Genomic DNA, 207,917 nt, shown 5'->3' on the forward strand with positions numbered 1-207,917 from the left:
GGCCGGGTGTCAGTCCTTGATCTCGCAGATGACGGCGCCGGAGGTCAGGGAGGCGCCGATCTCGACGGCCAGGCCCTTGACGGTGCCGGAGCGGTGGGCGTTGAGGGGCTGTTCCATCTTCATGGCCTCCAGGACGACGACGAGGTCGCCCTCGTTGACCTGCTGGCCCTCCTCGACCGCGATCTTGACGATGGTGCCCTGCATCGGGGAGGCCAGGGTGTCGCCGGAGGCGGCCGGGCCGGACTTCTTCGCCGCCCGGCGCTTGGGCTTGGCCCCGGCCGCCAGCCCGGTGCGGGCCAGGCTCATGCCCAGACTGGAGGGCAGGGAGACCTCCAGGCGCTTGCCGCCGACCTCGACGACGATCGTCTCGCGCCCGGACTCGTCCTCCTCGGCGTCCGCGCCCGGCACGGTGTAGGCCGGGATCTCGTTGACGAACTCGGTCTCGATCCACCGGGTGTGCACCGTGAACGGGTCGGAGGTGAACGCCGGGTCGGCGACGACCGCGCGGTGGAAGGGCAGGGCGGTGGCCATGCCCTCCACCTGGAACTCCGCCAGCGCGCGGGCGGCGCGCTGCAGCGCCTGCTCGCGGGTGGCGCCGGTGACGATCAGCTTGGCCAGCAGCGAGTCCCAGGCCGGGCCGATCACCGAGCCGGTCTCGACGCCGGCGTCCAGGCGCACGCCGGGGCCCGAGGGCGGGGCGAACGCGGTCACCGTGCCGGGGGCCGGGAGGAAGCCGCGGCCCGGGTCCTCGCCGTTGATGCGGAACTCCAAGGAGTGCCCGCGCACGGCCGGGTCGTCGTATCCCAGCTTCTCGCCGTCGGCGATGCGGAACATCTCACGGACCAGGTCGATGCCGGTGACCTCCTCGGAGACCGGGTGCTCGACCTGCAGACGGGTGTTGACCTCCAAAAAGGAGATCGTGCCGTCGGCGGCGACGAGGAACTCGACGGTGCCCGCGCCGATGTAGCCGGCCTCCCTGAGGATGGCCTTGGACGCGCGGTAGAGCTCGGCGTTCTGCGCCGGGGACAGGAAGGGCGCCGGGGCCTCCTCCACCAGCTTCTGGTGGCGGCGCTGCAACGAGCAGTCACGGGTGGAGACCACCACCACGTTGCCGTGCGCGTCGGCCAGGCACTGGGTCTCGACGTGGCGGGGCCGGTCGAGGTAGCGCTCGACGAAGCACTCGCCGCGCCCGAAGGCGGCGACCGCCTCACGGACGGCGGAGTCGTAGAGCTCGGGGACCTCTTCGAGGGTACGGGCGACCTTCAGACCACGCCCGCCACCACCGAACGCCGCCTTGATCGCGATCGGCAGCCCGTGCTCCCGGGCGAAGGCGACGACCTCCTCGGCACCGGAGACCGGGTCCGCGGTGCCCGCCACCAGCGGAGCGCCGGCACGCTGGGCGATGTGACGGGCGGCGACCTTGTCCCCCAGATCCCGGATCGCCTGCGGCGGCGGACCGATCCAGGTCAGCCCGGCATCGAGCACCGCCTGGGCGAACTCCGCGTTCTCCGACAAGAACCCGTAACCCGGGTGCACCGCGTCGGCCCCCGAGTCCTTCGCGGCCGCGAGCACCTTGGCCATGTCCAGATAACTGGCGGCCGGAGTGTCACCGCCCAGAGCGAACGCCTCGTCCGCCGCACGGACATGCACCGCGTCCCGGTCCGGATCGGCGTAGACGGCCACGCTCGCGATCCCGGCATCCCGGCAGGCCCGAGCAACGCGGACAGCGATTTCGCCACGATTGGCGATGAGCACCTTGCGCACGATGGCTCCCTCCTTGAAACAAGCTGAGTTTAGGGACTGCCGACACGGCCCTACGACCCGTCCCCAATGGTGAGCTTGCCCACACGGAGCGTGATGCGAGGCTCGCGCGATTCGCGAATTCCCTTGTCGCACCACGGTACGACGGGTTCCTTCACCGCACAGTAGTCGTCCGGTGTGGCACAGGTCTCTGTCCGGGCGGTCAGCGGCGCGGCAGCTTTCTTTGTGGAGTCCCTACGAATGGCCGAATGATTCTTTGCCCGGGGGTCGGCCGCGCCGGACCCCTTGTACGGAGGTTTACCCGTTAGTAGCGTTTGGCCGTCGCGCACGTAACCAGAGGTAACAGCCGGAAGAGGGTGGGGCGCCATGGCGCGCAGACCGACAGCTGCCGTGGCCGCGGCCGTGCTGTTCGTCGAGGCCGTCGGGATCGTGGGCGTCCATTGGATCCTCGGCAGGATCGTCGACAGCCAGTCGATGTCCCTGGACGGTCTGGACTCCGACGTCATGGCCGCCTCGACGTGGGTGATGGGCGGGGTCTTCGGTCTCTACCTGGTGGTGTGCGGCGTCTTCCTGCTGCGCGCCGCGCTGACGGACCGGGCGCCGGGCCGCCTCGGCCGGGCCCTGCTCATCGCGTGCGCGGTGGTGCACGGGGTGCTCGGGGCGCTGGCGGTCGGGCTGGTCGGCTGGACCGCGTTCGTGGCGATGATGGCCGTGCTCGCCCTGATCGTGCTGTCGCTCGTCGCGTACGGCGGGCGGGGCGGGCGGGGCGATGCCACGGGCGTCGCGGACGAGCCGCCTGCCGGGCCGGAGAGCGGAACCCCGGCGCCGGTCTGACGGACCGGCCGCGGCACGGGGAGCGGCCGCGGGGCTCAGAGGAACGCGAGCCGGGCACCGAGGGCTGCGAACGCGCCCGCGAAGACCCTGCGCAACCAGGTCAGGACCCGGGGGCGCGAGAGGACGTGGTGGCGCATGGCGGCGGCGGACCTTCCGTAGGCGGCGAAGACCAGGAAGGTGAGCAGCATGAACACGGCGCTCGACTCGACCATGCGCACCAGTGCGTTCGGCTCGCCCGTGCCCACGAACTGAGGCAGGAAGGCGAAGAAGAAGATCGTGAGCTTCGGGTTGAGGAGGTTGATGAGGACGCCGGACGTGATCACCTTCACCGCCGAGCGGGGCGCGGTCTCCTCCTCCGCCGTGAGGGCGTTCTTGTCCCTCAGCGTGCTCCATGCCATGGAGAGGAGATAGGCGACTCCGAGGTACTTGAGGATCTGGAACGCCGCCGCGCTGGTGTGCAGCAGTGCCGCGAGCCCCGTGATCGCCGCCACCATGTGCGGAACGATGCCGAGCGTGCACCCGACGGCGGCGACGGTACTCGCGCGGGCGCCGCGTGAGAGGCCGGCCGTCACCGTGTAGAGCGCGCCGGTACCGGGGGTGGCGACGACGATCAGCGACGTCAGCAGGAATTCGGTGTTCATGCGCTCACCCTGGCGGCACTATGGCCCGGTGAACAGGCCCAATGGGGAAGCGCCCGACCGGTCCATAACTCCGGCTCCTGCCCCGGCTCCGGACGTACCGCCGGTGTCCGGGTCGGACTTCCTCCAGCTGAACGCCGGTGACGCGCCGGCCGGCGGGCTGTCGGACTGGCTGGCCCGCAGACTCCGGGAGGCCATATCGGAGGGCAGCCTTCCGGTGGGGAGCCGACTGCCGGCCACGCGGGTGCTCGCCGGCGAACTGCGCGTATCGCGTGGCGTGGTGACGGAGGCTTACCAGCGCCTGACCGAGGACGGACACGTCGCGGGACGGGGACGGGGCGGAACGGTGGTCGTGGCGGCCCCGCCCGCCGCTGCCCCCGACCCCGTCCCGGTGTCGGTCCCTGCTCCTGCTGCCGCTGCCGCTGCCGCTGCCGGTTCGCCGGTGGGCGCGCTGTTCGCCGTGTCACCCTCCGGCCCGGACGTCTTCGACGCGCTGCGCGCGGCACCGGCCCGCATCGACCTGTCACCGGGCGTGCCCGACCTGGCCGCGTTTCCGCGAACGGCGTGGCTGCGCGCGGAGCGCTCCGTACTCAAGGACCTCTCGGCGTCCGACCTCGGGTACGGGGATCCGCGCGGCGCACCGGAGCTGCGACGCGCCGTGGCGAACTGGCTGGCCCGCAACCGCGGGATCAGGGCGGACGCCGGCGAGGTCCTCATCACCTCCGGCACCGCCCAGGCGCTCGGGCTGCTGGCGCAGGTGCTCGGGGCCGACGGGATCCACGCGATGGCGGTGGAGGATCCCGGTTCGCTCGGCACCCGCCAGCATCTGCGCAACTGGCGGATGGAGACCCCGCCGGTCGCGGTCGACGCCGAAGGGGTGCGGGTCGACGAGCTGCGCGCCACCGGTGCGCGGGCGGTCCTGCTGACCCCGGCCCATCAGTTTCCGACCGGGGTGGTGCTCGGAGGCGTACGGCGCCGGGAGCTGATGCGGTGGGCGGGGGAGGGCGGCCTGATCGTCGAGGACGACTACGACGCCGAGCACCGTTACGACCGGCCGCCGGTGCCCGCCCTGCGTTCGGTCCTGGCGGAGCACGTCTGTTATGCCGGGAGCGTGTCCAAGCTGCTCGCGCCCGCGCTGCGGATGGGGTGGATGCTGGCGCCGCCGAAGTACCGGGAGGCGCTGGTGGACGCCAAGCGGTTCGCCGACCTCGGCAGCCCGGTGCTGCCGCAGCTGGTGCTGGCGCGGCTGATGCAATCGGGCGGGATGGAACGCCAGTTGCGCCTTCTGCGCAGGCGGCACCGGACCCGCCGGGACGCGATGATCGCTGCGATCGGGGAGCACCTGCCCGGGGCGGTGGTGCACGGTGCGGCGGCGGGCCTGCACCTCGTGGTCACCTTCGCGGGCCCGGGGTCCGCCGGCCGAGGGCCGACCGGCACCGACACCGGCCTCGCGGCCGCGGCGCTCGCGCGCGGCGTCAAGGTGCAGCCGCTGTCGTGGCACCGGCAGCGCCCGGGCCGCCCCGGACTCGTCCTGGGTTACGCCGCGACGCCGCCGGGCGGGATCGCGGAGGGGATCGCGCTGCTGGGCGGCGTCATGCCCACAGGCCGGTGATCGGCGTACCGAGGTCGGCGAGGAGGCGGCGCAGCAACGGCAGCGACAGGCCGATGACATTGCCGGGGTCGCCGTCGATGCCGTCGACGAACGGGGCCGAGCGGCCGTCGAGGGTGAAGGCGCCGGCGACGTGGAGGGGCTCGCCGGTCGCGACGTACGCGGCGATCTCGGCGTCGGTCGGCTCCCCGAAGCGGACGGTCGTGGACGCGGTGGCGGAGACACGGCGGCCGGTGGCGGTGTCGATCACGCAGTGGCCGGTCCGGAGGATGCCGGAGCGACCCCGCATGGACTTCCAGCGGGCGGCGGCGTCCTCGGCGTCGGCGGGCTTGCCGAGGGCCAGGCCGTCCAGTTCCAGTACGGAGTCGCAGCCGATGACGAGGGCGTCGGCGGCCTCGGGACGGGCGGCGACGGACGCGGCCTTCGCCTCCGCGAGTACGAGCGCCAGCTCGCCGGGCGTGGGCGCGGTGATCGCGTCCTCGTCGACACCGCTGACGATCACCTCGGGGGCGAGCCCGGCCTGGCGGAGGAGTCCGAGGCGGGCGGGGGAGGCGGAGGCGAGGACGAGGCGGCGGCGCGGATCGGTCATGCGGTTCATCGTAGGGCGCCGGCCCGGCGTGCATCCGGCGGGTCGGGTCAGTGGACGCCCAGTACGAACATCGCCACCACCATCGCCAGGGCGAGCAGCACGCCCGCGCGCCGGAGCATCGCCTGCATCTCACGCAGCTCTTTCGGAGGCTCGTTCTCCGGGTCGGACCACAGCATGCCTTCGATCCTGAGGCCGGCACGGCTCCGCCGCCTGAGTACCTGTACTCAGGCGGGCCAGTACCAATGGACTAATTCCGGGTGGACGTTCCGGCCCTCGCCGCCGCCAGGGCCGCCCCCGCCGCCAGGGCCGCCCCGCCGCCAGGGCCGCCCCGCCGCGNCGGATCTCCTCATGGCTGGTCCGGAAGCTGGATGTCAGCTTGTTCCGGGCACTCATCAGGATCAAGGCGTCATGGTCCAGACTTCGGTGAACTTCCTTCACAGCTCCTGCAGTTCCGCGTAGCGGGTGAGGGGCCTACGAGCGGAATGTCAGGGGAAGGTCAGAGCTTCGGCCGGGTCACGGGGCCCATGGCGCCCCGTGACCCCCCAGGACACCGTTTACGGGTGTCCGAGACGGAAGCCGACCCCCCTGACCGTGATGATCCAGTCACTGGAACCGAGCTTGTTGCGCAGACTGCTCACATGGGTGTCGATGGTCCGGCCCGGCCGCGACCAGGAGTCGTCCCACACCTGGACCATGAGCTGTCTTCGGGAGATGACGGCCTCCGGCTGAGAGGCCAGCAGGTGCAGCAGGTCGAACTCCTTGCGGGTCACCTCGATGTGCCGCCCGTCGAGCCGGACCTCGCGCGTTCGTGCGTCGATGCGCAGCGACCCACGCGTGATGACCTGCTCCATGGGCTGCTGCGGCCGGGCCCTGCGCATGACCGCTTCCATCCTGGCCATCAGCTCACGGAAACCGTACGGCTTGGCCAGGTAGTCGTCCGAGCCCGCCTGCAGACCCAGCACCCGGTCGAGTTCGGTGTCCCGGGCGGTGACCACGATGATCGGCGTGTCACACGTGGCCCGGATGCTCCGGCAGATCTCCAGTCCGTCCAGGTCGGGCAGTTCGAGATCGAGGAGGACCAGATCGGAGCTGCGGTGCACCTGCAGCGCCTTGGCGCCGGTGGCCACGCTCTCGGCTTGATAACCGTGTCGGCGCAGCCCCTGGACCAGGGCTTCGGCGGTGCGCGGCTCGTTCTCCACGACAAGGACCCGCACGGCTTTTCGCCGAGGACGGACCCCCGCCTCCGCGGGCGGCGCATGGGTGGGCAGTGGAACTAATCGATCTTCATGATTCCGGTCAAGTATGTGAGGTTCGAGTGTGCCAGTGGACTGCTGTGTCATCTGCCGCTCCTGCACATCCGCGCGATGGGCGCATCACCAGTAGACCCTTCCGCCGCGAAGATACAAACCGGTACGCCGGTTTGTCAAAGTTTAAAAGTACGGAGACACTCCCCCACCCGCCCCGCCCTCACCCGACCAGCCTCTCGCACACTCCTGTAATAACAAGGTAAGTAAAGCGCAAGTTTCCCGCGTTGACGCCTGTTTGACCCCCGGACCCGAGGAGGGAGCCCATGGCCGCCCCCCTCTGTTGCCACAGAGCGTAACCACCGGTATACAAACCACGTAGTTGGTTTTATAGTTGCCGCAGTGCCATCTCCCCTCCCTTTCCCCGAGGCCGCCAGGCCGCAGAAGTAGTCCCAGGACTGGAGCCCTCCGTGACCAGACAGGAACGGGGCGCCCGCACCCGCCATGCCCTGATCCGCTCGGCGGCCAAGCTGTTCGAGCGTCATGGATACGAACGAACGCGCCTGGCCGAGATCAGCTCGGACGCGGGTGTGAGCCCCGGCGCGCTGCACTTCCATTTCAGGAACAAGGCGGCCGTGGCCGACGCGGTCGTGACCTCGGCCTCACACGCCCTCCACCGTGCGGCGTGCAGGGCCTCGCGGGACCGGCCGAACGCACTCCAGGCACTCACCGACATCTCGCACACCTTCGCCTTCCTCCTGAGCCGGGACGTGGTGGTGCGAGCCGGCTTCCAGCTCGGCTACGACACCGTCCGGCCTCCCGGCCCGAACCTCCGGCAGGAATGGAGGGAGTGCGTGGAGCGGCTGCTGGCCCAGGCCCTGGACGAGGGCGTCCTCGCCGAGGGAGTGGCCCTGAAGCCGTTGACCGCGGCCGTGGTGGCGGCGACCACCGGCTTCGAAGTGCTGGGCAGGGGGGAGGAGGAGTGGCTGTCGCGCCCTTCGCTCACCGGGTTCTGGCAGCTGCTCCTGCCCCGGGTGGCCACCCCCCGGGCACTGAGCACGCTGAGCCCCGACGGCGCGGACTTCGTGATCGACAAGTCACTGCTCATCCCGGAGGAGTTCGTGCCGGAGACCGGCCCGCCACCGCACGGCCGCCGCTGTCGCACCGCGCCTTCAGGGGCGTAGGGTCACCTTGCCCGTGGTGCGACGGGCCAGCAGATCCTCGTGCGCCCGACGCGCCTCGGCCAGCGGGTACTCGGCGCCGGTGACGGGCCGCAGGCGCCCCTGGGCGGTCAGCGAGAGCAGTTCCTTGAGCGGCTCGGTGAAGCCGCCGGGACGGGCCAGGGCGGGGCGCAGCCAGAAGCCGACGACTCCCGCGTTGAGGCGGCTGAGCCGCGCGGGGTCGACGGGGGTGAACGGGGTGCGGGAGGCGTTTCCGTAGGTCACCAGGCGGCCGGAATCGGCGAGGGAGTCGAGAGCCCGGTCGAAGAGCCGGCCGCCCGTCGCGTCAAGAATCACGTCGGCGGGCTCGTCCAGCGGGTACTCGGCCACATCGTCGGCGCCCAGCGCCAGGGCGAGCTCCCGCTTGGCGGGGGTGGAGGCCATGGCCCGTACCCGCCGGGCGCCGAACTGCTTGGCCAGTTGTACGGCGAGGCTGCCGACACCGCCGGCGGCGGCATGGACCACGACGCTCTCGCCGGGCAGCAGGCGGGCGGCGGTGCGCAGCAGGTGCCAGGCGGTCAGCCCCTGCATCAGCAGGGCCAGCGCCTGACCCGCGGGCAGGTCCTCGGGAATGTCGATCACCGACTCCGCGGCTGCCAGGGCGAGTTCTGCGTAGCCACCCGTCGTCCGGGCCAGGACCCGCCGCCCGTCCTGGGTCCTGCCGACCACCTCGCTGCCCGGTACGTACGGCAGCCGGTCCGGGCTCAGGTAGGAGCCGTCGACCTGGTGGGTGTCGGCGAAATTGACACCGGCCGCCTCGACGGCGATCAGCAACTCGCCCCGGCCGGGGGACGGTTCGGGCAGATCGCGGAGGGTCAGTACCTCCGGGCCGCCGAAGCGGTCGAACTGGATAGCGCGCATGGTGCGTGAACACCGTCCGGCCGGACCGGTATTCCCCTGCGTGACGCCGCAGACCGTTAACCCGCCTGGTGCGAACTCGTCAACATCGGGCTGGAAGACTGCACGGCATGATCGGAAAAGGTCAACTCCTGCAAGACAAAGTCATATTCATTACGGGAGCGAGCAGCGGCATCGGTGCCGCTGCCGCCTCCGTCTTCGCCCGGGAGGGAGCGGCGGTCGTACTCGCGGCGCGCCGGAAGGAGAGGCTCTCGGCCGTCGTGGCCGAACTGGACGACAAGGGATTCGATGCTTCCTACGTGGTGACCGACCTGACCCGCGCGCAGGACGTACGCGAGGCGGTCGATTTCGTGGTGGAACGCCACGGCCGGCTCGACGGCGCCTTCAACAACGCCGGTATCGGCGGGGACCAGGCACCACTGCACCGGATGGAGGACGACGTCTACGACTCCATCATCGACACCAACGTCCGTGGGGTGTGGAACTGCCTGCGGGCCGAGATCAACGCCATGCTGGGCAACGGCGGCGGCTCGATCGTGAACAACAGCAGTGTCGGGGGCCTGGTGGCCATACCGGCGGCCGCCCCCTATGTGGCCTCCAAGCACGCGGTGGTCGGTTTCACCCGGGCCGCGGCCGACGAGTACGCACGCCAGGGGATCAGGGTCAACGCCGTGGCACCGGGGTCGACCCGGAGCGAGATCACGGCCGACTGGTACGACCGCAATCCCGGCCTGGAGGACTCGATCCACGCGATCACCCCCCAGGGGCGCACCGCGGCCCCGGAAGAGATCGCCGAGGCGGCGGCCTGGCTGCTCAGCGACCGGGCGTCGTACGTCACCGGCGTCGTCATGCCGGTGGACGGCGGCTTCGTCAACCGCTGACCCCACGGGAGCGGGGACGCCCCGGCGGAACGGGGCGTCCTCACCGGGCCGGTCTAGGTCTCGGAGGCAAGAGTGACGCTGAACGCGGTGCTGCCGTACTGCACGCCGGTGACCTCGACCCGTGTGACACCGTCGCCCGCCGGAGGGACGACGGCCGCCTCGATCCAGCACGGGACGTCGAACTCGATGTAACGGGCGTACGCACTGGTCACCTCGACCGGACAGAACACCGTCGGCCCGGTGAGGACCTGTGCGGCCTGGCACGCCGCCTCGATCAGGACCAACCCGGGAACGTGGTCCACGGGGTGGTCGTACAGGGCCACGTTGCCGACGTCCGTACGCAGTTGCCACCGCCCGGTCCGGCCGGCGGGCGCGAGGACCACGTCGGACGCGTGGTCGCGCCCGACGGTGTGCGCGGCCACGGGCTCGGGAACGGGGCCTTCCCCCCAGGCGACGTGCAGGTGCTCGCCGCGCAGCCGGCGGTAGACCGCGGGGGCTATCCAGCTGAAGTCGACCACCGACTCCCCGACCGGGCGCCCCGCGTGCAGCAGGGTCAGCTCGACCCGCATCGAGCGATGGCCCGTACTCCGGCAGAACACGTCGACGGTCAGGTCGACCGGCTCGTCCCGGGGAACGCGGTAGTCCCGGGCGAGGGAGAAGTCCAGGCGCTCCATCAGCGTCTGGTGCGCCAGCGGAACCGATCGCTCGGCATGGGCGACGACCAGGCAGCTCTGCCGGATGGTCTGCGTGACCAACAAGGGTTCGCACGGCCCGCCCGCTGCCGCGGGCCATCGCGCGGTCACCGTGTACCGGTCGGAACCGCGCGAGGACCAGCCGGTGAGCAGGACGGCCTCCTCCCGGTGCAGATGCACGTACTTCTTGAGGGCGTCGATTCCCTCGTACCGATCCACCTGGTCGTCATCCGCAAGTAAACTGCTGGACATGTTTCCCCCTCGAAAGACCGCCGAAACCTTCTGTTCGAGTTAAGATACCGACCCATCGGTTCTTTTTTGAGCGTTTGATTATTTCCATGGGGAGCCCAGGCGTGGCGCAACAGGAGCGGGCGATCCGAACCCGCAGGGTCATCTTGGAGGCCGCTGCCGCCGTCTTCGACGAGCTGGGCTACGAAGCCGCGACCATCTCGGAGATCCTGGAGCGGGCCGGTGTGACCAAGGGCGCCTTCTACTTCCACTTCCGCTCCAAGGAGGACATGGCCCGGGGGGTGCTCGGCGAGGCGGTGACGACCGAGGGCGTCCTGCCCCAGGAGATCAAGCTCCAGGAAGTCCTGGACATGATGATGCTCATGGCCCACCGGCTGCCTCGGGAGCCCATGTTCAGCGCCGCGCTGCGCCTGGCGGTGGACCGGAACTCACGGAGCATGTTCGGGACGCGCTGGCCCGACTGGACCGATCTCCTGGCGTCGTTGCTGGGTGAGGCCAAGGCGCGGGGCGAGGTGCATCCGTACATCGAGGAGACGGGGACCGCCCGCCTGCTGCTGTCCGCCTGGACCGGCGTCCGCGTCGTGTCCGAGGGGCTGCCGGGCGAGTACGACCTGCCCACCGAGGTGGCCGCGCTGCTCCAGCTGATGCTGCCCAGCATCGCCGTGCCCACCGTCCTCCCCCGGCTGGAGATCTCCACGGACCGTGCCGCCCGGCTCTTCGCCATGAAGGACGAGGACGACATGGCGGGCAAGGGCGATCCGGAAGGCGTCGGCGGCACCCCCGTGAGTGCGGTGGCCCAGCACCCGTAGACGCCGGTGGCGGAGGCCCGCCACCGGCAGCGGGACCCGGCGGGCGACGCTCACCACCGGCCCGGGCGGCCCCTCACTCGGCCCGGGTGGCGGGGGCGGGGGAAGGGGCCGGCGCCGGGCTGCCGGGCTGGGGGCCGCTCGTGCCCGCCCGGCTGATCCACAGGGCGGTCAGGGCCAGCGCGGGGACGGTCGCCGCGATGAGGAACCCGGTGGTGGGCGAGGTCGCCTGGATCAGCGGGCCGATCAGCAGCGGGGAGGCGAACTGCCCGGCGAAGGTGGCCGTTCCCGACAGGGAGGTGGCCTGACCGCGTACGGCCGCGGGCACGCCCTCGCCGATCAGCACGGTGGTCACCGGGAAGAACACGCCCTGGCCGAGGCCGAACAGCAACGGTGCCAGGAACAGCAGGGGGGCGTTGGGTGCGACGGCGAGCAGCAGGAAGGCCGCCGTCCACAGCGCCAGCGACCCCCGCAGCAGCACGCTGTAGGCCAGGCGGGTGCGGAGCGAGGCGTACGCGAGGCCGATGAGGCTCATCGCGCCGGACATGCCCACGGTGTACAGGGAGACCAGCAGCGGATCCTCGACACCGGCCTCCGCCAGGCGCTGCGGGAGGAAGACCACGAGCGCGTACAGCAGCAGCGAGCCGCAGAACTGCAGTCCGTACCAGACGAGCAGGATGCGGTGCCGGCGCAGCATCTGCCACGCCCCGAGCCTCTTCTCGGCCGGGCGGCCGGTCCCCTTCGCGCGCTCGCGGGGCAGGAGCAGGGCGGTGGCGATCCCGAGGGGCACACCGATCAGATAGACCCCGAAGGGAAGGTGCCAGGAGATTCCCCCGACGCCTCCGGCCAGCAGCGGCCACAGCACCCCGCCCATACTGGTCGCCGTCCCGCGCCAGCCCATCGCACGGTCCTGCGCGGGCCCCTTGTAGAGGTTGAGCAGGGCCAGGGTGGTGCCCGAGAACACCAGGGCGGCTCCGGCGCCGAACGCGATCCGGCTGGCGATGAGCGCCGGGTAGGTCTCGGCGACCAAGCCGGTGCCGCCTGCCAGTCCGTACAGGACGAGTCCGCCCGCCAGCGGCAGCCGCACGCCCCAGCGGTCGAGCATCCAGCCGGCCAGCGGACTGGTCACGGCGATGGAGAGGCTGTGCGTGGTGATGATGAGGCCGGCCTCGGTGCCGCTGAGCTGGAGGTCGCCGCGGATGACCTGGATGACCGGCGCGAGGATGGATCCCGCCATCACGGTCAGGGTCGAGGCGAACAGCAGGAGCGGCAGCGTGCCGGGCCGGACCGGAACCGGTGCGGGTTCGGATTCGGGTGCGGGAGTGCTCACCGGGCGCCTTCCAGTACGGGGGCACCGACGCCGCCGGGGCTGCTCAGGCCGTGGTTGGTCAGGTGCAGGGTGCGGGTGTTGAAGGTCATGAAGGGCTGGATGAGACCGTCGACGAAGATCAGGAAGGCGAGGGTCCCGATGCCGACGGGGCCGCCCAGCAGCCAGCCGAGGGTGAGCAGGACGGTTTCGACGCCGACCTTGGCGGCCCAGAAGGGCACCTTCAGGCGCTGGTTGAGCGAGATGACGATCAGGTCCATGGCGCGGATGCCGGTACCGCTCATGATGATCAGGGCGGAACCGTAGGAGCACAGCAGGACCGCGACGACCAGGGACGGCACGGAGGCGAACCAGCCCAGGTCGGCCAGGAGCATCAGGTCGATGAGGCTGCCGCACAGGAGGAAGGTGACGAAGGGCATCACGACCGGGCGGCGGCGGTTCCACACGGACCAGATGACGATGCACACGGCCGCGATGAGCGCCTGGGCCAGGCCGATGGTCAGCGGGAAATGCTCCAGGATGCCGAGGGAGAGGACGTCCAGGGGGTCCACGCCGAGACCGGAGTGGATGAACAGGGTGGCACCGGAGGCGAAGACCAGGCACCCCGCGAGATAGAGCGCGTAGCTCTGGATGCGGTCGCGGAGGTTGACGCGCTGACGGGGCCGGACGTGGGCGGGGGTGCTGAGTAACTTCGACATGACGGGTTCCCAATCGCGACAGATGGACGCGGGCCGCCCTGGGAGCGGAAGGAAGGGTCGGACGGCCCGCGAGTGGTGGGGGTGATCAGGCGTTGACGAAGATCAGGTTGTTGCCCGCGGGGTCGCTGATCTCGAAACGCTCACCTGTCTTGTGCGGAACGACGCCGGTGGGGCGGAGGTCTTCCACGGCCGAGTGAGCGGCGGGGATGTCCACCTGCGTGAAGGCGAGGCTGATGGGCTGGTCGCCCTTCTGGATGATCAGCTCGCCGTCGTGGCCGGTGTCGAAGACCACGGAGACGCCGGGGTACTCCTCACGGATCTTCAGGCCGAGCCGGTCGCGGTAGAAGGCGACCATGGTGTCCAGATCCGTGCAGAAGATCTTGATGACCGTCAGCTTGCCGAACATGACGTCCTACCTCTCATGAACCCCCCTTCTCCAGGGGGCTGTTGATGTGTCGACGGGGCCGGACAGGCCCGGGGCGGAGACGGAAGACGCGGGGCCTCGCCGGATCTCCCCCGACAAGAAGGAAACTACACGGTGTAGTTCGAGAAGTAAACCGGGTAGGGCAAAAAGCGATCCACCACGGGCGGGCGCCGGGGCGCGGCGCGGGCGGGATCACCGGAGGGGGCGTCACGTAAACTAGCCGGTGTAGTTTCGTTCGATTCAGGCCGGCCTGCGCGATCCGAGGAGTGAGCCATCATGACGACCCCCGCCACCGCCACCCGAACAGGGCGCCCCGCGAAGCGGACCGCGATCGACTGCGCCGCCCGCGCCGTCTTCGGCCGCGAGGGCTACACCCGCGCCAGCGTGGACACCATCGCCGCCGAGGCCGGAGTCTCCAAACGCACCATCTACAACCACTACCAGGACAAGGAGCAGCTCCTGCTGAGCGTGCTCCAGGAGAGTACGCACGCGGTGGCGGCCCATCAGGAGGAGCTGATCGACCAGCACCTGACCGATCCGGCCGACCTGAGAACCGAGCTGATGGTGCTCGGCCGCACCCTGGCCGCCCCGCAGAGCGGCTTCGAGGGGCACTTCGCCCTGGTGCGGGTCATCTTCGCGGAAGCGCCACGGCTGCCCTCCGAGGTCATCGAGAGCTGGCGCACCGAGGGGCCGCGACGCACCCAGGCGCGGCTCGCCCAGCACTTCACCGCCCTCACGGCGGCCGGCCGGCTGCACACGGACGCCCCCCAGGACGCCGCCGCCCACTTCACCCAGCTGGTCATGTCCGAGGCGTACGAACGGTCCTTCCACGGCGCCCTCCCGCTGCCCCAGGGCGAGCTGGACGCACTGGTCGCCTCGGGAGTGGCCGCCTTTCTGCGGCTGTACGGAAGCGGGTCCTGATCCGCTCGCCAGAGGACAGGCCGGCCCTCCGAGCGCGCCCCCGCGACGGAGCGCGGCGGTGGGCGATCTTCGCCGACTGCCGCGCTCCGTCCGTCATTTCCGTACCCGGTGGCGGGGCCGCGCGTTCATTCGCGCCACGCCCTCACGACCGGTCCGACGCGGTCGGCGGAAGCGAAACGAGGAGGAGCGGGAGACTTTTTGCTCCGCACGGTGTAGTTTACTTTTGAGCCGGGGCGCCCGCCCCGCCGGCACTCGTCCGTCCCTTCCGGAGGTAGTCCATGACCACCCAGCCCCTGTCCCTCGCCATCATCATCGGCAGCGCGCGCGGCGGGCGCCTCGGCGACAAGGTCGGTCACTGGTTCGCCCAGCAGGCCCGGACCCGCGGCGACCTGACGGTCGATGTGATCGACGTTCTGGAACACCCGCTGCCGCTGTCCATGCCGGCGATGGGCGAGGAGCCGGCCGACCACGTGCGCCCGGTCAAGGACGCCCTGTCCCAGCGGCTGGCGGCGGCCGACGCCTTCGTCGTGGTCACCCCGGAGTACAACCACTCCTACCCCGCCTCGCTGAAGAACATCATCGACTGGCACCTGCAGGAGTGGGCCGCCAAGCCGGTCGGCCTCGTGTCCTACGGCGGCATGAGCGGCGGCCTGCGGGCCGCCGAACACCTGCGGCAGGTCTTCGCCGAGCTGCACGCCATGACGGTGCGCGAGATGGTCAGCCTGCACAACCCCTGGACCGCCTTCGTGGACGGCGAAGCGCCCCAGGGCGCGGACGCGGCGGCGAAGAAGCTGCTGGACCAGGTGGCCTGGTGGGGCAAGGCGCTGCGCACCGCGCGCACCGAACAGCCCTACGCCCTCTGAGCCCGCCCGCACCACGGTGCCGTCGGCACGGACAGCGTCGTGGGACCCGCACGGCTCCCACGACGCCAGGGCGGCACCGGCGCCCGTTCCCACCGCAGTCGGACGTCCGGAAGGTGAAGTTCCCATGCCGTCGATCAGCTACAGCGACGCGGTCAACGAAGCCCTGGAACAGCTGGACGACCTCGGGTACGAGCGCGGACAGGGTGTGGACCTGGCCAACCACGGCCCGATGGGCGCCGAGGCCCTGGCCCTGCTCGGGCAGGAGGACGAAGTCGCCCGGTGGGTACGGCGCTACCGGGCCGCGATGGAGCACCACGAGCCGCCCGCCGCGCGCTTCGCCCTGGACCCCGCGGACGAGTCCTCCTGGCGCCCCGCGCTCGGGAGCTTCGACCGGGCCGGGGACTGGGAGCACCTCTTCGTCCGCGAGCTGGCCGGGGCGCACTGGCGCGAGGTGCTGGTCCGCTGGTGGCCGCGTCTGCTCCCGGGCCTCTTCGCCGGTCTGACCCACGGCCTCATCCGCACCGCGCACGCGGTACGCGGCCTGTACGCCGCCGCCGGCGAGCCCACGCGGCTCCAGCTCCGCGAGCTGGCCCGCGGCCTGGCGTACTGGGCCGCCCGCTACACCGAGCTTCCCGGCCGCCCGCGGCTGCGCGGCTCCTACGACCTGCCCGCCGCGGTCGCCGCGCTGCCCCGCGTGGCGCAGGACGGCCCGATGGGACCGGGCACCGCCCGTCGGCGGCTGGACGGGCTCGACGGGCTGCCGGGCTACAACGAGTCGCTGGAGTGGCTGGCCCCGGAGCAGGCGCCCCGGCTGCTGAGCGAGATGACGGTCCAGTTCGCCGACGTCTTTCTCGGCCACCCCGAGGTCTACCCGGTCCCGCTGATCCACGGCGTCACCGCACCGGCCGCCGTACGCATCCTGCTCCCGCACCTGCCGCACGGGCTCCACGAGCCGACGCTGGCCCAGCTGTGGCAGGTGCACGCGGCGTTCCTGCTGGCCTTCACCACCGACCGGCGCGACGAGGGCACGGCGGCCTGGCGGTCGGAGGTCCCGGACCTGCCGCCGATGGACGAACTGGGCGCGCGGGCCGCCGAACACGGCGACGAGCACGTCATCAAGTTCACCGAGGCGTGCCTGCGCGAGTACGCCCTGCTGCCCGACCCCCGCTACCCGGCCGCCGCGTTCGCCGCGCAACGCCGCATCACCCGCCTGGACGCGGGCGGCGGTGCCGGGGGCGCGCGATCCGGCAGGCCCTCGCCCGCGTAGCGCTGCTCCGGCCCGGTCAGCGCAGGGCGCGCAGGCGCCTGCGCGCCGGGCCCAGCGCCCGGCCCCGGGAGGACACGTCCGCCCAGGGGTTCGTGCGGGCCTGTTCCAGTACGCCGTCGGTGTCCGTCAACGTCCAGCTGCGGGCGGTCACTTCCTTGTCGTCGAGCTGCTCCCACGAGAGGGGCGCGGCGACCGGCGCGCCCTCCTCCGGCCGGACCGACCAGGGGGCGACCGCCGTCTGCGCGTAGGCGTTGCGCTGGACGTCGAGGTAGAGGCGGTCGCCGCGGGACTGTTTGCGTACGGCCGTGGTCAGCGCGTCCGGGTGGCGCTCGGCGAGGGTGTCCGCGACCTCCTTGGCGAAGGCGCGGGAGTCGTCGAACGTGGTGTTCCCGTCGAGGGGCACGATCACGTGCAGACCCTTGGAGCCCGTGGTCATGAGCGTGGACGGCAGCCGCAGCTGGTCGAGGAGCTCGCCGAGCCGGTGCGCCGCCTCCCGTACGGCCGGGAAGCCGTCCCCGGGAGGGTCGAGGTCGAAGACCAGCCGGTCGGGCCGGTCGACGCGGCCGGCCCGGGAGAGCCAGCGGTGGAAGGTGAGGCACGCCTGGTCGGCCAGGAAGACGAGGGTGGCACTGTTGTCGCACACGGTGTGCGTGACGGTGCCGCCCTCCTTGGCCACCCGCTCCCGGCGCACCCACTCGGGGTAGTGGGCGGGGGTGTCCTTCTGCATGAAGCGCGGGCCTTCGGTGCCGTCGGGACGTCGCTCCAGCATGAGGGGCCGGTCGCGCAGCTGGGGCACCATGAACGCCGACACCCGCCGGTAGTAGCCGGCGACGTCGGCCTTGGTGATACCGCAGTCGGGGAAGAGGACCTTTCCGGGCCGGTGGACGGTCACCGTGCGGTGTCCGGCCCGCACGGTCGTGGTGTCGTCACTCGTCGTCATCGCCTCTCCTGAACTCGCTCCGGGCCGTACAGCCGCAGCGGCCGTACTCGAAACAGCGCGAGCACGGGCCCGCCCGGGTGGGCGGGCCCGCGCGGCGCAGGGAGGGTGGCGGGGCGTTCAGGGCGCCCCGCCACCCACTCCCCGCCGCGCTCTCACCGTACGACCACCTTCTCCGCCAGGAGCTTCACGGCGGCCGCGATCGAGTCCGCGTCGATGCCCGACGCGTTGAGCTGCTCCGGCTCCGTGGCGGAGCCCGGCATGTTCCCCACGGCCAGGCGGACCAGCCGCGGCACCGGGCGCCCGTCGGCGAACACCTCGGCGACCGCGTCGCCCAGGCCGCCCTGCGGATGGTGGTCCTCCACCGTCACCAGGCAGCCGGTGGCCTCCGCCGCCGCCTGTACGGCGCGCTCGTCGACCGGCTTGACCGAGTACAGGTCGACGACCCGGACCGGCAGGCCGTCCTGGGCGAGCAGGTCGGCGGCGCGCAGCGCCTCGTGGACCGTCACACCCGCGGCGAGCAGGGTGAGCCTGTCGTCGTCGCCGGAGCGCAGCAGCTTGCTGCCGCCGACCGGGAACTCCTCGTCGGGCCCGTAGAGGACGGGCATCGCGCCCCTGCTGGTGCGCAGGTAGCGCACGCCCCGGCTCTGCGCGTCGCCCTCCGCCATCGCGGCGACGAGGTGCGCGGTCTGGTTGGCGTCGCACGGGTACAGGACGGTGCTGCCGTGTACGGCGCGGAACATCGCGAGGTCTTCGAGTCCCATCTGGGAGGGCCCGTCCTCGCCGATGGCCACTCCGGCGTGCGAGCCGACCACGTTGATGCCGGCCCTGCTGACCGCCGCCATCCGCACGAAGTCGTGGGCGCGGGTGAGGAACGCCGCGAAGGAGGAGGCGTACGGGACGTAACCGCGCGTCTGCATCCCGACCGCCGCCGCGACCAGTTGCTGCTCGGCGATGTAGCACTCGAAGAACCGGTCCGGATGCTCCTTCGCGAAGAACTGCGCCCGCGTGGAGTCGCTCACCTCGCCGTCCAGGGCCACGACGTCGGGGCGCGCGGACCCGAGTGCGGCGAGCGCCTCGCCGTACGCGTTGCGGGTGGCGACCTCGTCGCCCCGCTCGTAGCGCGGCAGTTCCAGCGGGCCCCCGGCGGGGGCGGCCGCGCTCCGGCCGGTGTGCGGCGTGTTGACCTCCACCCGGACGAACCGGGGGCCGCCGAGCTCCTCGATCGCTTCCCCCGCGTCCTCCAGGGGCTTGCCGTGCCTGCCCTCCTGGTCCTCCACGGCGGCGACGCCGCGCCCCTTGCGGGTGCGCGCGATGACCGCGGTGGGCCGCCCGGTGGTCGAGCGCGCCTCGTCGAAGGCGGCGTCGACGGCCTCGACGTCGTGCCCGTCGACCTCGACGGTGTGCCAGCCGAAGGCGCGCAGCCTGCGGGTGTACGCCGCCAAGTCCCAGCCGTGCCGGGTGGGACCGCGCTGCCCGAGCCGGTTGACGTCGACGACCAGGGTGAGGTTGTCGAGGCGCTGGTCGGCCGCGTGCTCGACGGCCTCCCACACCGATCCCTCCGCCATCTCGCTGTCGCCGCTCAGTACCCACACGCGGTAGGGGACCCGGTCCAGACGCTTGCCCGCCAGGGCCACGCCGACGCCGACCGGCAGCCCCTGCCCGAGCGAGCCCGTCGCCACGTCCACCCAGGGGAGCCTGGGGGTGGGGTGTCCTTCGAGGCGGCTGCCGAGCCGCCGGTACGTCAGCAGTTCCTCGTCGTCGACGGCGCCGGCCGCCCGGTACATGGCGTACAGCAGGGGCGACGCGTGGCCCTTGGAGAGGATGAACCGATCGTTGCCGGGATGGTCGGGCCGGTCGAAGTCGTAGTGCAGATGCCCGGCGAGGAGTACGGCCGCGAGGTCCGCCGCCGACATCGACGAGGTCGGATGGCCCGACTGGGCCGCGTCGGCGGCCCGTACCGCGTCGACCCTCAGCTGCTGTCCGAGCTGGATGAGCTGTTCGCTGTCCATGTCACTCCTTGTGGTCACCCCTCAGGTCACCCCTTGGGTGTGCTGGTCGTCCGGCCGCCCGCGCGGGCCGGGGATCCTGGCCAGTTCCGGTGACGAGGTGTCGAGCGGGACCGACCAGGACCGTACGAGGCCCAGCTGTACGGCCTGGCGCGGCAGTACGGCGTCGAGCGCCCAGTCGGCCGCGACCCGGATCCGGTTCCCCGGCATGGCGGCGAGGTGGTAACCGCGCGTGACCGCGCCCGCGACCGGCCCGGACAGCGGGATCCCGAGCGGGTTGGCGGCGGCCTTGACCCCGCCGAGGTCCACGAGGAACCCCATGTCGTGGTGGCGGTACGCCTGCCGTTCCCCGTACCCCAGGGACGCGGCGACGTTGCGGCCCGCCACCTTTCCCTGCCGGGCGGCGTGCTGCGCGGTCATCGGGGTGAACTCCCCCGGCCGGGTGAGGTCCGGCACGGCCGCGGCGTCGCCGCAGGCGAAGACCTCCGGGTGTCCGGGCACGTTCAGTCCGGGTTCGACGAGCAGGCGCCCGCGTTCGACCGGCAGGCCGACCTCGGAGACCAGCGGGTCGGGACGTACGCCGACGCACCAGATCAGGGACTTGGTGTCGACGAACTCGCCGTCGTCCAGCCGGACCCCTTCCGGGGTGGCCTCCCTGACGGACGTCCGCGTCCGTACGTCGACCCCGCGCCCGCGCAGCACCTTGTCCGCGGTCCGCGACAGGCGCCGGTCCAGTTCGGGAAGGATGCGCGGCGCGATGTCGAGGAGCAGCCAGCGCGGCTTGTGCTTGGCGTGGCGCCAGGCGCGCTGCTTGCGGACGAGGGCGTCGGTGAACATCTTGCCCTGGGCGGCGACCTCGGTCCCGGTGTAGCCGGCGCCGACGACGACGAAGGTGCAGCGCGCGACGCACTCGTCGGGGTCGCCGGTGGCGGCGGCCAGTTCGATCTGGCGCGTCACGTGGTCGCGCAGGTAGAGGGCCTCGGGCAGGCCCCGGAACCCGTGGGCGTACTCGGAGACGCCGGGGACCGGCAGCAGCTTGTTGACGCTGCCGACGGCCAGTACGAGCCGGTCGTACTCCAGCTCGCCCGTGTCGCCCTCGGGGCCCGTGTAGTGCACGCGGCGTGACGCCAGGTCGACGCGGTCCGCCGCGCCGAGGACCAGCCGTACGCGCGGGAGCGTCCCCGGCAGCGAGACCGTCACCCGGCGCGGTTCGAGGATGCCGGCGGCGACCTGCGGCAGGAGGGGCAGGTAGAGGAAGTAGTCGGTGGGGTTGAGGAGGACGATCTCGGCCCTGTCCCGGACCTCCCGGGAGAGGGTCCTCGCGGCCTGATGGCCGGCGAATCCGGCTCCGACGATCACGACGCGGGGACGTTGACGGGTCACGCTTTCACCTCGTGCACGGGGCTGGGGCGATGGACCTTCCCGGTGCCCCCGAGCCCGGGGGCCAAACACCGGGCGGTGCGGGTTTCCCCGGGTACGCGCTGGTTACCCGGCCCGCAGAAACCGTTCGCGCTGGAGGCACTTCCCATGACCGAGTTCGGATATTTCCTGTCGAGCGAGGAGTTCGGCCCCAAGGACCTCGTCGAACAGGCCCGGATGGCCGAGCAGGCCGGCTTCCAGGCCCTGTGGATCTCCGACCACTACCATCCGTGGAACGAGGAACAGGGGCAGAGCCCCTTCGTCTGGTCGGTGATCGGCGCCCTGTCCGAGGCGGTCTCCCTGCCGGTGCAGACCGCCGTCACCTGTCCGACCGTACGCATGCACCCGGCCGTGGTCGCCCAGGCCGCGGCCACGGCGGCCGTCCAGCTGGGCGAGGGGCGGTTCCGGCTCGGCGTGGGCAGCGGCGAGGCGCTCAACGAGCACATCCTGGGCGGCGCCTGGCCCAGCACCCGGGTGCGGCTGGAGATGCTGGAGGAGGCCGTACAGCTGATCCGCAACCTCTTCGACGGCAACGAGGTCAGCCACGAGGGCAAGCACTACACGGTGGAGAACGCCCGGCTCTACACCGTGCCCGACGAGCACGTCCCGATCGACGTCTCCGCCTTCGGCCCCAAGGCCATGGCGCTGGCCTCGCGCATCGGCGACGGGCTGATCACCATGGCCCCCGACGGGGAGTCGGTGGCCCGCTTCCGGAAGGGCGGCGGCGGCTCCAAGCCGGTCAGCGGCGGCACCAAGGTCTGCTACGGGCCCGACCGCGACGCGGCGGTGCGCACGGTCCACCGGCTGTGGCCGAACGAGCAGTTGCCCGGCGAACTGGGCCAGGTCCTGCCCACACCACGCCACTTCGAGCAGGCGTCGACCCTCGTCACCGAGGACATGGTCGCCTCGAACGTGGTGTGCGGCGACGACGCGGACGCGCACGCCCGTGAGCTGCTGGCCTACGCCGACGCCGGTTTCGACCGGGTGTACGTGAACCAGATCGGCCCCGACCAGCGCGGCTTCTTCGACTTCTACCGCACGAAGGTGCTGCCGCAGGTCCTGGGCACCTGAGGCCGGGCACGGAAGACCGGGCACGGAAGACCGGGCACAGGGGGCCGGGCGCGTGAGACCGATGGAGCGCACCGTCTCGCATCTCAAGATACGCGTCTCACATTTCGGCATGCCCGCGTAACGTACGGCGTACCGCTTCCGCGAGAAGCCGAGAGAAGGAGTACGCCATGCCGGAGGAAACCGCGGTCTACACCCATGGGCACCACGAGTCGGTGCTGCGCTCGCACAGCTGGCGGACCGCCGCCAACTCGGCGGCGTACCTGCTGGGCGAACTGCGGCCGGGGCTGGACGTGCTGGACGTGGGCTGCGGTCCCGGCACCATCACGGCCGACCTGGCCGCGCTCGTCGCCCCCGGCCGGGTGACGGCGGTCGACGCGGCCGGAGACGTGCTCGGGCGGGCGCGCGAGGTGGCGGCGGAACGCGGCCTGACCAACGTGGAGTTCGCGGTGGCCGATGTCCACGAGCTCGGTTTCCCCGACGACTCCTTCGACGTCGTCCACGCCCACCAGGTGCTCCAGCACGTCGGCGATCCGGTGCGGGCGCTGCGGGAGATGCGCCGGGTGTGCCGCCCCGGCGGCGTCGTCGCGGCGCGCGACAGCGACTACGCGGCGATGACGTGGTTCCCCCAGGTGCCGCTCATGGACGAGTGGCAGCAGCTGTACGGCCGGGTCGCCCGCGCGAACGGCGGCGAACCGGACGCGGGCCGCAGGCTCCTGTCCTGGGCGCGGCGCGCCGGCTTCACCGGCGTACGGGCCTCGGCGGCGGCCTGGTGCTTCGCCACGCCGGAGGAGCGCGCCTGGTGGAGCGGGCTGTGGGCGGACCGTACGACGGCATCCGTGTACGCCGAACTGGCGGTGGACGGCGGCCACACGACCGCGGACGGACTGGCGGCGATCGCGGGGGCGTGGCGCGAGTGGGGCGGCCGGGACGACGCGTGGTTCATGGTGCCGCACGGGGAGGTGCTCTGCCGCGTGTGACGCACGGAGCGGGTGGCCCGTGCGGCTGCGGGGCCGGTTCCCCACCCCGCTTCCCGCTGGTCATGGTGGGGCTCCGCCGTGTGAGGGGCTCCGCCCCAGGTCCCGGACACCCCCGGGCGTGTCCTCGAGCGGCGGAGCCGCGAAGTGTCACAGCGGGAAAGGGCGGGGTGGGGAACGGGCCCCGCGGGGCACCGGTCCGCACCCCGCGCGTACACCGGTCGGGCGGCCGGGCCACCAACTACCCTGGCCCCCATGGAGATCCTCGGAACCACGCTGCGCATCTGCGTCGACGACCTGGAGGCCACGGTGGTCTTCTACGAACGCCTCACCGGAAGCCGCGCCCTGCGCTTCGAGCGCGGCGGAGTCTCCGTCGCCGCGGTCGGCTGCTTCCTCCTGATGAGCGGTCCCGAGTCCGAACTCGAAGTGCTGCGCAAGGTGTCGGCCACCATCGCCGTCAAGGACGTCGACGAGGCGGGTGCGGCCCTGACCGGGGCCGGCGCCCGCATCATCGCGGGCCCCGTCCCGACCCCGGTGGGCCGCAACCTGATCGCCGCGCACCCGGACGGCTCGGTCTTCGAGTACGTCGACCGGCGCGCCGTCCTCTGACCGCGGCCGCTCCCCCGCCGGCTACTCCCCCGCCGGCCGCATCCGGTAGTCGTACGCCTCGGGCAGCGGCTCGTCACCGGCCGCCGCCGCCCACACCTCGCCCAGTACCTCCGCGCCCTCGCGCAGGTCGGGCACCTCGAAGCCGGCGTCGAAGAGCGCGCGGGCGCCCTCCCTGTCCCCCTCGGCGACGAGGAGCTGCGCCTCGACGAGCCGGAAGCGGCCGCTCTCGCGCACGGCGGGGGGCAGCCCCTCCCAGACGGCGCGGGCCGCCCGCGGACGCCGTACCGCGAGAAGCGCGGCGATCGCCTCGCGGCCGAGGGCGGCCGTCGCCGCCGTCCACGCCTCGCCGTCGGACCGCTCCTGGTGCCCGCCGTCGCCCCGCTCCTGACGGAGGAGATCGTCGAACGCCTCGGCGTAATGGTCGGCGGCGCGCTCGGAGTTGCCCGCCTCCCGGTCGGCGACGGCGAGGCAGCGCAGCAGCGGCCAGCGCACGGAGGCCGGTTTGAGCCCCCGCTCCCAACTGCGCACGGCCTGGGCCACATCGCCCGCGTGCCACTGGGCGACCCCCAGGTGGTACTCGGTGAGGGGCTCCGCCGGCGCCGTCTCCAGCATGTCCCGCCAGTGCGGCGCGACCAGCGACGGGCCCGGGAGGGCCGCCTCGCGCGGCGCCGGGAAGGTGCCGCTGCGCTCCAGCTCCAGCCAGGGCAGCTGCTGTTCGCCGAGCGTCGCCTCGTCGAAGGGCGTGCCGGGGAGTTCCAGTGCGGCGCGCACGACTTCGAGCGCGCCCCATCCGGAGCCGGTGGCGAGCGACTCCCCGGGCGCGTGGTCGGCGTACGGCCGCCACGCCTCGTAGGCCGCCTCCACCCGCGCGCGCGGCAGCGCGTCCTCCAGCCGGGCCTCCGCCTCCGCGCGGGCCGCCGCCCAGTCCCCGCCGTGCACCGCCCCGGGGTCGGCGGCCAGCGGACCGTACGCCTCCAGCCAGCTGAACTCGGCGCCGGCCTCCAGCGGTACGTGCTCCAGCTGGGTACGGGCGAGGCCGGCCTGGATCTCGGCATACCCCGGGGTCCCCGGCTCGGTCAGCCACCGCTGCCAGCGCCGCCCGCCGCGCCCCGCGCCCCACAGGAACAGCTTGCGGCCGCGCAGCAGATCGGTGGAGGTCTGGACGAGCCCCTGCCCGTCGGCGCCGAGCGAGGCGATCCACTTGCGGGCCCCTTCGGGCACCTCGTAGAAGTAGCCGGCCGGGAACTCGCCGCGCAGCGGGTACGTACGGTCGACACCGTCGCCGTGGGAACGCGGCACCGGCACGCGCCGCAGGCGCCGTTCGTACCCGAAGTGCCAGGCCTCGTCCGCCGGGGCGAGCACCCGGGTCCCCTCGTCCTCCGGGACCGCCGTGCTGGACCACCAGTAGGTGGGCACGGTCCGCTCGTGCGGGTTGCGTATCCGTACGCCGACGTACAGGAAGTCGGAGTCGGCCGGCAGCCACAGGTCCACCTGGAAGGGCAGGTCGCGCAGCCGTTCCCACTCCCAGAGCCGGACCATGTCGCCGCCGTCGGGGGCGGGGACGACCGCGGCGTGCAGCGGGGCGCAGGACAGCGTCGTGTGCCCGGTCGCGCCGATGTTCCACTCCAGGCCGCCGGAGAACCAGGCGCCGTTGAGTGCGAAGTCGGCGGGCTGGAGGACCGGGTTGCGGTAGAGCAGTTCGCGTCCCGTCGGTTTGTGGAACAGCGAGTGCACGCGCCCGCCGAGCCCCGGCAGCACGGTCGCGCGCAGTCGGTCGTTCTCGATGACGATCGCGTCGAAATCCGTCCGCGCGCGCTCGCGTCCGTATCCGTCCAGGACGCGTACGGGCAGGAGGGTGCGCAGCGGTTCGTAACCGGCCTGGCGGGCCATGTCGCGCGGCAGGCGGGCGCGCGAACGCTCGTCGAGGGCGTGCGTCCCGTCGAGGGGGCGGAGCACCGGCAGTGGGTTCTCCGGCCCCAAAGGGGCGGCGGGCAGGGTCAGTACGGCGCGTCGCACGGTCGTGGCCAAGGCAGTCTCACTCCCTCACACGGGCCGCCGTCCACCGGCGCCCGACGCCCATCCGAACACGGCGGGCGCCTCCCTGACCAGGGGGTCCTGGGGAAGACCGCCGGGGGTCAGCGGCGCATTTCCGAGGTGATCGCCCACCGTTCGTGGTCGCGCCAGGCCCCGTCGACGTGGATGAAGTCCGGTGAGAAGCCCTCCAGCCGGAACCCGGCCGCGCGGACGAGCGCGAGGGACGCCTTGTTCGCGGGCTGGACGTTGGCCTCCAGCCGGTGCAGGCCCATGGGGCCGAAGGCCCGGTCCATGACCAGGCCGAGGCCCTCGCTCATCAGACCGCGGCCCGCCGCGTGCGCGAACGCGCCGTAGCCCAGCGCGCCGCACAGGAAGTTGCCCCCGACGATGTTGTTGATGTTGATGAAGCCCGCGATGCGGCCGTCCGGGCGCTCGCACACCAGGAAGCCGACCCGTGCCGGGTTGTCGATGAGCAGATCCGCGTAGGCGGCGTACGCGGCGGGCCGCTCCGGCGGGAAGAGCCACGGGTGGTGCAGGCTCCTGCTCTCGCGCGCCAGCGCGGTGAACTCGTCGGCGTCGGCGTGGCTGAAGTACCGCAGGCCCACGCGCGGGCCTTCGGCGAGGTAAGCGGCGCGCTCGGGGCTCTCGGACATCCCTCCAGGCTACTTCCGCCCCTCCCCGGCGCACGCGACCGGGCGGGCGGGCGTGTGAGGGGGAGCAGCGCCGGCCGAGCGAGCCCCTGGTCATTGGAGGCTCCAGGACGCCGGTGTCCTCGGGGGCGCTGGTGACCGTCACCGGCTTGACGCCCCGGTTGCCGTAGGAGGCGTCGCCGCTCGCCGCGACGACGAACTCCAGCCGTGTCCGGCCCCGTAGCGGTGCACGATGCCGGAGGGCGAGACGGTGCGGGGACGGCTCACGCCGGGCACGCGGACCGGTGCGACGATGCGCTGGACGAGCAGGGCCTGTGAAGAGACGGCTCGGGCCGGTCCTGCCGACGGCGCGCGGAAGTGCGTTGTCGGACCCGGCTGTTACGTTCCGGGGATGACGAAACGCGTTCCCTTCACCGGTGGCGAGAAGGAAAGTCTCCAGGTCTCCCTGGACCGGCACCGCGATGCCGTGCTGTGGAAGCTCGACGGCCTCGACGACGAGCAGCTGCGCCGGCCCATGACCCCGTCGGGGACCAGCCTGCTGGGTCTGGTGAAGCATCTGGCGAGCGTCGAGTACGGCTGGTTCTGCACCACGTTCGGGCGCGAGAGCGAGCCCTTGTGGTTCGAGCCGCAGGACGACATGACGGTGACCGAGGGCGAGTCCGCCGCGGACATCGTGGAGCTCTACGGCCGCGCGCGGGCCGCCGCCGACCGGGCCGTGGCCGAGCTCGGCCTGGAGACACGGGGCACCTCGTGGTCGGGCAACACCGTGTCGATGCGCTGGGTGCTCATCCACATGCTGGAGGACACCGCGCGGCACGCGGGTCACATGGACATCATGCGTGAGCTCCTCGACGGGGCGACGGGCGACCACCCGGGGGCCTGAGCGCCTGCCGCCTCACCGCAGCGCGGGCACGTCGAGGGTGAGGGTGCGGGCGTCCGTGTCGAGTACGGCGGGCACGCCGAGCGGCATGGTCAGGGCGGTCGCGCAGTGCCCGAAGCCCAGCTCCTCGACGACCGGCACCCCCAGGGAGCCCAGCCGGTCGTACAGCAGCGTCCGCACCTCCTCCTCGTACGGGCCGCACCCCTCCCACGAGCCGAGGGCGATACCCGCCACGCCGTCCAGCCAGCCGGAGCGCAGCAGCTGGGTGAGGATCCGGTCGAGGCGGTACGCCTCCTCGCCGATGTCCTCGATCAGCAGCAGGCCGCCGCGGGCGCCGGGCCTGGCGTACGGAGTGCCCAGGTCGGCGGCGAGCAGGCTGACGCAGCCGCCGAGCGTGACGCCGCGCGCCCGGCCGGGGACCAGGACGCCCGCCGCCTCCAGGCCGAGGGTCATGACCGACTCGGGCTCGAAGAGCGTGGCCCGCAGCGCGTCCCGCGTCGGGCCGTCCTCGAGGAAGGGGACGCTCGCGGCCATCGGCCCGTGCAGCGTGGCCAGGCCCAGCCGTACGGCGAAGGCCTCGTGCAGCGCGGTGATGTCGCTGTAGCCGACGAAGACCTTGGGGCCGGCCGCGCGCATCGCCGCCCAGTCGACCAGGTCCACCATGCGCTGGGCGCCGTAGCCGCCCCGCGCGCAGATCACCGCGTCCACCGACGGGTCGCACCAGGCCTCCTCCAGGTCCCGGGCCCGCGCCCCGTCCGATCCCGCCAGATATCCGAACTCCCGGTGCAGGTCCCGTACATGGGGACCGACCACCGGTTCGAGGCCCCAGCTCCGCAGGATGCCGAGGCCCTCTTCGAGCCGCTCCGGGGGGACGGGCCCGCTGGGGGCCACGACGGCGACCCGCGCCCCCGCCCTCAGTCGCGCGGGCCTGGTCAGAGGAGTCAGAGGAGGCGCAGGAGTCGAAGGAGCGAGGGGCGTCAGAGGCGCAGGGGTCATGTGGTGAGTTCCAGACGGGGTACGTCGTCGCGGTCGATGCCGAAGGTCTGGGCGTAGAGGGAGAGTTCGGCCTCCAGCGCGCGGGTCACGGTCCCGGCCCTGCGGAAACCGTGCCCCTCCCCCTCGAAGGCGAGGTACGCGTGCGGGACGCCGCGTCCCGCCATGCGCTCCAGGAACCTCTCGCACTGCGCGGGCGGGCAGATCACGTCGTCGAGCCCCTGGAGCAGCAGGAACGGCGCGGTGATCCCGTCGGCCCGGTACAGGGGCGAACGGTCGCGGTAGCGGTCGGGACAGGCGGCGCGCGGTCCGACCAGGCTCTCCAGGTACCGCGACTCGAAGTCGTGGGTCCCGTCCGTCGCCCAGCCTTCCAGGTCGAGGACCGGGTAGATCACGGTGCCGCAGGCATAGACGTCGGTGCCGGCCAGCGAGGCCGCCGCCGTCCAGCCGCCCGCGCTGCCGCCGCGGATCGCGAGCCTGCGCGGATCGGCCGTGCCCTCCTCGGCCAGGGCGACGGCGACGGCGGCGCAGTCCTCGACGTCCACGACGCCCCACTGTTCGCGCAGCCGGTCGCGGTACTCGCGTCCGTACCCGGCGGAGCCGCCGTAGTTGACCTCGGCGACGCCGATCCCGCGCGAGGTGAAGTAGGCGATCTCCAGGTCGAGTACGAGCGGGGCGCGCCCGGTCGGCCCGCCGTGCGCCCACACCACGTACGGCGGCAGTTCGTCGCCGGGGGCGATGCGGCCGGGGTTGTGCGGCGGGTAGATGTGGGCGTGGATCCCGTGGCCGTCGGGTCCGGTGAAGACCCGGATCTGCGGCTCGGGATAGAAGGCGGGGTCCACCGGGTCCTCGTGCGCGGAGCCGATGACCCGGGTGCGCCCGGTGCGGGTGTCGAGCTCCATGACCTCGTACGCGCTGCGCGGGCTGGCGGCGACGCCGACGACCCGGCTGCCGTGCACGGCGAGCGTGGGGGCCCACTCGGTCCAGGGGCCCGCCGAGTCGACGACCTCGCAGCTCTCCGGGTCGAGGATGCCCAGCGCGGTGGCGCCGCTGCCGTGGATGACGGCGATCAGGCCGTTGTCCAGCGGGTGGAACCAGCGCAGGCCGATCTTCCACAGCGGCCCGCCGAACTCCTCGGCGCGGGCGCAGAGCGGGGCCGCCGTTCCCCGGTGCGGGTCCGCGCGGTACAGGTTCCACCACCCGTCGGCGTCACTGGCGTAGAGCAGCTGTCCGTCGGCGGTCCAGTCGACCTGGGGGACCGACTCCTCGGGTCCGCCGGCGAAGCGCCGCGGGTCCCGGAAGGTGCCGTCCTCGGCGATGTCCGCGAGGATCACTTCCGTGCCGTCCCAGGGCATCCGGGGATGGTCCCAGGCGATCCAGGCCGCCCGCAGCCCGTCCGGGGAGACACGGGGCCCGGTGACGAAACGGTGCGCGCCGTCGGAGAGTTCGCGGACGGCGGCGCGGTCCTCGGCGGCCGAGCCGTCGAGCGGTACGGCGGCGATGACGCGCCGTACGTCGGTGGGGGCCCCGCCCGTGAATTCCTCCAGCACGCACCACACCTCGCCCGCCGCGCCCCGGTCCACGCGCAGCTGCGGGTCGGCCCAGCGCAGCCCGCCGCCGACGGCCGAGACGGGGGTGAGGGGCCGGGGCGCGGCGCCGGGCGCGTCGGGTTCGTACGCGTAGAGCCGCTGGTCGGGGTAGTGGACGAAGACGACGAGCGGCCCGCCCACCGCGCGCTGGGCGCCGGCCCAGGGCAGGCCGCCGTACTCGACGACTCGGCTGCGTACGTTCCAGGGTGCGGGCAGAACCGATTCCTCGGCGCCGTCCGCCCGCCGGCGCACCAGCGCGCGCCGGCCGCCCTCGGTGGGGCGCGGCACGGTCCACCACACCTCGTCGCCGACCATGCCGACGTACTCCGGGTGCCCGCCGTGCGAGGCGGCGAGCCCGGCGCCGATCGGCGACGGCCAGCTTCCGTACGGCCCCGTGGGCACCATGCCTTTCAACTCCCCGTGCTGGGCGGTCCGCTGCGCGTCTGCCGTGCGGTCCGGCTAGGCGGTCTTCAGGTAATGGTCGAGCACCCGGACGCCGAAGTGGAGGGCCTCGACCGGAACGCGTTCGTCCACGCCGTGGAAGAGCGCCCCGTAGTCGAAGTCGACCGGCAGCTTCAGCGGCGAGAAGCCGTACCCCGTGATGCCGAGCCGGGAGAACTGCTTGGCGTCCGTGCCGCCCGACATGCAGTACGGCACGACGTGCGCGCCGGGGGCGAAGTGCTCCACCGCGGCGCGCAGTTTCGCGTACGTCGGCGAGTCGGTGGGCGCCTGGAGGGCGGTCTCCCGGTGGTGGAACTCCCAGTCCACCTGGTCTCCCGTGAGCAGGTCCATGGTCTGGCGGAACTCCTCCTCGCCGCCGGGCAGGAACCGCCCGTCGACGTAGGCGGTCGCCCGCCCCGGGATGACGTTGACCTTGTAACCGGCGTCCAGCATGGTGGGGTTGGCACTGCCCCGTACCGTCGCCTCGACCAGCTCGGCGGCCGGGCCCAGCTTGTTGAGCAGCGCGTCCACGTCGAAGCCGGGCGCGTCGAAGTCCGGTGCGTCGAGGTGGTGCAGGGCGGCGAGCTCGGTGAGGGCGGCCCGGACGGTCGGGGTGAGCCGCACCGGCCACTCGTACGCGCCGATCCGGGCGATGGCGGCGGCCAGCCTGCTCACGGCGTTGTCCCGGTTGACCTTGGAGCCGTGGCCCGCCGTGCCGACGCCGGTGAGCTTGAGCCAGCCGGTGCCCCGCTCCCCCGCGGCGATCGGGTAGATCTCCATGCCGGGGCCCGCGTGGAAGGTGTAGGCGCCGGATTCGCTGATGCCTTCCGTGCAGCCCTCGAAGAGCTCCGGGTGCTCGGCGGCGAGGAAGCCGGAGCCGTCGGCCGCGCTGGCCTCCTCGTCGGCGGTGAAGGCGAGCACGATGTCGCGGCGGGGCCGGGTGCCGGAGCGCGCCCAGGCCCGTACGACGGCGAGGACCATCGCGTCCATGTTCTTCATGTCGATGGCGCCACGGCCCCAGACCACCCCGTCGCGGACCTCCCCGGAGAAGGGGTGCACGCTCCAGTCGGCGGGCTCGGCGGGTACGACGTCGAGGTGGCCGTGGACGAGGAGGGCGTCGGCGGACGGGTCCGTGCCGGCGATCCTGGCCATGACGTTGGTCCGTCCGGGGGTCCGTTCGAGCAGGAGGGGCGCGAGCCCGGCACCGGCCAGCCGCTCGGCGACGTACTCGGCCGCCGGGCGCTCGCGGCAGTCGCCGCCGCCCCGGTTGGTGGTGTCGATCCGGATGAGGTCGGACGTGAAGGTCACGACCTCGTCGAGCGCGAGCGCGTCGATCGTTCCCCCGTCGACCGGCTGCTGATGCCGATGCTGGTCAGCCATACTGCTCCTCCACCGCGGCCGAGACGACAGTCGTCACGGCCTTGAACGTACGAATGCCCTCATACATCGTCCCGCTGGTGTACGCGACACGCCGCTCTCCGGTCGCCTCCACCCCCGGCACCACGGTCGCGGCGCCGGAGAGGTGCTCCGCGTCGAACTCCAGCTCCACGGCGAACGGGCCGCCGCGCACCGGTGCGTGGCGTACGGCGAGAGCCGTCGCCTCCTTCGCGGCGGCCCTGATGTCGGCGGCGGTGCGGGCCGGGGTGCGGCACACCGCGGCGTACCGCGAGACGTGGTCCTTGACCGCGACCCTGCGGGCCCCGGGAGCGTACCCCTTCGCGTCCTCGCAGGTCAGATCGTCACCGGTGACAAGGATCACCGGTACGCCGTACTCCGCGACGACATGGGAGTTGAGCAGGCCCTCACTGGCCCGCTCGCCGTTGACCCACACGCCCGTGATGGAGTTGGCGAGGTAGGTGTGCGCGAGGACGCCCTCGGTGCCGGCGCCGGTGTGGTAGCCGACGAAGGCGATGCCGTCCACGTCCCCGTGCTGCACGCCCTCGACCATGCTGAGCGCCTTGTGGCGGCCCGTGAGCATCTCGGCGCGCTCGTCGAGGTGCTCCAGGAGGAGGTTGCGCATGGTCCAGTGCGCCTCGTTGACGAGCACCGCGTCGGCGCCCCCGTCGAAGAAGCCGAGAACGGCGGCGTTGACGTCGGAGGTGAACAGGGAGCGGCAGCGCTCCCACTGCGGTGTGCCCGGCAGCACGTCGGCGGGCCAGGTGACACCGGTGGCACCCTCCATGTCGGCGCTGATGAGGATCTTCATGGGTCAGCCGTCCCCTCGCAGGTCATGCCGCGTCACGTTACGCGCCGGGGAACCGCCGGGCCAGGGCCACATGCGGGTTCAGTGGTCCAGTCCTCTGCAAGGAGAGCACACGGGGAGGGCGAGGGGAGCGCCGGGGGGAGCGGGGAGAGGGACCGGGGGGGAGCGGGGAGAGCGCGAGGGGAGCCGGTCAGTCGTCCGGCCCCTCGACCAGAACCACCTCCAGGGTGCGCGGACCGTGCACGCCCTCGACCCGGTCCAGCTCGATGTCACTGGTGGCCGAAGGGCCCGAGATCCAGGTCAGCGGCCGCCGGGGGTCCAGCCGCTCCAGGGCCTGGGGCACCGAGCCGACCACCTGGTCCGGGACCCGTACGACACAGATGTGGTGGTCGGGCACCAGGGTGATCCGGCGTCTGCCCTGGTCGGGGCCGGCGTCCAGGACGATCGTGCCGGTCTCGGCGATCGCGACCGCGCAGCCCGTGACCACGCTGTCCACGGCGTCCAGCCGGTGTGGGGTGCTCGCCTCCCGGTCGTGCACCCGGACCGGGTCCGCGGCGGCCAGCCAGTGCGGCGGGAGTCCCGGCGGTACCAGCACCGTCCGCGAGCCCCGCTCGGCCAGGAGCCGCACCAGCAGCGCCGGCAGCCCGGCCGGGTCCGACCGGTGCACGAGCGCCCGGTAGTCCGCCAGGTTCTCCGCGAGCAGTCCGACCGTCTCCTCGGCGCTCCGGTCGCCGTGCACCCGCAGGTAGCCGCGCTCCACCCGCACGTCCTGCGGCCGTTCGCCGGCCGGCACGTCCGCCAGGGCCCGGCGCACCCGCGCCAGCACCCGCTCCCTGCTGCTCACTCGGCTCCTCCGCGGGTGCGCTGCCACCAGTCCCTGAACGGTTCCGCGGGCAGCTCGGGCAGCGCCCGCGTGTCGCTCCATGCGCGCCCCGGCCCCGGCAGCCGCTTCGGATGGACGCGGCGGGTACGGGACGCCAGCCGCTGTCCGGCCCGCAGTACGCCCGGACGGTCCAGCGTCCAGCGCGCCGCGCGCATCGCCGCGCGCTCCGCCGCGTGCCCCTTGGCGGGCCTGATCGTGACCCGCGCCCCGTTCCTGGTCACCGTCCCGCCCTCGACCACCCGCTCCCGCAGGTGCACCAGTACCTCCGGGATGTCGATGGCGACGGGACACACCTCGTAGCAGGCGCCGCACAGCGACGACGCGTACGGCAGTGAGGCGTCGACCTCGCTTCCCGTACCGCGCAGCTGGGGGCTGAGGATCGCGCCGATCGGCCCCGGGTAGACCGAGCCGTACGCGTGCCCGCCCGCCCGCTCGTAGACCGGGCACACGTTCAGGCACGCCGAGCAGCGGATGCAGCGCAGCGCCTGGCGCCCCACCTCGTCGGCCAGCGTGTCGGTGCGGCCGTTGTCCAGGAGCACCAGGTGGAAGTCGCGCGGCCCGTCGCCGTCCGTCGTACCGGTCCACATGGTCGTGTACGGGTTCATCCGCTCCGCCGTCGAGGAGCGGGGCAGGAGCTGCAAGTACACCTCCAGGTCCCGCCAGGCCGGGACGGTCTTCTCGATGCCGACGACGGAGATCAGTGTCTCGGGGAGGGTCAGGCACATCCGTCCGTTGCCCTCGGACTCGACCACGACGAGGGTGCCGGTCTCCGCCACCATGAAGTTGGCGCCCGAGATGCCGACCTTGGCGCGCAGGAACTTCTCCCGCAGGTGCAGCCGGGCCGCCTCGGCCAGTTCGGCCGGGGTGTCGGTCAGCCCCTCGGGGGCGGCCCGTCCCCAACTCCCCATCTCCCGGGCGAAGATGTCACGGATCTCGCCCCGGTTGCGGTGGATGGCCGGCACCAGGATGTGCGACGGCCGGTCGTCGCCGAGCTGCACGATCAGCTCCGCGAGGTCGGTCTCGTAGGCGCGGATGCCTTCGGCCTCCAGCGCCTCGTTGAGCCCGATCTCCTGCGTGGCCATCGACTTGACCTTGACGACCTCGCTCTGGCCGGTGGCCTTCACCAGCCCGGTCACGATCCGGTTGGCCTCCTCGGCGTCCGCGGCCCAGTGCACGGTGCCGCCCGCCGCCGTGACCGACTCCTCCAGCTGGACGAGGTAGTGGTCGAGATGGCGCAGCGTCCGGTCCTTCACGTCCTTGCCGGCGGCGCGCAACCGCTCCCAGTCGTCCAGCTCGGCGACGGCCTTGGCGCGCTTGTCGCGGATGGTGTGCGTGGCGTGGCGGAGGTTCTTGCGCAGCGTCTCGTTGCCCACGGCCTCCCGCGCGGCGGCCGGGAACGCCGGCATCCCCAGATACGTACCGCTCGTACCGCTCATGTGTACGGTTCCTCCTCGGTCGCGGCGAGGATCTCCGCGATGTGCACGGGCCGTACCGTGGACCCCTGCCTGGTGAGCGTCCCGCCGATGTGCATCAGGCAGGAGTTGTCGACGGTGCACACCGCCCCGGCGCCCGTGGACTCGATGTCGCGCACCTTGTCCGCGCCCATCGCCGCCGACACGGCGGCGTTCTTCACGGCGAACGTGCCGCCGAAACCGCAGCACTCCTGCGCGCCCGGCAGTTCGCGCAGCTCCAGCCCCCCGACCTGCTCCAGCAGTCTGCGCGGCCGGTCGCGCAGACCCAGCACGCGCAGCCCGTGGCAGGTGGGGTGGTAGGTGACGGGGTGCGGGAACCAGGCACCGACGTCGGTCACACCGAGGACGTCGACCAGGAACTCCGTCAGTTCGTACGTCTTCGGCACGGCCCGCGCCGCGGCGTCCGCCAGCGCCCGGCCGCGCCCCTCGGCGGCGGCCTTGGCGCCGATCCGCGGGTAGTTGTCGCGGACCATCGCGGCGCAGGAACCGGAGGGCGTGACGACGTACGCGTAGTCGGCGAAGGCCGCGTCGTAGCGCCGTACCAGCGGTTCGGTCTCGTGGCGGTAGCCGGTGTTGAACTGCGGCTGCCCGCAGCAGGTCTGGGCCTGCGGGAAGTCCACCTCCACCCCAAGCCGCTCCAGCAGCCGCACGACGGCCTGCCCGGTGCGCGGATAGAGCGTGTCGTTCACGCACGTGACGAAGAGGGCTACGCGCACGTCACGTCCTCCTCCCCCGGCAGCCTGTGCCGATCCGGTCCGCGGCCTCGTCCCATGCGGAACGATCACCCGCCGGACGGTAGTACCGCAAGGGCTGGGTGGCGCGCACCAGGGCCCGCAGCCCGGCGAGTCCGCCGCCGACCACCCCGGCCGCGCGCGCCTGGACCAGCACGTTGCCGAGCGCCGCCGCCTCGGCGGGGCCCGCGACGACCGGCAGGCCGGTCGCGTCCGCCGTCAGCCGGCACAGCAGCGTGTTGTGCGCGCCGCCGCCGACGACGTGCACCGTGCCCGCCGTCCGGCCGGACAGCGCCTGGGCCTCCTCGACGGCCGCGCGGTGGGCCAGGGCGAGCGAGTCGAGCACGCAGCGGGTGGTCTCGACGGGGGTGCGGGGCTCCGGCTGCCCGGTGCGGGCGCAGGCCCGTGCGATGCGGCGGGGCATGTCGTCCGGCGCGAGGAAGACGGGGTCGCCCGCGTCCACGACCGAGCGCAGCGGGGCCGCCCGCGCCGCCCCGTCGAGGAGGGCGGCGAGGTGCTGCGGATCCCCCTGCGCCTCCCAGGTGCGCAGGCACTCCTGCAACAGCCACAATCCCATGATGTTGCGGAGGTAGCGGACGGTGCCGTCCACCCCCAGCTCGTTGGTGAAGTTCGCGGCCCGGGACGCCTCGGTGAGCACCGGGCGGTCGAGTTCGAGCCCGGCGAGGGACCAGGTCCCGGTGGCGATGTACGCGAAGCCGCTCCCGTCCCCGCCCCCGTCCGCGGGGACGGCCACCACCGCCGACGCCGTGTCGTGCGAGCCCACGGCGGTCACCGGGACGGGTCCGGTCAGCCCCGTCTCGGCCAGCACCCCGGACCGCAGCGGCCCGGCCGGGTCGCCGGGGCTGCGCAACGGCGGGAACAACCCGAGGTCGATGCCCAGGCGCGCGGCGACGACGGGCGACCAGGTGCGGGTGCGCGGATCGACGAGCTGGGTGGTGGAGGCGTTGGTGATCTCGGTGCCCGCCTCGCCCGTCAGCCAGTACGAGATCAGGTCGGGTATCAGCAAAAGCTGCTGCGCGGCGGCGAGTTGCGGCGTTCCCTGAGCCGCGACGAGCTGGAAGACGGTGTTGAACGGCAGGTGCTGGATCCCGGTGGCGGCGTACAGCTCCTCGGGCGGCAGCGCGGCGGCGACCTTCTCCGGGGCGCCGTCGGTCCGGGTGTCCCGGTAGTGCACGGGGTTGCCGAGCAGGGCGCCGTCGGCGTCGAGCAGCCCGTAGTCCACCGCCCAGCTGTCGATCCCGACCCCCGCCAGCGGCCCGCCGGCCGCCGCTCCGGCCGCCCGCAGGCCGTCGAGCACGCCCCGGTAGAGGGCGAGGACGTCCCAGTGCAGCGTCCCGCCGGTCCTCACGGGCCGGTTCGCGAAGCGGTGCACCTCCTGGAGGTCCAGGGTCCCGGGCCCGACCCGGGCGACCATGACGCGTCCGCTGGAGGCGCCCAGGTCCACGGCGGCGAAGGAGTGGGTGCGGGTGGGTGGCATGAGTTCCTCGTGGAGTGCGGTGGGGTGGGGACGGGGGCGGCGGAGCTGTTCCCCACCCCGCCCCCGTCCCGGACCGGGGCTGCGCCCCAGACCCCGCTCCTCGAACGCCGGAGGGGCGGCAAGCTGCCGCACGCACATCCGGCGCAGCCGGATCAAGCCCGCCCGGCGGTCGAGGACACGCCCGGGGCGCCCGGGGCCCGGGGCCTGCCCCGGTGCGGGAAGGGGCGGCGGGGTGGAGCAGAGCGGGGAACAGCGGGGGCGTCACCGCAGGAACGCCGCCGCGACCCCCGCGTCCACCGGAATGTGGAGCCCCGTCGTGTGGGTGAGCTCACCACCCGTCAGCGCGAACACCGCGTTCGCGACATGCTCGGGCAGCACCTCCCGCTTCAGCAGCGTCCGCCGGGCGTAGAACTCGCCCAGCTCCGCCTCCTCCACCCCGTACACGGCGGCGCGCTGCGCCCCCCAGCCGCCCGCGAAGATGCCGGAGCCCCGCACCACCCCGTCCGGGTTGACGCCGTTGACCCGGATCCCGTACTCGCCGAGTTCCGCCGCCAGGAGCCGCACCTGGTGCGCCTGGTCGGCCTTGGTGGCCGAGTAGGCGATGTTGTTCGGTCCGGCGAAGACGGAGTTCTTGGAGGCGACGTAGACGATGTCACCGCCCCCACCCTGCGCGATCATGACCCGCGCGGCCTCCCGCGAGACCAGGAAGGAGCCGCGCGCCATGATGTCGTGCTGGAGGTCCCAGTCCTTCGCCGAGGTCTCCAGCAACGGCTTGGAGATGGAGATGCCGGCGTTGTTGACCACCAGGTCGACCCCGCCGAACGCCAGCAGCGCCTCCCGGAAGGCCCCGGTGATCTGTTCCTCGCTCGTCACGTCGACCGTGACCGCGACCGCCTTGTCCGGCCCGCCCAGTTCCTCGGCGGCCTCCGCCGCCTTCCCCGCGTCGAGGTCGGCGACCACGACGCACGCGCCCGCCGCGACGAGCCGGTGCGCGATCGCCCGGCCGATGCCGGAACCGGCGCCGGTGACCAGCGCGATCCGTGCCGCGAGGGGCTCGGGCGGCGGCATCCGCCGCAGCTTGGCCTCCTCCAGCTCCCAGTACTCGATGCGGAACTTCTCCCGCTCCTCGATCGGCGCGTACGAGGAGACCGCCTCCGCGCCCCGCATCACGTTGATCGCGTTGAGGTAGAACTCGCCCGCGACCCGCGCGGTCTGCTTGTCCTTGCCGAAGGAGAACATCCCGACGCCGGGGACCAGCACGATCGCCGGGTCCGCGCCCCGCATCGCGGGCGAGGCGGGCTCCGCGTGCCGCTCGTAGTACGCGCGGTACTCCTCGCGGTACTCGGCGTGCAGTTCCTTCAGCCGGGCGACCGCCTCGTCCAGGGGCGCGGACGCCGGCAGGTCGAGCACCAGCGGCCTGACCTTCGTGCGCAGGAAGTGGTCCGGGCAGGAGGTGCCCAGCGCGGCCAGCCGCCCGTGCTCGGCGCGGGAGACGAAGTCCAGTACGGCGTCGGAGTCGTCGAAGTGGCCGACCTGAGGCCGGTCGGCGCAGGCGAGCGCCCGTACGTGCGGGGCGAGGGCGGCCGCCTTCTCCCGGCGTTCGGCCCCGCCCAGCGGCTCGTACCCCTCCAGCACCGGGCCGAAGGGCTCGGGACGGCCCCGCTCGGCGAGGAATGCCTCGGCGGTGCGGATGATGTGCAGCGAGTTGGCCTCGCACTCCTCGGACGTGGCGCCCCAGGCCGTGATGCCGTGCCCGCCCAGGACGCAGCCGACGGCCCCGGGGTTGGCCTCCTTGACCGCGGCGATGTCCAGGCCGAGCTGGAAGCCGGGCCGCCGCCAGGGCACCCACACCACGCTGTCGCCGAAGCACTCGGCGGTCAGCTTCTCCCCATCCGCCGCACAGGCCAGCGCGATCCCCGAGTCGGGGTGGAGGTGGTCCACGTGGGCGGCGTCGAGGAGTCCGTGCAGGGCGGTGTCGATCGAGGGGGCCGCGCCGCCCTTGCCGTGCAGGCAGTAGTCGAAGGCGGCGACCATCTCGTCCTCGCGCTCCACGCCCGGGTACACCCCGGCCAGGGCGCGCAGCCGGTCCAGGCGCAGCGCGGCGAGCCCCTCCGCCCTGAGCGTCCCCAGGTCGCCGCCGGACCCCTTGACCCACATCAGCTCGACGTCGCCGCCGGTCACCGGGTCGACGGCGGTGCCCTTGGCCGACGTGTTGCCGCCGGCGTAGTTGGTGTTGCGCGGATCGGCTCCCAGCCGGTGGGAGCGCTCCAGCAGGGCGTCCACCGCTTCGTGGTGCTGTGTCATACGGATCACGCTCCCCATCCGGCCTGGGCCCCGCCCACGCGCTCGTCGACGATCTTCCGGGCCCAGCCCGAGCGGTGGTACGCCGCCACCGGGTCGGGGTCGATGCCCCGCTCCTCGCGCACCTCGGCGAGCAGCGGCCGGACATCGGTGTTGTACGCGTCCATGAGGACCGCGTTGGCGGCCAGCACATCGCCCGACGCCTGGGCCTCGGCGAGCGCGCCGGCGTCCACCAGCAGGGCCTTGGCGGTGGCCTCCTGGACGTTCATCACGGAGCGGATGATCGCCGGGATCTTCGCCTCGATGTTGTGGCACTGGTCGAGCATGAAGGCCACCTCGGAGGTGAGTCCGCCGCCGCGCACCACCTCGTACATGATCCGGAACAGCTGGAACGGGTCCGCCGCCCCGGCCATCAGGTCGTCGTCGGCGTAGAAGCGCGAGTTGAAGTCGAACCCGCCGAGCCGGCCCTCCCGCAGCAGCAGGGCGACGATGAACTCGATGTTGGTGCCGGGCGCGTGGTGTCCGGTGTCCACGACCACCTGCGCCTTCTCGCCGAGCTTGAGGCAGTGCGCGTACGCGGTGCCCCAGTCCGGCACGTCCATGGTGTAGAAGGCGGGCTCGAAGAGCTTGTACTCCAGCAGCATCCGCTGGTGGTCGCCGAGGCGCTCGTACACCGCGGAGAGGGCCTGCGCGAGCCGGTCCTGGCGGGCCCGGATGTCGTCCTGGCCGGGGTAGTTGGTGCCGTCGGAGAACCACAGCTTCAGATCGCGGGAGCCGGTGGCGTCCATGATGTCGACGCACTCCAGCAGGTGGTCCAGGGCCTTGCGGCGCACGGCGGCGTCCGGGTGGCAGACGCTGCCGAGTTTGTAGTCGTCGTCCTGGAAGACGTTGGAGTTGATCGCCCCGAGCCGCAGGCCGCGCTCCTCGGCGTACGTGGCGAGTTCCGCGTATCCGCCGGAACCGTCGGCCTTGTCCCAGGGGATGTGGAGAGCGACGGCCGGGGCCGCGCCGGTGTGTTCGTGGACGCGGGCGGCGTCGTCCAGTTTCTCCTGCGGGGTACGGGGGACCCCGCGCTGCGCGAACACCTTGAAGCGGGTGCCCGAATTCCCGTACGCCCATGACGGCGTCTCGATCGCCTGTGCCCTGAGGGCCGCCTTCACGGTGGAGACGTCGGCTCGGCTCGTCATCGTCAGCGCTCCTGTGTGCCACGCGGATGCATGAATCGTTTCATTAACGTGAAGCTATGAGTGCTCGCAGCACCTGTCAAGGGCCTGAAGTGGGACGACCGTTCACGCTTTACGAATTGAGCGGGCGGAGAAAGTTTCCGGGACCGCCCCATTGACGGGATCGGCGCACCGCGTCTAGCTTCCGTGAAAGCTTCTTGAAAGCTTTCACGACGCCGGGGCAGTAACCGCCACCGGCTCCGAGGGCGAGAGGTCCTGGACCGGACGGCCCGGCGCGCACGAGACGGCAAGGACGGTGAGGTCGCCCCGGCCCGCCGGCCGGCTTCGGCGAGAAGAACCGAGAAGAACACCGACAGGTCCGGCTTCTGATTGTTCTGATTCTTCTGATTGTTCCGATTCCGGTCCCGGGGCGAGAGAGGCACTACGAGGACATGCAACGCGTCTGCTTTCTGCTGAAGGTCCGCCAGGACCGCGTCGAGGAGTACCGCGAACGGCACGCGGCGGTCTGGCCCGACATGCTCGAAGCCCTCTCGGCCACCGGCTGGCACAACTACTCGCTCTTCCTGCGCGAGGACGGGCTGCTCGTCGGATACCTGGAGACGGAGGACTTCGCCGAGGCCCGGGCCGCCATGGCCGCCACGGACGTCAACGCCCGCTGGCAGGCCGAGATGGCCCCCTTCTTCGAGAACGAACAGGCCCCCTTCGCGACGGAGGATCCCAGCGGCGGCGATCGCCCCGACGAGGCGATGAGGCCGCTCACCGAAGTCTTCCACCTTGCCTAGCGGCCCCCTCGAAGCAGACCGGAAGGACACCACGGCCTTCGCCCGCACGTCCCGGCCCCGCCTCGGGCCCGGCCGGAGCGGGAAGGGGAAGAGGAACAGGAAGTACCAGCTCGTCGCCTCCGAAGGTAAGGTGATCCGCGGCCCGCTGCCGGAGACCGGCGACGCGACATCGCGTGTCGGCTTCGGCCGCGACCCCGGTGGAGGTACCGACGCGTCGAGCGCGAGCGGTGCCGCCCGTCACCGGGCGCTCGCCACGGGCAAGTCCCCTGCCCGGCCCGCGGGCACCGGCCGGTCCGAGTGGACTGGAGCTCCTGGAGGTCTCCGCCTGATGGCACAGTCGGTGGGTATCAAGGACGTCGCCCGGATCGCCGGAGTTTCCGTCGGCACGGTCTCGAACGTCATCAACCGGCCCGAGTCGGTGACGGAGGAGACGCGGGCGCGTGTCCTGTCCACCATCGACCGGCTCGGCTACGTACGCAGCGAGTCGGCCCGCCAGCTGCGGGCGGGCCGCAGCCGGATCATCTCCCTGCTCGTGCTCGACATGGCCAACCCCTTCTTCGTGGACGTCGCCTCCGGCGCCGAGCGGGCCGCGCGGGAGGCCGGGCTCGGGGTGATGCTGTGCAACAGCGGCCAGAGCACCGACGAGGAGACGGAGTACCTCGGCCTCTTCAGCGAGCAGCGGGTACGGGGCGTACTGATCACTCCGGTCGACCCCACCGGCGGCAATCTGCGCCGCTTCCGGAAGCAGGGCATCCCCTATGTGCTCGTCGACCGGGTGGCCCCCAGCACCGAGGGGTGCTCCGTCTCCGTCGACGACGTCCTGGGCGGAGCACTCGCCGTACGGCACCTCCTCGCCCAGGGCCACACCGAGATCGCGTACGTCAGCGGGCCCCTGCACCTCGCCCAGTGCCGGGACCGGCGGGCGGGCGCCCTCCAGGCGCTGGCCGAGGCCGGGCTGCCGGCGGAGCGGCTGCGGCTGATCGAGGCCGAGCGGCTCGACGTGGCGGCGGGGCGTGACTCCGGTGCGCGGCTGCTGGGCATGTCGCCCCGCCCGGCCGCGGTGTTCTGCGCCAACGATCTGCTGGCGCTGGGGATGCTGCAGGCGCTGTACGGGGCCGGGGTGAGCGTTCCCGGTGATGTGGCCCTGGTCGGCTACGACGACATCGAGTTCGCCTCGGCGGCCGCGGTGCCGCTGACCTCCGTGCGCCAGCCGGCCTTCCGGATGGGGCGGATGGCCGCCGACCTGCTCATCGAGGAGACCGGCGACGCGGCAGGGAGTCACCGGCACCAGCGGATCGTGCTCCAGCCGGAGTTGGTGGTGCGGGACTCGTCGCTGTCCCGCCGTCGCTGACGCGCCCGCGCCGGACGGGGCGGAGGGGTCGCACACGTCGCGCCGTACGACGCGGGTGCCGCTCGTCGGGGAGGTGGGCAGGCGGATGCGGGGTAGTCGCAGGGCATGAGCGACGAGAAGAGGGACAGGGGCGAGGAGAAGCGCGCCACGCCGGGAAAGAGCGCCCGCGCCACCGCCAGCACCACCACCGCCGCCCGCACCACCACCGCCCGTCTCGAACGGACGGCCGCCGAGGTCTTCGGCTGGCAGGAACTGAGGCCCGGACAGCTGAAGGCCATGGAGGCGGTCGCGGCCGGCCGCGACACCCTCGTGGTCATGCCGACCGGCGCCGGGAAGTCCGCCGTCTACCAAGTGGCCGCGCTGGCTCTTCCCGGCCCGGCCGTGGTCGTCTCCCCGCTCATCGCCCTGCAACGCGACCAGATCGCCGGGCTGCTGCGCCGCAGCGCCCCGGAGGCGGTCGCCGTCAACTCGGCCCAGCCGGCCGGGGAGACCGCGGCGGCCTGGGAGGCGGTGCGCGGCGGTGACGCCGAGTACCTGTTCCTCTCCCCCGAGCAGCTCGCCAAGGACGACGTGGTCGAACGCCTGGCGCGGGCGAGGCCCGCGCTCTTCGTCGTCGACGAGGCGCAGTGCGTGTCCGCCTGGGGCCACGACTTCCGGCCCGACTACCTGCGTCTGGCCCAGGTGGTCCGGCGGGTGGGCCGGCCCACGGTCCTCGCGCTGACGGCCACGGCCGCGCCTCCGGTGCGCGAGGAGATCGTGGAGCGGCTGGGCATGCAGGACCCCGCGCTGGTCGTCGCCGGGTTCGACCGGCCGAACATCGCGCTGGAGGTCCGCCGCTTCCTGGACGACGAGGACAAACGCCGGGCGGTGGTGGAGAGGGCGGCGGCGGAGGCCAAGCCCGGAATCGTGTACACGGCCACCCGCAAGGACGCGGAGAGCTACGCGGCCGAACTCGCCGGGCTCGGGCTGACGGCCGCCGCCTACCACGCCGGCCTGCGCGGCGAAGAGCGCTCGCGGGTGCACGACGCCTTCCTGGCCGGGGAGACGGACGTGGTCGCCGCGACCTCGGCCTTCGGCATGGGCATCGACAAGGAGGACGTGCGGTTCGTCCTGCACGCCTCCGTGCCCGGGTCCCTCGACGCGTACTACCAGGAGATCGGCCGGGCCGGACGTGACGGCGCGCGCGCCGTCGCCGTACTCCACTACCGGCCGGAGGACACCGGCATGCAGAACTTCTTCGCCGCCCGCACCCCCGGCGAGGACACGCTCACCGAGGTCACGGCCCGTCTGCACGAGCACGGCGGCCCCCTCGCGCTGAAGGAGCTCAGCGAGGAGAGCGGCCTGTCGCGCAACCGCGTGACCGCGGCGGCCAACCTCCTCGAACAGGCGGGGGCGGTGACCACGGACGACGAGGGGGAAGTGCGCGCCGTCCCGGACGTGACGGCGGACGACGCCGCCGAGCGGGCGGTGGAGGCGGCGCAGGCGCGGCGGAAGCTGGAGCGCTCGCGGGTGGAGATGGCCCGGGCGTACGCCGAGAGCACCGGCTGCCGCCGCCGCTTCCTCCTCGGTTACTTCGGCGAGTCCTACGGGGCTCCGTGCGGGAATTGCGACGTGTGCACGGCCGGTTCCGACGGCGGCGGGCCCGGAACCGGAACCGGAGAAGAGCTCGAAGAGAGGCTTTTCGAACGGGGCGGACGGGGCGGACGGGACAGCGGTACGCCCGGACATCCGGCGGCCGCCGAGTTCCCCACGGGGGCGCGGGTGCGGCACAGCGCATGGGGCGACGGCATGGTGCTCGCCGAGGAGGACGACCGGATCACCGTCCTGTTCGATTCCATGGGATACCGCACCCTGTCACTGGCGGCGGTCACCGGACAGGACCTGCTCAGCGTGGTGGCGAAGCCCGCCGGCTGACCGTCGCATCCCGGCGCCCGGACACCCGGGGGCATGACGTCGCCGGAAGTGGGCATCTGGATTTCCTCGGAAGCGGAGGATGCCATGACCATGACGAAAGAACCGGCCGACTCGAACACGGCGGTTCACGGGTGCGCCTCTTGTCAGGAGGCCGCTCCTGACGCCGGCCACGCCCCCGAACAGCCGGAGCCGGCGCACGAGCGGATCAACCGCCGGTGGAACGAGATCCTGCAGGAGACGAGGGTCGCGCAGACCGGCGTGCAGATCCTCTTCGGTTTTCTGCTCAGCGTGGCCTTCACCCCCCTCTTCCGGGACCTGGGCACGGCCGACCGTGTCATCTACGTGGCCACCGTGGTGCTCGGCGCGTCGGCCACCGGAACGCTGATCGCGCCGGTGTCGATCCACCGCTTCCTGTCCGGGCAGCGCATGAAGGACGAGGTCGTGGAGGCCGCGAGCCGGCTGATGATGTGCGGCATAGTGCTGCTCGCACTGACCATCGGCTGCACGCTCCTGCTGATACTCCGCGTGGTGCTGCCCAGCGTCCTCGCCGAGGTCATGGCCGGCGGCGTGATGCTGTGGTTCGTCCTCTGCTGGTACGTGCTCCCGCTGCGGCTCCGCCGCTCCGCCGCCCAGCGCGGCGACACGTAGCGCGCCGGACCGGCGCGGCTGCCCCCGTGCGCCTCCCGTGATCACGTGTGGGTGTCGAATCGTGCCGCGTCCTGTTCCGGCCCCTCCCCCGTGAAGATCATTGCCATAGGCCCCCAGCCGTGGAGGCGGTAGGGGAGCAGGGGCTGATGCGCGGACGTTTCACACTGGTGGGTGCGGGCGCCCTCGGGGCGGGCGTCGTGGCGGCCGGCGTCTGGCTGATCCGGCTCCGGCCGCCCTCCAGCCTGGCCGGCTCCCCGTCGGTCGACGTCACGGTGCGGGCCCAGAAGTCGAAGTATCCGGATGTCGCGGAGACCGCCGGAGGATGTCCCCCCGCTCGTACGGGTGTACGTGCAGCGGCTCAGGGCCAAGGGCGCCGAAGGGCCGGCACGGCTCGCGGGCCCGGCCTGCGACCAGCCTGACGCGGCTGCACGGAAACTCGTCCGGGAGTACGCCACGGGCGCGCGAGGCCCTGTGGAAGCGACAGTGCTCGAAGGCGCGGTGCCGTACTTCGGCGAGGTGGAGCTGGTGTACGGGAAGACGGAAAAGAGGCAGACGCTCCTTCTCGTCAAGGACGAGGGAAACGGGTGGATCGGCCTCGGGGACGGCGATCCGGCGGCGGGCCCCTCCGCACGCCGAGGAGCGGTCCGCACCGGGCACGGCGTGGGGCGGGGCACCGGCCGTGCCCCGCCCCGGCGCGCCCGCGGACCTCCGGCGCCGCTCCGAACGGCCCACGACCCACGGATCACGGCCGGCGGTCCGGGGCCCGCGCGAAGGTCAGTCCGCGTGGCCGAGTTGCAGGTCGCGCTCGGTCCGTCCGCCGCCGGCGACCTGGAGCACGGTGGCGACCGGCGGGTAGCCCGCGGCGATCACCGTGTACTCGCCGGACGACAGGTCGACGAAGCGGAACGTGCCGTCGGGCCCCGTGGTGAGCGTGTCCACCACGTTGCCCCCGGCGTCGAGCAGCGTCACCCGGGCGTCCTCGACGGGCCGGCCACCGGTGGCGCGGACGGTGCCGCGCAGCATCGCGCCGCCCGCCAGCTCGATGTCCTGCCTGGTCTCCCGCGAGGCCTGCACGCTCACCGGCAGCGCGGCGGGCCGGAACGCGGGCGCGCTCCCGGCCAGGGTGTACTCCCCCGCCACCAGCTCCGTGATCACGTACCCGCCTTCGCGGCCGCTGCGCGTCGAGGCGACGACCTCTCCGCGTACGTCGGTGAGCGTCACGGCGGCGCCGGGCACCGGCATCCCGTCCGCGGTGAGGACGGTCCCGGCGAGGCGGCCCGCGCCGCCGAGCACCACATCGAGTTCGACGGGGCGTTCGCCGACGGTGACGGTGACGGCCTGCGGCTGGTGCCCGCCGGCCGCGGCGATCATCACGTACGACCCCGATCCGGCCACGCTCAGCGCGTACCGCCCGTCGTCGCCGCTCGCGCCGCGCCCGACCTGGCGCCCCGACCCGTCGATGAGGGTGAGGGCCGCGCGCGGCACGACGCTGCCGTCGTGGTGCTGGACGGTGCCGCAGACGGGGACGCCCGCCGGGCAGGGGGTGGCGGGGTACGGGGCGGCGGCGCGGGCCGTGGGGATCGTGGAGGGCTCGGCTGCGGGGGCGTTGTGGGACACCAGCGGTTTCTCCTTGAGGAAGCAGGCGATGAGCAGGCCGAGTACGAGCACCGGCACGAGGTAGAGGAAGATCCGCGGCATCGCCTCGGCGTACGCCGCGATGTAGGCGTCGCGCAGCGCGGGCTCCATGGCGTGCACGAGCTGGGGCGTGATGCCCGCCGGGTCGGGGAGGCCGGTGCCCGCGGGCAGCCGTTCGGCGAGCCCGTCGGCGAGCCGGTTCGCGAAGAGGGTGCCGAAGACCGCGGCGCCGACGCTGCCGCCGATCTGCCGGAAGTAGGTGTGGGCGCTGGTGGCGGTGCCGAGGTCGGCCGGGGGCACGGAGTTCTGTACGGCGAGGATGAGCACCGGCATGACCAGACCGATGCCCACGCCCAGTACGGCCATCCAGACGCTGTAGTGCAGCTGCGCGGTGTCGGCCTCCAGCCGGGACAGCAGCCACATCCCGACCACCGAGCACGCGCCGCCGGCGACCGGGTAGACGCGGTAGCGGCCGGTGCGGCTGATGAGCTGCCCCGAGACGATCGAGGCGACGACCACGCCGCCCATCATCGGCAGCATCAGCAGCCCGGACTCCGTCGCGCTGGCGCCGCCGACCATCTGGAGGAAGGTCGGCAGGTAGCTGGCGGCGCCGAAGAGCGCGATGCCGACGACCGCGCCGACGAGTCCGGTGACGGTGAAGACGGAGTCGCGGAACAGCCGCAGCGGCATGAGGGGTTCGGACGCGTAGTGCTCGACGACGACGAACAGCAGAGTCGCTGCGGCAGCCCCGGCGGCGAGGCCGAGGATGACCCGCGAGTCCCAGGCGTACTCCGTACCGCCCCAACTGGTGAGCAGGACCAGGCAGGTGGACGCGGCGGCGAGCAGCAGCGCGCCGAGCACGTCCAGGCGCGGCCGTACGGCGGGCTTCGGAAGCTTCAGTACGACGGCGATGACGGCCATGGTCACCAGTCCGAACGGGACGTTGATGTAGAAGCACCAGCGCCAGGACGCGTGATCGGTGAAGAACCCGCCGAGCAGCGGCCCCGCCACCGACGCGAGGCCGAAGGCGGCGCCGATGAGCCCCATGAAGCGGCCGCGGTCCCGGGGCGGCACGATGTCGGCGATGATCGCCTGGACGCCGATCATGAGGCCGCCGGCGCCGATGCCCTGGACGGCGCGGAAGGCGATGAGCTGATCCATGGTGCGCGACCAGCCGGCCAGCGCCGAGCCGACGACGAAGATGACGATGGCGAACTGGAAGACGCCCTTGCGGCCGAACAGATCGCCCAGTTTCCCGTAGACCGGGAGACCGATCGTGGCGGTGAGCAGATAGGCGGTGATCGCCCACGACATCCGGTCCAGGCCCTGGAGTTCGCCGACGATCTTCGGCAGGGCGGTGGCCACGATCATCTGCTCCAGCGCCGCGAGGAGCAGCGCGAGCATCAGCCCGAAGAAGACCAGCCGGACGCGGCGCGGACTGAGGGGCCGGTCCTCGGCCCCTTCCACGGGCGGGAGTCGGACTGGGGGCGGCGGCGGCTCAACGGTCCCGGCCGCTGCCGTCTTCGCCAGAGTGATCCCGCCCACGTACTGCTCCCCTCGTCGCACTGCGCCGCCCTTTTCTCGCATTGCGCGACAAGGGGGAGCAAGCGGGGCGATTGAGGCGGGAGGCGTACGCGGGCGGCTTCACCCCCGGTGGGAGCCCCTGCGGCGCACAACCGGCGCGCGGGGAAGACCACTCGAACCGGTGACGGGCTACTTCTCGACCTCGGCGGCGAGGTTGGCGAGCAGGGCGTCGTAGATCCGGCCGAGGCCCTTGGGCGCGAAGGTCCTCTCGAAGAAGCCGCCGATGCCGCCGGCGCCGTCCCAGACGGTGGTGACGACGGCCTTCGACCTGCCCTCTCCGGCCGGGGTGACGGTCCAGGTGGTGACCATGGACGAGTTGCGGTCCTTCTCGACGAGCTGCCCGTCGGTCGGCTCGGTCACTTCGAGCAGACAGTCGCGGACGCGCTTGCTGGTGGCCTGGAGCTTCCAGTGCACGACGGTGCCCTCGCCGTCGCCGCCCTCGCGCACCTCGTACTCGGAGAACTGCTCGGGCAGGAGCTTTCCGCGCGCGCCGCTGTAGTCGGCCAGCGTGTCGAACACCGTCTCCGCATCCGCCGCGATGATCCGCTCCGTGGTGGCCTCGACCTGCGCCATGCCTGTTCCTCCAGCACTTGGGTTTTCAAGGGTGCGGCTTACCCAACCACCTCCGGTACGGCCGCCCAAAATCGGGGCCCGGCGAAGACGCGCCAGCGGCCCCGCGGCGGGCCCTTCCGCCTGCGCGAGTCGGCAGTCCGCCTGCTGAACGGTGGTGTGAATACCGGCCGTCACATGCGGCACACGGCGCGGACCGCCGCCGACGGGCGAAGGGACGTCGCCGCCGCACGCCGGCAGCGCCCGAGTCTCCGTCGGGGCACCGGCCGGCTCGTGGCACCGTCCGGCCGCTCCGCCCGCCCGGCCCTGGTTAAAGTGCGGCCCCATGGACAGCGGCGGCACACACCTGCGGGACATGACCATCGACGACTGCGAGGCAGTGGCCCGCGTACGGGTGCGGGGGTGGCAGTCGGCGTACGCCGGGATGATCCCCCGGGCCCACCTCGACGCGATGAGCGTCGAGGAGGACGCCGGGCGGCGCCGCGCGCATCTCGTCGGGAGCGCGGGCGAAGGCGCGGGCCGCGACGTGGTCGCCGAGCGCGACGGCCAGGTGATCGGCTGGGGCTGCTACGGGCCGTACCGCGACGAGGGAAAGCCCACCGCCGACGCCGAGCTGTACGCCCTCTACGTCCTGCCGGACCACCGCTCGACCGGCGCCGGCCGCGCCCTGACGGCCCAACTGCTCGCCCGCGCCGCCGCCGACGGCCACCCGCGCATGCTGCTGTGGGTCCTCACCGAGAACGTCCTCGCCCGCCGCTTCTACGAGAAGGCGGGCTTCGTGCCGGACGGCACCGAGGCGTCCTTCGACGTGCGGGGCGTCGCCGTCCCCGAGACGCGCTACGCGAGGCGGCTGAGCGCGGCGGACGCGGCGGCGGTCAGGCGCGGGTGACCCAGCGCCGCTTCGAGCACCGGCCGTGCCCGCGCGTCCCGCAGCTTCCCCAGGCCCTCGACGCAGGCGAGCGCCACCCGCCAGTGGGGGTTCGCGGGGGCGAGCAGCCCGCGCAGGGTGGCGATCAGCGCGGGTACGGTCTCGGGCGCCCGGAGTTCGGTGAGCAGCCGCACCGGGTGCAGGGCGTACGCGGTGCGCAGCGGGTTGGTGGCGAGCGCGGCGGCGGCGCGGGCGGTGCGCGGGTCACCGAGGCGCGCCAGCGCGTACGCGGCGGTGACGCACCGCTCGGGGTCGCGGTGGTTGAGGAGCAGCACCAGCGTCTCGAAGGCCCGCCGGTCACCGGCGCAGCCGAGGCGGAAGGCGGCGGTCTCGCGGGCCCACAGGGGCCGTTCGGCCTCGGTGAGCACCAGGGCGAGCTCGTCCAGGTCCTCGGTGGCGAACAGCCGCTCGTACGCCGCGAGGCCGCCCGCCCCCGCGTCCGCCCCGGCACCCGTCCCCGCGCCCGCCCCGTCCCGTGCCTCGCCCCGCACCCGGTCCATGAGCGACCGCAGCTCCTCGTCCATGGCGTCAGCGTATAAGCGGTATGAACACACCGGGCGTCCCAGATCACATCTCGCCGGACCCCTCCAGGTCTGGCGCGCTCGTTACTGGCCGGTTACTCTCAAGTGAGCGGGCCACCCCCCGCTGATTGACCACCTCGTGGCGGCCTGGTGACGCAGCCGCCCGAGTGCTTTGTCGGTTCGGTGTTTTCCCCACGACGCGACTCCGGGACAGGGTCCGTCGGCCCCCGCACTACGACCTGCGCTTTCCGCACGCGATTCGCGACTTCCCCGCGCCGTGCGCCCCTCAGTCGTCACTCATTCTCTGGAGTCCCGTGATGGACATCCCTCTCCGTACTGTCGGCGTGATCGGTCTCGGCACCATGGGCACCGGCATCGCCGAGGTCCTCGCCCGCGCCGGCCGCGAAGTCATCGGCGTCGACATCAGCGAAGCGGCCGCCCGGCAGGCCGTCTCCTCCCTCGAAGCCTCCACCGCCCGCGCGGTGGAGCGGGGGCGCATGACCGACGAGGAGCGGCGCGACGCCCTCGCCCGTTTCCGTACCTTCTCCGACCTCCAGGCCGTCGCGGAGGCCGATCTCGTGATCGAGGTCGTGCCCGAGTCGTACGAGGCCAAGCAGCAGGTCTTCCGCGCCCTGGACGCCGTCGTGCGCCCCACGACGGTCCTGGCGACCGGCACGAACGCGCTGTCCGTGACCCGTCTCGCCGCCGACTCGGCGCGTCCCGAGCGCGTGCTGGGCCTGCACTTCTTCAACCCGGCGCCCGCGATGAGGCTGGTCGAGATCGTCTCCTCGGTGCTCACCGCGCCGCAGGCGGTCGAGGCCGTCACCGCGCTCGCCCGGGACCTGGGCAAGGAGCCGGTCGCGATCGGAGACCGGCCCGGTTTCGTCGCCGACGGCCTGCTCTTCGGCTACCTCAACCAGGCCGCCGCGATGTACGAGACCAAGTACGCCTCCCGCGAGGACATCGACGCCGCGATGCGGCTGGGCTGCGGCCTGCCGATGGGCCCCCTCGCCCTGCTCGACCTGATCGGCGTCGACACGGCCCGCACCGTCCTGGAGGCGATGTACTCCGAGTCCCACGACCGGCTGCACGCGCCCGCCCCCGTCCTGAAGCAGCTCAGCGAGGCGGGGCTGAACGGGCGCAAGTCGGGCCGCGGCTTCTACACGTACGCGGCGGCCGGCAGCCAGGACGTGGTGCCCGACGCGCTCACCCCCCGGGAGTCCGCGGACGCCGCCGTCGGCCGGCCGGTGCGGTCGGTGGGGGTCGCCGGCTCCGGGACCATGGCGTCCGGCATCGCGGAGGTGTTCGCGAAGGCCGGGTACGACGTGGTGCTCGCGGCCCGGAGCCGGGAGAAGGCGGAGAAGGCCAAGGCCCGTATCGCCACGTCCCTTTCCCGCTCCGTCGACAAGGGCCGGATGACGGCCGAGGCGCGCGAGGAGGCCCTGGGCAGGGTCGCTCCCGCCGACTCGCTCGACGCGTTCGCCGACGTCGATCTGGCGGTGGAGGCGGTCGCGGAGGACCTGGAGGTCAAGCAGCAGCTCTTCGCGACGCTCGACAAGGTCTGCAAGCCGGGCGCGGTGCTCGCCACGACCACGTCCTCGCTGCCCGTCGTCGCCTGCGCCCGCGCGACCTCGCGCCCCCAGGACGTCGTCGGGATGCACTTCTTCAACCCGGCGCCCGCGATGAAGCTGGTCGAGGTGGTCCGTACCGTCCTCACGTCGGACGAGGTCCACGCGACCGTCCGCGAGGTGTGCGGGAAGATTCGCAAGCACCCCGTGGACTGCGGCGACCGGGCCGGGTTCATCGTGAACGCGCTGCTCTTCCCGTACCTGAACAACGCGGTCAAGATGGTCGAGCAGCACTACGCGTCGCTGGACGACATCGACGCCGCGATGAAGCTGGGCGGCGGCTACCCGATGGGCCCCTTCGAGCTCCTCGACGTGGTCGGCCTCGACGTCTCCCTCGCCATCGAGCGGGTCCTGCACCGCGAGTTCCGCGACCCGGGCCTGGCCCCGGCGCCGCTGCTCGAACACCTGGTGGCGGCCGGCTGCCTCGGCCGCAAGACGGGACGCGGCTTCCGGGAGTATGCCGGGCACTGAGCGGGAGGGTGTGACCGGATGGGGCGGACTGCTGGAGCCGGCCGGCGGTCCGCACCCACAGGCGCGCTCTCCTGCGCAGATGCAGTACGTTCGGAGCATGTCCCAGCCCGCTGACTCCCCCCGACGGCCGTCCCGTACGAGCTCCGCGTCCGACGCGCCCGAAAGCGCCGCGGGCAGCCGCGCGGCGGCGCAGCGGCTCAAGATGCGCCGTGAGCTGTCGGCCGCGGCGATGGAGCTGTTCGCGACGAAGGGGTACGAGGCGACGACCGTCGACGAGATCGCCGCCGCCGGCGGGGTCGCCCGCCGGACCTTCTTCCGGCACTTCCGCTCCAAGGAAGAGGCGATCTTCCCGGACCACGACGACACGCTGGTGCGCGCCGAGGCGGTCCTCAACGCGGCGTCCCCGCACGAGCACCCGCTCGACACCGTCTGCCGGGGCATCAAGGAAGTCATGCGGATGTACGCGGCGTCCCCCGCGGTCTCCGTCGCCCGCTACAAGCTCACCCGTGAGGTCCCCACGCTCCGCGAGGCGGAGATCGCCTCGGTGGCCCGCTACGAGCGGCTGTTCACGCGCTACCTGCTGGGCCACTTCGACGAGCACGACCACCACGACGACAACGACGACCCGCTGCTGGCGGAGGTGGCCGCCTCCGCCGTGGTGACGGCCCACAACCACGTACTGCGGCGGTGGCTGCGGGCGGGCGGCCAGGGCGACGTGGAGGCGCAGCTGGACCACGCGTTCTCGATCGTCCGCGACACCTTCGGCACCGGCATCGGCGCGGGCCGCTCGACGGCCCGCCCGCAGTCGGCGCAGTCGGCGTCGGCCTCGGTGAACGGCGACGTGCTGGTGACGGTGGCCCGCACGGACGCGCCCCTGGACGAGGTCATGCGCACGATCGAACGAGCGCTCAAGCAGAACTGACCAGGCAGCTCCATCCCTGGACGAAGACGCCGTCCGCCCCCCGGAAGCCGGGAGGCGGGCGGCGTCTTCGCGTGCTGTGATGAGGCCAATCGATCGATCATCGCTCATGTGTGACGGCGAGGTGACAAGTGAGAGAAATTGCTGGCACTCAGTGTCTTGTCACGTGGCACGGGGTGTCATACGTTGATGTTGTCCGGGCGGCCGGCGTGCAGTGATCTCCCGTACGCCGGCTGTCCCCGCAAGCCATGTGCCTGCGCGCCCGGACGCCTGCGTCACAGGCAACCTCCCGCGCTACCCGCGCTGCCGTACACCCGCACCACCGCCGAACCGACGGCACACCTCCATAGCAGCACCCCGTCGTTTCCCCTCAGAGCGTTCCTCAAGGAACACGCTTCGCCGGAGGCACCCCGTGAAGGAAATCCTGGACGCGATCCAGTCGCAGACCGAGTCAACCGGCGGCTCCGCCGCGAGCTCCGCCGCAGACTTCGCGGCCCTGTCCATCCCCGAGTCGTACCGCGCGGTGACCGTGCACAAGGACGAGGCCGAGATGTTCGCCGGCGTCGCCAGCCGCGACAAGGACCCCCGCAAGTCCCTCCACGTCGAGGACGTGCCGGTGCCCGAGCTCGGGCCCGGCGAGGCCCTGGTGGCGGTCATGGCCAGCTCGGTCAACTACAACTCCGTCTGGACCTCGATCTTCGAGCCGGTGTCGACGTTCGGCTTCCTGGAGCGGTACGGCAAGCTCAGCGACCTGAGCAAGCGCCACGACCTCCCGTACCACGTCATCGGCTCCGACCTCGCGGGCGTCGTCCTGCGCACCGGCCCCGGCGTGAACGCCTGGAAGCCCGGCGACGAGGTCGTCGCGCACTGCCTCTCCGTCGAACTGGAGTCCTCCGACGGCCACAACGACACGATGCTCGACCCCGAGCAGCGCATCTGGGGCTTCGAGACCAACTTCGGCGGCCTGGCAGAGATCGCACTTGTCAAGTCCAACCAGCTGATGCCCAAGCCCGGCCACCTCAGCTGGGAGGAGGCGGCGGCCCCCGGCCTGGTCAACTCGACGGCGTACCGCCAGCTCGTCTCGCGCAACGGCGCCGGCATGAAGCAGGGCGACAACGTGCTGATCTGGGGCGCGAGCGGCGGACTCGGTTCGTACGCCACCCAGTTCGCGCTGGCCGGCGGCGCCAACCCGATCTGCGTCGTGTCCAGCGACCAGAAGGCGGACATCTGCCGCGCGATGGGCGCCGAGGCGATCATCGACCGCAGCGCCGAGGGCTACAGGTTCTGGAAGGACGAGCACACCCAGGACCCCAAGGAGTGGAAGCGCTTCGGCAAGCGCATCCGCGAGCTGACCGGCGGCGAGGACATCGACATCGTCTTCGAGCACCCCGGCCGCGAGACCTTCGGCGCGTCCGTGTACGTCACCCGCAAGGGCGGCACGATCACCACCTGCGCCTCGACCTCGGGCTACATGCACGAGTACGACAACCGCTACCTGTGGATGTCGCTGAAGCGCATCATCGGCTCGCACTTCGCCAACTACCGCGAGGCGTGGGAGGCCAACCGCCTGATCGCCAAGGGCAAGATCCACCCCACCCTCTCGAAGGTGTACTCCCTGGAGGACACCGGCCAGGCCGCGTACGACGTCCACCGCAACCTGCACCAGGGCAAGGTCGGCGTGCTGGCGCTGGCGCCCCGCGAGGGTCTCGGCGTCCGTAACCACGAGCTGCGCGAGCAGCACATCGACGCCATCAACCGCTTCCGGAACATCTGATGGGCGAGCGTCGGAAGGACCGGCCCTGGCTCATGCGGACGTACGCCGGTCACTCGACCGCCGAGGCGTCCAACGAGCTGTACCGCAACAACCTCGCCAAGGGCCAGACCGGCCTGTCGGTCGCGTTCGACCTTCCGACGCAGACCGGCTACGACCCCGACCACGTCCTCGCCCGCGGCGAGGTCGGCCGGGTCGGGGTCCCCGTCTCCCATCTCGGGGACATGCGGCGGCTGTTCCAGGACATCCCCCTGGAGCAGATGAACACCTCCATGACCATCAACGCCACCGCCATGTGGCTGCTGGCGATGTACCAGGTGGTGGCGGAGGAGCAGGGCGCCGACATCACCAGGCTCCAGGGGACGACGCAGAACGACATCGTCAAGGAGTACCTGTCGCGCGGGACGCACGTCTTCCCGCCGGTGCCCAGCCTGCGCCTGACGACGGACATGATCACCTACACGGTGAACCACATCCCCAAGTGGAACCCGATCAACATCTGCAGCTACCACCTCCAGGAGGCCGGCGCCACGCCGGTCCAGGAGATCGCGTACGCGATGAGCACGGCGATCGCCGTCCTCGACGCCGTACGGGACAGCGGGCAGGTGGAGCCGGAGAAGTTCGGGGACGTCGTCGCCCGCATCTCCTTCTTCGTGAACGCGGGCGTCCGCTTCGTCGAGGAGATGTGCAAGATGCGCGCCTTCGGCCGCATTTGGGACAAGGTCACCCGCGAGCGCTACGGCATCGGGAACGAGAAGCAGCGCCGCTTCCGCTACGGCGTGCAGGTCAACTCCCTGGGCCTGACCGAGGCGCAGCCGGAGAACAACGTCCAGCGCATCGTCCTGGAGATGCTGGCCGTCACCCTCTCCAAGGACGCCCGCGCCCGCGCCGTGCAGCTCCCCGCCTGGAACGAGGCGCTGGGCCTGCCCCGGCCCTGGGACCAGCAGTGGTCGCTGCGCATCCAGCAGGTGCTCGCCCTGGAGAGCGACCTGCTGGAGTACGAGGACATCTTCGCGGGGTCGCACGTCATCGAGGCCAAGGTGGAGGCGCTGGTCGCCGAGTCCTGCGCCGAGATGGACCGCATCGCGGAGATGGGCGGCGCGATGGCGGCCGTCGAGTCCGGCTACCTCAAGTCGCAGCTGGTCTCCTCGCACGCGGAGCGCCGCGCCCGCATCGAGTCGGGCGAGGAGAAGATCGTGGGCGTCAACTGCTACGAGTCGACCGCGCCCAGCCCGCTCACCGCGGACCTGGACGGCGCGATCATGACGGTCGATCCGGCCAACGAGGCCCGCGTGGTCGCCAAGCTCCACGAGTGGCGCGACAACCGCGACGAGGCCCGCGCCTCCGAGGCCCTGGCGGCCCTCAAGAAGGCCGCGGCGGGCACCGGGAACCTGATGGGCCCCACGGTCGAGTGCGCCCGCGCGGGCGTCACCACCGGCGAGTGGTCCTGGGCGCTGCGGGACGTCTTCGGCGAGTTCCGCGCGCCGACGGGCGTGAGCAGCGCCCCGGTCGCGGTCACCGCCGAGGCCGGCACCCCGCTCGCGTACGTACGGGAGAAGGTCGCCCGTACGGCCGGCGAACTCGGCTCGGGACGGCTGCGCCTGCTGGTCGGCAAGCCCGGCCTGGACGGTCACTCCAACGGCGCCGAGCAGATCGCCGTGCGGGCCCGCGACGCGGGCTTCGAGGTGGTCTACCAGGGCATCAGGCTCACGCCCGAGCAGATCGTGAGCGCCGCCCTCGCGGAGGACGTGCACTGCGTCGGTCTGTCCATCCTGTCCGGCTCGCACGCCGAGCTGGTGCCGGACGTTCTCGTGCGCCTGCGCGAGGCCGGCGCCACCGACATTCCGGTGATCGCGGGCGGGATCATCCCGCCGGCGGACGCCGAGGCGCTGCGGGCCGCCGGAGTGGCCGCGGTTTTCACCCCGAAGGACTTCGGCATCACGGAGATCATCGGCCGTATCGTCGACGAGATCCGCACAGCGAACAAGCTCGACCCCCTGGAGGTCTCCGTATGACCACGCCCACGCCCGCCGTCAACCGGCTGCGCCCGCGCCGCTCCTGCCTGGCCGTGCCCGGCTCGAACCCGCGCTTCCTGGAGAAGGCCCAGGGCCTGCCGGCCGACCAGGTCTTCCTGGACCTGGAGGACGCGTGCGCGCCGCTCGCCAAGGAGGGCGCCCGGCACACCATCGTCGACGCGCTGAACAACGGCGACTGGACGGGCAAGACCCGGGTCGTGCGGGTCAACGACTGGACGACCCACTGGACGTACCGTGATGTCATCACGGTCGTCGAGGGCGCGGGCCCGAACCTCGACTGCATCATGCTGCCGAAGGTCCAGGACGCCCAGCAGGTCGTCGCGCTCGACCTCCTCCTCACCCAGATCGAGAAGACGATGGGCTTCGAGGTCGGCAGGATCGGCATCGAGGCGCAGATCGAGAACGCCAAGGGCCTGGTGAACGTCGACGGGATCGCCGCCGCCTCGCCGCGCCTGGAGACCATCATCTTCGGCCCGGCCGACTTCATGGCCTCCATCAACATGAAGACCCTCGTCGTCGGCATGCAGCCCCCCGGCTACGGCGCCGACGCGTACCACTACATCCTGATGCGCATCCTGATGGCGGCCCGTACGCACGACCTCCAGGCGATCGACGGCCCGTTCCTCCAGATCCGCGACGTGGACGCGTACCGCGAGGTCGCGGGCCGTGCGGCGGCGCTGGGCTTCGACGGCAAGTGGGTGCTGCACCCCGGTCAGGTCGACGCGGCCAACGAGGTGTTCTCGCCCTCGCAGGAGGACTACGACCACGCCGAGATGATTCTCGACGCGTACGAGTGGTGCACGTCCGAGGCGGGCGGCAAGAAGGGCTCCGCGATGCTCGGCGACGAGATGATCGACGAGGCCAGCCGCAAGATGGCGCTGGTCATCTCCGGCAAGGGGCGCGCGGCGGGCATGCGGCGCACCTCCACGTTCGAAGCCCCGGAGGCCTGACCATGCAGTTCGGACGCACGTACGAGGAGTTCGAGGTCGGCGCCGTCTATAAGCACTGGCCCGGGAAGACGGTCACGGAGTACGACGACCACCTCTTCTGCCTCCTCACCATGAACCACCACCCGCTGCACATGGACAGCAATTACGCCGAGAAGACGACCGACTTCGGCAAGAACGTCGTCGTCGGCAACTACGTCTACTCGCTGCTGCTCGGCATGTCGGTGCCGGACGTCTCCGGGAAGGCCATCGCCAACCTGGAGGTCGAGTCGCTCAGGCACATCGCGCCGACCTTCCACGGCGACACGATCTACGGCGAGACGACCGTCCTCGGCAAGACGCCGTCGAAGTCCAAGAGCGACCGCGGGATCGTCCACGTCGAGACGAAGGGCTACAAGCAGGACGGCACCGTCGTCTGCGTGTTCCGGCGCAAGGTGATGGTCCCGACCGAGACGTACATCAAGGAGCGCGGCGGCGAGCAGCCCGGCCGCCCGACGGCATCCAACTGACCACGTGAAGACGCAGGAGAAGCAGCCATGGCCCGTCTCGCCCAGACCGCCGGTCTGACCGACATCCAGCAGGAGATCCTGGCCACCGTCAGGAACTTCGTCGACAAGGAGATCATCCCCGTCGCGACCGGGCTGGAGCACCGCGACGAGTACCCGACGGAGATCGTCGAGGGTCTCAAGGAGCTCGGCCTGTTCGGGCTGATGATCCCCGAGGAGTACGGGGGCCTGGGCGAGTCCCTCCTCACCTACGCGCTGTGCGTGGAGGAGATAGCCCGTGGCTGGATGAGCGTCTCCGGGATCATCAACACGCACTTCATCGTGGCGTACATGCTCAAGCAGCACGGCACCCAGGAGCAGAAGGACACGTTCCTGCCGCGCATGGCGCTGGGCGAGGTGCGCGGCGCGTTCTCGATGTCGGAGCCGGCGCTCGGCTCCGACGTGTCGGCCATCACGTCGAAGGGCGTGAAGGACGGCGACGAGTACGTCCTGAACGGCCAGAAGATGTGGCTGACGAACGGCGGCTCGTCCACGCTCGTCGCGGTGCTGTGCCGCAGTGACGAGGGTCTCCCCGAGGGCACGGCCCCGCACAAGCAGATGACGACCTTCCTGGTGGAGAAGGAACCGGGCTTCGGTGAGGTCCGTCCCGGCCTGACCATCCCGGGGAAGATCGACAAGATGGGCTACAAGGGTGTCGACACCACCGAACTGATCATGGACGGACTGCGCATTCCGGCCAATCGTGTACTCGGTGGGGCGACCGGCCGGGGATTTTACCAAATGATGGACGGCGTGGAGGTCGGTCGCGTCAATGTGGCGGCACGTGGTTGCGGTGTCGCGCAGCGCGCATTTGAACTGGGCGTCTCGTATGCCCAGCAACGTCACACTTTCGGCAAGCCGATCGCCCAGCACCAGGCGATTCAGTTCAAGCTGGCCGAGATGGCTACCAAGGTCGAGGCCGCCCATGCCATGATGGTGAATGCAGCACGCAAAAAGGACTCCGGGGAACGAAACGACCTGGAGGCAGGGATGGCGAAGTACCTCGCCTCCGAATACTGCAAGGAAGTCGTCGAGGACGCCTTCCGTATCCATGGCGGTTACGGGTTCTCGAAGGAGTACGAGATCGAGCGCCTCTACCGCGAGGCGCCGATGCTGCTCATCGGTGAAGGTACCGCCGAGATCCAGAAAATGATCATCGGCCGGCGACTCCTCGAAGAGTACCGGTTCCAGGGCTGAATGCCCCTTTCGGGGGGAAATGGCCGCGAAAAAGATCACACCCTGTCATCATCTTCCGGCCTCCGACTCGTCTTCTGGCTTGCCCAGTTGCGGCCCGCAACCGCTACCATCGCCGGTAAGCCGCCGTCCCCCTGTTGCCAGCGCGGCATCATCCGCTACGAAGGTCATCCATGCCCCACAGCCAAACCTCTGCATCACGCGACGGCCTCCTCCAGGGACGCCTTGCTCGCGGAGCATCGCCGTGGCTTCTGCCGACCGTCGCCACCGCGGCGCTCAGCCTCGCCCGGGCCCGCAAGTCCGGCCGCTGGGCCGCCGTAGCCGTGCCCACCACCGCGCTCGCGGCGGGCATGCTGTGGTTCTTCCGCGATCCCGAGCGCGAAATCACCCAGGGCCGGGTCATCTCCCCGGCCGACGGAGTGGTGCAGAGCATCATGCCGTGGAAGGACGGACGGACCCGCGTCGCGATCTTCATGAGCCCGCTCAACGTCCACGTGAACCGCGCGCCCCTCGCGGGCACGGTGACGTCGGTCGAGCACATCCCCGGCGGGTTCGTTCCGGCGTTCAACAAGGAGAGCGAGAACAACGAGCGCGTTGTCTGGCACTTCGACACCGAGCTCGGTGACATCGAGATGGTGCAGATCGCCGGCGCGGTCGCGCGTCGCATCGTCCCGTACGTGCCGCAGGGCACGAAGGTCGAGCAGGGCGAGCGCATCGGCCTGATCCGCTTCGGCTCGCGCGTCGACATCTACCTCCCCGAGGGTGTAGAGGCCGACGTCGAGGTCGGCCAGGTAACCACCGCGGGGGTGACTCGCATTGACCGTGACTGATCCCGAGACACAGGCCGGCTGGGTGCCGGAGGACGAGACCGACGCCGAGGACATGCCGCTCTCCATGCGGCTGTCGATAGCGGACACGCTCACCCTCGGCAACGCGACGTGCGGGTTCATGGCGGTGTACTTCACCACCACCGGAATCCTCATCCCGCACCTCCAGGGCAGCCAGGAGACCGGCATGGCGCGGCACAGCGCCGCGACCGCCGTGATCCTGATGCTCCTCGCGGCGATCTTCGATCTCTGCGACGGGCTCGTGGCGCGCAAGCTGCGCAGCTCGCCGATGGGCGCGGAGCTGGACAACCTCTCCGACCTGATCAGCTTCGGGCTCGCCCCGGCCTATTTCGTGCTGGTGTACGGAATGGTCGCGGACGACGCCCACCAGCGGGTTTCGGCGCTGGCGGCGATCGTGGTGCTGCTGGCGGTGGTCCTGCGGCTCGCCAGATTCTCCTGCGTGACGCTGAAGGACGGCATGTTCCAGGGCATGCCGAGCCCCTTCGGCGCGCTGACGGTCGTCTCGATCGTGCTGCTGGAGCTCCCCTTCATCCCCACGCTGCTCGCCATCATCGGCGTCGCGTGGCTGATGGTGAGCCGGGTCGAGTACCCGAAGCCGCGGGGCGTCCTCGCGGTGGCGATGCTCGCCTGGATCGTGGGCGCGATGGGACTGCTGGCGGCCTGGGCGTTCGACGCCCCGGGCGGCCAGGTCCTGCTGGCGACCGGCTGCGCGCTCCAGGTGGTCCTGGGCGCGGTGATCCCGCTCTTCGCGACGGCGCGGCGGGTGAACACGTTCCGCGACAACCGCCGCGTGGCGCGTGCGGCGCAGCTGCCGTAGGCGTCCGGCGTACGTACGGCTGCGGGCCCCGGGGACATCCCCGGGGCCCGCAGCCGTCTGCCGTTCGCGGAGGCTGTCAGCCGCCGGGCGTGTAGCTCTTCGCGGCCCCCGAGATCTCCGCTTCCCGCACCACCTTCGTCCCGCCGGTCACTTTCTTGTCCGGCTGGAGGATGACCGTCTGGCGCGAGGACGGCGCCTTCGGGTCGGTGAAGTCGTGCGTGGTGCCGAAGCCCGAGTCGTACGCGTTGATCGTCAGCAGGGCCTTGCCGACGCCCTCCCGGGTCAGGTCCTTCGACGCGCACGCCTTCTTCAGCGCCTCACCGAAGACCGACGCCGCCGTCCAGCCGGCCACCACGCCGTTGTCGAGCGCGTCCGAGGGATACGCCGCCTCGTAGTCGGCGACGAGCTTCTTGGCGTCCTGCGTGTCCGTGCCGATCGGCTCGGTGGGGTTGGCGACGTAGTAGTTCTTCGTCAGTGCCGGCCCCGCCTGGGTCGCGAGCAGCTGCGGGGAGAACGCCGAGTTGTTGCCGATGACCGGCGCCCGGAGCCCGACCGCCGCCGCGACCCCGACGAACGAGGCGGCCTGGCGCGGCCCCGCACTGATGACGACGCCCTCGACCCCGGCCTTCTTGAGCGCGGAGACCTGGGCCGTCATGTCGTTGTCGGTCGGTTTGATCTTCTGCTCGACGATCGTGAGCCCGGCCTGCTCCGCCGCGTACCGCGATCCGGCGAGCGCGTTCTCGCCGTAGTCGCCCTCGAAGTAGACGTGGCCGATCCCGTCGCCCTTCCCGACGCCCTTCTCCTTCATCAGGAAGTCGATCGCGTTGATCGTCTCGACGTCGTAGGTGTTGCCGACGACGCGGACGTACGGACTGCCGAGCAGCGAGGTGGACCAGGCCTGCGGGATGACGAGGCCCTTGTCCTGGCCGTCGATGCGCTGCTTGACCGCAGCGACGAAGGGCGAGCCGATGAACTGGGTGAAGCCCAGCACCTGCGGCGACAGCTCGGTGTAACCGGAGACGGCCTTCTGCGGGTCGTAGCCGTGGTCGCGGACCGTGAGCTCGATCTTCCGGCCGCAGATGCCGCCGTCGGCGTTGGTCTTCTTCACGTACAGCTGCTGGGCCTGGGTGACGCTCTTGCCGAGCGAGGCGTAGACGCCGGTCATGTCGGTCAGCGCACCGAGCTTGATCGTCCCGTCCGTGACCCCCTGGCCGGTCCTGACCCCGCCGGTGTCCGCCGTGTCGCCGTTCTTGCCGCCTTCCTTCGCCTTCGAGCTGCACCCGGCCGCCGTCAGCGCGAGCAGCGCGGCGAGCGTGGCGGCGGTGGTCCTGGTGACCTGCCTGCGCGTGGTCATCGTTACTCCCCTGGGGTTGTTGTCTTGCGCCGGAGGGCCGGCCGCACCAGGCCGCCCGGCAGGAAGAGCACCACCGCGACAACGGCGGCGCCGTAGAGGTACCGGGACGCCTCGCCCGGTGCGACCCCGCCCGTACCGGGGGCGGAGACCAGGGGCAGGGCGTCGCTGTACCGGGTGAGGAGCTGGGGCAGCAGGGAGACGAAGACGGCTCCCACCACCGCTCCCGCGACCGAGCCGAGACCGCCGATGACGATCATGGCGAGATACTCGAGGGACAGGATCATGCCGAAGTACTCCGGCACGGTCCGCTGGAAGACCAGCGCGAGCAGGACGCCCGCCAGGCCCGCGTACATGGAGGAGAGGACGAACACCCCGGCCCGGTAGCGGGCGACGGGCACCCCCATGACCCCGGCGGCGATGCGGTGGTCGCGGATGGCGTTCATGGCCCGGCCGGGGCGCCCGCGCAGCACGCCGCGGGCGAAGAGGGCGCAGCCGGCCAGGGCGAGCAGGGCGACGTACCAGAGCTTCTCGGCGGAACCGAAGGGCACGTCGGCCACCAGCAGCTCGGACTCGTCGAAGGTGACGCCGAAGAGGCTGAGCGGGGGGACGTCGCGGCCGTTGAAGCCGCCGGTCAGGTCGTGCGCGTTGAAGAGCACGTGCTGGCCGATGAAGATCAGCGCGAGGGTGGCGATGCCGAGGTACGCGCCCTGGAGGCGTCCGGAGATGGGGCTGAAGAGGCCGCCCGCGACCCCGGCCAGCGCCACCGCGAGGACGGCGGCGAGCCAGCTGGGGAGGTTCAGGCCGGTGAGGCCGCCGGCGGGGTCCCCGGCGAGGACGCAGTAGCCGTACGCGCCGACGGCGAGGAAGAAGGCGTGGCCCATGGAGAGCTGGCCGGTGGCGCCGGTGAGGAGGTTGAGGCCGATGGCGCCGATGGCGGCGGCCATCGCGAAGAGCCCGGCCTGGAGCCAGAACCGGTCGAGGTAGAAGGGCAGCGCGAGGAGCAGGACCGCTCCGGCGGTCCACAGCGCCGGGCGGCGCAGCCGCTTGGTCGGGTCAGACACGGGCCAGCTCCTTCGTACCGAAGAGACCGGCCGGGCGGACCAGCAGGACCGCGACCATGACGAGGTACGGGGCCAGGTCGCCGATGCCGCGCCCGAGGAAGGTGAGGTCGCTCTGGTAGCCGGTGGCGAGCGACTCGGTGATGCCGACGAGGAAGCCGCCGACGAGGGCGCCGGTGGTGGAGTCGAGGCCGCCGAGGATGGCGGCGGGGAACGCCTTCATCGCGGCGAGCGAGGTGGAGCGTTCGAGCCCCGGGGTCGGGAAGACGGTCAGGAAGAGCGCGGCGACGGCGGCGAGTCCGCCCGCCACGGCCCAGGCGCCGAGGGAGACCCGGCCGAGGCGTACGCCCATCAGCGCGGCGGTCTCGGAGTTCTCGGCGGCGGCGCGCATCGCCACGCCCCAGGAGGTGAAGCGGAAGGCGAGCAGGAAGACCGTGATGAGCAGGCCCGCCGCGACGAACGCGGCGATGCGGGTGTGCGCGACGGTCACCCCGCCGACGGTGAGGACGGAGTCGCCCCAGGGGTCGCCCAGGGCGAGGACGTCGGTGCCGATGCGGCGGGTCAGCTCGGTGGTGAGGAGGATGTCGACGCCGATGGTGACGATGGCCAGGACACTGTGGTTGGAGCCCCGGTAGCGGCGCATCACCAGGAACTCGACCGCCGTGCCGACGGCCGCCGCGCCGCCGATCCCGGCGAGCAGGGCGAGCCAGAAACCGATGTCGTCGTGCAGGACGGCGGTGACGTAGCCGCCGGCGAGCAGCAGCGAGGCGTGGGCGAAGTTGACGACCTCGGTGGCACGGAAGATCACGACGAAGCCGAGGGCGATCAGGGCGTAGACGGAACCGATCGAGATCCCGTTGAGGAGGAGTTCGGCGAAGGTGGTCATGGAGCGGCCTCCTCTCCCAGGTAGGCGCGGACGACGGCGGGGTCGGACTGGACGGAGGCGGGCGTTCCGTCGGCGATCAGCCGACCGAAGTCGAGGACGGTGACGGCGTCGGCGAGCCGCATCACCACCCCCATGTCGTGCTCCACCAGCACGATGGAGATGCCGAGGCTGTCCCGTACGCCCGCGACGACGGCGGCGGTGGCCCGGCGTTCGTCGGCGGTCATTCCGGCGACCGGCTCGTCGAGGAGCAGGACCCTGGGCTCCATGCACAGGGCGCGGGCGAGCTCGGCGAGCTTCTGCTGCCCGTACGGCAAGGTGCCCGCCGGCCGGGCGAGGTGGTCTTCGAGTCCGACGAACGCGGCGATTTCCCGGACGCGTTCACGGTGCCCCGCCTCCTCCCGTACGGCGGAGGGGAGCCGCAGCCCGGCGGCGACGAATCCGGTGCGGGTGAGCCGGTGGCGGCCGAGCATCAGGCTGTCCTCGACGGTGGCGCCGGGCGGCAGGGCGAGGTTCTGGAAGGTGCGGGCGACGCCGAGGTCCGCGATGCGGTGGGGCGGCAGTCCGGTCAGCTCCCGGCCGCCGAGGCGGACGCTGCCCGAGGTGGCCCGGTAGACGCCGGAGAGGACGTTGAAGCAGGTGGACTTGCCGGCGCCGTTGGGTCCGATGACGGCGTGCACGGTTCCCGGCCGTACGGTGAAGCCGATGGCGTCCAGTGCGGTCAGGCCGGCGAACCGCACGGTCAGGTCCCGTACTTCCAGCGCCGGGGCCGCGGCGCTCATCTGCCCTCCCAGACGCTGAGGGTGCGGTGGGCCGCCACCGCCTCGGAGGCGTCGGCGGCGGCGTCCTCGTCGACCACGCCCAGGTAGCGGCGGCGTACCTCGTCGGAGGCGGCGAGCTCGTCGGCGGACCCGGACAGGACGACCTCGCCCACGTCGAGGACGTACGCGTGCGAGGCGAGGCGCAGCGCGATGGCGGCGTTCTGTTCGACGAGCAGTACGGCCGTGCCCTGCGCGTTGATCTCGGTGACCGTCTCGGCGATCCGCTGTGCCATCAGCGGGGCGAGGCCGAGCGAGGGCTCGTCGAGCAGCAGCAGTTTCGGTCCGGCCATCAGCGCCCTGGCGACCGCGAGCATCTGCTGCTCGCCGCCGGAGAGCAGCCCGGCGCGCTGCCCGGCGCGTTCGGCCAGGACCGGGAAGAGTTCGTGGACGCGCCGCAGCGCGGTGGCCTGGGCGGCGCGGTTTCCGGTGGAGCCGAGCGCGCCCGCGCGCAGATTGTCGGCGACCGTCATCCGCGCGAACACCTGCCGTCCTTCCGGAACTTGGCAGAGCCCCGCGGCCACCACCCGGTCGGGGGGCAGACCGGTCAGCGGCCGGCCGGCGAAGGCGACCGTACCCCCGGTGACCGCTCCGCCGTGGAACGAAAGCGTGCGCGAGATGGCGCGCAGGAGCGTGGACTTGCCCGCTCCGTTGCTGCCCAGTACGGCGACCACGGCCCCTTCGGGCAGCGTGAGCGACACGTGTCGCAGCGCCCTCACGGGTCCGTATCCCGCCGACAGATCCCGTATTTCCAATGCGGCGCCGGCCATGGCACCCCTTCCTCGGGCCGTTCGGTGGCGCTCACCTCAGCACCGGTCGCCGCCCGCCGTCCACGGATGGCGACCGAACCGCTGCCGGTGACCAGCCACACGTACGGCCGGTTGTGCACGCGCACAACACCGCGTGTCAGGGGGTGTCGGGGAGAGCCCCGCTCATGGCACGCTCTCGCCCCATGGGAGGCCGCAGAGTACGGACGGGGCACGACTGGGCGGTGCTGACCGAGGCCTGTACGGCGCTGCTCGACCGGCTGCCGGAGCTGGTGGACCAGCACCTGCGCGAGCTGCACGCGCACTCGCCGCTGTACGCGCAGGTCCTGTCGCAGGACCAGCACTGGCAGGAGACCGAGCAGGCGATGCGGATCGGCATCGAGGCGATCTCCGCGCCGAAGTCGCAGCCGCGCCGCGATCTGGAGTACGCGGAGTGGACGGGCCGGCGCCGGGCCCAGCAGGGCTTTCCCCTGGAGCTGCTGGTGCACTCCTACCGGCAGGCGGGCTATCTGATCTGGGACGCGCTCCTGGAGAGCGCGGAAGGCAGCGGTCCGGAGAAGCTCACGGTACTGATGCGGGCCGCGTCGACGGTGTTCACGGCGGTCGACGCGGAGACCGCGACCGCGTCGGAGGCGTACCGGGCGACCGAGGCCGAGCTGCGCCACCGTACGGACGAACGGTTGCAGGCGCTTCTCGACGCTTTGCTGGAGGGCAAGGAGTCACCGGGGCTGGCGGCCCGCGCGGCGGCCGGTCTCGACCTGCCGGAGCAGGGGCGGTACGCGGTGGTGGTGCTGCGGCTGGAGCGCCGGGACGGGCGCGAGCCGTTCCACCGGCGCATCCAGGGGACCGGGATGCGGTTCATCTGGCGGATGCGTACGGACTGCGAGGTGGGGGTCGTCTCGCTGGGCGAGGAGACGACGCTGGCCGCACTGTCGGAGCTGCTCGCCGCGCGCTGTCCCGGGCCGGGCGGCATCAGCCCGGTGGTGGACGGTCTCGCCGGGCTGGGCGAGGCCCGGCGGCTGGCGGATCTGGCGCTGCGGACGTGCGCGCCGGACGCGACCGGGATCGTACGGCTGGACGAGCGGATGCCGACGGCCCTGGTGGTCAGCCAGCCGGAGCTGGCGGGGCGGCTGGTGGCGGACGTGTTCGGCACGCTGCTGGAGCTGGACGCGGCGGACCGGGTGGTGCTGCTGGAGACGCTGGACGCGTGGCTGTCGTGCGAGGGGTCGGCGGGGCGGACGGCGGGGCGGCTGTACTGCCACCGCAATACGGTGTTCAACCGGCTGCGCAGGCTTGAGCAGCTGACGTCCCGTTCGCTGTCCCGGCCGCGGGACCTGATCGAGATGACACTGGCGCTGGACGCGTTCCGGCTGTCCGGGGCGTGACGCGGACGGCGGGGGCGGGCCGTGACGCGGGCGCCGCGGGCGGGCCGTCCGGGGCGCCCGCGTCACGCCCCGCGGCGCGGGCCTCCTGCTACGACAGCGTGTCCGCGACCACGGACGCCGCTTCCGCGATCAGTTCGTTGTCGTATGCGGCGTCTTCCCCGGTGCGGTTCGTCATGATCGCCACGACGACGGGGGCGGTGCCGGGGGGCCACACCACGGCGATGTCGTTGCGGGTGCCGTAGGTGCCGCCGGCTCCGGTCTTGTCGCCGACCACCCAGCCCTCGGGCATTCCGGCCCTGATGAGCTCGGCTCCGGTGGTGCTGGTCCGCAGCCACTTCGTGAGCTGCGCGCGTTCGCCCTTGCCGAGGACGTCTCCGAGGACGAACGCGCGCAGGTCGCCGGCGAGCGCCCGCGGCGTGCTCGTGTCACGCGTGGCGCCCGGAGTCCACTGGTTCAGTTCCGGCTCGCGGCGCTCCATCCGGGTGACGTCGTCGCCGATCTCTTCGAGTACGGCGTCCAGGCCGTGGGGCCCGCCCAGTCGGTCCAGGAGCAGGTTGGCCGCGGTGTTGTCGCTGAAGCGGACGGCGGCGTCGCACAGCGCGCCCAGGGTCATCCCGGTCCCGACGTGCTTCTCGGTCACGGGAGAGTGGGCGGCCAGATCGTCCTTGGAGTACGTGATCACCTGGTCCAGGCCGCTCAGGGAGTACTCGCGCAGCACGGCGCCGGCGGCCAGCGCCTTGAACGTGGAGGCGTAGGCGAACCGCTCGCCGTCGTTGTAGGCCACCTCGCGCCCGGTGCCGGTGTCGACGGCGTAGACGCCCAGCCGCGCGTCGAACTTGCGCTCGAGTTCCTTGAAATCGCGGGCGAACGGCTTCGCGTCCGCACTCGGGGTCGCGTTCGTGTTCGGGCTCGCGGCCGCACCCGGCCCCGTCGTCTTCGCGGGCGGGGGCGACGAGGCCGGGGAGTCGCCCCGGCCGCAGGCCACGAGCGGGACGAGGGCGAGTGTGGCGAGCGCGCCGAGAACGGCGCGCCGGGCACGGGTGTGCTGCATGGTCCAGAACCTCCGGGGCGCCCCGCACAGGGGCGCGTAGGGGATGGAGCGGCACGGCCCCATCCCGGTGCGGGTCATGAGTGCCGGGACCACCCTCGCCGTCGGGAGCCATGCGGTCCAATACGCTCACGCACTGTTCCATGCCGATCCGGCATAGAGTTGCGGACCGTGGATCTGGTGGGAGCGTGTCGCGCGTTTGTCAGTGTCAGCGAGCACGGCGGTTTCACCGTCGGAGCGGCCGCTGCCCGGATGTCCCAGCCGGTGGCCAGCCGCCGCGTCGCCGCCCTGGAGGAGCGCTTCGGTGAGCAGTTGTTCGAGCGCACGTCGCGGCGGGCCGTCCTGACCCCCTTCGGCCGGGACATGCTGCCGGCGGCCAGGCAGCTCGTACAGGCGGCCGATGTGCTGCTGCACGAGGCGGAAGCCGTCAAGCGCAAGCCGTGGCGGCTCGCGGTGCCCGACGTCTGTCCCACGGCCGCTCTGGCCCGCCTCGTCGCCGAGGCACGGGGGCACGGTGTCAGGCTGGACCTCCGTGTGGCGGCGCCCGCGCGGCGCCTGGAACTCCTCCACGCGCAGCAGGTGCGTGCCGCCGTGCTCGCGGTGCCCGCGGACGAGGCGACGTGGTCCGTGCCGCTCGGGCTCGCCGGCGCCCAGGACCCCGGCGTGAAGCGCGTCTACCTCGAAACGCTGCGGGTCGGGCGGGCCTCCCCCGGCCCGGCCCGCCGTGTCTGGATCCAGCCGGAAGACGACGTGCCGCACATCCGGGACCCGCTGACGCGCCTGCGCGACGCGGTGGGCCTGCGGCCCGCACAGCTCGTCGCGGCGGCCGGCCTGACGAGCGCCACGGCCGAAGTCCTCTGCACACACGACCTGTTGCTGTGCTCCCCCGCGCAGGCCGGGGAACTCGCCCTGGCCTGGCGGCCCATCGGTGAGATCACGCTCGGCCGGGGATTCGCCCTGACCGTCGCCGCGGACGGCAATCCCCAGTACGTCGAAGCGCGCCTGGGCGACACCATCGCCCACTGCCTCGGCGCGGGCGCCCGGGCGGGCGGCGCGGGAGGGACGGCGGCGTGAGCACCGAGGCACTGCTGCACGACATGCGCCGGCAGTTGCGCGAGGGCGGTCTGCACGGCTGCCTGCTCGTACGGGACCTGCGCACGGGAGAAGAGCTGGGGATCGAGCCGGACACCCAGCTGCCCTCCGCCTCCCTGGTCAAGGTCCCGCTCGCGCTGGCGACGGCGGAGCGCATCCGGCGGGGCGAGCTCGACGGGGCGACGATGCTCGACGTACGGCCCGGGCGGATCACCACGCCCGGCCCCACCGGGCTGAGCCGGTTCCGCCACCCCACCCGGATCGCGATCGACGACCTGCTCTACCTGAGCACCTGCGTGAGCGACGGGACGGCCGCCGACGCGCTGTTCGGCCTCACCCCGCCCGACCGGGTCGCCGGCCTCCTCCACGAACTCGGCCTGCGCGGCATCACCGTCCGGCACAGCATGCGCGAGCTGTCCGACACCCCCGTGGAACGCTTCGACGCCGACCAGGTCCATCTCGCCCACGCCCTCGCCATCGACGCCGGCACCAGCGGCCGCGGACACCGGGTGCCGCAGCTCGACACCACCCGCGCCAACACCGGCAGCGCACGCGCCTGGGTCGAACTGCTCCAAGCCCTGTGGACACCCTCGGCGGTCCACCCGGAAGCGGCCGGGCGCGTGCGCGGCCTCATGGCCCACAACCTGCTCCGGCACCGGCTCGCCCCGGACTTCAGCTCCGACGCCACCACGTGGTCCTCCAAGACCGGCACCCTCCTCAACCTCCGCCACGAGGTGGGTGTCGTCGAGCACTCCGACGGTCAGGCGTTCGCCGTCGCCGTCCTCACCGAGTCGCTCGTTCCGGCGAGCACCCAGCCCGGCGCCGACGCCCTCATGGCGCAGGTGGCGCGCGGACTGCGCGACCACCTCCGGCAGCTCTAGCCCCGGTCCGGGGTTTCCGCCGGCGGGCTGTACACCGCCCGCCGGGGCCTCGCGTGCGGTACGCCGGGCGCCGCGCGTCACCCGGACCGCCGATGCCCGAAGCCGGGGGCCGGGCCTTCGGCCCCCGGGCGGGCCTGGCGCGGCTGAACCCGCTGGGCCGACGCCGATCCCAGCCCGTCCGGCGCTTGAGAACCGGGGTCCGGGGCAGAGCCCCGGTTCGGGAAGGGCGGGGAGGGGAACAGCCCCGCGGGCCCGGAGCCGGGCGGGGCCCCGGGCCCGCGGACCGGGAGCCAAGTGGCCCCGGTCCCCGGGGCCGTGGGCCGTCAGGTCAGGAAGTCGCGGGCGATGTTCTCCGCCACGCGTTCCAGCAGCGGACCCGCCTCCGCCATCGAGCGGGCCGGGTCCGGCTCCAGGTCGGCCAGGGCGTACGCACGGCGGATGCCGGCCCCGCCGAGGACCTCCGGGGGGAGCGCCAGGCGGCCGCAGACCGCGATGACCTCGATGTTCTTCGCGCGCGCCGCCGCCGCCACGCCCGCCGGCGCCTTGCCGTGCAGTGTCTGCGCGTCGAGCGAGCCCTCGCCGGTGATGACCAGGGTCACGCGGGACAGGGCGTCGGCGAAGCCGAGCACGTCCAGCATCACCTCGATGCCCGGCCGGAAGCTCGCGCCGAGGGCGATCAGCGCGCCGTAGCCGATGCCGCCGGCCGCGCCCGCGCCGGGCGAGTGCTCGTGCTCCGGGCCGAGTACGGACGCGTAGTGCGCGAGGGCCGCGTCGAGGGCGGCCACGTCCTCCTCGGTGGCGCCCTTCTGCGGTCCGTACACCGCCGCCGCGCCCTTCGGGCCGGTCAGCGGGTTGTCGACGTCGCTGGCGAGGACGAGGTCCACGTCGGCCAGACGCGGGTCCAGGCCGGACAGGTCGGCTGTCGCGAGGTCGCGCAGGCCGCCGCCACCGGGGCCGACGGGCTCGCCCGCCGCGTCCAGGAAGCGCGCGCCCAGCGCGGCCAGCATGCCCGCGCCGCCGTCGGTGGTGGCGCTGCCGCCGACGCCGAAGACGATCGTGCGCGCGCCCGCGTCGAGCGCGGCGCGCAGCAGCTCGCCGGAGCCGTACGTCGTCGCGGTGAGCGGCGCGAACACACCCTCGGGGAGGTGCTGGAGGCCCGACGCCTCCGCCATTTCGACCACGGCGGTGCCGTCGCGCAGCGCGAACGCCGCCGTGAGCTGCTCGCCGAGCGGCCCGGTGACCCGTACCTCCCGGCGCTCGAATCCGGCCGCCACCGCCGCGGCCACCGTGCCGTCGCCGCCGTCGGCGACGGGCAGGGCCTCGACGACAACGTCGGGGACAACCCGCCGCAGCCCGGCCGTCACCCGCTCCGCGACCTGCACGGCCGTGAGCGAGCCCTTGAACTTGTCCGCCGCGACGAGCACGCGGGCGGTCTCAGTTACTGCTCCGTCCGTCACCTTGCTATCCCTTGCTTTCGAACAGGCAGTCGCGCCGCCCCGACCCTATCCGCAGGAGGGGCTTCGTGCCCACGGACACCCGTCACGGTCCGGCCTCCGGTACGGCGCGCCAACCTGATTTGTCATCTTTTTACGCCCATAGTGGTTCGTCATGCACAGCGAAACGATCGAACGGTCTTCACCCGGACGGCGGCGGGTCCCACCGCCGGGGGTCCCGCCGGGGGTGCCCCCAGTGCGCGCGCACAGCACCGCACTCCGCGTTCCGCTCTTCTCGCATACCGGTGAAATACCTGCGAACGACCCATGCTCCACCACGGGAAACGGGTAGAGCCGACGCATGACGCCACACCGCACGCACACCGCCGACCGGATTCTCGGCGGCTGGCTGGGCCGAATCGCCGGCAACATGCTCGGCAAGCCCGTGGAGCGCGGCGACTACTGGACGCGAGCACGGATCGACCGCTACCTGCGGCTCACCGGTGCGCTCCCCCTCAACGACTACCTGCCCGAGCCCCCGCCGGCCGCGGCCGGTCTCGAACTGCGCCCGGAATGGCCGCACTGCGTACGCGGCCGGATCAGCGGCAGCTGCCGGGACGACGACGTCGACTACGCGATCCTCGGGCTGCATCTCCTGGAGACCCACGGGTTCGCGTTCACCACCGAGGAGGTCGGTGAGCTGTGGCTGCTGCGGCTGCCGTATCTGCAGACCTTCACCGCCGAGCGGGCGGCGTACCGCAATCTCGCGAACGGCCTCAGGCCGCCGCTGACGGCCACCTACGAGAATCCGTACCAGGAGTGGATCGGCGCCCTCATCCGCGCCGACATCTTCGGCTGGACCAACCCCGGCGACCCGAACCGGGCGGCCGCGCTCGCCCGCCGCGACGCCGTGCTCTCGCACACCGGCAACGGCGTGTACGGCGCGATGTGGGCGGCGGCGCTGATCGCCGCCGCGTTCACCGCGCCGGGGCCGCGCGCCGCGCTGGAGGCGGCGCTGGAGCGCGTACCCGCGAGCAGCCGTCTCGCCCGTACGGTCCGTCACACCGCCGCCCTGCACGCGGCCGGGGTGGCCTGGGAGGACACGCTCGCCGAGATGGAGGAGGAGACCGGCGGCCTCGGCTGGATCCACGCCGTCCCGAACGCCGCCGTCATCACGGCCGGACTGCTGTACGGCGACGGCGACTTCACCCGGACCGTCACGCTCACCGTGCGCGGCGGCCTGGACACCGACTCCAACGGCGCGACGGCGGGTTCGGTGGCCGGGGTGCTGTGCGGGACGGCCGGGATCGGGCCGCAGTGGACCCGGCCGCTGGAGGACACGGTGCGCAGCGCGGTGTTCGGCTTCGACGGGGTGCGGATCAGCGAACTGGCGGACCGTACGGCCCGGCTGGCGCTCGGCTGAACCACACCTGCCCGCCCGTCCCGGCGCCCTCCACGGTCCGCTGCCCCGACGCCTTCACCCGGTGTTGCGCCGGAGTGCACCGGGTGGACCACGGCGCGGCCTAACATGCCCAGCAGCGCCCGCTCCTTCACTGCTTCTTCCGCTTCAGTCCTCGACGAAATCCGGAGAGCCTCATGCGCCCATTCGTTGGCGGAGTCCTGACTGCCCTCGCCGCTGGGACCCTTGTGGCCCAGGGCGCCCTCGCGGCCGGCGCGGCGGAGCCCTCCGCGTCCGCGGCGGCGGACCGGTCGGCCAAGGCGAGGCACCTGCCCGCCGAGATAAGGGGCGGCGCCTGGAAGGCCGGACACGTGCAGGGCGTGGCGGTGGACCGCCGCAAGGGGTTCATGTACTTCTCCTTCACCAACCTCCTCGTCAAGACCGACCTGCGCGGCGATCCGGTGGGCTCCGTGTCCGGGTTCACCGGGCACCTCGGCGACCTGGACCTCAACGAGAAGGACGGCCGGGTCTACGGCTCACTGGAGTACAAGGCGGCGAAGGCCTTCTACATCGCGGTCCTCGACGTGGACCGGATCGACCGCATGGACATGGACGCGCACACCAGCGACGTCGTGTCGACGGTCCACCTCCAGGAGGTCGTGGACGACTACACGGCCGACATGGACGGGGACGGGAAGTTCGACGGCGACACCGCGAACACCCCCGACCACCGGTACGGCTGCAGCGGGATCGACGGAGTGACCTTCGGGCCCGAGCTGGACCGGGGGGGCCGGGCCAAGGCCGGCAAGGACGTCCTGACCGTCGCGTACGGCATCTACTCGAACGTCAAGCGACAGGACAACGACCACCAGGTCCTGCTCCAGTACGACGTGGCCAAGTGGCGCACGTACGAGCGCCCGCTGCCCGAGAGCGCCCCGCACACCAGTGGCCCCCCGCGCGTCGACGGCAAGTACTTCGTGCGCACCGGCAACACCCGGTACGGCGTGCAGAACCTGGAGTACGACGCGCACACGGGCAACTGGCTGATGGCCGTCTACAAGGGCGCGAAGCCGCAGTTCCCGAACTACTCGCTCTTCGTCGCCGACGGTTCGAAGCGGCCGGCCTACGGGAGGATCACCGGCCAGCCGGAGCCCACGAGCGGCTGGCACCTGCCGCTGCTCCGGCAGGGGCTGCACCACGCGCCTTCCGGCGTCTACGGCTGGGAGTCCAGTGGCCAGTACGGTCTGGTCTCGCTCGACGACGGCCGCTTCTACCTCACCGAGGCGGGCACGGTGGTGGAGGACGGCGTGACGAAGCAGACGGCCCGGGCGGTCCTGCACCGGTGGACGGGTCTGCCCCCCACCCCGTTCACGCCGATCGCCGACTAGGCCGCGGGGCGGGGTGCGGAGGGGCCGGCGGGGTCTAGAACAGCCGCCCCCCCGGCCCCCGCCCCGCCCGCCTCGAACGCCAGCAGCCTCCGCTTGCGGTCCAGGCCGCCGCCGTAGCCGGTGAGGCCGCCCGCGGCGCCGACGACGCGGTGACACGGGACCACGATGCCGACCGGGTTCCTGCCGTTGGCGAGGCCGACCGCGCGGGAGGCGGCCGGGTTGCCGAGGCTCTCGGCCAGTTCGCCGTACGTCCGGGTCTCGCCGTACGGGATCTGCTGGAGCCGGGCCCAGACGCCGCGCTGGAACGGCGTGCCGTCCAGGGCCGGCGCCAGGTCGAACTCCTTCAACCCACCCGTGAAGCAGGCGTCGAGCTGGCGGACGGCTTCCCCGAGAATCCTCGGATTCCGGTCGCCGAAGGACTCCTCCGGCGGCCGGTGGCGCTGCTCGGTCATGTAGAGCCCCGACAGCCTGCCGTCGGTGGCGACCAGCGTCAGCGGACCGTACGGGCTGTCGACGACGCGGTGCTGCCTCATGGTCGTGCTCCTCATGCCGGGAGGTGGTTGACGGGATGGTCGTCGGTGGCCCACAGGTACTGGACGGCGTACGCCCGCCACGGCCGCCAGGCGGCCGCCCGCGCCGTGAACGCCGCCGGTGTGGACGGCAGGCCCAGCTCCCGCGCGGCCCGCCGGATCCCGAGGTCGGTGGGCAGGAACGCGTCGGGGTCTCCGAGCGCGCGCATCGCGATCATCTCGACCGTCCAGGGCCCGAAGCCGGGCAGCGCCGCGAGCTGGGCGCGGGCCCGCTCCCAGTCGCTGCCGATGCCGAGCTTCAGCGTGCCGTCGGCGAGCGAGGAGACCAGCGTCGTCAGGGTGGTGCGGCGGCTGCGCGGCAGGGCCAGCGACCCGGGGTCGAGTCCGGCGAGCGCGGCGGGGTCCGGGAAGAGGTGGGTGAGCCCGCCGGCCGGATCGTCGACCGGGGTGCCGTGCGCGGTGACCAGGCGGGCCGCGTGGGTGCGGGCGGCGGCCGTCGAGACCTGCTGGCCGAGCACCGCGCGTACCGCGAACTCCGCCGCGTCGGTCGTACGCGGCACCCGGCGCCCGGGGGCCTTGTCGACGAGCGGGGCGAGCAGGGGGTCGGTGCGCAGCTGGTCGTCGACGGCGACCGAGTCGGCGTCGAGGTCGAGCAGGCGGCGGCAGTGGCTGATGGCGATGGCCAGGTCACGCAGGTCGGTGAGCGAGAGCAGGCAGCCGATGTGGTCGGGGTGCGGGGTGAGGGCCACGGTGCCGTGCCCGTACGGGAGGGCGAGCGTGCGCCGGTAGGCGCCGTCGCGCCACTCCTCGACGCCGGGCACGGCGGTCGCGGCGAGGTGGCCGAAGAGATTGGCGGGGTTGAGCGGGGCGCGGAACGGCAGCCGCAGGGAGAGCGCGCCGGGGGTCTGCGGCTGCTTGCGGCCGCGGCTGCGCAGCTCGCCGGGGGAGAGCGCGAAGACCTCGCGGACGGTGTCGTTGAACGTACGTACCGACGAGAACCCGGCGGCGAAGGCGACGTCCGCCATGGGCAGCGGGGTCGTCTCGATGAGCAGGCGGGCGGTCTGGGCGCGCTGGGCCCGGGCGAGGGCGAGCGGTCCGGCGCCCAGCTCGGCCCGCAGCTGCCTCTCGATCTGGCGGGTGCTGTAGCCGAGCCGGGCGGCGAGCCCCGGCACGCCCTCGCGGTCGACGACACCGTCACCGATCAGGCGCATCGCGCGGGCGACGGCATCGGCGCGGGCGTTCCACTGCGGGGAGCCGGGGGCGGTGTCGGGCCGGCAGCGCTTGCAGGCCCGGAATCCGGCCTGCTGGCAGGCGGCCGCGCTCGGGTAGAAGGTCATGTTCTCGGTCTTGGGCGGCACGACCGGACAGCTGGGGCGGCAGTAGATCCGGGTGGTCAGGACCGCGGTGAAGAACCAGCCGTCGAAGCGCGAGTCCTTGGACCGCACGGCGCGTACGCAGCGCTCGGTGTCGGTGTGCATGGCTCAAGCATCGGGCACGCCGCACGCCGGCGGCTGGCGAGAATCCGACATCAAGGTGCGGCTGCCAGGGCCGTCTCGAAGGCCGCGTACGCCCTCTCGTCGAAGAGGACGAACCGCACCTCGGCGACCGGCTCGCCGGCCGCCTCCCGGACCGCACGGACGGCGATACGCGCCGCGTCGTCCATCGGCCACCGGAAAATACCGGTGGAGACGGCGGGGAACGCGACGCTCCTCGCACCCAGCTCCCGTGCCACGCGCAGCGATTCGCGGTAGCAGGAAGCCAGCAGTTCCGACTGGTCCCGGTCGGGCTGCCACACGGGCCCGACCGTGTGGATCACCCACTGCGCGTCCAGCCGCCCCGCCGTCGTGGCGACGGCCCGTCCGGTCGGCAGCCCCTTCCCGTAGCGGGAGGCGCGCAGCCGGCGGCAGTCGGCCAGGATCTCCGGCCCGCCCCCGCGGTGGATGGCGCCGTCGACGCCGCCGCCGCCCAGCAGGGAGGAGTTGGCGGCGTTGACGACGGCGTCGACGTGCTGCTCGGTGATGTCGCCGCGCACCAGCGTGAGGGCCGTCATGAGCCGGTTCCCTCGGAACGCAGCCGCCGCCAGACCGCCTTCGCCGCGTTGTGCCCCGACATCCCGTGCACGCCCGGCCCCGGCGGTGTCGCGGACGAACAGATGAAGACCGACGGATGCGGCGTCGCGTACGGGAAGAGGGACACCTTCGGCCGCAGCATCAGCTGGAGTCCCGACGCCGCGCCGCACGCGATGTCCCCGCCCACGTAGTTGGCGTTGCGCTGCGCGAGCTGCGGCGGCCCGGCGACGGCGCGTGCGAGCACCCGGTCGCGGAAGCCGGGCGCGAAACGCTCGATCTGGCGCTCGACGGCCCCCGTCAGGTCGCCGTCCCAGGCGTGCGGGACGTGCCCGTACGCCCAGAAGACGTGCTTGCCCTCCGGGGCACGGGAAGGGTCGACCAGGCTCGGCTGAGCGGTGATCAGGAACGGCGTCTCGGGTGGTGTGCCGCTCGCGGCCTGCCGCAGCGCGGTACCGATCTCCCGGCTGCTCGGCCCGACTTGGACGGTGCCGGCCCGCCGGGCCTCCCCGGCCGTCCAGGGCACCGGCCCGTCCAGCGCGTAGTCGATCTTGAACACACTCGCGCCGTACCGGTACCTCTCGTACGCCCGCCCCAGACCGGCGATGCGCGCCAGCGCGGTGGGCGAGGTGTCGAAGACGTACGCGCGCGCGGGCGGCAGGTCGTCCAGCCGCTTCACTTCGTACCCGGTGTGCACCACGCCGCCGAGGTCGCGCAGGTACGCCGCGAGCGCGTCCGAGATCGACTGCGACCCGCCGCGCGGCATCGGCCAGCCGCCGGCGTGCGCGGCCAGCGCGAAGACCAGTCCCACCGCGCTCGTCGCGAGGCCGCCGAGCGGCGCGATGACATGCGCGACGAGCCCGGCGAAGAGCGCCCGCGCCCTGTCGTCCCGGAACCGGCGCATCAGCCAGGTGCTGGGCGGCAGTCCATCGACGCCGAACCGGGCCAGGGTGACCGGATCGCGCGGCAGCGCGCTCAGCGGCAGCGACATGAAGTCCCGGGCCAGTGTGTCCCACTTCCCCCTGTAGGGAGCGACCAGCCGCCGGTACCTCCCGGCGTCGCGCGCGCCGAAGGAAGCGGCGGTCTCGGCGACCGACCGCGACAGCACCGCTGCGGTGCCGTCGTCCCACGGGTGGGCCATGGGCAGTTCGGGGTGCAGCCACTCCAGTCCGTACCGGTCCAGCGGCATGGCGTTGAAGGCCGGCGACCCCGCGCCGAGCGGGTGTACGGCGGAACAGGGGTCGTGCCGGAACCCGGGCAGCGTGAGCTCCTCGGTCCTGGCGCCTCCCCCCACGGTGTCCAGCGCCTCGAACAGCTGTACCGAGAAGCCCCGGCGGGCGAGTTCGACAGCGGCGGTCAGTCCGTTGGGCCCCGCCCCTACGACGACGGCATCGAGCATCGACGGCACCTTCGGACTCCTTCGTCAGCCGATGGCCAGAAGTTTCGGGATGTTCGGCCTCGGGATGTTCGGCCTCAGGATATTCCCGGCCGCGGGGGCGGAGGGCGACGGGAGGGGGACGGCCCCCGCCACCGCTCCCGCCGGCCCCGGCGGCCGCAACCGCCCCACCGCTACGCCCCGCCCCTCAGAAGTCCGGCCACCCGCGCCACCGTGGCCGTGTCCCGCGCGGCCGTGAACGGCAGTGCGTTGCCCCCCGCCAACCGGAACCGCTCCCCCGCGACCGTCATGTGCGATCCGCCGGCCTCCTCGACCAGCAGCAGCCCCGCCGCGTGGTCCCAGGCCAGCTCCCAGGAGAACGCCACCGCGTCCAGGTCCCCCCGCGCCACTGCCAGGTACTCCAGCCCGGCCGACCCGCAGGGCCGCGCGTCGACGCCCTTGACGTTCAGCCCGAGCAGCGCCGTCTTCTGCTGCTCCGTCGTGAAGTCGGGGTGCGAGGTGGCGACCCGCAGCGTCGCGCCCGTTCCCGGCACCCCCGCCCGCAGCGCCTCACCGTTCAGCCGCGCCCCGCCGCCCCGCACCGCGACGGCCATCTCGTCGAGCACGGGCGCGTACGTCCACGAGGCGAGCACCTCGCCCCGGTGGGCGAGGGCGACCAGCGTGCAGAACCCCGTCTCCCCGCGCACGAACTGCCGGGTCCCGTCCACCGGGTCCACGATCCACACCGGCGCGTCGCCCCGCAGCGCGTCGTACACCGCCGGGTCCTCGTGGACCGCCTCCTCCCCCACGACCACGGAGCCGGGCAGGAGCCGGGTCAGGGACGCGGTGAGGTGCTCCTCGGCCTGCCGGTCGGCGATGGTGACCAGGTCGTGCGGCCCGGTCTTCTCGACGATCTCGTGCGCGGCGAGCTGCCGGTACCGCGGCAGGATCTCGGCGGCAGCCGCCTTGCGCAGGGCCTCTTCGACGTCGGGCAACGTGTCATCGATCATCATGCCTCCAGCAAAGCACGCCCCGCCGACAACGCTGAACCACGCCGACAACCCGCGGTGACGTCACCGCCCGACCGCGTAACCCTGCATTCCCCTGGGGTTCGCCGCGGCGGACAGCACACCCGTCTCCGGGTCCCGCGCGACCGCGCACAGCCGCCCCTCCGACCACGGCCCGCCGACCGTCACGTCATGGCCGCGACGCCGCAGCTCCCCGACGACGTCCGCGTCCATGCGCGACTCGACGGTCACACTGCCCGGCCTCATCCCGCGCGGGTAGAAGGAACCGGGAAAGGAGTCGTTGTGCCAGTTGGGCGCGTCGACGGCGCCTTGCAGGTCGAGACCGCCCCGCACCGGGGACGCCCCGAGCGCGACCGCGAGGAAGAAGTGGAGCTGCCACTGGTCCTGCTGGTCACCGCCGGGTGTGCCGAAGGCCATCACCGGCACCCCGTCCCGCAGCGCGAGGGAGGGCGTCAGCGTCGTACGCGGCCGTCGTCCGGGCGTGAGCGTGTTCGGCAGTCCCTCGTCCAGCCAGGCCATCTGGAGCCGCGTGCCGAGCGGGAAGCCCAGCTCGGGGACGACCGGGTTGGACTGGAGCCAGCCGCCGCTCGGGGTGGCCGCGACCATGTTGCCCCAGCGGTCGACGACGTCCAGGTGGCAGGTGTCGCCAAGGGTGGCGCCGTCCTCGGCGACGGTCGGCTCACCGGCGCCCGCGGCGGCAGCGGCCTCGGCGCCCAAGGCGTCGGAGCCCGGCGCCCCGGCGGCGACGGCGAGCGCGTGCGCGCCGAGCACGGGCGTACGCCCGTCCGGGCTGCCGGGCCGCAGTTCCAGCGACGTCTCCTCCCCCACGAGGGCGCGGCGCCCGCTGTTGTACGAGGCCGAGAGCAGCGCGTCGACCGGCACCTCGGCGGCGTCGCCGTACCAGGCCTCCCGGTCGGCCATCGCCAGCTTGCACCCCTCGATGAGCAGGTGCACGTACTCGGCGGAGCCGTGGGCGGGCAGTTCGGGCGGCAGCAGTGCGAGCTGCTGGAGGAAGGCGGGTCCCTGGCTCCAGCCGCCGGGCTTGCACAGCGTCCAGCCGTTCCAGTCGTACGTGACGGGCGCCTCGTACGTCGCGGACCAACAGGCCAGGTCCGCCGCGGTCAGCGTCCCCGTGTGCCGGGCGCCGCTGGTGTCCAGCGTGGGGCGGGCGGCCTGCCGTACCAGCGCCTCGGCTATGAACCCCTCGCGCCACACCGCGCGCGCGGCGTCGATCTGCGCCACGCGGCCGGTGCCGCCCGCCGCCTCGGCCTCGGTGATCACGCGGCGCCAGGTGGCGGCGAGAGCGGGGTTGCGGAAGAGCTCGCCCGGAGCGGGCGCCCTGCCGCCCGGCAGGTACACCTCGGCGGACGAGGTCCACTCCTGCTCGAAGAGCGCGCGCACGGTCTCCACGGTCTCGCCGACCCGTTCGACGGGCGGGTGCCCGTCCTCGGCGTACCCGATGGCGTACCGCAGCACCTCGCCGAGCGACTTGGTGCCGTAGTCGCGCAGCAGGAGCATCCACGCGTCGAACGCCCCCGGCACGGCGGCGGCCAGCGGTCCGGTCCCGGGTACGAGACCGAGCCCCAGGGCGCGGTAGTGGGCGGCGCTCGCGCCCGTCGGCGCGGGCCCCTGCCCGCAGAGCACCCGCACCCGCCCGCCCGCCGGGGCGAGGACGACCGGCACTTCGCCCGCGGGTCCGTTGAGGTGCGGCTCGACGACGTGCAGGACGAAGCCGGCGGCGACGGCGGCGTCGTAGGCGTTGCCGCCGTCCTCCAGGACGGCCATCGCGGACTGCGAGGCGAGCCAGTGGGTGGAGGACACCATGCCGAAGGTGCCCTGGAGGGTGGGCCGGGTGGTGAACCGCATCTCTCACCTCACTGTCCGGGCCGTCGGCCGGTCCTGTCGGGTCCCGTCGGCCGGTCCTGTCGGGTCCCGTCGGCTCTCATGATCCGCCGGGCGCCGGTGATCCGGAAGGAGTCGGTCGCGTGAGCTTTTCGACACGGGGCCGCGGATTCACGGCCGCCGGCCCGCGCCGCCGGCCGCTGCCGGGGTCAGGCGGACGCCGCCTCGGTGGACGGCCCGCTCGCGGCGGAGACCGCGTGCTTCTCCGCCCGGCGCAGGAGCGCCGCCGCGAACAGCCCTCCGAGGAGCACCGCCGCCGCACCAGCCAGCTGGCCGGTCTCCACGCCGGAGGCGAAGGCGTCGGTGATCCGCTGCCGTTCGTACTCGGAGCCGGCGGCGCCCAGGGCGGCCGGGAGCGAGGCCGCCGAGACCGGTATGAGCGCGGCGAAACGGGAGTTGAGCACCGCGCCGAGGACGGCGACGCCGAGGCCGTTGCCGAACTCCGTGACGGTGCCCTCGATCCCGGCGCCGATGCCGGCCTTCTCGCGCGGTATCGCGTTCAGGACCGCCACCGCCATGGCCGGGTTGGCGAGCGCGCAGCCCATGCCCATCAGGACCAGCCCGCCGAGCATCCCCCCGTACCCGGAGCCCCGCGCGCCCAGCACCGCGACGGCCACCAGGCCGGCCGCGAGCAGCCCCATGCCGAGGGCCACGGAACCGGGGATGCCCAGGGCCCGGCTCACGCGGGCGGCGACGCCGGTGAAGTTCAGCAGGACGACGGTCAGGGCGAACGGGGCCGTACGCAGCCCCGCCTCCAACGGCTCGTACCCCAGTACGAACTGCAGCTGCTGCGTGAGCAGATACAGGGCTCCGCCGCTGCCGAAGGTGATCAGCAGCGCTCCGGTGACGGCCCCGGTGAAGGTACGGTTCCGGAAGAACCCGAGGTCGAGCATGGGGTGCGGGGTGCGGTGTTCCCACCGTACGAAGGCGATCGCGGAGACGGCGGCGAGGACGGCGCCCACGAGGACCGGACGCGAGGTCCAGCCGTGTTCGGGCCCCGCGATGACGACGTAGACCACGGACGCCATGCCGATCGTGGACAGCAGCGCGCCCGGGAGGTCGGGCCGGGCGCTGCGCGGGGCGGAGCTCTCCGGCACCAGGACGGCGGCCGCCACCACGCCGAGCACGACGACCGGCAGGTTGACCAGGAACAGCGCCCCCCACCAGAAGTGGGCGAGGACCACTCCGCCGGCCAGTGGCCCGGCGGCGAAGCCCAGCGCGTTGACGGCTGCCCAGATCCCGATGGCCCTGACGCGTTCCGGCTCGGGAAAGACCTGGAGCGCCACTGCGAGCGTGGTGGTCAGCAGCAGCGCCGCGCCCACGCCCATTCCGGCCCGGGCGGCGATCAACTGGCCGGTGGACTGGGCGATTCCGGCGGCCAGCGAGCCGAGACCGAACAGCACCAGTCCGGTCAGGAGCATCTTCTTGCGGCCGTAGCGGTCCGCCGCGCCCCCCGCGGTGAGCAGCAGGCCGGACTGGACGAGCGCATAGGAGTTGATGATCCACTGGACGTCGGCGGCAGAGGCGCCCAGATCCCGGGTGAGGGTGGGGACGGCGACGTTGAGGATGGTGTTGTCGAGGATCACCACGAGCTGCGACAGGCAGATCACGCCCAGGATGAGCCAGCGTCTGGGGTGCCCCTGGGCTGTGCGGGGCGTCTGCTCGGTCATGGTCGTCATGGATCTCCCTCGAAGATTACTTAGGTGAGCCTAACCAATCTTTCCGGGCCGCCACGCACCAGGTCCGGTCCCGCCTCCCCGCCGGCGTGGCGCGGCTCCGCCGTGACCCCGGGGAGTGAACGGCGGGAGGAGGGGGCGGCGGGGCGTTCCCCGGGCGCACGGCGTGGGCAGTCACCGGGGCGGGCCGGTCTGCGGACCGGCGCCGCCGCATCCGTACCGACCACCGCCTCCCGGGAGCGAGCAATGACAGCGGACCGTCACGGACAGCGCATGAGCCACACCGGCGCCGACGCCCTCCTGAAGTACGAACAAGCCGTGGACGACCTGCTCTTCTTCCGGCCGCGCGTTCTCGACACGGCCACGTCGGTGCTCGCGGCCTCGCCCCGGTCCGTCATGGGGCACGTCTTCCTCGCCTATCTCGGGGTGCTGGGCACCGAGGAGAAGGACGCGGCCGCGGCACGGCCGGCCCTCGCCCGGTTCCGGTCCGGCCTCGACGAGGACGAGCTGACACCCCGCGAACGGATGCACCTCGCCGCCGCGACCGCCTGGCTCGACGGTGACGTCCACGGCGCCGGCGCCCTGCTCGGCGGCATCACGACCGATCACCCCCACGACGCGCTGGCGCTGTTCACCGGCCACCAGGCCGACTTCCTCACCGGCAACGCCCCGCGCCTGCGGGACCGCGTCGGCGGCGCGCTCGGCGCCTGGGACGAGGACGACCCGCACCGCGGTCCGCTGCTCGGCATGTACGCCTTCGGCCTGGAGGAGAGCGGACACTACGAGCGGGCGGAACAGGTCGGCCTGGCGGCCCTGGCCCGCCACCCGCACGACGTCTGGGGCATCCACGGCGTGGTGCACACGTACGAGATGCGCGGCCGCTTCAAGGACGGAGTCCGCTTCCTCGACGCCCGCAGCGAGGACTGGGCGCACGGCACGCTCCTGACCGTTCACAACTGGTGGCACTACGCCCTGTTCGCGCTGGAATCCGGTGACACCGCCCGCGTGCTCGAGATCTACGACGCCTCCCTGCACCACCAGGGCTCTTCGGCCGTGGCGATGGAGCTGCTGGACGCCTCCGCCCTGCTGTGGCGGCTGTACCTCGCGCGGAACGACCAGAGCGCACGGTGGAACCGGCTGGCCGACGCCTGGGAGAGCCGCGGCGTCGGGGCCCACTACGCGTTCAACGACACCCATGCCGTCATGGCCTACGTGGGCGCCGGCCGCGTCACGGAAGCCGAGCGCCTGGTGCGGGACCGGCAGAGGTGGGCGGCCGGGGCGGATCCCCGTGTCTCCAACCGCGACATGACCGCGCAGATCGGCCTCCCGGTCTGCCGGGCGCTGATCGCCTACGGGAAAGGCGAGTACGACAAGGCCGTGGACCTCCTGCTCCCGGTGCGCGACCGGCTCAACGCGTTCGGCGGCAGCCACGCCCAGCGGGACGCCGTCCAGCGCACCCTCGTGGAGGCGTCCTTGCGCGCCCGGCGGACGGGCCTCGCGCGTACGCTGCTGAGCGAGCGCATCCAGCTGCGCCCGGTCTGTCCGTACAACTGGTCGGCCCAGGCCCGCCTGGAGGAGGCCCTCGGCGATCCCGTACGCGCCGCGGCCTCCAGGGAGCGCGCCGCCGCCCAGGCGTCGGCCTGATCCCGGCCCGGTGCGTACGCGCGGCGCGTGACGTTCCCCTGCGGGCAGGAGGACGTCACGCGCACGGGTGCGGACGGCGGTCAGCCGAGGGTGAGGGTCCGCTGCGCGGTGACGCTCCGGGACGTGCGCGCCGTCGCGAAGGTGCACCTCCCGGGAACGAGGGTCCAGGTGCCCGACGTCCAGACGGTCAGCTCCTGTGACGCGACGGTGATGCTCGGCGCCGGACCGCCAACGAGACGACGGCCGCACACTCCTCGGCCGCTCCCGACCGGTTGCGCGGGCTGGGGCTCGTACCCCTCCAGCATCCGCACCTCGTGGTGCGCGCGCTCGACCACGCCCTGGCGCAGGGGCTGTCGGGAGTGGAGATCTCCAGCCACGCACCGGGGCGGGAACTCTCCGACCCGGCCTACGCGCCCTTCTGGACGCGGGCCGAGGAGACGGGCGCGGTCGTCTTCCTGCACCCGTTCGGGTGCACGCTCGACGAGCGCCTCGACCGGTGGTACCTGTCCAACACCGTCGGCCAGCCCACCGAGAACGCCGTCGCCCTGTCCCACCTCATCTTCTCCGGCGTGCTGGACCGCCACCCCGGCCTGGAGCTGGTCGCGGCGCACGGGGGCGGCTACCTGCCCACCCACATCGGCCGCTCCGACCACGCGTGGTCGGCCCGCTCCGACGCGGGCGCCGGCTGCGCGCACCTGCCGAGCAGCTGCCTCAGGCGTCTGTACTTCGACTCGCTCGTCCACGACCCCCACGTGCTGCGCGAGTTGGTCCGCGTCGCCGGCCCGGACCGGGTGCTGCGCGGCTCGGACTTCCCCTTCGACATGGGCACCGAGGACCCCGTGGCCGCCCTGCGCGCCGCGCGGCTGCCCGGACCCGACTTCGACGCCGTACGCGGCGGCAACGCCTGCGCCCTGCTCAACCTCGCCCTCGCCTGAGGAGGAACCCGCCTTGAACACACGTCTGCTCACCCGTCCGCGGCACGTCGGCCTCGCCGTGCCCGACTACGACAAGCAGCTGGACTTCTACGCGGGCGTCTGGGACCTGACCAAGGCCGCCGAGGACTCCGGCATCGCCTTCCTGGCCGCCGAGGGCTCCCCGGAGCAGTACGTCGTACGGCTGCGCGAGGCCGAGGAGAAGCGCCTCGACCTCGTCTCCTACGGCGCCGCGGACCCCGCGGACGTCGACACCCTCGCCGAACGCCTGCTCGCCGGCGGCGTCCAGCTGATCTCGCGGCCGGGCCCCGTCGACACCCCCGGCGGCGGCTAAGCCCGAGGTCACCGACCAGTGGGGCACCGCCGACCCCATGAACGAGCCGATCAAGGAATCCTTCAACGACGTCGACCGCGGCGTGTTCGTCGCCCCGCCGGTCTGACCGACGCTCCCCTCCCGAACCCCGGGGGGCGCGGCACTCCTGTCGACGCCCTGACCGCCCGCCGCGCCCCCGGTCCCCGCCGCGCCCCCGGTCCCCGTCGTGCCCCCGGCCCCGGCCCCGGCCCCGGCCCCGGCCCCGGCCATGAACCCGCTCGCCCGCCTCACGGCTCCGTACCGGCTCCGCATCAACATCGACGACGACCGAAGGACCTGCCTCGTGACCGCCGTGGACGTCCTCCGCAAGATCGCCTCCACGGACAGCGAGCCGTCCGACGGCGGGGCGCAGCGGCTGCGCCCCGGAGGCCCCCGGCTCTCTCGTAGACCCGATCCGGTCCGTTCCGTCCACGCGGACCTCCCGCCGCCTGCCGTACGACGGACCACCGCCGGCTCGCGTACCACAACAGGGGAGCACAGGGGCGGAAACAGCGCCACGACGGCTTGATCCGGCGCCCAGGGTCCGTTTTCGGACAACGAGCCGCCTCTCACGGGGTCACAGACAACCCGGACCACCCTCCCCCAACTCTCACAGGCCGGAGACAGCTCCACGATCAGAGCAGGCACCCGGAAAACGAGGAATTATGACCAGATTCCCCCAAGCCCGTCCATGGCGTTCGGCGATCGCCGGCGCCGCGGCGATCACCGTGACCGCCGGCCTCGTCGCCGCCGCGCCCGACGCCGAGACGGAGCAGCCCGCGCCGAAGCTCAGCCTGATCGCCGCCTCGGGGTCGGTGACGCTCACCTCGTGGAAGGAGAGCCCCGGCGTCTATCTGGACCTCGGTACGTACGTCACCGCCAAGAACGGCCCCCTCGAACTCAAGGTGACCCGCAAGTCCTACAAGGACCCGGTCGTGGCCAAGCAGGTCGTCCGCGGCGGGACGAAGACCCGGACCAGGACCCTTCCCCGGGGCCTGGTGAAGGACTTCGCGGGGCTGCCGGACTTCGCGCAAATCAAGATCGTCGACACGGCCGGCCGGACCGTGATGAACAAGTCCGAGGCCTTCTGCCCGAACAACGCCTCCGGCCGGATCCGCCCCGACGCCCCGGCCAGGTCGAAGTACCCCGAGAGCTGTCCCGGGAACCCGTTCACGCTCGGCTCGGTGTGGGGTGTCGAGAACGGCTGGGCGTCCAACACGTACGCGGGCCACTACTCCGACCCGGTCGCCCTGCCGGCCGGGAAGTACACCGCCGAGGTGTCCGTGAGGAAGCGCTACCGCGAGCTGTTCGGCATGGAGAACAAGCCGCAGACGATCAAGTTGACCGTACGTGAGCTCAGTTACGAGGACGACATGGGCGCGTCGGCCCCCATGGCGCACGGGTCGCACCCGGCCGGGCACTCCGGTCACGGCGCGATGCGCGCGCCGGCGCCGGCCGCCGCGACGAGCGGGGCGGGTCCGTCGTACAACGTGGGTCACGGGCCCCACACCCCCGCGCCGCCGGCCCTCCCCTGGGCAGTCAAGAAGCAGGCCCTCAGGGCGGCTCGGGTGGGTGACAAGGCCGGGCAGACGGACGGTTCCCGGAAGGCCCCGGCGGTGAAGCCCGCCGCGAAGCGGCCGACCGGCACGCCGAACGTGCCGGACGTGCCCAAGCCCGACCTCCGTTCGCTGCCGGCCTACGGCATCACCGCCGGCAGGGGAGAGGGCAGCACGGCGGGCAAGGACTACCTGGCCTTCAGCGCCAACGTCTGGAACGCGGGTCCCGCGCAGCTCGTGGTCGACGGTTTCCGCGCTCCGGGCAAGGAGGTGATGGACGCCTACCAGTACTTCTACGACGCCGACGGGAAGCAGGTCGGCTACACGCCGACCGGCACCATGGAGTGGGACCCGCGCAAGGGGCACGAACACTGGCACTTCACCGACTTCGCCAGCTACCGGCTGCTCAAGGCCGACCGGAGGGAAGCGGTCCGCAGCGGCAAGGAGGCCTTCTGCCTGGCCAACACCGACGCGGTCGACTACACGGTGAAGAACGCCAACTGGCACCCGGGCAACACCGACCTGTCCACCGCGTGCGGCCAGGAGAACTCCATCTCCGTCCGGGAAGTGCTCGACGTCGGCTCCGGCGACACGTACACCCAGGACCTTCCCGGCCAGTCGTTCGACATCACCGGTCTGCCGAACGGCACCTACTACATCCAGGTGCTGGCCAACCCCGAGAAGCGGCTCAAGGAGACCAGCCTCAGCAACAACAGCGCTCTGCGCAAGGTCGTCCTGGGCGGCCGGGCGGGCGCCCGTACGGTGACCGTGCCCGCGCACGACCTGGTCGACGCCAACTGACCCGGTCCTGACGGAACCCACGCTGCCGACGCCGGCTCCCGGGCTCCGTGCCCGGGGGCCGGTGCCGTGGGCGGGTCGGCCGGCGCGGAGTCATGTTCTTCGCGGACCGTGCGGAAACCTTCGGCCGCACCGGCCGCGCCCTGCGCCCCGGCGGGCGGCCCGCCTTCGTGGCGGGGCGGGCTTCGAGGAGGTCACCGTGACCCCGGCCGTCGGGTCGACGGCCCGGGGCCGGGACGCGGCCGACGCCGTGGGCTTCCCGCTGTCCCGCGCGGGCGCGGGCGCGGGGGCTCGGGCGCGGGGGCTCGGTTCCCGCGCCCGGCCGCGCCGCGGTGGAGGACGCTCTCCGCCCGTACGGGACGGGGCGGGGAGTGGTGATGCGGGCCGGGTTCTGGGGGGGTCGGCGCGGTACGCCCGTGGCGGAGGCGGCGGGGCCGGCTCCTGCCGGGTGCGTGGCGGTGGCGCCGCACGGCGGATATTGAGGTGCGGCGCGGTCCGCCGCTCCGTAGGGTCGACGCTCGTGGAACCGCTCAGTGAGAAACAGATCCGCTCGTCCTTCGTGAACTGCACCAAGGGCGAGGCGACCCGCCTCAAGCTGCCGCTCGACTTCGCCGAGCTGCCCTGGGAGGACCTGGACTTCCTGGGGTGGGTGGATCCGGGAGCTCCGCTGCGGGCCCACCTCGTACTGCCCCGCGCGAACGGTCCGCTGGGAATCTCCCTGCGCGTTCCCGCCGTGGGCCGCACCAGTGCGGTGAAGTCCAGCCTCTGCCAGATGTGCCTGACGGGACACGCCTCCTCCGGGGTCTCCTTGCTCGCCGCCCCCTTGGCGGGCGCGCGGGGCCGCGAGGGCAACACGGTCGGCGTCTACGTCTGCTCCGACCTCGCCTGCTCGTTGTACCTGCGTGGCAAGCGGCAGCCGAAGCTGCGTTCCGGGCGCTACGAGGAGTCCCTCACCCTGGACGAGCGCGTCGCCCGTATGACGGGCAATCTGGACGCCTTCGCGGCCAAGGTCACCGCGGGCTGAGACCTGCTCCGCCCCGGGGAAGGGCCCTTCCCCGGGGCGGAGCGCGTGCAGCCGGCGGCCAGGACACCGCCGGTGGCTCAGGAGCCGAGCGCGGGGATGATCTCGGCGCCGTACGCGTCGATCGTCGCTTCCTTCGCGTCGTGCATGGCGTAGACCGCGAACTGGTCGACGCCGAGGGCGCGCAGCGCCCTGAGCTTCTCGATGTGGGCCTCGGCCGGCCCCAGCAGGCAGAAACGGTCGACGATCTCGTCGGGCACGAAGGCGGTGTCCGGGTTCCCGGCCCGCCCGTGGTGGCTGTAGTCGTACCCCTGGCGCTGCGCGATGTACGCCGTGAGGGCCTCCGGCACCAGGCCGGAGTCCTCGCCGTACTGGGCCACCAGATCCGCGACGTGGTTGCCGACCATGCCGCCGAACCACCGGCACTGCTCCCGCGCGTGGGCGAGGTCCTCGCCGACGTACGCGGGGGCGGCGACGCAGACGGTGACGGACTCCGGGTCGCGTCCCGCGTCCGACGCAGCGGTACGTACCGCCTCGACCATCCACTCCGTCAGGAACGGGTCCGCCAGCTGGAGGATGAACCCGTCCGCCTTCTGCCCGGCCAGCGCCAGTGCCTTGGGCCCGTACGCCGCCATCCATACCGGCAGCCGGCCGTCCTTCACCCACGGCAGCCTGATCCGCTGCCCGCCGATGTCCGCCTCCCGCCCCTCCGCGAGGTCGCGGATGACGCCGATCGCCTCCCCGAGGCGGGCCAGGGTGTTGGGCTTGCGGCCCGCCACGCGCATCGCGGAGTCGCCGCGGCCGATGCCGCACACGGTTCTGTTGCCGTACATCTCGTTGAGGGTGGCGAAGGTGGAGGCGGTGACCTCCCAGGTGCGGGTGGAGGGGTTGGTCACCATCGGACCGACGATCAGGCGCTCGGTGTGTTCGAGGACGCGGCTGTAGACGACGAAGGGTTCCTGCCACAGCACGGCGGAGTCGAAGGTCCAGCCGTAGCGGAAGCCGTTGCGCTCAGCGCGCCGCATCAGGCCGACGACCGCCGATGCGGGCGGGTCGGTCTGCAGGACGAGTCCGAAGTCCATGACGTGGACCTCCCGGTTCGCTCGGGTCAGTTCGGGTTCTGACAGGTGGATCGGGGCGCGCGGATGCCCTGTCCCGCCCGGCCGGTGAACGCGCGCCTGCCGGTGACGATGCCGTTCCCGGCGGCGTCATGATCAGTCCGCTGTCGGGGGCGGAGCGTCGCACGGCGCGCAGAATCTGTCCGTCGTCGCTGCGGAAGACGCCGGGGTACGTCATGAACGGCTGGGAACTCGTGCGGACGCATCCTCCGAGTGACGTGTTCCGGGAAATCTTTCCACATCAAGCCGTGCCGAACCTTGTGCGACGACGCGTCGAGGGCGCGTCGCGGGAGGACAGTCCCGGACTGCTTCCCGGGTCCGGGGAGGCAGTCCTCCACCGATGCCCACCGCTCGTCGGTGAACAGCGGTGAACAGGGGCGGCACCAGGCGCTCGCGTTTCCCGGACCGGGCTTCGAAGGGACAGCCGGCGCCGCGGAGAGCTCCCGGGCACCGAGGAGTGCCGGGCGGCGCGTCGCCACCGCACACGTGAAGGGGCCCTGGTGCCGTACGGCACCAGGGCCCCCAGGGATCAACACCATCTGCCGGCTACTGCTGTGCCGGGCTCTTGTTTCCGCGTCTCCGCCGGGGGGACCGACGGGGATGCGGGGATCGCTGATGCGTGACCGGGGACCACCTTCCCTTCCGGGTCCTTCGGTACCCGGGCGGACTCTTCCTCGCCCGGGCGATCCTGATGGCGTCCGCCTCCTTCTTCCTCGCGGTCGGTCTGTCGTCCTGCTCGTCGTACTGCTGGACCGCGGAACTTCTGGCGGCCCCCCTGGGCCGCCGACCCGGCAGCCAACCCGAGGACCCTGGCGCATCCGGCCCTGGGCTTCTACTGCCGCGCCTCGCCCGCAGTCTTGAGCACGGGCAAGACCGTACCCCACCAAACGGCGATATCTACTACCGCCACGCCAGATTTCCTTCAGCCGGAGAATCCGGGATTCTGTCGCACCGGTATGGAAACCGGTGGGGAACCTGTGGGGGCGGGCACGCTCTCCGTTCTGCACCACAGCACAGCCGATCCAGGTCAGGTGTACGTGCGTGAACGACACGAAGACCACCGGCGCGGTTGCCTCACATCGGACGACGGGCGACAGCACAGCCGACATCCGCCGGGCCCACGAGATCCCCCGGACCTTCACCGACGGCCTCGGCCCGGCGCCGGGCACGGACGTGACGGACACCCTCGCCCTCGTGGTGTCCGCACTCGTCACCGGTGCCCTGCGCCACGGCGGCGGCCGCTACACCCTCGAACTGTCCGCCGGCCCCGACACGGTGAGCGTCGCAGTCGGCGGCCCCCGTCCCGCGCCCCCGCGCGAGCGCACCCCCGATCCGAACGGCGGCAGCGGGGGCTTCGGCCGGCGCATGGTCCGCCGCCCCGCCCGGGGGTGACCGTCACGCCCGCCCTGGCCCCGGCAAGACGATCACCACCCGCCTCGCCCGGAACCCTGACCACCCGGCGCGGTAGCGGGGCGTCGGGGAGCGGCGACGGGCTGTGTTGCGGCATGGCAACGGAATGCATCCGCCACCGGCGCCGGGGCACAAGGGGCGCGTACGACAACTCGTTGGCACGGAAACAGAGATGAGTGTGACGGCATGTCCTTCTCCCACCCCCCGCAGACGCCGGACAACCACGCGCAGACCCCTGACACGGGTGTGAAGCGGGGCAACGGACTGGCGATCACCGCGCTCGTTCTCGGTGTCGCGGCCATCCTCCTCTTCTGGACCGTCTTCGGCGGCATCGTACTGGGCCTGCTGGCGGTGGTTTTCGGCATTCTCGGCGCACGCAAGGCACGTGGAGGCCGCGCCACGCACGGCAAGATGTCGGTCGTCGGCGCGGTGCTCGGTGCGCTGGGGCTGATCGCGTCCGTCGTGATCATCGCGGTCGGCGCGTCGATCCTCAATTCCGACGAGTTCAAGGACTTCGACGACTGTGTCCGGCACGCCACGACGCAGAGCGAACGTGAGGCGTGCGAGAAGGACTTCGACCAGGACATCAACGACTGATCCCGTCGGCGTCCGCGCGACCGTCCCGCGACGGGCGGGGCGGAACCGGAGTGCCGGGCCCGAACCGGCTCGACCGCCACCGCCCGGTGACCGCGGGATGACCGCGGGACACGGCAGACCCGCGGTCCGACACGGACAGACCGCGCTGGCGGACAGGGCGGCCGGGCAGGATGATGGAGCGGCGGGGCCACTTCCCACGTCCCGGTCCTCCTGTCGGCCCGGGACCCGGGTGTCGCCGGATCCGTCGCGGCGGCGCCGGGGAGCTCGCACGAGCGGCCGAGGCGACAACGCGGGGCTGTTTCGCAGGGATACTTTCGTCAGATCGGGCAGGTGCCCCGTGACAGAGCCGCAGATGCGTGCCGCGAGAGCTTCGGCCTCCTGAGCGGGACGGCGAGGTGTACGAGTGTTCATGGGAGTGACGGCTGCATGGAACGCGCGGGACCATCAGACGACCCCCTTCACGACCTCGCCGTCCAGGTGGCTCAGGCCGCCGAGGCGGTGGTGTCGACGTGGGAGCAGGCCGCCCGCACCATGTCTCCGCGGCTTTCGGCACTCCAGCTGGAAGCGCTGTTGATCATTCGCCGGTCCCCGGGCATCAACCTCACCGGTCTGGCCGAGGACGTCGGCGCGGCCCCTTCGGCCGTCAGCAGGCTGTGCGACCGGCTGGAAGCGGCCGGCCTGGCACGTCGCGAACGCGCTCCGGTCAGCCGGCGCGAGGTGGTCCTGGCGCTCACTCCGCAGGGGCAGAGGCTGGTCGACTCTCTGTTCGCCCGTCGCCATGCGCTGTTCGGTGACGTCCTGAGGCGTATGCCGCCCGCCGACCGCCCGGCCCTCCTGACCGCCTTGGCGGCCTTCTCGAAGGCATGGCAGGCCGGCGGCGGATGAGAGGGAGAGGACGCCGGTCCGCTCGCTCGTCAGGGGCGGCCGTCAGGCGGTGCCGGGCCTTCCGCGCCAGTCCAGGCACACCACGGCGGCATCGTGGGGCAAGTCGTGACTGCCGTGATACTGGATCAGCCCGTCGACGACAGCTCGCGCTGCTTCGTGAGCCGATGAGGTGCGGGTGGCGGCAATGGTCTCGCGCAGCGCGATCTCACCGAAGATCCTGCCGTCCGCCGACAGGGCGCCGTGCACACCGCTGCTGGCGATGATCAAGCGGTCTCCGGGGTCGATCTGCAGCACCTGCTCGCGGTACTCCGTCTCCTCGAACATGCCGAGCGGCAGCTGGGCGTCGAGCTCGATCCGCTCGACGATGCCGTGCCGCAGACGGAAAAGCTGGGGCGATCCGGCGTCGACCGCCTGGATCCGGCCGGTGGCCAGGTCGAAGCGCAGCAGGAGCGCCGCCGTGTACTGGGCCCCACCGTATTCTCCGTAGACGGCCTGATCGGCGAGGCGTGCCTGGTCGGACAGGGTGATGCCGCTGCGGCGGGCGTTGCGCAGTGCGCTGACGGTGAGGTTCGTCAGCAGGGCCGCTTGGACGCCGTGTCCGCTGCCGTCGGACACGGTGATGGTCAGGTGATCGTCGGTGGTGCTCCAGTCGAAGTTGTCGCCGCCGATGGCGTAGGCCGGCTCCAGGTGGGCTCCGAGTGTGTACTCTTCGCGGGCGAAACCGCGGCCGGGCAGGAGCTGCCACTGCATTTCGGCCGCCAGGGTGAGGCGCCGGCGGCGGCGGGCCTGGAGGTAGAGGTCGGTGTCCCTCTCCGCGGCCAGCAGCTCGTGGCCGACCGCCGTGGCGAAGGCGCTCAGTTCCAGCACGCGCGGCGCCCCCGCGGTCAGCTCAGGAAGGTGCACCGACAGTACGCCCAAGCGGTCTCCCCGTACGGTGACGGGAAGGTGCACCGTCACCGTGCCGGGCTCTGCCACGGCCTCCAGGACGGGGACCTGCGCCGAGAAAGCGCGGCCGGCCGGGTGCTCGCCGCGGGCGGGCACCGCCTCGCCCGTGTGCGGGAGGTGGGTGACCGGCTGGAGCACGGCCAGGCCGTAGTCCGCCAGCAGCAGCGTCACGGAGTGGGCGTGCAGGTAGTGGGCGAGCAACGATCGCGCCGTGGACAGCAGACCGGTGGGCGGCGCCGCCCTCAACGCGCTTTCCGCGGCTCCGAGCCAGTGTCCGGGATGGTCGCTCATGGGGCTCTTCCTCATCGTCCGCGTCGGGCCACACCGTAGTTGCTTCCATCCTGCCTCCCAGAAGCCGCGGGGACCCGGTCGGCGGAGCCCGTCAGGCGGTGTCCGCCGAGCGCTCCTGGCCGTCAGCCGCTTCGGCGGAGCCGATGCGGGCCGCGGCTGCCGCGCGGAAGGCCACAAGCCCCTCTGCGAGGGCCGCCAGCTCGCCCGGAGCTATTTCCCGCAACACCGCTTCAATTTCTCGTACTCGAAATGCGCGGAATTCGGCGAGGAGATCGCGTCCGCGCCGGCTCATTCTCACCTCGACCTCGCGGCGGCTGGTGGCGCTCGGAAGCCGTTCGACGAGGCCGGCGGCCTCCAGGCGGTCGCACAACCGGCTGACGGACGACGGTCGCGATCCCAGCGCCTCCCCCAGGGCCCGGAGGTTGACCCCGTCCTGTCCTTCGAGGACGGTCAGCGCGCGAAGCTGTGAGGGGGATATCGGGCCGGAGGGGACGGCTTCCTGGCCCCGGCTCCACAGGAGCTGCAGCAATTCCAATGCCGCGCATGTGTCATGAGCCACTTGCTCGTGAGGGGTGGAGTGCCGGATGTGGAGCATGGGGTCATATTCTCATCTTCGTGTGTGATGCGTTCGTGACGCCTTTGCGCGGGGCGGGAATCCGCGCCGGCGGAAAGGGCCTCATGCCCATGTCGGGCGGGACGGTTCCGGCGGTGAGCCGTGCGCCGTTCACGGCGTGACTCCGCTGCCGCGGACGGCCAGGACCAGGGTGTCGTCGGGGTGCAGGACGACCGTGTGCATGTCGGCGGCGATCGAGCCCGGGATGTCTGCCAGCGGCCCGGGCGCGTGGCGGCGGGACGCCTCGACGAGACGGATCTCGCCCTCGCAGGGGTCCCGGCGGCTCTCGGTGAGTCCGTCGGTGTAGAGGATGAGGAGATCGTCCGGGCCGACCCGGGTGCGCAGGACTCTTTCGCTTCCGGGAAAGGGGAACCCGATGCCCCGGCCCCGGACTTCGAGGTACTGCGCGGTGCCGTCGGCCCGGACCAGGAGCGCGGGAGGATGACTGCCGTTGGCCAGCCGGAGTTCTCCGGTGGCCGGGTCCAGCCGGGCCAGGAGCACGGTCGCCATCAGATCGGGGTCCAGCGGCATGAGGATTTCGTGCGTGCGGGCCAGGATCGACTGCAGCGGATGGCCTTCGAGGGCCAGCGTGCGTACGGCGTGGGTCACGTTGAGGGCGCTGCGCGTGCTGCGTACCCCGTGCCCCAGGGCGTCGACGACGGTGATGTGGAGCGTGCCGTCGGGGAGGGCGAACCAGTCGTAGAGGTCTCCGCCGGCGGGGGCGTCGGGGTCGGCCGGTGCGTAATGGACCGCGAGCTCCAGGCCGTCGACGGCCGGCGGCAGCGGGCGCAGGGCTTCTTCGAGATCCTGAAGGATCTGGCTGTGCGTCCTGCGCAGTTGTTCGTCGCGTTCTTCGAGCTGTACGTAGAGGGCGAGGACGCCGGCGTTGGTCTCGGCGAGCTCGTGCTTGAGGCGACGGTGTTCGGCGATGAGACCGTCGGTCCGGGCGAAGGCCGCGCGGAGTTCTTCCTCGACGGCCCGGGTCCGGGTCCACGGCGTCCTGTCCGGGCCCGGCGCGCATCGGCCGGCGCTGCCGGCCGGGGGCCCGCCGGAGTCGGCGCGGCGGGCCTGCGTGGGGGGAAGGGGGATCCGCCACGTGACGGCGTCGGGGGACGGTTCGGTGGCGGGCAGCGGCAGGTCCGTGGCGGCAGGCAGGCCGGTGGCTCCCGGGGACCGCAGGGTGACCGCCAGGACGGGCGATTCGGTCTGCGTCCCCCCTTCTCGGGCGCTGTCCAGGACGACGGGCCGGCCGGCCCGGAACTCGCCGTCGGCCAGGTCGGCCACGGACAGCACGAGGCGGGCTCTGGTTTCGACGGGCAGCCGGTACTCGCGTGCCAGGCGGCGCACGGTCCGGCGCAGCGGCGGCAGGGTGCGGAAAACGCTGTCGGTCATCGTGGCCTCTGCTCGGGCCTGGCGGCCAGCACGGTGGCGTCGTCGCGGCTGGACCGGTGGCCATGAGCGACTGCCGCGGCGAGCAGGGGCGGAGGCAGACGCAGCATGAAAGGTGAGGGGGCATGCGCCCACCGGGCGTCGATGCCGTCACTGTGGAGCACGGCGGTGGTGCCGTGGGCGAGGGGAATGCTGTGCGTCGTGGCGGCGGGGATCTTCCAGCCGACGATGCCGGGCTGTCCGGTCAGCCGGTGGTCGACGCCGCGGGGGGAGCAGGCCAGGACGCGCACGTTGCCGATCCCGCAGTACTGGGCGTGTCCGGCGTGCAGGCGCAGGAGGCCGACAGCGGCGCCACGGGTGTGGCGCAGGGCCCGGTGCAGCGAGTCGAGGATCTGGGGCAGCGGCCGGTCCCCCGCGGCGTGGAAGGCGCGCAGGGCCGTCTGCGCGGCCTCGGCGGCCCGGGGCCCGTGCCCGAGCCCGTCCACGACGACCGCCGTCCGGATGCCGGCGTGCCGGACGATGGCGCCCGCGTCTCCGCATTCCTCCTCTCCCTCGGCGGGCAGGCAGAGGAACCCGGCGCCCTGCCACACCGGCTCGGGCTGGCCGGGGAGGGCGAGGCGGGCGCACGCCAGGGTGCCGACGCCGGCCTGGGTGCGGATGGTGAAGTCTGTCGCTGTCCGGCTGACGGCTCCGAGGCCCGCGCCCAGGGTGCCGGTCGTGGTGTAGCCGTCGGCAAGGCAGCGGTGCAGCTCCGGCATGCCGGGGCCGTGGTCCGCCGCGAGGATCTCCAGGCCGGCGCCCAGCGGCAGCGGCTGGATGTAGAGCGCGCCGTCCTTGGCGTGCTTGTCGAGATTGCTGGCCAGTTCGGAGGCGACGACCGCGGCCCGGTCGGGCGCAGCTCCGGGAAGCCGGCACTGCTGGGCGATCGAGCGGGCGGTCGCCGCGGCCAGGTGAACGGCGCTGTGGTGATCGATGCGTACGAAGGCGGTGGGCGGCACGGCCGGAGGGGTCACCGGTTCACCCACCGGGTGGCGATCACGGTCGTTCCGGCGCCCGGCGCGGTGCGTACCTCGAAGTCGTCCATGAGGCGACGGGCACCGCCCAGGCCGTGACCGAGCCCTGTGCCGGTGGTGAAGCCGTCGACGAGCGCGGCGTCGGTGTCGGGGATGCCCGGGCCGTCGTCCCGGAACGTCAGCCGCAGGCCCCTCCCACCGTGGCGGCGCGGGTACTCGATGGTGAGGGTCCCTCCCCCGCCGTGGATGTAGGCGTTGCGCGCCAGCTCACTGGCCGCGGTCACCACCCGTGTCTGATCGACGATGCCGAAGCCGACGGCCAGGGTGGCCGCGCGCACCGCGTGACGGACCTTCAGCAGGTCCTCCTCCGTGGCCAGCGCCACTCGCGCGGCGGCGTCCTCGGCATCTCCGGCCGCTGGGGGGTTGCCCTGTGCGGCAGCCGTATCCGTACTAGCGAGGTGTGTCACGGGGGGCCCCTTCCGGGGGCTGCGGACTTTGGTGCCAGCCCAGGGCCGCCATGCCCTGCTCCGCGTTCAGGGCGGTTCGCACACCAGTGAGTTCGATGCCGAGTTCGACCAGGGTGATCGCCACGGCGGGGCGCATACCGGCCACGATCACCCGGGCCCCCAGCAGCCTGGCCATCGTGGTCAGCTCCATCAGCGTGCGCGCCACGAACGAGTCGATGATCTCCAGGCGGGAGATGTCGATGAGGACTCCGCGTGCTCCTTCGGCCGAGATCCGCTCGGTGAGTTCGTCGGTGAAAACCAGAGCGGCCTTGTCGTCCAGCTCGTCGAGCAGCCCGGTGACCAGCACGTCCCCCAGGCGCAGAAGGGGAACACCGCTCGAACGGCCGGTCACCGGGAAGCCGGTGCGTCGGACCGGACCACAGAGCCGGCAGTGAGTCTGATCGCCTCGGACAGAGCGTCCGCGAGGGTGGCCCGGGTCATGATCGTGGACAGGTCGATGCCCAGCTGGGCGACGGTCTGCGCGATCGGCGGCCGGATACCGCTGATGATGCAGTCCGCCCCCATCAGCCGTACCGCGTTGACGGTCTGCATCAGATGGTGCGCCACAGCGGTGTCCACGGTCGGCACACCGGTGATGTCGATGATCGCGACCGTGGCCTCCTGGTCCTGGACGGCCTGCAGCAGGTTCTCCATCACCACCTGCGTACGCGCGGTGTCGAGCGTGCCGATCAGCGGCACTCCCAGTACCTGCCGCCAGAGCCGGACCACGGGAGTGGAAAGCCCCAGCAGCTGCCTGCTCTGCCTGCGGATGATCTCCTCACGCCCCTCGACATAGGTGTCGAAGGACAGGGCGCCCGCCGCGTCCAGAAGCCGGTTGATCAGCAGGGCCGCGGAGAACAGGTCCCCGTTGTCCTGCGTGCTCTCCTGCACCGCCTCCAGCAGCGCCTCCTTGAGCGCGAGCACGGCCAGTGACGTGGCGGTCGGGGATTCGCCGCCCCTCGCCCTGCGCAAGGACAGCTCGGTGACCGCACGGTTGAGCCCGGCATGCGCGTTCACGATCCGGTCGACCGGCAGAGCGCTGCCAAGACCGTCGACCAGGGCAGCGACCAGAGCGTCCGCCTCCTCGCGCAGCTCGCTCTCCCGGACGCCCGTGCCCGGAGCGGCCTGCTGCACCTGCAGCTGCACCCACCGGTCGGCTATCGTCTCGGCGCGCCCCCGCACCGCGCCGACGACGCGCTTCCGGGCCGCCACCTCGTCGCTGCTCCTCACCAGAACCCCTTCGCGCCTTCGTCGGCCCAGCCCGTCCCACGGCCTTCGAGCATGCCGCCGACACAACTGTTGCCCTGCGGCAAATATAAGCACGTCGCGCGCGGAAGGGAAGCGGAAAGCGCTCCGGCCGGAGCGGCACACCCGGCCCGTTCACCAGCGACTCCACCGATGAGCACCGACACGGCCCTGCCCAGCGGCCTCCCCCGCACAGACCCACCTCACCTCCCACACAAGAAGGTGAATACGTGCAGGTCCACAGAACCGGGGTACCCGAGGTGTCGGCCAAGGCCGCTGATCAACCGTCAGACCGCATGGGCGAGGGAGAACCGCCCGTGACGAGGGGGCGATACCGATGAACACGACCACCGAGGAGGATGCTCCGGCCCGGACCGCCGACCGGGGGGCCGCCGACCGGGAGGCCCCGCGCGGGCAAAACCTTGCAGTATGGCAACATTAATCACACAACAACAGTGCGTGGTCCCCTGCGCCGTGGGCACCTCGCAGCCCCCTCCGGCGCCGCATGAGCGATGCCGCCGCACACCCGCGTGCGCACCGCGTTCCGCCGCCCAACGAAACGGTCACTTATCGATGAAATGGCTCCTACCGTGAAAAAACCTCTTGCTGTGGGACGCGCTCTACGCACTGCCGCACCTCATGACCTCCTCCGTACCGTGCGCTCCGCGTTGATCGAGCACTACGAAGCCATCGAGGTCGATCTGCTCATGGCCGATTACAGCCTCACCGTCCTGCAGCCGGTGACCACCCTGCCTCACACCGCGAAGCCGCTGCCCGTCCACTCCACCCCGGAAGGCCACGCCTTCGGCAGCCAGGAGCCGTACGGGCGGTACGCGGCCCAGGACGGGGCCGTGGACCTCCACCTGCCGGTGACGGTCCGCGGGGACAGGCTCGGGATCCTGAGCGTGCGCCTGCCCCCTCACCGATGCACCTTCGACACCCTCGAAGAACTCACCGAGCTGGCTGAAGTCCTCGGGCACGAGATCGTCGTCGCCGAGCGCGACACCGATCTGTACCTCCAGGCCCGCCGCGCCAGCAGACTCACCCTGGCGGCGGAGATGCAGTGGCAGCTGCTGCCCGCCCGGGCCTGCTCCCGCCAGGAGTACGCCATCGGGGCCCAGCTGGAGCCGGCGTACGCCATCCACGGCGACAACTTCGACTGGGCCACCACCGCCGAGACCCTCACCCTCACCGTCACCAACGGGATGAGCGAGGGCGTCCAGGCGTCGATCCTCACCCATCTGGCGGTCAACGCCCTGCGCAACGCCCGCAGGGCGGGAATCGACATCGCCGATCAAGCGGCCCTGGCCGACCAGGCCATCTACGCGCATTACCACGGGGCGGCGCACGTATCGACCCTGCTGCTCTCCTTCGAACTGGCCACCGGACGCGGGCGCGTGGTGGATGCCGGCTCCCCGCAGCTGTGGCGTCAGCGAGGCAAGGTCGTGGAGCACATCGCATTCGAGGCGCAGCTCCCCCTGGGCATGTTCGACGAGACCGCCTACGTGGCCCAGGAGTTCCAGGCTCTCCCCGGCGACCGTCTGGTCTTCGTGAGCGACGGGGTCTACGCGGCCGCGTCCGAGACCGGTGAGCTGTACGGCGAACGGGCGTTGGAACGCGCCGTCCAGGCCGCCGGCGCCCTGCCCGCCGCCGCGGTGCCGCGGGCCGTCCTGCAGCAACTGGCGTCGTACCGTGACGACGATGCCGATGACGCGCTGGTTCTGTGCCTGGACTGGTTCGGCCGCGCCGCGGCGGGTTAGGCAGGGGATTTCCCGGCACCGGGGGGGCGGCCAACGGCCTCGCCGCGGGTTTCAGTTCGCGTACTGGCACAGTCCTCGCGGCAGGTACGCCCCGTGCCCCGCGTGCCCCACGTACACGCGATGGTCGAGCACCGGGACGCCACGGGACAGAACCGTGTCCACCCGCCCGGTCACCCGCTTGCCCTCGTACGCCGAGTAGTCGACGTTCATGTGGTGCGTCCCGGCGGAAATGGTCTGTTCGGCATGCGGGTCGTAGACGACGATGTCGGCGTCCGCGCCCGGCGCGATCGTGCCCTTCCTCGGGTACAGGCCGAACATCCGGGCCGGCGCCGCGCAGGCGATCTCGATCCAGCGGCGGCGGCTGATGTGACCGTCGACGACGGCCTGGTGCAGCAGGTCCATGCGGTTCTCGACCCCGGGCAGGCCGTTCGGGATCTTCGAGAAGTCACCCCGGCCCATCTCCTTCTGCCCCTTGAAGCAGAAGGGACAGTGGTCCGTGGAAACCACCTGGAGGTCGTTCGTGCGCAGTCCCCGCCACAGCGCCTCCTGGTGCTCCGCCGGCCGCAGCGGAGTGGAGCACACGTACTTCGCCCCCTCGAAACCGGGCTCCGCCAGGTTGTCGGCCGACAGGAAGAGGTACTGCGGGCACGTCTCCCCGAACACCGGGAGGCCCTCGTCACGAGCCCGCGTCAGTTCGGCCACGGCCTCCCGCGCCGACACGTGCACCACGTACACCGGCGCGCCCGCCACCTGGCTGAGCCGGATCACCCGGTGCGTCGCCTCCGCTTCGAGGAGTGCCTTCCGCACTTCGCCGTGATGGCGGGGATCCCGCTCACCGCGCGCCAGTGCCTGCTCCACCAGGACGTCGATGGCGAGGCCGTTCTCCGCGTGCGTCATCACCAGGGCGCCGTTCGAACTCGCGCGCTGCATGGCCCGGAGGATCTGGCCGTCGTCGGAGAGGAAGACCCCCGGGTACGCGGTGAAGAGCTTGAACGAGCTGACACCGAGCGAGACGAGGTGGTCCATCTCCTTCAGAGAGGACTCGTTCACGTCCGACATGATCATGTGGAAGGCGTAGTCGATCGCGCACTTCCCCTCCGCTTTCTCGTGCCAGGTGTCGAGTCCCTCACCGAGAGAACCGCCCTTGGGCTGGATGGCGAAGTCGATGACGGTCGTCGTGCCGCCCCAGGCCGCGGCCCGGGTCCCCGTCTCGAAGGTGTCCGAGGCCAGGGTGCCGCCGAAGGGCATCTCCATGTGCGTATGGGCGTCGACCCCGCCCGGGATCACGTACTTCCCCACCGCGTCGACGACGTGGCCGGCTGTCCACCCGTGGCTGCCGTGGGTGGCCAGGGCCACCACGCGGCCACCCTCGATGAGCACGTCGGCGTGGATCTCGTCGGAGGCCGTGATGACGAGCCCTCCGCGGACAACGGTACGGTTCACGGTTCTGCTCCCTTCGGGTCCGGGAAAAGCGACGGGCAGAGCCGCCTCGGGAGGTGGCGGGGCTCCCGAGGCGGCTCCGCGGCTCACTGGGCGTTCCTCAGGGCCTTCTCGAGGACGCGTGCGCCTTCCTCGGCCTCCGTGACGGTCAGGGTCAGGGGCGGGGCGATGCGCAGTACGGCGGTGTCGTGGCCGCCGCCCTTGCCGATCAGCAGGCCGCCCTCGCGCGCCGCTTCCAGTACGGCCGCCGCCGTCTCGGGCGCCGCCTCGTCGGTGCCGGGCCTGACGAGCTCGATGCCCGCCATCAGCCCCCGGCCGCGCACTTCGCGTACGCACGGCACGCCGGCGGTGATCGCGCGCAGCCGTTCCAGGAGCAGGCCGCCCACGCGCCGGGCGTTGCCCTGGAGGTCGTGTTCCAGGAGGTAGTTGAGGTTGGCGAGGCCCGCCGCCATGGTGACGGGGCTGCCGCCGAAGGTGGAGATGGAGTGGGCGTCGAGGCAGTTCATGACCTCGGCGCGGGCGACGACGCCCCCGATGGACATGCCGTTGCCGATGCCCTTGGCGAAGGTGAGGAGGTCCGGCGGGCCGCTTCGGGCGTGGGCCTGCCAGCCCCAGAAGTGCTCGCCCGTACGTCCCCACCCGGTCTGCACCTCGTCGGTGATCCACAGGATGCCGTGCCGGTCGAGGACTTCGCGGAACGCGGCGTACAGGCCGTCGGGCGGTGAGGTGAACCCGCCGACGCCCTGCACGGGTTCGGCGAGGAGCGCGGCGACCCGGCCGCCCGTCTGGCCGAGGAGGTCTTCGAGGTCGGCGACGCACGCCTCGGTGAACTGCGCGTCGGAGAGGTGGGCGTACGGGCCCCGGCAGCGGACGGCCCCGTGGACGTACAGCGTCTGGAGCGGGGAGAGGCTGGTCGGGGACCAGGCGCGGTTGCCGGTGGCGGACACGGTGGAGAACGACCGGCCGTGGTAGCTGTTGCGCATCGCCAGGATCTGGTTCGAGCGGCGGTACGTCGTGGCGAGGAGCAGGGCGGTGTCGTTGGCCTCGGTGCCCGACGTGGTGAAGAAGACCCGGGCGTCGGGGATGCCGGAGAGGGTGGCGACGCGCTCGGCGAGCTCGACCATGGGGCGGTTGAGGTAGAGCGTCGAGGAGTGGATGAGGCGGCCGGCCTGCTCGCTGACGGCCTTGGTGACCTCGGGGAGCGCGTGGGCGGTCATGGTGGTGAGGATGCCGCCGAAGAAGTCGAGGTAGCGCTTGCCGTCGGCGTCGTACACGTACCGGCCCTCGCCGTGGGTGAGCTCGACCGGCTCCCGGTAGTAGAGCGGGACCCAGTCGGGGATGACGGCCTTGTGGCGGTCGTGCAGGTTGATCGCCTGGGTCACGGGTTCACCAGTCCTTCGTACGCGTCGGGCCGGCGGTCCCGGTAGAACGCCCATTGCTGGCGTACTTCCTCGATGAGGTCGAAGTCCAGGTCCCGGACGAGGAGTTCCTCCTCCTTGTCACCGGCCCGCTCACCGACGAACTGGCCGCGCGGGTCGACGAAGTAGCTGGTGCCGTAGAAGTCGTTGTCGCCGTACTCCTCCTGGCCGACGCGGTTGATGGCGGCGACGAAGTACTCGTTGGCGACGGCGGCCGCGGGTTGTTCCAGCTGCCAGAGGTGGGCGGAGAGGCCGCGGTGGGTGGCGGAGGGGTTGTAGACGATCTGGGCGCCGTTCAGGCCGAGTTGGCGCCATCCCTCAGGGAAGTGGCGGTCGTAGCAGATGTAGACGCCGACCTTGCCGACGGCCGTGTCGAAGACGGGCCAGCCGAGGTTTCCCGGCTTGAAGTAGAACTTCTCCCAGAACCCCTTGACCTGGGGGATGTGGTGCTTGCGGTACTTGCCGAGGTAACTTCCGTCGGCGTCGATCACGGCGGCGGTGTTGAAGTAGAAGCCGGACTGCTCGCGCTCGAAGACGGGGACGACGATCACCATGCCGGTCTCGCGGGCGAGGTCCCGCATGCGGCGTACGGTCGGCCCGTCCGGGACGGCCTCCGCCCACCGGTAGTGCTCGGGCTCCTGCACCTGGCAGAAGTACGGGGCGTTGAAGACCTCCTGGAACCCTATGATCTTCGCGCCCTGCCGGGCCGCCTCGCGGGCGTGCTCCTCGTGTTTGGCGATCATGGATTCGGTGTCGCCGGTCCAGGTCGCCTGGACGAGCGCGGCGCGTACGACGTTGGCCATGACCTGTCTCCTTCAACGGGACGTCAGAGACCTTCTACGCCCGTAGATTTCGGGACGTAGAGGGATGAACGTAAGCCCCGGCGAGGAGTGGGGCAAGACCATCGTCGTCAACCCGCGGAGTCGATCACGTTTCGCACCCGAGGGGGTGACACGGGGGCGCTGCGGTGTTCACGCGCCCCGCGGCGGTCACGGCGCGGCGCCGGCCACCCGCAGGGCGTGGACGACGTCCCGGCACCGGCCCTGCGACACCTGGCGCGCGGCGGCGAGCAGCACGTGCCGTGCGGCCAGGTCCTGGAGGAGGGGCTCCAGGACGTCCCGCGGCGGGAGTTCGCCACCGGTGAGCCAGGCGCGCACGCCTTCGGGGTCGCGCTGCCGGAAGACGCCGTACCAGCCGGCGCCCGTGTCGACGAGCGCCGTCAGTTCGCGCAGACAGCGCGCGAGGCAGCCGCGCCTCCCACGCGGAGCACACGGTGGCGGTCACGGACACGGGACCGCGCGTACTGACGGCGCTGTGAGTGCTTCGAGCGCCGCGAGTGCCCCGAGTGAGGTGCGGTGCGGCGGCAGCGGCTCGGCCGGACGGGCTCCGAGGGGTTCCGTCCGGCCGAGGGCAAGCCCCGCGGGGGTTACGGCGTGCCGCTCGGCGCCACCACCATCGCCGAGCCGCCGCCCCGCCGTTCCTTCTCCGCCGCCGCGAGCCACCGCCCGTCCGGCAGCCGCTGGACGCCCGTCGCCGCGCCGATCTCCGGGTTCCTCTTGAAGACGTGACCGATGGATTCGAGTTCGGACCGCACCGGGCTGTTCCACAAGCCGGGTTCGATCTCCGTCGTCGCGGCGTTGCGCTGGCTCGCGCGCGGCGACGCGATCGCCTCGACCAGCGGCAGCCCGCGGTCCAGGTGGCCGGTCAGGGTCTGGAGCACCGTCGTGATGATGGTCGCGCCGCCCGGGGAGCCCAGCGCGAGCAGCGGGCGGCCGTCCTCCAGCACGATCGTCGGGGCCATCGACGAGCGCGGACGCTTCCCGGGACCCGGCAGGTTCGGGTCGTGGACCGCCGGGTTGGCGGGCGCGAAGGAGAAGTCCGTGAGCTCGTTGTTGAGGATGAAGCCCCGGCCGGGAACGGTGATGCCGCTGCCGCCCGTCGACTCGATGGTGAGGGTGTACGCGACGACGTTGCCCCACTTGTCGGCCGCCGTCAGGTGCGTCGTGTTCTCGCCCTCGTACGGCGTCGGGGCCGCCGTCCCCGCCGCACCGCACCCGCCACCGCCGGACCCCCGCGGATCGCCCGGCGCGAGCGGGCTCTTCAGCACCGCGTCGTCCTTGATGAGGCACTCCCGCGAGTCGGCGAACCGCTGCGACAGCAGGCCCTTCACAGGGACGTCCTCGAAGGCCGGGTCGCCGACCCACCGGCCCCGGTCCGCGAACGCGATCCGGCTCGCCTCGATCAAGCGGTGCAGGTACTGCGCCCGCGAGGTGGCCCTGGGCCTCAGGTCGGTGCGCTCGAGGATGTTGAGCGCCTCGCCGACGCCCGTACCGCCCGACGAGGACGGCGCCATGCCGTACACGTCGAGCCCGCGGTAGGAGACCTTCGTCGGCTTCTGACGGAGCGTGCCGTACGTGCGCAGGTCCTTCGCCGTCAGGTCGCCCGCTCGCACCACCCTGGTCGCCTCCGGATCGACCGGGGGCTTGCGGACCGTACGCACGATGTCGCGGGCGATGTCGCCGCGGTACAGCTCGCCCGCACCGGAGCGGGCCAGCTTCTCGTACGTGCGCGCGAGGTCGGGGTTCTTGAACCGTGAGCCCACCACCGGCAGCTTCCCGCCCGGCAGGAACAGCTCCGCCGTGTCCGGGAAGTCCCGGAACCGCGCCTCGTTCGCCTGGGTCTGGGAGCGGAAGGTGGAGTCGACGGTGAAGCCGTCGCGCGCGAGCTTCTCGGCGGGGGCGAGCAGCGTGCGCAGCGGTTTGCTGCCCCACTGGTCGAGCACGGTGTCCCAGGTGGCCGGGGTGCCGGGCGTGCCGACGCTGCGCCCGCTCGTCATCACCTGGTCGAACGGGATGGGCTTGCCGTTCTCCAGGAAGAGGGACTCGTCGGCGCTCAGCGGCGCGGTCTCGCGCCCGTCGACCGTATGTACGGTGCGGGACTTGGCGTCGTAGTGGACGAAGTAGCCACCGCCGCCGATGCCCGCCGAGTACGGCTCGGTGACACCGAGCGCCGCCGCCGTGGCGACCGCCGCGTCCACCGCGTTGCCGCCCCGCCTCAGGACCTCGATCCCGGCGGCGGAGGCGTCGGCGTCGACGCTGGCGACCGCTCCCCCGTGTCCGACGGCGACCGGCGTCTTGACGGGGGGCGGCGGTGCTGCCGTGGGAGCGGCGGCGGGCGACGCGGTCGCGCTCACCGACACCACCGCCGCGGCGGCGGTCCAGAACGACAGCACTCGTACCGTGGAACGGCGCATGGGTACCTCCAGTCAACGCGTGTCCGCGCAGCGTAACTTCACCGTGCCCGCCCCGTCAGGACCCCTCGAACACCGGTGCGCCGGGCCGCCGGCGCGCTGCCCCGTGACCGACGGCGTACCCGACACCGTGCCGACCGTGATCGCGACCGGAATCAGCGCTTCGCCCGGGCGTACGGCCGGGATGTGGTGGAAGTCATCGCCGACGCGGCCCGCGCCGCCCGGACCCCGGCCCCGGGCCGGGACCCTTCTCCGGCCCCGGCTCCACACGCTTCCCACGGGGCGGCCGGAGGGACACCGCACCTTCTGCGGCATTTGTCACAGACGAATGGGGCGAATTTCTCGACATTCGCACCACCATTCCCTGTTCAATCGGCCCTTCGGGACGACAGACATCGCACCGGAAGGTTTTCCGTTGAGCCGCTTGAGCCGCACACACCCCCACGCCCGCACCCCCCACCGCAACCGCAATCTGCTGGCCGGCACCGCGGCACTCACCGTCGCACTCACCGCCTGCTCCGCCGGCGGGGCCGCCCGGGCGGACACGGCCGATCCGCCGGAGAAGCCCGCCGGGATCTCGGTGACCCCCGAGGGCGAGCACGCCGGGGCGGGCGAGCCGGTGCGGGTGAGGAGCGCCGGTGACAGCCTGAAGGACGTCACGGTGAGCGGTTCCAAGGGCGGAAAGCTCGACGGAAAGGTGTCCTCGGACGGAAAGTCCTGGACGTCCGGCCGCAAGACGGCCCCCGGCACCAGCTACACCGTCGAGGCCGAGACAGAGAGCGGCGGCAGCGCGAAGACCGGTTTCGCCACGGCCGCGTCCGACCAGGTCAACACGCTCAACCTGGCCCCCGGCCACGGCACCGCGGTCGGCATCGCCCAGCCGCTGTCGGTCGTCTTCGACCACCCGGTCAAGAACAAGGCCGCCGTCGAGAGGCGCCTCCAGGTCAGCACCTCGAACAACACCGAGGGCTCCTGGGGCTGGATGCGGGACTACTCCGGCAAGGACCGCGTCGACTGGCGCCCCAAGGACTACTGGAAGCCGGGCACGAAGGTCTCCCTGAAGGCGAACCTGGGCGGCGTCGACTCGGGAGCCGGCCGCTGGTTCGTACGCGACTACGCCACGCACTTCACCGTCGGCAGGGACCAGGTCGTCAAGGTCGACCTCGACAACCACCGCCTCCGGCTGATGCGCGACGGGCGGCTGGTCGAGGACGTGCCGATGTCGGCCGGCACCCCCGGCGGCGACAAGGCATCCTGGCGCGGGACGGCCGTGCTGATGGCCAAGGAGGGCACGATCAACATGCGCTCCGAGACCGTGGGCCTCGGCGACGCCTACGACAAGATGGTCGACTCCTCGATGCGTCTCACCTGGTCCGGGATGTACGCGCACGCCGCGCCCTGGAACACCGCCCACTTCGGCAAGGCCAACAAGAGCTCGGGCTGCGTCGGGATGAGCGACGACGACGCGGCGTGGCTCTACGGCCAGGTCCAGGTCGGCGACCCGTTCGAGATGACCGGCAACGACGCCAAGGGCACGGTCGCGCTCAACAACGGCTACGGCGACTGGAACACCTCCTGGGCAAGCTGGCAGAGCCTGAGCGCCCTGCGCTGATGGGCCGGGCGGCCCCTCCGGACGGCCACCGCCCGCTCCGCCGACGCCGTTGACACGCCGTACAGCAATCGTTACCGCGACGTGACTCCCCGGGGAGTTACCAGCGGTAAATGCCGGAGGTTACCGTCGGGTCACTTTTCCACTGACATCAAGTGAGGAATGACCCGTGAGACACCCCCACACGTCTCTGCGCGCCACCAGGGCCGGTGCCGCCACCGCCGCCGTACTGCTCGCCGGGACCGCTACCGGTCCGACGCCCGCCGCCCAGGCTGCCGCCGCCCCGGCGCAGCAGCCCGCGGCGGCGTCCTCGGCTCTCCCGGGCGTACGGTTCGTCGACATACCCGGCGACGGCGGCACCGTACTCAAAGCCAACGTCTTCACCCCGGCCGGCGCCGACGGCAGCCGCGCCTACCCCGTGATCGTGCTGCCGACCAGCTGGGCCATGCCGCAGATCGAGTACGTCGCCCAGGCGAAGAAACTCGCCGACTCCGGCTACGTGGTCGTCAGCTACAACTCGCGCGGCTTCTGGCAGTCCGGCGGCACCATCGAGGTCGCGGGCCCGCCGGACATCGCCGACGCCTCCAAGGTGATCGACTGGGCGCTCGCCCACACCCCGGCCGACCCCGGGAAGATCGGCATGGCGGGTGTCTCGTACGGCGCCGGAATCAGCCTCCTCGCCGCCGGACACGACAAGCGGATCAAGGCGGTCGTCGCGCTGAGCGGCTGGGCCGACCTCATCGACTCGATCTACTCCGGCCGTACGCAGCACCTCCAGGCCGCCGCGATGCTCAGCGGCGCCGGCCGGCTCACCGGCCGCCCGAGCCCCGAGCTCCAGCAGACGATGAAGGACTTCCTCGGCTCCGACCTGGCCAAGGAGCAGGACATGATCGCGTGGGGGAAGAAGCGCTCCCCCGCCACCTACCTCGACCAGATCAACAGGAACGGCTCGGCCATCATGCTGGGCAACGCCTGGGGCGACACCATCTTCCCGCCCAACCAGTACGCCGAGTTCTACGAGAAGCTCACCGGCCCCAAGCGCCTGGAACTGCGCCCCGGCGACCACGCGACCGCCGAGGCCACCGGCCTGCTCGGGCTCCCGGACGACGTCTGGACCAACGCCCAGCGCTGGTTCGACCACCATCTGAACGGCACGGCCAACGGCATCGACCGCGAACAGCCGGTCCAGCTCAAGCCCCGCACCACAGGCGCATACGAGGGCTACCCGGACTGGAAGTCGGTCGGCGCCGACCGGCGGAAGATCGCCATGGGGGGCAGCAGGACCATCCGTGCGAACGTCGACTCCGGTGCCAACGGCGGGGTCGTACTGCTGTCCAACGCCCTCGACCAGTTCCTGAAGCTGCCGCCGGTCGCGTCCGTACCCCTGCTGCCGCGTACCCACGCCTCGGTCTGGGAGTCCGAGCGGTACGCCGAAACGCAGCGCGTCCGCGGCACCGCCAAGGTCCACACGACGCTCTCCGGCACCGAGGAGAGCGGCACCCTCGTCGCCTACCTCTACGACGTGGGCCCGCTCGGCCTCGGCAAGCTGGTCAGCAATGCGCCGTACACCTTCCACGGCCGGACACCCGGCGAGCCGTTCACCGTCGACCTGGAGCTGTTCTCCACCGCCTACGACGTCCCGGCGGGCCACCGGCTGGCCCTGGTGATCGACACCGTCGACCCGCTCTACATCGAGCACAGCCCGACCGGCTCGCAGCTGACCTTCTCGTCGCCCGAGTCCGACCCGTCGTACGTGTCGGTCCCGCTGCGCGACAAGTGATCTCCGGCTGCTGCCGGGCGGGCACGTGCCCCTCGTACTAACGGACGCCCGGCAGCAGCGCCCCCGGTTCGGCCGGGCCGACGTCCACGGCTTCGGTCTTGGGACTGCGCTTCTCCCGCTTGGCCACCCACTGGGCGAACCAGGAGAGCAGCATGCACATCCCGATGTAGATCGGCGAGATCACCATCACCACGGGGATGAACGGCAAATCGTAGTCGAGATTCGATGCGATGAGTTTGCCGGCGTGGAGGAACTCCTCATAGGTGATCAGGAAACCGAGCGAGGTGTCCTTGAGCGCGACCACCAGCTGGCTGATGACGGTCGGCATCATCGCCCGGACCCCCTGCGGCACCAGGACGTACGTCATGACCTGCGTCTTGCGCATGCCGAGTGAGTACGCCGCCTCCCGTTGCCCCCTTTCCACGGAGTTGACCCCCGTACGGAACACCTCGGCGAGCACCGAGCCGTTGTACAACGTCAGTCCGGCCACCAGGGCGGGCAGCGGCTGGACCTTCAGCGCCACGAAGATGAAGAAGATCATCACCAGTACGGGCATGGCGCGGAAGAACTCGACCATCAGCGTCGCCAGCAGGCGCAGCGGGCGGTGTTCGGAGAGCCGCCCGGCGGCGAGGAGCGCGCCGAGCGCGAGCGAGAGCACCGCGGCGTACGCGAAGGCCTTGAGGGTGTTGCCGAGTCCGCGCAGCAGCAGTTCCTGGATCCCCTCGTACGCGAAGGGGTTCCACTTGGCGGCGGTGAACTGGTCGGTGTCGAACAGCAGGTACCCCACCCAGCCGGCCAGCGCGGCGATGACCAGGGACGACACCACGCCGTACAGGAAGTGCCGCTTGCGGGTGGCGGGACCGGGGACGTCGTAGAGGGCGGTGGAAGCGGCGGTCATCGGGCGACTCCCCAGTGCTTCTCCAGCACGTTGAAGAGCGCGCTGATGGTCAGGGTGATGATCAGGTAGCCGACGGCGATCCAGAGGAACGTCCAGATGATGCTGTAGCCCAGCTCGTTGAGGGTCTTGTACGTGCCGAGCAGTTCGGTGACGCTGAACGCGCCGGCGATCGCCGAGTTCTTCGCGAGCGCGATGAGGGTGGAGCCGATCGGCGGGATGACGGTGCGGAAGGCCTGCGGCAGCACGACGGCGCCGAGGGTCTGGCCGAACGTCATGCCGAGGCTGCGGGCCGCCTCGCCCTGTCCCAGCGGCACGGTGTTGATGCCGGAGCGCAGCGCCTCGCAGATGAACGCCGAGGTGTAGCAGCCGAGCGCGATCACCGCGAAGAGCTGGAACGGCAGGACGAGCCCGAAGCGCGGCAGGCCGAGCAGGACCGCGAAGAACAGCAGGGTCAGCGGGGTGTTGCGCAGCACCGTGACCCAGACGGTGCCCAGCGCCCGCAGTGAACCGACGGGCGCGACGCGGAAGGACGCCATGAGGAAACCGAGGGCGAGGGCGAGGAGCGAGGCGTAGACCGTGAGTTCGACGGTGCCGAGGAAACCCTTGCCGTAGAGGGAGAAGTTGTCGGTGAGTACGTCCATGGCTTACGGCTCCCTCAGCTCGCCGGGTAGCGGTCGATGGGCGGGGCCGGGGTGGCCTTTCTGCCGGAGAGGCCGAGGGTCGCGTCGTACGCCTTCTGCCAGTCGCCGTTCCTCTGGCGGGCGGCGAGGGCGTCGTTGACGGCGGAGCGCAGGGCGTTGTCGCCGCGCGGGACGCCGATGCCGTAGGGCTCCTTCGAGAAGGGCCTGCCGACGACCTTGAGCTCGTCGGGGGCCTTGGCGGCGTATCCCATCAGGATCGTGTCGTCGGTGGTGACGGCCTCGACCTGGAGGGTCAGCAGGTTGTCGACGCAGACGGAGTAGGTGTCGTACGCGACGAGAACGGCCTTCGGGTAGTCCGCCTCGATCCGCTGGAACGGGGTGGAGCCGGCGGCGGAGCACACGCGCTCGCCGTCGAGGTCCCGCGGCCCGCCGATGTCGTCCTCGTCGGCGCGCACCAGCAGGGACTGGCCCGCCATGTAGTACGGGCCGGCGAAGCCGACGAGCTTCTTGCGGTTGTCGTTGATGGTGTAGGTGCCGACGTAGTAGTCGATCTGGCCGTTCTGGAGGGCGGTTTCGCGGTTGGCCGACGCGACCGTCCGGAACCGGACGGTCTTCGGGTCGAAGCCCAGCGACGCGGAGACCATCTTGGCGATCTCGATGTCGAAGCCCGAGTAGACGCCGGTGGCCGGGTCCTTCTCGCCCATGTACGGCTGGTCCTCCTTGGCGCCGACGACGAGGGCGCCACGCCGCTTCGCCTTCTGCCAGGTGCTGGAGCCGGGCAGCCGGAAGTCCTCCGCCACCCGGTACGCGGGCAGTTCGTCGGGTTGCGGGCCCTTCACCGGCGGGCTGCCCTCCTTGCCGCAGGCGACGGCGAGGAGGAGGAGCACGAGGGCGGCGAGCTTGCGGGAATTGCGCTGCATCTGTCCGTACACCGCCCCGTCAGTGCTTGAGGATCTTGGAGAGGAAGTCCTTGGCGCGCTCGCTCTCCGGGGCGGTGAAGAATTCCTCCGGCGTGCGGTCCTCGATGACGCAGCCGTCGGACATGAAGACGACGCGGTTGGCCGCGGAGCGGGCGAAGCCCATCTCGTGGGTGACGACGACCATCGTCATGCCCTCGCGGGCGAGCTGCCGCATGACTTCGAGGACTTCATTGATCATCTCCGGGTCGAGCGCGGAGGTCGGCTCGTCGAAGAGGAGGACCTTGGGGTCCATCGCGAGGGCGCGGGCGATGGCCACGCGCTGCTGCTGGCCGCCGGAGAGCTGGGCGGGATACTTGTCGGCCTGGCCGGCGAGGCCCACGCGGTCCAGGAGCTCGCGGGAGCGCCTGTCGGCGTCCTCCTTCTTCCGCCCCCTGACCTTGATCTGGGCGAGGGAGACGTTCGCCAGCACGGTCTTGTGGGCGAAGAGGTTGAAGGACTGGAAGACCATCCCCACCTCGGCGCGCAGTTCGGCGAGCCCGCGCCCCTCCTCGGGAAGCGGTCGGCCGTCGATGACGATCGTGCCCGACTCGACGGTCTCCAGCCGGTTCATCACACGGCAGAGCGTCGACTTGCCGGAGCCGGACGGGCCGATGACCACCACCACCTCCCCGCGGTCGACGGTGAGACTGATGTTCCGCAGGACGTGCAACGTTCCGTAGTGCTTGTTGACGTCACGCAGCTCGATCAACGGATCGACGGCCATACGTGCCCTACCCACTCTCAGCTGTGTCGAGGTGAGCGCAAACTATCCATCCCGACAAGGGACTTCGCTCTCGACACGCCAAAATGGGACGTAAGGGGCACTAAAGAGGCGGGGCGGTCAGAACTCGGCGGCCTCCGCGTACACCTGGGAGAGCTCGGGGGCTCCGCCCACCGCCCAGTCCAGACCGGCCTCCACCACGTTGATCTCACGGCCGGAGGCAAGCCGCACCACCGGCTGACCGTTCGGCCACAGGTGCCAGGCGGCTCCGGGGACCGTACGCACGATCACGGACCCGAGGTAGAGGCCCGCGTCGTTGCCCAGCCAGGGCAGCTCCTCGGGGTCGTCCCGCCAGAGCGGCGTCAGCTGGTCGAGGGCCTCCAACGAGGCCGGGGAGTCGTCGAGTTCAAGACCGGCGTCCCCCGCCCGGACGCGCAACAGCTCGCACTCGGCGAGCAGTTCCGCCAGGCCCTCCAGGTCGCTGTCCGCACCGGAGGCGAACACCGCCGCACCTCGCGCCGTGCCCCGGTGCTTGAGCCAGTTGTCCAGGAAAGGGATGCTCTTCATATCGCTCAGCCTCGCATTCGTCCCGGCATGTTCACCACAGGCGCGCCACGATCCGTATCCGTCAGACGTCGAGGTCGACGACGACCGGGGCGTGGTCGGACGCGCCCTTGCCCTTGCGCTCCTCGCGGTCCACGTAGCTGTCCTTGACCGCGGCGGCGAACGGGGCGTTGCCGTAGACCAGGTCGATGCGCAGGCCCTTGTTCTTCGGGAAGCCCAGCTGACGGTAGTCCCAGTAGGTATAAGGACGGTCGTACTTGAGCGGGCGCGGCACCACGTCCTGGAGCCCCGTCCCGCGCAGCGCGGCGAGCGCCGCCCGCTCGGCCGGGGTGACATGGGTGGACTCCGCGAAGAGCGCGGGGTCCCAGACGTCCTCGTCGGTCGGGGCGATGTTGTAGTCGCCGAGGACGGCGAACGGCCGCTGTCCGGCGGCGCCCTCGGCCACCGCCTTGTTGAGCGCCTCCAGCCAGCGCAGCTTGTACGCGTAGTGGTCGTGGCCGACCTCGCGGCCGTTCGGCACGTACACCGACCAGACGCGGACCGGGCCGCAGGTCGCGGAGACCGCCCGGGGCTCCTGGACGCCTTCGTACCCGGGCCCGCCGGGCAGGCCCGTGACGACGTCCTCCAGGCCGGCCCTGGAGATCACGGCCACGCCGTTCCACCGGCCCGTGGCGTTGACCGCGGACTCGTAGCCGAGCTCACGCAGCTCGGCGGCCGGGAAGCCCTCGGCGGTGGTCTTGGTCTCCTGGATGCACAGCACGTCGGTGCCGGTGCTCTCCAGCCAGGCCAGCAGCCGGGGCAGCCGGGCGGTGATCGAGTTGACGTTCCAGGTGGCGATACGCATGTACGACAGCCTATCGGCGGGGCCCGGCACTCACAGTCCGGTCGAGTCCCCCGGCGTCATCCGGCCGTGGTCCGTGCCGCCCAGGCCGCCGATCTGACGGTCGTAGATCGGCCGGGCGAGGTCGGTGAGCAGCGCGTCGTGGATGTCGATGGCGCGCCGGGGCTTCACCTCGCGCACGTAGTCGATCACCTCGGAGATCTTCGACCACGGGGCCATCACCGGGAGCAGCAGCGTCTCGACGGGGTGCTCGGGGACGGTGAGCGCGTCGCCGGGATGGAACACCGAACCGTCGACCAGGTAACCGACGTTGGTGATCCGCGGGATGTCCGGGTGGATGACGGCGTGCAGCTCGCCGTGGACCTGGACGTCGAAGCCGGCGGCGGAGAAGACGTCGCCGTGGCCGACGGTGTGCACACGGCCCGGGAAGGCCGCCGAGAGCCGGTCCGCGACGCTGCGCAGGGTCCAGAGCTCGGCGGCCGGGTTGCCCTCCAGGCCGGCCCGCAGCCGGTACTCGTCGAAGTGGTCGGGGTGCTCGTGCGTCACCAGAACGACGTCGGCGCCGACCGCGGCGTCCTCCTCGCTGAAGCCGCCCGGGTCGATGACGAGCGTCCGCCCGTCCTTCTCCAGACGGACGCAGGCATGGGACTTCTTGGTCAGTTTCATACGGGACATCCTCCTCCGGGGCCCCCGGGCACCGGGCTAGGCCTGCGGTGTCGTCTCCTCCTGGATGACCGCCTGGGCCACCTTGAAGGCCGAGTTCGCCGCCGGGACACCGCAGTAGACGGCCGTCTGGATCAGGACCTCCTTGATCTCGGCGGGCGTCAGGCCGTTGCGCAGGGCGGCGCGGGTGTGGAAGGCCAGTTCGTCCAGGTGGCCGCCCGCCACCAGCGCGGTCAGGGTGACGCAGCTGCGCGTACGCCGGTCGAGACCCTCCCTGGTCCACACCTCGCCCCAGGCGTAGCGGGTGATCAGTTCCTGGAAGTCGTCGGTGAAGGCGTCGGCGGAGGCGAGGGCGTGATCCACATGGGCGTCGCCGAGGACCTCCCTGCGGACCTTGAGCCCGGCTTCGTACGGGTCGGGACGGCCGCCCTGCTCCGGTACGGCCACGGGTTGCGCGGTCGGTCCGATCTCGGCGACGGGGCCGACGGGCGCGGAGATCACCGGCATCACGGGCGGGGGCTGGATCGCCTGCATGCCCGTGGTGGAGGCGGGGGCGGCCTGCCAGGCGGTGGAGAAGTGGCGTACGAGCAGGTCCGTGACGGCGGCGGGCTGCTCGACGGGGGCCAGGTGGGACGCGCCGGGGACCAGCGCCAGCCGGGCGTCCGGGATGCCGGCGACCAGGGTGCGCGCTTCGGCGGGGCCGGTGACCTGGTCCTCGGAGCCGACCAGGACGAGGGTCGGGATGCCGATACGGCCCAGTTCGGCGCGTACGTCGAAGGCGGCCAGCGCCTCGCAGGCGGCGATGTAGCAGCCGGGGTCGGTGGTGCGGACCATCTGGACGGCCCACTCCACGATCGCCGGCTGCGCGGCGGCGAAACCGTGTGTGAACCAGCGGGCGGGCGCGGTGGCCGCCATGGGCTCCAGGCCGTTCGTCCGTACGATCACACCACGCTGGCGGAACTCGTCGGCGGTGCCGAACCTGGGCGACGCCGCGACGAGTCCCAGGGAGGCGATCCGGTCGGGGTGGCGCAGCGCCAGCTCCGCGCCGATCGCGCCGCCGATGGAGCAGCCCGCGTAACCGAAGTGCTGCACGCCGAGGATGTCGAGGGTCACCAGCAGGCGCTCCGCGAGCTCGGTGACGGAGCCGGCGGGGTGCGCGGGGGCGCCGCCGTGGCCCGGCAGGTCGAAGCGGAGCACGCGCCAGTGGCGGGTCAGGTCCGGTATCTGCCGGTCCCACATGTGCCATGTGGTACCGAGGGACGGCCCCAGGACCAGGACAGGAGCGTCTTCTGGCCCGTCAAAGCGGTATTGCAGGGTTTTCGGTGGTGTCTCGCTCATCCGCCCGACCCTCTCATGCAGCACGAAATCCCACATCGCCGGGGCGAACCTAGCGGGCGCCGCCCCTCTCACGACAACCGGTCCGGCACTGCCGGAACCCTCGTGGGTCCAGGCAGGTGTTCTCCGGCGTGCACGCGTGACCGTGACGGCAGTGCGTCCTCCGGACCCGTGCCACCGGACGGCATCGTCGGAGCTCGTGGTCAGGCCGGCCCGGGAGGTGAGCCCCGACGACCACCGTCTGGAGTGTGCAGGGGTGGACGGGGGCGCGGGGACCGGCACCCGTCAGCTGGTGGATCCGGTCGGGGCGGTGGGTCACCGCCCGTGCGCCGGGCGACGGACGCCGGGCGGCCTCAGCGGAGGTGAAACAGCCGAGCTCGTCGGCCCGGCGCTGGTTTCGCCGACCGGTCGGTGCACCCTCGCCCACGAGGACGACGGTCGAGCCGGTCCTGCTGTCACTGTCGCAGGTGCCGTGCTCCGGTGGTTTCCGGGGCTGGGCGATGCGGTCGTCGGGCCCCGGCCCCGCGTTCTTCGCCGTCGTGCCCCGTCGCGGCCGGCGGCCTCCCCCTGTCCGGTCGCCCTCACCGGCCGTCGGGACCGGAGGGACCGCCGGAGGTGATGCCGTCGGCTTCGGCTGCGTCGGCGAGGGCCTCGGCAGCGGCTTCCGCCGCCTGCGCGGCGTCGTCGGCGGCCTGGGCGGCCCTGTCGTCCGAGGAGCTCTCGCGGGTGGCCGGCGACTGGGGCAGCACCTCGCTGAAGGCGCGGGACACCCCCTGGAGCGCGGAGGTCATCTCGCTGGGGATCACCCAGAACGTGCTGCCCGGCCCCTGCGCGAGCTGCGGCAGCATCTGGAGGTACTGGTAGGCGAGCAGCTTGGGGTCGGGGTCGTTGCGGTGAACCGCCTGGAACACCTCGTCGATGGCCCGGGACTGGCCCTCGGCCTTGAGGATCTCCGCGGTGCGGTTGCCCTCCGCGCGAAGGACGGCAGACTGTTTGTCGCCTTCGGCGGTGAGTATCTGTGACTGGCGCTGCCCTTCGGCCCCGAGGATCGCCGCCCGCTTGTCCCGTTCGGCCCTCATCTGCTTCTGCATCGCGTCCTTGATGGACTGCGGGGGGTCGATGGCCTTGATCTCCACCCTGTTGACCCTCAGCCCCCACTTGCCCGTCGCCTCGTCCAGGACGCCACGGAGCTGGTTGTTGATGGTGTCGCGCGAGGTGAGGGTTTTCTCCAGGTCCATGGAGCCCACGACGTTGCGCAAGGTGGTGACGGTGAGCTGTTCGACCGCCTGGAGGAAATTCGCGATCTCGTAGAAGGCCGCTCGCGGGTCGGTCACCTGGAAGTACAGGACGGTGTCGATCTCGACGACCAGATTGTCCTCGGTGATGACCGGCTGCGGTCTGAAGGAGACCACCTGTTCCCGAAGGTCGATCACCGGGTGGACGCGGTCGATGTAAGGGATGACGACATTGAGGCCGGGTTTCAGGGTTCGGTGGTAGCGGCCGAGTCTTTCGACATTGCGAGCGCGCGCTTGGGGCACGATGCGTACCGCCCGCAATACGGTGAAGACCGCGAAGAGCGCGACGAGCAGTCCGGCGACAAGGAACGCCGAGGCTTCCATGGCTCACTCCCGGGGGTAGACGAGTGCGGTGGTGCCGCTGATTTCGATGACGTCGACGGTCGCGCCGGGAGGAATCACCAGCGTCTCGTCATAGGCGCGGGCCGTCCATTCCTCGCCACCGATACGAACCCTTCCCCCCAGGCCCGTCACCTCGGAGATCACGGAGGCGGGCCTGCCGACCAGGGCGTCTATACCGAATCGCTCCGCCTGGGGCTGGAGCACATGACGCAGCGCGAGAGGACGCACGAACACCACGCTGACCACAGCGACGACAGTGAACACCAGGAACTGCAAAGGCAGCGGAAGTCCGACCGCCGCGAATCCCGACGTCACCAGCGCGGCCCCGCCCAGCATTCCGAGCGCGGCAGTGAGAGTGAGGATCTCCGCCACAGCCAGTACCGCGGCGACGATCAGCCAGATCAGCCATGGATCCATCGCTTGCCCCTCCCGACCGGTGCGGCTGGGCGTATGGCTGGACGATTACCCCGGGCAGCCACTTGCTTTTGGGGGGATTTTACCCTTTTCGGGTACTGAAAAACGGCCTCCTGCCGTGCAGGCCGAGTGAGCCGGCCCTCGGTCTTCCGGGCTTCCGTGACGGGTCATGGTCGGCGTGGCCCGTCGCCCTCGGGCGGGCCCGGCCCACTGGCAGGGGCGGGAGAAGCCGCCGGCCGGACGCAACGTCCGGCCCGGATGCACGCATGGTGTGCGGTGCCTGGGTAGGCGGGTGCTGGAACCGACTACCGAGGCATGGGTGATGCGAGTGACGCTTTCGGACCTGGTGTACCTGTGCCTGGGGCTTGGGGCCCTGGGCGCGGCCGTCCTGCCCCGAGTGGTCTCCAAGCGGCCGCTGTCCATGCCGATGGCCTTTCTCGCGGCGGGTGTGGTGATGTACCTCCTGCCGCTGCCGCTGCCCTCGGTGGACCCTGTGAAGGACCGGCTGTGGGCGGAACACATCACCGAGGCATGCGTGATCGTCTCCCTGATGGGCGCGGGGCTCGCCATCAACCGGCCGTTCGGGCGCCGGACGTGGTCGGGCACCTGGCGGCTACTGGGCATCACCATGCCGTTGACCGTCGTCGCCCTCACCCTCCTCGGGTGGCTGGTCCTCGATTGGCCCCTCGCGGTGGCACTGCTGCTGGGCGCCGTGCTCGCACCGACCGATCCGGTGCTGGCCGCGGAGGTCAGGGTCGGTGAGCCGACCGATTCCGAGCATGACGAGGACGAGGTGCGGTTCTCGCTGACGAGCGAGGCGGGGCTCAACGACGGTCTCGCCTTCCCGGTCGTCTACGCGGCCGTGGCGCTGGCCGCCGCCGCCGGGGCGGGCTGGTCGGCGGACTGGATCGGCCCCTGGCTGCTGACGGATGTGCTGGGCAAGTGCACCGTCGGACTTGTCCTCGGGGTGGCTGTCGGCCGGCTGCTGCGGTGGATGTTCTTCCGCGCGAGGACATCGACCTTGCGGCTGTCGGAGCACATGGAGGGCTTCGTGGCGCTGGGCGCCACGTTCCTGGTCTACGGGGTGACGGAACTGGCCCACGGGTACGGCTTCCTGGCCGTCTTCGTCACCGCGTGCACGATACGCGCCGCTGAACGGAGCCACGGCTACCACAAGGTGCTGCACGAATTCACCGAGCAGATAGAGCGGCTGCTCACCGCCGTCGTACTGTTCCTGCTCGGCGGCTACATCGCCACCGACGCCCTGTCCGCGCTGACCTGGCAGGGCGCGGCCGTCGGACTCCTCCTGCTGCTGGTGATCCGGCCGGTCACCGGATGGCTCGGACAGCTCAACGGGGTAGCGGGTCTCCGTGAGCGGGCCGTCATCTCACTGTTCGGGATCCGTGGGATCGGCTCGCTGTTCTACGTGGCCTACGCCTTCGGCCAGAACACCTTCAGCGGCCTCGAACGGGAGGTGTGGGCGGTGGTGGCGTTCACCGTAGTCACCTCGGTGATGCTGCACGGAACGATGGCCACGCCGGTCATCGGCCGTCTGGACCGCAGGCGCCGCCGCACACCGGACAGGAACAGGATCTGACGCCGGCCAAGAACGTGGGCGGCCCGGGAAGGCGGCTCCGGAAAGGCGTCGGGCGCGCAGGTGGCGCAGTGCGGCAGCGGGGTTCCCACCGGGGGTCGGCCGGGGGGCGGCATGGCATCGGCCGCTCGTCCCCCGGTGCGGAGCGGCGGCGCACCGGGGGGTCATCTCCCGGGCGCGGAGGGGGCGTCGGGGCCGTCATCGCGGTGAGGCCGGCCCACGGGCGGGGGCTGCGGGACAACGCTGTTCCGCGACCGGACGGGATGGTCCTGCTGGTAGACGTCGGGGACGCCGTCGGCGTTCTCGTCGAGGGTCTCCTCCTCGTACAGCCGCCGGTACTTGTTGTTCCTCAGCTTCAGCAGCACGCACGCCATCAGGGCCGAAGCCAGGGACCCGAGGAGGACGCCGGCCTTGATGCGCTCGAGGTCCGCGGGATCCGGGTAGGCCAGTTCGCCGATCAGCAACGAGACGGTGAAGCCGATGCCGGCCAGCATGGCCACAGCGATCACGTCGGGCCAGGCGAGGCCCGGGCTGAGTCGGGCCCGCGTGAAGCGGGCGGCGAGGTAGCAGCCGCCGAAGACGCCCACGACCTTGCCGACGGCCAGCCCCACTACGACGCCCAGCGGTTCGGGCCGGCCTAGGACCTCCCCCAGTGTGTCGCCGGACACGCTGACTCCGGCCGAGAACAGGGCGAACAGCGGGACGGCCACGCCGGCGGAGAGCGGGCGGACCAGGTGCGCGATGTGCTCGGCCGGACGGCGGCCTTTCTCTCCGTCCTTCGCGACGCGCAGGAGCAGTCCCATGGCGACACCCGCCACGGTGGCATGTACGCCGCTGGTGTACGTCAGGCCCCAGATCACCAGTGCCAGCGGCAGGTACCAGTACCAGCCGTGCACCCGCCTGCGGTCGTGCAGGTGGAAGAACAGGCCCAGCCCGAGTACGGCGCCGACGAGGGCCGCCAGGTTGATCGTGTGGGTGTAGAAGACGGCGATGACGACGATGGCCCCGAGGTCGTCGACCACCGCCAGCGTGAGCAGGAAGGCACGCAACGCGGAGGGCAGATGGGTGTCGATCACCGCGAGCACCCCGAGCGCGAAGGCGATGTCGGTGGCCATGGGGACGGCCCAGCCGTTCCACGTCCCTCCCGTGGACGTGGCGACGAGTCCGTAGAACAGGGCCGGTACGGCCATGCCGCTGACTGCCGCGACCACGGGCAGTGCCGCTGTTCCGGGATGGCGCAGTTCACCGACCACCAGCTCACGTTTGAGTTCGGCGCCGGCGACGAAGAAGAAGACCGCCAGCAGTCCGTCGGCGGTCCAGTGGGCCACGGAGAGGTCCAGCCCCAGCGCCTCGATGCCGAAGTGGAAGTCCCGCACCGACTCGTACGCGCCGCTCAGCGGTGTGTTGGCCCACACCAGCGCCACAGCGGCCGCGGCCAGCAGCACCATGCCACCGACCGTCTCCGTGCGCAGGGCGTCCGCCACGAACGTGTGCTCCGGCAGCGGGAGACGGCCGAGGAAGGTGCGGGTCCTGCGGTTGTCTGCGGGCATGCGGCCGGCCTCTCGATGGTCCGTCCGGAAGGGAGTGCTGGGATGCTTCGAACGAGCAGGCTGCTCACGCCTGGAGGAGTCGTTCCGGCAGGTGGGCGGCCGTGCCGGTGCCGAGGGGTCGGTCCGGGTCCCGGGGGCCCCCGCCCGGCGGGGTCGACGGCCGGCAGTCCGGGCAGACCGTGCTCTGCGAGCAGTCTCACCGCGTCCACGGCACCGGTTTCCGTACTGACCGGGGCGTACGGCCGTGCGGGATCACGTGCGCGTACGGGGCTTCCCCCGTGAGAGTGCGGCTGTCCGGCGCCTTTGCCCGGGCAGTGTTGTCCCGGTGCCGTACGGGGCCGGTGACCACGGCGCTGGGTGTGTACGGATAGGGCCGGAGCGAGGCCGTTCGGCGGTACGTGGTTGTCCTCGGCGGAGGGCGGCCCGGTGAGGACCACCGTGAGGATCATGCCCACCACCGCCAGGACGGCGAGTGCCACAGCTGTCCTCAGGCGCCAGTCGCGCCGCTCGCCGTCACCGCCGCCATGGCCGTCGCCGTCGCCGTTACGTTCGTCGGCCCCGTCCCGGTCGTGGGGGAACTGGTGGTTCAGCGCGTCCATCAGCGAGGTCAGTCCGGGGTCGTCCCGGGCGAGGCGTCGCTCGATCTCTGCGAGGATGCGCCGGTCATCCATCGGGGGGTTCATACCGACCACCTGTGTCCTTGGAGGCGGGTGTTCCCCCGCGGAGCACACGACCGCTCGGCGGGGTCTCATGCCCATGGGGCGCGGGCGGCGCTCTGCGCTGCGCCGGGGGGTGGTCCCCGGGCCGTGGATCCCGACCAGCAGTCCCTCGCGTCCGGTCGTCGTGAGAGCGCGGACCGCAGTGCCGTCGCGGACCGTACCCCGGGCGCAACGGGTGTTTTGACCTCGCTGCCCGGCAGTCGGGGCCGCGCAGGCCGGCCGGTGTCACCGGGAGGGGCTGGACGACCCTACGGACCGGTGGGAGGAGGCGGTTTCGGCGCACGGACCGGTTCCCCTGTTCTCGTGGTCCCTGGCGGGATCTCCGGTGGGCGTTCTCCTCACGGATTCCCGTGCGGGCAGGCCGGACGCCTGCCGGGGGCGCCCAAAGACGGCCGTCTCATACCCGCACAATTTGCCGCAGTCCGGCAAAATGGCACCATGCCGAGGGGAAAGCGCACACAGGTCCCGCACCCGTCCGCACCGGACGCCCCGGTGCCCGCACCGGAAGCCGCCGCGGAGTGCGGCCCCTCGACGGCGGACCTGGACCACTACCGGGGACAGCTCGCCGGGATCTCCGTCAGTGGACAGCGGCTGCCCGACGAGGACCTGGAGCGCCTGAGGCATCGTGCAGCCGCTGCGGCCGGCCGTGGCACGGCCCTGCGGGTCCTGGTCGCCGAATACCTCGCCTCGGCCTGCCGCGTCTGGACGGATCTGCCCGGCATCCGTCAAGCCCAGGAGCTCCAAGAGCTGAAGGATGTGGTCTCCGCCCTCGTCCGGGCGGTCAGCGATGCGACGGTGGCACTGACCGAGGGCTACGAAACCGCTCACCGGGCAGCCATCCGCGGCGAGGAGGCGACGCGGCGCGAATTCGTCGACGATCTCCTCGAAGGCCGCACCGGCCTCGGCCGGCTCGCCGAGCGGGCCGAACGGTTCGGCCTCCGGCTGGTCGGGCCGCACAGTGTGGCCGTCGCCCAGGCCATGAGCGCACCTCTTGAGGCCGGTGACGACACCACCCGCTATGTCGAGGAGGCGTTGACCGCCCGGTTCGGTACGCGGGACGTGCTGATCACCACCAAGGAGGGCCTGCTGGTGTGCGTGTCCCCTGGTGCGGTGGCGGAGATCCCGGATTTCTTCGCAGCCCACGTACGCCACGCTGTCAGCGAGCGGTGCCGGATCGCCATCAGCCGGCCCCGGCCCGGCCCCAGCGGCATCGTCCGCTCCTACCAGGAAGCACGCGGCACCCTCGACCTCGCCGCCCTGCTCTGCCTGGCCACCCCGGTCGTGCATGCCTCGGACCTGCTTGTCTTCCAGGTTCTCGGCAGGGACCGCGCAGCCATCACCGACCTGGTGGCCACCGTCCTCGGGGGCCTTGAGCAGGCGCGCGGCGGGCCCAAGGCGCTCCTGGGAACCCTGACCGCCTACTTCGCCAGCGGCTGCCTGAACACCACCACGGCGCGCCGGCTCGGAGTGAGCGTGCGCACGGTCACCTACCGGCTCACCCGCATCCGCCAACTCACCGGCCACGACCCCACCGATCCCGACGAGCGGTACATCCTGCAGACCGCCGCGCTCGGCGCCCGCCTCCTCGGCTGGCCGTCCCAGTCGCTGCAGCCCGCCGACTGATTCCGCGCCGCCCCTGGACAGACCGGACATCCCTGAACCGTTCCTACGGCCCGTGCCAGGCCGTGCCAGGCCGTGCCCGGCGAGGGGCCGGGGACCGGGCCGGGCCGTCGGGGGTCAGGGGGTGGCGGTGGAGACGACGCGGACGAAGGGGCGCGCGGGGTCGGTCTCGTCGACGGTGATGTCGACGGTGGGCTGCGGATCCTTCTGGTCGATCGTGGTGCCGGCCCAGGAGCGGCCGGGATCGAGGGTCCAGCCGACGATCCTGGCGTCACGCTCGCCGATCGTGATCCTGCCGTCCTCCAGGGCGGTCCGGTCGGTGCCCATGCGGCCCAGGAACCAGTCGAGGCCCGACGGTATGGTGCTGAACTGGACGTAGAGCCTGCTGCTCTTCCAGTTGTTCGTCTCGTAGTAGGCGACGTCCAGGGCCTTGCCGGGGATCGGTACGTCGTAGATGCGGCGCGTCATGCGTGACGGGAAGCCCTCGGTGAGACCGGTGGCCGAGGCCACCTTCGCCTTGTCGCGGCCGCTGTCGCGGCTCTGCTCGGCGGAGATCAGCAGGTAGCCCGCGGGAATGCCGATGAGCAGCACGATGACGACCGCCGTCAGGCAGCGGCGGGCGATCATGCGGCGGCGGCTCTCGGGGGGCTTTCCCGCGTCGTCCGCGGACGGGGGCTGCTGGGTCACGGGCGGGGTCATCACGGGGTTCCCTGCGTGGTGGAGCGGATGGCCTGGGCGTAGCGCTCGTAGCGTTCGTGGCGCTCCAGGCGGCGGCGGTTGGCGCGGCGGAAACGGCGCGCGACCAGGCGGGCGAGGTCGGCGGCGCCGACCATGCCGGCCTCGGGGCCGAGCTGGGCCTTGGCGATGCGGGCCTCGGGGCGGTAGCCGCGGCCGGTGAGCTGGCGCTTGAAGGCGTCGCGCGCCGGGCCGATGAGCAGGTCGTCGGCGGCGCTGACGCCGCCGCCGATGACGAAGCAGGAGGGGTCGAGCGCGGCGGCGAGGTTGGCGATGCCGACGCCGAGCCACTGGCCGATGTCCTGGAGCAGCTCGACACACATCGCGTCGCCCTCGCGGGCGAGCTCGGTGATGAGCGGTCCGGTGATCTCGGGGATGTGGCCGCCGACGCGCTCGATGAGGCCGTACGCGACCGGGGAGTCGGCTGCGGCGAGCTCCCGGGCCTCGCGCACCAGGGCGTTGCCGGAACTGTACTGCTCCCAGCAGCCGCGGTTGCCGCACGGGCAGCGGTGGCCGCCGGGGACGACCTGCATGTGGCCGAACTCGCCGGCTACGCCGTACTTGCCGCGCTTGACCTGGCCGTCCTCCAGGATCGCGCCGCCGATGCCGGTGCCGAGCGTGATCATGACGAGGTGGTCCTCGCCGCGTCCGGCGCCGAAGCGCCACTCCGCCCAGGCGGCGGTGTTGGCGTCGTTGTCGACCAGGACGGGGACCGCGAGGCGGGCCGAGATCGCGTCGCGCAGGGGCTCGTTGCGCCAGGCCAGGTGCGGGGCGAAGAGCACCGTGGAACGGTCGGCGTCGACCCAGCCGGCCGCGCCGATGCCCACCGCGTGGACGTCGTGGCGGTCGGAGAGGTCGAGGACCAGTTCGACGATGGTGTCCTCGACGACCTTGGCGCTCTTGGACTTGTCCGGTGTCTCGGTGCGGATCTTCTCGAGGATGACGCCGTCGGCGTCGACGACGCCGGCCATCACCTTGGTGCCGCCGATGTCGATCCCGACGGTGGGCACCCGGGGCGCGCTGAGGTGCGAGCGCCGCTCACGGGTCCCGACGGTCTTCAGGACGGTGGCGCGGGCGGAACCGCGGTGCGCGAAGTCTCGGTACGTGCTCATGTCCCCTGCGGGGTCTCGGGCCGGTGGCGGTCAGAGGCCGATTCTGCCATCCGGTGGGACGGGGTGCGGGACGTGCGGGCCGGGGGTCCCCGCCCCGGGTCCCCGGCCCGCGGGCGCCGGGCGGGCCGGGGACCGCCGCGCGCGACGGCGTCAGGCCCGGCCCGCCTCCAGCTCGTGGCTGAGCTGCTCCAGCTCGCTGCCGCCCGCCATCTGGCGCGTCAGCTCGTCGAGGGTGATCTCGTCGCGGGTGTGGCTGCCGGACATCGCGCCGCGCTTGAGGAGCACGAAACGGTCGCCGACGAGGTAGGCGTGGTGCGGGTTGTGCGTGATGAGAACAACACCCAGACCCGCGTCGCGCGCCGCCGCGACGTACTTCAGCACGACGCCCGACTGCTTGACGCCGAGGGCGGCGGTCGGCTCGTCGAGGACCAGGACCTTCGCCCCGAAGTGGACGGCGCGCGCGATGGCCACGCACTGGCGCTCGCCGCCCGAGAGCGTGCCGATGGGCTGGTCGACGTCGCGCAGGTCGATGCCCATGCGCAGCAGCTCAGAGCGGGTGGTGGCGCGCATGAGGCCGACGTCGAGCCGCTTGAAGGGGCCCGCGCCCTTCGTCGGCTCGGAGCCGAGGAAGAAGTTCCGCCAGACCGGCATCAGCGGTACGACGGCGAGGTCCTGGTAGACGGTAGCGATGCCCCGGTCCAGGGCGTCGCGGGGGTTCGCCAGCCGCGTCTGTTCGCCCTCGATCGAGAAGGTGCCCGCGTCGTGCTGGTGCAGACCCGCGATGATCTTGATGAGGGTGGACTTGCCGGCGCCGTTGTCGCCCAGTACGCAGCTGATCTCGCCCGCGTGGACCTCGAGGGAGACGCCTTCCAGGGCCTTGATGTTGCCGTAGAACTTGCTGACGTCGTGGAGCTCGACCAGGGGGGTCGTCGCGTGTTCGGTCACCGGGTCGCCTCCGCGCGCTTGCGTACCCATGCGTTGAGCAGGGTGGCCAGAAGGAGCATCGCTCCGAGGAAGAACTTGAACCAGTCGGGGTCCCACTCGGCGTACACGATGCCCTTGCTGGTCATGCCGAAGATGAAGGCACCGACCGCGGAGCCGATCGCCGAGCCGTAGCCGCCGGTGATCAGGCAGCCGCCGATGACGGCCGCGATGATGTAGATGAGCTCGTTGCCGACGCCTTCGCCGGACTGCACGACGTCGAAGGAGAAGAGCAGGTGCTGGCCGGAGATCCAGGCGCCGAGGGACACGCCCATGTAGAGGCCGATGCGCGTCGTGTTGACCGGGACGCCGACCGCGCGGGCCGCGTCCGTCCCGCCGCCGACCGCGAAGATCCAGTTGCCGGCGCGGGTGCGCAGCAGGATCCAGGTCGCGACCGCCACCAGGGCCAGCCACCACACCACGGTGATCTTGAGGTTCACGCCGCCGAGGGTGACCTGGGACGCGAAGAGCGCCTTCGCGGAGGTGAAGCCCTCCATGTCGGCGATGCTCTTCGTCGACACCGTGCCGCTGATCAGCTTGGTGAGGCCCAGGTTCAGGCCGGTGAGCATCAGGAACGTACCGAGCGTGATGATGAAGCTCGGCAGCTTCGTGCGGGTGAGCATGACGCCGTTGAACACGCCGACGGCGAGCGTCACCAGGAGCGAGACGAGGACGCCGACCCAGATGTTGGCCGTCAGCTGGTAGCTGAACATCGAGGAGACCAGTGCGGAGCTGGTCACCAGGACGCCGGCCGACAGGTCGAACTCGCCGCCGATCATCAGCAGCGCGACCGGGACGGCCATGATGCCGATCACGGACGCGGCGTACAGGACGGTGCCGAAGCTGGACGGGCGCAGGAAGCTGTCCGCGACGACCGCGAAGAAGAGGAAGACGGCTACGGCGCCGACCACCGAGCCGAGCTCGGGGCGGCCGAGCAGTCTGCGCAGCAGCGACGTCCTCAGCAGCCGTTCGTCGGCGGGCGCCTTCTGGCCGGGGGCCGGCGCCTGGGCCGGTGCGGTCGCGGTCATCGGGTCCCCCGCTTCGTGTAGGCCTCCAGCTCGGCGGCGTCCTTCCCGGTGATGATCTGGGGGCCGGTGAGGACCGGCTTTCCGCCGCCGAGCACGTCGGCGTTGTACTTGTAGAGCCACAGCAGGTCGACGGCCTCGTACCCCTGGAGGTAGGGCTGCTGGTCGACGGCGAAGCCGAGCGTGTCGTTCTGGAGGGCGGCCGCGACCTGGGCGTTGAGGTCGAAAGTGTCGATCTCGGCCTCGCTGCCGGCCTGCTCCTTGGCCTTGACGGCGGCGTCCGCGAAGGGCGCGCCGAGGGTCACGACGGCGTCGATGTCCCTGCCCGACTGGAGCTTCGCCTCGATGGACGCCTGTACGTCGGGCATGTTCGTGCCGTCGACGTAGAGGTTCTGCATCTCACCGTCGAAGGTCTTCTTCGCTCCGGCGCAGCGCTGCTCGTGGCCGACGTTGCCCTGCTCGTGCAGGACGCACAGCGCCTTCTTCCTCCCGCGCTTGCCGAGCTCCTCGCCGACGGCCTCGCCGGCGATCGTCTCGTCCTGCCCGATGTGGGCGAGCGCGCCGAAGTCCTTGGACTCGGCGGAGCCGGAGTTGACGGTGATCACCGGGATGCCGGCCTTGGTGGCCTTGGCGACGACGCCCTTCATGGCGTCGGGCTTGGCGAGGGTGACGATCAGTCCGTCGACCTTCTTGTCGATGTACGAGTCGAGCAGCTGGGCCTGCTGCTGGCCCTCGTCGCTGTGGGCGTACAGGAACTTGATGTTGTCCTTGGCGGCGGCCTGCTCGGCGCCGCTCTGCACGATGTCCCAGAAGGTGTCGCCGTCGCCCGAGTGGGTGACCATGCCGACGGTCCACTCAGGTGTGCTCACCGCGGCCTTCCCCCGGGCGGCGGCCTGCTCGGCCCGCTCCTCGGCGCGTTTGCCGCCCGTACTGCTGCATCCCGCCAGGGAAGCCCCGAGTACCGCCGCCAGCACCGCGCCCACCGCGCGTACCCCTGTCCGAACCCTTGCCACGACGCCGTGCCCTTCTCGTACTCCTCGGTGCGGCCGGGGATCCTTCAGACCGTCCCCGGCCGACCAAGTATGGGTTACGGGTGTTCGTACGGTTTTCATCGGGTACCACGGGCCGTGTACTTCCGCAGCGCCGGTACGTCCTTGTCCGTGACGAGGGCCGGGCCGGTGAGGACGGGCCTTCCGCCGCCGAGGACGTTTCCGTTGGTCCGGTGGAGCCACAGTCCGTCGACGGCGAGGTAGCCCTGGAGGTACGGCTGCTGGTCGACGGCGAAGCCGATCTCCTTGGCCTCGAGCTGCTCGACCACCTCGGCGTTGAGGTCGAACGTGTTGACCTCCGCCTCGCTTCCCGCGCCCGCCTTCGCCTTGACGGTGGCGGCGGCGAAGGGCGCGCCGAGGGTGACGACCGTGTCGATGTCCCGGCCGGTCTGGAGCTTCGCCTCGATGGAGGAGGTCGAGGCGGGCATGTTGGTGCCCTCGACGTTGAGGTTCTCGACCGTTCCCCGGAACGTCTTCTTCACGCCCGCGCAGCGCGCTTCGAGGGAGACGTTCCCCTGTTCGTGCAGGACACAGAGCGCCTTCTTCCTGCCGCGCCTGTTGAGCTCCTCACCGACGGCCTCGCCGGCGACGGACTCCTCCTGGCCGATGTGGCCGAGCGCGCCGACCGCCCCGGAGTGCTCGCCGCCCGCGTTGATGCTGACGACGGGTATGCCGGCCGCGACGGCCTTCTCCACGGAGGCCCTGACCGCTTCCGGTTTCGCGAGGGTCACCACGATCCCGTCGACCTTCTTGGCGACGTAGGACTCGATGAGCTGGGCCTGTCCCTTGCCCTCCTTGTCGGCGGCGTACAGGAACTCGACGTTGTCCTTGGCCGCGGCCTGCTCGGCGCCGTTCTTGACGATGTCCCAGAAGGTGTCGCCCTCTCCGGAGTGCGTCACCATGGCGATCTTCAGGCGCTCGGTGGCGACGGCCTTCCCGCCGCCTCCGCTGTCGCCGTTCTTCTCTTCGGAGTCCTTGCCGCCCCCGGAGCTGCACCCGGCTGTGAGGGCGAGCACGCCTGCGGCGAGGAGGGCTGCTGCCGTGCGGTAGGTACGCATCGTGGGTTCCGCCTTGTCTCCCGGCCGCCCCGTTGCGGCTGGAGGAGTTCTAGCGGCGTCCGCGATCCCTCGTCAATACTTTGTCCGAACATACTGACGCGGCAGTGCTCTGCGGCGCTTCCAGGCGGCGCTTCTGCGGCGGTGCTTCTACGGCCTGACGAGCAGCTGGAACTCGAAGGCGTAGCGCGAGGCCCGGTAGACGTGCGAACCGAACTCGACCGCCCGCCCCGTGTCGTCGAACGTCGTCCGCTGCATCGTCAGCAGCGGCGCCCCCTCCGTCTCCCCCAGCTGCCGCGCCTCGTCGGCCCCGGCCGCACGCGCCCCCACCGACTGGCGCGCGCTGTGCAGCGTGATGCCGACCGCGCGCATCATCCGGTAGAGGCCGGTCGCTTCGAGGTGCTCGGTGTCGAGGGCCAGCAGCCCGGTGGGCAGGTGGTTGCGCAGGAGGGCCATGGGCTCGTCGTGCGCGAGGCGCAGCCGCTCGACGAGGTGTACGTCGCCGCCCTCCGCCACGCCGAGCGCCGCCGCGACCTCGGCGGTCGCCGGTTCGAGGGTGTTGCGCAGGACCGTGGTGGCGGGCAGCTGGCCCGCGGCTTCGAGGTCGTCGTACAAGCTGCTGAGTTCGAGGGGGCGCTTGACCTGGCTGTGCACGACCTGGGTGCCGACACCGCGGCGGCGGACCAGCAGGCCCTTGTCGACCAGCGACTGGATGGCCTGGCGGACGGTGGGGCGGGACAGGCCGAGGCGTCCGGCCAGTTCGATCTCGTTGCCGAGGAGACTCCCGGGGGCGAGCCGGCCCTTCTCGATCGCCGCCTCCAGCTGCTGCGACAGCTGGAAGTACAGCGGGACCGGGCTGTTCCGGTCCACGCCGAGCTGCAGGGAGATGGTGGGGTCAGCCGCGGGTTTCGACACGCAGTGAGCGTAGCCCCAGGTAATGACTACAGGAAGTCCTGAGGTCCGGTCGTCCGGTTGTCCGGACAAACCCTTGACAGGGTGGCGGCGGGGCACCACTTTGGGGCCATGCGCATCGGACTCATCGGCACGGGACGTATCGGTTCATTCCACGCTGAGGTGCTCAGCCGTCACCGGGAAGTGGGTGCTCTCCTCGTCACGGACACCGATAGGGCGCGGGCCGTCGCGGTCGCCGACCGGCTCGGCGCGACCGCCGCGCCCTCGGTCGAAGAGATCTTCGCGTGGGGCGTGGACGCCGTGGTCGTCGCCTCCGCCACCTCGGCGCACGCCGAGCTGATCGGCCGGGCGGCGCGGGCCGGGCTGCCGGCGTTCTGCGAGAAGCCGATCGCGCTCGACCTGGCGGGGACGCTGGGCGCGCTGCGGGAGGTCGACGCGGCGGGGAGCGTGCTCCAGCTCGGGTTCATGCGCCGCTTCGACGCGGGATACACCACGGCGCGCGCGCTCGTGCGGTCCGGGAGCCTCGGCCGGCTGCACACCGTACGGGCGACGACCTCCGACCCGGCGCCGCCGCCCGCCGCGTACCTGCCGCTGTCCGGCGGCCTCTACCGCGACTGCCTGGTGCACGACTTCGACATCCTGCGCTGGGTCACCGGGCGCGAGGTCGTCGAGGTGTACGCCACCGGGTCCGACGCGGGGCCCCCGATGTTCCGCGCGGCGGGCGACGTCGACACGGCCGCGGCGGTCCTCACGCTCGACGACGGCACGCTCGCCACCGCGACGGCCACCCGGTGCAACGGCGCCGGGTACGACGTACGGATGGAGCTGGCGGGCGAGCTCGACCAGGTGTCGGTCGGCCTCGACGACCGGACGCCGATCACCTCGACCGAGCCGAAGGGCCCGCCGGCCTGCGAGCAGCCGTGGCCCGGCTTCCTGGAACGGTTCGCCCCGGCGTACGAGGCGGAGCTGGACGCCTTCGTCCGGCTCGTACGGGGCGAGCGGGACAACCCCTGCGACGGCGGGGAGGCGCTGCACGCGCTGCGCATCGCGGAGGCCTGCGAGCGCTCGCGCCGGGAACGGCGTCCGGTGCGGATGGAAGAGATCCCCTCCTCATGACCATGACGCCGAAGACGGACGACGGGGCGACGCTGTGGGCGGAGCGGACCGGCACGGGCGATCCGGTGGTCCTGTGCCACGGCGGGCCCGGACTGTGGGACACCCTGGAGGACGTGGCCGCGCTGCTCGCGGACCGGACGGCGGTGTACCGCTGGGACCAGCGCGGCTGCGGGCGCTCCGAGCGGCGCGGCCCCTACTCGGTGGCCGGGTCGGTGGCCGATCTGGACGCCGTACGCCGCCACTTCGGACTGGAGTCCGTGACGCTGCTCGGCCATTCCTGGGGCGCGCGGCTCGCCCTGCACTACGCGCTCGCGCATCCGGAGCGGGTGACCCGGCTGGTGTACGTCTCGGGCACCGGGATCGGACCGGACTCCGCCTGGCACCCGGAGTTCGCATCGAACCTGCGCTCCGCGATCGGCGAAGACCTGCCCCGCTGGGAGGGGCTGAGGTCCAGGGAGCGGCTCACGGAGGCGGAGGAGCGCGAGATGTGCGTGCTCCAGTGGGCGGCGGACTTCCCGGGACCGGACCGGGAACGGGCGCGCGCGCTGGCCGAGCGGATGGCCACGCCCTGGTTCGGCGTCAACTCCGAGTGCCGTACGGAGATCGTCGCCGAGACGAGGACGATGAGCGAACACCAGCTCCACGTGGCGTGCGGCGGGCTGAGGGTGCCGGTCGTCATCGTGGACGGCGCACAGGACCTCCGGCCGCGGGGGGCGGTGGACTCGCTGGAGCAGGCCCTGCCGGATGTCGGGCGGGTGACGCTCGCGGGGGCGGGACACATGCCGTGGGCGGAGGATCCGGCGGGGTTCGTCTCGGCGGTCGCGCCTCAGCGGGGCCGGCGGGGACGCGGCAGGGAGGAGCGGCCCGGCGGTGCTTGCGGCCGCGGTTGAGAACCGGACTCCAGGCCCCGGGTCCTGAGGTCAGGGCCCCGGGGCCTGGAGTCCGGTTCTCAACCGCCGGGCGGGCCGGAGGCCGCCGTGAGCACCGTGCCCTGCGCGACCGCGCACAGCGTCTCGCTGCCCGCCGCGTCCGCCACGTACAGGTCGCAGCGGCACACCGCCTGCCGGCGGCCGCCGTGCACGACGGCGGCGCGGGCGATCAGCGTCGCACCGGTCGCGGGGCGTACGTACTGGATGGAGAGGCCTCCGGTGAGGACGGCGGGGCCGAGCGCCGCGCCGCCCGCGAAGGTGAGGGCGTTGTCGGCGGCGTACGCCAGGACGCCGCCGTGCAGGAAGCCGTTCTGCTGGCACAGTTCGTCACGGATGTCCACTTCGAGTACGGCTTCACCGTCCCCGAACCCCGTGATCCGCGCGCCGAGCAGTCGGCTGAACGGCTGGCTGTCCAGGGCCTTCCGGGCCGAGGCCAGGTCGAAACCGGCGCTCACCACCGCACCTCCAGACGTCGTACGCCCCGCATGAGCAGTCCGGGCAGCCACTCCAGCGGGCCGGCGCCGGGGGCGAGCGCCAGGTCCGGGCAGCGTTCCAGGAGCGTGCGGACGGCGATGCGGCCCTCCATGCGGGCCAACGGTGCGCCCAGGCAGAAGTGCAGGCCGTGCCCGAAGGCGAGATGGCCCGGCCCCCTGCCCCTCCCCGTGTTCCCCGTGACCGCTGTGCGCGTGATGTCGAAGCGGTCCGGGTCGGGGAAGCGGACGGCGTCGCGGCCGGCGGCGGCGAGGGAGACCAGGACCGACCCGCCGGCCGGTATGACGAGGCCGCCCACGTCGAAGGGCTCGCGGGCGAAGCGGTACGTGGTGTTCTCCACGGGGCCGTCGTAGCGCAGCATCTCTTCGACCGCGCTGTCGACGAGGCCGAAGTCGGCGCGCAGGGCGGCCATTTGGTCCGGGTGGGCGAGGAGCGCCCGTACTCCGTTGGAGATCAGGTTGACGGTGGTCTCGTGGCCCGCGACGAGCAGCAGGAAGGCCATGCCGACGAGCTCGTCGGGGGTGAGCCGGTCACCGTCCTCGTCCCGCGTCCTGATCAGCGCGCTCATCAGGTCGTCGCCGGGCGACGAGCGCTTGTCCTCGACGAGTTCGGCGAGGTACTCCCCCATGGCCCGTACGGCCGCGTCCTCCGCGTCGGCGCCGGTCGGCGAGACGATCTCGTTGGACCAGCCGCGGAAGGAGTCCCGGTCCAGGTCGGGCACGCCGAGGAGTTCGCAGATGACGGTCATGGGCAGCGGGAAGGCGAGGGAGTCCACGAGGTCGGCCGTGCGGCTTTCGCCGGCCGTCATCGCGTCGAGGAGTTCGTCGGTGACGCGCTGGATCCGGGGCCGCAGCGCCTCGATCCTGCGCGCGGTGAACTCCCGGGCGACGAGCCCCCGCAGCCTCGTGTGGTGGGGCGGGTCGGACTCCAGCATGTTGGTGCCGACCGGGGTGCCGGCCGGGGTCCCGTCCCACAGGTTCGAGACCCGCCAGTCCTTGCTGAGCCGCGGGTCGGCGAGCGCCCGCCGCGCCTCGCCGTGGCCGACGATCAGCCACACCTCTCCCGCGGCCTCGGTCCGGATCCGGTGGACGGGGCCGGCCGCGCGCAGTTTCGCGTAGTACGGGTACGGATCCGCCGCGAACTCCTCGGCGTGATCACTGAGATCGACGACTGTCATCCTCCCCCACCCCTTACGCCTCTTACGTCTCTTCGGTGTCTGTCCGGTCAGCCTATGCCGCCGCCCTTGTCGAGGAGGCCCGCGTCGTGCACCAACAGTGCGATCTGGACACGGTTGTTGAGGCCGAGCTTCGCCAGGACGCGCGACACGTGGGTCTTGACGGTGGGCACGCTCATGTACAGCGACGCGGCGATCTGCGCGTTGGACTGTCCGCGCCCGACGGCGACCGCGACCTCCCGCTCGCGCTCGGCGAGTTCGCCGATCCGTCGCGTCGTCGTCTCCCTGCGGGGATCGGCGGACGCCTCGGCGGCCTGGGCCATCAGCCGGCGGGTGACCGTCGGCGAGAGCACGGAATCTCCTGCCGCCACCCGTCGCACCGACTCGACGATCTGCGCGGGCGGGGTGTCCTTGAGTACGAATCCGGCCGCGCCGGCCCGCAGCGCCCGCAGCACCTGCTCGTCGGCGTGGAAGGTGGTGAGGACGACGACCTCGGGGGCGTCGGGCCGGCGGCGAAGTCACCGGGTGGATGCCGAAGTTCTTCGGGTTCCTTCAGCTGCTGCCGTTCCTGCGGGGCCACGAGATCTGCACGAACATCGTGCTCGCGGTGGCGGGCGTGGCCCTGAGGCCGCCTCCGACCGCTTCCGCCGGGTCTAGGACCTGGCGGCGCGGCGGCCCCACGCCGTCCCGGCCAGCACCAGTACGCCGCCCGCGACACCCAGCGCCCCCAGGCGTTCGCCGCCGATCGCGATGCCCGCGGCCGCCGCCCACAGCGGTTCCGTGCCCAGCAGCAGGCTGACGCGGGAGGGAGAGGTGCGGCGTACCGCCCACATCTGCACGAAGAAGGCGAAGAGCGTGCAGAAGACCGAGAGGAAGACCAGGCCCAGCCACTCGCGCGGACCGAAGCCCGCCGCGACCGTCCAGGGGGCGGGGCCGGTGCCGGGCGCGGCGGCAAGAACCGCGAACACGGCCACCGCGCCGCCCAGTTGGACCGTGGTGAGCGACAGCGCGTCGGCGCCGCGCACCGACTTCGTCCTGGCCATCGCGAGCACGTGCACGGTACGGGCGAGGGCCGCCAGCAGCATCAGCAGGTCACCGGGGGAGGGGGTGGTGAAGCCGCCGCCCTGGGTCAGCAGCACCACACCGGCCACCGAGAGGCCCGCCGCGCCCAGGAAGGCGCGGGACGGCCTGATCCGCGTCACCACGGCCTCGGCGAGCGGGGTGAAGATCATGGTGAGGCTGATGATGAGCCCGGCGTTGGTCGCCGAGGTGTGCACTACGCCGTAGGTCTCCAGCAGGAAGATCACGCCGAGTACGAGCCCGAGCAGCCCCGCGCCGCGCCACTGGGCGGCGTTCAGCGCGCGCAGTCTCCGCCACCCGGCGGCGGCCAGGACGGGCAGCACGACGGCGAAGCGCAGGACCAGGACGGCCACCACGGTCTGCGCGGTGGTGATCTCCTTGGCCGCCAGGTAGCTCGCGCCCCAGACGACCGCCACCAGCAGCAGGGGAACGTCGGTGAGCCACGCCGCCCGGCCCGGCGACGCGAGGCCGGGTGCGGGTGCGGGTACGGCGGTCGGCGATGGTGCGGCGGCCACGGGCGCGGTCTCCCCCGGGGAGGGTGGTGTGGAGACGTCGGCGGCTCGCACGCGGAGCGATCACCGTACCCGGGTGGGGATCACTGGTCGAGCCCGAAGGTGCGGTACTCCGGGCGGCCCACGGGTCGGTAGGTGTGGATGGCGGTCCCGGCCTCGGTGGTGCTGCTGCCGGTCAGCTCGAACGAGGTCGGCAGGCCGCCTTCCTCGAACAGTCGCTGTCCCGCGCCGAGGACGACCGGGTAGACCAGCAGGTTGTACTCGTCGATCAGGTCGTGGCGCATCAGGGTCTTGGCGAGCTTGCCGCTGCCGTGGATCTGGAGTTCGCGGCCGGGCTGCTCCTTGAGCCGCGAGACCTCCTGCACGACGTTGCCGGAGATGACGGTGGAGTTGTTCCAGTCCGCCTTGTCCAGCGTCGTGGACACGACGTACTTGGGGAGGTTGTTGAGACGGCTCGCGACCGGGTCGTTCTCGTCGGTGACCTTCGGCCAGTAGCCCGCGAAGATCTCGTACGTACGCCGGCCGAGCAGGAAGGCGTCGACGCGGCCGAAGACCGCGTCGACGAAACGGCCCATGCCCTCGTCGGCGAAGGGCACGAGCCAGCCGCCCTGCTCGAAGCCGCCGCTGGTGTCCTCCTCGCGGCCGCCCGGGGCCTGCATGACGCCGTCGAGCGTGACGAACGTGGTGAGTGTGATCTTCATGGTCCGATCCCCTTTCCGCGTGTACGTGTCACCAGTTCCGACTCCACGTTTCCACGGAATTCATCGGTCCGCCGGTGCCGTCCGCCCGCCACCGGTTTGATTGAATCCGCAACCATTGCCGCATCACCGCGGAACCCACGGCAGGAGGAAAAACGGAGTGCATCGGGGCCGTCGCGTCCCGATGCACTCCGCGTCCTTGGGGGGAGGCCCGTGGGGTTTCCCCGTGGGGTTTCCCCGTGGCGTCAGCCGCCCAGCTCCTGATGGCGGGCCGCCAGGCGCGACGCCCCCGCCTGCGTCAGGGAGCCGAAGAGGCGCAGGCGCGAGATGCCGCCGTCCGGGAAGATGTCCATCCGGATCTCGGTGGCCGCCGGGACCGCGCCCAGCACGAAGCGGTGATTCGTGTCGGGCTGGAGCCGGGTCCGGGGCAGGAGCTCGGTCCATTCGCCGTCGGCGCCGTCGCGCGCCGAAAGCGCCGCCCAGCCGGCCGAGTTGCCCTTGAGGTACGCCGTGTCGATCTCGACGGCGCGGATCTCGGCCTGCTCCACCAGGTGGTAGTGGATCCAGTCGTTGCCCTTGTCGCGGCGGCGGCGCGTCTCCCAGCCGTCGTCCATCTTGTGCGAGCGGCCCGGCTGGATGGTGTTGGTGGCCGGGGAGTAGAAGCGGTCGGAGGCGTCCTCGACCCGGCCGCCGTTCTCCAGGGCGACGAGGTCGAACGTACCGAGGGTGGCGAGCCAGGCCGGGTCGGGCGCGACCTCGCCGTACACGCGCAGGCGGGCGATGCCGCCGTCGGGGTGCTGGTTGACCCGCAGGTGCGTGAAGCGCTGCTCGACGTCGACGGCGAAGCCGTTGGCCGCGTGGCCGCCGACCGCCGTACGGGGGACGAGCGTCGTCCACTCCACGTCGCCGGAGAGGAGGTCCTCGGGCGAGGGCGAGCCCGGCACCGACGCCGCCTCGACCGAGACCGCCTGCGGGTAGTTGCCGCGGAAGTGGGCGGTGTCGATGACGATCCCGCGTACGACGCCGGGCGCTCCCAGCCGTACGAGGGCCCAGTCGTGGTCCTCGTCGGTCGGGTGGGGCTGCTGGGCGCTGACGCCACGGCGGCGGCGGGTCTCCCAGCCGTCCATGATCTTGCCCTTGTGGCCGAAGTGCTCGGGGTCGAACTCCGCCGCCCCGGGCCGCAGCATGTTCTCGCGCTCGGCGAAGAACTCGTCGTTGGCCGCGATCACGCCCGCGCCGAGCCGCCGGTCGGCGAGGTCCGCGAAGTGGGTGAAGGGGAAGTCGGCGGTGCGGTAGTCGGCGTACGGGTCGCCGCCGCCGTACGGGCTGGCGTCACCGGTGAAGGACGGGGTCGACACGTCAGTTGTTCCTTTCGAGCAGCCGGCCGGTCGGCTCGGCGAGGGTGCCGTTGTCGGCGATGCGCACGCCGCGCAGCCACGTCGACCTGACGACGCCGTGCAGGGTCTTGCCCGCGTACGCCGTCACCTGGTTGCGGTGGTGGAGTTCGGCCGGGTCGACGGTGAAGGTCTCGTCGGGGGCGAGGACCGCGAAGTCGGCGTCGCGGCCGGCCTCGACGGCGCCCTTCTGCGACAGCCCCGCGAGCTCGGCCGGCGCGGCGGACATCCAGCGGACGACGTCCTCCAGCGAACGGCCGCGGCGCCGGGCCTCGGTCCAGATCGCCGGGAGGCCCAGCTGGAGGGAGGAGATCCCGCCCCACGCGGAGGCGAAGTCGGGGGTCTTGAGGTCGGTGGTGCAGGGCGAGTGGTCGGAGACGATGCAGTCGATCGTGCCGTCCGCGAGCCCCGCCCACAGCGCGTCCTGGTTCTCGGCCTCGCGGATCGGCGGGCAGCACTTGAACTCGGTGGCCCCGTCCGGGACCTCCTCGGCCGTGAGGGTGAGGAAGTGCGGGCAGGACTCGACGGTGACGCGTACGCCGTCACGCTTGGCGGCGGCGATGAGCGGCAGCGCGTCCGAGGACGACAGGTGCAGTACGTGGACGCGGGCGCCGAGGCGCTTGGCGTGCGCGATCAGGCCCTCGATCGCGGTGTTCTCGGCGTCGCGCGGCCGGGAGGCGAGGAAGTCGGCGTACGCCGGACCGCTCTTCTGCGGGGCGGTCTCCAGGTGGTGCGGGTCCTCGGCGTGGACGATCAGCTGGCCGCCGAAGCCGGTGATCTCGGCCATCGACCGGGCGAGCTGCTCCTGGTCGAGCTCCGGGAACTCCTCCACGCCCGAGGGCGAGAGGAAGCACTTGAAGCCGAAGACTCCGGCGTCGTACAGCGGCCGCAGGTCCTTCACGTTGGAGGGGATCGCTCCGCCCCAGAAGCCGACGTCGATGTGTGCCTTGCTGCGGGCGACGTCCTGCTTGGTGCGCAGGTTCTCGACCGTGGTGGTGGGCGGGAGGGAGTTGAGCGGCATGTCGAGGAGCGTGGTGATGCCGCCGGCCGCCGCCGCGCGGGTGGCGGTCCAGAATCCCTCCCACTCGGTGCGGCCCGGGTCGTTGACATGGACGTGGGTGTCGACGAGGCCGGGGAGCAGGACGTCGTCCCCGAAGTCCTCCAGCCGGGCCCCGGCCGGCACCTCGGCGTCGTGCGGCAGCACAGCCGCGATCTTCCCGTCGGCGACGGCCACCGATGCGGCGCGCGTCCCCTCGGGGGTGATGACGCGCGTCGAGCGCAGTACCAGGTCCACGTCGGACACCCTGCCCCTCACTTCCGTAGAGAAATTCAGTCCCGAGACATTCAACGCCGTGACATTTCAACGAACTGTTGAAGGAGTCTTCACTTCGGGGTCGGGTCCGTCAAGACCCCCTCACCCCCTGAGACCTCTGTGACCTGCGCGGGGATCATGCCGCGGGCCGTCCCGCGCCGGGGCTCCCGACGACTCCGCGCACGTCACCCCCCACGCTCAGAGGTTTCCACAAAGTGGAAGTGGAATTTCGCGTGGCAGAACGTAGCTATCCACAGGCGGAGCGTCAAGAGATCCTTCGAGGTGACGGCAGACACAGGGACAAACACCCTCTGACCGGCGAGGACGTCTTGACGAGGACCGTGTGCTCCGGGCAGGCGACGGGTAGGCTGCTGCCTTGCCCATCCGCCTCGAAAGGACCGTTGACGTGCCGTCGTCCAACGCCACCACCGACGCTTCCAAGCCCGCTGCGCCCACCGGTGGTGTCCAGTCCCTTGAGCGCGCCTTCGACCTGCTGGAGCGGATGGCCGACGCGGGCGGCGAGGTCGGACTCAGCGAGCTCTCCGCCAGCAGCGGCCTTCCGCTGCCCACCATCCACCGCCTGATGCGCACGCTCGTCGCCTGCGGTTACGTACGTCAGCAGACGAACCGCCGCTACTCGCTGGGCCCGCGCCTGATCCGTCTCGGCGAGAGCGCGTCCCGGTTGCTCGGCACCTGGGCCCGCCCCTACCTCGCGCGCCTGGTCGAGGAGACCGGCGAGACCGCGAACATGGCGCTGCTCGACGGCGACGAGATCGTGTACGTCGCCCAGGTGCCCTCCAAGCACTCGATGCGGATGTTCACCGAGGTGGGCCGCCGGGTGCTCCCGCACTCCACGGGCGTCGGCAAGGCCCTCCTCGCGCACACCCCGCCGGAGGAGGTGCGCGCGCTGCTCGCCCGCACGGGCATGCCGACCGCCACCGAGAAGACGATCACCACCCCGGACGGCTTCCTGGAGGCCCTGGAGCAGGTCCGCCGGGCCGGTTACGCCGTGGACGACGGCGAGCAGGAGATCGGCGTCCGCTGCCTGGCGGTACCGGTCCCCAACTCCCCCACCGCCGCGGCCATCTCCATCTCGGGTCCGGCGGGCCGGGTGACGGAGGCGGCGACCGAGAAGATCGTCCCGGTGCTCCAGGAAGTCGCCGAGGACCTCTCGGCCGCGCTCGCCAGCAACGGCGCCCAGGGCTGACCCCGCCCGAGGCCGCGAGCCGGACCACGGGCCGGGCCCGCGGGCCTGCCCCGGGCCGGGCCCCGCAGATCAGGCCGGGGGCCGGGCCCGGACGCGGCCGTCCGCCATCGCCACCACCGCGTCCATCCGCTCCAGGTGCGCGCGGTCGTGCGTGACCAGCACCGTCGCCGTACCGCGCTCGCGCGTCAGCGCGACCAGCAGGTCGAGTACGGCCGCGCCCCGCTCGTGGTCGAGCGCGCTGGTCGGCTCGTCGACCAGCAGGACCGCCGGTGCGTTCATCAGGGCGCGGGCGATGTTCACCCGCTGGCGCTGACCGCCGGACAGCTGGTGCGGGCGGCGGTCGGCCCGGTCCGTGAGGCCCACCGCGTCCAGCAGCTCCCGGGCCCGGTCACGGGCCCGGCGCGGCGGGCGTCCCGACAGGTGGGCCATCACCTGGAGCTGTTCGGCCGAGGTGAGGGACGGCAGCAGGTTCGGCTGCTGGAAGACGATGCCGATGCGCGTGCGCCGCAGCTCCGCCTTCTCTGCCCGGCTCAGGGGGCCCGTGTCCGTACCGTCGACGATCACCCTTCCGCGGTCCGGGGAGACCAGCGTCGCGGCGACCGCGAGCAGGCTGGACTTGCCGGAGCCCGACGGGCCGACGACGGCCGTGAGCGAGCCCGCGGCGACGTCGAGGCCGACGTCGTCGAGCGCGGTCAGGCGGGAGTCGCCGTCGGGGTAGGTGAGGGTCACCTCCGTGAGGGAGAGGGTCATCGGGCGCTCCCGAGGGCTACGAGGGGATCCACGGCGGTGATGCGCCGGACGGAGAGGGCGGCGCCGGCCACGCCGAGGGCCGCTATGACGGCGGCGGGGACGAGCAGCGTCGCCGGTTCGAGTACGAACGGGACCTCGCCGCCGGCGACGGCGCCGCCGATCAGGGTGGCGAGTGCGGTGCCCAGGGCCGTACCGGCGCAGAGCAGCAGGACGGCCTGGCCGAGCGCGTCGCGCAGCAGGCAGGGCGTGGAGGCGCCGAGCGCCTTGAGGACCGCGATGTCGCCGCTGCGTTGGATCGTCCAGACCGTGAAGAAGGCACCGACGACGAGCGCCGAGATGACGAAGAGGAAGCCGCGCATCAGCTGGAGCGACCCGTTCTCCGCCCGGTAGGAGGCAAGGGCGCTCAGGGATCCGTCGAGGGTGCGGGTCACGGTGCCCGCGGCCCTGTCGCCCGCCTCGAGGTCCGCGCCCCCGCCGGTGGTCAGGACGACGACCGTGGCCTGCCGCCGGCCGGGGGCGCCGCTGTGGCCGAGCCGCTGCCAGTCGTCGAGCGCGATCCACATCACGGGCGTGTGGCTGTACGAGGCCTCGCCCCCGACCGCGGCGACGGTCACCTCCACGCCGGCGATCCGCACCGTGTCGCCGGGCCCGGCGGCCAGGTCCTCGGCCGCCGGGGCGGACAGCACGGCCCGGCCGGTCCCCAGGCCCTTCGCCGGGGCGAGCCCCGAGTCCGGCTCGACGCCGAACGCCGACACCGCGGCCGTCCTGTCGCCCGCGCTCGCGTTGGCCGTACGGATGCCCAGCGGCTGCGCACCGGTGACGCCGGGCTGCCGGGCCCACCTCTGCCAGGCCGTCCGCGTCACCAAGGAACTGGTGAACGACACCTCCTGCCCCTCGGGCGGCCGGCCGAAGGCCAGCCGGTCGGCCGGCAGCGAGGTGATGGCCGAGGTGTTGTCCCGGGCCAGCCCGGCGGTGAGGCCGGACAGCAGCCCCACGAGCAGCGTGATCAGCACCACGACCGTGCCCATGAGCGCGAACCGGCCCTTGGCGAACCGGAGGTCTCTCCATGCAACGAACATGGTTCCCAGCCTGGTCGCGGGGACGGGCGAAAACATCGCGCCACGGTTCGCCACGACATCAATCTTTTGATGGACGAGGCGGCGGCGCCCGAGCCCTACGCTGGAAAAGCCATGGATCCCCGCTCCTCCCCCTCCTCCTCCACTCCTCCCGCTCCCGTGCTGCGCGCGCTGCGCCTGTGCCTGCACGCACTGCTCGCGGGGCTCCTCGCGCTCGCCGCCGTGAAGGCCGTCGCCGGCGACGCCCCGCACGCGACCGCGGTGGTCGTCGCGGCCGTCACGACGGCCGTCGTCTACGCCCTCGGGGCCCTGAGCCCCGCCGTCGACCGCTCGCCCCGGGCCGCCGCCGCATGGCTCGGCGCACTGGGCGTCGCCTGGCTGATACTGCTGGCCCTGTCCCCCGACGGCCTGTGGACGGCGTTCCCCCTCTACTTCCTCCAGCTGCGCCTGCTGCCGGCGCGCTGGGGCCTGGCCGCCGTCGCCGCGACGGCCGCCACCGCCATCGCCGGTTTCGTCCTGCACGGGCAGGCGGTGACGCCGGGCACCTTCATCGGGCCGCTGCTCGGCGCCGCCGTGGCCGTGGCGACGGTCCTCGGCCACCAGGCGCTGCACCGGGAGAGCGAGCGGCGCCGCGAGCTCATCGAGGAGCTGATCGCGACCCGCGAGGAGCTCGCCGCCGCCGAGCGGACGGCCGGCACCCTGGCCGAGCGCGAGCGGCTGGCCCGCGAGATCCACGACACGCTCGCCCAGGGCCTGTCCAGCATCCAGCTGCTGCTGCGCGCCGCCGAACGCACACTGCCCGACGGCGATCCGGCCGCCGTCCACGTCCGGCGGGCGCGGGAGGCGGCGCAGGACAATCTCGCCGAGGCGCGCCGTTTCGTACGGGCACTGACCCCGCCCGGCCTGGAGCACGGCTCGCTGACCGCCGCCCTGGAGCGGCTGTGCGCGGCGACCGTGGGGCCCGCCGTGCGGTTCGGCGTGAGCGGTACGCCCGTGGAGCTGCCCACTCCGTACGAGGTGGCGCTGCTCCGCGTCGCCCAGTCCGCGCTCGCCAACACGGTCCGGCACGCGGGCGCGGCCCGCGCCGGGGTCACGCTCAGCTTCATGGACACCTCGGTGGCGCTGGACGTCGTGGACGACGGCTCCGGCTTCGACCCCACGGCGCCCCGCGCGCGGACGGGCGGCGGTTTCGGCCTGCCCGCGATGCGCTCACGGGCCCGCTCGCTCGGCGGCACGCTGAGCGTCGAGTCGGCGCCGGGACAGGGCACGGCCGTCGCGATCACCCTCCCCCTGCCCGCCGGGGACACCGCATGACCACCTCCGAGGTTCCCGGCGCCCCCGTGCGGCTGCTGCTCGCCGACGACCACCCCGTCGTACGGGCGGGCCTGCGGGCCGTACTCGACACCGAGGAGGACTTCGTGGTCGTCGCGGAGGCGGCGACCGCGGAGCGGGCGGTGGAGCTCGCCGCGGCCGAGGAGATCGACGTCGTACTGATGGACCTCCAGTTCGGGCCGGGCAGGATGCACGGCTGCGAGGCCACCGCCGCGATCACGGCGCGGCCCGGCGCGCCCCGGGTCCTCGTCCTGACGACGTACGACACGGACGCCGACATCCTGGCGGCGGTGGAGGCGGGCGCGAGCGGCTATCTGCTCAAGGACGCCCCGCCCCAGGAGCTGTCGGGCGCGGTCCGTACGGCGGCGGCCGGGCAGTCGGCACTGGCACCGGCCGTGGCGCACCGGCTGATGGACCGGATGCGGACCCCCGCGCAGGCGCTGACGCGGCGCGAACTGGAGGTGCTCCAGCTGGTCGGGGACGGCCTGTCCAACCTGCAGATCAGCAAGGAGCTCTTCCTGAGCCAGGCGACCGTCAAGTCCCATCTGGTGCACATCTACGCCAAGTTGGGCGTGGACTCGCGGACGTCCGCGGTGGCGGCGGCGACGGCCCGCCGGCTGATCCGGCGGTGACACGGGGCCGGCGGCGCATCGGCACGGCCGACGCGCGGGCGCGGGGCGGCACGGTGCGCGCCGCCGACGTCGTGGAGGGGACGCCGGCGTGAAGCCGTGAAGGGGCGGAGGGGCGGACCGGGAACCCGGTCCGCCCCTCCGCCCCCCGCGCCTTCGTACCGTTTCGTACCGTCAGTCGCGCCCGAAGAGCTCGACCGCGTCACGCACCTGCGCCATCGCCCCGGCCAGTACGCCGACCGACCCGACCGACGCCGCGACCAGCAGCAGCGAACGCCGCAGCCGCATGACCTCGGGTGCGCCGCCGAGCGCCATGGCGTGCAGTGACGCCAGTTCGTCCTCCGCGACTCCCCGGTCGGGCAGTTCGGCGGGGTGGGCGGCGAGTTCGCGGCGGAGCCGCGAGACGGCGGCACGCAGCTCCGTCACTCGCGGGTCCGCGCCGTTGCCGGTCGCACGCCGGTGTTCCACACTTCTCAGCACAGTTCTCCCCCTCGCACAGTGATGTGCAGGTCTTGCCAGCGGTTCAGCCCGTACGCCGCTGGTCGGACGGCGTACCCAAGAGCCGGGGGTCAGTTAACGACAATCGGAGGGCTGTCCGCCACTTGGCGGCCGGCCTCAGCTTTCCGGTGAGGAGGCGACGGCGTTGCGCCAGACGGTCAGGTCCAGGGTCATGTAGTCACTGGGCGAATCCTCGGCCGAGAACCCCTGGACCGTGACCAGGCCCATGTGTCCCGTGCCGGTGGTGACACACACCTGCCGTCCCTTCGAGAGCTTGTCCACGTAGATCGTCCCGGTGAACCGGGTGTCCGCGCGGCAGGCGGCGAGCGACCCCTCCTGCCCGGGATCGAGCAGCACCAGGGTTCCGCCCTCGCTCTCCGCGTCGAGGTACCCGCCCGTGTCGTAGGAGAGTTCGTACGTCCCGTCCTCGCCCTTCTGCGGCCGGACGTCGTCCTCCCCGAGCGTCAGGTGGTAGCCGGCGGTGAGGTTGATGCCCTTGTAGTCGGCCGGGTCGGGGTCGGGCTTGGGCTCCGGCTTCGGGTCGGCCTCCGTCCGGCCGGTCTCCTTCGGGTCGGCCTCCTTCGGGCCGGCGTTCTCGTTCCCGTCGCTCGTCTGCTCGCCCTGGGACGAGCCGTTGCCCTGCACCTGCTTCCCGTCGTCCTTGAGCAGGACGTACGCCGTGCCGCCACCCGCGATCCCGAAGACCAGCGCGGCGGCGAGAGCGACGAGCGGGCCCCGTCGGGCCGGAGGCTTCTGCGGCGCGGGGTGGCCGGGGTGGCCGGGATACGTCGGGGCCGGCGTCGGCGTCCGGGCCGGGGCGTAGGCGTGGGGGTGGGCCGGAGCCGGTGTGCTGTACGGAGGGGGCGGCGGGGTCCGGTGCGGCGAGGCCGGGCCGAAGCCCGGGGGCGGGGTGGCCTGGGAGACGGGCGTGGTGGGCGAATAGGCCGCGGGCGGGGCGGCGGCCGGGGGCGGCGGGGTCTGGACCGGGGCGGGGGCGGCCGCGCGTACCGTGATGTCGGCGGCGACCGGGCTCGGCAGCCAGTCCTCGGGGCGGCGCAGCACCGTCTCCGCGTTGGCGGACTGGCAGATCCCGATGATCTCGGCGATCGACGGCCTGGCCCCGGGGTCCTTGGCCAGGCAGCGGGTGACCAGTTCCCGCAGCCGCTCCGGGACGCCGGTGAGGTCGGGCTCCTCGTGGACGATCCGGTAGAGCACCCCGTGCGAGGTGCCCTCGCCGAAGGCCGGGGTCCCCGTCGCCGCGTACGCCGCGACCTGCCCGAGCGCGAAGATGTCGGTGGCCGGGGTCACCTTCTTCCCGGCGGCCTGCTCCGGGGCCATGAACGACGGGGTGCCGATGGTGACTCCGGACCCGGTGAGCGAGGTGGCGTCGGCGGCGTACGCGATGCCGAAGTCGATGACGCGGGGGCCGTCGGCGGCGAGCAGCACGTTGGACGGCTTGAGGTCGCGGTGCACGATGCCCGCGCCGTGGATGACGTGCAGGGCCTCCGCCATGCCGGCGATCAGCAGCAGCACCGCCTCGACGGGCAGCGCCCCGTGCGCGACGACCGCGTCGGCGAGCGAGGGGCCCGGCACGTAGGCGGTGGCCAGCCAGGGCTGCGCGCCGTCGGTGTCGGCGTCGATGACGGGCGCGGTGAACAGGCCCTGCACGCGCTGCGCGGACTGCACTTCCTGGGCGAACCGGCGGCGGAACTCGGCGTCCTCGCCGAATTCGGGGCGGATCACCTTGATGGCGACGGGCCGTCCGCCGGGCGTGTACGAGAGGTACACCTTGCCCATGCCGCCCGCGCCGAGCTTGGCGGCCAGCCGGTACCCGGCGATGGTCGTCGGATCGTCTCCCGCGAGAGGCTGGAACACCTGGGAGGCACTGCCCCGGTCCAGCTGCTGACCACTCATCAACTCATGTCTCCCACGCTGAACGCCGATACGGAACGGAACACTATCCAAGGAGGAGCCGCCGGTGCCCACCCCGATGAGGTATGCAGAACCCATGGCACATACACGGGATGACGGGGCTCCGGGGATCGCGGGGCTGCTGCTGGCCGCGGGCGGCGGGCGGCGGCTCGGCGGACGGCCGAAGGCGCTGCTGGAGCACCGGGGGCGGCCGCTGGTCGAGCACGCGGTACAGGTGCTGCGCGAGGGCGGCTGCGGTCCGGTGCACGTGGTGCTGGGCGCGGCGGCCGAGGAGGTGCGGGCCCGCGCCGACCTGAGCGGGTGCGTACTGGTCGACAACCCCCGCTGGGACGAGGGGATGGGCTCGTCGCTGCGGGCCGGTCTGGCGTCCCTGGCCGGTACGGGGGCTTCGGCCGCGCTCGTCTCCCTGGTCGACCAGCCGGGGATCGGCGCGGCGGCGGTGGGCCGGGTGGTGGCGGCGTACCGCTCCCCTTCGAGCCTGGTGGCGGCGGCGTACGGCGGCAGGCGCGGGCATCCGGTGCTCTTCGGCGCCGAGCGGTGGGCGGACATCCGGACGACTGCGGTGGGCGACCGGGGGGCACGCGCCTATCTGAAGCAGCACGAGGACGCCGTCGCGCTCGTCGAGTGCGGGGATGTGGCCGCGGCGTACGACATCGACACCGTGGAGGACTTGATCCACTTGGAGTGACCGGGGTGGCACCCAGAGACAGTTTCTGTCGACTCGGAGAATCTCGACGTCAACAGACCGTTGAACTTCCACCATGAGGAAACTACTATCCACACGTCAGAAGCGCCCTGTACCACCGACGGCGCCCGCGACCGTATCCCGGAGCCATGGCACTCTGTGCCGTTCGCAGGCGACCCGGCGGCCGTCAGGCGTCGCCCGCCTAAGGAGTGACAGCTCATGTCCGCACCAGCGCCGTCCCCGCTGGCCATCGTCGATGCCGAGCCCCTGCCGAGGCAGGACGAGGTCCTGACCGACGCGGCCCTCGCCTTCGTGGCCGAGCTGCACCGGCTGTTCACGCCGCGCCGTGACGAGCTCCTCGCCCGCCGCGCCGAGCGCCGTGCCGAGATCGCCCGCACCTCCACGCTGGACTTCCTCCCGGACACCGCACAGGTCCGTGAGGGCGACTGGAAGGTCGCGCCGGCCCCGGCCGCGCTCAACGACCGCCGCGTGGAGATCACCGGTCCGACCGACCGCAAGATGACCATCAACGCCCTGAACTCGGGCGCGAAGGTCTGGCTCGCCGACTTCGAGGACGCGTCCGCCCCCACGTGGGAGAACGTCGTCCTCGGCCAGCGCAACCTGATCGACGCGTACGCGCGCCGGATCGACTTCACCGACCCCAAGTCCGGCAAGTCGTACGCCCTGAAGGCGGACGAGGAGCTGGCGACCGTCGTGATGCGGCCCCGCGGCTGGCACCTCGACGAGCGCCACCTGCGCTTCGACGGCCGTCCGGTGCCGGGCGCCCTCGTCGACTTCGGCCTGTACTTCTTCCACAACGCCAAGAAGCTCATCGAGCTCGGCAAGGGCCCGTACTTCTACCTGCCGAAGACCGAGTCGCACCTCGAGGCCCGCCTGTGGAACGAGATCTTCGTCTTCGCGCAGGACTACGTCGGGATCCCGCAGGGCACCGTCCGCGCGACCGTCCTGATCGAGACGATCACGGCGGCGTACGAGATGGAGGAGATCCTCTACGAGCTGCGCGACCACGCGGCCGGGCTCAACGCGGGCCGCTGGGACTACCTCTTCTCCATCGTCAAGAACTTCCGTGACGGCGGGGCGAAGTTCGTCCTCCCGGACCGCAACGCCGTGACGATGACGGCCCCGTTCATGCGGGCGTACACCGAGCTGCTCGTCCGCACGTGCCACAAGCGCGGCGCGCACGCGATCGGCGGCATGGCGGCCTTCATCCCGTCCCGCAAGGACGCCGAGGTCAACAAGGTCGCCTTCGAGAAGGTCAAGGCCGACAAGGACCGCGAGGCCGCCGACGGCTTCGACGGCTCGTGGGTCGCCCACCCGGACCTGGTGCCGATCGCCATGGCGTCCTTCGACGCGGTCCTGGGCGACAGGCCCCACCAGAAGGAGAAGCTGCGCGAGGACGTCTCGGTGGCGCCCGGCGACCTGATCGCCATCGACTCGCTGGACGCGGCCCCCACGTACGAGGGCCTGCGCAACGCCGTTCAGGTCGGCATCCGCTACATCGAGGCGTGGCTGCGCGGTCTGGGCGCCGTCGCGATCTTCAACCTGATGGAGGACGCGGCGACGGCCGAGATCTCCCGCTCGCAGATCTGGCAGTGGATCAACGCGGGTGTCGTCTTCGAGAACGGCCGGAAGGCCACCCCGGAGCTGGCCCGCGAGATCGCCGCCGAGGAGCTCGCCGCGATCCGCGCCGAGACCGGCGAGGAGGCGTTCGCGGCCGGCCGGTGGCAGCAGGCGCACGACCTGCTGCTGACGGTCTCGCTCGACGAGGACTACGCGGACTTCCTCACGCTGCCCGCGTACGAGCAGCTGCGCGGCTGACCCTCCCCGCGCCTCCCGCTCTCCACGCACACCGCTCTCCGCCCCCGGTACCGCACAGCACCGGGGGCGGAGCCGTGCCGCTCCCCGGTGGCGCCGGTCAGCGCGTCACCACCGTCCGCTGCGCCGAGAAGTCGCCCCACTTGCCGTCCGGGAGCTTCGCGCGGAGCTTGATGCTGTAGCGGGTGCCGGGCGGCTCGCCGACCGTGAAGCGGTACGTCGCCGTGCCCTTCGGCGGGACCGCGCCCCAGACGATCGTCGTGGCGAGCCTGCCGTTGAGGAACAGCTGGTGCTCGCGCACCTCGCCGCCGCCCCCCGTACGCGGCGGTGTCCAGCTGAGGTCGACGGCGCGTACGCCCGCCTTCGTGCGGGTGGCCGTCGCCTTCAGGGCGGTGGGCGCGGTGGACGGGCCGTCCCCGCGCCCCGGAGCGGTCGTCAGGTCGAGGGCGTTGCTGTCCCCCGACGAGTTCTCGGCGGCGTCCCGCGCCCGGACGGTGAAGGTGTAGACGGTGCCGGGCCGCAGACCGGTGACCCGGGCCGTGGTGGCGGTCCCCCGCACGCTGTGGACGCGGGAGTCCTCCTGGTAGATGTCGTACGAGATGACGGCCGTGTCGTCGGCGGCCCGCCCCCAGGACAGGCGCACCGCGCCGGTCCCCTCGGCCCGGCCGCGCAGCCTCGCGGGCGCGGACGGCGCCTTCCGGTCGTCCGGCGTGGGGGCCGGGGTCGTGACGGGGACGGCCCTGCCGGGGGCCGACAGGTTGCCGGCGGCGTCGCGGGCGCGGACGGTGAAGGTGTAGGCGGTCGAGGGGGTCAGGCGGTCGATGTCGGTCATGCGGCGCGCGCCCGGCACGGTCTTGACCTTGGCGCCCTTCTCGTACACCTCGTAACCGGTGACCGCCCTGTCGTCCGTCGACCGCTCCCACATCACGTGGACCGACGTCGCGCTGCCCGCGCGGGCCGTCACGCCGTCCGGCCTGGAGGGGCTCTCGGTGTCCCGGCCCGGTCCGGTCGCGGTACAGGCGGTCGCCGACAGCAGGAGCAGGGCAGAGCAGGCCAACACGGCGCATACGGTGGGGCGTCGCACGGTCGGACCCTTCGTTCGAGAGCAATGGTCCAGACCTGTATGCCACGGAGGGCGCCGCCCGGCAAGAGTGCGCGCGCGGTCCGCCACTAGGCTGACGCCCCGGAACGGACCGGATCATGGAACAGGGGGCCGCCGCATGGCGATCACGTACAGAATGTCCGACCCCCGCAGCCAGACTGCGCGCGGCCGCGACACCTCGCTCGGCGTCGAACCCGGCACCCCGGTCATGGTCGTCGCCGAGGACGGTACGCCGCAGGGGCCGCGCCCCGTGGCGTACCTGCTGCGCAACACCTCCGGCGGGCCGAACGCGTACCTCCCGGGCGCCCGGGAGATCCTCCTGTTCGGCGACGACCGGGGCAGCGAGGCCCTCGCCTCGGTGACGACGGAACGCGGCACGGGCTTCGGGTTCGGCGGCCCGCGCTTCGCCTACCGGGTGCTGGCCCCGGACGGCGCGCCGATCGGCCGCATCTGCCTGCGGCGGGGGCGGATCTTCCGGATCGGCCGGTCGCACTGGACCGTGGAGCAGGAGGGCGCGCCCCCGGTGCGCGGCTCGGCCGGCCGCCTGATGTGGTGGGCGCTGTGGTGGACGGTACTGCTGCCCCTCAACCTCGTACTGGTCGTCGCCGCCTTCACCGGCATGGGGCAGGACCCGGTCGCCACCCCGCGCCGCATCGTCTGGCGGGACGGCGCGGGCCGGGCGGTGATGTCCTACCGGGGGCTGGCGGGCGACTACCGCGTCCTCCAGGACCACTGGGACCCCAGGCTCGTGGCCTCCCTGGTGGCGATCCACCAGACGTACGTCTCGATCGCCGCCAGCGACAGTACGGACTGGTACCACCGGTAGGCAGAATCGTTTCGCCGGACCGTTCCGCCCGGTCGTCCCGTCCGCCGGCCGGCGGACGGCGGACGGCGAAGACGCCCGGGGGTCAGCTGGTCAGGAATTCGGTGACCTCCTGGGCGAACGGGCGGGGCTGTTCCTCGTGGATGCTGCGACCGGCCGGGATCGTGATCAGCCGGCAGTCGGGGATGAGCGCGGCCATGTCCGGCATCCGGTCCTGGGGCACGGAGCTGTCGGGACCGCCCGTGATGATCAGGGTCGGCGCGACGATCTCGCCGAGGCCGTCGAGCCAGTCCGGGTCGGGGTCGGCGAGCTGGCGCGTGACGGCCGGCACGACGGGCCAGTCGTAGTCCAGCGGCTCGTCGGGTCGCGCGTCCCGCACCGTCGCACCGCCGGGGAACGGCGGCGGGGTCTCCTCCAGGACGAGCCGCTCCACCCGGTCCGCGTGCTCCTGGGCCAGCAGGTGGGCGACGACACCGCCCATGCCGTGGCCGACCAGGCCGACCCGGTCCAGCTCCAGCTCGTCGAGGAAACCCAGTACGTCGTCCCGCATCAGCTCGACCGCGTACTCGTCGGGCCAGTCGCTCTCGCCGTGCCCGCGCAGGTCGATCGCGTAGACCCGCCATTCCTCGCCGAGCGCCTGCCCGGCCTCTTCCCAGCTCGCCGCCGAAGCGCCCAGTCCGTGCAGCAGCACGACCGGCGCTCCGTACGCATCGCCCCAGGTCCGATAGGCCAGGCGTACGTCGCCGACATCCACTACAGAGTGCTCACCCATGCCCCCGACGCTACAGGCCGGGACGGGGGGCGCCGACCGCGGCCGCTCCCTGCAGGCGGGCGGGCCGGCCCACACGAGCGTGAGCAGCGCGCTGTTCGCCGGCGACGGCCCGCAGCAGCACCTGTTCGCCGCGCCCCCACGGTCGCGGCGGCGTGCCAGCCGTACGGCGGGTCCGTGCTGCTCGGTGCGGTGACGCCGGCAGTGGCCCGAGTGCGGCGGGCCGCAGACCTTCGTCGTCGACCGGCTGCCGGCCACCGGACTTCCCGCGGCGGACCACGGATCGCCGCCCGCGTACCTGGCCGCCGAAGTGGCCGCCGACGGGTGGCTGACCGTGTCTCCGGTGACCCCGGCGGCCCCCGTACCCCCCGTACCCCCTGCGGGGAGTACGGACTGGGCGTCCTGACCGGGGTGGCGCGCTCCCCGCGCGGGCAGGCCTGCGCGTGCTTCGACGGAGCCGCCCGGCCCGCCGTGGGCCACCGCATGCGGCCTGCACGGCTGCCGGGGCAGCGGTCTCGCCGACCGGGGCGACGGCGTGCGGCGCGTACGGCACCGGGAAGTGCCGTACGCGCCGCACGCCGTCGTATCAGTGGCCGGTGGCCGGTGATCAGGGGGCGGTGATCAGTGGGCGGCCGCCGGGATCTGGTCCGGGATCTCCGGCTGGGTGACGCTCTCGTCCTCGGCGCCCTTCCTGCCGAAGTGGTTGAAGGCCAGGTTGAGGAGGATGGCCACCACGCACCCGGTGCTGATGCCCGAGTCGAGCACCACCAGCAGGTCCTCGGGGAAGGCGTGGTAGAACGTCGGCGCCGCGATCGGGATCAGGCCGATGCCGAGGGCGGCGGCGACGATCAGGGCGTTCTCGCCCTTCTCCAGCGCGGCCGTGGCGAGGGTCTGGATGCCGCTGGCCGCGACCGTACCGAAGAGGACGATGCCCGCGCCGCCGAGTACCGGCAGCGGTACGAGCGCGATCACGGAGGCCAGGACCGGGCACAGGCCGAGCAGGATCAGGATGCCGCCGCCGGCGGCGACGACGAAGCGGCTGCGGACCTTCGTCATGGCGACCAGGCCGATGTTCTGTGCGAAGGCGCTGCACATGAAGCCGTTGAACAGCGGGCTGATCGCGCTGCCCAGGGTGTCGGCGCGCAGGCCGCCCTCGACGGTCTTCTCGTCGGCCGGGCGGCCGACGATCTTGCCGAGGGCGAGCATGTCGGCGGTCGACTCGGTCATGCACACCAGCATCACGATGCACATGGAGATGATGGCGGCGATCTCGAACTGCGGGCCGCCGAAGTAGAACGGGGTCGGGAAGCCGACGAGGCCGGCGCTCTTGATGGCGCTGAAGTCGGTGATGCCCACCGGTATGGCGATGAGGGTGCCGACGACGAGACCGAGCAGGATCGCGATCTGCTGGAGGAAGCCGCGCAGGAGTTTGCGCAGGGCCAGGACGATCACGAAGGTCAGGGCGGCCATGCCGATGTTGGTCATCGAACCGTAGTCGTCGGCCTGGGAGTTGCCGCCCTGCGACCAGTTGAAGGCGACGGGCAGCAGCGAGACACCGATCAGGGTGATGACGGTGCCGGTGACCACGGGCGGGAAGAAGCGCAGCAACTTGCAGAAGTACGGGGCGAGTACGAAGCCGAGGATGCCGGCCACGATGATCGCGCCGAAGATGACGGCGATGCCGTCGTGGCCCCGGTCCTTGCCGATGGCGACCATGGGGGTCACGCCGGCGAAGGACACGCCGTTGACGAAGGGGAGCTTCGCGCCGATCTTCCAGAACCCGAGGGTCTGGAGGAGGGTGGCGATGCCCGCGGTGAAGAGGCTGGCCCCCATGAGGAAGGCCGTCTCCTTGACGTCGAGGCCCACCGCGGGGCCGACGATCATGGGCGGGGCCACCACACCGGCGTACATCGCGGCCACGTGCTGGAGGCCGCTGGTGAACATCTTGACGGGCGGGAGCTTCTCGTCGACCGGGTGGATCGGGTCGGGGCCGGACAAGGATCCGGACTGGGGGTCGGATTCGGCGACTGCGTCTTTACGAAACCTGGGCTTGGCGGCCACGGCGGTTCCTCCGGTCGGTTACACGTCGGCGGGGACGTGGATGTCAGGGAGGTGGTGCGGAGCGGAGCGTTGAAGCAGGTGGTGCAGACGTGCATGACGCATGGGGGGTGTGGGGCTGTGGAGCTGTGGGGCCTTGGAGGGGGTGCGGGAGGAGACGGTCGCGGTGGCGCTTTCGTCACCGTCCCCGGGGGCGCGGACGCTTGGGCGCGCGCCCCCGGGCACAGCTGCCGTGGACCCCGCTCGGGTCCGCGGCCGGCGGCTGAGGGCCGTCCCCCTCAGCCGGACTTCCGGGGGGACTCTCAGCCCTGCGCGACGATCCGCGCGAGCCGCTGGGACTCGTCCCGCGTGGTGCGGGCGATGGCGTCCTCGTCCACCGTGGTCAGGTGGTTGTCCTCGACGACGGGCTTGCCGTCGACGAGCGACAGGGTGACCGGGGCCGCGGCGCCGAAGACGATCGCGGTGACCGGGTCGGCGATGGTGGAGTGGCCGAGTCCGTCGATCTTCCACATCACCAGGTCGGCGAGCTTGCCGGCCTCCAGCGAACCGATCTGGTCGCCGCGGCCGAGCACCTGGGCTCCGCCGTACGTGCCCAGACGCAGCGCCTGGCGGGCGTTGAGCGCCGCCTCGCGGTGCGCGCCGAGGCGGTTGATCAGCAGGGCGTTGCGCAGCTCGGTGTGCAGCTCGCCCGACTCGTTGGACGCCGTGCCGTCGACGCCGAGGCCGACCGGGACGCCGGCCTTCAGCATGTCGGGGACGCGGGCGATGCCGGCCGCGAGGCGGGCGTTGGAGGACGGGCAGTGGGCCACACCCGTGCCCGTACGGGCGAAGGCGGCGATGTCGGAGTCGTTCATGTGGACGCAGTGGGCCATCCACACGTCGCTGCCGAGCCAGCCGGTCGACTCGAAGTAGTCGGTCGGGCCCATGCCGAACAGTTCCTTGCAGAACCGCTCCTCCTCGACCGTCTCGCTGCCGTGCGTGTGCAGCCGCACGCCCAGGCGGCGGGCCAGCTCGGCGCCCTGCTTCATCAGCTCGGTGGAGACCGAGAACGGCGAGCAGGGAGCCACGGCCACCTGCGTCATCGCGTCGAAGGAGGCGTCGTGGTGCTTCTTGACGGTCTCCTCGGTCGCGGCCAGCGCGCCCTCGAGGGTCTCGACGGCGAAGTCCGGCGGCAGGCCGCCGTCCTTCTCGCTGCGGTCCATGGACCCGCGGGCGAGGGTGAAGCGCACGCCCATCTCGGAGGCGGCCCCGATGATGGCACCGGACAGGTCGCCCGAGCCCTTGGGGAAGACGTAGTGGTGGTCCATCGCGGTGGTGACGCCGCCGCGGGCCATCATCGCCAGCGAGCCCTGCGCGCCGGCCCTCGCCATGGGCTCGTCGATGCGCGCCCAGGTCGGGTACAGCGCCACGAGCCAGTTGAAGAGGTTGTGGTCGGTGGCCAGGCCGCGGGTCAGCCACTGGTAGAAGTGGTGGTGCGTGTTGACCAGACCGGGCGTGACCAGGTGCCCGGTGCCGTCGATGCGGCGTACCACGTTCTCCAGACCCTCGGGGGCCCGGCCGGCGCCGACCGACTCGATGCGGTTGCCGGCGACGACGACGTAGCCGGAGGCGTACTCGGTGTCGTTGGCGTCGACGGTGGCGATGGCACAGTTCTCGATGATGGTGCGCGCGGCTGCCGATGATGCTGCCATGGTGCGTCCTTCTTCGCTCGGTGTTGTGGGCACGGCAGGACCCTAGGAGGATTTGAGTGCCGCAGCCGCGTGGCTCCGGGTGCCGAGATGGTGAAAGAAGAGGTTGAGCAGGACCGCGACCAGGGCTCCGGCGCTGATTCCGGAGCCGAGCACGGTCTGTGCCCAGGCGGGGAAATCCACGTAGAAGGTGGGTGCGGCGAGCGGGATGATGCCCGCGCCGAGCGAGACCGCCACAAGGATGATGTTGGAGCTGTCGTCGAGTCCGGCCTCGGAGAGGGTACGGATGCCGCTGACCGCGATCGAGCCGAAGAGGACGATGCCCGCGCCGCCGAGTACCGGCATCGGGACGGTGGAGACGACCGCGCCGAGCACCGGGAAGGCGCCGAGGACCAGGAGTGCCCCGCCGGCGACGGCGACGACGTACCGGCTGCGCACCCTGGTGAGGGTGACGACTCCGACGTTCTGGGCGAAGGCGCTGGTCGGGAAGCCCCCGAAGACCGGGCCGACGAGCGTGGCGATGCCGTCGGTGCGCAGACCGCGGGTGATGGTCCTGCCGTTGGTCCTGCGTTCGCAGATCTCGCCGAGGGCGAGCATGCCGGCCGACGATTCGGTCATCAGCACCAGCATCACGATGCACAGCGAGAGGATCGCGGCGGGCTGGAACTCGGGGGCGCCGAAGGCGAAGGGCGTGGGCAGGGCCGCGACCGGCGCGGACTTCAGCGCGCTGAAGTCGGCCATACCGAACGGAATCGCGGCGAGGGTGCCCACCAGCATGCCCAGGAGGAGTGCGACCTGCTTGACGAAGCCCTTTCCGAAGCGCTGGATCAGCAGGATGACCATGAGCGTGAAGGCGGCGAGCGCGAGGTACTTCATGGCGCCGAAGTCGGCGGCGGTCTTGTCGCCGCCCTGCGCCCAGGTGACGGGCACGGGCATCAGCGTGACGCCGATGAGGGTGATGACGACGCCGGTGACCAGGGGCGGGAAGAAGCGGAGCAGCCGGCCGAAGAAGGGGCCGACGGTGAGGCAGAAGACTCCGGCGACCATCACCGCGCCGTAGATCGCGGGGAGCTGGTGCCCGGGGGCGGTGGTCTCCGCGATGGCGAGCATCGGGGCGATGCCGGCCGAGGACGCGGCGTTCACGAAGGGCAGCCGGTTGCCGGCGAAGCCGCCGATGCCGATGGTCTGCAGGATGGTGGCGAGACCGGCGATGAGCAGGCTCGCGGCGATCAGCCGGGTCATTCCCACGGCGTCCAGGCCGACGGCCTGGCCGATGATGAGCGGAGGGGTGACCACGCCCGCGTACATGGCGGCGATGTGCTGGAGCGCGGCGGGGACGAGCCGCGAAGTGGAGAGCTTTTCGTCCACCGGGTGGACCGTCGGTCCTGCCAGTGGGGCGGAACACGGGCCTTCTGCTGCTTCTGCCGGCTCCGTTGCAGGCTGTGCCATGGGATGTTCCCTCCGGTCCGGGGCGCCCCCGCCCTACTGCGGGCGGGCGGGGGCGTACCGGTCCCGCGTCAGAGGTTGGTCATGTCGACCGGGATCTTCGGCTCGACGCCGTCCCGCAGGATGGTGGCCTCGATGAGGCCGTAGGGACGGTCGGCGGCGAAGTAGACCTCGTTGTCGTTCTTCAGCCCGAAGGGCTCGAGGTCGACCAGGAAGTGGTGGTTGTTCGGCAGCGAGAAGCGGATCTCGTCGATCTCGCTCCGGCTGTTGATGACCCGCGAACCCATCTGGTAGAGGGTCTGCTGGAGCGAGAGGGAGTACGTCTCGGCGAAGGCCTGGAGGATGTGCTTCTTGGCCTGCTCGTACGACTTCTCCCAGTTGGGCATCCGGTCGTCGTCGCTGGTCCAGTTGTAGCGCCAGGCGGCGGAGACGTCGGTGCACAGGATGCGGTCGTACGCCTCCTTGAGCGTCGTGTACTTGTCCTTGACGTAGCCCCAGAACTCCGAGTTGGTGGAGTTCATGACCGTGAGGTCCTTGAGGCCGGAGATGATCTCCCACTTCTCACCGTCGAAGGTGATCTGCGTGGTGCGCAGCTCCTGGCCCTTGCGGACGAAGGAGTGGTTGACCTCGTCCGACCCGATGAACTTCGAGTTGTTGTCCGAGGTCGCGATGCGGTCCCAGGAGTACTCCTCGATCCGGATCCGGGCGCGCTGGATCGGCTCCTGCGACGTCACGAAGTGACGGGCGAGGTGGATGCCGAACTGCTCGGCGGACTCTATGCCGTACTCCTTGGCGAACGCGTACACCGTGTTCTTGGTGGTGTCCGTGGGCAGGACGTTCGCGTTGGAGCCGGAGTAGTGGACGTCGTCCATGTCGCCGGAGAGGGCGACGGAGACGTTCAGGTCCTTGATGTGGTGGGTGTCGCCGTCCCGCGTGATCCTGACGACGCGGTTCTCTGCTTTGCCGTACTGGTTCTGGCCGAGAATCGTGGGCATGTCGGTGCTAGCTCCCTCGGTATACGGAGTAGCCGAACGGGTTGAGCAGCAGCGGTACGTGGAAATGTTCGCCCGGTACGACGGCGAACGTGATCGCCACCTCCGGGAAGAACGCGCCGCTGTCCCTTACGCGGGGGGCGTCCTGCTGTGCCTCGGCTTGCTTCTTGGAACTGGGCTTGGTGGAGAAGTACGCCTCGGTCTCGAAGTCGAGGCGGACGTGGGTCGTGCCTTCCGGCAGGGCCGGCAGGTCCTTGCAGCGCCCGTCCGCGTCGGTCGCGGATCCGCCGAGCGCCACCCACTCGGCGTCACTGCCGCTGCGGGCGGTGAGCGAGACGGCGACGCCCTCGGCGGGGCGTCCGATGCTGGTGTCCAGGATGTGCGTGGACACCGAAGCAGTGGTCGCGGTGCTCATCAGTCTTCGTCCTCTTCGTGCTGTTCTACGAGACGGGTCAGCCGGATTCGGTTGATCTTCCCGAGTTCGGTGCGCACGATCTCACGCTCCGCCTCGGCGGTGTTGCCGATCCGGTTCCGCATCGCGTCACGCATCTGCTCACCGGTCGCACCGGTGGCGCAGATCAGAAAGACATGTCCGAACTTCTCCTGGTAGGCCAGGTTCAGTTCGAGCATCTCGGCCTTGAGCTCCTCGGACGCTCCGGCCATCCCCCGCTGCTCGCGGGAGGAGGTCGGGTCTCCGGGCTTGGGCCGGCCGATCGGCGGGTGGCCCGCCATCGCTTCGGCCAGATCTTCGGTGGTCAGTTCGGCCGTGGCGGCGTCACTGGCGAGGAAGAGGGCTTCCGCGGTGGCGTACGGGCGCTGGGCGAGCAGCTTGCTCCCCCACGCCGAGCTGGCGCACACCTCGTGGAGCGCGGCCAGGGCCTCGCTGTCCGCCGAGGTGTTGAACCGGGCGAGGCCCGGCGTCGAACCTGAAGTCACGGGAGCCTCCGTGGCCTTGTGCTGGACGGGCTGGGCATAGCTAACGCCTTCAAGAACAGCGCGTCAACACTTTGTTGAAATCTTGCGAACGCAAAAGCCGCCGTCCTGGTGTGCGGACGGCGGCCCCTGGAAATGATCGATCAAATATGCCCACTTACTGGACAGCCCGTTACTCACCCTTTGAGCCGTTCTCCCTGTTCAAGTAGTTGTAGACGGTGAAGCGGCTGACCCCCAGGGCGCTCGCCACCGTTTCCACGCCGTGCCGCACGGAGAAGGCGCCGCGCGCCTCCAGGACCCGTACGACCGACTGCTTCTCCTTGCGGTCGAGCTCGGCCAGCGGCATGCCGTGCCGGCGCTCCAGCGCGGCCAGGATGCGGTCGAGCGAGTCCGAGAGCTGCGGGAGCCGCACGGCGACGACGTCCCGGCCCTCCCAGGCCAGCACCACGTCGTCGGCCGCCGCCCGCTCCGGCGCCATCATCTCGCCGCCCATGGCGTCGACCAGGGGCTTGACCGCGGTGACCAGGGGGTGGTCGTCCGGCGCGCCGAGATCCGTCACTTCCCGCCCTCCCCGATCACGTTGACCTGCAACGAGACCCGGGTGGCCCCCGCGGCCAGCGACTCGCGCAGCAGCGCGTCCACCGCGGTCAGCACCGCGTCCGCGCCCCCCTCGGCGGTGTTCCCGAACGGGCCGACGTCCACGGCGTCCAGCTCGGCCCCCTGGATGACCTCGCGGGCCGCCAGCGCGTGCGCCGGCGCCTCGTCGAGGTCGAAGGGCTCGGTCGTGAACTCCACTCTCAATCGCACCATGCCCCCACGGTACTGGCGGGGGTCCGGGGCCCGTCAGCCGGTCACGAGGACCGCCGCCACCGGAGCGCGCGCCCCCCGGCCTGGACACCCCCTCTTGACAGGTCTCCGCACCACCATGCAACATTCCATCAGGCAGAAAATAACTTCCGCAATACGGAAGGAGCGCCGAAACCCTCATGGGCTACACGGACCAGCGCTTCGATGTGAACCTCTCGATCCTCTTCACGGAACTCCCGCTCCTGGAGCGCCCCGCGGCAGCCGCCGCGGCGGGCTTCAAGGCGGTCGAGCTGTGGTGGCCCTGGATCGAGACCCCCACCCCCGACCAGGCCGAGCTCGACGCCCTCAAGAAGGCGCTCGACGAGGCCGGCACCCAGCTGGTCGGCCTGAACTTCTACGCCGGGCAGCTGCCCGGCCCGGACCGCGGCGCGCTCTCCGTGCCCGGCGAGGAGTCGGACCGCTTCCGCGCCAACATCGACGTCGCGGCGGACTTCGCCGCCTCGGTGGGCTGCAAGGCCCTCAACGCGCTCTACGGCAACCGCGTGGAAGGCGTCGACCCGGACGTCCAGGACGAGCTCGCCCTGGAGAACCTGGTGGTGGCCGCCCGCGCCGCCGACCGGGTGGGCGCGATCCTCCTGATCGAGACCCTCAACAAGCCGGAGTCGCCGCTCTACCCGCTGGTGAGCGCACCGGCCGGCATCGCGGTCGTCGACAAGGTCAACGAGGCCACCGGACTCGGCAACGCCAAGTTCCTCCTGGACATCTACCACCTGTCGATGAACGGCGAGAACCTCCCCGACGTGATCGCGGAGTACGCCGGCAGGACCGGCCACGTGCAGATCGCCGACAACCCGGGCCGCGGCGCGCCGGGCACGGGCGACCTGCCGCTGGAAGAGCTGCTCGACCTGCTCAAGAACGCCGGTTACGACGGCTGGGTGGGCCTGGAGTACAAGCCCGGCGACCGCCCGAGCGCCGAAGCCTTCGGCTGGCTCTCCAACTGACCATTTTTACGCGTGCGCTGAAACGCGTGTGTTGAAAGAGGCACCCCTCATGAGCACTCTCCCCAAGATCGGCTTCATCGGACTCGGCATCATGGGCTCCCCCATGTCCGAGAACCTGCTGAAGGCGGGTTACGACGTCACCGGCTACACCCTTGAGCAGTCCAAGATCGACCGCCTCGTCGCCGCCGGCGGCAAGGGCGCGTCCTCGATCGCCGAGGCCGTCAAGGACGCCGACGTCATCATCACGATGGTGCCCGCCTCCCCGCAGGTCGAGGCGATCGCGTACGGCGAGGACGGCATCCTGGAGAACGCCAGGAAGGGCGCCCTCCTGATCGACATGTCCTCGATCACCCCGCAGACCTCCGTCGACCTGGGCAAGGCCGGCGCCGAGAAGGGCCTGCGCGTCCTGGACGCCCCGGTCTCCGGCGGCGAGGCCGGCGCGATCGAGGCCGTACTGTCGATCATGGTCGGCGGTTCGCAGGAGGACTTCGACGCGGCCAAGCCGGTGCTCGATGCGCTCGGCAAGACCATCGTCCTGTGCGGTCCGCACGGCTCCGGCCAGACGGTGAAGGCCGCCAACCAGCTGATCGTCGCGGTCAACATCCAGGCGTGCGCCGAGGCCGTGGTCTTCCTGGAGAAGTCCGGTGTCGACCTCGAAGCGGCCCTCGACGTCCTCAACGGCGGACTGGCCGGCTCGACCGTGCTGACCCGCAAGAAGGCCAACTTCCTCAACCGGGACTTCGCCCCCGGCTTCCGGATCGACCTGCACCACAAGGACATGGGCATCGTCACCGACGCCGCCCGCAATGTCGGTGCGGCGCTCCCCGTCGGCGCGGTCGTCGCCCAGCTGGTCGCCTCGCTGCGCGCCCAGGGCGACGGCGGCCTGGACCACTCCGCCCTGCTGCGCTCGGTCGAGCGCCTCTCCGGTCAGCCCGTCCAGAGCTGACCCCCTGAACTCCGGGCTGCGGCAGCGCTGACACCTGTCCTGTCGCGCCCAGGCGCTGCCGCCGCCCGGATCCCTCCTCGCGCCGGCCTCCGGCCGACCGTCCTCCTCAACTTCAACTTCAACAAACTGTTGACGTCGCGATCGGTGCGTACTTACGCTCCTCACGCCGCCAGCAGATCCCGCAGGAAGGTCCCCATGTCGAAGCGTGTGCTCACGACCGAGTCAGGCGCCCCGGTCGCCGACAACCAGAATTCCGCCGCCGCCGGTGTCGGTGGCCCGCTCCTCCTCCAGGACCAGCACCTGCTGGAGAAGCTGGCCCGGTTCAACCGTGAGCGCATCCCGGAGCGCGTCGTGCACGCCCGCGGTTCGGGTGCGTACGGCTACTTCGAGGTGACGGACGACGTCACCGGCTTCACCCGCGCCGACTTCCTCGGCGAGGTGGGCAAGCGGACCGAGACGTTCGTCCGCTTCTCCACCGTCGCCGACAACCTCGGTGGCGCGGACGCGGTCCGCGACCCGCGCGGCTTCGCGGTGAAGTTCTACACCGAAGAGGGCAACTACGACCTGGTCGGCAACAACACCCCGGTCTTCTTCCTCAACGACCCGGTGAAGTTCCCCGACTTCATCCACTCCCAGAAGCGCGACCCCTTCACGGGCAAGCAGGAGCCGGACAACGTCTGGGACTTCTGGGCGCACTCCCCGCAGTCCACCCACCAGATCACCTGGCTGATGGGCGACCGCGGCATCCCCGCCTCGTACCGCCACATGAACGGCTTCGGCTCGCACACCTACCAGTGGACGAACGCCGAGGGCGGGGCCTTCTTCGTCAAGTACCACTTCAAGACGAACCAGGGCATCCGCTGCCTGTCGTCCGAGCAGGCCGCCGAACTCGCCGGCCAGGACCCCAACTCGCACCAGACGGACCTGCTCCAGGCCATCGAGCGGGGCGTCAACCCGTCCTGGACGCTGTACGTCCAGATCATGCCGGCGGCGGAGGCGGCCGACTACCGCTTCAACCCGTTCGACGTGACGAAGGTCTGGCCCCACGCCGACTACCCGCTCCAGCGGGTCGGCCGTCTGGTCCTCGACCGGAACCCGGACAACGTCTTCGCCGAGGTCGAGCAGGCCGCGTTCTCCCCGAACAACTTCGTTCCGGGCATCGGCCCCTCGCCCGACAAGATGCTCCAGGGCCGGCTGTTCGCCTACGCGGACGCCCACCGCTACCGCCTCGGCGTCAACCACACCCAGCTGCCGGTCAACGCCCCGAAGGCGACCAAGGCCGACAACTACGGCCGGGACGGCGTCATGGCGACGCGCCAGGGCCTGCGCCACGACAAGAACTACGAGCCGAACTCCTACGCCGGTCCGGCCCAGACGAACCAGGCGCTCTCCGCCCCGCTCGCGGTGGCCGGCTGGACGGGCACGCACGCCAACGCCCAGCACGTCAAGGACGACGACTTCTTCCAGGCCGGTGAGCTCTACCGTCTGATGTCGGACGAGGAGAAGTCCCGCCTGATCGCGAACATCGCCGGCGGCCTCTCGCAGGTCAGCCGCGACGACGTGATCGAGAAGAACCTCGCGCACTTCCACGCCGCGGACGCGGAGTACGGCAAGCGCGTGGAGGAAGCGGTCCGCGCACTGCGCGACGAGTAACACCGAGACCGCGCGGAGGGTCTGACGGGAGGTCCGGCCCGCCGCGCAGTCCGTACCACCGGCCCGCATGAGGGGTGGCCGGTGTGACGGACGGAACGGGTGCCGCGGCGGCGAGCGAGCCAGTGCGGTGGTCAAGGCTCACGGAGTGTCCTCCTCGACCTGAGGGGAGGGCGCCCCGCGGCTCATCGCCACCCGCCGCGGGCCCCTTCCTTTCCCCTCTTCCTTCCCTCCTCCCGGAACTCCGCCCGGCGGCGCGAACGTCCTGTCGCGCCAGTCTCGTGCCGCCGGGCGGCATCAGCACCCCTGAAGGGCGGGGGTGGGTACGGACGGTCCCGTACCCACCCCCGCCCTTCATGCCTTCCCGGACCTCCGGCCGCCCCGGTACGCGCGTCTCCTTCTCCGCGGCCGGTCGCGTTGCGTCGGGAGCGGGAGCGTTCCTGCGGGTCAGCGGGTGGGGACCGCCGCTTCGACGACCGGCTTCTCGGCGGCCGGCACCTCGACGACCACCTTCGCGACCGGCGCGGCACCCACCCACCGGCCGATGGCGGTCTCGGCCGTGATGCCGGGCCCGAACCCGGCGATGAGCCCGCCCGCCCCGTTCTCGACGCCGCCCTCCTCGAACAGCCGGGCCAGGGCGTCGAAGACCACCGAACTGGCGATGTTCCCGCGTTCGGTGAGCGTGGCCCGGCTGAAGCGGAACATCTCCGGCGGGAGGTCGAGGTAGTGGCACAGGTCGTCGAGGATGCGCGGTCCGCCCGCGTGGACGATGAAGAAGTCCATCTCCGGGATCTTCCAGCTGTGCTGCGCCACCAGGTCCTTGAGTGCCGGGGCCAGCATCTCCATGGTCCCGGGGACCCGCTTGTCGAGCAGGAAGTGGAACCCGGTGTCCCGTACGGCGTACGAGATCCAGTCCTCCGTGTCGGGCACGAGGTGGGAGCCGTTGCGCTCGATCCGCACGCCGACACCGCCCTCGCCCCGCACCACGGCCGCCGAGACGGCGTCCCCGAACAGGCCGTTGGAGAGCAGGGAGCCCACGCCCAGGTCGGTCGGCTGGTAGCACAGCGAGCAGAACTCGCAGGACACGATCAGCACATTGGCCTGCGGGTACGCGGTGCAGAAGTCATGGGCGCGGTTGATCGCCGCGCCGCCTCCGGCGCAGCCGAGCTGGGCGATGGGCAGCTGTCTGGTCTCCGGCCGGAACCCCATCGTGTTGATCAGCCAGGCGGTCAGCGACGGCATCATGAAACCGGTGCAGGAGACGTAGACGATCAGGTCGATGTCACCGGGCTCCACCTCCGCGTGGGCGAGCGCCCGGCGCACGACACCGGGAACACGCGCCTTCGCCTCGGCCTCGTACAGCCGGTTGCGGCTCTCGAAACCGGGGTGCCGGAGGGTGTCCTCGACCGGCTGGACGAGGTGGCGGGTGCGGACGCCCGTGTTCTCGATGAGGCGCAGGACGAGGTCGCGCTGCGGATGGTCGGCGTGCATCTCGCGGGCCAGCGCCAGCGTCTGCTCCATCGTGATGACGTGGTCGGGTACGGCGACGGACGGTCGGCACAGTGTGGCCATGGATCTTCCTTGTCTCATGCCGGGCAGCGGTGTCGCCGGGCGGTCGTCACACGGGCGGGCGTCACCACGCGACGGGCAGGCCGAGCGGGTGACGCCAGATCGATGTCGTGTTCCAGCGCACTTCCGACGGGTCCACCGCCAGCCGCAGCCCCGGGAAGCGGTCGAGGAGCGTGCCGAACACGACTTCGAGTTCCATCGCGGCCAGCGGCGCCCCGAGGCAGTGGTGCGCCCCCCAGCCGAACGTCATGTGGGGAACGGTGGGCCGGCCCACGTCCAGCTCGTCGGGCCGGTCGAACTTCCGCTCGTCGCGGTTGGCGGTGAGGTACGAGACGTGGACGACGTCCCCGGCCCGGATCAGCACCCCGCCGAGCTCCACGTCCTCGGTGGCGATCCGCGGGATGCCGACGCCCTTGCGGAACGGGATGAAGCGCAGCATCTCCTCGATGGCCCCCGGGAGGAGCCCGGGACGCTCACGGAGTGCGCCCCGTACCTCCGGGCGGGTGAGCAGGGTGTACGCGATGTTCCCGATCTCGTACGTCGTGGTGTCCTGGCCCGTGATGAGCAGGACCATCGACATGACCGCCAGCTCGTCGTCGTCGAGGAGCTCCGCGCCGTCGCGGGCGGTGGCCAGCGTACTGATCAGGTCCTCGCCGGGCGCGCGGCGGCGCTCGGCGCTGAGTCCGGCGAAGTACGCGCGCAGTTCGGCCTTGGAGCGGACGGCGGCGTCCCGGTTGGCGGCACTCACGTTCATCATGGTGAGCGCGTGGGCGCGCAGCCGCGGCCGGTCGTCCTCGGGGATGTCGAGGACCTCGCAGATCGTCACCAGCGGCAGCGGCGCCGCCACGTGTTCGACCAGGTCGGCGGTGGTGCCGAGGTCCGCCATCCGGTCGAGCATCCGGTCCACCACGCCCTGGGTGCGCTGCCGCATCCGCTCGACGTGGCGCGGTGCGAAGCTCTTGGCGACCAGGCTGCGCAGCCGGCTGCTCGCCGGCGGGTCCATCAGGTTGATCGACTCGGACTGCACGATCGGCTCCGGCGTCATCCGCGGGAAATCGCGTCCCCTGACGGCGCTGCGGCTGAACCGCCGGTCGGTGGTCACGGTGCGCACGTCCTCGTACCGCGTGACGAGCCAGGCCTCGCCCTCGCCGTACGGCATCCGGATGCGGGCCACGGGATCGGTCTCCAGCATCTGCCGGAGCTGGGGATCGAACTCGAGGGCCTCCGCGTAGTCGAAGGGGCAGCTCCATACGGTGCCGGTGGTCTCCACGTTGCTCCAGACTCTGTGCGGTCGGTGTCCGTCACACATCCCCACCGTGGGGGCTGTCATGTCCCCATGCGGGTTAATTAACCGATTAGAGGGATATTTGGCCCTCAACTCGGACACTTGGGCGGAGCCGGCTGGGACGACTGCGACCGCTGCGACGTCTGCGACACCTGTGACACCGGTGAAGCGGCTGCCCGGCCCAGCGGCTGGAAGTGACGGGAGAGCACCCAGGTTCCGATGCGGTTGCCGGTCCGGCACCCGACGACGTCCGCGGTACGGGTGTGGACCCCGACCCACACCCGGGCGTCGATCATGTCCTTGTTGAACTGGTCGGCGTGCTTGTAGTGCCGTGCGGTGCCGGTGGCCTCGGAACGGACGTGGAGGTCGAGGCGCGCGGTGCCCAGAATTCCGGTCACGGCCCGCAGCACGGCACTGGCGACCGTCGCGTGGCCGCTGATGTAGTCGGGGTGCGGCGGCGTGTTCGGAGCCAGCGGCTGCCACTTCGGGTCCGCCGCGGTGGCGGGGTTGCCGTCGGTGCCGGCCATGCGGATGGCGGTGACGGGCCGCCAGAAGCCGTAGTGGAGTTTGGCGTCCCACGAGGCGACGACGGCGTCGGTCGCCGACACGTTCGCCGCGGCGAACAGCCGCGCCGTGTCGGCGATGCCGAGGCGGTGCCGGTCGGCGTAGTCCCGGATCCCCGTCTGGAACTGCACCAGCAGGTTGCCGCCGAAGAAGAGGGCGGTCTCGGTCTGGCGCGCGGTCCGGCCCGAGCCGGTCTTCCCCCCCATGGCCTTGAGCTCGTTCAGGTCCCGGGCGTAACGGGGCGAGGACAGGGCGGGCGGGGGGCCGGGACGGAACTGGTCGGGGGAAGTGAGCGTCATCGGGCGGAGCCTGCCGAGCCAGGCGTCGAGGTAGGGCTGCTGGTCGGGCGGGGTGGGGCGCCAGACGCCGGGCGCGGGTGCGGCGTTGAACTCGACCGGCGCGTGCCGGCCGTCTCCTTCGCGGAGCTTGAGGATGTGGTCGGCGGCGCGTTCTCCGAAGGCCACGCCCTGCCGCTCCGCGCGCCCGTCGGGGATCTTCGCGAGGGAATCGGCGTACGCGGCGTCGAGGCGGGTCCGCGAGGCGGGGAAGCAGTCGAGCAGTACACGGTGGGCCGCCGCCACGGCCGCCGCTTCGGGCGACGCGGTGGAGGGCCCCTTCACCCGCCACTTGTAGGGGGCGTAGCGGCCCTGGATGCCGACCACGGCGTTGTAGACGGCGGCGGAGACGAAACTGTGCCAGACGGCCCCCTGCCCGGAGGGGTGCGAGGGGCCGAGGTGGGCGCCGACCATCTCGGTGGTGAGGGCGTTCCAGTCGCGGACCGCCGCGGGGTCCGCCGAAGGCGCCGGGCGGGCGTCGGCGGGGGGCGCCGCCGNACCGGACGGGACGCTGAGTAAAGATCAACCGTTATGTCCGGATTCCGCAAGCCGAGGGCGTGCCAGGGACGCGAGAGGGCGCACGCCGGAACGCCCGGAACCCGGCCTGCGCGGGCAGGCCGGGTTCCGGGGTGGAGCGGAGGTGGGAGCGGGGTCCGTCAGGCGAGCGGACGGATCGCCGTGGGAGCGTGACCCGGCTCGGTGGCCAGCTCTTCCCACTCGTTGACGCCGTCGATCTGGACGCCCATCGAGATGTTCGTGACGCGCTCCAGGATCGCCTCGACGACGACCGGGACGCGGTACTCGGCGGCGAGCTTCTTCGCCTCCTCGAAGGCCGGCAGCAGCTGGTCCGGCTCGGTGACGCGGATCGCCTTGCAGCCGAGGCCCTCGGCGACCTTGACGTGGTCCACGCCGTAGACGCCGAGCTCCGGGGAGTTGATGTTCTCGAACTCCAGGTTGACCTGGAAGTTGATGTCGAGGTTGCGCTGCGCCTGGCGGATCAGGCCCAGGTACGCGTTGTTCACCAGGACGTGGACGTACGGGATGTTGTGCTGCGCGCCGACGGCCAGCTCTTCGAGCATGAACTGGAAGTCGTAGTCGCCCGAGAGCGCGACGACCGGGGTCTGGGGATCGGCGGTGGCGACACCGAGCGCGGCCGGGATCGTCCAGCCGAGCGGGCCGGCCTGGCCGCAGTTGATCCAGTGGCGCGGGCGGTAGACGTGCAGCATCTGCGCGCCGGCGATCTGCGAGAGGCCGATGGTGGTGACGTACCGGGTCTCGGGGCCGAAGGCGCGGTTCATCTCCTCGTACACGCGCTGCGGCTTCATCGGCACGTTGTCGAAGTGCGTACGGCGCTGGAGGGTCGCCTTGCGCTCCTGCGCGGACGCGGCCCACGCGGAGCGGTCCGGGAGCTCGCCGGCGGCCTTGAGCTCCTTGGCCACCTCGACGAAGAGCTCCAGCGCGGCCTTGGCGTCGGAGGCGATCGCGTAGTCCGGGGCGAAGATCTTGCCGAGCTGGGTGGGCTCGATGTCGACGTGGACGAACGTACGGCCCTTGGTGTAGACGTCCAGGCCGCCGGTGTGGCGGTTGGCCCAGCGGTTGCCGATGCCCAGGACGAAGTCCGACTCCAGGAAGGTCGCGTTGCCGTAGCGGTGCGAGGTCTGGAGGCCGACCATGCCGGCGTTCAGCTCGTGGTCGTCGGCGAGGATGCCCCAGCCCATCAGGGTCGGGACGACCGGGACGCCGGTCACCTCGGCGAACTCGACCAGCAGCTCGGACGCGTCGGCGTTGATGATGCCGCCGCCCGCGACGATCAGCGGCCGCTCGGACGCGACGAGCATCCGGACGGCCTTCTCGACCTGCTTGCGGGTGGCCGCGGGCTTGTAGACCGGCAGCGGCTCGTAGGTCTCGGGGTCGAACTCGATCTCGGTGAGCTGGACGTCGATCGGCAGGTCGATGAGGACCGGGCCGGGGCGGCCGGAGCGCATCAGGTGGAACGCCTGCTGGAAGACGCCGGGGACCTGCGCGGCCTCCAGGACGGTGACCGCCCACTTGGTGACCGGCTTGGCGATCGACGCGATGTCGACGGCCTGGAAGTCCTCCTTGTGGATCACCGCGGTCGGCGCCTGGCCGGTGATGCACAGGATCGGGATGGAGTCACCGATCGCGGAGTACAGGCCGGTGATCATGTCGGTGCCGGCGGGGCCGGACGTACCGATGCAGACGCCGATGTTGCCCGCCTTGGTGCGGGTGTAGCCCTCGGCCATGTGGGACGCGCCCTCGACGTGGCGGGCGAGCGTGTGGTCGATGCCACCGCCCGCCTGGAGGGCCTTGTAGAACGGGTTGATCGCCGCGCCCGGCACACCGAACGCGTTCGTGACGCCTTCGCGCTTGAGGATCTCAACTGCGGCTCGGGCTGCGGTCATTCGAGGCATCGCGTACTCCTGCTCGGCCAGTCGGAGGGACCTCACCGCTGCGGGCCGGTGAGCCTCACTCCATGGTTTCCATAATGCGGAATTTCGATTCTGCTATACGGAAGCAATCTAAAGTGAGGTCCGGCGCGCGTCAAGAGCGGCAATGCCCGAAGCCCCTCCCCAAGGCATCGCTCTTGGTGGACGATGGACGGCGTACCGCAGTCACACGTACCGGAGTCACATGCCGGTCACGTGCCAGTCGCCGACGGTCCGGAGGGGAACGGTCATGGGAGAGAACGTGCCGGTGCGCTGCCCGGCGTGCCGCCGCCAGCACACCTTCACGCCGCCGGTCTTCCCCTGCGCGTGCGGGGAGCCGCTGGCGCCGCCGCTGTTACGGGGCGCGGCCCCGGAGCGGATCACGCACCGCACCTGGACCGACACCTGGGTGACCGTGCGCTGCGGCGCGTGCGGGCGCCAGGACCAGTGGCCGCAGCCCGAGCTGGGGTGTGCGTGCGGTGCGGTGCTCCGCATACCGGTACGCCCCGTGCCGCGCACCGCACCGCCGTCGCACACCGCGCCACCGCGCACGCCACCGCGCGCCGCACCACCGCGCACGCCACCGCCACCGGCCGCCGGGACCGGACCGGCCGCCGCCCCAGCCGCCGGCGGCCCCGCGTTCTCCGTTCCGCTGCCGCCGGGCGCGGCCCTGCCGCGTCCGAGGTTCCGCCCGATGACGATCAGGACCGCGCGGGACGCGGTGACCGCGGCGGCGCTCTACCTCAAGTGGCTCGGGTTCCGCGACATCATGCAGTCCCCCGAGCGCCCCGCCTCCGGCATAGACCTGCGCGCGCCCGGCCTGGTCGCCCAGGTCGACCCGACCACGTGCCCCGCCACTCTGCGCGACGTCGAGTGCCTGTGGCTCAACGGCCTCAGCGCGTCCGCGGTGAGCGTGTTCTTCTCCCTCGCCGGGTACGCCGACGACGCACGGGCCGGCGCGGACGCCCTCGGGGTCCCGCTCTTCGTCATGGACCTCACGGGGACGCCGCAACCGGTCAACCGCCCGGCGGACGAGCTGGTCAGTACCGGCGCCGGCGCGTAGGCGCGGGCCCGGCGTCGCCGGGCGACCGACGTGTGAGCACTACTCGGCGTACCGCTCGCGCAGTTCCACCTTCCTGACCTTCCCGCTGACCGTCATGGGGAACGATTCCATGATCCGCAGGTGGCGCGGGACCTTGTAGTGGGCAAGTAACCGTTGTTGAGGATGTTGTGGTGGGAGAGAGTGGCTCCCTTGGGGAAGCCGGTGGTGCCCGACGTGTACTGGATGTTCACCGGGTCGTCGCAGGACAACTCGGCCTCACGAGAAGCAAGTCGCTCCTCCGTGACCTCGCGCGCCGCGTCGAGGAGCGCGTCCCACGAACCGTCCCCGATGTAGTGGACCGCCCGCAGCCCGGGACAGTCCGGCCGCACCTGGCCGACCAGGGCGCGGTAGTCGCTCGCCTTGTGGGACTGCGAGGCGAACAGGACGGAGACCCCCGCCTGGTTGAGCACGTACGCCAGCTCGTGCGCCCGGTACGCCGGGTTGATGTTCACCATGATCGCGCCGATCCGGGCCGTGGCGTACTGCACCAGCACCCACTCCGCGCAGTTCACCGCCCAGATCCCGACCCGGTCGCCCTTCGCGACGCCCGTCCCGAGCAGCCCGCGCGCCAACCGGTCGACGGCCGCACCGAATTCGGCGTACGTCCAGCGGGTCCCCGCCGCCACGTCCACCAGCGCCTCCCGGTCCGGGTACGCCGCGATCGTGCGGTCGAGGTTCCGGCCGATCGTGTCGCCGAGGAGCGGCGTGGAACCGGTCCCGTGCGTGTACGCGTCCGTGTACGCGTCCGTGTCCGTGTTCATCGCAGGTCCCCCTCGTCGTACTCCGCCGCCGAACCCTTCGCCGTACGCTCACGCAGCTCGATCCGGCGGATCTTGCCCGACACCGTCTTCGGCAGCTCGGCGAACTCGATGCGCCGGATCCGCTGGTACGGCGCGAGGACCGACCGGGAGTGCTCGAACAGCAGCTTCGCCGTGCCGGGGCCCGGCTCCCACCCCTGCGCGAGCACGACGTACGCCTTCGGCACGGCGAGGCGCAGCGGATCGGGGGCGGGTACGACCGCCGCCTCCGCCACCGCCTCGTGCTCCAGCAGCGCGCTCTCCAGCTCGAAGGGGGAGATCTTGTAGTCGGACGCCTTGAAGACGTCGTCGGCGCGCCCGATGTAGGTGATGTACCCGTCGGCGTCCCGTGAACCGATGTCGCCGGTGCGGTAGTAGCCGCCCGCCATCGCCTCCGCCGTACGCTCCGGATCACCGTGGTAGCCGGTCATCAGGCCGACGGGCCGCGCGGACAGGTCGAGGCAGATCTCGCCCTCGCTCACCCCCGGCTCCCCGGTGACCGGGTCGAGCAGTTCGATGACGAAGCCGGGGCTGGGTCGCCCCATGGAGCCGGCCAGGAGCCGCTGCCCCGGGGTGTTGGCGACCTGGACGGCCGTCTCCGTCTGACCGAAGCCGTCCCTGATCGTCACCCCCCACTCGCGCCGTACGGTCTCGATGACCTCGGGGTTGAGCGGCTCGCCGGCCGCCAGCGCCTCGCGCGGCGGTGTGCGCAACTGCCCGAGGTCCGCCTGGATCAGCATGCGCCACACGGTGGGCGGGGCGCAGAAGCTCGTGACGCCGGCGCGGTCCATCTCGGCCATGAGCCGGGCCGGGTCGAAGCGCGTGTAGTCGTGGACGAAGACGGTCGCCTCGGCGTTCCACGGGGCGAAGAGGTTCGACCAGGCGTGCTTGGCCCAGCCGGGCGAGGAGATGTTCAGATGGACGTCGCCGGGCTTCAGCCCGGTCCAGTACATCGTCGCCAAGTGGCCGACGGGGTAGGACACATGGGTGTGCTCGACGAGCTTGGGCCTGGCCGTCGTACCGGAGGTGAAGTAGAGCATCAGCGGATCGTCGGCGTGCGTCGCCCCGTCGGGCTCGAAGGCCGCTGGGAAGCCGTCGGCACCGGCGTACGGAAGCCAGCCGTCGCGGGCACCGCCTCCGACGACCACGCGTGTGTAGTTCCCCGGCACGTCGTCGAACTTCGCCGCGTCCTCGTCCCGCACGATCACGTGCCGCACCCCGCCGCGCTCGACCCGGTCCCGCAGGTCGGCGGGCCCGAGCAGCGGCGTCGCCGGAATGACCACGGCGCGCAGCTTCATCGCGGCGAGCGCGGTCTCCCACAGCTCCACCTGGTTGCCGAGCATGACCAGGACGCGGTCGCCCGGCCCGACGCCTTGCGCGCGCAGCCAGTTCGCGACCTGAGCGGAGCGCGCCGACATCGCCCCGAAGGAGACCTCCGTGCGCCCGCCGTCCTCCTCCACGATGTGCAGGGCGGTCCTGTCATTGCCCTCGGCGATCCGGTCGAACCAGTCGAGCGCCCAGTTGAACCGCTCGGGCCGCGGCCAGACGAACCCTTCGTACGCCGTCTCGTAGTCCTCCCGGTGCCGGAGCAGGAAGTCCCTGGCCGCCCGGAAACTCTCCGTCGCGCCTCGTGCCGTCATGTGTCCTCCTGATCGCCGGGCATTGCCGGACCGCCCACTGTCATCGTGTAATCGGTGACGCGATTGTCACTACCCCCGTACGGGGGTGGAGGGATGCACTCATGGGGGATGTCGCCGAGGTGGCGCAGATGCGGGCGGCCCTGTCGCGGGTGCGCCGGGCCACCGGGCTGCCGGTCGCCCTCGGCGGGCCGCGGCCGGACGGCGGCCGCACGCTGCGCATCGCCGAGCTGAGCGGTGCGGCGACGGGCGCGCTGCACGGTCTCGTCGTCGCGGCGGGCAGCGGGCTCGGCGGGAAGTCCATGGCGCTCTCGCGCCCGTGCGCGGTCACGGACTACCGGTCGTCGCGCCACATCACCCACGAGTACGACAGGGCGGTGGCCACCGAGGGCCTGCGTTCGGTGCTCGCGGTGCCGGTGGTCGTACGCCGGAAGGTGCGCGGCGTGCTGTACGCCGCGCCGCGCGAGGCGCTGCCGCTCGGTGACCGCGTGCTGAGCACGGCGATGGCGGCGGCGCGCGACGTGCAGCAGTCCCTCGTCGTACGGGACGAGGTGCGGCGGCTGCTGGTGGCGGCGCGCGGGCCGGCGGCGGGCCCCGGTGCGTGCAAACTGGTCAGGGGCGTGCACAGCGAACTGCGCGCCCTGGCTCCGCGCGTCACCGATCCGGCGCCGCGCGAGGAGCTCGTCTCCGTCTGCGGCCGGCCGGCGGCCGCGGCCGGCGAAGGCCCGGTGCGCGGGCGCGCCCACCGGGGGCGCTGACGCCGCGCGAGGTGGACGTGCTGCCCTGTGTCGCGGCGGTCTCGACGAACGCCGGGGCGGGGGAGCGGCTCGGCCTGCGCCCCGAGACGGTCAAGGGCTACCTGCGCTCCGCGATGCGGAAGCTGGGCGCGCACACCCGCCTGGAGGCGGTGGTGGCCCGCCGCGCGGGCCTGCTCCCGTGACCGTCACGCCCCTACCCTCCCCTCCCCTCCCCCGGCCCCGCCCTGGGCCGGGAGGGCGACGAACCGTACGTCGCGCACGGTGGCCGGCGTCATGGTGGCGAGGACGTACTCCCCCTCCCGCTCCAGCGCCGCCCGCTGCGCGCGGGTGAGCGTGGTGAAGGGCTCGACCGTCAGAACGGCGGCGCTGCCCCGGGGCTCCTCCTCCAGCCGCCAGAGCCCGGCGACGAACCCGTCCACGAGGAACGTGGGCAGGCCCCGGTTGCCCGTCCAGACGCGGCTCTTGTACTCCACCGGCACGACGCGGGTGCGGTCGGCGTGGGCGAGCAGCAGGTTGTCGTACTCGGGGAGGAAACGGGGCGGCGCCGGGGTGTCCTCCTCGGGGCGGGGCGCGTCGGGGAGGTCGAAGAGCTCGGTGCCGTGCTCGTCCCGGAAGGCGAGCAGCCGCGGCCGGAGCCGTTCGAAGGCGGCCCGCAGCCGGGTCAGCCCGCACCAGGTCTGCATGTCCTTGACGGAGGCGGGGCCGAAGGCCGCGAGGTAGCGCAGTACGGTCGCGTCGGGCGCGGGGGCCGGCTCGGACGCCCGGCCGAACCACTGCTCGGCCGTGGTCAGCGCGGCCCGGCCGCTCCGCCCCCACAGGCCGCGCGGCGTGACCTGCACGAGGGGCAGCATGCAGCGGGCGGCGACACCGACGGCGAGCGGTTCGGCGTCGGGCCATTCCCTCAGCAGTGCCTCCCGGATCTCCTTCAGGGTCCTGGGCCGCTCCTCGACGAGTTCGCGGGTCACCGCCGCCAGCCGTGCCAGGTCCACGCCGGCGAGTCCCTCGCGGAACATGCCGAGTTCACGCTCGCGCGCGGCCTGGACGAGCGGGCGCAGGGTGAGGCAGTCGTCCGCGGTGTGCGTGTGGAGGGTGGAGCGCAGGGTGACGAGGCGGGCGACCTCACGGGAGGCCATGAGCCCCGACAGCTCCTCGGGCTCGAAGCCGTCGAGGCGGGCGGCGAGCTGGAAGTACGGCGGCCTGGTGTTCTGCGCCTGGAGGCCGACGAGGTGCCCGACGGCGTCCTTGGCGGACATGGCGGTACGCCGCAGCAGGAGCTGGCGCGCCAGGGTGGCGCGATTGAGGGCGCGGATGCTGAGCACTCGGTGCGCCGGCGCCGGGCCCGTCTGCTTCCGGTGCTGCGTCTGCGTCTGCGTCTGCGTCTGGGAGGCCATGCTCCGCAGGCTACTGACCCTTGCGGACAACTCCGGTCCGCAGGAACAGGGCGATGCCGCTGACATTTGGGGCGTATATCCTGCCCGGGCCCATGCCCATGCCCCTTTGTTCACGCCCATGCCCGTGCCCGGCTCTCTGCGGAAGGTGAGATCTGCGATGGCGGAACGACGCGCCCGTCCCGTGCTGTCCCCGAAGAAGCACGCCTGGCGCAGACAGCCCCCGCCGCCGGCCGCGCCGCCCGTCGGGAGCCCCGCCGCCTCCCCCGACGGCGTACAGCACGACGGCGTACAGCCCGACGGCGCCGGCATCGTGCACGCCGCGCTCTACCGTGACGGCCGCCGGGTCTCCACGCCCGACTCGCTCGCCGAGACCTTCCGCCAGCTGCGCGAGTACCCCGACGGCATGGCCTGGATCGGACTGAACCGCCCGTCCGAGGACGAAATCCACTCCCTCGCCGCCGAGTTCGACCTGCACCCGCTCGCCGTCGAGGACGCCCTGGAGGCCCATCAGCGCCCGAAGCTGGAGCGTTACGGCGAGACGCTCTTCGTCGTGCTGCGCGCGGCCCGCTACCTCGACGCCGCGGAGGAGGTCGACTTCGGCGAGCTGCACGTCTTCGTGGGCCAGGACTTCCTCATCACGGTCCGCCACGGCGCCGCGCCCGACCTCTCCGCCGTACGCGGGCGCATGGAGGAGGCCCCCGAGCTGCTGGCGCTGGGGCCGGAAGCGGTGCTGTACGCGATCCTCGACTCCGTCGTCGACGGTTACGCCCCGGTCGTCGAGGGGGTGCAGAACGACGTCGACGAGATCGAGACCGAGGTCTTCCGCGGCGACCCCGAGGTCTCCCGCCGCATCTACGAACTCTCCCGCGAAATGGTCGAGTTCCAGCGCGCCACCCGCCCCCTGGTCGGCATGTTGCACAACCTGATGGCGGGCTTCGCGAAGTACCGTACGGACGAGGAGCTCCAGCGCTACCTGCGTGACGTGGCCGACCACGTCACGCACATCAGCGAACGCGTCGACGGCTTCCGCCAGGCCCTGGCCGACATCCTCACGGTCAACGCCACGCTGGTCACGCAGCAGCAGAACGCGGAGATGCGGGCGCTCGCCGAAGCGGGCTTCGAGCAGAACGAGGAGATCAAGAAGATCTCGTCGTGGGCGGCGATCCTGTTCGCGCCGACGCTCGTCGGGACGGTCTACGGCATGAACTTCGATCACATGCCGGAGTTGCACTGGGTCTACGGCTACCCCTTCGCCATCGCGCTGATGGCGGCCGTATGTGCCAGTTTGTACATCGTCTTCAAGCGGCGTGACTGGCTCTGAGCAATCGCCGTGAGAGCCGCCGCCCCGGGGGGACCGGCTCCGATCGCGGGCATTGCCCTCCGAAGAGCCTCGCCGCTCCGGTGACACTGGCACCTGGGAGCGCGAACCGCCGCGGCGAGCAGGGTACTTGCCGGGCGGAACACCAGAGCGGAGGGGCGCGGCGGGTCGCCGGGCCCCTCCGTTTCGTGGGTTGCCGAGACCTGCCGTCCACGCGGTCGCGGCAGCGTCGGCAGGCCGGCCGCGCAAGGCGTCGACGGCCCCGGGGTTTCACGGTGCCCTCGTCCGTGAGCGCGATCCCCATCGCCGCCCGAGAGGCACGGCAGGCAATGGGAACCCGTCCCCTCCCTCACCAGGGCACCACGCCCTCCTCCGTGACAAAGGCGCGGTCGGGCAGCTCCTCGGGGGCCAGCGTGGCGAAGCGGACGATCGTCCGGGCGCCTTCCTGAACCGTCTTCGAGCCCGCGAAGTTGTTCATGTCGGTCGCCACGTATCCGGGAGAGACCGCGCAGACCGTGACGCCCCATTCCCTCAGCTGGTCGGCGAGGAGTACCGAGGTCATGTTCAGGGCCGCCTTGGACGCGCGGTACGGAATGAGGTCGGCCGGTCCTGCCGGGCCTCTTCCGGTGGTCCGCGCGAAGGTGGCAAGCGCGCTGGTTACGTTCACCACCCGGCCGCCCGCGGTGCGCAGCGCCGGCAGCAGCGCATGCGTGAGCGCGAACGCGCCGACGAAGTTCGTCTCGAGCGTGCTCCTCAGCGTCTCGACGGACATCTCGTCCAGGGACCGGCGTTCGCCCCGGACCACTCCGCTGACTCCCGCGTTGTTGACGCCCACGAGACAGGCCAGCGTCCGGGCGTCCCACCAGCCCCAGGTGCCGCCCTCGGTGACTCCCAGGGGCGTGGCGCCGACCGCCAGAGCGACGAGAAGCGTGCCCAGTGGGTCCGGAATCTGCTTCTTGTCCGGGTCCGCGGGGCGGGGCAGCAGCCGTACCGCCGCGAAGATCAGCAGGATGCCGAACGGGAGGTTGACGTAGAACACCGAGCGCCAGCCGAACAGGTCGACCAGCACCCCGCCGACGCTGGGGCCGACCGCCGCGGCGAACGCCGAGGCCGCGCTCCACAGAGTCCGTGCTCCAGCGGCACACGTTGGACGACCCGGCGATCGAGGGGCGCTGGGAGACCGTCGTGGGCGACTTCTTCCAGGCCGTACCGCCCGGCGCGGACTTCTACGTCCTCAAACGCATCATCCACGACAAGAGCGACGCCGACAGCCTGCGCATTCTGCGGACCGTACGCGACGCCATGTCCGAGCGGTCGCGCCTCCTGATCGTCGACGCGGTACGCCCGGACGCGGACATCCCGCCGTCCGCCGTCATCTCCGACGTACTGATGCTGACCGTGTTCGACGGACTGGAGCGCAGCGAAGAGGAGCTCGAGGAGCTGCTCTCCGCAGCGGATCTCAAGTCGCTGCGGGTCGTCCCCACACCGGGGGCGCTGTCCGTCGTGGAGGTGGCTCCGGTCTGACCACGGAAGTGGCTGATTCTCCTGCCCGGGGGGGCGCCCCACTGTTACCTTCCAGTATTCCGCTCGTCCCAGCCCACCTTGGAGGCAGGCATGCCCCAGCCCGAGACGACCGTGGAACGCGGCATCGTCGAACCCGGCTACACCCACTTCGACGAGCTCGACTCGATGGGCTTCGTGCACAACTCCCGCTACATGGTGCTGGTGGAACGGGCGTTGACCACTTTCTGGGCACGCCAGGGTTTCGCGTTCACCGACGGGAAGTACACGCAGCCCGATGTGTTCCTGGCCGTGGCGGAGTTCTCGATCAGTTACCGGGCGCCCATTCGCGGCACGGGTGAGATCGGTATCCACCTCTGGATGGACAAGCTCTCCGACTCCAGCGCGGTGTACGGATTCCGGGTGCTGTCCGCGGACGGTGGCGTGGTGCATGCCGAAGGGCGGCGGGTGCACATCCGGCTCGACCCCAAGACGCTGCGCCCCACGGCGTGGAGCGACGCGTTCAACGATGTTGCGAAGACCTTGCTCTGACCAGCGGTGAAGATGCCGTCCTACGGCCCCGGGCCTGTCGGCCCGGGGCCGTAGGCATGTCCGCGATCCACCATCCGAAAGGCCACGATGCCCCCTGAAGCCCGGTCGGTACCGGCCACCGACGCCCCGCCGCCGGACAGGCCCGGCGATCCGGTCGCGCGGGTAGGACCGAGGTTCGTGACCGGTATCGCGCTGGTCAGCCTGGGCATGTGGACCGCCTTGTACACACCGGTCCAGGTACTGCTCGCCCAGCAGCTGGAGACGATCGATCCGGACAGCAAGGAATCGGCGCTCGGCCTGGTCACCGGCATCGGCGCGCTGATCGCGCTGGTCGCCACCCCCCTGGCGGGCGCCCTGTCGGACCGCACCACGTCACGTTTCGGCCGCCGCAGACCCTGGCTGGCCGGCGGCGCGCTGGGCACTGCCCTGGGCCTGCCGATACTCGCCCCGCAGACCACGGTGACCGGCGTCGTGCTCGGCTGGTGCGTGGCGCAGCCGTCGCTCAGCGCGATGCTCGCCGGCCTGGTCGCCGAGGTGCCCGACCACGTCCCGGTCGCGCAACGCGCCGTCGTGAGCGCGTGGGTGGGGGCCACTCAGCCCCTGGCCGTCGTGTTCGGTACGGTCCTGGTGACCGTCGCCGTGAGCGGACCGCGCAGTGGCTACCCGCTGATCGCCGCCCTCCTCGTCCTGTGCGCCCTGCCGTTCCTGTGGTCGGTCGAGGACGCCCGGCTGCCGGCCTCCGCGGTGCCCGCCGTGAGCTGGTCGCGGTTCCTCGCCGGGTTCTGGATCAGCCCCCGCCGCCATCGCGACTTCGCGCTCGCCTGGCTGACGCGGCTGCTCGTACAACTCGGCAACGCCACAGGGACCTTGTACCTGCTCTACTTCCTGCGCGACGAGGTGCGGTACGAACAGCGCTTCCCCGGGCGCGAGGCCGAGCAGGGGCTGCTGACTCCCGTCGTCCTCTACACCGCCGGCATCGTGCTCACCGCCTTCATCGGCGGTATGGTCTCCGACCGCCTCGGCCGCCGGAAGTCACTGGTCACGGCGGCCGGTGCGGTGATCGCCTCCGGCTCCGCCCTGCTGGCGGTCCGGCCGACATGGCCGGCCGCGCTGGTGGCCGCCGGCCTGATGGGCCTCGGTTACGGCGTCTACATCTCGGTGGACCAGGCACTGATCACCCGGGTGCTGCCCACCGCGGACAACCGGGGGCGGGATCTCGGTGTCATCAACATCGCGAACTCCCTCCCGCACGTGCTGGCGCCGGCCATCGCCGCCGTGCTGGTCACTCACCTCGGCGGCTACCCGGCGCTCTTCGCTTTCACCTCCGCTCTCACCCTGCTCGGCGCTGTCCTGGTCCAGCGCATCCGAAGCGTGCCCTGACGGCAGGAGGCCCCCGGGGTGCGGGGCGCGTTCGGACCGTCCCGGCCGGCGCCGACCGGAACGTGGGCCGCGGGCAGGTGCGCTCACCACTGGAGACCACGGCACCGGCAGACGGTACGGAACCGGGCCGAGGGCCGGCGCCGCCCCGGCGGAGTCATTGACGCCCCTTTTCTGTTAGCGCTAACATCCAGGCGTCGAACAGGGTACCGACCACCACCGGCCCAGTCCCCGGCGCGCGCCGCCGCCGTCGACCGCGTGCGCCGGACCCGCCGCCGAGGGCGGGCGCCGTGCGGGCCCCGCCCCCCAGACCGCACATGGACACGAATGGACCGGCGATGGACGAAGCAGTGACCAACTGGGCAGGCAACATAACGTTCGGCGCGCAACGGCTCCGTGTCCCGACGTCCGTCGGGGAGTTGCAGGAGCTGGTCGCCGGGAGCCGTTCCGTACGCGCGCTGGGAACCGGTCACTCGTTCAACGCGATCGCGGACACCCGCGGTGATCTGGTGTCCACGTCCGCCCTGCCCAAGGTGATCGACATCGACCGGCAGGCCGGGACCGTCACGGTCAGTTCCGGCCTGCGCTTCGGCGAGTTCACGGGAGCCCTGCACGAGGCGGGGTTCGCCCTGCACAATCTCGGATCGCTCCCGCACATCTCGGTCGCCGGCGCCTGCGCCACGGGCACGCACGGCTCGGGGGTCCGCAACGGCAGCCTCGCCTCCGCCGTGCGCGCGCTCCACTACGTCTCCGCCACCGGCGACATGGTGGCACTGGCCCGCGGCGACGAGCGTTTCGCCGGTTCGGTGGTCGCCCTGGGCTCCCTGGGGATCGTCACCCGGCTGACGCTCGACCTGGTGCCGGCCTTCGACATCCAGCAGTGGGTCTACGAAGGACTGCCCCACGAGGCGCTGCGCCAGGGGTTCGACGAGGTGATGTCGGCGGCGTACAGCGTCAGTCTGTTCACCCGGTGGCGGACCGACCGGATCGATCAGGTGTGGCTCAAACGGCGGGTGGGCGCCGAGGGGCCGCGGCCGGCGCCGGAGCGGTGGCTCGGGGCCGCGCTCTCCGACGGTGCCCGGCATCCCGTACCCGGAATGCCGCCGGAGTCGTGCACCCCGCAGTCGGGGGTTCCCGGCCCCTGGCAGGCCAGGCTTCCGCACTTCCGGCTCGAACACACTCCCAGCAGCGGCGACGAGTTGCAGTCGGAGTACTTCGTGGCGCGCGAGGACGCCGCCGCCGCCTTCGACGCACTGCACGAGGTCCGGGAGCGGATCGCGCCGTGCCTGCGGATCGGGGAGATCCGCAGCGTCGCGGCCGACGACCTCTGGCTGAGCCCGGCCTGCCACCGCGACTCGGTGGCTTTCCACTTCACCTGGCTCCCCGACCCGGCCGCGGTGACGGCGGCCCTGGGTGTCGTCGAGGACGCGCTGTCCCCCTTCCGCGCCCGGCCGCACTGGGGGAAGCTCTTCACCACCGGCCCGGAGTCCGTGCGCGGGCTCTACGAGCATTACGGACGCTTCGAGCAGCTGATGGCCGCGTGCGATCCGGCGGGGAAGTTCCGCAACGACCTCATCCGGCGTTACTTCGCGTAGGAACACCGGCGGCCGACGGGCCCTGCGGTGGCTCAGCGTTCCGCCCGCCCCGAATGTTATCGCTAACACTGACATCTCCCTCCCTGGTGATCCCTCGTGGCGCTGCGATATGGAACGGTGACCTCAGGGGCCTTGACGCCACTTCTGTTAGCGTTAACACTCTTGTCACGCCAGGTCGGGGAGACGACCGGAGCCAACGCGGGCGAGCCCGTCGGGGCAGCCGCCGGACCGGATGCAGCCGGCGGAGCGGACGCAGCCGGCGGACCGCGCCCGTACGTACGGACCCGTCCGCTTACCCGGCGCAGCTCCCGGCCCGTTCCCGCTCGACAGACCCGAGGCCCCCGCCGAGGTCACGCCGATCACGGCATATCACTGGAGGAAAAGTGCGGAAGGTTTCGACAGGTCTCGCCGCGGCGGCTCTCACTCTTGCGCTGGCCGCCTGCGGCCAGAGCGCCAACGGCGTCGGCCCCTACGCGGACAAGGGCGACGACAAGGGCGGCCTCGTGGGCATCGCCATGCCCACCAAGTCGTCGGAGCGCTGGATCAACGACGGCACCAACATCGCCAAGCAGTTCCGGGCCAAGGGCTACACGACGGACCTGCAGTACGGCGACAACGTCGTGGAGAACCAGGTCTCGCAGATCGAGAACATGATCACCAAGGGTGCCGAGCTGCTGGTGATCGGCGCGATCGACGGCTCCTCGCTCACCGACGTGCTCCAGAGGGCCGCCGAAGCGGACATCGAGGTGATCTCCTACGACCGCCTGATCCACGGCACGGAGAACGTCGACTACTACGCGACCTTCGACAACTTCAAGGTCGGGGTCCTGCACGGCACGTACATCGTCGACTGGCTCGGCCTGAAGGACGGCAAGGGGCCGTTCAACCTGGAAGTGTTCGCAGGCTCTCCGGACGACAACAACGCCACCTTCTTCTTCAAGGGCGCGATGAGCGTCCTCAAGCCGTACATCGACGACAAGAAGCTGGTCGTCCGGAGCGGGCAGACCAAGTTCAACCAGGTGGCGACCCTGCGCTGGGACGGCGGTGTCGCGCAGTCCCGGATGGACAACCTGCTCAGCAAGGCGTACACGTCGGCCCGGGTCGACGCGGTGCTCTCCCCCTACGACGGCATTTCGATCGGCATCCTGTCGTCCCTCAAGGGCGTCGGCTACGGCGGTGCGGGAAAGCCGCTGCCGATCGTGACCGGCCAGGATGCGGAGCTGGCCTCGGTGAAGTCCATCATCGCCGGCGAGCAGACCCAGACCGTGTACAAGGACACCCGCCAACTGGCCGAGGTGACCGTGCAGATGGGCGACGCCCTGCTCACGGGCGGCAAGCCCGAGGTGAACGACACCAAGCAGTACCACAACGGCGTCAAGGTCGTCCCGGCCTACCTGCTGCAGCCGGTCAGCGTGGACAAGGGCAACTACCGCAAGGTGCTGGTCGACTCCGGCCAGTACACCGCCGACCAGCTCAAGTAGCCACGACCGGCCCCTTCAGGGCCGCAGAGCCGGCGGTACGGACGGAGGCGTCAGGCCACGACCGGCCGCCGCCCCCGCCCGTACCTCCCCGAGTCGAACGGATGCACCACCATGGCCGGACCCCTCCTCGAGATGCGTTCGATCAGCAAGTCCTTCCCCGGTGTCAAAGCGCTCTCCGGCGTCGAGTTGAGCGTGGCCCCCGGCGAGGTCCATGCCATCTGCGGTGAGAACGGCGCCGGCAAGTCCACCCTGATGAAGGTGGTCAGCGGCGTCTACCCGCACGGTTCCTACGAGGGCGAGATCCTCTTCGACGGCGAGCCGTGCGCCTTCAAGGACATCCGGGCCAGCGAGCAGCGCGGCATCGTGATCATCCACCAGGAACTCGCCCTGATCCCCTACCTGTCCATCGCGGAGAACATCTTCCTGGGCAACGAGCACGCCTCGCGCGGCGTCATCAGCTGGCAGCGGACGCTCACGCACGCGCAGGAACTCCTCGCCCGCGTCGGCCTGCACGAGAACCCGCAGACCCGGATCGCCGACATCGGCGTGGGCAAGCAGCAGCTGGTCGAGATCGCCAAGGCCCTCGCCAAGGAAGTCAGACTGCTGATCCTGGACGAGCCGACGGCCGCGCTGAACGACGAGGACAGCCGCAAGCTGCTCGATCTCATCCTGGAGCTCAAGGCCCAGGGCATCGCCTGCATCATCATCTCGCACAAGCTGAACGAGATAGCCCGGGTCGCCGACGCCGTCACCATCCTGCGCGACGGCCGGACCATCGAGACGATCGCGGTCGGCGCCGAGGGGATCTCCGAGGACCGGATCATCCGGGGCATGGTCGGACGCGACCTGGAGCACCGCTATCCCGAGCGCACCCCCGACATCGGCGAGGTCGCCTTCGCCGTCGAGGACTGGACCGTACTCCACCCGATCGACCTGCACCGCAAGGTCGTCGACGGCGCGTCGGTCACCGTGCGGCGCGGTGAGATCGTGGGCATGGCGGGCCTGATGGGCGCCGGCCGCACCGAACTCGCGATGAGCGTCTTCGGCCGCTCCTACGGACGCCGCACCGGCGGCCGGGTGCTGCTGGACGGCAAGGAGATCCGGACCCGTACGGTGCCGGAGGCCATCGGCCACGGCATCGCGTACGTCACCGAGGACCGCAAGCACCTCGGGCTCAACCTGATGGACGGCATCAGCCGCAACATCTCGCTGAGCGCCCTCGGCAAGGTCTCCCGGCGCGGCTGGGTGAACGAGCACGAGGAGACGAAGGTCGCGGAGAGGTTCCGCACCACGATGAACATCAAGGCACCCACGGTGTTCGCGGAGACCGGCAAGCTGAGCGGCGGCAACCAGCAGAAGGTCGTCCTCAGCAAGTGGATCTTCTCGGAGCCCGAGGTGCTGATCCTCGACGAGCCCACCCGGGGCATCGACATCGGCGCGAAGGCCGAGATCTACGCGGTGATCGCCGACCTGGCGGCCCAGGGCAAGGCCGTGCTGGTCATCTCCTCGGAACTGCCGGAGCTGCTCGGCATGTGCGACCGGATCTACACGATGGCCGAGGGCCGGATCACCGGCGAGGTCGACCGTGCGGACGCGACCCAGGAATCCCTCATGCGCCTCATGACCGTGAGCGCGGCAACCCAGAACGAGCAGGTGTAAGGCATGGCCCAGGTGAAGACAGAGAACATACCGGCGTCCGCCCCGGACGCCGGGCCCTCCGGCAGGGGCGGCGTCGGCGCGCTGCTGCTGGAGACGCTGCGCGGCAACATCCGGCAGTACGGCATGCTGGTCGCGCTCGCGCTGATCGTGGTGCTCTTCCAGATCTGGACCGACGGCACCCTGCTGAAGCCGCTGAACATCACCAACCTCATCCAGCAGAACGGCTACATCCTCATCCTGGCCATCGGCATGATGATCGTCATCATCGCCGGGCACATCGACCTGTCGGTCGGCTCGCTGGCCGCCTTCGTCGGCGCCGCCTCGGCCGTGATGATGGTCAAGCACGACATGCCGTGGCCGCTCGCCCTGGTGATCGCGCTGCTGATCGGCGCGGTGGCCGGTGCCTGGCAGGGGTTCTGGATCGCCTACGTCGGCATCCCCTCGTTCATCGTCACCCTGGCCGGCATGCTGCTGTTCCGCGGCGGCACCCAGATCCTGCTGCAGGGCCAGTCGGTGGCCCCCTTCCCCAAGGGCTTCCAGGAGATCAGCAGCGGCTTCCTGCCCGAGGTCGGCCCGTACACCGACTACCACAACCTGACCCTGCTGCTCGGCCTGTGCGTGCTGGTCGTGGCCGTCCTCCAGGAGATCCGCGGCCGTCGCCGGGCGGCTTCGTACGGCCTCGAACTGCTCCCCATGGGCTTCTTCCTGGCGAAACTGGCCGCGATCACCGCTGCCGTCGTGGCCTTCACCCTGCTGCTCGCGAGCTACCACGGCGTCCCGATCGTCCTGCTCATCCTCGGCGCGCTGCTCGTCGCCTTCGGTTACGTGATGCGCAATTCCATCCTGGGCCGCCACACCTACGCGATCGGCGGCAACGAGGCGGCCGCCAGGCTGTCCGGTGTGAAGAGCAAGCGCATCGTCTTCCTGGCCTTCGTCAACATGGGTGTCCTGGCCGCGCTGGCGGGCATGGTCTTCGCCGCGCGGCTCAACGCGGGCACGCCGCAGGCCGGCATCAACTTCGAACTGGAGGCCATCGCGGCGGCCTTCATCGGCGGCGCCTCGGCCTCCGGAGGCGTCGGCACCGTCCTGGGTGCGATCATCGGCGGCCTGGTGCTCGGCGTGCTGAACAACGGGATGTCGCTGGTCGGCATCGGCACCGACTACCAGCAGGTCATCAAGGGGCTGGTGCTTCTCGCGGCCGTCGGCTTCGACGTCTACAACAAGCGCAAGGTCGGTTCCTGACCTCTCGTCCGGTCTTCCGACTCCGCCCGGTCCCGGTGACCGGGCGGAGTCGTTCGTGCGGGGCCGTGTCCTTCGTGCGGGGCCGCGCCGTTCGTGCGGACCCCGCACGGGGGCCGGGTCGGATCAGGTCACTGCTGGTGGAACGTGGCGTCCTGCTTGGCCTGCGTGGTGCCGGCGCCCTGGAGGCGGAGCAGGAAGTCGAAATGCCGGACGTACTGGCCGGGAGCGGTGTACGCCTCGTAGGAGACACCGGCCGGATCGGCGAGGCCGGGCCGCTGGTGGAAGCTGGCGCTGCCCTTGAAGGCGGTGGTGCCGTCGTTCCTCTCCACCCAGACCTCGCCGTTCCGGTGGCGCAGGTAATAGCCGGGGAGGTTGGCGGACTCCAGCGAGACGGTGCCGCTGCCGGCGAGCCCGGTCACGGTGCGGAACTGCGAGTCGGCGAGGTTGGTGACGTTCGCCTCCAGCTTGCCGCGGTACTCCCAGTGCCGGATGTAGTGGTCGGGGAAGTTGGCGGAGGACAGGCGCCTGGGCGTGGCGCCGTCGGCGACCGGGATGCCGAAGTTGGGGGTGCCGTCGGCGTTCCAGTAGAGCTTCTGCACGCGGGTGCGGCGGTTGGGGTCCTTCAGCGGGTCGCCGGTGATGTCCTTGTAGTTGCGGTCGTGGTAGACGAGGACGTCGCTCCTGCCGTCCTCCGACGTGGTGAAGGAGTTGTGGCCCGGACCGTACTGGCCGGTGGCGGTGTTGCTGGTGAAGACCGGGGCCGGGTTCTTCTTCCAGGCCGCGGGGTCGAGCAGGTTCGCGGTGGCGGAGGCGGTGAGCAGGCCGAGGCAGTAGTTGCTGTCGGTCGCGGACGCCGAGTAGCTCATGAAGACCTTGCCGCCGCGCTGGATCACGGCCGGGCCCTCGTTGACCTTGTGGCCGGCGGTCTCCCAGCCGTATGTGGGGACGGTCAGGCGGACCGGGGTGCCGGTGATGGTCCAGGGGTTGGCCATCCTGGCGAGGTAGACGTTGGAGTTGGTGTCGATCGCCGGGTCCTTCTGCGCCCAGCTGAGGTAGCGGACGCCGTTCACGACGAAGGTGGTCGCGTCCAGCGCGAAGCTGTCCATCGGGGTGGCGATGCGGCCCTTCTCGGTCCAGCCGCCGGTCAGGGGGTTGGCCGCGGAGCTCTCCAGGGCGTACATCCGGATCTTCCAGACGTCGTCGGCACGTCCGGCGGCGAAGTAGACGTACCACTTGCCGTCGATGAAGTGGATCTCCGGGGCCCAGATGTGCGCGCCCATGTCGCCGGTGGCGTGCTTGGTCCAGATCACCGTCTCGGGGGCGGTGGACAGGCCCTGGATGGTGGTGGCGCGGCGCAGGACGATGCGGTCGTACTCGGGGACGGTGGCGGTGAGGTAGTAGTAGCCGTCGGTGTGCTTGAAGATGTGCGGGTCGGCGCGCTGGTTCACCAGGGGGTTGGTGTACGCGACGGCGGGTGAGGCGGGCGCGGCGGCCCGGGCCGGTGCGGGCAGCAGCAGGGCGGCCAGCAGCGCGGCGCCGGCGGCGAGGGCGCCGGTGAGCTTGCGGATTCTCATCGCGGTGTCCTTCTCTTGCGGGGCGGGGGGGGGGGGGGGGGGGGGTCAGCTGGGCTTGATCTGCCACTGCTGGCAGGGGTTCGCGAGCCAGGACCACTGGCGTACGTCGGCGCCGTCCGCCGTCGAGCAGTCGGCGACGTCCGCGACCTTGCCGCTGTTGGCGTTGACCAGGCGCACCCATCCGCCGGTGTCGCTGACCACCATCCGGAAGCGCTGGCAGGTGTTGTCCAGCCACGGCCACTGGCGCAGGTCGGCGCCGTCCGCGGTCGAGCAGTCGGCGACGTCCAGCGCCTTGCCACTGGCGACGTTGACCAGGCGGCTGGTGTCGTCGGCCCGGTCCTCGATGCGCCACTTCTGGGCGGCGGCGCCGTTGCAGGTCCACTGGCGCACGTTCGCCCCGTCGGCCGGGGAGGCGTTCTCCAGGTCCAGGCACTTGCCGCTGCCGCGGTTCACCAGGGTGTACGAGGTCGGCGTGGCCGCCTTCTCGCCCGAGGGGCCGGGCTGGGAGACTCCCAGTGCCACGGGGGCGCCGAAGTCCGGTGAGCCGTCCGCGTTCCAGGTGAACTTCTGCGCGCGGGTGGTACGGCCGTTGTCGCAGCCCTCGCTCGCCCGGTCGTTGGCGTGGTAGACGATCCAGTTCTCCGTGCCGTCGGGCGAGGTGAAGAAGCCGTTGTGGCCGGGCCCGTAGACGCCCGCCGCGTCGTTGCGCTGGAAGACCGGGGCGGCCTTCTTCGTCCACGACGAGGCGTTCAGCGGATCGGTGCCCGTCAGCTCCAGCTGACCGAGTTTGTAGTCCGCGGTGGTGCAGTAGCTGGCGGAGTAGACGACGAAGGTCCTGCCGTCGCGGTACAGCGGTTCGGGACCTTCGTTGACGGGGGCGCCCTGGCGCTCCCAGGCGTGCGTCGGCGTCGAGAGGGTGCGCAGCGGGCCGCTGACGGTGTACGGGTTGCTCATCGGCGCGATGACCAGGTTCTGGGTGCCGTTGCCCATGGCGCTGCCGAGCAGGTACAGCTTCCCGCCGGCCCTCAGCACGCTGCCGTCGATCAGCCAGTTGTCGTTGGCGGGGTCGTACAGCCGGTTCTTGTAGCGGTACGGGCCCGTCGGGTCGGACCCGGTGCTCTCCAGTACGTGCGTGCGCTGGGTCCTGTTGTAGTCGGCGACGCCCTCCCCGGCCGTGTAATAGAGGTACCAGCGGCCGTCGAAGAAGTGGATCTCGGGTGCCCAGATGTTGCAGCAGCGGGACGGCGTGGTGTCGGACCACACCTGGACGCTGGGCGCGGTGGCGAGGCCGGCCAGCGTGGGCGACTTGCGCATGGTGATCTCGGAGGTCCACGAGGTCGTCACCAGGTAGTAGTTGCCGTTGTGGTACTCCAGCCAGGGATCGGCGCCCTTCTGCGCCTTCACCGGGTTGGTGTAGGTGGCACCGGCGGCTGCCGTGGCGGGCGGGCCGACGGTGGTGCAGAGCAGGGCGAGGACGGCGATCGCGAGGGCGATCCAGGTACGGGGGCGGGTACGGGTGGGGGTGGGGGTCACAACTGTCCCTCGGTGATGGCGCACGGGTTGCGCCGTGGGCAGGGGGTCGCGGAAGAGAGCGCTCACAACGCCTTGAGCGGGTGGCGGGCAACGGCAGCACACAAGGCTGCGTTCCTACCGCGTTGCGCGATTGTTAACGCTAACAGCGCGTCAGTCAAGGCTTTGGACCAAAGCTGCCGCTCCCCCGGAAACGCAGTGGCGCCCGGACCGTGGGAACGGTCCGGGCGCCACTGCGGGTGCGCGCTGCGGGTGCGCGCTGCGGGTCTCTGCCGGGGCCGGGCGGCGGCGAGCCGGATTCAGGTCACAGCCCCTGCGTCACAAGCCCTGCGCCATGCGGTAATAGGCCTGGTTCCAGCGGATCTCCTGGGTGAACCGGCGGATCGTGGTGTCGGCGTCGATCAGCAGCAGCTCGGTGCCGAGGATGTCCGCGAGATCGCCCAGCTCTTCGGCGCCGACGGCGCTCGACAGCACGGTGTGGTGCGGGGCCCCGGCGGTCAGCCAGGCTTCGGTGGAGGTGCGCAGGTCGGGGCGCGGCCGCCACACCGCCCGGGCCACCGGCAGGTTCGGCAGCGGCTCGACGGGCTCGACCACGTCGATCTCGTTGGCGACCAGGCGGAAGCGGTCCCCCATGTCGGCGAGTCCGACCACCACGGCCGGGCCGGTGTGCGCGTCGAAGACGAGCCGGACCGGGTCCTCGCGCCCGCCGATGCCCAGCGGATGGATCTCGCAGGACGGCACGCCCGCCGAGATGGTCGGGCAGACCTCCAGCATGTGGGCGCCGAGGATCAACTCCCGGCCGGGCTCCAGGTGGTAGGTGTAGTCCTCCATGAAGGAGGTGCCGCCGGGCAGGCCGGCGGACATCACCTTGAGGGTGCGCAGCAGGACCGAGGTCTTCCAGTCGCCCTCGCCGCCGAAGCCGTAGCCGTCGGCCATCAGGCGCTGCACCGCGAGGCCCGGGAGCTGCCGCAGACCGCCGAGGTCCTCGAAGTTGGTGGTGAAGGCGCGGAAGCCGCCCTCGTCGAGGAATCCGCGCATCCCGAGTTCGATCCGCGCGGCGTAGCGCAGCGCGTCGTGGCGGTCCCCGCCGGCCCGCAGTTCGGGGGCGACCCCGTAGGTCTCCTCGTACTCCTTGACCAGTGCGGTGATGTCGGCGTCGGCGACCGCGTCGACCACCTCGACCAGGTCGTTGACCCCGTAGGTGTTGACGGACACCCCGAAGCGGAGCTGCGCCTCGACCTTGTCGCCCTCGGTCACCGCGACGTCGCGCATGTTGTCGCCGAAGCGGGCGAGCTTGAGACCGCGCAGCTCGGCCCGGCCCGCGGCGGCCCTCGCCCAGGAGGCGATCCGGGCGGCCACGGACGGGTCGCTGACGTGTCCGGCGACCGTCTTGCGGGCGACGCCCAGGCGGGACTGGATGTACCCGAACTCGCGGTCGCCGTGGGCGGCCTGGTTGAGGTTCATGAAGTCCATGTCGATGGACGACCACGGGAGCGCGACGTTGGCCTGGGTGTGGAGGTGCAGCAGGGGCTTGCGCAGCGCGTCGAGTCCGGCGATCCACATCTTGGCCGGGGAGAAGGTGTGCATCCAGGCGATCAGGCCGATGCAGGCGTCGTCGGAGTTCGCGTCCAGGCAGACGCGCCGGATCGCGTCGGCCTCGGTGAGGACGGGCTTCCAGACGATACGGACGGGAAGGCCGGCACCGTCGCCGAGCGCGTCGGCTATCTGCCGCGACTGCTCGGCCACCTGCCGCAGCGTGTCGTCGCCGTACAGGCTCTGACTGCCCGTCAGGAACCAGATCTCGCGTCCCTCGAGTGACGTCATGGGAAAGCTCCTTATCGGGCAGCGCGCGGCTGGCCGTACACGTTCTGGTAGCGGTAGTTGAGGCGGTCGATGTCGTCCTGCGCGATCGGCAGCGGCTCGCCGAGCTGGCGGGAGATGTGGACGGTGCGCGCGACGTCCTCGCACATCACGGCCGCCTTGACGGCCGCCTTGGCGTCCTTGCCGATGGTGAAGACGCCGTGGCTCTTCATCAGGACGGCGGGCGACCGGTGGCCCCGCAGCGTCTCCACGATGCCGCGGCCGATGGAGTCGTCACCGATCAGCGCGAAGGGCCCGACCGGGATCTCGGCGCCGAACTCGTCGGCCATGGCGGTCAGTACGCAGGGCACCGCCTCGCCGCGCGCGGCCCAGGCGCAGGCATAGGTGGAGTGGGTGTGCACCACTCCGCCGACCTCGGGCATGTGGCGGTAGACGTAGGCGTGGGCGGCGGTGTCGGAGGAGGGCGAGTGGTCGCCCTCCACCACGTTTCCGTCCAGGTCGCAGAGGATCATGTTCTCCGGGGACAGCTCGTCGTACGCGACACCGCTGGGCTTGATGACCAAGAGGTCCTCACCCGGGACGCGGGCCGAGACGTTGCCCGCCGTCCAGACGACGAGGTTGTAGCGGACCAGGTCCTGGTGCAGGTCGCTGACCTGGCGGCGCAGCAGATCGATGGGTGACGACATGGGTCAGACCTCGCTGTTGTGGGCGGTCAGGGCGTGGTTGCGGATGGCGCGGAGCCGGTGCATCTGCCGGTCGGGTCCGGTGCCGAAGTGGTCGTGCAGGAGCCGGTACTCGGCGTACAGCGCGTCGTAGGCGTCGGCCCGGGCCGGGTCCGGCCGGTACACCGCGCGGTCGACCCGGCCCATGGCCGAGGCGGCGGTGCGTACGTCCGGGTAGGCGCCGGCGGCGACCGCGGCGTGGATGGCGGAGCCGAGCGCCGGGCCCTGGGCGGACACGGCGAGCGAGACGGGGCGGCGCAGCACGTCGGCGTAGATCTGCATCAGCAGGGCGTTCTTCTTCAGCCCGCCGGTGACGATGAACTCGTGGACGGGTACGCCGCCCTGCTCCAGGGCGTCGACGATGGTGCGGGTGCCGAAGGCGGTGGCCTCCAGCAGCGCGCGGTAGATCTCCTCGGGGCGGGTCGCCAGGGTGAGGCCGACGACGACGCCGGAGAGGTGGTGGTCGACCAGGGTGGAGCGGTTGCCGTTCATCCAGTCGAGGGCGACCAGTCCGTGGCCGCCGACCGGCTGGTCGGCGATCTTGCGGGTGAGCAGCTGGTGGAGGTCCTCGCCGGCCGCCTCGGCCTCGGCCGCGTACCCGGCGGGAACGCCCTGCCCCAGCCACCAGGCGAAAATGTCACCGACCGCGCTCTGGCCCGCCTCGTAGCCGTAGGCGCCCTCGACGATGCCGCCGTCGACGACTCCGCAGATGCCGGGGACGTCGGCGAGCGCGGCGCCGTTGACGACGTGACAGGTGGAGGTGCCCATGACGGCGAGGAGCCGGCCGTTCTCGACGGCCTGCGCGGCGGCGGCCGCCACGTGGGCGTCGACGTTGCCCGCCGCGACGGCGATGCCTTCCGGCAGGCCGGTCCGGGCGGCGGCTTCGGCGGTCAGCGAGCCGGCCCGCGAGCCGAGCGGCGAGAGCGGGTGTTCCAGGCGGGTACGGGCGAAGTCGGCGAAGCCGGGGTGCAGCGCGCCGAGGTAGTCCTCGCTCGGGTAGTGGCCGTCCTGGTGGATGCCCTTGTAACCGGCGGTGCAGGTGTTGCGGGTCTCGACTCCGGTGAGCTGCCAGACGATCCAGTCGGCGGCCTCGATCCAGCGCTCGGTGACGGCGTAGGTGTCCGGGTCCTCCTCCAGTACCTGGAGCGCCTTGGCGTACTGCCATTCGGCGGAGATCCTGCCGCCGTACCGGGAGATCCACTTCTCGGCGCGCGCGTGGGCGAGGTGGTTGATCCGGTCGGCCTGGCCCTGGGCGGCGTGATGCTTCCAGAGCTTGGGCCAGGCGTGCGGGCGGTCGCCCAGCCCGCTCTCGGCGAGCGGGGTGCCGTCGCCGCGGACGGGCAGGACGGTGCAGGCGGTGAAGTCGGTGGCGATGCCGACGACGGCCGCCGGGTCGACGGAGGCGGCGGCGAGGGCGGCGGGGACCGCGGTGCGCAGCACCTCGCGCCAGTCCTCGGGGTGCTGGAGGGCCCAGTCGGGCGGCAACGGTGCGCCGGTGGTGGGCAGTACGCGGTCGATGACGCCGTGGGGGTACTCGTGGACGGCCGAACCGAGCTCCTCACCGTCTCGCACGCGGACCACCACGGCCCGGCCGGACAGCGTGCCGAAGTCGACACCGACGACGTAGCTCTCCGGATCCCGGGTGGGAGGAGTCACGGTCACTTTCACTTCCTTCGTTACGAAGCCGGGGTGCCGGTGGCCGGCCGCTGGATCGTCCGCGTCCCCGCGGAGCCCGGCGGCCGGCCACCTGTTCCTCGCCTCCCCCTGAGGTGCGGAACAGGTGCCGCCGACCGGGCGCAAGCCCGAGGCGTCGACCGGGCCGGCGGGGTCGGTGGCCGCTCATGGAGCGGCGTCGAGGGCACGCTCAGTGATTGTTAACGCTAACAACCGTGCTGTCAACAGGCTGCCCGAGCCCGCCGGACCGCTCCGGACCGGGCCGGAACGGCCCGGGACGGCCCGGGGCGGGAGCCGGAGGCGATCCGCTCGCGGCCGCGCTCCGGTCCACCGTCCGCTGCCGCCTCGCAGGTGAAGCGCAGCACGGTGGTCGAGTGGTACACCTCCCCCCGGCCGCAGCACCGCCGACGGGTACTCGGGACGGTTGGGCGAGTCGGGAAAGTGCTGGGTCTCCAGGGCGACGCCGGCCCGCGCCGGGTAACGGCTCCCGGACTTCCCGGTGAAGGACCCGTCGAAGTGGTTGCCGGTGTAGATCTGCAGACCGGGTTCGGTGGTGTGTACGTCCATCCGGCGGCCGGACGCGGGATCACGGAGCACCGCGGCCCTGCGCGGCCCGGCGGCGCCGTCGCGCAGGACCCAGTTGTGGTCGAACCCACCGCCGCCGAGGTTCAGCTGGTGATGGCCCTGGGCGAGGGCCTCGCCGATGCGCCGCGGTGAGGTGAGGTCGAAGGGCGTGCCGTGGACACCCTCGGCGGGCCCCAGGGGGATGAGGCTCTCGTCGACGGGGAGGTAGTGGTCGGCGTCGCACTGGAGCAGATGGCCGTCGACGGTGCCCGTGCCCTCTCCCGCGAGGTTGAAGTAGGAGTGGTTGGTGAGGTTGACGACGGTGGGCCGGTCGGTGACGGCCGTGTACTCGATCGTCAGCGTGCCGTCCCTGTCCAGGAGGTAGCAGACCGTGGCGTCGACGGTGCCCGGGAAGCCCTGGTCGCCGTCCCGGCTGCGCAGCCGCAGCCGTACTCCGGTGCGGTCCTCGCACCCGGCGTACCTGGCCGACTCCGCGGACCACCTCCGCAGGTCGAAACCTTCGGGGCCGCCGTGCAGGCTGTGCCCGGTGGGGAACGTGCGCAGCTGGTGGACCTCGCCGTCGAGCGGCAGGACGCCTCCGCCGATCCGGTTGCCGTAACGGCCCACGGTGGCGCCCAGATAGCGGGCCCGGCCGGACAGCTCGCGCGGATCGGCGGGGGCCAGGACGACGTCGGCGAGGACACCGTCGCGGTCGGGGACGTGCAGCGCGTGCAGACGGGCCCCGACGGCGCACACCTCGGCACGGACACCGCCGTCGAAACCGAAGGCCCAGCGCTCGTCGCCGTGCGTGGCGTCCGGGGTGCGCACGGCATGGGGCGTGCTCACCGGGCGGGCCCCGGTCGGCGGTGCGCCGGTCCGGCCGGCCCGGGGCGCGGTGCTCCGCGACGGGCCGCGGAACTCCCGCCGTACGACCCGGTGTTCAGGTCGGCGATCAGGTCGGTGATCACGCGGATCTCCTTTGCTGGATCGTGCCGGCCGGGCGCCCTGGGGTACCCGGTGCGGCGGATCGTGACGGTTTCGGGTGGTGCTCTCAGGTCCGGCGGCGGCCGGTGCTCAGGCGCTGGAGGAGGATGAAGACGAGGAGCAGCCCGCCGATGACGATGCGGGTCCACCACGAGCTGAGGGTCCCCTGGAAGCTGATGACCGTCTGGATGAGGCCGAGGACCATCACGCCGAGGGCGGTGCCCAGGACGAAGCCCGAACCGCCGGTGAGCAGGGTCCCGCCGATGACGGTGGCCGCGATGGCGTCGAGTTCGAGGCCGACGGCGTGCAGCCCGTAGCCGGAGAGCATGTAGAAGGTGAGGAGCACGCCGCCGAGGGCGGAGCAGAAGCCGCTGACGGCGTAGACGGCGATCTTCGTACGGGCCACCGGCAGGCCCATCAGGAGGGCCGACTGCTCGTTGCCACCGAGCGCGTAGACGTTGCGGCCGAGCCGGGTGCGGTGCAGGGCGATGAAGGCGGCGAGCAGGACCAGCAGCGCGATGATCACGCTGGGTGAGATGAACAGGCCGCCCGGCAGCGCCAGCCTGGTCTGGGCGATCGAGACGAAGGTGGGGTCGGTGATGGAGATCGACTCGGTGCTGATGGTGTAGCAGAGCCCGCGGGCGAGGAACATCCCGGCGAGGGTGACGATGAAGGGCTGGATCTCGAAGGTGTGGATGATCCAGCCCATCAGGGTGCCGGACGCCGTACCGATGAGCAGGACCAGCGGGATGACGAGCAGCGGCGGCCAGTTGTGCTGTTCGACGAGCCAGGCGGCGACCATGGTGGAGAGGGCGAGCATCGCTCCGACGGAGAGGTCGATGCCGCCGGTGAGGATGACGAAGGTCATGCCGATGGCGACGACGAGCAGGAACGCGTTGTCGATGAGCAGGTTGACCAGTACCTGCCCGGAGAAGAAGCCTTCGTACTGCGCCGAACCGGCGGCGAACATGATCACCAGCAGCGCGGCGGTCACGAGCAGCGGGACGGACGCCCCGTTGCGGCGGAAGGTGTCAGTCAGGGTGCTCATGCTCCGACCTCGTGCTTCTCGACGTTTCTGGTGCGACCGGGGTTCAGGGGCGGGCGGGGCGACGGGCGCCGGAGGTCGACCTTGGCCCGGAAGGCCGACGACTGGACGAGGCAGACCGCGATGACGACCAGGGCCTTGAAGACCAGGGTCGTCTCGGGGGGGATGCCCATCGAGTAGACGGAGGTGGTGAGCGTCTGGATGATCAGCGCGCCGAGTACGGTGCCGCCGAGGGAGAAGCGGCCTCCGGTCAGCGCGCCGCCGCCGATGACGACGGCGAGGATGGCGTCGAGCTCGATCCACAGGCCGGCGTTGTTGCCGTCGGCGCTGGAGACGTTCGAGCTGATCATCAGCCCGGCTACGGCGGCGCACAGGGCGCTGAACACGTAGACGAGGACGAGCAGTCCGGTGGCGCGGATGCCGACGAGCCGGCTGGCCGTGGGGTTGCCGCCGACCGACTCGATGAGCAGGCCGAGCGCGGTGCGGCGGGTGAGGAGCCCGGTGAGGGCGACCAGCGCGGCCGCGAGGATCACGGCGAAGGGGATCGTCAGCCAGTAGCCGCCGCCGATGAGCTTGTAGGGGGCGCTGGAGACGGTGAGGATCTGGCCGTCCGTGATGAGCTGGGCGACGCCGCGGCCCGCGACCATCAGCATGAGGGTCGCGATGATCGGCTGGACGTCGAGCCTGGCCACCAGGACGCCGTTGATCAGGCCGAGGGCCAGCGCGACGGCGAGGGAGACGCCGACGGCTTCGAGCACCGTCGACAGCGCGGCCGGAGAGGCGGAGGTGGCGATGTGTTCGCAGGCCAGCGCGCCGGAGATGGCCACGGTGGAGCCGACCGACAGGTCGATGCCGCGGGTGGCGATGACCAGGGACATGCCCAGGGCGACCAGCACCAGCGGTGCGCCGAACTGGAGGATGTCGATCAGGCTGCCGTAGAGGTGGCCCTCCTTGACCCGGATGGCGAAGAAGTCGTGGTTGAAGGCGACGTTGGCCAGCAGGAGCACGAGCAGGACGGCGGCGGGCCAGAACAGGCGGTGCTTGGTCATTTCCGGTCTCCGGTGGCGATGGTGGCCATGATGCGCTCCGGTGTGAGGGTGCCGTCATTGGTCAGGGTGGCCACCATGCGGTGGTCCCTCAGGACGCCGACGCGGTGGCTGAGCCGCAGCACCTCTTCGAGTTCCGCGGAGATGAACAGCACCGACATGCCCTCGCCGGACAGCCGCTGGACGAGTTTCTGGATCTCGGCCTTGGCGCCGACGTCGATGCCGCGGGTCGGCTCGTCGAGGATCAGCAGCCGGGGGTTGGTCAGCAGCCAGCGGGCGAGCAGCACCTTCTGCTGGTTTCCACCGCTGAGGTTGCGGATCTGCGTCTCCGGACTGGCGGGCCGGATGTCCAGCGCGGCGATCCAGTACCTGGCGAGTTCGTCCTGCTTGCCCCGGGACAGGGGCCGGGCCCAGCCACGGGCGGCCTGCAGGGCCAGGACGAGGTTCTCACGGACCGTCAGTTCACCGACCAGACCTTCGGCCTTGCGGTTCTCCGAGCAGAAGGCGATCTTGTGGGCGATGGCGGCCCGGGGCGTACGCAGGACGGCGGGCTCGCCGTCGACGGTGACGGTGCCCTCGTCGCTCTGGTCGGCGCCGAACAGCAGCCGGGCGGCTTCGGTACGGCCCGAGCCGAGCAGGCCGGCCAGTCCGACGACTTCCCCGACGTGGATGTCCAGGTCGAAGGGGGCGATGGAGCCGCGGCGCGCCAGGGCCCCGGCCCGCAGGAACGGCTCACCGGCCGCGGCTTCGGCGGCCTCGGCCCGTGAGGCGTCGGAGAGCACGTCGAGTTCGGCCAGTTCGCCTCCGATCATGCGCTGGACCAGCTGTACGCGGGTGAGGTCACCGATGGCGTACTCCCCCTCCAGCCGTCCGTTGCGCAGGATGGTGACGCGGTCGCAGACGTCGTAGACCTGGTCGAGGAAGTGGGTGACGAAGAGGATCGCCACGCCCTGGTCCCGGAGCCGGCGCATCACGGTGAAGAGCTGCTCGACCTCGTCGCGGTCGAGGCTGGAGGTGGGCTCGTCGAGGATGAGCACCTTCGCGGAGATGTCGACCGCGCGTACGATCGCGACCAGCTGCTGGACGGCCAGGGAGCAACTGCCCAGCGGGGCGCCGACGTCGAGGTCGAGGTCGCGCACCAGTTCGTGGGCGCGGCGGCGCAGCTCCGGCCAGTGGATCATGCCGAAGCGGCGCGGTTCGCGGCCGATCAGGATGTTCTCCGCCACCGAGAGGTTGGGGCAGAGGTTGACCTCCTGGTAGACGGTGCTGATGCCGGTCTGCTGGGCCTGGAGGGGGCTGGAGATGCGGACGTCCTCGCCGGCCAGCGTGACGCTGCCGCCGTCGGACGGGTGGACCCCGGTCAGGACCTTGATGAGCGTGGACTTTCCCGCGCCGTTCTCGCCCATCAGGGCGTGCACCTCTCCGGGGAAGAGGCGCAGGTCGACTCCGTCGAGGGCGACGACGCCGGGGAATTCCTTCCGTACTCCCCGCAGTTCGAGGACGGGGCGCCGGTCCGCGCCGGCCTCGGTGGTCAAGGACCTGTCAGTGGTGGGAGGGCCTGCCATCCGCCCGTCCTCTCGTGTCGGGAGCCGGGGGCACCGTCGGCACAGCGGTGCCCCCGTACGTCATGGGGTGGTTGCGGTGGTGCGATGCGGGCACGGCGGGCGGGCGCCCGCCCGCCGGCCCTGCGGTCCGGGGCCCCGGGGCGTTCTCACGCACCCCCGGCCGTCCCGCCGCGCTCAGTACTTGCGGTCCGGGAGGGCGGCGGCGGCCTGGTCCTGGGTGAAGACCCCCTCGTCGACCTTCACGCGGGCCGGGACGGACTCGCCCTTGGAGACCTTCTTGGCGAGGTCCATCAGCTGGTCGCCGAGCAGGGGGTTGCACTCGACCACGACGTTGATCTTGCCGTCGGCCATGGCCTGGAAGGCGTCCTTGATGCCGTCCACCGAGATGACCTTGATGTCGGTGCCGGGCTTCTTGCCGGCCTCCTCGATGGCCTGGATGGCGCCGAGCGCCATGTCGTCGTTGTGCGCGTACAGGACGTCGATGTCGGGCTGCGACTTGAGGAACGCCTGCATGACCTCCTTGCCCTTGGCGCGGGTGAAGTCGCCGGTCTGCGAGGCCACGACCTTGAACTTCGGGTCGCCCTTGACGGCCTGCGCGAAGCCGGCCCTGCGGTCGTTCGCGGGTGCGGAGCCGGTGGTGCCCTGGAGTTCGACGATGTTCACCGTCCCGTCCTTGCCCTTGTACTCCTCGGTCAGCCAGTCGCCGGCCTTCTTGCCCTCCTCGACGAAGTCGGAGCCGAGGAAGGTGGTGTAGAGCGAGGTGTCCTTCGAGTCGATGGCGCGGTCGGTCAGGACGACCGGGATCTTGGCGTTCTTGGCCTCCTTGAGCACGGTGTCCCAGCCGGACTCGACCACCGGCGAGAAGGCGATGACGTCGACTCTCTGCTGGATGAAGGAACGGATCGCCTTGATCTGGTTCTCCTGCTTCTGCTGCGCGTCGGAGAACTTCAGGGTGACCCCGGCCTCCTCGGCCGACTCCCGCACCGACTTGGTGTTGGCGGTGCGCCAGCCGCTCTCCGCGCCGACCTGGGCGAAGCCGAGGACGAGCCGGCCGTCACCCCCGCCGGCGGAACCACCCCCACCGGTGGAGCATGCGGTCAGGAAGGACGCGGCAAGCAGTCCGGCGGCAACGGCGGAAACAACCTTCTTGGGCATCTGCGGTTCCTCTCGTGCTTCGAAACGCACCTGTCGCAGCGGCACGCCGGGTGCCCTCTGCGGTGCGGGGAGGGACTGCTGGACCGGCCCCGGAGGCCGGCACGGCGACGTGACAGGCCACAGCAGGATTCGTGCGGCCGCTGGAGAAGTGTGAGCGCTAACACAGCTGAAACTCAAGAGTTACGAGGCTCGTTATAGATTCTTCATCACTCGTGGCTGGCGTAGGATGATCGCGCTAACACGACGAGATCCCTCACTGGGGCTCCGTACGCAGTCCTCCAGTCAGCAGCGCGCCTCCAGAACGCCTGCCCACCCTCAGGGAGATGCCCGTGCGTCAGTCCGCTACGGACCGCCCCCCGACGATGGCGGACGTGGCCCGCGTGGCAGGGGTGTCCCACCAGACCGTGTCCCGGGTCCTGAGCGGCCACCCCAACGTACGGAAGGCCACCCGGGCAGGGGTGCAGCGGGCCATCGACGAGCTGGGCTACCGGCGCAACTCCGCGGCCCGCGCCCTTGCCACCCGCCGCACCCGCACTCTTGGCGTCATCGCCGTCAACACCACGTTCCACGGGCCGGCGAGCACGCTCTCCGGACTCGAAGGGGCGGCGCGCGAGCAGGGGTACCTGGTCTCCGCGGTCAGCTTGCGCACCGTCGACAAGGAAGCGCTGACGCAGGCCATGACCCACCTGGCCACGTGGGGCGTGGAGGGGGTCGTGGTGATCACCTCCCAGCGGCAGGCGGTGGACGCGCTGGCCGAACTGCGCACCCCGTTCCCCGTGGTCACGGTCGAGGGCGGGCACAGCCTGGCCCTCCCCGGAGTGGCCCTCGACCAGTATCTGGGGGCCCGGCTGGTGACGGAGCATCTGCTTGCCGTCGGCCACGAGACGGTGTGGCACGTCGCCGGCCCACAGGACTGGCTGGAGGCCGAAGCGCGCACCGCGGGCTGGCGGGCCGCGCTGGAGGACGCGGGAGCACCGGTGCCTCCCTCGCTCGCGGGGGACTGGAGCCCCCTCTCCGGGTTCCGGATCGGCCAGCAACTGGCGGGCAGGGCAGGCAGGCGCAGCGGCCCGGACCCCCGGCTCAGCGCCGTGTTCGTCGCCAACGACCAGATGGCGCTGGGGGTGCTGCGCGCCCTGGGTGAAGCCGGCGTACGCACGCCTGCGGACGTGGCGGTCGCCGGCTTCGACGACATCCCCGAGGCGGAGTTCTTCCCGCCTCCGCTCACCACCGTCCGGCAGGATTTCGGAGCGATCGGCCGCGCCAGCATCCGGCTCCTGATCGACCGCATCGAGGAACGCGCGCTGCGGGACACCCATCTGACCGTGGCTCCCCAGCTCATCGTCCGCGCCAGCACCGCCCGCCCCCTCGCCTGACAGCACCGGGACCGGGCCGGAGGCGCGCCGGCAGCGAGGCACCGAGGCCGAGGCCGGCACCTCCTAGGGGTTCGGTTTCAGGAGCACCTTGCCCACCTCGGGGCCCCCTCCCTCCAGGAGGGCGACGGCCTGCGGGAACGCCTCCAGAGGCAGCTCGTGCGTGATCAGCGGCAGGGGTGAGAGCAGCCCGGAGCCGAGGGCGCGTACGGCGTGTGACCAGGCGGCGGTCGCCGCACCGAAGACGGACTGGATCTCCAGCTGCCGTGCGGTCAGCACTTCCGGGTCGATTCCGGCGGTCCCCGGCGCCGGTGTGCCCGCGAGCACGAGGCGGCCGCCGCGCCGCAGGAGGGCCATGGAGAAGTTCACCGAGGAGGCCCGGCCGGTGGTTTCCACGACGACGTCGAAGTCCGGAGCCGGGGAAGGACTCCGGTCGTACGCGCCGCAGTCGGTGGCCCCGAACGACAGGGCCCGCTCCCGGCGACCGGGACACGGGCCGACCACCGTCAGCCGGGCCGGGGAGGCCGCCGCCACGAACTGGACGGCGAGCATGCCGGCTGTTCCGTCGCCCACCACGGCGACGCGCTCGCCGGGAAGGACGTCCGCCTTCAGCACGGCGGCGGCGACGCGGGCGGCCGGTTCCAGCAGTGCGGCCGCGGTCAGGTCCGTGTCGTCGGGCAAGACGTGCAGGAGCCGCGCCGGCAGGGTCAGGGTCGCGGCCGTCGCGCCGGGCCGGGTGAATCCGGTCTCCTCGTAGCCGGCCTCGCACAGCGTGTTCTCCCCGGCACGACACCGTGCGCACACCTGGCAGTTGCGGAACCCCTCACCGACGGCCTTCCGTCCGACCAGCGCCTCCGGCACGAGGTCCCCGGCGCTCTCCACGGTCCCGGACCACTCGTGGCCCGGCGTGAGCGGATACCGCACGTATCCGGCAGGCCGCACCCCCCGCAGGACGTCCAGGTCGCTGCCGCAGATGCCCACCGCGTGCACACGGACGAGCACCTCCCCGGGCCCGGGCGGCGTCGGTTCATGAGGGACCAGCCTGTGTGCGCCCGGCCCGGAGATCACGACTGCGGTACTCATTCTGATGCCTTCGGGTCCTGGCACTGCCGAGCACTGGTGTGTCGGCCGAAGGGAGACACGTCAAAAGGGAGACACGTCAACGGGACGAGGCCGAATCCGGCTGTCGAGCGGTACTGGCGCGCACGATGAGCTCGGGTTCGATGGTGAGGTGGGCCGCTTCGGTCGTACGGCCCTCGATGTGCTCCAGCAGCAGGGCGATGCTGCTGCGGCCGATCGCGGCGAAGTCCTGCCGGACGGTGGTGAGGGGCGGAGGGAAGAACTCGGCCTCCGGAATGTCGTCGAATCCGGCCACCGCCACGTCGACGGGGGTCCTCAGGCCCGCTTCCCTCAGGGCGCGGAGCACTCCGAGCGCCATCTGGTCGTTCGCCACGAAGACCGCTGTCAGAGGGGCACCCGTGGCGCGGGCCGCGGCGTGACCCGCGAGTTGCTGGCCTGCGTGGTAGCCGGAAAGAGGGCTCCAGTCCCCCCGCAGGAGCGGCGGAACCTCGGCTCCCGCCTCGCGCAGGCAGTCCTCCCATCCGGTGGTACGCGCTTCGCTCTCCAGCCAGTCCCGGGGGCCGGCGACGTGCCACACCGTGCGGTGCCCCGCGGCGAGCAGATGCTCGGTGACCATACGGGCGCCGAGCGCCTGGTCGAGGGAGACACCGGGGAGATCCAGGCTGTGCCCGCCTTCCACCGTGACCAGGGGGAAGGGGGTCTGCATGGCCGCGAGGGCCTGCACCATCTCGCGCTGCGGAGTGATGGCGATGACGCCTTCGACCCCCCACGCCGTGAGGTGGTCCATGGCCTGGGTGAGCGCTGCTCGCGTCACCGTGCGCAGGGTGACGGTCGATACCAGGTACCCCTGGCTCCTGGCCGCTTCCTGCACCCCGGAAAGGGTGCTCGCCGGCCCGTGGAGGGTGGTGTTGACGGCGATGACGCCCAGGGTGTGGGTGCGACGGGTGGCGAGGGCGCGGGCAGCCGAGTTACGGCGGTATCCCAGCCGCGCGATGGCTTCGTTGACCTGGTCGCGAGTCGTTTCGCGCACGTTCGGGTGGTTGCTGAGCACGCGTGAGACGGTCTGGTGCGACACGCCCGCCACTCGGGCGACGTCCGCCATGGTCGGCGCTTTCACGGCGTCAGAGGGCTGCTGCAAGTGTCCTCCTTCGCTGTCACCTGGTGAGATCCCTGCCATACGGTACCTGCCCCGCCGAACGGCCGACGATGAGCCGGCGGTGGGCGGGTGGTGCGCCGGCGGTGCGCGGGCGGGCAACCGCGGACCGGCCGACGGCTCCCTGCTCCCACCAGCAGGTATGTTGACATAGGTATCCATTCATACTTATGCTGTTCGCATGCCCGCCTCCAGCGCGTCCGAACAGGACATCCAGCACATCGCGTCAGCGATGTCGGCTGTCCTGCCCGCGCTGCACCGGGCCCTGGACCGGCGTGTCGCCCGGGACTTTCCGCACCCCAAGCCGCCCGAGGGCCAGCTGGCGCTCCTGCGGCTCGTCGGCGAACGCGACGGTGTCACCGTGCGCACGGCGGCCGACGTACTGCTGATGAAGCCGAACAACGTGAGCGCCCTGGTCACCCAGCTGGCGGCCCAGGGGCTGCTGGAGCGCAGGCAGGACCCGGCCGACAAGCGAGTCGCGCACCTGCACCTCACGGCCGAGGCCCGCCGGCGGCTCGCCGAGGTCGGCAACCTCATGACCGGGTACGTCGCCGAGGCGCTGCGCGCCCTCACCGACGGGGACCTCGACGCCATCGGCTCCGCCCTCGGCGCCCTCGAAGGACTGGCGCGGCACGTCCACCCCGCCGCCGGCTGACGGCGCCCGCGTACCCGTACCCCCGCTCAGGAAGCAGTACACCTTCATGCCCTCCACCACCGTGGATCGCTCACCCCTGCCCGCATCCGCCCCGGACAATGCTTCGGCCGGCCGCCGCGGCAAGCCCTGGCTGACGCTGATCGCCGTCGCCTTCGGCCTGTTCATGGTCGGCCTGGACGGCTCCGTCGTCGCGATCGCCAACCCGGAGATCGGCCGGGACCTGAACGCGTCCACCGCCGACCTGCAATGGGTCACCAATTCCTATCTGCTGGCCCTGGCCGCCGCGCTGATCCTCGGCGGAAAGCTCGGTGACCGCTTCGGCCGGCGCACCTTCTACCTCGTCGGTGTCGTCGGCTTCACCCTCGCTTCCGTCGCCATCGGCCTGGCGGGCTCGATCGAGGGCGTCATCGCCTTCCGCGCCGCGCAGGGCTTCTTCGGCGCCCTGCTGATGCCCAACACGCTCGGACTGCTGCGGGCGGTGTTCCCGCCGAAGAAGTTCGGCATGGCGGTGGGCATCTGGGCCATGGTGTCGTCCGTGTCCACCGCGCTCGGCCCCATCGTCGGCGGGCTGCTCGTCGAGCACGTCAACTGGGAGTCGGTCTTCTACATCAACGCCCCCATCGGCGTGATCGCGCTGGTCTTCAGCGCGCTGGTGCTGCCGCAGAGCAAGAACGCCTCCGGTGACCACCGCTTCGACGTCCCCGGTGTCGTCCTGCTGGCGCTCGGACTGCTCGTCGTCGTCTTCGGTGTGGTCAAGGGCGAGACGTGGGGCTGGAGTTCGGGCACGACTCTGGGCACCCTCGCCGCGGGCATCGTCGTGCTGCTGGTGTTCGGCTGGTACGAGACACGTATCGCGCACCCCCTGCTGCCGATGCGGCTGTTCCGCAACCCGGCACTGACCATCGGCACGATCATCACCGCGGTCAACTTCTTCGTCCTGCTCGGCGTGATCTTCTTCGTGATGCTCTACCTGCAGAACGTGCGTGGCTTCACCCCCGTCGAGGCCGGCGTGCGCACCCTGCCGCTGAGCCTGGCGTCCGTCGTCGCCTCCCCGCTGGGCGCGAAGCTCACCGAGAAGTTCGGCGCCCGGCTGTCCATGCCGCTCGGCATGGTGCTCCAGGCCGCCGCCTCCTTCGGGATGCTCGGCTGGGGCGTGCACTCCTCGTACGGCGCGATGTGGCCGCCGTTCATCGCCCTCGGCCTCGGCGTCGGCATGGTGATGGCCGCCTCCTCCGAAGCCATCGTGGGCAACTCGCCCGTCAAGGACGCCGGTGTGGCGGGTGGCCTGCAGGCCACCGCGCTCCAGGTCGGCGGAGCACTCGGCACCTCCGTGCTCGTGTCCCTGATCAGCAGCAGGGTCGGCTCGACCCTGACCGGCGAACTCACCTCCGCCGGGGTGCCGGCGCCCATGGCCGAAGGGCTGTACGAGGCCAAGGACGCGGTGGCGATGGGCGTTTCGCCGGTCTCCGGTGACATGCCGGCGCAGCTGCGGGCCGCGGTCGTCGAGGGCAGCGGCCAGGCGTTCATCAACGGCGTGCACACCGCCGCGCTCGTCACCGGCGTGCTGTGCGTGGCCGGCGCGGTCCTCGCCGCGGTCGGCGTACGGCGCAACCCGCAGGCCCACGCCGAACAGTGAGGGCAGTGGCAGTGAACGGTTGACCGGCCCCGGCCGGGCGGCGCGCCTCCCCGGGGACGGCGGGCGCCGCCCGGCCGGGGTATCCCGTACCTGCGGCTCTTCCCGGTACGCCCCCACTGCCGGCCGGGCCTCCCAGCACCACTTCGACGGGGCGGCCGCCCCGTCCGCACCGCCGTCCCCGTCCACTGAGAAATCCTTTACCAGGCGGGCTCCTGCAGCGGGGTTGTGACAGGAACGGCCTTCAGCAGCGTCGGTGGTGGTCAGTAAGCTCTGGGCAGGGCTGTACTTCGTGTGATTCTCCTGTCGTCGGGGGGTGTGG

At 71.8% G+C, this 207,917-nt stretch carries 178 protein-coding genes and 7 pseudogenes; 70 read left to right on the forward strand and 115 right to left on the reverse strand.

The genetic code is table 11. From position 1 onward, the window contains the following. Window positions 1–9: 9 nt before the first annotated feature. A complete protein-coding gene (locus ABD374_RS04380; RefSeq protein WP_344490908.1) occupies window positions 10–1,764 on the reverse strand; it encodes an acetyl/propionyl/methylcrotonyl-CoA carboxylase subunit alpha in 1,755 nt (584 codons plus the stop codon). A 363-nt stretch (window positions 1,765–2,127) separates the two neighbouring features. On the opposite strand from ABD374_RS04380, the gene ABD374_RS04385 reads away from it, so the two are divergent. After that, on the forward strand, window positions 2,128–2,595 hold the full coding sequence (locus ABD374_RS04385) for a hypothetical protein (protein ID WP_344490911.1): 468 nt from the start codon (window positions 2,128–2,130) through the stop codon (window positions 2,593–2,595). A gap of 35 nt (window positions 2,596–2,630) precedes the next feature. Here the strand turns inward: ABD374_RS04385 and ABD374_RS04390 are convergent, their stop codons facing one another. Next, entirely contained in the window at window positions 2,631–3,236 is a 606-nt protein-coding gene (locus ABD374_RS04390; protein WP_344490914.1) for a LysE family translocator, read from the reverse strand. Between ABD374_RS04390 and pdxR the strand changes: the two genes are divergently transcribed. Then, on the forward strand, window positions 3,235–4,845 hold the full coding sequence (pdxR, locus tag ABD374_RS04395) for a MocR-like pyridoxine biosynthesis transcription factor PdxR (protein ID WP_425577128.1): 1,611 nt from the start codon (window positions 3,235–3,237) through the stop codon (window positions 4,843–4,845). The two genes, ABD374_RS04390 and pdxR, sit on opposite strands and share 2 nt — an antisense overlap. On the opposite strand, the gene ABD374_RS04400 is transcribed toward pdxR, so the two are convergent. The 3 genes from ABD374_RS04400 to ABD374_RS04410 form a co-directional block, all read right to left on the reverse strand. Continuing rightward, window positions 4,826–5,431, reverse strand: a complete 606-nt coding sequence (locus ABD374_RS04400; RefSeq protein WP_344490917.1) for a nucleoside triphosphate pyrophosphatase — start codon at window positions 5,429–5,431, stop codon at window positions 4,826–4,828. The two genes, pdxR and ABD374_RS04400, sit on opposite strands and share 20 nt — an antisense overlap. 47 nt (window positions 5,432–5,478) lie before the next feature. Further along, the gene (gene mmpB / locus ABD374_RS04405) at window positions 5,479–5,607 is read right to left on the reverse strand and encodes a morphogenic membrane protein MmpB (RefSeq protein WP_093799362.1); all 129 of its coding nucleotides are present in this window, start codon (window positions 5,605–5,607) and stop codon (window positions 5,479–5,481) included. Window positions 5,608–5,985: 378 nt separating this feature from the next. Beyond that, on the reverse strand, window positions 5,986–6,771 hold the full coding sequence (locus ABD374_RS04410) for a response regulator transcription factor (protein ID WP_344490921.1): 786 nt from the start codon (window positions 6,769–6,771) through the stop codon (window positions 5,986–5,988). Window positions 6,772–7,145: 374 nt separating this feature from the next. Between ABD374_RS04410 and ABD374_RS04415 the strand changes: the two genes are divergently transcribed. Beyond that, window positions 7,146–7,859 carry a ScbR family autoregulator-binding transcription factor gene (locus ABD374_RS04415; protein WP_344490924.1) on the forward strand — a complete coding sequence of 238 codons (714 nt, stop codon included), beginning with the start codon at window positions 7,146–7,148 and terminating at the stop codon, window positions 7,857–7,859. On the opposite strand, the gene ABD374_RS04420 is transcribed toward ABD374_RS04415, so the two are convergent. After that, window positions 7,848–8,756: a quinone oxidoreductase family protein gene (locus tag ABD374_RS04420; protein WP_344490927.1), complete on the reverse strand. Its 909-nt coding sequence runs from the start codon at window positions 8,754–8,756 to the stop codon at window positions 7,848–7,850. The two genes, ABD374_RS04415 and ABD374_RS04420, sit on opposite strands and share 12 nt — an antisense overlap. Window positions 8,757–8,863: 107 nt before the next feature. Here ABD374_RS04420 and ABD374_RS04425 point away from each other — a divergent pair, with 107 nt between their 5' ends. After that, window positions 8,864–9,634, forward strand: coding sequence for an SDR family NAD(P)-dependent oxidoreductase (locus tag ABD374_RS04425; protein WP_344490930.1), 771 nt, complete (start codon window positions 8,864–8,866; stop codon window positions 9,632–9,634). A gap of 53 nt (window positions 9,635–9,687) precedes the next feature. Here ABD374_RS04425 and ABD374_RS04430 read toward each other — a convergent pair whose 3' ends face one another. Continuing rightward, complete coding sequence (locus ABD374_RS04430) at window positions 9,688–10,578, reverse strand: ScbA/BarX family gamma-butyrolactone biosynthesis protein (protein WP_344490933.1); 891 nt, start codon at window positions 10,576–10,578, stop codon at window positions 9,688–9,690. A gap of 101 nt (window positions 10,579–10,679) precedes the next feature. On the opposite strand from ABD374_RS04430, the gene ABD374_RS04435 reads away from it, so the two are divergent. Then, window positions 10,680–11,384, forward strand: a complete 705-nt coding sequence (locus ABD374_RS04435; protein ID WP_344490936.1) for a ScbR family autoregulator-binding transcription factor — start codon at window positions 10,680–10,682, stop codon at window positions 11,382–11,384. Between the two features lie 73 nt (window positions 11,385–11,457). Here ABD374_RS04435 and ABD374_RS04440 read toward each other — a convergent pair whose 3' ends face one another. The 3 genes from ABD374_RS04440 to ABD374_RS04450 form a co-directional block, all read right to left on the reverse strand. Beyond that, a complete protein-coding gene (locus tag ABD374_RS04440; RefSeq protein ID WP_344490939.1) occupies window positions 11,458–12,711 on the reverse strand; it encodes an MFS transporter in 1,254 nt (417 codons plus the stop codon). Then, complete coding sequence (locus tag ABD374_RS04445; protein ID WP_344490942.1) at window positions 12,708–13,406, reverse strand: YczE/YyaS/YitT family protein; 699 nt, start codon at window positions 13,404–13,406, stop codon at window positions 12,708–12,710. Before ABD374_RS04445 ends, ABD374_RS04440 begins: the two co-directional genes overlap by 4 nt. An 85-nt stretch (window positions 13,407–13,491) precedes the next feature. Then, window positions 13,492–13,812 carry a VOC family protein gene (locus ABD374_RS04450; protein WP_344490945.1) on the reverse strand — a complete coding sequence of 107 codons (321 nt, stop codon included), beginning with the start codon at window positions 13,810–13,812 and terminating at the stop codon, window positions 13,492–13,494. Between the two features lie 294 nt (window positions 13,813–14,106). On the opposite strand from ABD374_RS04450, the gene ABD374_RS04455 reads away from it, so the two are divergent. The 3 genes from ABD374_RS04455 to ABD374_RS04465 all read left to right on the forward strand — a co-directional run bounded on the left by ABD374_RS04455 (window position 14,107) and on the right by ABD374_RS04465 (window position 16,881). Beyond that, window positions 14,107–14,751, forward strand: coding sequence for a TetR/AcrR family transcriptional regulator (locus ABD374_RS04455; protein ID WP_344490948.1), 645 nt, complete (start codon window positions 14,107–14,109; stop codon window positions 14,749–14,751). A gap of 278 nt (window positions 14,752–15,029) precedes the next feature. Beyond that, a complete protein-coding gene (locus ABD374_RS04460) occupies window positions 15,030–15,614 on the forward strand; it encodes an NADPH-dependent FMN reductase (RefSeq protein WP_344490951.1) in 585 nt (194 codons plus the stop codon). A gap of 124 nt (window positions 15,615–15,738) precedes the next feature. Next, entirely contained in the window at window positions 15,739–16,881 is a 1,143-nt protein-coding gene (locus ABD374_RS04465; RefSeq protein WP_344490954.1) for a questin oxidase family protein, read from the forward strand. 16 nt (window positions 16,882–16,897) lie between these two features. On the opposite strand, the gene ligD is transcribed toward ABD374_RS04465, so the two are convergent. The 3 genes from ligD to ABD374_RS04480 form a co-directional block, all read right to left on the reverse strand. Beyond that, window positions 16,898–17,821, reverse strand: a complete 924-nt coding sequence (ligD, locus tag ABD374_RS04470) for a non-homologous end-joining DNA ligase (protein ID WP_344490958.1) — start codon at window positions 17,819–17,821, stop codon at window positions 16,898–16,900. A 152-nt stretch (window positions 17,822–17,973) separates the two neighbouring features. Next, window positions 17,974–19,830, reverse strand: a complete 1,857-nt coding sequence (locus ABD374_RS04475) for a transketolase (protein ID WP_344490961.1) — start codon at window positions 19,828–19,830, stop codon at window positions 17,974–17,976. Between the two features lie 21 nt (window positions 19,831–19,851). Further along, window positions 19,852–21,210: an NAD(P)/FAD-dependent oxidoreductase gene (locus tag ABD374_RS04480; RefSeq protein ID WP_344490964.1), complete on the reverse strand. Its 1,359-nt coding sequence runs from the start codon at window positions 21,208–21,210 to the stop codon at window positions 19,852–19,854. 144 nt (window positions 21,211–21,354) lie between these two features. Here ABD374_RS04480 and ABD374_RS04485 point away from each other — a divergent pair, with 144 nt between their 5' ends. From ABD374_RS04485 to ABD374_RS04495, 3 genes are all read left to right on the forward strand, one after another. Next, the gene (locus ABD374_RS04485) at window positions 21,355–22,317 is read left to right on the forward strand and encodes a TIGR03557 family F420-dependent LLM class oxidoreductase (protein WP_344490967.1); all 963 of its coding nucleotides are present in this window, start codon (window positions 21,355–21,357) and stop codon (window positions 22,315–22,317) included. A gap of 167 nt (window positions 22,318–22,484) precedes the next feature. Continuing rightward, window positions 22,485–23,294, forward strand: a complete 810-nt coding sequence (locus tag ABD374_RS04490) for a class I SAM-dependent methyltransferase (RefSeq protein ID WP_344490970.1) — start codon at window positions 22,485–22,487, stop codon at window positions 23,292–23,294. Window positions 23,295–23,546: 252 nt separating this feature from the next. After that, window positions 23,547–23,900, forward strand: coding sequence for a VOC family protein (locus tag ABD374_RS04495; protein ID WP_344490973.1), 354 nt, complete (start codon window positions 23,547–23,549; stop codon window positions 23,898–23,900). Between the two features lie 21 nt (window positions 23,901–23,921). Here ABD374_RS04495 and ABD374_RS04500 read toward each other — a convergent pair whose 3' ends face one another. The 3 genes and pseudogenes from ABD374_RS04500 to ABD374_RS04510 form a co-directional block, all read right to left on the reverse strand. After that, window positions 23,922–25,928, reverse strand: coding sequence for a DUF5107 domain-containing protein (locus ABD374_RS04500; protein WP_344490976.1), 2,007 nt, complete (start codon window positions 25,926–25,928; stop codon window positions 23,922–23,924). A 107-nt stretch (window positions 25,929–26,035) separates the two neighbouring features. Next, entirely contained in the window at window positions 26,036–26,587 is a 552-nt protein-coding gene (locus ABD374_RS04505) for a GNAT family N-acetyltransferase (protein ID WP_344490979.1), read from the reverse strand. A gap of 91 nt (window positions 26,588–26,678) precedes the next feature. Then, window positions 26,679–26,890: pseudogene (locus ABD374_RS04510) on the reverse strand (peptidase S15); the annotation flags it as partial. Window positions 26,891–26,975: 85 nt separating this feature from the next. Here ABD374_RS04510 and ABD374_RS04515 point away from each other — a divergent pair. Then, complete coding sequence (locus tag ABD374_RS04515) at window positions 26,976–27,467, forward strand: DinB family protein (RefSeq protein WP_344490982.1); 492 nt, start codon at window positions 26,976–26,978, stop codon at window positions 27,465–27,467. A gap of 12 nt (window positions 27,468–27,479) precedes the next feature. Here ABD374_RS04515 and ABD374_RS04520 read toward each other — a convergent pair whose 3' ends face one another. The 10 genes from ABD374_RS04520 to rhaI form a co-directional block, all read right to left on the reverse strand. Beyond that, the gene (locus ABD374_RS04520) at window positions 27,480–28,460 is read right to left on the reverse strand and encodes a S66 peptidase family protein (protein ID WP_344490985.1); all 981 of its coding nucleotides are present in this window, start codon (window positions 28,458–28,460) and stop codon (window positions 27,480–27,482) included. Then, entirely contained in the window at window positions 28,457–30,451 is a 1,995-nt protein-coding gene (locus tag ABD374_RS04525) for a S9 family peptidase (protein ID WP_344490988.1), read from the reverse strand. The genes ABD374_RS04520 and ABD374_RS04525 overlap by 4 nt, the downstream gene beginning before the upstream one ends. A 54-nt stretch (window positions 30,452–30,505) precedes the next feature. After that, complete coding sequence (locus tag ABD374_RS04530; RefSeq protein ID WP_344490991.1) at window positions 30,506–31,867, reverse strand: M20/M25/M40 family metallo-hydrolase; 1,362 nt, start codon at window positions 31,865–31,867, stop codon at window positions 30,506–30,508. After that, on the reverse strand, window positions 31,860–32,693 hold the full coding sequence (locus ABD374_RS04535; protein ID WP_344490994.1) for a M55 family metallopeptidase: 834 nt from the start codon (window positions 32,691–32,693) through the stop codon (window positions 31,860–31,862). Before ABD374_RS04535 ends, ABD374_RS04530 begins: the two co-directional genes overlap by 8 nt. Before the next feature lie 187 nt (window positions 32,694–32,880). Continuing rightward, window positions 32,881–33,534 carry a LutC/YkgG family protein gene (locus ABD374_RS04540; protein ID WP_344490997.1) on the reverse strand — a complete coding sequence of 218 codons (654 nt, stop codon included), beginning with the start codon at window positions 33,532–33,534 and terminating at the stop codon, window positions 32,881–32,883. Further along, on the reverse strand, window positions 33,531–35,009 hold the full coding sequence (locus tag ABD374_RS04545) for a LutB/LldF family L-lactate oxidation iron-sulfur protein (protein WP_344491000.1): 1,479 nt from the start codon (window positions 35,007–35,009) through the stop codon (window positions 33,531–33,533). Before ABD374_RS04545 ends, ABD374_RS04540 begins: the two co-directional genes overlap by 4 nt. Continuing rightward, the gene (locus ABD374_RS04550; RefSeq protein ID WP_344491003.1) at window positions 35,006–35,761 is read right to left on the reverse strand and encodes a (Fe-S)-binding protein; all 756 of its coding nucleotides are present in this window, start codon (window positions 35,759–35,761) and stop codon (window positions 35,006–35,008) included. Before ABD374_RS04550 ends, ABD374_RS04545 begins: the two co-directional genes overlap by 4 nt. 1 nt (window position 35,762) lies before the next feature. Further along, window positions 35,763–37,274, reverse strand: coding sequence for a rhamnulokinase (locus ABD374_RS04555; RefSeq protein ID WP_344491005.1), 1,512 nt, complete (start codon window positions 37,272–37,274; stop codon window positions 35,763–35,765). A 261-nt stretch (window positions 37,275–37,535) separates the two neighbouring features. Beyond that, window positions 37,536–39,578 carry a bifunctional aldolase/short-chain dehydrogenase gene (locus tag ABD374_RS04560; protein WP_344491008.1) on the reverse strand — a complete coding sequence of 681 codons (2,043 nt, stop codon included), beginning with the start codon at window positions 39,576–39,578 and terminating at the stop codon, window positions 37,536–37,538. A 5-nt stretch (window positions 39,579–39,583) separates the two neighbouring features. Further along, complete coding sequence (gene rhaI / locus ABD374_RS04565) at window positions 39,584–40,762, reverse strand: L-rhamnose isomerase (RefSeq protein WP_344491011.1); 1,179 nt, start codon at window positions 40,760–40,762, stop codon at window positions 39,584–39,586. A gap of 428 nt (window positions 40,763–41,190) precedes the next feature. Between rhaI and ABD374_RS04570 the strand changes: the two genes are divergently transcribed. The 4 genes from ABD374_RS04570 (at window position 41,191) to ABD374_RS04585 (ending at window position 45,454) form a co-directional block, all read left to right on the forward strand. Next, the gene (locus tag ABD374_RS04570) at window positions 41,191–41,541 is read left to right on the forward strand and encodes an L-rhamnose mutarotase (protein ID WP_344491014.1); all 351 of its coding nucleotides are present in this window, start codon (window positions 41,191–41,193) and stop codon (window positions 41,539–41,541) included. Between the two features lie 328 nt (window positions 41,542–41,869). Then, on the forward strand, window positions 41,870–42,892 hold the full coding sequence (locus ABD374_RS04575) for a LacI family DNA-binding transcriptional regulator (protein ID WP_344491017.1): 1,023 nt from the start codon (window positions 41,870–41,872) through the stop codon (window positions 42,890–42,892). A gap of 105 nt (window positions 42,893–42,997) precedes the next feature. Continuing rightward, a complete protein-coding gene (locus tag ABD374_RS04580) occupies window positions 42,998–44,806 on the forward strand; it encodes a RecQ family ATP-dependent DNA helicase (RefSeq protein WP_344491020.1) in 1,809 nt (602 codons plus the stop codon). Between the two features lie 84 nt (window positions 44,807–44,890). Further along, window positions 44,891–45,454, forward strand: coding sequence for a DUF6328 family protein (locus tag ABD374_RS04585; protein ID WP_344491023.1), 564 nt, complete (start codon window positions 44,891–44,893; stop codon window positions 45,452–45,454). 774 nt (window positions 45,455–46,228) lie between these two features. Here ABD374_RS04585 and ABD374_RS04590 read toward each other — a convergent pair. Together ABD374_RS04590 and ABD374_RS04595 are read right to left on the reverse strand one after the other, a co-directional pair. After that, window positions 46,229–48,676, reverse strand: a complete 2,448-nt coding sequence (locus tag ABD374_RS04590; RefSeq protein ID WP_425577129.1) for an MFS transporter — start codon at window positions 48,674–48,676, stop codon at window positions 46,229–46,231. A gap of 126 nt (window positions 48,677–48,802) precedes the next feature. Continuing rightward, window positions 48,803–49,246 carry an SRPBCC family protein gene (locus ABD374_RS04595; protein WP_344491029.1) on the reverse strand — a complete coding sequence of 148 codons (444 nt, stop codon included), beginning with the start codon at window positions 49,244–49,246 and terminating at the stop codon, window positions 48,803–48,805. A 322-nt stretch (window positions 49,247–49,568) separates the two neighbouring features. On the opposite strand from ABD374_RS04595, the gene ABD374_RS04600 reads away from it, so the two are divergent. Further along, a complete protein-coding gene (locus ABD374_RS04600; protein ID WP_344491032.1) occupies window positions 49,569–50,132 on the forward strand; it encodes a GNAT family N-acetyltransferase in 564 nt (187 codons plus the stop codon). Here the strand turns inward: ABD374_RS04600 and ABD374_RS04605 are convergent. Next, a complete protein-coding gene (locus ABD374_RS04605; RefSeq protein WP_344491034.1) occupies window positions 50,081–50,695 on the reverse strand; it encodes a HEAT repeat domain-containing protein in 615 nt (204 codons plus the stop codon). The genes ABD374_RS04600 and ABD374_RS04605 overlap by 52 nt on opposite strands. Window positions 50,696–51,009: 314 nt before the next feature. Between ABD374_RS04605 and ABD374_RS04610 the strand changes: the two genes are divergently transcribed. From ABD374_RS04610 to pssA, 9 genes are all read left to right on the forward strand, one after another. Then, window positions 51,010–52,791: a 3-hydroxyacyl-CoA dehydrogenase family protein gene (locus ABD374_RS04610; protein ID WP_344491037.1), complete on the forward strand. Its 1,782-nt coding sequence runs from the start codon at window positions 51,010–51,012 to the stop codon at window positions 52,789–52,791. Window positions 52,792–52,870: 79 nt separating this feature from the next. Beyond that, the gene (locus tag ABD374_RS04615; RefSeq protein ID WP_344491040.1) at window positions 52,871–53,713 is read left to right on the forward strand and encodes a TetR family transcriptional regulator; all 843 of its coding nucleotides are present in this window, start codon (window positions 52,871–52,873) and stop codon (window positions 53,711–53,713) included. A gap of 409 nt (window positions 53,714–54,122) precedes the next feature. Further along, the gene (ccrA, locus tag ABD374_RS04620) at window positions 54,123–55,484 is read left to right on the forward strand and encodes a crotonyl-CoA carboxylase/reductase (protein ID WP_344491043.1); all 1,362 of its coding nucleotides are present in this window, start codon (window positions 54,123–54,125) and stop codon (window positions 55,482–55,484) included. Then, the gene (locus tag ABD374_RS04625) at window positions 55,484–57,496 is read left to right on the forward strand and encodes a protein meaA (protein ID WP_344491046.1); all 2,013 of its coding nucleotides are present in this window, start codon (window positions 55,484–55,486) and stop codon (window positions 57,494–57,496) included. The genes ccrA and ABD374_RS04625 overlap by 1 nt, the downstream gene beginning before the upstream one ends. Beyond that, window positions 57,493–58,467 carry an HpcH/HpaI aldolase/citrate lyase family protein gene (locus tag ABD374_RS04630; RefSeq protein WP_344491049.1) on the forward strand — a complete coding sequence of 325 codons (975 nt, stop codon included), beginning with the start codon at window positions 57,493–57,495 and terminating at the stop codon, window positions 58,465–58,467. Before ABD374_RS04625 ends, ABD374_RS04630 begins: the two co-directional genes overlap by 4 nt. 2 nt (window positions 58,468–58,469) lie before the next feature. After that, a complete protein-coding gene (locus tag ABD374_RS04635) occupies window positions 58,470–58,973 on the forward strand; it encodes a MaoC family dehydratase (RefSeq protein ID WP_344491052.1) in 504 nt (167 codons plus the stop codon). Window positions 58,974–59,000: 27 nt separating this feature from the next. Further along, a complete protein-coding gene (locus ABD374_RS04640) occupies window positions 59,001–60,206 on the forward strand; it encodes an acyl-CoA dehydrogenase family protein (protein ID WP_344491055.1) in 1,206 nt (401 codons plus the stop codon). Between the two features lie 170 nt (window positions 60,207–60,376). After that, the gene (locus ABD374_RS04645) at window positions 60,377–61,033 is read left to right on the forward strand and encodes a phosphatidylserine decarboxylase (protein WP_344491058.1); all 657 of its coding nucleotides are present in this window, start codon (window positions 60,377–60,379) and stop codon (window positions 61,031–61,033) included. A gap of 52 nt (window positions 61,034–61,085) precedes the next feature. Continuing rightward, on the forward strand, window positions 61,086–61,868 hold the full coding sequence (gene pssA, locus ABD374_RS04650; RefSeq protein WP_344491407.1) for a CDP-diacylglycerol--serine O-phosphatidyltransferase: 783 nt from the start codon (window positions 61,086–61,088) through the stop codon (window positions 61,866–61,868). Window positions 61,869–61,944: 76 nt separating this feature from the next. Here the strand turns inward: pssA and ABD374_RS04655 are convergent, their stop codons facing one another. The 5 genes from ABD374_RS04655 to ABD374_RS04675 are packed head-to-tail and all read right to left on the reverse strand — an operon-like array spanning window position 61,945 to window position 66,751. Continuing rightward, on the reverse strand, window positions 61,945–63,222 hold the full coding sequence (locus ABD374_RS04655) for an ABC transporter substrate-binding protein (protein ID WP_344491061.1): 1,278 nt from the start codon (window positions 63,220–63,222) through the stop codon (window positions 61,945–61,947). A gap of 2 nt (window positions 63,223–63,224) precedes the next feature. Next, window positions 63,225–64,283, reverse strand: coding sequence for a branched-chain amino acid ABC transporter permease (locus ABD374_RS04660; RefSeq protein ID WP_344491064.1), 1,059 nt, complete (start codon window positions 64,281–64,283; stop codon window positions 63,225–63,227). After that, window positions 64,276–65,166: a branched-chain amino acid ABC transporter permease gene (locus ABD374_RS04665; RefSeq protein WP_344491067.1), complete on the reverse strand. Its 891-nt coding sequence runs from the start codon at window positions 65,164–65,166 to the stop codon at window positions 64,276–64,278. The genes ABD374_RS04660 and ABD374_RS04665 overlap by 8 nt, the downstream gene beginning before the upstream one ends. After that, window positions 65,163–65,945 carry an ABC transporter ATP-binding protein gene (locus tag ABD374_RS04670; RefSeq protein WP_344491071.1) on the reverse strand — a complete coding sequence of 261 codons (783 nt, stop codon included), beginning with the start codon at window positions 65,943–65,945 and terminating at the stop codon, window positions 65,163–65,165. Before ABD374_RS04670 ends, ABD374_RS04665 begins: the two co-directional genes overlap by 4 nt. Next, a complete protein-coding gene (locus tag ABD374_RS04675; RefSeq protein ID WP_344491074.1) occupies window positions 65,942–66,751 on the reverse strand; it encodes an ABC transporter ATP-binding protein in 810 nt (269 codons plus the stop codon). Before ABD374_RS04675 ends, ABD374_RS04670 begins: the two co-directional genes overlap by 4 nt. 182 nt (window positions 66,752–66,933) lie before the next feature. On the opposite strand from ABD374_RS04675, the gene ABD374_RS04680 reads away from it, so the two are divergent. Then, on the forward strand, window positions 66,934–68,133 hold the full coding sequence (locus ABD374_RS04680) for a PucR family transcriptional regulator (RefSeq protein WP_344491077.1): 1,200 nt from the start codon (window positions 66,934–66,936) through the stop codon (window positions 68,131–68,133). An 88-nt stretch (window positions 68,134–68,221) separates the two neighbouring features. On the opposite strand, the gene bla is transcribed toward ABD374_RS04680, so the two are convergent. Next, entirely contained in the window at window positions 68,222–69,184 is a 963-nt protein-coding gene (bla, locus tag ABD374_RS04685; protein WP_344491080.1) for a class A beta-lactamase, read from the reverse strand. 168 nt (window positions 69,185–69,352) lie between these two features. Between bla and ABD374_RS04690 the strand changes: the two genes are divergently transcribed. Continuing rightward, window positions 69,353–70,255, forward strand: coding sequence for a LysR family transcriptional regulator (locus ABD374_RS04690; RefSeq protein ID WP_344491083.1), 903 nt, complete (start codon window positions 69,353–69,355; stop codon window positions 70,253–70,255). Next, window positions 70,252–71,154 (forward strand): serine hydrolase, encoded by a 903-nt coding sequence (locus ABD374_RS04695; protein ID WP_344491086.1) that lies wholly within the window; start codon window positions 70,252–70,254, stop codon window positions 71,152–71,154. Before ABD374_RS04690 ends, ABD374_RS04695 begins: the two co-directional genes overlap by 4 nt. Before the next feature lie 323 nt (window positions 71,155–71,477). Here the strand turns inward: ABD374_RS04695 and ABD374_RS04700 are convergent, their stop codons facing one another. Then, the gene (locus ABD374_RS04700) at window positions 71,478–72,611 is read right to left on the reverse strand and encodes a glycerate kinase (protein ID WP_344491089.1); all 1,134 of its coding nucleotides are present in this window, start codon (window positions 72,609–72,611) and stop codon (window positions 71,478–71,480) included. Between the two features lie 337 nt (window positions 72,612–72,948). On the opposite strand from ABD374_RS04700, the gene ABD374_RS04705 reads away from it, so the two are divergent. Next, window positions 72,949–74,010, forward strand: coding sequence for an ADP-ribosylglycohydrolase family protein (locus ABD374_RS04705; protein WP_344491092.1), 1,062 nt, complete (start codon window positions 72,949–72,951; stop codon window positions 74,008–74,010). A gap of 173 nt (window positions 74,011–74,183) precedes the next feature. Further along, entirely contained in the window at window positions 74,184–75,374 is a 1,191-nt protein-coding gene (locus ABD374_RS04710) for a hypothetical protein (protein WP_344491095.1), read from the forward strand. On the opposite strand, the gene ABD374_RS04715 is transcribed toward ABD374_RS04710, so the two are convergent. The 7 genes from ABD374_RS04715 to ABD374_RS04745 all read right to left on the reverse strand — a co-directional run bounded on the left by ABD374_RS04715 (window position 75,371) and on the right by ABD374_RS04745 (window position 83,954). Then, a complete protein-coding gene (locus ABD374_RS04715; protein ID WP_344491098.1) occupies window positions 75,371–75,907 on the reverse strand; it encodes a methylated-DNA--[protein]-cysteine S-methyltransferase in 537 nt (178 codons plus the stop codon). The genes ABD374_RS04710 and ABD374_RS04715 overlap by 4 nt on opposite strands. 11 nt (window positions 75,908–75,918) lie before the next feature. After that, window positions 75,919–77,382, reverse strand: coding sequence for an AlkA N-terminal domain-containing protein (locus ABD374_RS04720; protein ID WP_344491101.1), 1,464 nt, complete (start codon window positions 77,380–77,382; stop codon window positions 75,919–75,921). Between the two features lie 50 nt (window positions 77,383–77,432). Then, window positions 77,433–77,954: an O-acetyl-ADP-ribose deacetylase gene (locus tag ABD374_RS04725; protein WP_344491103.1), complete on the reverse strand. Its 522-nt coding sequence runs from the start codon at window positions 77,952–77,954 to the stop codon at window positions 77,433–77,435. After that, on the reverse strand, window positions 77,951–79,378 hold the full coding sequence (locus tag ABD374_RS04730; RefSeq protein WP_344491106.1) for a phytoene desaturase family protein: 1,428 nt from the start codon (window positions 79,376–79,378) through the stop codon (window positions 77,951–77,953). Before ABD374_RS04730 ends, ABD374_RS04725 begins: the two co-directional genes overlap by 4 nt. A gap of 161 nt (window positions 79,379–79,539) precedes the next feature. Continuing rightward, window positions 79,540–80,355 carry an inositol monophosphatase family protein gene (locus ABD374_RS04735; protein ID WP_344491410.1) on the reverse strand — a complete coding sequence of 272 codons (816 nt, stop codon included), beginning with the start codon at window positions 80,353–80,355 and terminating at the stop codon, window positions 79,540–79,542. Window positions 80,356–80,418: 63 nt separating this feature from the next. After that, the gene (locus ABD374_RS04740) at window positions 80,419–82,239 is read right to left on the reverse strand and encodes a gamma-glutamyltransferase family protein (protein WP_344491109.1); all 1,821 of its coding nucleotides are present in this window, start codon (window positions 82,237–82,239) and stop codon (window positions 80,419–80,421) included. 185 nt (window positions 82,240–82,424) lie between these two features. Continuing rightward, entirely contained in the window at window positions 82,425–83,954 is a 1,530-nt protein-coding gene (locus tag ABD374_RS04745; protein ID WP_344491112.1) for an MFS transporter, read from the reverse strand. Window positions 83,955–84,197: 243 nt separating this feature from the next. On the opposite strand from ABD374_RS04745, the gene ABD374_RS04750 reads away from it, so the two are divergent. From ABD374_RS04750 to ABD374_RS04775, 6 genes and pseudogenes are all read left to right on the forward strand, one after another. After that, window positions 84,198–85,595 (forward strand): tetratricopeptide repeat protein, encoded by a 1,398-nt coding sequence (locus tag ABD374_RS04750; protein WP_344491115.1) that lies wholly within the window; start codon window positions 84,198–84,200, stop codon window positions 85,593–85,595. Between the two features lie 221 nt (window positions 85,596–85,816). Then, window positions 85,817–86,530, forward strand: a pseudogene (locus ABD374_RS04755) (amidohydrolase family protein); the annotation flags it as partial. Window positions 86,531–86,543: 13 nt separating this feature from the next. Continuing rightward, window positions 86,544–86,858: pseudogene (locus tag ABD374_RS04760) on the forward strand (VOC family protein); the annotation flags it as partial. Window positions 86,859–87,066: 208 nt separating this feature from the next. Further along, window positions 87,067–87,408 (forward strand): hypothetical protein, encoded by a 342-nt coding sequence (locus ABD374_RS04765; protein ID WP_344491118.1) that lies wholly within the window; start codon window positions 87,067–87,069, stop codon window positions 87,406–87,408. Between the two features lie 136 nt (window positions 87,409–87,544). After that, window positions 87,545–89,236, forward strand: coding sequence for a lysyl oxidase family protein (locus ABD374_RS04770; RefSeq protein WP_344491121.1), 1,692 nt, complete (start codon window positions 87,545–87,547; stop codon window positions 89,234–89,236). A gap of 517 nt (window positions 89,237–89,753) precedes the next feature. Beyond that, a complete protein-coding gene (locus ABD374_RS04775) occupies window positions 89,754–90,257 on the forward strand; it encodes an FBP domain-containing protein (protein WP_344491124.1) in 504 nt (167 codons plus the stop codon). A 77-nt stretch (window positions 90,258–90,334) separates the two neighbouring features. On the opposite strand, the gene ABD374_RS04780 is transcribed toward ABD374_RS04775, so the two are convergent. After that, entirely contained in the window at window positions 90,335–91,336 is a 1,002-nt protein-coding gene (locus ABD374_RS04780; RefSeq protein ID WP_344491127.1) for a TIGR03842 family LLM class F420-dependent oxidoreductase, read from the reverse strand. Window positions 91,337–92,413: 1,077 nt separating this feature from the next. Between ABD374_RS04780 and ABD374_RS04785 the strand changes: the two genes are divergently transcribed. From ABD374_RS04785 to ABD374_RS04795, 3 genes are all read left to right on the forward strand, one after another. Next, window positions 92,414–92,764, forward strand: coding sequence for an ATP-binding protein (locus ABD374_RS04785; protein WP_344491130.1), 351 nt, complete (start codon window positions 92,414–92,416; stop codon window positions 92,762–92,764). A gap of 204 nt (window positions 92,765–92,968) precedes the next feature. Further along, a complete protein-coding gene (locus ABD374_RS04790) occupies window positions 92,969–93,379 on the forward strand; it encodes a DUF4190 domain-containing protein (protein WP_344491133.1) in 411 nt (136 codons plus the stop codon). Between the two features lie 426 nt (window positions 93,380–93,805). Next, window positions 93,806–94,264, forward strand: a complete 459-nt coding sequence (locus tag ABD374_RS04795) for a MarR family winged helix-turn-helix transcriptional regulator (protein ID WP_344491136.1) — start codon at window positions 93,806–93,808, stop codon at window positions 94,262–94,264. Between the two features lie 42 nt (window positions 94,265–94,306). On the opposite strand, the gene ABD374_RS04800 is transcribed toward ABD374_RS04795, so the two are convergent. The 7 genes from ABD374_RS04800 to ABD374_RS04830 form a co-directional block, all read right to left on the reverse strand. After that, window positions 94,307–95,500, reverse strand: coding sequence for a PP2C family protein-serine/threonine phosphatase (locus tag ABD374_RS04800; RefSeq protein WP_344491139.1), 1,194 nt, complete (start codon window positions 95,498–95,500; stop codon window positions 94,307–94,309). Between the two features lie 91 nt (window positions 95,501–95,591). Continuing rightward, window positions 95,592–96,095 (reverse strand): MarR family winged helix-turn-helix transcriptional regulator, encoded by a 504-nt coding sequence (locus ABD374_RS04805; RefSeq protein WP_344491142.1) that lies wholly within the window; start codon window positions 96,093–96,095, stop codon window positions 95,592–95,594. Between the two features lie 129 nt (window positions 96,096–96,224). Next, window positions 96,225–97,505 (reverse strand): PP2C family protein-serine/threonine phosphatase, encoded by a 1,281-nt coding sequence (locus tag ABD374_RS04810; RefSeq protein ID WP_344491145.1) that lies wholly within the window; start codon window positions 97,503–97,505, stop codon window positions 96,225–96,227. Then, on the reverse strand, window positions 97,502–98,500 hold the full coding sequence (locus ABD374_RS04815; protein ID WP_344491148.1) for a SpoIIE family protein phosphatase: 999 nt from the start codon (window positions 98,498–98,500) through the stop codon (window positions 97,502–97,504). Before ABD374_RS04815 ends, ABD374_RS04810 begins: the two co-directional genes overlap by 4 nt. 11 nt (window positions 98,501–98,511) lie before the next feature. After that, window positions 98,512–98,898 (reverse strand): ATP-binding protein, encoded by a 387-nt coding sequence (locus ABD374_RS04820; protein ID WP_344491413.1) that lies wholly within the window; start codon window positions 98,896–98,898, stop codon window positions 98,512–98,514. 67 nt (window positions 98,899–98,965) lie between these two features. Continuing rightward, on the reverse strand, window positions 98,966–99,373 hold the full coding sequence (locus tag ABD374_RS04825) for an STAS domain-containing protein (protein ID WP_344491151.1): 408 nt from the start codon (window positions 99,371–99,373) through the stop codon (window positions 98,966–98,968). After that, window positions 99,370–100,251, reverse strand: a complete 882-nt coding sequence (locus ABD374_RS04830; RefSeq protein WP_344491154.1) for an STAS domain-containing protein — start codon at window positions 100,249–100,251, stop codon at window positions 99,370–99,372. The genes ABD374_RS04825 and ABD374_RS04830 overlap by 4 nt, the downstream gene beginning before the upstream one ends. 593 nt (window positions 100,252–100,844) lie before the next feature. Between ABD374_RS04830 and ABD374_RS04835 the strand changes: the two genes are divergently transcribed. Continuing rightward, window positions 100,845–102,026, forward strand: coding sequence for a PP2C family protein-serine/threonine phosphatase (locus ABD374_RS04835; RefSeq protein ID WP_344491156.1), 1,182 nt, complete (start codon window positions 100,845–100,847; stop codon window positions 102,024–102,026). A 51-nt stretch (window positions 102,027–102,077) separates the two neighbouring features. Here the strand turns inward: ABD374_RS04835 and hydA are convergent, their stop codons facing one another. The 4 genes from hydA to ABD374_RS04855 all read right to left on the reverse strand — a co-directional run bounded on the left by hydA (window position 102,078) and on the right by ABD374_RS04855 (window position 106,041). Next, the gene (gene hydA / locus ABD374_RS04840; protein WP_344491158.1) at window positions 102,078–103,469 is read right to left on the reverse strand and encodes a dihydropyrimidinase; all 1,392 of its coding nucleotides are present in this window, start codon (window positions 103,467–103,469) and stop codon (window positions 102,078–102,080) included. An 83-nt stretch (window positions 103,470–103,552) separates the two neighbouring features. Further along, window positions 103,553–104,848, reverse strand: a complete 1,296-nt coding sequence (locus tag ABD374_RS04845) for an aspartate aminotransferase family protein (protein WP_344491161.1) — start codon at window positions 104,846–104,848, stop codon at window positions 103,553–103,555. Further along, entirely contained in the window at window positions 104,845–105,687 is an 843-nt protein-coding gene (locus ABD374_RS04850; RefSeq protein ID WP_344491164.1) for a nitrilase-related carbon-nitrogen hydrolase, read from the reverse strand. The genes ABD374_RS04845 and ABD374_RS04850 overlap by 4 nt, the downstream gene beginning before the upstream one ends. A gap of 186 nt (window positions 105,688–105,873) precedes the next feature. Next, window positions 105,874–106,041 (reverse strand): hypothetical protein, encoded by a 168-nt coding sequence (locus tag ABD374_RS04855; protein ID WP_344491167.1) that lies wholly within the window; start codon window positions 106,039–106,041, stop codon window positions 105,874–105,876. An 86-nt stretch (window positions 106,042–106,127) separates the two neighbouring features. On the opposite strand from ABD374_RS04855, the pseudogene ABD374_RS04860 reads away from it, so the two are divergent. Further along, a pseudogene (locus ABD374_RS04860) lies at window positions 106,128–106,202 on the forward strand (type I methionyl aminopeptidase); the annotation flags it as partial. A 108-nt stretch (window positions 106,203–106,310) separates the two neighbouring features. On the opposite strand, the gene ggt reads toward ABD374_RS04860, so the two are convergent. Next, complete coding sequence (ggt, locus tag ABD374_RS04865; RefSeq protein WP_344491170.1) at window positions 106,311–108,137, reverse strand: gamma-glutamyltransferase; 1,827 nt, start codon at window positions 108,135–108,137, stop codon at window positions 106,311–106,313. Between the two features lie 421 nt (window positions 108,138–108,558). On the opposite strand from ggt, the gene ABD374_RS04870 reads away from it, so the two are divergent. Both ABD374_RS04870 and ABD374_RS04875 read left to right on the forward strand, forming a co-directional pair. Beyond that, window positions 108,559–109,746, forward strand: coding sequence for a L,D-transpeptidase (locus ABD374_RS04870; RefSeq protein WP_344491173.1), 1,188 nt, complete (start codon window positions 108,559–108,561; stop codon window positions 109,744–109,746). Window positions 109,747–109,912: 166 nt separating this feature from the next. Beyond that, window positions 109,913–111,523 carry a CocE/NonD family hydrolase gene (locus tag ABD374_RS04875; RefSeq protein ID WP_344491176.1) on the forward strand — a complete coding sequence of 537 codons (1,611 nt, stop codon included), beginning with the start codon at window positions 109,913–109,915 and terminating at the stop codon, window positions 111,521–111,523. A gap of 37 nt (window positions 111,524–111,560) precedes the next feature. Here ABD374_RS04875 and ABD374_RS04880 read toward each other — a convergent pair whose 3' ends face one another. The 10 genes from ABD374_RS04880 to ABD374_RS04925 form a co-directional block, all read right to left on the reverse strand. Next, window positions 111,561–112,421 carry an amino acid ABC transporter permease gene (locus ABD374_RS04880; RefSeq protein ID WP_344491179.1) on the reverse strand — a complete coding sequence of 287 codons (861 nt, stop codon included), beginning with the start codon at window positions 112,419–112,421 and terminating at the stop codon, window positions 111,561–111,563. Continuing rightward, window positions 112,418–113,062, reverse strand: a complete 645-nt coding sequence (locus ABD374_RS04885; protein WP_344491182.1) for an amino acid ABC transporter permease — start codon at window positions 113,060–113,062, stop codon at window positions 112,418–112,420. The genes ABD374_RS04880 and ABD374_RS04885 overlap by 4 nt, the downstream gene beginning before the upstream one ends. Before the next feature lie 14 nt (window positions 113,063–113,076). Next, window positions 113,077–113,982 (reverse strand): glutamate ABC transporter substrate-binding protein, encoded by a 906-nt coding sequence (locus ABD374_RS04890; RefSeq protein WP_344491186.1) that lies wholly within the window; start codon window positions 113,980–113,982, stop codon window positions 113,077–113,079. Window positions 113,983–114,001: 19 nt separating this feature from the next. Then, a complete protein-coding gene (locus ABD374_RS04895) occupies window positions 114,002–114,745 on the reverse strand; it encodes an amino acid ABC transporter ATP-binding protein (RefSeq protein WP_344491416.1) in 744 nt (247 codons plus the stop codon). 117 nt (window positions 114,746–114,862) lie between these two features. Beyond that, a complete protein-coding gene (locus tag ABD374_RS04900) occupies window positions 114,863–115,309 on the reverse strand; it encodes a DUF6278 family protein (RefSeq protein WP_344491189.1) in 447 nt (148 codons plus the stop codon). 61 nt (window positions 115,310–115,370) lie between these two features. Continuing rightward, on the reverse strand, window positions 115,371–116,150 hold the full coding sequence (locus ABD374_RS04905) for an exodeoxyribonuclease III (protein ID WP_344491192.1): 780 nt from the start codon (window positions 116,148–116,150) through the stop codon (window positions 115,371–115,373). Window positions 116,151–116,180: 30 nt separating this feature from the next. Next, complete coding sequence (locus tag ABD374_RS04910) at window positions 116,181–116,813, reverse strand: MBL fold metallo-hydrolase (protein ID WP_344491195.1); 633 nt, start codon at window positions 116,811–116,813, stop codon at window positions 116,181–116,183. A 36-nt stretch (window positions 116,814–116,849) separates the two neighbouring features. Next, window positions 116,850–118,148 carry a bifunctional 3-oxoadipate enol-lactonase/4-carboxymuconolactone decarboxylase PcaDC gene (pcaDC, locus tag ABD374_RS04915; protein WP_344491198.1) on the reverse strand — a complete coding sequence of 433 codons (1,299 nt, stop codon included), beginning with the start codon at window positions 118,146–118,148 and terminating at the stop codon, window positions 116,850–116,852. Between the two features lie 578 nt (window positions 118,149–118,726). Next, complete coding sequence (locus tag ABD374_RS04920; protein ID WP_344491201.1) at window positions 118,727–119,764, reverse strand: SPFH domain-containing protein; 1,038 nt, start codon at window positions 119,762–119,764, stop codon at window positions 118,727–118,729. Between the two features lie 3 nt (window positions 119,765–119,767). Beyond that, complete coding sequence (locus ABD374_RS04925) at window positions 119,768–120,199, reverse strand: NfeD family protein (RefSeq protein ID WP_344491204.1); 432 nt, start codon at window positions 120,197–120,199, stop codon at window positions 119,768–119,770. Window positions 120,200–120,524: 325 nt separating this feature from the next. Between ABD374_RS04925 and ABD374_RS04930 the strand changes: the two genes are divergently transcribed. Then, window positions 120,525–121,793 (forward strand): cation:proton antiporter, encoded by a 1,269-nt coding sequence (locus ABD374_RS04930; protein WP_425577132.1) that lies wholly within the window; start codon window positions 120,525–120,527, stop codon window positions 121,791–121,793. A 161-nt stretch (window positions 121,794–121,954) separates the two neighbouring features. Here the strand turns inward: ABD374_RS04930 and nhaA are convergent, their stop codons facing one another. Continuing rightward, complete coding sequence (gene nhaA / locus ABD374_RS04935; RefSeq protein WP_344491210.1) at window positions 121,955–123,340, reverse strand: Na+/H+ antiporter NhaA; 1,386 nt, start codon at window positions 123,338–123,340, stop codon at window positions 121,955–121,957. Window positions 123,341–124,497: 1,157 nt separating this feature from the next. Between nhaA and ABD374_RS04940 the strand changes: the two genes are divergently transcribed. Continuing rightward, a complete protein-coding gene (locus tag ABD374_RS04940) occupies window positions 124,498–125,682 on the forward strand; it encodes a PucR family transcriptional regulator (RefSeq protein ID WP_344491213.1) in 1,185 nt (394 codons plus the stop codon). A 114-nt stretch (window positions 125,683–125,796) separates the two neighbouring features. Here the strand turns inward: ABD374_RS04940 and ABD374_RS04945 are convergent, their stop codons facing one another. From ABD374_RS04945 to ABD374_RS04975, 7 genes are all read right to left on the reverse strand, one after another. After that, window positions 125,797–126,378 carry a hypothetical protein gene (locus ABD374_RS04945; RefSeq protein WP_344491216.1) on the reverse strand — a complete coding sequence of 194 codons (582 nt, stop codon included), beginning with the start codon at window positions 126,376–126,378 and terminating at the stop codon, window positions 125,797–125,799. Then, window positions 126,378–127,526, reverse strand: coding sequence for an ROK family glucokinase (locus ABD374_RS04950; RefSeq protein WP_344491219.1), 1,149 nt, complete (start codon window positions 127,524–127,526; stop codon window positions 126,378–126,380). Before ABD374_RS04950 ends, ABD374_RS04945 begins: the two co-directional genes overlap by 1 nt. Window positions 127,527–127,676: 150 nt before the next feature. Continuing rightward, a complete protein-coding gene (locus ABD374_RS04955) occupies window positions 127,677–128,501 on the reverse strand; it encodes an ATP-binding cassette domain-containing protein (protein WP_344491222.1) in 825 nt (274 codons plus the stop codon). Beyond that, the gene (locus ABD374_RS04960; RefSeq protein WP_344491226.1) at window positions 128,468–129,535 is read right to left on the reverse strand and encodes an ABC transporter permease; all 1,068 of its coding nucleotides are present in this window, start codon (window positions 129,533–129,535) and stop codon (window positions 128,468–128,470) included. The genes ABD374_RS04955 and ABD374_RS04960 overlap by 34 nt, the downstream gene beginning before the upstream one ends. Continuing rightward, window positions 129,532–130,545, reverse strand: a complete 1,014-nt coding sequence (locus ABD374_RS04965) for a sugar ABC transporter substrate-binding protein (protein ID WP_344491228.1) — start codon at window positions 130,543–130,545, stop codon at window positions 129,532–129,534. Before ABD374_RS04965 ends, ABD374_RS04960 begins: the two co-directional genes overlap by 4 nt. A 95-nt stretch (window positions 130,546–130,640) precedes the next feature. Then, the gene (locus tag ABD374_RS04970; RefSeq protein WP_344491231.1) at window positions 130,641–131,639 is read right to left on the reverse strand and encodes a sugar ABC transporter substrate-binding protein; all 999 of its coding nucleotides are present in this window, start codon (window positions 131,637–131,639) and stop codon (window positions 130,641–130,643) included. Window positions 131,640–131,786: 147 nt separating this feature from the next. Further along, entirely contained in the window at window positions 131,787–132,551 is a 765-nt protein-coding gene (locus ABD374_RS04975) for a GntR family transcriptional regulator (protein ID WP_425577133.1), read from the reverse strand. Window positions 132,552–132,659: 108 nt separating this feature from the next. Here ABD374_RS04975 and ABD374_RS04980 point away from each other — a divergent pair, with 108 nt between their 5' ends. Both ABD374_RS04980 and ABD374_RS04985 read left to right on the forward strand, forming a co-directional pair. Further along, window positions 132,660–133,664: a Gfo/Idh/MocA family protein gene (locus ABD374_RS04980; protein ID WP_344491234.1), complete on the forward strand. Its 1,005-nt coding sequence runs from the start codon at window positions 132,660–132,662 to the stop codon at window positions 133,662–133,664. A 2-nt stretch (window positions 133,665–133,666) separates the two neighbouring features. Further along, complete coding sequence (locus ABD374_RS04985) at window positions 133,667–134,554, forward strand: alpha/beta fold hydrolase (protein WP_344491237.1); 888 nt, start codon at window positions 133,667–133,669, stop codon at window positions 134,552–134,554. Window positions 134,555–134,613: 59 nt separating this feature from the next. On the opposite strand, the gene ABD374_RS04990 is transcribed toward ABD374_RS04985, so the two are convergent. The 7 genes and pseudogenes from ABD374_RS04990 to allB all read right to left on the reverse strand — a co-directional run bounded on the left by ABD374_RS04990 (window position 134,614) and on the right by allB (window position 141,246). Further along, window positions 134,614–135,051: a PaaI family thioesterase gene (locus ABD374_RS04990; protein WP_425577135.1), complete on the reverse strand. Its 438-nt coding sequence runs from the start codon at window positions 135,049–135,051 to the stop codon at window positions 134,614–134,616. Continuing rightward, the gene (locus tag ABD374_RS04995) at window positions 135,045–136,262 is read right to left on the reverse strand and encodes a cytochrome P450 family protein (RefSeq protein ID WP_344491243.1); all 1,218 of its coding nucleotides are present in this window, start codon (window positions 136,260–136,262) and stop codon (window positions 135,045–135,047) included. The genes ABD374_RS04990 and ABD374_RS04995 overlap by 7 nt, the downstream gene beginning before the upstream one ends. 47 nt (window positions 136,263–136,309) lie before the next feature. After that, window positions 136,310–136,777, reverse strand: a pseudogene (locus ABD374_RS05000) (LuxR C-terminal-related transcriptional regulator); the annotation flags it as partial. A gap of 135 nt (window positions 136,778–136,912) precedes the next feature. After that, window positions 136,913–137,854, reverse strand: coding sequence for a DMT family transporter (locus ABD374_RS05005; protein ID WP_344491246.1), 942 nt, complete (start codon window positions 137,852–137,854; stop codon window positions 136,913–136,915). Window positions 137,855–137,934: 80 nt separating this feature from the next. Then, window positions 137,935–138,552: a dihydrofolate reductase family protein gene (locus tag ABD374_RS05010; protein ID WP_344491250.1), complete on the reverse strand. Its 618-nt coding sequence runs from the start codon at window positions 138,550–138,552 to the stop codon at window positions 137,935–137,937. 242 nt (window positions 138,553–138,794) lie between these two features. Continuing rightward, window positions 138,795–139,907, reverse strand: a complete 1,113-nt coding sequence (alc, locus tag ABD374_RS05015; protein ID WP_344491253.1) for an allantoicase — start codon at window positions 139,905–139,907, stop codon at window positions 138,795–138,797. Window position 139,908: 1 nt separating this feature from the next. After that, the gene (gene allB, locus ABD374_RS05020) at window positions 139,909–141,246 is read right to left on the reverse strand and encodes an allantoinase AllB (protein ID WP_344491256.1); all 1,338 of its coding nucleotides are present in this window, start codon (window positions 141,244–141,246) and stop codon (window positions 139,909–139,911) included. A gap of 415 nt (window positions 141,247–141,661) precedes the next feature. On the opposite strand from allB, the gene ABD374_RS05025 reads away from it, so the two are divergent. Next, complete coding sequence (locus ABD374_RS05025) at window positions 141,662–142,462, forward strand: IclR family transcriptional regulator (RefSeq protein WP_093798333.1); 801 nt, start codon at window positions 141,662–141,664, stop codon at window positions 142,460–142,462. Window positions 142,463–142,531: 69 nt separating this feature from the next. On the opposite strand, the gene ABD374_RS05030 is transcribed toward ABD374_RS05025, so the two are convergent. Both ABD374_RS05030 and ABD374_RS05035 read right to left on the reverse strand, forming a co-directional pair. Further along, window positions 142,532–143,212 carry an ABC transporter ATP-binding protein gene (locus tag ABD374_RS05030; protein ID WP_344491263.1) on the reverse strand — a complete coding sequence of 227 codons (681 nt, stop codon included), beginning with the start codon at window positions 143,210–143,212 and terminating at the stop codon, window positions 142,532–142,534. Beyond that, on the reverse strand, window positions 143,209–144,291 hold the full coding sequence (locus tag ABD374_RS05035; RefSeq protein WP_344491266.1) for an ABC transporter permease: 1,083 nt from the start codon (window positions 144,289–144,291) through the stop codon (window positions 143,209–143,211). The genes ABD374_RS05030 and ABD374_RS05035 overlap by 4 nt, the downstream gene beginning before the upstream one ends. Before the next feature lie 111 nt (window positions 144,292–144,402). Here ABD374_RS05035 and ABD374_RS05040 point away from each other — a divergent pair, with 111 nt between their 5' ends. Next, window positions 144,403–145,602 (forward strand): sensor histidine kinase, encoded by a 1,200-nt coding sequence (locus ABD374_RS05040; RefSeq protein ID WP_344491269.1) that lies wholly within the window; start codon window positions 144,403–144,405, stop codon window positions 145,600–145,602. Further along, a complete protein-coding gene (locus ABD374_RS05045) occupies window positions 145,599–146,252 on the forward strand; it encodes a response regulator (RefSeq protein ID WP_344491272.1) in 654 nt (217 codons plus the stop codon). The genes ABD374_RS05040 and ABD374_RS05045 overlap by 4 nt, the downstream gene beginning before the upstream one ends. Before the next feature lie 171 nt (window positions 146,253–146,423). On the opposite strand, the gene ABD374_RS05050 is transcribed toward ABD374_RS05045, so the two are convergent. Both ABD374_RS05050 and ABD374_RS05055 read right to left on the reverse strand, forming a co-directional pair. After that, entirely contained in the window at window positions 146,424–146,729 is a 306-nt protein-coding gene (locus tag ABD374_RS05050; RefSeq protein ID WP_344491275.1) for a DUF5955 family protein, read from the reverse strand. 135 nt (window positions 146,730–146,864) lie between these two features. After that, window positions 146,865–148,661: a serine/threonine-protein kinase gene (locus ABD374_RS05055; protein ID WP_344491278.1), complete on the reverse strand. Its 1,797-nt coding sequence runs from the start codon at window positions 148,659–148,661 to the stop codon at window positions 146,865–146,867. 94 nt (window positions 148,662–148,755) lie between these two features. Between ABD374_RS05055 and ABD374_RS05060 the strand changes: the two genes are divergently transcribed. Then, window positions 148,756–149,367, forward strand: a complete 612-nt coding sequence (locus ABD374_RS05060) for a nucleotidyltransferase family protein (RefSeq protein ID WP_344491281.1) — start codon at window positions 148,756–148,758, stop codon at window positions 149,365–149,367. A 216-nt stretch (window positions 149,368–149,583) separates the two neighbouring features. Beyond that, the gene (gene aceB / locus ABD374_RS05065) at window positions 149,584–151,203 is read left to right on the forward strand and encodes a malate synthase A (protein WP_344491284.1); all 1,620 of its coding nucleotides are present in this window, start codon (window positions 149,584–149,586) and stop codon (window positions 151,201–151,203) included. Between the two features lie 97 nt (window positions 151,204–151,300). Here the strand turns inward: aceB and ABD374_RS05070 are convergent, their stop codons facing one another. Beyond that, window positions 151,301–152,284, reverse strand: a complete 984-nt coding sequence (locus ABD374_RS05070; RefSeq protein ID WP_344491287.1) for a fibronectin type III domain-containing protein — start codon at window positions 152,282–152,284, stop codon at window positions 151,301–151,303. Between the two features lie 136 nt (window positions 152,285–152,420). Here ABD374_RS05070 and ABD374_RS05075 point away from each other — a divergent pair, with 136 nt between their 5' ends. After that, the gene (locus ABD374_RS05075) at window positions 152,421–153,128 is read left to right on the forward strand and encodes a hypothetical protein (protein WP_344491290.1); all 708 of its coding nucleotides are present in this window, start codon (window positions 152,421–152,423) and stop codon (window positions 153,126–153,128) included. Window positions 153,129–153,210: 82 nt separating this feature from the next. Here the strand turns inward: ABD374_RS05075 and ABD374_RS05080 are convergent, their stop codons facing one another. The 9 genes from ABD374_RS05080 to ABD374_RS05120 all read right to left on the reverse strand — a co-directional run bounded on the left by ABD374_RS05080 (window position 153,211) and on the right by ABD374_RS05120 (window position 161,818). Continuing rightward, a complete protein-coding gene (locus ABD374_RS05080; protein WP_344491293.1) occupies window positions 153,211–153,897 on the reverse strand; it encodes an alpha/beta fold hydrolase in 687 nt (228 codons plus the stop codon). A 618-nt stretch (window positions 153,898–154,515) separates the two neighbouring features. Continuing rightward, window positions 154,516–155,955: a nucleobase:cation symporter-2 family protein gene (locus ABD374_RS05085; protein ID WP_344491296.1), complete on the reverse strand. Its 1,440-nt coding sequence runs from the start codon at window positions 155,953–155,955 to the stop codon at window positions 154,516–154,518. 299 nt (window positions 155,956–156,254) lie between these two features. Further along, window positions 156,255–157,643, reverse strand: a complete 1,389-nt coding sequence (locus ABD374_RS05090) for an 8-oxoguanine deaminase (protein ID WP_344491299.1) — start codon at window positions 157,641–157,643, stop codon at window positions 156,255–156,257. 42 nt (window positions 157,644–157,685) lie between these two features. Beyond that, window positions 157,686–159,089, reverse strand: a complete 1,404-nt coding sequence (locus tag ABD374_RS05095) for a nucleobase:cation symporter-2 family protein (protein WP_344491302.1) — start codon at window positions 159,087–159,089, stop codon at window positions 157,686–157,688. Window positions 159,090–159,157: 68 nt separating this feature from the next. Beyond that, window positions 159,158–160,081 carry a factor-independent urate hydroxylase gene (gene pucL / locus ABD374_RS05100; RefSeq protein WP_344491305.1) on the reverse strand — a complete coding sequence of 308 codons (924 nt, stop codon included), beginning with the start codon at window positions 160,079–160,081 and terminating at the stop codon, window positions 159,158–159,160. Between the two features lie 7 nt (window positions 160,082–160,088). Further along, window positions 160,089–160,493, reverse strand: coding sequence for a hydroxyisourate hydrolase (gene uraH, locus ABD374_RS05105; RefSeq protein ID WP_344491308.1), 405 nt, complete (start codon window positions 160,491–160,493; stop codon window positions 160,089–160,091). Then, entirely contained in the window at window positions 160,493–161,014 is a 522-nt protein-coding gene (uraD, locus tag ABD374_RS05110; RefSeq protein WP_344491312.1) for a 2-oxo-4-hydroxy-4-carboxy-5-ureidoimidazoline decarboxylase, read from the reverse strand. Before uraD ends, uraH begins: the two co-directional genes overlap by 1 nt. A 169-nt stretch (window positions 161,015–161,183) precedes the next feature. Next, the gene (locus ABD374_RS05115; protein WP_344491422.1) at window positions 161,184–161,504 is read right to left on the reverse strand and encodes a helix-turn-helix domain-containing protein; all 321 of its coding nucleotides are present in this window, start codon (window positions 161,502–161,504) and stop codon (window positions 161,184–161,186) included. 62 nt (window positions 161,505–161,566) lie between these two features. Beyond that, window positions 161,567–161,818, reverse strand: coding sequence for a hypothetical protein (locus ABD374_RS05120; protein WP_344491425.1), 252 nt, complete (start codon window positions 161,816–161,818; stop codon window positions 161,567–161,569). A 179-nt stretch (window positions 161,819–161,997) separates the two neighbouring features. Between ABD374_RS05120 and ABD374_RS05125 the strand changes: the two genes are divergently transcribed. From ABD374_RS05125 to ABD374_RS05135, 3 genes are all read left to right on the forward strand, one after another. Further along, window positions 161,998–162,819, forward strand: a complete 822-nt coding sequence (locus ABD374_RS05125; RefSeq protein ID WP_344491315.1) for a TIM barrel protein — start codon at window positions 161,998–162,000, stop codon at window positions 162,817–162,819. Between the two features lie 49 nt (window positions 162,820–162,868). Continuing rightward, window positions 162,869–163,765: a 2-hydroxy-3-oxopropionate reductase gene (locus tag ABD374_RS05130; protein WP_344491318.1), complete on the forward strand. Its 897-nt coding sequence runs from the start codon at window positions 162,869–162,871 to the stop codon at window positions 163,763–163,765. A 195-nt stretch (window positions 163,766–163,960) separates the two neighbouring features. Further along, window positions 163,961–165,418 (forward strand): catalase, encoded by a 1,458-nt coding sequence (locus tag ABD374_RS05135; RefSeq protein WP_344491321.1) that lies wholly within the window; start codon window positions 163,961–163,963, stop codon window positions 165,416–165,418. A 444-nt stretch (window positions 165,419–165,862) separates the two neighbouring features. Here the strand turns inward: ABD374_RS05135 and ABD374_RS05140 are convergent, their stop codons facing one another. From ABD374_RS05140 to gcl, 4 genes are all read right to left on the reverse strand, one after another. Further along, entirely contained in the window at window positions 165,863–166,987 is a 1,125-nt protein-coding gene (locus ABD374_RS05140; RefSeq protein ID WP_344491324.1) for a type III polyketide synthase, read from the reverse strand. A 61-nt stretch (window positions 166,988–167,048) separates the two neighbouring features. Further along, window positions 167,049–168,254, reverse strand: coding sequence for a cytochrome P450 (locus ABD374_RS05145; RefSeq protein ID WP_425577136.1), 1,206 nt, complete (start codon window positions 168,252–168,254; stop codon window positions 167,049–167,051). Window positions 168,255–168,358: 104 nt separating this feature from the next. Further along, window positions 168,359–169,582: a vanadium-dependent haloperoxidase gene (locus ABD374_RS05150; RefSeq protein ID WP_344491327.1), complete on the reverse strand. Its 1,224-nt coding sequence runs from the start codon at window positions 169,580–169,582 to the stop codon at window positions 168,359–168,361. A 242-nt stretch (window positions 169,583–169,824) separates the two neighbouring features. Further along, entirely contained in the window at window positions 169,825–171,600 is a 1,776-nt protein-coding gene (gene gcl / locus ABD374_RS05155; RefSeq protein ID WP_344491330.1) for a glyoxylate carboligase, read from the reverse strand. A gap of 265 nt (window positions 171,601–171,865) precedes the next feature. Between gcl and ABD374_RS05160 the strand changes: the two genes are divergently transcribed. Continuing rightward, a complete protein-coding gene (locus tag ABD374_RS05160) occupies window positions 171,866–172,678 on the forward strand; it encodes a hypothetical protein (protein ID WP_344491333.1) in 813 nt (270 codons plus the stop codon). Between the two features lie 146 nt (window positions 172,679–172,824). On the opposite strand, the pseudogene ABD374_RS05165 reads toward ABD374_RS05160, so the two are convergent. Together ABD374_RS05165 and ABD374_RS05170 are read right to left on the reverse strand one after the other, a co-directional pair. After that, window positions 172,825–173,478: pseudogene (locus ABD374_RS05165) on the reverse strand (AMP-binding protein); the annotation flags it as partial. Next, window positions 173,475–175,154 (reverse strand): AMP-binding protein, encoded by a 1,680-nt coding sequence (locus tag ABD374_RS05170; protein WP_344491336.1) that lies wholly within the window; start codon window positions 175,152–175,154, stop codon window positions 173,475–173,477. The gene ABD374_RS05170 and the pseudogene ABD374_RS05165, both read right to left, overlap by 4 nt. A gap of 101 nt (window positions 175,155–175,255) precedes the next feature. Between ABD374_RS05170 and ABD374_RS05175 the strand changes: the two are divergent. Further along, window positions 175,256–176,091 (forward strand): annotated as a pseudogene (locus ABD374_RS05175) (helix-turn-helix transcriptional regulator). Window positions 176,092–176,094: 3 nt separating this feature from the next. On the opposite strand, the gene ABD374_RS05180 reads toward ABD374_RS05175, so the two are convergent. Then, window positions 176,095–177,300, reverse strand: a complete 1,206-nt coding sequence (locus ABD374_RS05180) for a winged helix DNA-binding domain-containing protein (RefSeq protein ID WP_344491339.1) — start codon at window positions 177,298–177,300, stop codon at window positions 176,095–176,097. A gap of 157 nt (window positions 177,301–177,457) precedes the next feature. Between ABD374_RS05180 and ABD374_RS05185 the strand changes: the two genes are divergently transcribed. Then, window positions 177,458–178,621 carry a magnesium and cobalt transport protein CorA gene (locus tag ABD374_RS05185; protein ID WP_344491342.1) on the forward strand — a complete coding sequence of 388 codons (1,164 nt, stop codon included), beginning with the start codon at window positions 177,458–177,460 and terminating at the stop codon, window positions 178,619–178,621. 346 nt (window positions 178,622–178,967) lie between these two features. Here ABD374_RS05185 and ABD374_RS05190 read toward each other — a convergent pair whose 3' ends face one another. After that, window positions 178,968–179,741 (reverse strand): SDR family NAD(P)-dependent oxidoreductase, encoded by a 774-nt coding sequence (locus ABD374_RS05190; protein WP_344491430.1) that lies wholly within the window; start codon window positions 179,739–179,741, stop codon window positions 178,968–178,970. Between the two features lie 5 nt (window positions 179,742–179,746). Here ABD374_RS05190 and ABD374_RS05195 point away from each other — a divergent pair, with 5 nt between their 5' ends. The 7 genes from ABD374_RS05195 (at window position 179,747) to mmsB (ending at window position 188,024) form a co-directional block, all read left to right on the forward strand. Further along, window positions 179,747–180,142, forward strand: a complete 396-nt coding sequence (locus tag ABD374_RS05195) for a methyltransferase (protein ID WP_344491345.1) — start codon at window positions 179,747–179,749, stop codon at window positions 180,140–180,142. A 90-nt stretch (window positions 180,143–180,232) separates the two neighbouring features. Next, a complete protein-coding gene (locus tag ABD374_RS05200; RefSeq protein WP_344491348.1) occupies window positions 180,233–180,670 on the forward strand; it encodes an acyl-CoA thioesterase in 438 nt (145 codons plus the stop codon). Window positions 180,671–180,847: 177 nt separating this feature from the next. Then, complete coding sequence (locus tag ABD374_RS05205) at window positions 180,848–182,050, forward strand: MFS transporter (protein WP_344491351.1); 1,203 nt, start codon at window positions 180,848–180,850, stop codon at window positions 182,048–182,050. Window positions 182,051–182,385: 335 nt separating this feature from the next. Next, window positions 182,386–183,642: an FAD-binding protein gene (locus ABD374_RS05210; protein WP_344491354.1), complete on the forward strand. Its 1,257-nt coding sequence runs from the start codon at window positions 182,386–182,388 to the stop codon at window positions 183,640–183,642. A 383-nt stretch (window positions 183,643–184,025) separates the two neighbouring features. Beyond that, window positions 184,026–185,123: a multiple monosaccharide ABC transporter substrate-binding protein gene (gene chvE, locus ABD374_RS05215; RefSeq protein WP_344491356.1), complete on the forward strand. Its 1,098-nt coding sequence runs from the start codon at window positions 184,026–184,028 to the stop codon at window positions 185,121–185,123. A 111-nt stretch (window positions 185,124–185,234) separates the two neighbouring features. Next, complete coding sequence (mmsA, locus tag ABD374_RS05220) at window positions 185,235–186,782, forward strand: multiple monosaccharide ABC transporter ATP-binding protein (protein ID WP_344491359.1); 1,548 nt, start codon at window positions 185,235–185,237, stop codon at window positions 186,780–186,782. A gap of 3 nt (window positions 186,783–186,785) precedes the next feature. Further along, window positions 186,786–188,024, forward strand: coding sequence for a multiple monosaccharide ABC transporter permease (gene mmsB / locus ABD374_RS05225; RefSeq protein WP_344491362.1), 1,239 nt, complete (start codon window positions 186,786–186,788; stop codon window positions 188,022–188,024). A 128-nt stretch (window positions 188,025–188,152) separates the two neighbouring features. Here the strand turns inward: mmsB and ABD374_RS05230 are convergent, their stop codons facing one another. The 10 genes from ABD374_RS05230 to ABD374_RS05275 form a co-directional block, all read right to left on the reverse strand. Further along, window positions 188,153–189,598: a family 43 glycosylhydrolase gene (locus ABD374_RS05230; RefSeq protein ID WP_344491365.1), complete on the reverse strand. Its 1,446-nt coding sequence runs from the start codon at window positions 189,596–189,598 to the stop codon at window positions 188,153–188,155. A gap of 45 nt (window positions 189,599–189,643) precedes the next feature. After that, window positions 189,644–191,131 (reverse strand): family 43 glycosylhydrolase, encoded by a 1,488-nt coding sequence (locus ABD374_RS05235; RefSeq protein WP_344491368.1) that lies wholly within the window; start codon window positions 191,129–191,131, stop codon window positions 189,644–189,646. 315 nt (window positions 191,132–191,446) lie between these two features. Continuing rightward, window positions 191,447–192,952, reverse strand: coding sequence for an L-arabinose isomerase (gene araA / locus ABD374_RS05240; RefSeq protein ID WP_344491371.1), 1,506 nt, complete (start codon window positions 192,950–192,952; stop codon window positions 191,447–191,449). 11 nt (window positions 192,953–192,963) lie between these two features. Next, window positions 192,964–193,635: an L-ribulose-5-phosphate 4-epimerase gene (locus ABD374_RS05245; RefSeq protein WP_093798377.1), complete on the reverse strand. Its 672-nt coding sequence runs from the start codon at window positions 193,633–193,635 to the stop codon at window positions 192,964–192,966. A 3-nt stretch (window positions 193,636–193,638) separates the two neighbouring features. After that, on the reverse strand, window positions 193,639–195,333 hold the full coding sequence (locus ABD374_RS05250; protein WP_344491375.1) for a ribulokinase: 1,695 nt from the start codon (window positions 195,331–195,333) through the stop codon (window positions 193,639–193,641). A gap of 177 nt (window positions 195,334–195,510) precedes the next feature. Next, on the reverse strand, window positions 195,511–196,755 hold the full coding sequence (locus ABD374_RS05255) for an aldose epimerase family protein (protein WP_344491378.1): 1,245 nt from the start codon (window positions 196,753–196,755) through the stop codon (window positions 195,511–195,513). 205 nt (window positions 196,756–196,960) lie between these two features. After that, the gene (gene yjfF, locus ABD374_RS05260; RefSeq protein WP_344491381.1) at window positions 196,961–197,941 is read right to left on the reverse strand and encodes a galactofuranose ABC transporter, permease protein YjfF; all 981 of its coding nucleotides are present in this window, start codon (window positions 197,939–197,941) and stop codon (window positions 196,961–196,963) included. Continuing rightward, complete coding sequence (locus ABD374_RS05265; protein WP_344491384.1) at window positions 197,938–198,987, reverse strand: ABC transporter permease; 1,050 nt, start codon at window positions 198,985–198,987, stop codon at window positions 197,938–197,940. Before ABD374_RS05265 ends, yjfF begins: the two co-directional genes overlap by 4 nt. Beyond that, the gene (locus ABD374_RS05270) at window positions 198,984–200,549 is read right to left on the reverse strand and encodes a sugar ABC transporter ATP-binding protein (protein ID WP_425577137.1); all 1,566 of its coding nucleotides are present in this window, start codon (window positions 200,547–200,549) and stop codon (window positions 198,984–198,986) included. Before ABD374_RS05270 ends, ABD374_RS05265 begins: the two co-directional genes overlap by 4 nt. Window positions 200,550–200,723: 174 nt before the next feature. Beyond that, window positions 200,724–201,704: an ABC transporter substrate-binding protein gene (locus tag ABD374_RS05275; protein WP_344491390.1), complete on the reverse strand. Its 981-nt coding sequence runs from the start codon at window positions 201,702–201,704 to the stop codon at window positions 200,724–200,726. A gap of 362 nt (window positions 201,705–202,066) precedes the next feature. On the opposite strand from ABD374_RS05275, the gene ABD374_RS05280 reads away from it, so the two are divergent. Next, a complete protein-coding gene (locus ABD374_RS05280; RefSeq protein WP_344491433.1) occupies window positions 202,067–203,077 on the forward strand; it encodes a LacI family DNA-binding transcriptional regulator in 1,011 nt (336 codons plus the stop codon). Window positions 203,078–203,140: 63 nt separating this feature from the next. Here the strand turns inward: ABD374_RS05280 and ABD374_RS05285 are convergent, their stop codons facing one another. Then, complete coding sequence (locus tag ABD374_RS05285) at window positions 203,141–204,157, reverse strand: zinc-dependent alcohol dehydrogenase (protein ID WP_344491393.1); 1,017 nt, start codon at window positions 204,155–204,157, stop codon at window positions 203,141–203,143. Between the two features lie 76 nt (window positions 204,158–204,233). Further along, on the reverse strand, window positions 204,234–205,256 hold the full coding sequence (locus ABD374_RS05290; RefSeq protein ID WP_425577138.1) for a LacI family DNA-binding transcriptional regulator: 1,023 nt from the start codon (window positions 205,254–205,256) through the stop codon (window positions 204,234–204,236). A 232-nt stretch (window positions 205,257–205,488) separates the two neighbouring features. On the opposite strand from ABD374_RS05290, the gene ABD374_RS05295 reads away from it, so the two are divergent. Together ABD374_RS05295 and ABD374_RS05300 are read left to right on the forward strand one after the other, a co-directional pair. Beyond that, window positions 205,489–205,962: a MarR family winged helix-turn-helix transcriptional regulator gene (locus ABD374_RS05295; RefSeq protein ID WP_344491399.1), complete on the forward strand. Its 474-nt coding sequence runs from the start codon at window positions 205,489–205,491 to the stop codon at window positions 205,960–205,962. A gap of 46 nt (window positions 205,963–206,008) precedes the next feature. Then, a complete protein-coding gene (locus ABD374_RS05300; protein WP_344491401.1) occupies window positions 206,009–207,598 on the forward strand; it encodes an MFS transporter in 1,590 nt (529 codons plus the stop codon). Window positions 207,599–207,917 lie beyond the last annotated feature (319 nt).

Origin of the sequence: Streptomyces enissocaesilis, from assembly GCF_039533765.1 — a bacterium.
GTDB classification, from domain to species: domain Bacteria; phylum Actinomycetota; class Actinomycetes; order Streptomycetales; family Streptomycetaceae; genus Streptomyces; species Streptomyces enissocaesilis.

Bases quoted from the DNA above. Each gene is read 5' to 3' on its own strand.
- nhaA (WP_344491210.1), bottom strand. From the start codon at position 123,340: ATGCCCGCAGACAACCGCAGGACCCGCACCTTCCTCGGCCGTCTCCCG.
- ABD374_RS04425 (WP_344490930.1), top strand. From the start codon at position 8,864: ATGATCGGAAAAGGTCAACTCCTGCAAGACAAAGTCATATTCATTACG.
- ABD374_RS05245 (WP_093798377.1), bottom strand. From the start codon at position 193,635: ATGTCGTCACCCATCGATCTGCTGCGCCGCCAGGTCAGCGACCTGCAC.
- ABD374_RS04795 (WP_344491136.1), top strand. From the start codon at position 93,806: ATGGAACGCGCGGGACCATCAGACGACCCCCTTCACGACCTCGCCGTC.
- ABD374_RS04600 (WP_344491032.1), top strand. From the start codon at position 49,569: ATGGACAGCGGCGGCACACACCTGCGGGACATGACCATCGACGACTGC.
- ABD374_RS04780 (WP_344491127.1), bottom strand. From the start codon at position 91,336: ATGGACTTCGGACTCGTCCTGCAGACCGACCCGCCCGCATCGGCGGTC.
- ABD374_RS04900 (WP_344491189.1), bottom strand. From the start codon at position 115,309: ATGAAGAGCATCCCTTTCCTGGACAACTGGCTCAAGCACCGGGGCACG.
- ABD374_RS04475 (WP_344490961.1), bottom strand. From the start codon at position 19,830: ATGGACAGCGAACAGCTCATCCAGCTCGGACAGCAGCTGAGGGTCGAC.
- ABD374_RS04680 (WP_344491077.1), top strand. From the start codon at position 66,934: ATGGGAGGCCGCAGAGTACGGACGGGGCACGACTGGGCGGTGCTGACC.
- ABD374_RS05040 (WP_344491269.1), top strand. From the start codon at position 144,403: ATGGATCCCCGCTCCTCCCCCTCCTCCTCCACTCCTCCCGCTCCCGTG.
- ABD374_RS04905 (WP_344491192.1), bottom strand. From the start codon at position 116,150: ATGCGTATCGCCACCTGGAACGTCAACTCGATCACCGCCCGGCTGCCC.
- ABD374_RS04885 (WP_344491182.1), bottom strand. From the start codon at position 113,062: ATGGACGTACTCACCGACAACTTCTCCCTCTACGGCAAGGGTTTCCTC.
- ABD374_RS04705 (WP_344491092.1), top strand. From the start codon at position 72,949: ATGACGCCACACCGCACGCACACCGCCGACCGGATTCTCGGCGGCTGG.
- mmsA (WP_344491359.1), top strand. From the start codon at position 185,235: ATGGCCGGACCCCTCCTCGAGATGCGTTCGATCAGCAAGTCCTTCCCC.
- ABD374_RS04985 (WP_344491237.1), top strand. From the start codon at position 133,667: ATGACGCCGAAGACGGACGACGGGGCGACGCTGTGGGCGGAGCGGACC.
- ABD374_RS04920 (WP_344491201.1), bottom strand. From the start codon at position 119,764: ATGGAAGCCTCGGCGTTCCTTGTCGCCGGACTGCTCGTCGCGCTCTTC.
- ABD374_RS04410 (WP_344490921.1), bottom strand. From the start codon at position 6,771: ATGACACAGCAGTCCACTGGCACACTCGAACCTCACATACTTGACCGG.
- ABD374_RS05265 (WP_344491384.1), bottom strand. From the start codon at position 198,987: ATGACCAAGCACCGCCTGTTCTGGCCCGCCGCCGTCCTGCTCGTGCTC.
- ABD374_RS04545 (WP_344491000.1), bottom strand. From the start codon at position 35,009: ATGAGCGGTACGAGCGGTACGTATCTGGGGATGCCGGCGTTCCCGGCC.
- ABD374_RS04980 (WP_344491234.1), top strand. From the start codon at position 132,660: ATGCGCATCGGACTCATCGGCACGGGACGTATCGGTTCATTCCACGCT.
- ABD374_RS04770 (WP_344491121.1), top strand. From the start codon at position 87,545: ATGACCAGATTCCCCCAAGCCCGTCCATGGCGTTCGGCGATCGCCGGC.
- pucL (WP_344491305.1), bottom strand. From the start codon at position 160,081: ATGCCCACGATTCTCGGCCAGAACCAGTACGGCAAAGCAGAGAACCGC.
- ABD374_RS05140 (WP_344491324.1), bottom strand. From the start codon at position 166,987: ATGGCCACACTGTGCCGACCGTCCGTCGCCGTACCCGACCACGTCATC.
- ligD (WP_344490958.1), bottom strand. From the start codon at position 17,821: ATGACGACGAGTGACGACACCACGACCGTGCGGGCCGGACACCGCACG.
- ABD374_RS05300 (WP_344491401.1), top strand. From the start codon at position 206,009: ATGCCCTCCACCACCGTGGATCGCTCACCCCTGCCCGCATCCGCCCCG.
- ABD374_RS05200 (WP_344491348.1), top strand. From the start codon at position 180,233: ATGCCCCAGCCCGAGACGACCGTGGAACGCGGCATCGTCGAACCCGGC.
- ABD374_RS04630 (WP_344491049.1), top strand. From the start codon at position 57,493: ATGACCACGCCCACGCCCGCCGTCAACCGGCTGCGCCCGCGCCGCTCC.
- ABD374_RS05150 (WP_344491327.1), bottom strand. From the start codon at position 169,582: ATGGTCGGCGCCCACCTCGGCCCCTCGCACCCCTCCGGGCAGGGGGCC.
- ABD374_RS04995 (WP_344491243.1), bottom strand. From the start codon at position 136,262: ATGACAGTCGTCGATCTCAGTGATCACGCCGAGGAGTTCGCGGCGGAT.
- ABD374_RS05180 (WP_344491339.1), bottom strand. From the start codon at position 177,300: ATGGCCTCCCAGACGCAGACGCAGACGCAGACGCAGCACCGGAAGCAG.
- ABD374_RS05080 (WP_344491293.1), bottom strand. From the start codon at position 153,897: ATGGGTGAGCACTCTGTAGTGGATGTCGGCGACGTACGCCTGGCCTAT.
- ABD374_RS05230 (WP_344491365.1), bottom strand. From the start codon at position 189,598: ATGAGAATCCGCAAGCTCACCGGCGCCCTCGCCGCCGGCGCCGCGCTG.
- ABD374_RS05290 (WP_425577138.1), bottom strand. From the start codon at position 205,256: ATGGCGGACGTCGCCCGAGTGGCGGGCGTGTCGCACCAGACCGTCTCA.
- ABD374_RS04430 (WP_344490933.1), bottom strand. From the start codon at position 10,578: ATGTCCAGCAGTTTACTTGCGGATGACGACCAGGTGGATCGGTACGAG.
- ABD374_RS04910 (WP_344491195.1), bottom strand. From the start codon at position 116,813: ATGAAACTGACCAAGAAGTCCCATGCCTGCGTCCGTCTGGAGAAGGAC.
- ABD374_RS04735 (WP_344491410.1), bottom strand. From the start codon at position 80,355: ATGATCGATGACACGTTGCCCGACGTCGAAGAGGCCCTGCGCAAGGCG.
- ABD374_RS04445 (WP_344490942.1), bottom strand. From the start codon at position 13,406: ATGTCGAAGTTACTCAGCACCCCCGCCCACGTCCGGCCCCGTCAGCGC.
- ABD374_RS04460 (WP_344490951.1), top strand. From the start codon at position 15,030: ATGACCACCCAGCCCCTGTCCCTCGCCATCATCATCGGCAGCGCGCGC.
- ABD374_RS04745 (WP_344491112.1), bottom strand. From the start codon at position 83,954: ATGACGACCATGACCGAGCAGACGCCCCGCACAGCCCAGGGGCACCCC.
- ABD374_RS04465 (WP_344490954.1), top strand. From the start codon at position 15,739: ATGCCGTCGATCAGCTACAGCGACGCGGTCAACGAAGCCCTGGAACAG.
- ABD374_RS04880 (WP_344491179.1), bottom strand. From the start codon at position 112,421: ATGACCGCCGCTTCCACCGCCCTCTACGACGTCCCCGGTCCCGCCACC.
- ABD374_RS04385 (WP_344490911.1), top strand. From the start codon at position 2,128: ATGGCGCGCAGACCGACAGCTGCCGTGGCCGCGGCCGTGCTGTTCGTC.
- ABD374_RS05295 (WP_344491399.1), top strand. From the start codon at position 205,489: ATGCCCGCCTCCAGCGCGTCCGAACAGGACATCCAGCACATCGCGTCA.
- ABD374_RS04955 (WP_344491222.1), bottom strand. From the start codon at position 128,501: ATGGGTACGCAAGCGCGCGGAGGCGACCCGGTGACCGAACACGCGACG.
- ABD374_RS04635 (WP_344491052.1), top strand. From the start codon at position 58,470: ATGCAGTTCGGACGCACGTACGAGGAGTTCGAGGTCGGCGCCGTCTAT.
- ABD374_RS05095 (WP_344491302.1), bottom strand. From the start codon at position 159,089: ATGGCACAGCCTGCAACGGAGCCGGCAGAAGCAGCAGAAGGCCCGTGT.
- ABD374_RS04805 (WP_344491142.1), bottom strand. From the start codon at position 96,095: ATGCTCCACATCCGGCACTCCACCCCTCACGAGCAAGTGGCTCATGAC.
- ABD374_RS05135 (WP_344491321.1), top strand. From the start codon at position 163,961: ATGTCGAAGCGTGTGCTCACGACCGAGTCAGGCGCCCCGGTCGCCGAC.
- ABD374_RS04615 (WP_344491040.1), top strand. From the start codon at position 52,871: ATGCAGTACGTTCGGAGCATGTCCCAGCCCGCTGACTCCCCCCGACGG.
- bla (WP_344491080.1), bottom strand. From the start codon at position 69,184: ATGCAGCACACCCGTGCCCGGCGCGCCGTTCTCGGCGCGCTCGCCACA.
- ABD374_RS04665 (WP_344491067.1), bottom strand. From the start codon at position 65,166: ATGACCACCTTCGCCGAACTCCTCCTCAACGGGATCTCGATCGGTTCC.
- ABD374_RS04525 (WP_344490988.1), bottom strand. From the start codon at position 30,451: ATGGTGCCCACGGGGCCGTACGGAAGCTGGCCGTCGCCGATCGGCGCC.
- ABD374_RS04625 (WP_344491046.1), top strand. From the start codon at position 55,484: ATGGGCGAGCGTCGGAAGGACCGGCCCTGGCTCATGCGGACGTACGCC.
- ABD374_RS04455 (WP_344490948.1), top strand. From the start codon at position 14,107: ATGACGACCCCCGCCACCGCCACCCGAACAGGGCGCCCCGCGAAGCGG.
- ABD374_RS04970 (WP_344491231.1), bottom strand. From the start codon at position 131,639: ATGCGTACCTACCGCACGGCAGCAGCCCTCCTCGCCGCAGGCGTGCTC.
- ABD374_RS04940 (WP_344491213.1), top strand. From the start codon at position 124,498: ATGCCGAGGGGAAAGCGCACACAGGTCCCGCACCCGTCCGCACCGGAC.
- ABD374_RS05270 (WP_425577137.1), bottom strand. From the start codon at position 200,549: ATGGCAGGCCCTCCCACCACTGACAGGTCCTTGACCACCGAGGCCGGC.
- ABD374_RS04450 (WP_344490945.1), bottom strand. From the start codon at position 13,812: ATGTTCGGCAAGCTGACGGTCATCAAGATCTTCTGCACGGATCTGGAC.
- ABD374_RS05285 (WP_344491393.1), bottom strand. From the start codon at position 204,157: ATGAGTACCGCAGTCGTGATCTCCGGGCCGGGCGCACACAGGCTGGTC.
- pssA (WP_344491407.1), top strand. From the start codon at position 61,086: ATGCCGCTCTCCATGCGGCTGTCGATAGCGGACACGCTCACCCTCGGC.
- ABD374_RS05280 (WP_344491433.1), top strand. From the start codon at position 202,067: ATGGCGGACGTGGCCCGCGTGGCAGGGGTGTCCCACCAGACCGTGTCC.
- pcaDC (WP_344491198.1), bottom strand. From the start codon at position 118,148: ATGAGCGAGACACCACCGAAAACCCTGCAATACCGCTTTGACGGGCCA.
- ABD374_RS04750 (WP_344491115.1), top strand. From the start codon at position 84,198: ATGACAGCGGACCGTCACGGACAGCGCATGAGCCACACCGGCGCCGAC.
- ABD374_RS04420 (WP_344490927.1), bottom strand. From the start codon at position 8,756: ATGCGCGCTATCCAGTTCGACCGCTTCGGCGGCCCGGAGGTACTGACC.
- ABD374_RS04610 (WP_344491037.1), top strand. From the start codon at position 51,010: ATGGACATCCCTCTCCGTACTGTCGGCGTGATCGGTCTCGGCACCATG.
- ABD374_RS05030 (WP_344491263.1), bottom strand. From the start codon at position 143,212: ATGACCCTCTCCCTCACGGAGGTGACCCTCACCTACCCCGACGGCGAC.
- ABD374_RS04925 (WP_344491204.1), bottom strand. From the start codon at position 120,199: ATGGATCCATGGCTGATCTGGCTGATCGTCGCCGCGGTACTGGCTGTG.
- ABD374_RS05160 (WP_344491333.1), top strand. From the start codon at position 171,866: ATGGGAGAGAACGTGCCGGTGCGCTGCCCGGCGTGCCGCCGCCAGCAC.
- ABD374_RS05060 (WP_344491281.1), top strand. From the start codon at position 148,756: ATGGCACATACACGGGATGACGGGGCTCCGGGGATCGCGGGGCTGCTG.
- ABD374_RS04740 (WP_344491109.1), bottom strand. From the start codon at position 82,239: ATGCGGTTCACCACCCGGCCCACCCTCCAGGGCACCTTCGGCATGGTG.
- ABD374_RS04895 (WP_344491416.1), bottom strand. From the start codon at position 114,745: ATGGCCGTCGATCCGTTGATCGAGCTGCGTGACGTCAACAAGCACTAC.
- ABD374_RS04575 (WP_344491017.1), top strand. From the start codon at position 41,870: ATGGCACAGTCGGTGGGTATCAAGGACGTCGCCCGGATCGCCGGAGTT.
- ABD374_RS04570 (WP_344491014.1), top strand. From the start codon at position 41,191: ATGCAACGCGTCTGCTTTCTGCTGAAGGTCCGCCAGGACCGCGTCGAG.
- ABD374_RS05055 (WP_344491278.1), bottom strand. From the start codon at position 148,661: ATGAGTGGTCAGCAGCTGGACCGGGGCAGTGCCTCCCAGGTGTTCCAG.
- ABD374_RS05075 (WP_344491290.1), top strand. From the start codon at position 152,421: ATGGCGATCACGTACAGAATGTCCGACCCCCGCAGCCAGACTGCGCGC.
- mmpB (WP_093799362.1), bottom strand. From the start codon at position 5,607: ATGCTGTGGTCCGACCCGGAGAACGAGCCTCCGAAAGAGCTGCGTGAG.
- ABD374_RS05125 (WP_344491315.1), top strand. From the start codon at position 161,998: ATGGGCTACACGGACCAGCGCTTCGATGTGAACCTCTCGATCCTCTTC.
- ABD374_RS04645 (WP_344491058.1), top strand. From the start codon at position 60,377: ATGCCCCACAGCCAAACCTCTGCATCACGCGACGGCCTCCTCCAGGGA.
- aceB (WP_344491284.1), top strand. From the start codon at position 149,584: ATGTCCGCACCAGCGCCGTCCCCGCTGGCCATCGTCGATGCCGAGCCC.
- ABD374_RS04835 (WP_344491156.1), top strand. From the start codon at position 100,845: ATGGCTCCTACCGTGAAAAAACCTCTTGCTGTGGGACGCGCTCTACGC.
- ABD374_RS04605 (WP_344491034.1), bottom strand. From the start codon at position 50,695: ATGGACGAGGAGCTGCGGTCGCTCATGGACCGGGTGCGGGGCGAGGCA.
- ABD374_RS04710 (WP_344491095.1), top strand. From the start codon at position 74,184: ATGCGCCCATTCGTTGGCGGAGTCCTGACTGCCCTCGCCGCTGGGACC.
- ABD374_RS05035 (WP_344491266.1), bottom strand. From the start codon at position 144,291: ATGTTCGTTGCATGGAGAGACCTCCGGTTCGCCAAGGGCCGGTTCGCG.
- ABD374_RS04715 (WP_344491098.1), bottom strand. From the start codon at position 75,907: ATGAGGCAGCACCGCGTCGTCGACAGCCCGTACGGTCCGCTGACGCTG.
- ABD374_RS04800 (WP_344491139.1), bottom strand. From the start codon at position 95,500: ATGAGCGACCATCCCGGACACTGGCTCGGAGCCGCGGAAAGCGCGTTG.
- ABD374_RS05010 (WP_344491250.1), bottom strand. From the start codon at position 138,552: ATGAAGATCACACTCACCACGTTCGTCACGCTCGACGGCGTCATGCAG.
- ABD374_RS04790 (WP_344491133.1), top strand. From the start codon at position 92,969: ATGTCCTTCTCCCACCCCCCGCAGACGCCGGACAACCACGCGCAGACC.
- ABD374_RS04490 (WP_344490970.1), top strand. From the start codon at position 22,485: ATGCCGGAGGAAACCGCGGTCTACACCCATGGGCACCACGAGTCGGTG.
- ABD374_RS04960 (WP_344491226.1), bottom strand. From the start codon at position 129,535: ATGACCGCGACCGCACCGGCCCAGGCGCCGGCCCCCGGCCAGAAGGCG.
- ABD374_RS04850 (WP_344491164.1), bottom strand. From the start codon at position 105,687: ATGGCCAACGTCGTACGCGCCGCGCTCGTCCAGGCGACCTGGACCGGC.
- ABD374_RS04590 (WP_425577129.1), bottom strand. From the start codon at position 48,676: ATGCGAGAAAAGGGCGGCGCAGTGCGACGAGGGGAGCAGTACGTGGGC.
- ABD374_RS04725 (WP_344491103.1), bottom strand. From the start codon at position 77,954: ATGACGGCCCTCACGCTGGTGCGCGGCGACATCACCGAGCAGCACGTC.
- uraH (WP_344491308.1), bottom strand. From the start codon at position 160,493: ATGAGCACCGCGACCACTGCTTCGGTGTCCACGCACATCCTGGACACC.
- ABD374_RS04950 (WP_344491219.1), bottom strand. From the start codon at position 127,526: ATGAGCACGTACCGAGACTTCGCGCACCGCGGTTCCGCCCGCGCCACC.
- ABD374_RS04580 (WP_344491020.1), top strand. From the start codon at position 42,998: ATGAGCGACGAGAAGAGGGACAGGGGCGAGGAGAAGCGCGCCACGCCG.
- ABD374_RS04485 (WP_344490967.1), top strand. From the start codon at position 21,355: ATGACCGAGTTCGGATATTTCCTGTCGAGCGAGGAGTTCGGCCCCAAG.
- ABD374_RS05130 (WP_344491318.1), top strand. From the start codon at position 162,869: ATGAGCACTCTCCCCAAGATCGGCTTCATCGGACTCGGCATCATGGGC.
- ABD374_RS04495 (WP_344490973.1), top strand. From the start codon at position 23,547: ATGGAGATCCTCGGAACCACGCTGCGCATCTGCGTCGACGACCTGGAG.
- ABD374_RS04515 (WP_344490982.1), top strand. From the start codon at position 26,976: ATGACGAAACGCGTTCCCTTCACCGGTGGCGAGAAGGAAAGTCTCCAG.
- pdxR (WP_425577128.1), top strand. From the start codon at position 3,235: ATGCGCTCACCCTGGCGGCACTATGGCCCGGTGAACAGGCCCAATGGG.
- ABD374_RS04890 (WP_344491186.1), bottom strand. From the start codon at position 113,982: ATGCAGCGCAATTCCCGCAAGCTCGCCGCCCTCGTGCTCCTCCTCCTC.
- ABD374_RS04945 (WP_344491216.1), bottom strand. From the start codon at position 126,378: ATGACCCCGCCCGTGACCCAGCAGCCCCCGTCCGCGGACGACGCGGGA.
- ABD374_RS05210 (WP_344491354.1), top strand. From the start codon at position 182,386: ATGGACGAAGCAGTGACCAACTGGGCAGGCAACATAACGTTCGGCGCG.
- ABD374_RS04505 (WP_344490979.1), bottom strand. From the start codon at position 26,587: ATGTCCGAGAGCCCCGAGCGCGCCGCTTACCTCGCCGAAGGCCCGCGC.
- ABD374_RS04640 (WP_344491055.1), top strand. From the start codon at position 59,001: ATGGCCCGTCTCGCCCAGACCGCCGGTCTGACCGACATCCAGCAGGAG.
- gcl (WP_344491330.1), bottom strand. From the start codon at position 171,600: ATGCCTCGAATGACCGCAGCCCGAGCCGCAGTTGAGATCCTCAAGCGC.
- ABD374_RS04555 (WP_344491005.1), bottom strand. From the start codon at position 37,274: ATGCCACCCACCCGCACCCACTCCTTCGCCGCCGTGGACCTGGGCGCC.
- ABD374_RS04530 (WP_344490991.1), bottom strand. From the start codon at position 31,867: ATGGCTGACCAGCATCGGCATCAGCAGCCGGTCGACGGGGGAACGATC.
- ABD374_RS04595 (WP_344491029.1), bottom strand. From the start codon at position 49,246: ATGGCGCAGGTCGAGGCCACCACGGAGCGGATCATCGCGGCGGATGCG.
- ABD374_RS04520 (WP_344490985.1), bottom strand. From the start codon at position 28,460: ATGACCCCTGCGCCTCTGACGCCCCTCGCTCCTTCGACTCCTGCGCCT.
- ABD374_RS04810 (WP_344491145.1), bottom strand. From the start codon at position 97,505: ATGACCGACAGCGTTTTCCGCACCCTGCCGCCGCTGCGCCGGACCGTG.
- ABD374_RS04535 (WP_344490994.1), bottom strand. From the start codon at position 32,693: ATGAAGATCCTCATCAGCGCCGACATGGAGGGTGCCACCGGTGTCACC.
- yjfF (WP_344491381.1), bottom strand. From the start codon at position 197,941: ATGAGCACCCTGACTGACACCTTCCGCCGCAACGGGGCGTCCGTCCCG.
- ABD374_RS05170 (WP_344491336.1), bottom strand. From the start codon at position 175,154: ATGACGGCACGAGGCGCGACGGAGAGTTTCCGGGCGGCCAGGGACTTC.
- ABD374_RS05185 (WP_344491342.1), top strand. From the start codon at position 177,458: ATGGCGGAACGACGCGCCCGTCCCGTGCTGTCCCCGAAGAAGCACGCC.
- ABD374_RS04390 (WP_344490914.1), bottom strand. From the start codon at position 3,236: ATGAACACCGAATTCCTGCTGACGTCGCTGATCGTCGTCGCCACCCCC.
- ABD374_RS04675 (WP_344491074.1), bottom strand. From the start codon at position 66,751: ATGGCCGGCGCCGCATTGGAAATACGGGATCTGTCGGCGGGATACGGA.
- ABD374_RS05090 (WP_344491299.1), bottom strand. From the start codon at position 157,643: ATGGCAGCATCATCGGCAGCCGCGCGCACCATCATCGAGAACTGTGCC.
- rhaI (WP_344491011.1), bottom strand. From the start codon at position 40,762: ATGACGAGCCGAGCCGACGTCTCCACCGTGAAGGCGGCCCTCAGGGCA.
- ABD374_RS04720 (WP_344491101.1), bottom strand. From the start codon at position 77,382: ATGCACACCGACACCGAGCGCTGCGTACGCGCCGTGCGGTCCAAGGAC.
- ABD374_RS04400 (WP_344490917.1), bottom strand. From the start codon at position 5,431: ATGACCGATCCGCGCCGCCGCCTCGTCCTCGCCTCCGCCTCCCCCGCC.
- ABD374_RS04670 (WP_344491071.1), bottom strand. From the start codon at position 65,945: ATGAGCGCCGCGGCCCCGGCGCTGGAAGTACGGGACCTGACCGTGCGG.
- araA (WP_344491371.1), bottom strand. From the start codon at position 192,952: ATGACGTCACTCGAGGGACGCGAGATCTGGTTCCTGACGGGCAGTCAG.
- ABD374_RS05275 (WP_344491390.1), bottom strand. From the start codon at position 201,704: ATGCCCAAGAAGGTTGTTTCCGCCGTTGCCGCCGGACTGCTTGCCGCG.
- ggt (WP_344491170.1), bottom strand. From the start codon at position 108,137: ATGCGCCGTTCCACGGTACGAGTGCTGTCGTTCTGGACCGCCGCCGCG.
- ABD374_RS04655 (WP_344491061.1), bottom strand. From the start codon at position 63,222: ATGACCACGCGCAGGCAGGTCACCAGGACCACCGCCGCCACGCTCGCC.
- mmsB (WP_344491362.1), top strand. From the start codon at position 186,786: ATGGCCCAGGTGAAGACAGAGAACATACCGGCGTCCGCCCCGGACGCC.
- ABD374_RS05115 (WP_344491422.1), bottom strand. From the start codon at position 161,504: ATGGGCGGCGAGATGATGGCGCCGGAGCGGGCGGCGGCCGACGACGTG.
- ABD374_RS04560 (WP_344491008.1), bottom strand. From the start codon at position 39,578: ATGACACAGCACCACGAAGCGGTGGACGCCCTGCTGGAGCGCTCCCAC.
- ABD374_RS05045 (WP_344491272.1), top strand. From the start codon at position 145,599: ATGACCACCTCCGAGGTTCCCGGCGCCCCCGTGCGGCTGCTGCTCGCC.
- ABD374_RS04585 (WP_344491023.1), top strand. From the start codon at position 44,891: ATGACCATGACGAAAGAACCGGCCGACTCGAACACGGCGGTTCACGGG.